At 39.9% G+C, this 230,686-nt stretch carries 211 protein-coding genes, 3 tRNA genes, 2 pseudogenes, 1 riboswitch and 1 other annotated feature (1 of these 218 cut by a window edge); of the genes and pseudogenes, 168 read left to right on the plus strand and 48 right to left on the minus strand.

All coding sequences use genetic code 11. The annotated features are described in order from the left end of the window. The 10 genes from JYB65_RS08440 to murA all read left to right on the plus strand — a co-directional run. The coding region (locus tag JYB65_RS08440; protein WP_206582233.1) for an MBG domain-containing protein at positions 1-1,824 on the plus strand (1,824 nt) is incomplete at its 5' end. 399 nt (positions 1,825-2,223) lie between these two features. Further along, complete coding sequence (locus tag JYB65_RS08445; protein ID WP_206582234.1) at positions 2,224-3,435, plus strand: AfsR/SARP family transcriptional regulator; 1,212 nt, start codon at positions 2,224-2,226, stop codon at positions 3,433-3,435. Between the two features lie 67 nt (positions 3,436-3,502). After that, positions 3,503-4,480, plus strand: a complete 978-nt coding sequence (locus JYB65_RS08450; protein ID WP_245156638.1) for a transglutaminase-like domain-containing protein — start codon at positions 3,503-3,505, stop codon at positions 4,478-4,480. A gap of 280 nt (positions 4,481-4,760) precedes the next feature. Further along, on the plus strand, positions 4,761-5,789 hold the full coding sequence (locus JYB65_RS08455; RefSeq protein WP_206582235.1) for a type II secretion system F family protein: 1,029 nt from the start codon (positions 4,761-4,763) through the stop codon (positions 5,787-5,789). Between the two features lie 12 nt (positions 5,790-5,801). Continuing rightward, complete coding sequence (locus JYB65_RS08460; RefSeq protein WP_206582236.1) at positions 5,802-6,089, plus strand: hypothetical protein; 288 nt, start codon at positions 5,802-5,804, stop codon at positions 6,087-6,089. A 10-nt stretch (positions 6,090-6,099) separates the two neighbouring features. Then, entirely contained in the window at positions 6,100-6,588 is a 489-nt protein-coding gene (locus JYB65_RS08465) for a DUF4860 domain-containing protein (protein ID WP_206582237.1), read from the plus strand. A 1-nt stretch (position 6,589) separates the two neighbouring features. Further along, positions 6,590-7,051, plus strand: a complete 462-nt coding sequence (locus tag JYB65_RS08470; protein WP_206582238.1) for a hypothetical protein — start codon at positions 6,590-6,592, stop codon at positions 7,049-7,051. 1 nt (position 7,052) lies between these two features. Further along, positions 7,053-7,559, plus strand: coding sequence for an SDR family oxidoreductase (locus JYB65_RS08475; protein WP_206582239.1), 507 nt, complete (start codon positions 7,053-7,055; stop codon positions 7,557-7,559). Between the two features lie 29 nt (positions 7,560-7,588). Then, positions 7,589-8,653, plus strand: coding sequence for a type IV pilus twitching motility protein PilT (locus JYB65_RS08480; protein WP_206582240.1), 1,065 nt, complete (start codon positions 7,589-7,591; stop codon positions 8,651-8,653). Positions 8,654-9,099: 446 nt separating this feature from the next. Beyond that, positions 9,100-10,362 (plus strand): UDP-N-acetylglucosamine 1-carboxyvinyltransferase, encoded by a 1,263-nt coding sequence (gene murA, locus JYB65_RS08485; protein WP_206582241.1) that lies wholly within the window; start codon positions 9,100-9,102, stop codon positions 10,360-10,362. Between the two features lie 95 nt (positions 10,363-10,457). On the opposite strand, the gene spoIID is transcribed toward murA, so the two are convergent. Beyond that, positions 10,458-11,561 carry a stage II sporulation protein D gene (gene spoIID / locus JYB65_RS08490; protein WP_206582242.1) on the minus strand — a complete coding sequence of 368 codons (1,104 nt, stop codon included), beginning with the start codon at positions 11,559-11,561 and terminating at the stop codon, positions 10,458-10,460. A gap of 177 nt (positions 11,562-11,738) precedes the next feature. Between spoIID and JYB65_RS08495 the strand changes: the two genes are divergently transcribed. Together JYB65_RS08495 and JYB65_RS08500 are read left to right on the plus strand one after the other, a co-directional pair. Further along, positions 11,739-12,581, plus strand: a complete 843-nt coding sequence (locus JYB65_RS08495; RefSeq protein ID WP_206582243.1) for a fumarate hydratase — start codon at positions 11,739-11,741, stop codon at positions 12,579-12,581. Positions 12,582-12,611: 30 nt separating this feature from the next. Continuing rightward, the gene (locus JYB65_RS08500; RefSeq protein WP_206582244.1) at positions 12,612-13,172 is read left to right on the plus strand and encodes a Fe-S-containing hydro-lyase; all 561 of its coding nucleotides are present in this window, start codon (positions 12,612-12,614) and stop codon (positions 13,170-13,172) included. Between the two features lie 35 nt (positions 13,173-13,207). Here the strand turns inward: JYB65_RS08500 and JYB65_RS08505 are convergent, their stop codons facing one another. From JYB65_RS08505 to JYB65_RS08530, 6 genes are all read right to left on the minus strand, one after another. Further along, on the minus strand, positions 13,208-14,434 hold the full coding sequence (locus JYB65_RS08505) for an EAL and HDOD domain-containing protein (protein WP_206582245.1): 1,227 nt from the start codon (positions 14,432-14,434) through the stop codon (positions 13,208-13,210). 178 nt (positions 14,435-14,612) lie between these two features. Next, entirely contained in the window at positions 14,613-14,828 is a 216-nt protein-coding gene (locus JYB65_RS08510) for a FeoB-associated Cys-rich membrane protein (RefSeq protein ID WP_206582246.1), read from the minus strand. An 18-nt stretch (positions 14,829-14,846) separates the two neighbouring features. Next, complete coding sequence (gene feoB, locus JYB65_RS08515) at positions 14,847-17,000, minus strand: ferrous iron transport protein B (protein WP_206582247.1); 2,154 nt, start codon at positions 16,998-17,000, stop codon at positions 14,847-14,849. A gap of 98 nt (positions 17,001-17,098) precedes the next feature. Further along, on the minus strand, positions 17,099-17,326 hold the full coding sequence (locus JYB65_RS08520) for a FeoA family protein (RefSeq protein ID WP_206582248.1): 228 nt from the start codon (positions 17,324-17,326) through the stop codon (positions 17,099-17,101). A 17-nt stretch (positions 17,327-17,343) separates the two neighbouring features. Then, positions 17,344-17,568, minus strand: coding sequence for a FeoA family protein (locus JYB65_RS08525; RefSeq protein WP_206582249.1), 225 nt, complete (start codon positions 17,566-17,568; stop codon positions 17,344-17,346). 221 nt (positions 17,569-17,789) lie between these two features. Then, positions 17,790-18,614, minus strand: coding sequence for an undecaprenyl-diphosphate phosphatase (locus JYB65_RS08530; protein ID WP_206582250.1), 825 nt, complete (start codon positions 18,612-18,614; stop codon positions 17,790-17,792). A 176-nt stretch (positions 18,615-18,790) separates the two neighbouring features. Here JYB65_RS08530 and JYB65_RS08535 point away from each other — a divergent pair, with 176 nt between their 5' ends. Together JYB65_RS08535 and JYB65_RS08540 are read left to right on the plus strand one after the other, a co-directional pair. Then, complete coding sequence (locus tag JYB65_RS08535; RefSeq protein ID WP_206582251.1) at positions 18,791-19,918, plus strand: YibE/F family protein; 1,128 nt, start codon at positions 18,791-18,793, stop codon at positions 19,916-19,918. Then, positions 19,912-20,700, plus strand: coding sequence for a YibE/F family protein (locus tag JYB65_RS08540; RefSeq protein ID WP_206582252.1), 789 nt, complete (start codon positions 19,912-19,914; stop codon positions 20,698-20,700). Before JYB65_RS08535 ends, JYB65_RS08540 begins: the two co-directional genes overlap by 7 nt. 137 nt (positions 20,701-20,837) lie before the next feature. Here the strand turns inward: JYB65_RS08540 and JYB65_RS08545 are convergent, their stop codons facing one another. After that, positions 20,838-21,188, minus strand: coding sequence for a DUF2325 domain-containing protein (locus JYB65_RS08545; protein ID WP_206582253.1), 351 nt, complete (start codon positions 21,186-21,188; stop codon positions 20,838-20,840). A gap of 415 nt (positions 21,189-21,603) precedes the next feature. Here JYB65_RS08545 and JYB65_RS08550 point away from each other — a divergent pair, with 415 nt between their 5' ends. From JYB65_RS08550 to JYB65_RS08580, 7 genes are all read left to right on the plus strand, one after another. Then, positions 21,604-21,909 (plus strand): hypothetical protein, encoded by a 306-nt coding sequence (locus JYB65_RS08550; protein ID WP_206582254.1) that lies wholly within the window; start codon positions 21,604-21,606, stop codon positions 21,907-21,909. A 65-nt stretch (positions 21,910-21,974) separates the two neighbouring features. Next, positions 21,975-22,964: a metal ABC transporter substrate-binding protein gene (locus JYB65_RS08555; protein ID WP_206582255.1), complete on the plus strand. Its 990-nt coding sequence runs from the start codon at positions 21,975-21,977 to the stop codon at positions 22,962-22,964. Next, a complete protein-coding gene (locus JYB65_RS08560) occupies positions 22,964-23,644 on the plus strand; it encodes a metal ABC transporter ATP-binding protein (RefSeq protein WP_206582256.1) in 681 nt (226 codons plus the stop codon). Before JYB65_RS08555 ends, JYB65_RS08560 begins: the two co-directional genes overlap by 1 nt. Continuing rightward, positions 23,637-24,458, plus strand: a complete 822-nt coding sequence (locus JYB65_RS08565) for a metal ABC transporter permease (protein WP_206582257.1) — start codon at positions 23,637-23,639, stop codon at positions 24,456-24,458. The genes JYB65_RS08560 and JYB65_RS08565 overlap by 8 nt, the downstream gene beginning before the upstream one ends. A 9-nt stretch (positions 24,459-24,467) precedes the next feature. Beyond that, a complete protein-coding gene (locus tag JYB65_RS08570) occupies positions 24,468-25,004 on the plus strand; it encodes a TIGR03943 family putative permease subunit (RefSeq protein ID WP_206582258.1) in 537 nt (178 codons plus the stop codon). A gap of 266 nt (positions 25,005-25,270) precedes the next feature. Further along, positions 25,271-25,831: a DUF3793 family protein gene (locus tag JYB65_RS08575; protein ID WP_206582259.1), complete on the plus strand. Its 561-nt coding sequence runs from the start codon at positions 25,271-25,273 to the stop codon at positions 25,829-25,831. A 51-nt stretch (positions 25,832-25,882) separates the two neighbouring features. Next, positions 25,883-26,311, plus strand: coding sequence for a flavodoxin (locus JYB65_RS08580; protein WP_206582260.1), 429 nt, complete (start codon positions 25,883-25,885; stop codon positions 26,309-26,311). Positions 26,312-26,740: 429 nt separating this feature from the next. On the opposite strand, the gene JYB65_RS08585 is transcribed toward JYB65_RS08580, so the two are convergent. From JYB65_RS08585 to JYB65_RS08595, 3 genes are all read right to left on the minus strand, one after another. After that, positions 26,741-27,130, minus strand: coding sequence for a NifB/NifX family molybdenum-iron cluster-binding protein (locus tag JYB65_RS08585; RefSeq protein WP_206582261.1), 390 nt, complete (start codon positions 27,128-27,130; stop codon positions 26,741-26,743). A 2-nt stretch (positions 27,131-27,132) separates the two neighbouring features. Further along, positions 27,133-28,008 (minus strand): Mrp/NBP35 family ATP-binding protein, encoded by an 876-nt coding sequence (locus tag JYB65_RS08590; protein WP_206582262.1) that lies wholly within the window; start codon positions 28,006-28,008, stop codon positions 27,133-27,135. Positions 28,009-28,101: 93 nt separating this feature from the next. Next, the gene (locus JYB65_RS08595; RefSeq protein ID WP_206582263.1) at positions 28,102-28,446 is read right to left on the minus strand and encodes a DUF134 domain-containing protein; all 345 of its coding nucleotides are present in this window, start codon (positions 28,444-28,446) and stop codon (positions 28,102-28,104) included. A gap of 233 nt (positions 28,447-28,679) precedes the next feature. Here JYB65_RS08595 and JYB65_RS08600 point away from each other — a divergent pair, with 233 nt between their 5' ends. The 10 genes from JYB65_RS08600 (at position 28,680) to JYB65_RS08645 (ending at position 45,163) form a co-directional block, all read left to right on the plus strand. Next, a complete protein-coding gene (locus JYB65_RS08600; protein WP_206582264.1) occupies positions 28,680-29,363 on the plus strand; it encodes an HD domain-containing protein in 684 nt (227 codons plus the stop codon). A 243-nt stretch (positions 29,364-29,606) separates the two neighbouring features. Beyond that, on the plus strand, positions 29,607-31,367 hold the full coding sequence (locus tag JYB65_RS08605; protein ID WP_206582265.1) for a GGDEF domain-containing protein: 1,761 nt from the start codon (positions 29,607-29,609) through the stop codon (positions 31,365-31,367). 40 nt (positions 31,368-31,407) lie between these two features. Beyond that, positions 31,408-32,607 carry a [FeFe] hydrogenase H-cluster maturation GTPase HydF gene (gene hydF / locus JYB65_RS08610; protein WP_206582266.1) on the plus strand — a complete coding sequence of 400 codons (1,200 nt, stop codon included), beginning with the start codon at positions 31,408-31,410 and terminating at the stop codon, positions 32,605-32,607. Between the two features lie 186 nt (positions 32,608-32,793). After that, the gene (locus JYB65_RS08615; protein ID WP_206582267.1) at positions 32,794-33,927 is read left to right on the plus strand and encodes a hypothetical protein; all 1,134 of its coding nucleotides are present in this window, start codon (positions 32,794-32,796) and stop codon (positions 33,925-33,927) included. Between the two features lie 129 nt (positions 33,928-34,056). Further along, positions 34,057-34,791, plus strand: coding sequence for an ABC transporter ATP-binding protein (locus tag JYB65_RS08620; RefSeq protein ID WP_206582268.1), 735 nt, complete (start codon positions 34,057-34,059; stop codon positions 34,789-34,791). A gap of 37 nt (positions 34,792-34,828) precedes the next feature. Further along, positions 34,829-35,581, plus strand: a complete 753-nt coding sequence (locus JYB65_RS08625) for an ABC transporter permease subunit (RefSeq protein ID WP_206582269.1) — start codon at positions 34,829-34,831, stop codon at positions 35,579-35,581. Position 35,582: 1 nt separating this feature from the next. Further along, positions 35,583-36,716 (plus strand): sensor histidine kinase, encoded by a 1,134-nt coding sequence (locus JYB65_RS08630; RefSeq protein WP_206582270.1) that lies wholly within the window; start codon positions 35,583-35,585, stop codon positions 36,714-36,716. 32 nt (positions 36,717-36,748) lie between these two features. Next, complete coding sequence (locus tag JYB65_RS08635; RefSeq protein ID WP_206582271.1) at positions 36,749-37,435, plus strand: response regulator transcription factor; 687 nt, start codon at positions 36,749-36,751, stop codon at positions 37,433-37,435. 321 nt (positions 37,436-37,756) lie between these two features. Continuing rightward, positions 37,757-38,818: an S-layer homology domain-containing protein gene (locus JYB65_RS08640; protein ID WP_206582272.1), complete on the plus strand. Its 1,062-nt coding sequence runs from the start codon at positions 37,757-37,759 to the stop codon at positions 38,816-38,818. A gap of 51 nt (positions 38,819-38,869) precedes the next feature. Continuing rightward, a complete protein-coding gene (locus JYB65_RS08645) occupies positions 38,870-45,163 on the plus strand; it encodes a hypothetical protein (RefSeq protein ID WP_206582273.1) in 6,294 nt (2,097 codons plus the stop codon). Between the two features lie 92 nt (positions 45,164-45,255). Here the strand turns inward: JYB65_RS08645 and JYB65_RS08650 are convergent, their stop codons facing one another. After that, positions 45,256-46,530 (minus strand): ArsB/NhaD family transporter, encoded by a 1,275-nt coding sequence (locus tag JYB65_RS08650; RefSeq protein ID WP_425331122.1) that lies wholly within the window; start codon positions 46,528-46,530, stop codon positions 45,256-45,258. A gap of 97 nt (positions 46,531-46,627) precedes the next feature. Then, positions 46,628-46,682, minus strand: a sequence feature (sodium ion sensor (DUF1646 type); this cis-regulatory element may regulate processes involved in with the transportation of sodium ions). Between the two features lie 218 nt (positions 46,683-46,900). On the opposite strand from JYB65_RS08650, the gene JYB65_RS08655 reads away from it, so the two are divergent. The 4 genes from JYB65_RS08655 to JYB65_RS08670 all read left to right on the plus strand — a co-directional run bounded on the left by JYB65_RS08655 (position 46,901) and on the right by JYB65_RS08670 (position 51,614). Then, the gene (locus tag JYB65_RS08655; protein WP_206582275.1) at positions 46,901-47,920 is read left to right on the plus strand and encodes a glycosyl hydrolase family 18 protein; all 1,020 of its coding nucleotides are present in this window, start codon (positions 46,901-46,903) and stop codon (positions 47,918-47,920) included. Between the two features lie 232 nt (positions 47,921-48,152). After that, a complete protein-coding gene (locus JYB65_RS08660; RefSeq protein ID WP_206582276.1) occupies positions 48,153-49,316 on the plus strand; it encodes a PucR family transcriptional regulator in 1,164 nt (387 codons plus the stop codon). Between the two features lie 135 nt (positions 49,317-49,451). Beyond that, positions 49,452-50,471, plus strand: a complete 1,020-nt coding sequence (locus JYB65_RS08665) for an ornithine cyclodeaminase family protein (protein WP_206582277.1) — start codon at positions 49,452-49,454, stop codon at positions 50,469-50,471. Between the two features lie 21 nt (positions 50,472-50,492). Beyond that, the gene (locus tag JYB65_RS08670; RefSeq protein WP_206582473.1) at positions 50,493-51,614 is read left to right on the plus strand and encodes an aminotransferase; all 1,122 of its coding nucleotides are present in this window, start codon (positions 50,493-50,495) and stop codon (positions 51,612-51,614) included. A 128-nt stretch (positions 51,615-51,742) separates the two neighbouring features. Here JYB65_RS08670 and JYB65_RS08675 read toward each other — a convergent pair whose 3' ends face one another. Next, entirely contained in the window at positions 51,743-52,237 is a 495-nt protein-coding gene (locus JYB65_RS08675; RefSeq protein WP_206582474.1) for an iron dependent repressor, metal binding and dimerization domain protein, read from the minus strand. A gap of 189 nt (positions 52,238-52,426) precedes the next feature. Between JYB65_RS08675 and JYB65_RS08680 the strand changes: the two genes are divergently transcribed. The 7 genes from JYB65_RS08680 (at position 52,427) to JYB65_RS08710 (ending at position 63,357) form a co-directional block, all read left to right on the plus strand. Continuing rightward, positions 52,427-52,684 carry a FeoA family protein gene (locus JYB65_RS08680; RefSeq protein ID WP_206582278.1) on the plus strand — a complete coding sequence of 86 codons (258 nt, stop codon included), beginning with the start codon at positions 52,427-52,429 and terminating at the stop codon, positions 52,682-52,684. Continuing rightward, positions 52,684-54,831 (plus strand): ferrous iron transport protein B, encoded by a 2,148-nt coding sequence (feoB, locus tag JYB65_RS08685; protein ID WP_206582279.1) that lies wholly within the window; start codon positions 52,684-52,686, stop codon positions 54,829-54,831. Before JYB65_RS08680 ends, feoB (JYB65_RS08685) begins: the two co-directional genes overlap by 1 nt. Before the next feature lie 257 nt (positions 54,832-55,088). Beyond that, positions 55,089-57,227: a DNA topoisomerase 3 gene (locus JYB65_RS08690; protein ID WP_206582280.1), complete on the plus strand. Its 2,139-nt coding sequence runs from the start codon at positions 55,089-55,091 to the stop codon at positions 57,225-57,227. Between the two features lie 164 nt (positions 57,228-57,391). Next, positions 57,392-59,341: a fructose-1,6-bisphosphatase gene (locus JYB65_RS08695; protein ID WP_206582281.1), complete on the plus strand. Its 1,950-nt coding sequence runs from the start codon at positions 57,392-57,394 to the stop codon at positions 59,339-59,341. A gap of 53 nt (positions 59,342-59,394) precedes the next feature. Beyond that, entirely contained in the window at positions 59,395-60,237 is an 843-nt protein-coding gene (gene nudC, locus JYB65_RS08700) for an NAD(+) diphosphatase (RefSeq protein WP_206582282.1), read from the plus strand. Positions 60,238-60,294: 57 nt separating this feature from the next. Continuing rightward, positions 60,295-61,122: a tRNA threonylcarbamoyladenosine dehydratase gene (locus tag JYB65_RS08705; RefSeq protein WP_206582283.1), complete on the plus strand. Its 828-nt coding sequence runs from the start codon at positions 60,295-60,297 to the stop codon at positions 61,120-61,122. Positions 61,123-61,386: 264 nt separating this feature from the next. Next, positions 61,387-63,357, plus strand: a complete 1,971-nt coding sequence (locus tag JYB65_RS08710) for a methyl-accepting chemotaxis protein (RefSeq protein WP_206582284.1) — start codon at positions 61,387-61,389, stop codon at positions 63,355-63,357. Positions 63,358-63,414: 57 nt separating this feature from the next. Here the strand turns inward: JYB65_RS08710 and JYB65_RS08715 are convergent, their stop codons facing one another. Together JYB65_RS08715 and JYB65_RS08720 are read right to left on the minus strand one after the other, a co-directional pair. After that, on the minus strand, positions 63,415-65,802 hold the full coding sequence (locus JYB65_RS08715; protein WP_342366647.1) for a homocysteine S-methyltransferase family protein: 2,388 nt from the start codon (positions 65,800-65,802) through the stop codon (positions 63,415-63,417). Further along, a complete protein-coding gene (locus JYB65_RS08720; protein WP_206582285.1) occupies positions 65,786-66,481 on the minus strand; it encodes a vitamin B12 dependent-methionine synthase activation domain-containing protein in 696 nt (231 codons plus the stop codon). Before JYB65_RS08720 ends, JYB65_RS08715 begins: the two co-directional genes overlap by 17 nt. A 228-nt stretch (positions 66,482-66,709) precedes the next feature. Between JYB65_RS08720 and JYB65_RS08725 the strand changes: the two genes are divergently transcribed. Together JYB65_RS08725 and metA are read left to right on the plus strand one after the other, a co-directional pair. After that, the gene (locus JYB65_RS08725; RefSeq protein WP_206582476.1) at positions 66,710-67,990 is read left to right on the plus strand and encodes an O-acetylhomoserine aminocarboxypropyltransferase/cysteine synthase family protein; all 1,281 of its coding nucleotides are present in this window, start codon (positions 66,710-66,712) and stop codon (positions 67,988-67,990) included. A gap of 10 nt (positions 67,991-68,000) precedes the next feature. Further along, positions 68,001-68,924 carry a homoserine O-acetyltransferase MetA gene (gene metA / locus JYB65_RS08730; protein ID WP_206582286.1) on the plus strand — a complete coding sequence of 308 codons (924 nt, stop codon included), beginning with the start codon at positions 68,001-68,003 and terminating at the stop codon, positions 68,922-68,924. Between the two features lie 138 nt (positions 68,925-69,062). On the opposite strand, the gene JYB65_RS08735 is transcribed toward metA, so the two are convergent. Beyond that, positions 69,063-69,647 carry a TetR/AcrR family transcriptional regulator gene (locus tag JYB65_RS08735; RefSeq protein ID WP_206582287.1) on the minus strand — a complete coding sequence of 195 codons (585 nt, stop codon included), beginning with the start codon at positions 69,645-69,647 and terminating at the stop codon, positions 69,063-69,065. 170 nt (positions 69,648-69,817) lie between these two features. Here JYB65_RS08735 and JYB65_RS08740 point away from each other — a divergent pair, with 170 nt between their 5' ends. The 4 genes from JYB65_RS08740 to JYB65_RS08755 all read left to right on the plus strand — a co-directional run bounded on the left by JYB65_RS08740 (position 69,818) and on the right by JYB65_RS08755 (position 75,259). Continuing rightward, positions 69,818-70,936 carry an efflux RND transporter periplasmic adaptor subunit gene (locus tag JYB65_RS08740; protein ID WP_206582288.1) on the plus strand — a complete coding sequence of 373 codons (1,119 nt, stop codon included), beginning with the start codon at positions 69,818-69,820 and terminating at the stop codon, positions 70,934-70,936. Between the two features lies 1 nt (position 70,937). Next, a complete protein-coding gene (locus JYB65_RS08745) occupies positions 70,938-74,033 on the plus strand; it encodes an efflux RND transporter permease subunit (RefSeq protein WP_206582289.1) in 3,096 nt (1,031 codons plus the stop codon). 184 nt (positions 74,034-74,217) lie between these two features. After that, on the plus strand, positions 74,218-74,649 hold the full coding sequence (locus JYB65_RS08750; RefSeq protein WP_206582290.1) for a MarR family winged helix-turn-helix transcriptional regulator: 432 nt from the start codon (positions 74,218-74,220) through the stop codon (positions 74,647-74,649). Between the two features lie 118 nt (positions 74,650-74,767). Further along, positions 74,768-75,259, plus strand: coding sequence for a glutathione peroxidase (locus JYB65_RS08755; protein WP_206582291.1), 492 nt, complete (start codon positions 74,768-74,770; stop codon positions 75,257-75,259). Positions 75,260-75,493: 234 nt separating this feature from the next. Here JYB65_RS08755 and JYB65_RS08760 read toward each other — a convergent pair whose 3' ends face one another. Next, positions 75,494-75,970, minus strand: coding sequence for a hypothetical protein (locus JYB65_RS08760; RefSeq protein ID WP_206582292.1), 477 nt, complete (start codon positions 75,968-75,970; stop codon positions 75,494-75,496). A 99-nt stretch (positions 75,971-76,069) separates the two neighbouring features. Here JYB65_RS08760 and JYB65_RS08765 point away from each other — a divergent pair, with 99 nt between their 5' ends. The 7 genes from JYB65_RS08765 (at position 76,070) to JYB65_RS08795 (ending at position 81,110) form a co-directional block, all read left to right on the plus strand. Further along, entirely contained in the window at positions 76,070-76,822 is a 753-nt protein-coding gene (locus JYB65_RS08765) for an AzlC family ABC transporter permease (RefSeq protein WP_206582293.1), read from the plus strand. Next, positions 76,819-77,163 carry a branched-chain amino acid transporter permease gene (locus JYB65_RS08770; protein WP_206582294.1) on the plus strand — a complete coding sequence of 115 codons (345 nt, stop codon included), beginning with the start codon at positions 76,819-76,821 and terminating at the stop codon, positions 77,161-77,163. The genes JYB65_RS08765 and JYB65_RS08770 overlap by 4 nt, the downstream gene beginning before the upstream one ends. A 385-nt stretch (positions 77,164-77,548) precedes the next feature. Next, positions 77,549-78,994 (plus strand): 4Fe-4S dicluster domain-containing protein, encoded by a 1,446-nt coding sequence (locus JYB65_RS08775; RefSeq protein ID WP_206582295.1) that lies wholly within the window; start codon positions 77,549-77,551, stop codon positions 78,992-78,994. Positions 78,995-79,037: 43 nt separating this feature from the next. Next, positions 79,038-79,217 carry a hypothetical protein gene (locus JYB65_RS08780; protein WP_206582296.1) on the plus strand — a complete coding sequence of 60 codons (180 nt, stop codon included), beginning with the start codon at positions 79,038-79,040 and terminating at the stop codon, positions 79,215-79,217. A 155-nt stretch (positions 79,218-79,372) separates the two neighbouring features. Continuing rightward, a complete protein-coding gene (locus tag JYB65_RS08785; RefSeq protein ID WP_206582297.1) occupies positions 79,373-80,080 on the plus strand; it encodes an SGNH/GDSL hydrolase family protein in 708 nt (235 codons plus the stop codon). A gap of 63 nt (positions 80,081-80,143) precedes the next feature. Continuing rightward, positions 80,144-80,220, plus strand: a tRNA-Arg gene (locus tag JYB65_RS08790). A gap of 317 nt (positions 80,221-80,537) precedes the next feature. After that, positions 80,538-81,110 (plus strand): hypothetical protein, encoded by a 573-nt coding sequence (locus JYB65_RS08795; protein WP_206582298.1) that lies wholly within the window; start codon positions 80,538-80,540, stop codon positions 81,108-81,110. A 122-nt stretch (positions 81,111-81,232) separates the two neighbouring features. Here the strand turns inward: JYB65_RS08795 and JYB65_RS08800 are convergent, their stop codons facing one another. Both JYB65_RS08800 and JYB65_RS08805 read right to left on the minus strand, forming a co-directional pair. Next, positions 81,233-81,505, minus strand: a complete 273-nt coding sequence (locus JYB65_RS08800; RefSeq protein WP_206582299.1) for an ImmA/IrrE family metallo-endopeptidase — start codon at positions 81,503-81,505, stop codon at positions 81,233-81,235. Between the two features lie 13 nt (positions 81,506-81,518). Beyond that, positions 81,519-81,866, minus strand: coding sequence for a helix-turn-helix domain-containing protein (locus JYB65_RS08805; RefSeq protein ID WP_206582300.1), 348 nt, complete (start codon positions 81,864-81,866; stop codon positions 81,519-81,521). Positions 81,867-82,097: 231 nt separating this feature from the next. Between JYB65_RS08805 and JYB65_RS08810 the strand changes: the two genes are divergently transcribed. The 10 genes from JYB65_RS08810 (at position 82,098) to JYB65_RS08860 (ending at position 87,833) form a co-directional block, all read left to right on the plus strand. Then, positions 82,098-82,286 carry a helix-turn-helix domain-containing protein gene (locus JYB65_RS08810; RefSeq protein WP_206582301.1) on the plus strand — a complete coding sequence of 63 codons (189 nt, stop codon included), beginning with the start codon at positions 82,098-82,100 and terminating at the stop codon, positions 82,284-82,286. Positions 82,287-82,423: 137 nt separating this feature from the next. Beyond that, complete coding sequence (locus JYB65_RS08815) at positions 82,424-82,711, plus strand: AbrB/MazE/SpoVT family DNA-binding domain-containing protein (protein ID WP_206582302.1); 288 nt, start codon at positions 82,424-82,426, stop codon at positions 82,709-82,711. Positions 82,712-82,861: 150 nt separating this feature from the next. Next, a complete protein-coding gene (locus tag JYB65_RS08820) occupies positions 82,862-83,362 on the plus strand; it encodes a DUF1836 domain-containing protein (RefSeq protein ID WP_206582303.1) in 501 nt (166 codons plus the stop codon). Between the two features lie 55 nt (positions 83,363-83,417). Then, positions 83,418-83,729, plus strand: coding sequence for a hypothetical protein (locus JYB65_RS08825; RefSeq protein ID WP_206582304.1), 312 nt, complete (start codon positions 83,418-83,420; stop codon positions 83,727-83,729). 115 nt (positions 83,730-83,844) lie between these two features. Beyond that, a complete protein-coding gene (locus JYB65_RS15285) occupies positions 83,845-84,963 on the plus strand; it encodes a spore coat associated protein CotJA (RefSeq protein ID WP_425331123.1) in 1,119 nt (372 codons plus the stop codon). Next, complete coding sequence (locus tag JYB65_RS08840; protein WP_206582305.1) at positions 84,960-85,208, plus strand: spore coat protein CotJB; 249 nt, start codon at positions 84,960-84,962, stop codon at positions 85,206-85,208. Before JYB65_RS15285 ends, JYB65_RS08840 begins: the two co-directional genes overlap by 4 nt. A 2-nt stretch (positions 85,209-85,210) precedes the next feature. Continuing rightward, complete coding sequence (locus tag JYB65_RS08845; protein ID WP_206582306.1) at positions 85,211-85,828, plus strand: manganese catalase family protein; 618 nt, start codon at positions 85,211-85,213, stop codon at positions 85,826-85,828. Positions 85,829-86,146: 318 nt separating this feature from the next. Beyond that, the gene (locus JYB65_RS14955; RefSeq protein ID WP_245156640.1) at positions 86,147-86,968 is read left to right on the plus strand and encodes a spore coat associated protein CotJA; all 822 of its coding nucleotides are present in this window, start codon (positions 86,147-86,149) and stop codon (positions 86,966-86,968) included. Beyond that, a complete protein-coding gene (locus tag JYB65_RS08855; protein ID WP_206582305.1) occupies positions 86,965-87,213 on the plus strand; it encodes a spore coat protein CotJB in 249 nt (82 codons plus the stop codon). The genes JYB65_RS14955 and JYB65_RS08855 overlap by 4 nt, the downstream gene beginning before the upstream one ends. Positions 87,214-87,215: 2 nt before the next feature. After that, positions 87,216-87,833 carry a manganese catalase family protein gene (locus JYB65_RS08860; protein WP_206582307.1) on the plus strand — a complete coding sequence of 206 codons (618 nt, stop codon included), beginning with the start codon at positions 87,216-87,218 and terminating at the stop codon, positions 87,831-87,833. 296 nt (positions 87,834-88,129) lie between these two features. Here JYB65_RS08860 and JYB65_RS08865 read toward each other — a convergent pair whose 3' ends face one another. Continuing rightward, positions 88,130-88,273, minus strand: coding sequence for a hypothetical protein (locus JYB65_RS08865; RefSeq protein ID WP_206582308.1), 144 nt, complete (start codon positions 88,271-88,273; stop codon positions 88,130-88,132). Between the two features lie 186 nt (positions 88,274-88,459). Between JYB65_RS08865 and JYB65_RS08870 the strand changes: the two genes are divergently transcribed. The 4 genes from JYB65_RS08870 to JYB65_RS08885 all read left to right on the plus strand — a co-directional run bounded on the left by JYB65_RS08870 (position 88,460) and on the right by JYB65_RS08885 (position 93,520). After that, a complete protein-coding gene (locus tag JYB65_RS08870) occupies positions 88,460-89,440 on the plus strand; it encodes a patatin-like phospholipase family protein (protein WP_206582309.1) in 981 nt (326 codons plus the stop codon). A 642-nt stretch (positions 89,441-90,082) separates the two neighbouring features. Beyond that, on the plus strand, positions 90,083-91,366 hold the full coding sequence (locus JYB65_RS08875; RefSeq protein ID WP_206582310.1) for an ArsB/NhaD family transporter: 1,284 nt from the start codon (positions 90,083-90,085) through the stop codon (positions 91,364-91,366). A gap of 389 nt (positions 91,367-91,755) precedes the next feature. Further along, positions 91,756-92,223 (plus strand): N-acetyltransferase, encoded by a 468-nt coding sequence (locus JYB65_RS08880; RefSeq protein ID WP_206582311.1) that lies wholly within the window; start codon positions 91,756-91,758, stop codon positions 92,221-92,223. 397 nt (positions 92,224-92,620) lie between these two features. Further along, entirely contained in the window at positions 92,621-93,520 is a 900-nt protein-coding gene (locus JYB65_RS08885) for a MerR family transcriptional regulator (protein ID WP_206582312.1), read from the plus strand. Positions 93,521-93,630: 110 nt separating this feature from the next. On the opposite strand, the gene JYB65_RS08890 is transcribed toward JYB65_RS08885, so the two are convergent. Beyond that, on the minus strand, positions 93,631-94,128 hold the full coding sequence (locus tag JYB65_RS08890) for a DUF6803 family protein (protein ID WP_206582313.1): 498 nt from the start codon (positions 94,126-94,128) through the stop codon (positions 93,631-93,633). A 144-nt stretch (positions 94,129-94,272) separates the two neighbouring features. Here JYB65_RS08890 and JYB65_RS08895 point away from each other — a divergent pair, with 144 nt between their 5' ends. Then, the gene (locus JYB65_RS08895; RefSeq protein WP_206582314.1) at positions 94,273-94,758 is read left to right on the plus strand and encodes a low molecular weight protein-tyrosine-phosphatase; all 486 of its coding nucleotides are present in this window, start codon (positions 94,273-94,275) and stop codon (positions 94,756-94,758) included. 78 nt (positions 94,759-94,836) lie between these two features. Here the strand turns inward: JYB65_RS08895 and abc-f are convergent, their stop codons facing one another. Next, positions 94,837-96,303: a ribosomal protection-like ABC-F family protein gene (abc-f, locus tag JYB65_RS08900; RefSeq protein ID WP_206582315.1), complete on the minus strand. Its 1,467-nt coding sequence runs from the start codon at positions 96,301-96,303 to the stop codon at positions 94,837-94,839. Positions 96,304-96,810: 507 nt separating this feature from the next. Here abc-f and JYB65_RS08905 point away from each other — a divergent pair. From JYB65_RS08905 to JYB65_RS08920, 4 genes are read left to right on the plus strand one after another with little or no spacing between them, the layout of a single operon-like run. Beyond that, positions 96,811-97,470, plus strand: coding sequence for an amino acid ABC transporter permease (locus JYB65_RS08905; RefSeq protein WP_206582316.1), 660 nt, complete (start codon positions 96,811-96,813; stop codon positions 97,468-97,470). Then, complete coding sequence (locus JYB65_RS08910) at positions 97,451-98,125, plus strand: amino acid ABC transporter permease (RefSeq protein WP_206582317.1); 675 nt, start codon at positions 97,451-97,453, stop codon at positions 98,123-98,125. The genes JYB65_RS08905 and JYB65_RS08910 overlap by 20 nt, the downstream gene beginning before the upstream one ends. A gap of 5 nt (positions 98,126-98,130) precedes the next feature. Next, the gene (locus JYB65_RS08915; RefSeq protein ID WP_245156641.1) at positions 98,131-98,910 is read left to right on the plus strand and encodes an amino acid ABC transporter ATP-binding protein; all 780 of its coding nucleotides are present in this window, start codon (positions 98,131-98,133) and stop codon (positions 98,908-98,910) included. A 48-nt stretch (positions 98,911-98,958) separates the two neighbouring features. Next, a complete protein-coding gene (locus tag JYB65_RS08920; RefSeq protein WP_206582319.1) occupies positions 98,959-99,825 on the plus strand; it encodes a cysteine ABC transporter substrate-binding protein in 867 nt (288 codons plus the stop codon). Positions 99,826-99,990: 165 nt separating this feature from the next. Here JYB65_RS08920 and JYB65_RS08925 read toward each other — a convergent pair whose 3' ends face one another. Next, positions 99,991-102,309, minus strand: coding sequence for an FIST N-terminal domain-containing protein (locus JYB65_RS08925; RefSeq protein ID WP_245156642.1), 2,319 nt, complete (start codon positions 102,307-102,309; stop codon positions 99,991-99,993). A gap of 423 nt (positions 102,310-102,732) precedes the next feature. On the opposite strand from JYB65_RS08925, the gene JYB65_RS08930 reads away from it, so the two are divergent. The 3 genes from JYB65_RS08930 to JYB65_RS08940 all read left to right on the plus strand — a co-directional run bounded on the left by JYB65_RS08930 (position 102,733) and on the right by JYB65_RS08940 (position 104,278). Next, positions 102,733-103,233 carry a prolyl-tRNA synthetase associated domain-containing protein gene (locus JYB65_RS08930; protein ID WP_206582320.1) on the plus strand — a complete coding sequence of 167 codons (501 nt, stop codon included), beginning with the start codon at positions 102,733-102,735 and terminating at the stop codon, positions 103,231-103,233. 153 nt (positions 103,234-103,386) lie between these two features. Then, positions 103,387-103,791, plus strand: a complete 405-nt coding sequence (locus tag JYB65_RS08935; protein WP_206582321.1) for a hypothetical protein — start codon at positions 103,387-103,389, stop codon at positions 103,789-103,791. 328 nt (positions 103,792-104,119) lie between these two features. After that, complete coding sequence (locus JYB65_RS08940; protein ID WP_206582486.1) at positions 104,120-104,278, plus strand: hypothetical protein; 159 nt, start codon at positions 104,120-104,122, stop codon at positions 104,276-104,278. Positions 104,279-104,331: 53 nt separating this feature from the next. Here the strand turns inward: JYB65_RS08940 and JYB65_RS08945 are convergent, their stop codons facing one another. Next, positions 104,332-104,796, minus strand: coding sequence for a pyridoxamine 5'-phosphate oxidase family protein (locus JYB65_RS08945; RefSeq protein ID WP_206582322.1), 465 nt, complete (start codon positions 104,794-104,796; stop codon positions 104,332-104,334). A gap of 175 nt (positions 104,797-104,971) precedes the next feature. Here JYB65_RS08945 and pdxR point away from each other — a divergent pair, with 175 nt between their 5' ends. The 6 genes from pdxR (at position 104,972) to JYB65_RS08975 (ending at position 109,552) form a co-directional block, all read left to right on the plus strand. Beyond that, positions 104,972-106,378: a MocR-like pyridoxine biosynthesis transcription factor PdxR gene (pdxR, locus tag JYB65_RS08950; RefSeq protein WP_206582323.1), complete on the plus strand. Its 1,407-nt coding sequence runs from the start codon at positions 104,972-104,974 to the stop codon at positions 106,376-106,378. Positions 106,379-106,531: 153 nt separating this feature from the next. Then, on the plus strand, positions 106,532-106,981 hold the full coding sequence (locus JYB65_RS08955) for a MarR family winged helix-turn-helix transcriptional regulator (RefSeq protein WP_206582324.1): 450 nt from the start codon (positions 106,532-106,534) through the stop codon (positions 106,979-106,981). Between the two features lie 130 nt (positions 106,982-107,111). Beyond that, a complete protein-coding gene (locus JYB65_RS08960; protein WP_206582325.1) occupies positions 107,112-107,477 on the plus strand; it encodes a VOC family protein in 366 nt (121 codons plus the stop codon). Positions 107,478-107,566: 89 nt separating this feature from the next. Beyond that, a riboswitch (guanidine-I (ykkC/yxkD leader) is annotated at positions 107,567-107,671 on the plus strand. 71 nt (positions 107,672-107,742) lie between these two features. Next, positions 107,743-108,063 carry a quaternary ammonium compound efflux SMR transporter SugE gene (sugE, locus tag JYB65_RS08965; RefSeq protein WP_206582326.1) on the plus strand — a complete coding sequence of 107 codons (321 nt, stop codon included), beginning with the start codon at positions 107,743-107,745 and terminating at the stop codon, positions 108,061-108,063. Between the two features lie 123 nt (positions 108,064-108,186). Next, positions 108,187-108,771, plus strand: a complete 585-nt coding sequence (locus JYB65_RS08970) for an RNA polymerase sigma factor (RefSeq protein WP_206582327.1) — start codon at positions 108,187-108,189, stop codon at positions 108,769-108,771. Beyond that, complete coding sequence (locus tag JYB65_RS08975) at positions 108,740-109,552, plus strand: hypothetical protein (RefSeq protein ID WP_206582328.1); 813 nt, start codon at positions 108,740-108,742, stop codon at positions 109,550-109,552. Before JYB65_RS08970 ends, JYB65_RS08975 begins: the two co-directional genes overlap by 32 nt. A gap of 116 nt (positions 109,553-109,668) precedes the next feature. Here JYB65_RS08975 and JYB65_RS08980 read toward each other — a convergent pair whose 3' ends face one another. Both JYB65_RS08980 and JYB65_RS08985 read right to left on the minus strand, forming a co-directional pair. Beyond that, the gene (locus JYB65_RS08980) at positions 109,669-110,115 is read right to left on the minus strand and encodes a MarR family transcriptional regulator (protein ID WP_206582329.1); all 447 of its coding nucleotides are present in this window, start codon (positions 110,113-110,115) and stop codon (positions 109,669-109,671) included. A gap of 51 nt (positions 110,116-110,166) precedes the next feature. Further along, the gene (locus tag JYB65_RS08985) at positions 110,167-110,490 is read right to left on the minus strand and encodes a DMT family transporter (protein ID WP_206582330.1); all 324 of its coding nucleotides are present in this window, start codon (positions 110,488-110,490) and stop codon (positions 110,167-110,169) included. Positions 110,491-110,743: 253 nt separating this feature from the next. Between JYB65_RS08985 and JYB65_RS08990 the strand changes: the two genes are divergently transcribed. Continuing rightward, positions 110,744-111,910 carry an iron-containing alcohol dehydrogenase gene (locus JYB65_RS08990; RefSeq protein ID WP_206582331.1) on the plus strand — a complete coding sequence of 389 codons (1,167 nt, stop codon included), beginning with the start codon at positions 110,744-110,746 and terminating at the stop codon, positions 111,908-111,910. 219 nt (positions 111,911-112,129) lie between these two features. Here JYB65_RS08990 and JYB65_RS08995 read toward each other — a convergent pair whose 3' ends face one another. Both JYB65_RS08995 and fabF read right to left on the minus strand, forming a co-directional pair. After that, complete coding sequence (locus JYB65_RS08995) at positions 112,130-113,050, minus strand: D-2-hydroxyacid dehydrogenase (protein ID WP_206582332.1); 921 nt, start codon at positions 113,048-113,050, stop codon at positions 112,130-112,132. 341 nt (positions 113,051-113,391) lie between these two features. Then, the gene (gene fabF, locus JYB65_RS09000; RefSeq protein WP_206582333.1) at positions 113,392-114,627 is read right to left on the minus strand and encodes a beta-ketoacyl-ACP synthase II; all 1,236 of its coding nucleotides are present in this window, start codon (positions 114,625-114,627) and stop codon (positions 113,392-113,394) included. A gap of 173 nt (positions 114,628-114,800) precedes the next feature. On the opposite strand from fabF, the gene JYB65_RS09005 reads away from it, so the two are divergent. Together JYB65_RS09005 and msrB are read left to right on the plus strand one after the other, a co-directional pair. Beyond that, a complete protein-coding gene (locus JYB65_RS09005; protein ID WP_206582334.1) occupies positions 114,801-115,703 on the plus strand; it encodes an AraC family transcriptional regulator in 903 nt (300 codons plus the stop codon). A 104-nt stretch (positions 115,704-115,807) separates the two neighbouring features. Then, positions 115,808-116,260 carry a peptide-methionine (R)-S-oxide reductase MsrB gene (gene msrB, locus JYB65_RS09010; protein ID WP_245156643.1) on the plus strand — a complete coding sequence of 151 codons (453 nt, stop codon included), beginning with the start codon at positions 115,808-115,810 and terminating at the stop codon, positions 116,258-116,260. 118 nt (positions 116,261-116,378) lie between these two features. Here the strand turns inward: msrB and JYB65_RS09015 are convergent, their stop codons facing one another. Then, positions 116,379-116,999, minus strand: coding sequence for a superoxide dismutase (locus JYB65_RS09015; RefSeq protein ID WP_206582336.1), 621 nt, complete (start codon positions 116,997-116,999; stop codon positions 116,379-116,381). Positions 117,000-117,273: 274 nt separating this feature from the next. Between JYB65_RS09015 and JYB65_RS09020 the strand changes: the two genes are divergently transcribed. Further along, positions 117,274-117,711, plus strand: coding sequence for a Dps family protein (locus JYB65_RS09020; RefSeq protein ID WP_206582337.1), 438 nt, complete (start codon positions 117,274-117,276; stop codon positions 117,709-117,711). A 76-nt stretch (positions 117,712-117,787) separates the two neighbouring features. Here JYB65_RS09020 and JYB65_RS09025 read toward each other — a convergent pair whose 3' ends face one another. Together JYB65_RS09025 and JYB65_RS09030 are read right to left on the minus strand one after the other, a co-directional pair. Further along, on the minus strand, positions 117,788-118,132 hold the full coding sequence (locus tag JYB65_RS09025; protein ID WP_206582338.1) for a P-II family nitrogen regulator: 345 nt from the start codon (positions 118,130-118,132) through the stop codon (positions 117,788-117,790). 37 nt (positions 118,133-118,169) lie between these two features. Next, positions 118,170-119,414 (minus strand): ammonium transporter, encoded by a 1,245-nt coding sequence (locus JYB65_RS09030; RefSeq protein ID WP_206582339.1) that lies wholly within the window; start codon positions 119,412-119,414, stop codon positions 118,170-118,172. 421 nt (positions 119,415-119,835) lie between these two features. On the opposite strand from JYB65_RS09030, the gene gltB reads away from it, so the two are divergent. From gltB to JYB65_RS09050, 4 genes are all read left to right on the plus strand, one after another. Then, positions 119,836-124,413, plus strand: a complete 4,578-nt coding sequence (gene gltB / locus JYB65_RS09035) for a glutamate synthase large subunit (RefSeq protein WP_206582340.1) — start codon at positions 119,836-119,838, stop codon at positions 124,411-124,413. Further along, on the plus strand, positions 124,404-125,888 hold the full coding sequence (locus tag JYB65_RS09040) for a glutamate synthase subunit beta (protein WP_206582341.1): 1,485 nt from the start codon (positions 124,404-124,406) through the stop codon (positions 125,886-125,888). Before gltB ends, JYB65_RS09040 begins: the two co-directional genes overlap by 10 nt. Positions 125,889-126,012: 124 nt before the next feature. Beyond that, positions 126,013-126,192, plus strand: coding sequence for a hypothetical protein (locus tag JYB65_RS09045; RefSeq protein ID WP_206582342.1), 180 nt, complete (start codon positions 126,013-126,015; stop codon positions 126,190-126,192). 220 nt (positions 126,193-126,412) lie between these two features. After that, positions 126,413-127,078: a hypothetical protein gene (locus JYB65_RS09050; protein ID WP_206582343.1), complete on the plus strand. Its 666-nt coding sequence runs from the start codon at positions 126,413-126,415 to the stop codon at positions 127,076-127,078. 43 nt (positions 127,079-127,121) lie between these two features. On the opposite strand, the gene JYB65_RS09055 is transcribed toward JYB65_RS09050, so the two are convergent. Next, positions 127,122-127,451, minus strand: a complete 330-nt coding sequence (locus JYB65_RS09055) for a winged helix-turn-helix transcriptional regulator (protein WP_206582344.1) — start codon at positions 127,449-127,451, stop codon at positions 127,122-127,124. Positions 127,452-127,583: 132 nt separating this feature from the next. Between JYB65_RS09055 and JYB65_RS09060 the strand changes: the two genes are divergently transcribed. The 12 genes from JYB65_RS09060 (at position 127,584) to rlmD (ending at position 142,049) form a co-directional block, all read left to right on the plus strand. After that, positions 127,584-127,985 carry a pyridoxamine 5'-phosphate oxidase family protein gene (locus JYB65_RS09060; RefSeq protein WP_206582345.1) on the plus strand — a complete coding sequence of 134 codons (402 nt, stop codon included), beginning with the start codon at positions 127,584-127,586 and terminating at the stop codon, positions 127,983-127,985. Between the two features lie 135 nt (positions 127,986-128,120). Then, the gene (locus JYB65_RS09065; protein ID WP_206582346.1) at positions 128,121-128,960 is read left to right on the plus strand and encodes an SIR2 family NAD-dependent protein deacylase; all 840 of its coding nucleotides are present in this window, start codon (positions 128,121-128,123) and stop codon (positions 128,958-128,960) included. Between the two features lie 6 nt (positions 128,961-128,966). Continuing rightward, positions 128,967-129,791: a protein-ADP-ribose hydrolase gene (locus JYB65_RS09070; protein ID WP_206582347.1), complete on the plus strand. Its 825-nt coding sequence runs from the start codon at positions 128,967-128,969 to the stop codon at positions 129,789-129,791. A 171-nt stretch (positions 129,792-129,962) separates the two neighbouring features. Continuing rightward, the gene (locus tag JYB65_RS09075; RefSeq protein ID WP_206582348.1) at positions 129,963-130,271 is read left to right on the plus strand and encodes a hypothetical protein; all 309 of its coding nucleotides are present in this window, start codon (positions 129,963-129,965) and stop codon (positions 130,269-130,271) included. A gap of 229 nt (positions 130,272-130,500) precedes the next feature. Next, positions 130,501-132,534 (plus strand): thioredoxin domain-containing protein, encoded by a 2,034-nt coding sequence (locus tag JYB65_RS09080; RefSeq protein ID WP_206582349.1) that lies wholly within the window; start codon positions 130,501-130,503, stop codon positions 132,532-132,534. A gap of 158 nt (positions 132,535-132,692) precedes the next feature. Continuing rightward, positions 132,693-134,255 (plus strand): extracellular solute-binding protein, encoded by a 1,563-nt coding sequence (locus JYB65_RS09085; RefSeq protein WP_245156644.1) that lies wholly within the window; start codon positions 132,693-132,695, stop codon positions 134,253-134,255. Between the two features lie 15 nt (positions 134,256-134,270). Beyond that, positions 134,271-137,276 (plus strand): EAL domain-containing protein, encoded by a 3,006-nt coding sequence (locus JYB65_RS09090; protein WP_206582350.1) that lies wholly within the window; start codon positions 134,271-134,273, stop codon positions 137,274-137,276. A 252-nt stretch (positions 137,277-137,528) separates the two neighbouring features. Beyond that, entirely contained in the window at positions 137,529-137,981 is a 453-nt protein-coding gene (locus JYB65_RS09095; protein WP_206582351.1) for a DUF2975 domain-containing protein, read from the plus strand. Positions 137,982-137,993: 12 nt separating this feature from the next. Next, positions 137,994-138,200: a helix-turn-helix domain-containing protein gene (locus tag JYB65_RS09100; protein ID WP_206582352.1), complete on the plus strand. Its 207-nt coding sequence runs from the start codon at positions 137,994-137,996 to the stop codon at positions 138,198-138,200. Positions 138,201-138,272: 72 nt separating this feature from the next. Next, entirely contained in the window at positions 138,273-139,952 is a 1,680-nt protein-coding gene (locus JYB65_RS09105; RefSeq protein WP_206582353.1) for a DUF4153 domain-containing protein, read from the plus strand. 125 nt (positions 139,953-140,077) lie between these two features. Then, positions 140,078-140,491 (plus strand): acyl-CoA thioesterase, encoded by a 414-nt coding sequence (locus tag JYB65_RS09110; RefSeq protein ID WP_206582354.1) that lies wholly within the window; start codon positions 140,078-140,080, stop codon positions 140,489-140,491. Positions 140,492-140,600: 109 nt separating this feature from the next. Further along, positions 140,601-142,049 carry a 23S rRNA (uracil(1939)-C(5))-methyltransferase RlmD gene (gene rlmD / locus JYB65_RS09115; protein WP_206582355.1) on the plus strand — a complete coding sequence of 483 codons (1,449 nt, stop codon included), beginning with the start codon at positions 140,601-140,603 and terminating at the stop codon, positions 142,047-142,049. Between the two features lie 602 nt (positions 142,050-142,651). Here rlmD and JYB65_RS09120 read toward each other — a convergent pair. After that, a tRNA-Ile gene (locus JYB65_RS09120) sits at positions 142,652-142,734 on the minus strand. A gap of 115 nt (positions 142,735-142,849) precedes the next feature. Here JYB65_RS09120 and JYB65_RS09125 point away from each other — a divergent pair. Then, complete coding sequence (locus JYB65_RS09125) at positions 142,850-143,590, plus strand: S8/S53 family peptidase (RefSeq protein WP_206582356.1); 741 nt, start codon at positions 142,850-142,852, stop codon at positions 143,588-143,590. A 39-nt stretch (positions 143,591-143,629) separates the two neighbouring features. On the opposite strand, the gene JYB65_RS09130 is transcribed toward JYB65_RS09125, so the two are convergent. Further along, entirely contained in the window at positions 143,630-144,091 is a 462-nt protein-coding gene (locus tag JYB65_RS09130) for a MarR family winged helix-turn-helix transcriptional regulator (protein ID WP_206582357.1), read from the minus strand. A 132-nt stretch (positions 144,092-144,223) separates the two neighbouring features. On the opposite strand from JYB65_RS09130, the gene JYB65_RS09135 reads away from it, so the two are divergent. The 8 genes from JYB65_RS09135 (at position 144,224) to vanS (ending at position 151,204) form a co-directional block, all read left to right on the plus strand. Continuing rightward, positions 144,224-145,678 carry an MDR family MFS transporter gene (locus JYB65_RS09135; protein ID WP_206582358.1) on the plus strand — a complete coding sequence of 485 codons (1,455 nt, stop codon included), beginning with the start codon at positions 144,224-144,226 and terminating at the stop codon, positions 145,676-145,678. 426 nt (positions 145,679-146,104) lie between these two features. Further along, positions 146,105-146,368 carry a hypothetical protein gene (locus JYB65_RS09140; protein ID WP_206582359.1) on the plus strand — a complete coding sequence of 88 codons (264 nt, stop codon included), beginning with the start codon at positions 146,105-146,107 and terminating at the stop codon, positions 146,366-146,368. After that, positions 146,365-148,059, plus strand: coding sequence for an FAD-dependent oxidoreductase (locus JYB65_RS09145; protein WP_206582360.1), 1,695 nt, complete (start codon positions 146,365-146,367; stop codon positions 148,057-148,059). The genes JYB65_RS09140 and JYB65_RS09145 overlap by 4 nt, the downstream gene beginning before the upstream one ends. Before the next feature lies 1 nt (position 148,060). Then, a complete protein-coding gene (locus tag JYB65_RS09150; RefSeq protein WP_206582361.1) occupies positions 148,061-148,261 on the plus strand; it encodes a 4Fe-4S dicluster domain-containing protein in 201 nt (66 codons plus the stop codon). Positions 148,262-148,598: 337 nt separating this feature from the next. Beyond that, on the plus strand, positions 148,599-148,814 hold the full coding sequence (locus tag JYB65_RS09155; RefSeq protein ID WP_206582362.1) for a helix-turn-helix domain-containing protein: 216 nt from the start codon (positions 148,599-148,601) through the stop codon (positions 148,812-148,814). Then, positions 148,801-149,238, plus strand: coding sequence for a hypothetical protein (locus tag JYB65_RS09160; RefSeq protein ID WP_206582363.1), 438 nt, complete (start codon positions 148,801-148,803; stop codon positions 149,236-149,238). Before JYB65_RS09155 ends, JYB65_RS09160 begins: the two co-directional genes overlap by 14 nt. A gap of 141 nt (positions 149,239-149,379) precedes the next feature. Beyond that, positions 149,380-150,078 carry a VanR-ABDEGLN family response regulator transcription factor gene (vanR, locus tag JYB65_RS09165; protein WP_206582364.1) on the plus strand — a complete coding sequence of 233 codons (699 nt, stop codon included), beginning with the start codon at positions 149,380-149,382 and terminating at the stop codon, positions 150,076-150,078. Beyond that, positions 150,056-151,204, plus strand: a complete 1,149-nt coding sequence (vanS, locus tag JYB65_RS09170; RefSeq protein WP_425331124.1) for a vancomycin resistance histidine kinase VanS — start codon at positions 150,056-150,058, stop codon at positions 151,202-151,204. Before vanR ends, vanS begins: the two co-directional genes overlap by 23 nt. Positions 151,205-151,325: 121 nt before the next feature. Here vanS and JYB65_RS09175 read toward each other — a convergent pair whose 3' ends face one another. Next, a complete protein-coding gene (locus tag JYB65_RS09175; RefSeq protein ID WP_206582366.1) occupies positions 151,326-152,021 on the minus strand; it encodes a VanZ family protein in 696 nt (231 codons plus the stop codon). 270 nt (positions 152,022-152,291) lie between these two features. Between JYB65_RS09175 and JYB65_RS09180 the strand changes: the two genes are divergently transcribed. From JYB65_RS09180 to JYB65_RS09275, 21 genes and pseudogenes are all read left to right on the plus strand, one after another. Next, positions 152,292-153,266, plus strand: coding sequence for a D-alanyl-D-alanine carboxypeptidase family protein (locus JYB65_RS09180; protein ID WP_206582367.1), 975 nt, complete (start codon positions 152,292-152,294; stop codon positions 153,264-153,266). A gap of 139 nt (positions 153,267-153,405) precedes the next feature. Further along, complete coding sequence (locus tag JYB65_RS09185; protein WP_206582368.1) at positions 153,406-154,674, plus strand: 4Fe-4S dicluster domain-containing protein; 1,269 nt, start codon at positions 153,406-153,408, stop codon at positions 154,672-154,674. 120 nt (positions 154,675-154,794) lie between these two features. Next, positions 154,795-154,905 (plus strand): annotated as a pseudogene (locus JYB65_RS09190) (DUF1905 domain-containing protein); the annotation flags it as partial. A 213-nt stretch (positions 154,906-155,118) separates the two neighbouring features. Further along, positions 155,119-158,346, plus strand: coding sequence for an S-layer homology domain-containing protein (locus JYB65_RS09195; protein WP_206582369.1), 3,228 nt, complete (start codon positions 155,119-155,121; stop codon positions 158,344-158,346). Between the two features lie 179 nt (positions 158,347-158,525). Next, a complete protein-coding gene (locus JYB65_RS09200) occupies positions 158,526-160,460 on the plus strand; it encodes a sensor histidine kinase (RefSeq protein WP_245156645.1) in 1,935 nt (644 codons plus the stop codon). Position 160,461: 1 nt separating this feature from the next. Beyond that, on the plus strand, positions 160,462-161,526 hold the full coding sequence (locus tag JYB65_RS09205) for a response regulator (RefSeq protein WP_206582370.1): 1,065 nt from the start codon (positions 160,462-160,464) through the stop codon (positions 161,524-161,526). A gap of 207 nt (positions 161,527-161,733) precedes the next feature. Further along, entirely contained in the window at positions 161,734-166,053 is a 4,320-nt protein-coding gene (locus JYB65_RS09210) for an S-layer homology domain-containing protein (protein ID WP_206582371.1), read from the plus strand. 228 nt (positions 166,054-166,281) lie between these two features. Continuing rightward, entirely contained in the window at positions 166,282-167,202 is a 921-nt protein-coding gene (locus JYB65_RS09215; RefSeq protein ID WP_206582372.1) for an ABC transporter substrate-binding protein, read from the plus strand. Continuing rightward, positions 167,199-167,936: an ABC transporter ATP-binding protein gene (locus tag JYB65_RS09220; RefSeq protein ID WP_206582373.1), complete on the plus strand. Its 738-nt coding sequence runs from the start codon at positions 167,199-167,201 to the stop codon at positions 167,934-167,936. The genes JYB65_RS09215 and JYB65_RS09220 overlap by 4 nt, the downstream gene beginning before the upstream one ends. Then, positions 167,933-168,679, plus strand: coding sequence for an ABC transporter permease (locus JYB65_RS09225; protein ID WP_206582374.1), 747 nt, complete (start codon positions 167,933-167,935; stop codon positions 168,677-168,679). Before JYB65_RS09220 ends, JYB65_RS09225 begins: the two co-directional genes overlap by 4 nt. A 171-nt stretch (positions 168,680-168,850) precedes the next feature. Beyond that, on the plus strand, positions 168,851-169,423 hold the full coding sequence (locus JYB65_RS09230; protein ID WP_206582375.1) for a CDP-alcohol phosphatidyltransferase family protein: 573 nt from the start codon (positions 168,851-168,853) through the stop codon (positions 169,421-169,423). 154 nt (positions 169,424-169,577) lie between these two features. Then, on the plus strand, positions 169,578-170,174 hold the full coding sequence (locus JYB65_RS09235) for a MarR family winged helix-turn-helix transcriptional regulator (RefSeq protein WP_206582376.1): 597 nt from the start codon (positions 169,578-169,580) through the stop codon (positions 170,172-170,174). A gap of 20 nt (positions 170,175-170,194) precedes the next feature. Further along, positions 170,195-172,195, plus strand: coding sequence for a Na+/H+ antiporter (locus JYB65_RS09240; RefSeq protein ID WP_206582377.1), 2,001 nt, complete (start codon positions 170,195-170,197; stop codon positions 172,193-172,195). A 26-nt stretch (positions 172,196-172,221) separates the two neighbouring features. After that, the gene (locus tag JYB65_RS15115; protein ID WP_280634491.1) at positions 172,222-172,350 is read left to right on the plus strand and encodes a hypothetical protein; all 129 of its coding nucleotides are present in this window, start codon (positions 172,222-172,224) and stop codon (positions 172,348-172,350) included. A gap of 176 nt (positions 172,351-172,526) precedes the next feature. After that, positions 172,527-173,702, plus strand: coding sequence for an efflux RND transporter periplasmic adaptor subunit (locus JYB65_RS09245; protein WP_206582378.1), 1,176 nt, complete (start codon positions 172,527-172,529; stop codon positions 173,700-173,702). A 6-nt stretch (positions 173,703-173,708) separates the two neighbouring features. Then, complete coding sequence (locus tag JYB65_RS09250) at positions 173,709-176,810, plus strand: efflux RND transporter permease subunit (RefSeq protein ID WP_206582379.1); 3,102 nt, start codon at positions 173,709-173,711, stop codon at positions 176,808-176,810. Between the two features lie 170 nt (positions 176,811-176,980). Further along, on the plus strand, positions 176,981-177,655 hold the full coding sequence (locus tag JYB65_RS09255; RefSeq protein ID WP_206582380.1) for a response regulator transcription factor: 675 nt from the start codon (positions 176,981-176,983) through the stop codon (positions 177,653-177,655). Next, the gene (locus JYB65_RS09260) at positions 177,652-178,716 is read left to right on the plus strand and encodes a sensor histidine kinase (RefSeq protein ID WP_206582381.1); all 1,065 of its coding nucleotides are present in this window, start codon (positions 177,652-177,654) and stop codon (positions 178,714-178,716) included. The genes JYB65_RS09255 and JYB65_RS09260 overlap by 4 nt, the downstream gene beginning before the upstream one ends. 91 nt (positions 178,717-178,807) lie before the next feature. Then, positions 178,808-179,293 (plus strand): metal-dependent transcriptional regulator, encoded by a 486-nt coding sequence (locus JYB65_RS09265; protein ID WP_206582382.1) that lies wholly within the window; start codon positions 178,808-178,810, stop codon positions 179,291-179,293. A gap of 45 nt (positions 179,294-179,338) precedes the next feature. Continuing rightward, complete coding sequence (locus tag JYB65_RS09270; RefSeq protein WP_245156646.1) at positions 179,339-179,599, plus strand: ferredoxin family protein; 261 nt, start codon at positions 179,339-179,341, stop codon at positions 179,597-179,599. A gap of 136 nt (positions 179,600-179,735) precedes the next feature. Beyond that, positions 179,736-179,811 (plus strand) — tRNA-Ala (locus tag JYB65_RS09275). A 144-nt stretch (positions 179,812-179,955) separates the two neighbouring features. Here the strand turns inward: JYB65_RS09275 and JYB65_RS09280 are convergent. Both JYB65_RS09280 and JYB65_RS09285 read right to left on the minus strand, forming a co-directional pair. Continuing rightward, on the minus strand, positions 179,956-181,467 hold the full coding sequence (locus tag JYB65_RS09280; protein ID WP_206582384.1) for an LA2681 family HEPN domain-containing protein: 1,512 nt from the start codon (positions 181,465-181,467) through the stop codon (positions 179,956-179,958). Continuing rightward, positions 181,448-182,026: a hypothetical protein gene (locus tag JYB65_RS09285; RefSeq protein WP_206582385.1), complete on the minus strand. Its 579-nt coding sequence runs from the start codon at positions 182,024-182,026 to the stop codon at positions 181,448-181,450. The genes JYB65_RS09280 and JYB65_RS09285 overlap by 20 nt, the downstream gene beginning before the upstream one ends. A 457-nt stretch (positions 182,027-182,483) precedes the next feature. On the opposite strand from JYB65_RS09285, the gene JYB65_RS09290 reads away from it, so the two are divergent. Continuing rightward, the gene (locus JYB65_RS09290; RefSeq protein ID WP_206582386.1) at positions 182,484-183,317 is read left to right on the plus strand and encodes an AraC family transcriptional regulator; all 834 of its coding nucleotides are present in this window, start codon (positions 182,484-182,486) and stop codon (positions 183,315-183,317) included. A 116-nt stretch (positions 183,318-183,433) separates the two neighbouring features. Continuing rightward, complete coding sequence (locus JYB65_RS09295; RefSeq protein ID WP_206582387.1) at positions 183,434-184,003, plus strand: DUF6144 family protein; 570 nt, start codon at positions 183,434-183,436, stop codon at positions 184,001-184,003. Between the two features lie 80 nt (positions 184,004-184,083). Here JYB65_RS09295 and JYB65_RS09300 read toward each other — a convergent pair whose 3' ends face one another. From JYB65_RS09300 to JYB65_RS09310, 3 genes are all read right to left on the minus strand, one after another. Further along, a complete protein-coding gene (locus JYB65_RS09300) occupies positions 184,084-184,869 on the minus strand; it encodes an EFR1 family ferrodoxin (RefSeq protein ID WP_206582388.1) in 786 nt (261 codons plus the stop codon). A gap of 389 nt (positions 184,870-185,258) precedes the next feature. Next, positions 185,259-185,597, minus strand: coding sequence for a hypothetical protein (locus tag JYB65_RS09305; RefSeq protein WP_206582389.1), 339 nt, complete (start codon positions 185,595-185,597; stop codon positions 185,259-185,261). Beyond that, on the minus strand, positions 185,575-185,817 hold the full coding sequence (locus JYB65_RS09310) for a helix-turn-helix transcriptional regulator (protein ID WP_206582390.1): 243 nt from the start codon (positions 185,815-185,817) through the stop codon (positions 185,575-185,577). The genes JYB65_RS09305 and JYB65_RS09310 overlap by 23 nt, the downstream gene beginning before the upstream one ends. A 164-nt stretch (positions 185,818-185,981) precedes the next feature. On the opposite strand from JYB65_RS09310, the gene JYB65_RS09315 reads away from it, so the two are divergent. The 4 genes from JYB65_RS09315 (at position 185,982) to JYB65_RS09330 (ending at position 189,289) form a co-directional block, all read left to right on the plus strand. After that, positions 185,982-186,347, plus strand: a complete 366-nt coding sequence (locus tag JYB65_RS09315) for a hypothetical protein (protein ID WP_206582391.1) — start codon at positions 185,982-185,984, stop codon at positions 186,345-186,347. Between the two features lie 56 nt (positions 186,348-186,403). Further along, complete coding sequence (locus JYB65_RS09320) at positions 186,404-186,874, plus strand: hypothetical protein (RefSeq protein WP_206582392.1); 471 nt, start codon at positions 186,404-186,406, stop codon at positions 186,872-186,874. 56 nt (positions 186,875-186,930) lie between these two features. Further along, the gene (locus tag JYB65_RS09325) at positions 186,931-187,806 is read left to right on the plus strand and encodes a DUF4846 domain-containing protein (protein WP_206582393.1); all 876 of its coding nucleotides are present in this window, start codon (positions 186,931-186,933) and stop codon (positions 187,804-187,806) included. 310 nt (positions 187,807-188,116) lie between these two features. Continuing rightward, entirely contained in the window at positions 188,117-189,289 is a 1,173-nt protein-coding gene (locus JYB65_RS09330) for an iron-containing alcohol dehydrogenase (protein ID WP_206582394.1), read from the plus strand. A 195-nt stretch (positions 189,290-189,484) separates the two neighbouring features. Here JYB65_RS09330 and JYB65_RS09335 read toward each other — a convergent pair whose 3' ends face one another. Next, positions 189,485-190,939, minus strand: coding sequence for a DEAD/DEAH box helicase (locus JYB65_RS09335; protein WP_206582395.1), 1,455 nt, complete (start codon positions 190,937-190,939; stop codon positions 189,485-189,487). Positions 190,940-191,474: 535 nt separating this feature from the next. Between JYB65_RS09335 and JYB65_RS09340 the strand changes: the two genes are divergently transcribed. From JYB65_RS09340 to JYB65_RS09390, 11 genes are all read left to right on the plus strand, one after another. Then, positions 191,475-192,503 carry a TRAP transporter substrate-binding protein gene (locus JYB65_RS09340; protein WP_206582396.1) on the plus strand — a complete coding sequence of 343 codons (1,029 nt, stop codon included), beginning with the start codon at positions 191,475-191,477 and terminating at the stop codon, positions 192,501-192,503. Positions 192,504-192,638: 135 nt separating this feature from the next. Further along, positions 192,639-193,187, plus strand: coding sequence for a TRAP transporter small permease (locus JYB65_RS09345; protein ID WP_206582397.1), 549 nt, complete (start codon positions 192,639-192,641; stop codon positions 193,185-193,187). After that, on the plus strand, positions 193,188-194,471 hold the full coding sequence (locus JYB65_RS09350) for a TRAP transporter large permease (RefSeq protein WP_206582398.1): 1,284 nt from the start codon (positions 193,188-193,190) through the stop codon (positions 194,469-194,471). A gap of 473 nt (positions 194,472-194,944) precedes the next feature. Then, entirely contained in the window at positions 194,945-196,261 is a 1,317-nt protein-coding gene (locus JYB65_RS09355; protein ID WP_206582399.1) for an acetyl-CoA hydrolase/transferase family protein, read from the plus strand. Positions 196,262-196,283: 22 nt separating this feature from the next. Next, entirely contained in the window at positions 196,284-197,402 is a 1,119-nt protein-coding gene (locus tag JYB65_RS09360; protein ID WP_206582400.1) for a 4-hydroxybutyrate dehydrogenase, read from the plus strand. 23 nt (positions 197,403-197,425) lie between these two features. Then, positions 197,426-198,565, plus strand: coding sequence for an acyl-CoA dehydrogenase (locus tag JYB65_RS09365; protein ID WP_206582401.1), 1,140 nt, complete (start codon positions 197,426-197,428; stop codon positions 198,563-198,565). Positions 198,566-198,580: 15 nt separating this feature from the next. Further along, positions 198,581-199,369, plus strand: coding sequence for an electron transfer flavoprotein subunit beta (etfB, locus tag JYB65_RS09370; RefSeq protein ID WP_206582402.1), 789 nt, complete (start codon positions 198,581-198,583; stop codon positions 199,367-199,369). A 17-nt stretch (positions 199,370-199,386) separates the two neighbouring features. Next, positions 199,387-200,457, plus strand: a complete 1,071-nt coding sequence (locus JYB65_RS09375; protein WP_206582483.1) for an electron transfer flavoprotein subunit alpha/FixB family protein — start codon at positions 199,387-199,389, stop codon at positions 200,455-200,457. Positions 200,458-200,516: 59 nt separating this feature from the next. Continuing rightward, the gene (locus JYB65_RS09380) at positions 200,517-201,743 is read left to right on the plus strand and encodes a 2-hydroxyacyl-CoA dehydratase subunit D (protein WP_206582403.1); all 1,227 of its coding nucleotides are present in this window, start codon (positions 200,517-200,519) and stop codon (positions 201,741-201,743) included. Then, a complete protein-coding gene (locus JYB65_RS09385; RefSeq protein WP_206582404.1) occupies positions 201,743-202,873 on the plus strand; it encodes a 2-hydroxyacyl-CoA dehydratase subunit D in 1,131 nt (376 codons plus the stop codon). Before JYB65_RS09380 ends, JYB65_RS09385 begins: the two co-directional genes overlap by 1 nt. A gap of 15 nt (positions 202,874-202,888) precedes the next feature. Beyond that, positions 202,889-203,668 (plus strand): acyl-CoA dehydratase activase, encoded by a 780-nt coding sequence (locus tag JYB65_RS09390; protein ID WP_206582405.1) that lies wholly within the window; start codon positions 202,889-202,891, stop codon positions 203,666-203,668. A 47-nt stretch (positions 203,669-203,715) separates the two neighbouring features. On the opposite strand, the gene JYB65_RS09395 is transcribed toward JYB65_RS09390, so the two are convergent. After that, positions 203,716-205,389 (minus strand): sigma-54 interaction domain-containing protein, encoded by a 1,674-nt coding sequence (locus JYB65_RS09395; RefSeq protein WP_206582406.1) that lies wholly within the window; start codon positions 205,387-205,389, stop codon positions 203,716-203,718. 599 nt (positions 205,390-205,988) lie between these two features. Here JYB65_RS09395 and JYB65_RS09400 point away from each other — a divergent pair. The 9 genes from JYB65_RS09400 (at position 205,989) to JYB65_RS09440 (ending at position 214,803) form a co-directional block, all read left to right on the plus strand. Continuing rightward, positions 205,989-206,258: a type II toxin-antitoxin system prevent-host-death family antitoxin gene (locus tag JYB65_RS09400; protein ID WP_206582407.1), complete on the plus strand. Its 270-nt coding sequence runs from the start codon at positions 205,989-205,991 to the stop codon at positions 206,256-206,258. A 129-nt stretch (positions 206,259-206,387) separates the two neighbouring features. Next, positions 206,388-206,774 (plus strand): hypothetical protein, encoded by a 387-nt coding sequence (locus tag JYB65_RS09405; protein ID WP_206582408.1) that lies wholly within the window; start codon positions 206,388-206,390, stop codon positions 206,772-206,774. An 80-nt stretch (positions 206,775-206,854) separates the two neighbouring features. Beyond that, entirely contained in the window at positions 206,855-207,001 is a 147-nt protein-coding gene (locus JYB65_RS09410; protein WP_206582409.1) for a lmo0937 family membrane protein, read from the plus strand. Positions 207,002-207,267: 266 nt separating this feature from the next. Beyond that, a complete protein-coding gene (locus JYB65_RS09415; protein WP_206582410.1) occupies positions 207,268-208,035 on the plus strand; it encodes a hypothetical protein in 768 nt (255 codons plus the stop codon). Between the two features lie 285 nt (positions 208,036-208,320). Beyond that, entirely contained in the window at positions 208,321-210,924 is a 2,604-nt protein-coding gene (gene ppsA, locus JYB65_RS09420) for a phosphoenolpyruvate synthase (RefSeq protein WP_206582411.1), read from the plus strand. Between the two features lie 187 nt (positions 210,925-211,111). Then, the gene (locus JYB65_RS09425; protein ID WP_206582412.1) at positions 211,112-211,714 is read left to right on the plus strand and encodes a zinc dependent phospholipase C family protein; all 603 of its coding nucleotides are present in this window, start codon (positions 211,112-211,114) and stop codon (positions 211,712-211,714) included. Beyond that, positions 211,711-212,853, plus strand: a complete 1,143-nt coding sequence (locus JYB65_RS09430) for a glycosyltransferase family 4 protein (protein WP_206582413.1) — start codon at positions 211,711-211,713, stop codon at positions 212,851-212,853. The genes JYB65_RS09425 and JYB65_RS09430 overlap by 4 nt, the downstream gene beginning before the upstream one ends. A gap of 10 nt (positions 212,854-212,863) precedes the next feature. Continuing rightward, entirely contained in the window at positions 212,864-214,192 is a 1,329-nt protein-coding gene (locus JYB65_RS09435; protein ID WP_206582414.1) for a UDP-glucose dehydrogenase family protein, read from the plus strand. A gap of 47 nt (positions 214,193-214,239) precedes the next feature. Continuing rightward, positions 214,240-214,803 (plus strand): hypothetical protein, encoded by a 564-nt coding sequence (locus tag JYB65_RS09440; RefSeq protein WP_206582415.1) that lies wholly within the window; start codon positions 214,240-214,242, stop codon positions 214,801-214,803. Between the two features lie 190 nt (positions 214,804-214,993). Here JYB65_RS09440 and JYB65_RS09445 read toward each other — a convergent pair whose 3' ends face one another. Further along, positions 214,994-215,941 (minus strand): ketopantoate reductase family protein, encoded by a 948-nt coding sequence (locus JYB65_RS09445; RefSeq protein ID WP_206582416.1) that lies wholly within the window; start codon positions 215,939-215,941, stop codon positions 214,994-214,996. Between the two features lie 192 nt (positions 215,942-216,133). Between JYB65_RS09445 and JYB65_RS09450 the strand changes: the two genes are divergently transcribed. Continuing rightward, positions 216,134-216,709, plus strand: coding sequence for a TetR/AcrR family transcriptional regulator (locus JYB65_RS09450; protein ID WP_206582417.1), 576 nt, complete (start codon positions 216,134-216,136; stop codon positions 216,707-216,709). Positions 216,710-216,826: 117 nt separating this feature from the next. On the opposite strand, the gene JYB65_RS09455 is transcribed toward JYB65_RS09450, so the two are convergent. Next, positions 216,827-217,348: a nitroreductase family protein gene (locus JYB65_RS09455; protein WP_206582418.1), complete on the minus strand. Its 522-nt coding sequence runs from the start codon at positions 217,346-217,348 to the stop codon at positions 216,827-216,829. Between the two features lie 296 nt (positions 217,349-217,644). Here JYB65_RS09455 and JYB65_RS09460 point away from each other — a divergent pair, with 296 nt between their 5' ends. Together JYB65_RS09460 and JYB65_RS09465 are read left to right on the plus strand one after the other, a co-directional pair. Further along, positions 217,645-219,138 carry a hypothetical protein gene (locus tag JYB65_RS09460; RefSeq protein ID WP_206582419.1) on the plus strand — a complete coding sequence of 498 codons (1,494 nt, stop codon included), beginning with the start codon at positions 217,645-217,647 and terminating at the stop codon, positions 219,136-219,138. 290 nt (positions 219,139-219,428) lie between these two features. Next, positions 219,429-220,742 carry a glutamine synthetase family protein gene (locus tag JYB65_RS09465; protein ID WP_206582420.1) on the plus strand — a complete coding sequence of 438 codons (1,314 nt, stop codon included), beginning with the start codon at positions 219,429-219,431 and terminating at the stop codon, positions 220,740-220,742. Positions 220,743-220,779: 37 nt separating this feature from the next. On the opposite strand, the gene JYB65_RS09470 is transcribed toward JYB65_RS09465, so the two are convergent. Together JYB65_RS09470 and JYB65_RS09475 are read right to left on the minus strand one after the other, a co-directional pair. After that, entirely contained in the window at positions 220,780-222,021 is a 1,242-nt protein-coding gene (locus tag JYB65_RS09470; protein WP_206582421.1) for a Bcr/CflA family efflux MFS transporter, read from the minus strand. 75 nt (positions 222,022-222,096) lie between these two features. Then, positions 222,097-222,528, minus strand: coding sequence for a MarR family winged helix-turn-helix transcriptional regulator (locus JYB65_RS09475; protein WP_206582422.1), 432 nt, complete (start codon positions 222,526-222,528; stop codon positions 222,097-222,099). 198 nt (positions 222,529-222,726) lie between these two features. Here JYB65_RS09475 and JYB65_RS09480 point away from each other — a divergent pair. Then, a pseudogene (locus JYB65_RS09480) lies at positions 222,727-222,927 on the plus strand (ClbS/DfsB family four-helix bundle protein); the annotation flags it as partial. An 88-nt stretch (positions 222,928-223,015) separates the two neighbouring features. On the opposite strand, the gene katG reads toward JYB65_RS09480, so the two are convergent. Both katG and JYB65_RS09490 read right to left on the minus strand, forming a co-directional pair. Continuing rightward, entirely contained in the window at positions 223,016-225,217 is a 2,202-nt protein-coding gene (gene katG, locus JYB65_RS09485) for a catalase/peroxidase HPI (RefSeq protein ID WP_206582423.1), read from the minus strand. Between the two features lie 60 nt (positions 225,218-225,277). Beyond that, on the minus strand, positions 225,278-225,697 hold the full coding sequence (locus tag JYB65_RS09490) for a Fur family transcriptional regulator (RefSeq protein ID WP_206582424.1): 420 nt from the start codon (positions 225,695-225,697) through the stop codon (positions 225,278-225,280). A 331-nt stretch (positions 225,698-226,028) separates the two neighbouring features. Between JYB65_RS09490 and JYB65_RS09495 the strand changes: the two genes are divergently transcribed. The 5 genes from JYB65_RS09495 to JYB65_RS09515 all read left to right on the plus strand — a co-directional run. Then, the gene (locus JYB65_RS09495; RefSeq protein ID WP_206582425.1) at positions 226,029-227,198 is read left to right on the plus strand and encodes a GGDEF domain-containing protein; all 1,170 of its coding nucleotides are present in this window, start codon (positions 226,029-226,031) and stop codon (positions 227,196-227,198) included. Between the two features lie 5 nt (positions 227,199-227,203). Next, positions 227,204-227,815, plus strand: a complete 612-nt coding sequence (locus tag JYB65_RS09500; RefSeq protein WP_342366651.1) for a DNA-3-methyladenine glycosylase — start codon at positions 227,204-227,206, stop codon at positions 227,813-227,815. Between the two features lie 85 nt (positions 227,816-227,900). Then, a complete protein-coding gene (locus JYB65_RS09505) occupies positions 227,901-228,548 on the plus strand; it encodes a flavodoxin family protein (RefSeq protein WP_206582427.1) in 648 nt (215 codons plus the stop codon). 125 nt (positions 228,549-228,673) lie between these two features. Then, positions 228,674-229,159 carry a ferritin-like domain-containing protein gene (locus JYB65_RS09510; protein WP_206582428.1) on the plus strand — a complete coding sequence of 162 codons (486 nt, stop codon included), beginning with the start codon at positions 228,674-228,676 and terminating at the stop codon, positions 229,157-229,159. A 78-nt stretch (positions 229,160-229,237) separates the two neighbouring features. Further along, positions 229,238-230,686, plus strand: the 5' portion of a protein-coding gene (locus JYB65_RS09515) for a 2-oxoacid:acceptor oxidoreductase subunit alpha (protein ID WP_206582429.1). Its footprint extends 234 nt past the window's final position; the window shows 1,449 of its 1,683 coding nt (coding positions 1-1,449); it begins with the start codon at positions 229,238-229,240; its stop codon lies beyond the right edge, outside the window.

Below are 230,686 nucleotides of genomic sequence, written 5' to 3' on the forward strand. Positions count from 1 at the left end.
GTGACCATTACTGTAGATAATGCAAGCAAGGGATACGGAGCGGCAGACCCAACGTTCACCGGAACAGTTGGTGAATTGGTAGCAGCAGGAGACCTTGGAACAGTAACGTATACTAGAACAAACAGTGATGTGAACGACATCGGAACTTATGCCGATGTTATCACAGCAAACTATACGCCAAATGGCAACTACAATGTAACGGTAGTAAACGGAGACTTTGAAATCACAGCACTTCCGATGAGCGACGTAACGGCAGCAGGCTATGCAGCCCCATATGACGGAATAGCTCATGGAATCACCGTAAGCGGAGCGCCGGACGGAGCAACCATCGAGTATAGCTTAGATGGAGCAACGAACTGGACGACAGCTAATCCGACTTACACGGATGTGACGGCGGCAACACCGGTGTACTACAGAGTAAGCAAAGTAGGCTATGCAACAGTAACCGGAAGCAAGACAGTAGAAATCACAGCAAAAGCAGTGACCATTACTGTAGATAATGCAAGCAAGGGATACGGAGCGGCAGACCCAACGTTCACCGGAACAGTTGGTGAATTGGTAGCAGCAGGAGACCTTGGAACAGTAACGTATACTAGAACAAATAGTGATGTGAATACAGTAGGTAAGTATGAAGATGTAATCACAGCAGCCTACATCGCAAACAGCAACTATGAAGTAACAGTAGTGAAAGGTGATTTTGAAATTACAGCTAAAGAATTAATCATCACTGCAGACAGTGCAAGCAAGAGATATGATGGTACAGCATTAACAGACAGTGGATGGCAAGACACTGAACCGACAGGACTTGTTAACGGAGATACGGTAATGTATGTATATGTATCAGGATCTGCAATCAATGTCGAGAGCAAACCAAATGTAGCGAGAAATGCGATTATATTAACGGCTGACTATGCAGAAAACGGAACAAGTTGGATTGCAAACTGGATTCAAGAAGCTATCTCCCAAGCAATGACTTTAGATGAAGCTATAACTAGTATAAGAGGAGAAATAGGTGCAGCAGATGTAACTTCAAACTATGCCATCACTTATGTTGACGGAACCTTGACCATTACTAGCGGAGGCGGTGGCGGTGGCCATAATAACGGTGGCGGTTCCACAACAATCCAGGATGAAGACGTTCCGTTAGCAGGAACTCCTGAACTTAATAAAGCGGATCACTTCAACTATATTAAGGGATATGAGGATGGAAAAGTTAAGGCTCAGAATAATATTACAAGAGAAGAAGTGGCAACCATCTTCTACAGATTATTGACAGATTCTTCAAGAGCAATTTACTTCACACAGGATGAAGATTTCAGTGATGTTGCTTCTAACAGATGGTCCTTAAATGCTATCGCAACGTTAGCAAACGGCGGAATCATTGAAGGATACAATGATGGAACATTTGGTGCAACAAAAGCAATCACAAGGGCTGAATTTGCGACAATCGCATCCAGATTTGACACCCTTGAAGACGGAGACGGAACAACCTTTAGTGATATTTCAGGCAATTGGGCCGAAAAGTATATCAAGTCTGCTGCAAAGAAGGGCTGGATTACAGGTTACAATGATGGAACATTCAAGCCAACCCAAAATATCACAAGAGCAGAAGCAATGACTTTAATCAATAGAGTTCTTGATAGAAGAGTGAACGAAGCCGGTCTAATCGATGGATATAAAGTATTCCCGGATAACAAGTCGACGGATTGGTTCTACTATCAGGTAATTGAAGCTACAAATAACCATGACTATGCAGAAAGACAGAGCATGTCTGACATGGAAACTTGGACCAAGATCAAAGAAGATAAGACTTGGACAGAATAATGTAGCGTACAGATTTTAAGTATACCCTTTCAACAAGCGAAAGCGAGCAGGATTTTCCTGCTCGTTTTTATATGGGGTAAAAAATCATATATTCTTTTCATAGTAGAAAATATAAGTAACATTTGCTTGAAAAATCTTAAAAAATATGGTAAAATTTAAGAAAAAAATATGGGATAAGACTGCTTTGGAAAGATGATATTAAAGGATTTTTTTTCATAATAATCAAAATTATGAGGGAAGACACGTATCTGCCTGAAGAACACTGGAAAATTGATTTTTCAACGTCTACACCTTTAAATAATTATAGAATCGAATTGATTTTTTTGCTAAATTGATATATAATTATGGCGTATAGGTTGTTGACAGATTTTGTGTTTTTTGGAAAAGAGATTTAATATTATGAAGGAAAAATTGTCAGATGTAAATCAGCTAGAGATATACATGCTAGGACGCTTTGCATTAGTTCATGAAGGTAAAGTTGTACTGGAAGATGAGGGCCGGACCCACAAGGTTTGGACGCTCCTTGGATATTTGTTGGCTCATCACAATCGAAAGCTTGGACCGCAAGAATTGCCGGAATTATTATGCGGCGATGACAGAAGCAATGACCCGGCTAGGACAGTGAAAAATTTAGTTTACAGATTGCGTTGCATGCTTGCTGACAGTGAGCTTCCGGAGCAAAACTACATATTGCAAAAAGGCGGCATTTATGGGTGGAATATAGAATTAAATTACACCATTGATGTGAATGAGTTTACTAATAAGTATCAAACTGCGGTGAGAATGCATGATGATCCCGATGGAGCATTGAAATTATATTTGGAAGCATTGCGGCTATATAAAGGCAAATTTATGCCTCATGCGGCCTATGATGAGTGGGCGGTTACTCTAACCACCTACTATCATCGAGTATTTTTAGATGCTGTTTTTTCAACTTATAAATTGTTGGAGCAAAAGCAGGACTTTACTACAATGCTGCCTATTTGTGAAAAAGCAATTTCTATTGACCCTTATGAGGAAGAAGTTTATAAAATTTATATACATTGTCTAACAAAGCTGGGACGACATAAAGATGCACTTTCTGCATATGAGGCGATTACAAGCCGATTATATGATGATATGGGTGTAAACCCTTCGAAAGAACTGAGGAGTTTATATCGAGAAATTGTTAAAACGTTGAAAAGCGTAGAAACCGATATCATGATTATTAAGGAAGATTTGAACGAAGGCGGAAACGTCAACTGCTGTTACTATTGCCCTTATGAAATTTTCAAGGATATCTATCGATTTATAGCAAGAGGTGTGGAGCGTACAGGGACTTCTTTCTTTATCATGCTTTGTACTTTAACGGACAATAAGGATGAAATGCCAAGTATACAGTACCTTGGGGAAGCCATGGAAAACTTGAAGTTTTGTATTGGAACCAGTTTACGTAAAAGTGACGTTTTTGCGAGGTACAGCAATTCACAGTATGTTATCATGTTGCCGGGAACCTCTTACGAGAATGGACAAATGGTGGGTGAAAGAATTTTGAATTCATATAAAAAAAATAAGAGCAGTAAGCATGTAAAATTACATTATAAGCTTAATCCGCTCGATCCCAAAATCTAATACTTGGTTTTAATATTTGTTTTCAGACAAGATTATAGTTAAGAATAATAGAATTAAGGTGATTAAAATGATTGTTGCGAAAAAACGAATAATGGTTTGCTTGATTGCAATTACAGTGATGGTCACTCCTTGTCTCACTGCGTGTGGACAGGAAAATGAACTCACAGAAAAAGTAATTGCGGCAGAAGAAGTTATCATAGAAGGTGAAGCCGTACCTCTTGCCAATGTTCCTGAAAAAGCAACAATTCTCGTTCCGATTGCTTCAGGCACGACGACTTATGAAGGCGGGAGTGTTTTGATGGATGCTTCCAATACTAGTCAAGGCTATGTCATGATTAAATATACTGGGAAGAATGACAAAATTAAAGTACAGGTAACAAAGGGCTCCGGAACCACGTATACATATAACTTAAATGCCAGAGATGCATATGAGGTTTTTCCGCTTACGGAAGGCGATGGAAGCTATAGTGTCAAGGTTTTTGAGAATCTATCCGGATCTAAATATTCGCAAGCTTTCAGCAAGAGTGTGAACGTAAAGCTTACCAATCAATTTCTTCCGTTCCTTTATCCGAACCAATATGTGAACTTTACAGCAAATAGCGAGACGGTGAAACAAGGTTTAGAAGTTACAAAGGATACGAAAGATGATTTGAAAAAAGTGGAACTGGTTTATGACTATGTGGTAGGAGGTTTTACGTACGATAAAGTAAAAGCAAAAACGGTTGCTTCGGGATATTTACCGGAGGTAGACAATGTTCTTGCGAAAAAGAAGGGCATTTGTTTTGATTATGCGGCAGTAATGACTACCATGCTCCGCTCACAGAACATTCCATGCAAGCTTGTAGTCGGGTATACCGGAGACATTTATCATGCTTGGATTAATGTTTATACGGATGAGTCCGGATGGGTAGACGGAATGATTTTCTTTGACGGAAATAAGTGGCAAATGATGGACCCTACCTTTGCATCATCAGGTAAAAAGAGCGAGTCTATCATGAAATATATAGGAGATGGAAGTAATTATACAGCGAAGTATGCGTATTAGCTGGAATAAAGGAACAGGAGGGCAGATGTAATATTTGCCCTTTTTCAGCATCTGACCTACCAACAATTTATTTTATAAATTGGGTTAGGTCATTCTACGATAAAAATCTATGCTTTAAAAAACATGATTTTTCAGCATCTGACCTACCAACAATTTACTTCATAAATTGGGTTAGGTCATTCTACGATAAAAATCTATGCTTTAAAAAAACATGATTTTTCAGCATCTGACCTACCAACAATTTACTTCATAAATTGGGTTAGGTCATTAAGGAGAGAAAATGAGAGCGAGAGAATTATCAGCATTTTGCATGCAGATATCATTTCTATTGGATGCAGGCATTTCTCTTGATGGAGGCCTTGCTATAGTAGCGGAGGATGCGTCTACAGCAAAAGAAAAGAATATGCTTATGAAAATGTCAGAGGAAGTTGAACTGGGAGATTCTTTAGCGACAGTGCTTGAAAGGACTCAAGAATTTCCTCCTTACGTTGTCAAAATGGCGCAAGTGGGGCAGGAAACAGGGACGTTGGAAGTAGTGATGCGCTCTCTTGCCGATTATTATGATAAAGAGAGTACGATGGCAGAAAACATAAAAAATGCCATCACCTATCCCATGATTATGATTTTCATGTTGATTCTGGTTTTGTTTGTGTTGCTTACGAAGGTGATGCCGATCTTTGAGGGAGTTTATGAACAGCTCGGTGCCCAATTGTCTCCTCTGACCAAAAGTGCGGTTCAGGTGGGAACTATTGCTAGCGGCATTGCTTTGGCTGTTATATTAACTCTAGGTCTCTCCGCCTTGTTCATTGCTTTCTTTTCGAGAAAAGGAAACCAGCTGAAGTGGACAGAACAGCTTATTAGGTTGATAAAGGAGAAGAGCAGTATCGCCGGAATGTTGGCAAAGCGAAGATTTACGGCTATATTAGCAATATCCATAAAAAGTGGATTAGAAACCGATAAGGGTGTTGAGATGGCTGCTGAATTAATCAACCAATCTAAAATTCATGAAAAAATAGTACACTGTAAAGAAGAACTTGTTTCAGGAACAAATCTTTATGATGCATTAAAGGCAACAGAAATCTTTAAAGGAATGGACTTGCAAATGATAAAAGTCGGCAGCCGCTCCGGAAAGTTAGATGCGGTTTTCGACCAACTGTCTAAAACCTATGAAGAAGAGGCAGATCAGCTTATTGACAGCAAGATCGCCAGATTTGAACCGACCATGGTTATTATATTAGCTATAACTGTTGGCTTGATCTTACTCTCTGTTATGATGCCACTGGTAGGTATCATGGCGGCAATAGGTTAGGAGTGAGTGTATATGAAGAATTACATCGTATCAATAGCCGCTTTTTTATGCATCCTATCTGTATTTTTATATGCTGTATCAGGACTTTCGCAGCGATCCGTGATAGAAGGAGCTGTTACATTAGAAAATGCCATTAAACGTGCATCGGTGCAATGTTATGCTATTGAGGGACGATATCCGTCTTCTGTAGAGTATCTGGTAAAAAATTATGGGCTTCAAATTGATGAAAAAAAATATGCCGTATTCTATGAAGGCTTTGCATCAAATATAATGCCTGACATTACCGTTAGTGTTCGATAGGAGTGGCAGGATGGGAAAAAACCAGAAAACAGGCAGGCGTCAGTCTGTACAATTTTTATTTATGATGGTACTGTTCTTTGCAATGTCGATCTGCGCGTTATTTACGATATTACTTGGGGCGCAGGTATATCAAAATATAACAGACCGTATGGAACAAAATTTTGTCGGAACCACGGCGTTGTCGTATATCTCCAATAAGGTCAAGCAGGGGGATGAAGCTGGAATGGTTTCTGTTGTGACAATAGAAGGAACCTCGGTATTAAAAATCAATCAGATTTATGGGGAAGACATATACAGTACGCTGATATATTATAGAGATGGACAGATAAAAGAATTGTTTAGTAAAGAAGACAGCGGACTCACTTTAGATGATGGGATGGACATCATGAAATCGGAAGGCATCCACTTTAAGCTGCTTAAAAAAAATCTGCTGGAGGTGGAGACCGACGGTAAAAATAGCGGTTCAATGATTCTGACCTTGCGAAGCGGGGAGGTCTGACATGCGCAATAGAAATTACGCCAAATCTCAATTATTCCTTATGGAGTTCATTGTAGTTATCTTGTTTTTCGCTCTGTGTGCTTCCATTTGCATCAGTGCTTTTGTAAAAGCCGACAATATGAGCAGAGAGAGCAAGGAATTGAATCATGCTTTAATTTTAGCCCAGAGTGCCGCCGAAACAATAAAAGGAGTAGAAGTTGGAGACGTTGACAGATTATCGGATATTACCGGTTTACATAAAGTGAAAGAAAATATGTATCGCGGGTATTACTCTAAAAATTTCAAAATCATAGAGGACAGTGAAGGAAATATTTCGGACAGTGAGGATATGATTTATGTAATGGAAGTCAAACTTGCGATGGAGAATAAGATGTTGACCGCTGAGATAATGGTACGAAACAAGAACGCTCAAAACTCTGTTTGCGAGCTAGAGGTAAAAAAGTATTTGCCTGAAGAGGTGTAATATGTTTGAGTGGAGAGCAAAAGAAAAGAAGAAATCCTATGCACAAATTCAACTGGGCACTAGCTCACTTGTGCTGATATTCACGGTACTTTGTTTAGTGATTTTTTCAACCCTTTCCTTGGCCAGTGCAAAAGCCGATCATAAACTTGCACAGAAGAACCAAGAGAGTGTAATGGACTATTATGCAGCAGATGGAAAAGCAGAGGAAATCCTTAAGGAAATCAACGAGTCTGCCGTTGGATTTAAGGCTAATTCAACCGATTACGCACAGTTTCAGGCATTGCTGTACGAAAAGTTCGGGGATGCGTATGACAGTGAAAGTAATCGGTTAAATTATACGGTAGACATAAATGAAGAGCAAATTATTTTGGTGTGCCTGCAATTTTTGGACTATAGCCAGATAGGCGAAGGCAAAGAAAATTATAAGATCATATCCTGGTTCGTACAAAATAAAGTAGATTATGAGGTGGATGACAGGTTGCCTGTTTGGGATGGAGGAACTGTCTAACCTTATAGTAGTTGAATGGAGAGTTTGCTATGAATGCATTGAAAATTTTACAAAGTGCAGTGGAACAGAAAGCTTCAGATATTTTCTTGATTCCAGGCGCGGGATTTTCCCTAAAGATAAACGGGAGAATTTCTCAGCAGCCGGGCGAAATGCTATTGCCGGAGGATTTAGCAGATATCATAGCACAGATATATACCTTGTCCAGAAATCGATCCATGGATAGAGTATATACGTTAGGCGATGATGATTTTTCCTTTTCAGTGAGATCCTTATCTCGTTTTCGTGCAAGTGTTTTTAAGCAAAGAGGATCTTTAGCAGCTATCATCCGAGTGGTAAACTTTGAACTGCCGGATTTCCGGGAACTGAATATCCCCGAAACGGTCATTGATTTGGCTTCTTTAAAAAAAGGTCTGGTGTTAGTGACAGGGTCAGCCGGAAGTGGCAAAAGTACGACTTTAGCATGTATCATTGACCAAATTAATAAAAATAGAAATGCACATGTCATCACACTCGAAGACCCTATTGAATATTTACATAAACACGATCAAAGTATCGTTACGCAGAGAGAGATCAATACCGATACGGAAGATTATGTATCCGCATTGCGGTCTGCCCTCAGGCAGGCTCCCGATGTTATCTTGCTAGGCGAACTGCGGGATTATGAAACGATTCGCACGGCCATGACGGCTGCTGAGACAGGTCATTTAATTATTTCTACGTTACATACCATCGGTGCGGCAAATACAATCGACCGCATTATTGATGCCTTTCCGCAAAACCAACAAAACCAGATTCGGACGCAGCTGTCGATGGTGCTTCAAGCTGTTATATCGCAGCAGCTCCTGCCTACGGTAGACGAAAAAACAATGCCTGCTTTTGAAATCATGTTATTGAACAGTGCAATACGAAATATGATTCGTGAAAGCAAGATTCATCAAATTGATTCCAATATACTTGCGGGACAGGAAGAAGGTATGATTTCGATGGATATCAGTCTGTGCAATCTATATAAACAGGGAAAGATAACAAAAGAGGTAGCTCTTAACTACAGCAGCAATCGTGAAATGCTTGAGAAGCGGATGGAACGCGGTTAGAGGCTGAAAACACTTATGAATTTTCGTGATTATATTATGGCCGATCTGGTAATACTAACTATATAAAGAAAGAGGCCATAAAAAATATGTTTTGTCCCCCTTTAGCATAAACAAAGAAGGCTTCTTTCTTTATTTTGCGAAAATATCATGGAGATCTGAATGTGGTATTTCTCATTTATTCAAGGAATATAGAGGAATAAACTGGGTATTATTGAGAATTTATGGTAAGGTTTGATAAAACATAAAAAATGACATATAATAGTAATTAGTTCTTTTTTAGACGAAATTATTTTTACTTGAAAATAGTAAAAATAATGGTATACTATATAAGGAATTGCGTCTGAAAAAGTGAAAGAATATTCGCAATAATGTATGAATATACCAAATTTGACAGTAAGAAAAATTAACATATATAGTAAAAAATGAATAGAATTTTGGAGGGAACATTGGCTAAATATTTAGTTCAGAAAAGTGAACCACTTGTCGGCGAAGTTGAAATCAGTGGTTCTAAAAATGCCGTTCTTCCTATCATGGCAGCTGCAATTTTGACGGATGAAGCGTGTGAACTTTCAGAAGTTCCGGCTCTTAGAGATGTAGATGTAATGTGCAAGCTGCTTCGAAGCCTAGGTTCAGAGGTAACAGAAGAATATAAGTATAATAGACTTAATATAACAACAAAACAAATCCTTACAGAAGAAGCTCCTTATGAGTTGGTAAAAAAGATGAGAGGTTCCATTTTAGCGATGGGGCCGTTGTTGGCGCGTACCGGAAAAGCGCGAATTGCACGTCCGGGCGGCTGTGCAATCGGTGCCAGACCGATCGAATTACATCTAAAAGGGTTTCAGGCGTTGGGTGCAAAAATTGTTGAAAGCCACGGTTATGTGGAAGCATCTGCGGACAAGCTGATAGGGAACAACATTTATTTTGACTTCCCGAGCGTAGGGGCTACAGAAAATGTAATGATGGCAGCTGTTCTGGCAGAAGGCGTGACCATTTTGGAGAACGTGGCAGAGGAACCTGAAATTGTTGATTTGGCAAACTTTTTAAATCGAATGGGTGCTAGAATTAAAGGCGCAGGGACCGATACTATCAAAATTGAAGGCGTTTCGTCATTACATGGGGCAAAGCATTCTATTATTCCGGATCGGATTGAGACGGGTACTTTTATGATAGCGGCAGCTATTACGAGAGGAACTGTGCTGATTAAAAATGTTGTGCCGGATCACGTAAAGCCGATTATTGCAAAGCTGAAAGAAAGCGGTGTACTGATTGATATTACAGATGAAGGGATGTTGGTGAAAGGCGATGCGCAGCCATTAACTTCTACCGATATCAAAACCTTGCCTTACCCCGGTTTTCCAACAGACATGCAGTCACAGTTTATGGCCTTTCTGGCAACCGTAAAAGGATCAAGCAATGTGATTGAGACGGTTTTTGAAAATCGATTTATGCATGTCGGCGAATTAAATCGTATGGGAGCCAATATAAAGACGGAAGGAAATTGTGCAATCGTGCAGGGGGAAAGAGGCCTGCAAGGAGCGCAAGTCATTTCTACGGACCTGCGGGCAGGGGCTGCTTTAGTGTTAGCGGGTCTGACGGCCGAGGGAACGACTGAAATCTCTGAAATCTATCACATCGAAAGAGGTTACGAAAAATTCATAGAAAAATTCAGAGGCCTAGGGGCTACCATCATTCGAGTAGAAGAGTAATGATAAATCATTGATAGAAGTGTTGAATCTAAATAGTTAAATATATGTAAAGATGACAGGTAATAGAGTTACCTGCCATTTTTATGTGTATCTTTTTAATAGATTTTAATACCTGTATAGTAATGTTTTAAAATATCTTTATAGGTATATCCTTTTTCCGCCATACCGTTTGCACCGTATTGGCTCATTCCTACCCCGTGACCATATCCATTGCTAGTAAATATGATATAAGGCTGTGCATTGGAAATGGTGAAGCCTACGGTGAAGTTTGCGGAGGCAAGCCCTAAACAATCACGAATATCACGGCCGGTCAAGGATTGATTGCCTACCTGTATCTGATTGACGCGTCCTCCTTGGCTATTATTTAATATTTTTATAGTTGAAATCGAAATATCTCCAAATGCTTTATTGGGGTAAGCACTTTTTATTTTTTGAGCAAATTCCGTAACCGTATAAGAGGTCGATTCGTTTTGATGGGTGGCCTCTTTCTCATAAGGACTGTCTACACTTCTTAAGTAAGGCACGGCGGAAGCAAAAACATCTTCCGAGTTTTCTGTATGGCCGCCGCTGGAAGAGTGGAATAATGCTTGCTCTGCAAGCTGTCCGTCATAATACATCATTTGGCCTTTTGTTGAATCCACCGCTTCACAAATTTTTATCCAGCCATCTGCCATCCATGCTTCGCCCTTTAGGTTTTTCAGTTCATCGACACTGCGATATACCTGACAGTGCGTATCATTGCATAATGGTGCACTTGGATGGGCAGGCGGATTACCGCCGACACCGGACCTGAGAACTTTGGAAAGAGAATAAGTTCTAGCTGCAACAGCTTGCGCTTTAAGTGCTTCTTCTTCAAAAGTAGCGGGCATTTCTCCGGCGACGACGCCTTTCACGTAGTCCTCGAACGGAACCGCCATGGTTTGCTTTGTGGTGGTATTGTAAACATTGATATAGTCGGGAGGAGTGATTTTATTTGGAAAACTTTCTGTTATAGGATTCCCCGGGACTTTATCAAAGAGAGAATAAATTCCGTATAACGAAGCAGGAAACAAGAGCAAACAAAATAAGCAGGCCAAGAGTATGTAAGAAGCTATTTTAGCAAAAAAATTAAACTGAGGATGCTGGAGACTGCGGCGATGAAAAGCAGTTTTTAAAGTATGCAAATTCCTTTTATTAAAATGTCTTTTTTGTATTTTCATAATTTTATCCTTTTTGAATTAATTATATGAAAGGGTTGGACAATTTATGTTATACTAATTTAAAAATGGCATTGCGGAAAAATTGGACGAGCAGAGCTTGAACAATAGTATATAAAAACTTATGAAAGAGAATATTGAATTAGAACTTAATCTGAACGGAGAGGAGAAAATCGATCGATGAGGGAAATAAATGTAGAAGAAATCACGATAGCTGTGGCTGAATTGGCAGTAGAGACGAACCACCATCTTAGCTCAGATGTATGTTCACGAATTAATGGATGCAGGGAAGAAGAAACTTGGCCGGTAGCAAAAAATGTGCTGGAAAAGATAGAGGAAAATATTGATATCGCTCAGCAAGGTATATTTCCGCTTTGTCAGGATACGGGAATGGCATGTGTATTTTTAGAAATAGGTCAAGATGTACATCTTATCGGTGGAAACCTTGAAGAAGCTATAAATAAAGGCGTCAGAAAAGGATATGGAGAGGGATACCTGAGAAAATCTGTAGTGAAAGATCCGATACGCCGCGGCAATACCGGTGACAATACTCCTGCGCACATTCATTATGAAATTGTACCGGGGGAGCAGGTTAAGATTGTTTTCGCACCAAAGGGATTCGGATCAGAAAATATGAGTCAAATTAAAATGTTTCCGCCTGCGGCAGGAGAAAAAGGTGTAAAAGATTTTGTCGTACAAGTGGTAAAAGAGGCCGGAGCCAATCCGTGCCCGCCTATTGTCGTAGGAGTCGGAATTGGCGGTACTTTTGATAGAGCGGCGTTGATGGCCAAAGAGGCCTTGCTGATTCCTTTTGATGAGCCTAATCCGGATGATTATTACAATGAGATGGAGAAAGAGCTTCTGGAACGAATTAATGCACTGGGGATCGGTCCGCAGGGCCTAGGAGGCAAAACAACGGCGTTAGCCGTTAAAATAAAGACTTATCCTACCCACATTGCCGGTATGCCTGTGGCGGTCAATATCAATTGTCATGTTTCAAGGCATGCAGAACGAGTTTTATGATGCAGGGAAGGGAAATAGGAGGATAAAAGCATGACAGAAATGAAAAGATTGGAATTTCCGTTCACGAAGGAGAAGATGCGTCAATTAAAGGCAGGAGAGTCTGTTTTAATTTCGGGAATTATCTATACGGCAAGAGATGCAGCGCACAAAAGGCTGGTAGAAATGCTGGATAGAGGAGAGCCATTACCCTTTGAACTGGAAGGTTCCATTATCTATTATGTAGGGCCTACTCCTGAAAAACCGGGTAATGCCATCGGCTCAGCAGGTCCCACGACCAGTTATCGAATGGATTCTTATGCACCTAGGCTGCTGGATTTAGGACAAGCAGGAATGATCGGCAAAGGACAGCGTTCAAAAGAAGTAATAGATGCTGCGATCCGAAACGATGCGGTATATTTTGCGGCGATTGGAGGTGCGGGAGCACTGATTGCCAGAAGTATAAAGGAGTCTGAAATCATTGCTTTTGAAGAGTTGGGAGCAGAAGCAATTCGTAAGCTGAAAGTGATTGATTTCCCGGCAGTTGTAGTGATAGACAGTCAAGGCAGTAATTATTATGAGATCGGAACAAAAGAATATCTTGAAAGTCTATAAAAAAGCCTCTGGAAACAGAGGTTTTTTTATAGACTTTATACGGGACAATCCATACAATTGGTGACTGCTTCAGACCATTTGACGGCTTTCAGATATATCGTGGAAACGATTTCAAGGCTGACATGCAGTTCCTGACACAATTTTTCGACCTCTTCCCAATTCCCTTTTTCGTAATGAAGAGCAATCTGAAGAGGTTTACCTAGTACATTTTCTCTATATAAGATGGCTTCCTTAGTTTCTGCCGGAAGAGGCAACTCGTTCAATATTTTTTCCATCGAATTATTCATCAGAATATCCATCATGGAAAAAAGACCCACTAAAAAAAGTTCCCCTCGTCTCGCTGAAAGATTAAGAGGTTCTGCCATGAGCTCCAGCATTTTCGCTCGCTGAAGGGCAATCGCAACAAGTTCATCTGTTTGCCCGAGTGACATACTTCGTAATATCAGCAAATAAATCCAGGATTTAATATTTTCAAAGCCAAGTCGTACTAATGCTTCATGAATGCTGCTGATTGGATGGAGTCCGCCAAAGAAAGGTGAATTTACATATTTAAATAGCTTATAAGCCAAAGATACATCTTTTTCAATAATAGAAGTCAGTTTCTCATAAGTTGGTGTAGGAGCCTGTAATTCATCCATAATTTCAAGGTGATTGCAGGATAAGCTTGCTACATCTTTAAATCGAAGGATGGAGGGTTTGGAAAAATAATAGCCTTGAAAAAAGTGATATCCATAGCGTTTTGCTCTTTCAAATTCCGCCATATTTTCGATTTTCTCAGCTAAAAATTTTAAACCAGGTCGTTTATATTTCTGAACAATGCTTAACTGTTCATCAGGGGTTGTGAGCATAAAGTCTACTTTGATAATGTCCATAAGAGAGATCACTTCCGGATACGTGTAGCGAGGCGTAAAATCGTCCAGCGCTAAAGTATACCCTTTTTCTTTTAGCTCACGAAGCTTTTCTATGAAAGCTTCATCGGGAATAATATCTTCCAGTATTTCAATCGAGATATGATCTTTGGAGAATAAAAAAGGCGTGTCGTTCATAATCAGGTTTTTGGTAAAATTGATAAAGGCGCGTTTTTGATCAACAAGCTGTTCGAAAGATGCTACCAATGTACTTCCGGAAAGAACTGTTTGAGTAGCCACATCACTATTGGTAATATGAGCAAAGTCTATATTCGAATCCCGATAGAGTAATTCGTAGGCAAGGATATCCCTATATTGGTCAAAAATAGGCTGCCTTGCAATATATAATAACATCTGGCCACATCCTCTCTAAATAAAATACTGTGATATGGGCTAAGAACATTATGAAATATTATTTAATAAATTATATCACCGTTTAAATGTAAAATAAAGATAATAAAAAAACAGATATCGGTTTAACCCGATATCTGTCCATCCTATTCATTTCTCTTTAAGAATACCCTTTATATTTTTATTTCTGATCACTTTTTTTGTCAATAATCGGATGATCATGGCAGTGGCAGTCAGAACCTGATTCGTTGTTTTCTGAATCGGAACAATGACTGCAGCCGACGCATCCACCTTGTTTCGTTGATCGATATACAGACCGTATGGCTAAAAGAATCAATCCGACTAAGATGATGCTTATAACTATAGTTGCTGCATTGGCAGTCAGCCATGTAATCATATGTCATCCCCCCTAATGTTAAGTAGTTAAATGAGCCGCTTTTGCTTTCAGTTTATCTTGCGGTGCCGGTCTGAGTAATAAGAACAGCATTCCAATCAGAAGCACAAGTGCTACGATTGTACCGATACCGAAGGTAACTCCTCCGAATAGGAGACCACCCAGCTGATGGATGATTAAAGCAACAACGTATGCGAATAAAGATTGATAGATGATAGCAAACCAAGTCCATTTTGCGTTGTTCATTTCTCTTCTGATGGCACCGATCGCCGCAAAGCAAGGAGCGCAAAGCAGGTTAAATACCAAGAAAGAAACGGCAGCTGCTCCGTAAGGGAACATGGAAGCAATCTGGGAAAGAAGACCGGAATCATCTTCTGCAATATCGGCACCTAAACCAAGGAGTACGCCGAAGGTTCCTACAACGTTTTCTTTTGCAACCAAACCGGATATAGTAGCTACTGTTGCTCTCCATTCACCGAAACCGAGAGGCGCAAAGATTGGAGCAATCGCCATACCGATTACGGCAAGGATACTTTCTTCTTGCGCTACCATCCCAAAACCTCCCTCGGAGAAACCGAAGCTGGATAAGAACCATATAGCAGCACAAGCCAAGAAGATAATAGTACCGGCTTTGATGATAAAGGAGCGGCCGCGTTCCCACATGTGAATTAATACGCCCTTTGCCGCAGGAAGATGGTACTGTGGAAGCTCCATAACAAACGGTGCAGGATCTCCCGCAAACATGCGCGTCTTTTTTAATACGATTCCTGAAAATACTACAGCCAATACACCCATAAAATACATTGCCGGAGCCAGCCATGTGATGTGAGGGAATATAGCACCGCCGATCAATGCGATAACCGGCAGCTTTGCACCGCAAGGGATGAAGGTTGTCGTCATAATAGTCATACGTCGGTCTTTTTCATTTTCGATCGTCTTTGTTGCCATTATCCCGGGAACTCCACAACCGGAACCGATCAAGAGAGGGATAAAGCTTTTTCCGGAAAGGCCGAACTTACGGAAAATTCGGTCCATAATGAATGCCACTCGCGCCATATAGCCGCAATCTTCCAAGATTGACAGGAAGAAGAATAGGATAAACATCTGTGGTACAAAGCCCAACACGGCTCCGACACCGCCGATGATACCGTCAACTACAAGGCCTTGCAACCATTCAGCAGCGTTTGCCTGTTCCAATAGGGCAGATGCTCCGCCTTGGATGTATTCTCCGAAAAGTACATCATTCGTCCAATCGGTTACTACGGAACCGATTGATGAGATAGAGACATAATATACCATAAACATGATTGCCGCAAATATAGGAAGTGCAAGCCATCTATTCGTTACTACACGGTCAATTTTATCGGAAGTCGTTGCTCCGGTTGTCTTTTTCTGCAAACATTTTTTGATGACTTTACTTATGTATTCGTATCTTTCGTTGACGATGATGCTCTCACTATCGTCGTCCATAAGGTTTTCCAACTTAGTAATAATATCTTCTAGCTGGATCTTTGTAGCCTCATCGAAATTAAAAGATTCCAGAACCTCTTTATCACGCTCGAATAATTTGATGCTATACCAACGCAATTGATTGACGGGAACAGAAGTTTTGACAATCTCAGCAATCTCAGCCAAGGTAGTTTCCACCGATTCGCTAAAATGATGAACCGGAGTCATAGGTGAATTGGATTTGGCGAGTTCCATGGCAGCTTTTGCAGCAGCCATACTGCCTTCTCCTTTTAAAGCGGAGGTTTCAACGACTTGACAGCCCAATACCTCACTTAGCTTTGAATTGTTGATTTGATCGCCATTTCTTCTTACTAAGTCCATCATGTTAAGCGCAAGAACTACAGGCAAACCAAGTTCCAGTAGCTGCGTTGTCAAATATAGATTTCGTTCAAGATTTGTACCATCTACCAGATTGATGATGGCATTGGGTGTTTCCTGTAAAAGGTACTTTCTGGTCACTACCTCTTCCAGGGTATATGGGGAAAGGGAATAAACTCCCGGTAAGTCTGTAATAATGACGCCTTTATTTCCTTTTAATTTTCCTTCTTTTTTTTCTACGGTAACTCCCGGCCAATTCCCGACATATTGGCTCGAACCTGTTAAATCATTAAACATGGTTGTTTTGCCGCAGTTAGGATTGCCTGCCAGAGCAAGTCTAATATTCATACAATTTCCTCCTTATATTTTCACTTCAGTATTCATCTATTCGTCCAATAAAACAATAAAAAAAGTTAGTTGAAGCTAACCTTTTGTCAAAATATTCGTTAAACTTGAGTTACAATAATATTTTCTGCTTCACTTTTGCGAATTGACAGCTCATAGCCTCTCACAGTTATTTCAATCGGATCCCCTAGGGGCGCGACTTTACGGACAAAAATGGAGGTGCCTTTTGTGATCCCCATATCCATAATACGACGTTTCAGTGCACCTTCGCCGTTTAATTTTTGTACAATTGCGGTACTCCCGCAGGTAACCTCTTTTAATGTTTGCATAATTAGAACTCCTTCCCTTAGTTTACTAGAACTCGAGTGGCCATCGTTTTGCTGATAGCAATTCTTGAATCTTTGATATTTACGATGACATTGCCGCCAAGTTCGGAAATAACGGTTACTTGAGCTCCTTCTATGAAACCGAGGTTTTCAAGAAAACGTTTTGTATCATCACGTCCGTGGATGGCAGAAACCGTAATTTCTTTACCCGGGCTTGCCATAGACAAAGGAAATATATTTTGCATAATCGTACCTCCAAAAGCTTATTTTCATTAGCGTAAGCTAACCAAGTATCTTTAAAAAAGCTTCAATAACCCATCAATTGATGGTTAGCAAAGCCTAACCTTAAGGCTAGTTTACCATGGCTAACTTAAAATGTCAACAGATAATAAAAAAAATTGACGAATTAAAATTATAAATTCGTCAACTCTATTTGCGCATTGTATGGATGTAAAAAACAGCAGAACTATTCAAAGAAAGTGAAATATGCAATCACGATCAGTCCTAAGATGATTCGATAGTATCCAAATGCCTTAAAATCATTGTTCTTGATATATCCCATGAGGAATTTAATGGCAAGCACAGATACAATAAACGCCACCACCATACCCGTCAGCAAGATGGCTATTTCCATGCCGGTGAAATGAAAACCGAATTTTACTAGTTTTAATGCACTTGCACCAAACATAACTGGGATTGATAAAAAGAAGGAGTATTCCGCTGCAACATAGCGGGAAGAACCCAGTAAAATGCCTCCCAATATCGTTGCGCCTGACCGAGAAGTGCCAGGTATTAACGATAACACTTGAAAGATTCCGATCAAGAAAGCAGTTTGGTAAGATAATTCATTAAAAGAACGGATTCTTGGGGCCGCACCTTTATTATGGTTTTCAATGACAATAAATAAAATTCCATAAAGTATCAATGTAACAGAGACAGTCTGATAATTATAAAAATGGTCGTTTAACCAATCGTCAAATAGTAATCCCAATACGGCTGCAGGTATGACACCCACCAGCACTTTGTACCAGATGGACATGGTCTCTTTTTTTTCGCGCCGTGTTTTTTTAGGTGAAAATGGATTTAGCTTATGAAAATAGAGGAGAACAACTGCTAAAATAGCCCCGAGCTGTATAACGACAAAAAACATTTCCTTGAATGCGGCGGAAGCATTTAGTTCAATGAACTTCTCCACTAGAATCATATGACCGGTACTGCTTATGGGCAGCCATTCGGTGATTCCTTCGACAATTCCTAAAAATACGGCTTTTAAAATTTCAATAAAAAACATACTCATTTACCCCCATAACCTCCAGTATACCTATTTTGAGTATAATTTTCAAATTAAATTCGATTAATTTTTATAAAAAATGTTGCAGGGACAAGGTGCTTGCAAGAAAGCCGGAAAAGAATTAAGATAGGAAAGGGATTCACGAAAAAAGGAAATGGATTAGAGGAAGAAAACAGATGAATAATAATAGGATGAAAGATTTTATGAAAAAGACAGCACCGAAGTTGGCTATTATCGCATGCTGTTCCATTTTACTGATTATATTAGCCTTTAATGATTATTATTTATATAACACGCCGATCGCTAAAATTGTGGAGATAAAAGAGGACTACAGCACTTCCAAACAGAATGGCGTGTACGTTGAAAAATACTATACGCAAGATATTCTTGCTGTGATACAGAATGGTACCTATAAGGGGGAGATTGTCCGCTTAAAAAATCAGTATACGCAATCCGGTGTATATGATGACCGCTTTTCACGGGGGAATGATGTTTTTATCGAAAAGATTGAAAACAAACAAACTGAATTCACCGCAACAATCAGCGGTAAAAAGCGTGACCAATACGTAGCTTCTGCGGTGGTTATTCTGGTGGCCCTCTTAACGGCCTTAGCGGGAAGAAAAGGCATTTTCGTGGCGGCCAGTTTAGCCTTCAATTTAGTATGCTTTTATTATGCGCTGACGTTGTATGAGCAAGGGATAAACTTATTGGCGTTAATGATCCCTCTGGTCATCAGTTTTTCTATTTTGACCTTGTATTTTATAGGGGGCTGGAGCAGACTGACTTTGGTCTCTTTGCTGTCGACGCTTGCTACGGTTATGATTGTTACATTCATTTCAGCGGTCGTTTTACATTTTTCCGATAAAGTGGACTATGATTTTATGGAATATTTGCCGCAGCCTTATGAACAGTCCAGTGCAAATATTATATTTCTGTCAGAAATATTGATCGGAAGCCTGGGGGCGGTAATGGATATCGTTGTTACCATGGTTTCAACAGTGAAAGAACTCACACAGACCTCTGCTCACATTTCTTCAAAAGAACTGATTGCTTCTTGCAGAAGAGTAGGAGACGATATCCTCGGAACCATGATTAACGTCATGTTTTTTACGAATGTGGCAAGCGGCATTCCGTTCTTCCTATTGTGTCTGCGTAACGAAATCCAGTTTACAACTATTATTCGGTATAACCTATTTTTCGAAATAGCAAGATTTCTTACCGGCGGTATTGGTATCGTACTGGCGATCCCAATCTCGGCTTTTCTTGCCGTTTATTTTTACAGAGGGAGAAAAGAAACATGCTGATAGTTTTAGGAATACTGTTACCTTGTCTGATCTTGCTCTTTAGCGGAGATCAAGGGTCAAAATCGATTATTTCAACCGTTATGAATGCGATAGGTCTTCTTATTGCGATCTTCTTCATGTATAAAGGAATGAATCCTATCCTCGTGACGGCTTTAAGCTGTATCTATATTTGTGCCGTTACGATTTTCTATCAAAATGAGGTTAATATAAAAAGCAAAATTTCATTTATTTCTGTTTTGCTGGTTTTGTGCGTGATGGTTCCGGTCATTTATTACACTGCCGATGTATCAAGCATTCAAGGGTTTACGAAGGAGCAATATGAGATTACCGATTCAAACGGCTATCTGAGGGATATCGATATAAACATGATTCTTGTACAAATTTGTGTCATGATTATTGCCCTGATCGGTACGGTTATTGATATTGCCGTTGCCGTTTCCTCTTCTATGTACGAAATTTGCCATAACAATCCGGATATAAAGAAAAATCAACTTTTCATTGCAGGGATGAATGTGGGCAAAGATGTATTGAGTACATCGATCCACACGATATTTTATATCTACATTGCAGAGTATTTGACGTTAATGCTGCAGTTTACAGAAAGCTATTCTTTTGCAAAAATGATCAACTCGAAAGCGTTCTGCCAGGAATTTATTACAATATCGATCAGCGGAATCGGGTGTTGTTTAATCCTTCCGGTTGTAACGTTGATGGGGGTAGCGCTTTTGACAAAAAGAGATAAGCGTATCGATGTGACGAAAAGAGCTGCAAATAAAGGATAAGATAGAAAAACAGACAGTTGAGACATCAAAGGGAACCTCACGGCTCCCGAGTTAAGTCTTTTGTATCGTTTGAAGACATCACATCTTTGTAGACGCGTTTGCTCCGCATGGCATCAATTGAATTTTTGTAATATATTTTAGTTGTTGCCTCCGCAAGAGCAGTTTCCTTTATAGTTTTTATTGTCGCAGCCGCAGGCCATACAATTCCCGTTACAGTGGTTAGACAGAGCCTGCTTCAGCGCACAAGAACTGCTGCTGTGACATCGTATAATATCGGAGTTACATCTGGATGCTTCTTGAACTGCACTGTTTACCAATTTGTGGGAAACAGTATTCGTAAATAGCACAATTAAATCCGGTGTACCGATTTTTTTCCTGAAATCTGCGGGCATTTTAGCGAATACCTTTGCTTTATAACCAAAATCTTTGCAAATATCTTTATATTGGGTGACCATTCTTTCATTTCCCCCAACAATTACTATACTCATAGAGAAATCCTCCTTAAACACAATTTGAAACGATTGGTTAGCGTGTGCTAACTTGTGAAAATATTAGCATAGATATAAATGACTTGTCAACCTATTTTTTTATTCTATAGAAAATTATATAGAAAATTTCGTTTGCAATATTGACAGAAATACCATAAAGAGCAATGACTAAAACGCGAAGCCGCTATACTAAATATCAATAAATAAAAAACAGATTGACAAATATTAAGAAGACATGATAGGCTACCTGTTGGTTAGCAAAAGCTAACTGATCGATTAAAAAGTTTTGTCAAATTTTTTATATAAGCTTGAATATATTTGAAAGGTAGTATGGGGTTTGACAAGGAAGGACGATAAGATTATACTAGGTCCATAAGTTAGCAATTGTTGATGTATTTTTATTGGGGAGCGTTTTATGACAAGGGGAAATAATAACAGAATAATTGCTGCAATAGTGAGCATTTGTATCATGCTGACTATTTTGTCTGCAACTGGTTTTGCCCTTTTCCGCGGAGAGCATCATTGCACGCAACCCCATTGTATTGTATGCGAGCACCTGAAGGATTTAGCGAGCGTTTCCAAAGACTTGGGGAACGGAGTTGGTGCCTTTTTTGCCGCTCTTTTAATTTCTACACTTTTTTTAAGAGAACTTTCAAAGCTTTTGGGGAGTTCTTCTTCTACAATTTCTTTAATTTCCTTAAAGGTAAGAATGAACAATTGAATCACAAGGTTCGATTTTGTTTTACTATTTTAATATTTAAAAAATGAACTTTGGGAGGATTTTATATGCGTAAAATTTTTACTGTCATTGCAGCGATGGCATTATTTGTAGTACTTATAACCGGATGCGGGACGCAAAAAGAGGAGGCTGTGAACAAAAAAACAACAGAACCGTTAAGCATTGTAGCGACGATTTTTCCGCCTTATGACTTTACTTCGCAGATTGTGGGAGATAAAGCGAATGTATACCAACTGCTGCCTCCGGGAGCAGAAAGCCATTCTTATGAACCGACCCCGCAGGATATTATAAAGATACAGAACTGTGACGTCTTTATTTATGTCGGCGGTGAAAGTGATACATGGGTCGATAAAATTTTAGAATCCATGGATACAAGCAACATGAAAATCATTAAAATGATGGATTGTGTTTCGACTGTTGAAGAAGAAGTGGTTGAAGGTATGCAGGAAGAAGAGGAGCATGATCATGACGGCGATACCGAGGTACGCGAGGATTCGGAAGAGGAGCCGGAATACGACGAACATGTTTGGACTTCACCGGCTAATGCGATGAAAATCACGCAGGCCATATCGGATACTCTTTGCCAAGTAGACCAGCAAAATAAAGAATATTACCAGCAAAATACGAAGGACTATATTGCCCAATTAGAAAACTTGGATAAAGAATTTAAACAAATCGTTGACCAAGCTTCCAGGAAGGTCATTGTTTTTGGAGATCGGTTTCCGCTGCGCTATTTTGCGGATGAATATGGTCTAGAATACTATGCGGCATTCCCGGGTTGTAGTACCGAAACAGAACCTAGTGTAAATACGATAAAATATTTAGTGGATAAAGTGAAGGCGGAGAAAATTCCGGTAGTTTTCTATATCGAATTTTCAAATCACAAGACCGCCGATAGCATTTGTGAAGCCACAGGAGCGAAAGCGTTGCTCTTCCAATCTTGTCACAATGTTTCGCAAGAAGACTTGAAGGCAGGAAAGACCTATGTGGATCTCATGACCGAAAATGCAGCGAATCTGAAGGAGGCATTGCAATAATGGCATTAATTACTTGCAAAGATTTAATACTTGGATATGAAGGAAAGCCTATTATTGGGAACTTAAACTTCGAAGTGAATGACGGAGATTATTTATGCATTCTAGGGGAGAATGGTGCCGGAAAAACTACTCTAATGAAGAATATTCTTGGAATTAGTAAGCCGATCGGAGGCTCCATTCAATTCGGTGAAGGCATGAAGCAAAATGAGATCGGCTATATTCCTCAGCAAAGCAGCGCACAACGGGATTTTCCGGCGACGGTATACGAAGTCGTCTTATCCGGATGCTTAAACAGTCACGGAAGCATCGCTTTCTATAATGCGAAGGACAAGAAAAAGGTTGAAAGTAATTTAGAGCGGCTTGGCATTCTCCAGCTGAAAAAACGATCCTATAGGGAATTGTCAGGAGGCCAGCAACAGCGAGTGTTGCTGGCCCGCGCCCTTTGCGCGACGAAGAGAGTACTATTTTTGGATGAACCGATGGCAGGGCTGGATCCAAAGGCCACTCAAGATTTTTATGAACTCTTAAAAAGCTTAAATAATGAAGGGATAACGCTGGTGATGATTTCTCATGACCTACGAGGGGTGAAGGAAAATGCAAAGCAAGTGCTCCATTTAGAAAATGGTGAAACCTTTTATGGAAATCTCAGTGAGTATGTAGGAGGTGAGGAACATGCTTAGTCTTATTCAAGATTTATTTTCTTATCCGTTTGTTCAAAGGGCTCTTATCGTAGGCATTTTAGTTTCCCTCTGCGCGGCATTGCTTGGGGTCAGTCTTGTATTAAAGCGGTATTCGATGATTGGCGATGGCTTGTCTCATGTCGGGTTTGGTGCACTGGCAATTGCTATGGCGTTGAATCTAGCGCCGCTGGAGGTTGCCATTCCGGTTGTAGTAGCGGCGGCTTTTTTACTCCTTCGGGTCTCCGAAAGCAGTAAGATAAAGGGTGATGCGGCTATTGCACTGATATCCACAAGCTCTCTTGCGTTAGGGGTTATTGTCATTGCGATGACAACAGGCATGACGACAGATGTCTGCAACTATATGTTTGGAAGTATTTTGTCGATGACGAAGAGTGACGTGAACTTAAGTATAGTCATTTCGATTTTTGTATTTATTATGTATATTTTGTTTTACAACAAAATATTTGCTATCACCTTCGATGAATCTTTTGCACAGGCAACGGGAATCAATGCGAAACGGTACAATACGTTGATTGCGCTGCTTACCGCTGTAACGATCGTATTAGGTATGAGAATGATGGGGGCGCTGCTCATTTCCAGTCTCATTGTTTTTCCGGCGTTGACCTCTATGCGATTGATAAAGTCATTTCGGGGTGTTGTTCTTTGTTCTACTGTGATATCCGTGAGCTGTTTTGTGCTGGGCATCATTTTCTCTTATGTCTGTGCTACGCCGACAGGCGCAAGTATCGTTGCAGTGAACTTGGTTTTATTTATTATTTTCTCCATCGTGAGCAAAGTAAAATGCAGGCAATAGAGGTGAGATATGCGTAGAAAGAAATACGGGAAAAGGCTGAGAGCCTTTCTGCTAATATTAAGTCTACTGCTTATACTATGCAGTTGCGGTTCTAATGCCAGTGGCGGTGCAGGCACCGGCAATGGTGCTGGTGCTGACAACGGCAATGAGGCATCATTTAGTTTGTCTTCCAAGCAGAACGGTGTTATTGAGATACCGGAAGACTTTTTCTTAACTCAAGTCAATGACATTTATACGAATGCGGAGGACTACCTGGGAAGACCGATCAAATATCAAGGAATATTCGAAGCTTCAACATACGGAGAAGGTGAGAATCAGCAGCAGATCCTATATGTATTTAGAAATAGCCCCGGCTGCTGCGGAAATGACGGTACTGCCGGATTTGAGGTCTTATGGGACGGAGAAATACCTGAGGAGCATGCTTGGGTAGAAGTGGAAGGCGTTTTGCAGGCTTATGAGGATGCAGACGGAAATAAATTTTTACAGGTCAAATTAGATTCTTTAAATGTACTTAAAGAAAGAGGCAAAGAGTTTGTTTCTCAGTAGAGGAAAGACTGCAACACGCAGGATCAGATACTGCCTGCCGTCACAGATGGAAAGATTTTAAAAAAGGAACTTGACATTATGTAATGTAGGTGGTAGTATATCAATGAAGTTAGCTCTAGCTAACCTTAAAAGTGAAATGAATACGACATGAATAAACAGCCGCTTAGAGAGGTCTTTGCGGCATATATTTACAATATTAGTTAGCTAAAGCTAACTTGCACGATGAAGAGATTGAAATAGGAGACGAATTAGATAGGAGAGATAATATGCTTGAAAAAATGGTTATTGAACATTGTGCACCAACCTTAGCCGGTCTTAAAACAGGGGACCTATTTAATTACAATTTTGAAGATTATCAGAACGCACAGGAGTCCATCCGCCAGCTAAGCGGATTATTAAATAAAAGAGGAATCTATTTAGAAGTACTTTTCGAAAGAGAAAAAAGCCTGTTGATTTATGTTTACAGGGAAAACAAGTTATCCTCTGATTTATCATGTCCAATGATTAGGGAGTTTTTAGAAAATCAAGGCTATAACTCAACTGATATAAAAACTGCTTTAGCGCTTTTAAAAAGACGTATAGCAAGCAACATAACAAAAACAGGATTCCCGCATGAAATTGGAGTTTTCCTAAGCTATCCGCTTCAGGATGTAAAAGGATTTATTGAAAATGCAGGGAGTAATTGTAAACATTGTGGGTATTGGAAGGTATATCAGGATGAAGATAAAGCGATCAATCTATTTCGCAAATTTGACAAATGCAAGCAAGTGTATCATCACCTTTGCGGGCAGGGTTCCGATATTGTGAAACTGACAGTGGCTTCTTAGTATTGGAGCAAAATAAGATTATTTTTAAGACAAGAAAGGTAGGATATTAAGATGAAGAAAATGGCGGTAGTTTATTGGAGCGGAACAGGAAACACGGAAGAGATGGCCAATGCCGTTGTGCAGGGAGCTAAAGATGGCGGATGTGAAGTTCAGCTCTTTAAAGCGGCGGATTTCAATAAAGAACTGGCAGAGGAATTTGACCTGATCGCTTTCGGCTGCCCTTCTATGGGTGCAGAAGTGCTGGAAGAGGAAGAGTTTGAACCGATGTATTTGTCATGCAAGGAAAAATTATCAGGAAAGCCTGTAGCCTTGTTCGGCTCTTACGGTTGGGGAGACGGAGAATGGATGAGGCTTTGGGAAGAGGATGTTTTATCAGCCGGTGCAGAATTGCCTTGCGGATATTTAATCATTAATGAAAGACCCGATGCAGCAGGAATTGAATCCTGTAAAGAACTCGGAGCGGGTTTAGCACGAGCATAATTTAAACAGCTCATTTATTTCACATACACATAAGCTAGAAATTGCTCACTTCGAAAGAAGTGAGTTTTTTCTGTCTTTCTTCAAAATTGCAAAGAAAACCAAAGTGGTTGATTTAGAACAAGAGCATTTCTCTACAGAGTATAATCCGCACTAGAAGAATAAGAAGGGGCTGCCTCAAAAATAGTTTTGAATCATTCTAGATAGCCAGTAGCGACGGATCATTTTGAAGCATGACCATTTTTTTCAAATTTAGTGCGCAAATCTTTCAGCGAGCACGAAGTGCGAAGAAAAGTACTGTTTGAGCGTACAGCGAGTTTACTTTTCTATCTGAAAGTTGTGAGATAAATTTCTGAAAAAATTCATTCTGAAAACGTATCCGTAGATACGGGCTATCTAGAATTCAGACTTTTGAGACAGCCCCTTTTAGTATTAATGACATTTTCCTCCGCACTTGTGGACACCACAGGCATGATCCTCTCCATGATCGTGATGATCACAGGTAGCTTCTGTGCTGTATTGAAGGGTGCCGTTTAAATAGGATTGAATCGTTGTATCGGCTTCTCCGGAAACGCCGGAAAATAAATTCATTCCGGCTGCAGAAATCGCAGTCTTTGCGCCTTCTCCAATCCCTCCGCAAATCAGAACGTTTACCCCTTTTCTTTGCAGGAATCCGGCTAGTGCTCCGTGGCCGCCGCCTTCCACTTCCATTATTTCGGAAGAAGTGACCTGACCTTTATCAATTTCATAGATTTTAAATTGCTTGGAATGTCCGAAATGCTGAAATACCGTTCCATTTTCATAGGGCACTGCTACTCTCATTCTTATACCTCCTGATTTTGTGAATCCGTGTTTGAATCACCGGAATTCACTTTCTGCTCAATAACGTGTACGAGTCCGTCGATCCAATCTCCATCGAATAACTCAATCATGCCTTTATCGCTTGCTGCGGCCAGTTTAGGATTGATCGGCAGCTTGGAGACACTTTCAATACTATGCTCGGCAGCAATGTCATCAATGTGGCTGACACCGAACACCGGGTATTCCTTACCGCAATCAGGGCATTGAAAGTAAGACATATTTTCAACAATCCCCAGAATAGGAATGTTCATCAATTTTGCCATTTTAACCGCTTTAGCCACAATCATCGAAACTAACTCCTGCGGGGAAGTCACGATGACGATTCCATCCAATGGAAGGGATTGGAATACAGTCAACGGAACATCTCCGGTGCCGGGCGGCATATCGACAAACATATAATCGATATCTCCCCAGATGACGTCTGTCCAAAACTGCTTTACGGTTCCGGCGATAACCGGCCCTCGCCAAACAACGGGATCGGTGTCATCTTCCAAAAGAAGATTAACGGACATCGTGCGAATACCTGTCGCTGTTTCTACTGGGAAAATCCCCTGTTCACTTCCGACTGCCTTCTTGTTTAAGCCAAACGCCTTCGGGATAGAAGGGCCTGTGATGTCCGCATCCAAAATGGCTGTGCTGTAGCCTTTACGGTTCATGGAAACGGCAAGAAGAGAGGTTACTAAGGATTTCCCTACGCCTCCTTTACCGCTGACCACGCCGATTACTTTTTTTACATGACTTAGTTCATTTGTTTTTTCGATAAGACTTTGCGGCTCTGTTCTGCCGGAACAAGCGGAAGAACCACAACTCCCACATTCGTGTGTACAGTTTTCACTCATGTTGATTTCTCCTTCATTGTATTTGTATCAGTAAGTTTTTACTTCTATTATAATAATGACCTGAAGCAACTATATGTTAACTATGTTAGTTTTTCACCTTTTCTTCGGACAATTCTTATTGCAGCCACAAATTTTATCAATATTTTGGCACAGCATGAAATCACCGCCGCATATCGTGAGAAGCTTGCCGTTCACCAGTGCATCCGCAAGCTTTCTTCGGGCTTCATTATAGATACCTTGCACGGTGGTACGGGCGATTCCCATCTGGATGGCACATTCTTCTTGCGTGCAGCCTTCCAGATCCATCAATCGGATGGATTCGTATTCATCAACAGACATCGTAATAATTTGATCAACTTGGATGGAATCACCAATCGGACCAAACTGGTCGTTGATCGGCATACAGCAGACTTTCCTGCATTTACGCGGCCTTGGCATAAAACACCTCATTTCTGACATATGTCATTTATATAGTATATTACGTTATTCAAGAAAAAAGTCAATAGATTTACCAAGTTTATATAATTTAGTGAATCATTACGTATATTTCACCATAAATTTATATACTATTAACACATTTGTCATTTACTTTATGATAAAATGAGAAAGTATAAGAAAAAGAAGAAAGAAGTTACCGTGGGAAGAAGACACGGAGAAAAGAAGGTGATAAAATGGAAAAAAAACGAATATCGTATGAGGATATTAAAAACAGTGTTGAAATTTCTACGTATATTAAAAGAGGAAATGACCTACTGGGAGCAATCGGCTTCACTGAACATGGGTTTGCCCATGCGGGTAAGGTAGCACAAAGAGCAGCAGACATATTAACGGTTCTGGGTTATGATGAAAGAACTATTGAACTTGCTAAAATAGCAGGTCACATGCATGATATAGGAAATTGTATCAATCGAAACGATCACGCTCAAAGCGGCGCCATCATGGCTTTTCGTATTCTTGACCGAATGCAGGTTGACGCGGAAGAGATCGCTACGATTATTGGGGCAATCGGCAATCACGATGAGGGAACAGGCGTTGCATTCAGCCCGATTTCGGCCGCTCTGATATTGGCAGATAAATCGGATGTAAGAAGAAGCCGAGTTCGTTATAAGAATAGGAATGAAGAGAAATTATCAGAAGACATACATGACCGAGTAAACTATGCCGTACATCATTCCAGACTTACCGTAAATCCGGAGTCGAAGTGCATTTTACTGGAACTGGAGATTGATACGGCCATCAGTGTGGTAATGGAATACTTTGAAATATTCCTGAGCCGTATGGTGATGTGCCGAAATGCGGCAAAGTTCTTAGGACTGAGCTTTGAATTAAATATCAACAACATAAGGCTGTTGTAACAGCATAGAAAATAATGGGTTCAAATGAGAGAGAAAACAGGTATAGCTATATACCTGTTTTCTTATGTGCCCAGTAAGCGGAAAGGGCTGGACTTAACTTGTATTTAACCTGCAGCAAAACGTACATTTTACAGAAACATGGTATGTTACAGATAAGTGAAGCCAACATTTGGAAGCAATACGGTCAGAATGATTTAAAAGTAAAATAGATACGGTATCTAAGACGTCCTGTAAGAGGAAGGAATGCTAATCGTGATGGTTGATGAGAAAATAAAAGAACAAGTCCATAAGATAATAAATCAAAAAAAAATAAAATCGGTGTATCAACCCATTATATCGCTGGAAGACGGAAATATTTTTGGGTATGAAGCGCTCAGCCGAATAGACAGTGATGATTGTAAGCTGACAATAGAGGAGCTTTTTAAAGTCGCGGAAAAGGTGAACAAGCTATGGGAATTGGAAGACCTTTGCCGGAAGGAATCCTTAAAAAATGCATCGGATAAACCTTTCGGAAAGAAATTATTTATCAATGTAGACCCTAATATTATTTATGATGAAGACTTTAAAGCCGGTGTAACGCATAAACATCTGGAGAAATACGGATTGAGCCCGGAAGACATCATTTTCGAAATAACGGAAAGAAGTGCTATTGAAGATGTAAAAACCTTTAAAAAATCGGTTAACCATTATAAAAATCAAGATTATCAAATTGCAATAGACGACGTGGGATCAGGCTATTCCGGATTGAATCGGATTTGTGCTTTTTCACCTGACTTTTTAAAAATTGATATGGCTCTCGTAAGAAATATTGATAAAGATTCCATGAAGCAATCCCTAGTAGAGAGCTTTGTGCATTTTTGTGAAAGTTCAGGAATTCAGCTGATCGGAGAAGGAATCGAGACAGAGGAAGAATTAAAAACCCTTATAAAGCTAAAGGTACAATTTGGACAGGGCTATTATATACAGCATCCTGCGAAGAAGTTGAGTGACATAGATGCTGAATTGAAAAGAAATATAAAGGATACCTATGCCAAATACAACAAATATGCGTATAAGCCTTCCTTTTTCGGAAATATCGGAACGATATGTAAGGCAAAAGAAGTCGTATTTCCGAAAGCGTTAGGAGCTTCTATCTATGAAGCGTTTAAATACACTCCTGAAATCACGGAGCTTTGCGTTGTAGACGAGGAAGAAAATGTGTTGGGGATCCTAACAAGAAGTGCTATGTTGGAGAGTTTTGGCGGGAAATTCGGTTATGATTTGCATGCCAGAAAAACGGTAAGCTCGTTAATGAACCGAGAATTTCTGATGCTGGACTACGCAACACCTATCGAAGTAGTGTCCAAGATGGCCCTTGCCAGACCGATAGATACCTTATATAATGCGGTGGTGGTTACACAAAACGGAAAATATTTAGGGGTCGTAACGGTGAAGGACCTACTGGAAACAGCCATAACCATCCAAGTGACCCGGGCAGTAGATGCCAATCCGTTAACGGGATTGCCGGGAAATGCGGTGATTGAACGAACCGTTTCCGAATGCATACAATCCGAAAAACCGTTTGCCGCTATTTATTTGGACTTAGATAATTTTAAAGCGTACAATGATGCATACGGTTTCAACAATGGCGATTTAATGATAAAAACAGTTGCCAATTGCATCAGCAACTGCTGTGATAAGGACGAATTTGAAGGGCATATCGGCGGAGATGATTTTGTAATTATTACAGATTATTGGGAAGTAGAAGGACTTTGCCATGAAATCATCACACAATTTGCGAATTCCATCGAAAGTTTGTATAGTTTACAGGATTGGAAGAATAAATATATTATTTCGAAAAACAGAAACGGTTTTGAAGAGAAATTCCCCATAGCGACTTTATCCATTGCTGTAGTGACCAATAAGGAGAATCCTATCGGCAGTATTGATGAATTCTCCAGAAATATAGCTTCTGTAAAAAAGAAATGTAAACAGGTGGAAGGAAATTGTATTATAATAGCATAAAAAGAATGTCTCACCTGTTTAATGGGACAAAGGAGTTTACATGAGTTTACAGGATACGCCAAGAGCAACAAGATTGCATATCGGAATCTTTGGTAAGAGAAACAGCGGGAAGTCAACCTTGTTAAATGCCCTTACCAATCAACCGATTGCAGTCGTATCGGATATTGCGGGAACCACGACCGACCCGATTTATAAATCCATGGAAATCAGCGGCATCGGGCCGGTTGTTTTTATTGATACAGCGGGATTTGATGATGAAGGTGAATTGGGGGAACTCAGAGTGGAGAAGACCGAACTGGCTTCTCGTAAAACGGATATAGCTTTGATGATCTTTACCGAAGTGCCGGATATTGAAGAGGCTTGGATACGAAAATTAAAAGGAACAGCCACGCCGGTCATCCCGATTATTAATAAAGTAGATTTATTGAAAGAAGATGTCATACAGAAACTTTCAACGGAAATAGAAGAATTGACCGGAGAAAAACCGATCCTTGTGAGTGCAGAGCAGGGAATAGGCATTGAGAAAATTCGTGAAGCCTTGATTCACAAGCTTCCCGAGGACTACAAAGCCATCAGCCTAGTGGGAGATTTAGTCCGTCAAGGGGATGTGGTTTTGCTTGTCATGCCTCAGGATATTCAAGCCCCAAAAGGCCGTTTAATATTACCTCAGGTGCAAACGTTAAGAGAACTGCTGGATAAGAAATGTCTGGTGATGAGCTGTACAACCGATCAATATGAGGCTACCTTACAAGTATTAAACAAGCCGCCTACATTAATCATAACCGATTCTCAAGTCTTTAAAACAGTCTATGATTTAAAGCCGGAAAGCAGCATGCTGACTTCCTTTTCGGTATTGATGGCCGCCAGCAAAGGAGATATTGAGGCCTTTATCCAAGGTGTAAAAGCGATTGCTGATTTAACGGAGAATTCCAAAGTCTTGATTGCAGAGGCTTGCACGCATAAGCCTTTAAAAGAGGATATCGGCAGAGAGAAGATACCGCATATGCTCCGAAAGAAAATCGGCGACGGCTTGCAAATTGATATCGTGAACGGTATTGACTTTCCGAATAAGCTGACGGATTACGATTTGATTATTCATTGCGGAGCGTGCATGTTTAACCGAAAGTATGTCCTGTCCAGAATCGAGCAAGCTCAAACTCAGCATGTGCCGATCACAAATTACGGAGTTGTCATCGCCTATATTTCGGGGATTTTAGACAAAATCAGCTACTGCAAATAGACGATGTGAAACCATTAATAAATTCTCTTTATTTGTTAATGAATTGTTAATATTTACGATATATAATGTTAAAATCTGCAGATTACAATAAGAACATCAAGAGCGTGCAGGGGATACAAAAAGTAGGTCAGAAATGACGGCGCATTGATGAAACGATATATAAAAAAGAAGAAAGGTATTGGGATTATGAAGAAACAATTTATGGTAAAACACCGAAAACATTTTATTACGATGACCTGCCTGGTAGCAGGCATGCTGGTTCTGACTACCGCAGTGTACGCAAACTATGATAATGCGGGAGGCTACACCAATTATAAAAATGCAGTAAAAAATCTTGCATTTGATGCCGATAACTACACGGCTGATGCGAATATGACCTTCATTATGGATGGGGAAGAAATGACGACCTCCGAATTCCTTTATAAGTGCAATAACGGAGATACAAGCCAGTATAATTTAACCAATGACAACTTCAGCGGTGAAGCTTCGAAATCAGAATATTATTCTTATGTAAACGGGGATAAGAGATACGTTTATTATCCGGAAACCAATATGTACTATGAAAGCAAGATTGACGGAGAAAAGAACAAGACTATCATTCCGCTGGATGATGCAACTTCCAAAAAAGCCGTACGGTTTGCAGAATTGATGGCAGATGCTTTTGTAGGGGATCTAAAGAATAACGTAGTACTGGTATCAGAAGAGGATGGTGTAAGAAAGTATTCCATTCATGTTGAAAAAAGCCAGATTCCTGAAATCGTAAATGCAGGTCTATCTCTTATGTTCACTGCCAATAACAATTCACCAAATTCTAGCTCCTATGTGACCTATAAGAATTATGAAAAGACATTCAATGCCTTTTATAAAGAAAAAACAGGAAATGATTACAAATCACTTGATTATTCAAATCTTTCAGAATCAGAACAGGAAGCTTTAAATGACATCTATAACGCTTTTGATAAAAAGTATTCTGGCATATTGGAAGCTAAAGGGCATAAGGGAATTGTACTGGTTTTAGCAAATGGGGACTATAAATATTACACCAATTATTCAGACTATATGAATTCTGAATATGCGCCAAACGAAGCAAAAACAATGGCCATGTTCGGAGATGATCCTTATGTGGATGATGTAACGATGAATGTAACCTTAGATGAGAAAGGAAGATTAGCAGAAAACTATCTGGAAGCTTCCTTAATGGGTAAAGATAAAAATGGTGAGAAACATGTGGCAACCATGAAAGTAAATTCAAAGATTTATGATTATGACAAGACTAGTGTTGACCTGTTTAATCCGGAAGGAAAAACGAAGCAGAATTAATAGAACAAGAAGAGCAGGTGATTCAGTCAAGTATGTATCGAAAACCTGCTCTTCATTTAGATAACTAAGAATCGGCATTTCAATCCATACTAGGTTGAAGTGCCGTACTATAAAAGGGGATTTATATATATGGAAAAGGTATTGGAAGTAGAACAATTGACGAAGCTTTATAAAAATGGCAGGGGTGTCCGGAATATAAACTTTTCGATTGAACGAGGCGATGTCGTAGGCTTGCTCGGACCGAATGGATCAGGGAAAACGACCATTATGAAAACAATCATGGGACTATGCCATGCAGATTCAGGACATGTAACTATTTTTGAGAGTGATGTGGAAGAGGATGTAGAGAAAACGTTATCGAAAGTAGGCGGTCTGATTGAAAGACCGGCTATCTTTGAATATTTAAGTGCAAGAGATAACCTGAAGATGATGGCTAGGTATTATCCGGGGGTGGATGCTGCCAGAATTGATCACGTAATGGAGGTTGTCCGTATAAGCCGCTATCAAAAAGAAAAGGCAGGGCGTTTTTCGTTGGGAATGAAACAGCGCTTAGGTCTGGCGCTTGCCATTTTATCTGAACCGGAACTGGTGGTATTAGATGAACCTACCAATGGCTTAGATATTGAAGGTACCGTTGAAATTAGGGAAATCATAAAGAAGATGGCGGAGGAAAAGGGGACCTCTTTCTTGATCGCCAGTCATTTGGCTCCCGAATTGGAGAAGACATGCAACAAAGTAGCTGTCGTGCATGAAGGGGATCTTCTTTCTTTCGAAACAATGGGGGATGCGTTGAAATTAAACCCGTCTCTTGAAGACTATTTCTTATCTATGGTGAAAGATAAAAGGGGAACGGTATTAATATAACGAGATTAATGAAGCTTAACTAGGGAGGATTTTTTCCGTGAAATTATTTATAGCTAACATGCAAAATGAATTAAAGAAATTATCAACCAGAAAGAAATTTTTGGTATTTTTGATCATCGAAGTTGTCATCTGCATCATCTGCGGAGTGATTAACATGGCGATCGGCAAGGCATCGGGCGGTGTGGTTTCATCCTCACTTATACTTGCCAATATGCCGATGGCAATGCTATCTTTCTTCATACAGATTTATATCCCGCTTATCATCTTTATGGCCGCCTGTGATTTATTTTCAGGAGAGGTGCATGACGGTACGATACGGGCGACTTTTATGAGGCCAGTCAGCAGAGGCAAGCAATATTTTTCAAAAATTGCCGCTATTATGATTTTAGCAGCGATCTATATTGTTACGCTGTTTATCTTTACAACAATTATTAAAGGAGTTGCAGCGCATTCTACCGAAGGTCTGATTGACAGCTTTTTATCCTATACGTTAGATATTATTCCATTGATCGTACTGGTTTTATTTGCGGCCATGATGAATCAATTTTCACGTAGCCCATCGCTTTCTATTATTATATGTATTATAATATACATAGCGCTTTATATTATCGGGATTATAGTACCTCTATTAAGCGGGCTGCTATTTACCGGTTATTTACAATGGCATAATTTATGGATCGGAGCAACACTTCCGTTTAAATTTATGATCAGCAAAATGGGAATCCTAGTTGGGTATGGCATGATTTTTGGCTGTGTCGGATATTATTTGTTTGAGAGAAGAGAAGTATAAGATGAAATCGTTAAAAGGACGTTTTATTCGTGCAAATATATTAATGGTAATTATTTCAGCAGTATTGGTGATTTTTGTCTCCTTACTGCTGCTCTTTATTTTTTCCATGAGTGAACGAGATGGGGTGAGAATTCTCATTGAAAGATCGGGGCAAATTTTTGAAGGGGAATTTAACTTTAAGGACTCGCTGATGATGTATGCCGCCATATGGGCGGTGCTCATTTGCAGTATGGAACTGTTCGTTTGTACGATTCTTAGTGCCAGCCTTTCTAGGGCGATTTTGGAGCCTTTACGGCAATTGCGTACGGCTGCGGAAACGATCGCAGATGGGAACTTAAGCTTCGAGATCCTTTCTTGTGAGGATAAAGAATTAAACGACCTATGTATTTCCTTTGACCAAATCCGGCAGCGTCTAAAGAGAAATGCGGAGCAGGAAAAGAGAATTGAAACGGAGCGAAATATGCTGATTGCGAATTTATCCCATGACATGAGAACGCCCATTACCACTATAAAGGGATATTTGGAAGGAATAAATGACGGGGTGGCGGATTCACCTGAAAAGATGCAAAAATATTTAGACACGATATATAACAAAGCTCTCATTTTAGAGCGGTTGGTAGACAATATGACCCAATATTCCGAATTGGAACTGGGAAGGATGCAGTATGCGTTTGAATTTGTGGATTTAACGGCATATTTGAAGGATCTCGAAGAGGATTATAAACAAAGCCTTGAAGACGGCGGTTTTTGCTTGGAAGTCAAATTGTTAGAGATGCCGCTGACTGTGGTGGCTGACAGGGATAAGCTGAAAAGAGTATTGGACAATCTGCTGTCGAACGCCATCAAATACAATAAGGACGGTGGAAACGTCACTATATCAACGGAGACGGACGGGAAAGGGGTATTGCTCTCGATTTCCGATACCGGTATGGGTATCAAAGAGAGTGATATCAACAAGGTATTTGACGGTTTTTATCGAGGAGATGCTGCGCGCAGCAACATAAAGGGGAATGGACTTGGCCTTGCGATTTCCAAACAAATTATAGAAAGCCACCGAGGCAAAATCTGGATTAAGAGTGAAGAAAATGTAGGAACACAAGTGTATATTTATTTGCCGCTTCGTCAAAAAGAATAAGAGATCATTAAATCAAAAAGAGGGACTGTAAAATGAAAATATTAGTAATTGAAGACGATAAAAGCATCGCTGAATTGGAAAGAGACTATTTAGAGATCAATGGCTATGAGTGCGATATTGCATACGATGGAAAGGAAGGACTGGAGCTGGCTTTAAATAATGACTATGCTCTGGTTATTCTGGATATCATGCTCCCGGGTATAGACGGCTTTGAATTGTGCAGCAAATTCCGCGAACAGAGAGAGACGCCGATTATTATTTTATCTGCCAAGAAGGATGATATTGATAAAGTCCGCGGACTCGGACTCGGAGCAGACGATTATATGACGAAGCCTTTCAGTCCAAATGAGCTGATGGCTAGGGTGAAAAGCCATATTAATCGATACGACCGATTGACCGGAGGTAAGTCCAATTCCAATAAAATCTTAGAGATTCGTGGGCTTGAAATTGATAAGGACAGCCGACGTGTTTTTGTCAAAGGTGAAGAGAAAATGATGCCAGCTAAAGAATACGATTTGCTTTTATTTTTGGCTGAGAATCCAAACCGTGTATTTTCAAAGGACTATATTTTCGACCGTATTTGGGGAATGGATGCGATCGGCGATGTATCTACTGTGACGGTACATATTCGCCGAATCCGTGAGAAAATTGAACAAAACATGAACAACGTTCAATATATTGAAACAGTGTGGGGGGTAGGCTATCGCTTTAAGGGATAAGCAAACAAGACAATCTATGCGGAACGGAAGAAATCATCGCCGATGTACAGATTTTGTACAGGGGATGATTTTTTTTATTGACAAAATATAAAAAATGTATAAAATGTAATAAAAAGGAAATAAATAACAACTGCCGCACTTTGAAAATTAAATAGGGATCAGGGTAAATCGTTAATGATACCCATATATTGACATAAAAAGAAAATTAGGTTAATATGCAGGTATAGAAAAATCAAAATTCTAGGACTATATCTCATGAAGGAAGGCATACTTTTCATTGTAAAGATGAGGTGATTAGGGCTTTTTATAAGGAGGGAACCAATGAAAAAACTCTTATATGTAATAGGTATGTTGCTCCTGTTAGGAGCTGCATCGGTGGCTTATGCCAATACTGAAACGAAGGGAAAGACCTTTTCGGATGTTAGTTCCGCAAATTGGGCGTATGCATCTGTCAATGCGATGAGCCAGAAAGGTATTTTAACAGGTTATCCGGATGGCACGTTCAAACCGGGCAACCCCCTCACATACGGACAGTTTATCAAAATGGCACTAATTGCGGCGACCAATGAAGATATCGGAAACAGCAGCTCCGGCAATTGGGCGTTAAGCTATTATCATGAAGCACTGGAACAGAAATATTTTGGAACGACAGATATCAAGGAAAGTCAGTTAAACAGCCAAATCCCGAGAACCGATATGGCCCTTATTATCTCGAACATCTTAGGAGATATCGCGATTAATAATTACGACGAGCTGGAGGCAAGTATTAGTGATGTAGATTCTACGACAAAGAACGATTACGATATAATGAAGGCGTATGCTACAGGTATTTTAACCGGATATGCTGACGGTACGTTTAAGCCTAACGGAACACTGACAAGAGCCGAGGCCGTAACGGTTATTCATAGACTTGTAGATGAGAGTAAAAGAGTGTTGCCGGAAGGGAAAAAAGAAGAGCCTGTTGTGAACGATTCTGGTAAAAGTTATAAAACGGTTAATACGAAAGATTACTTTGATCCGGCTACCGTGTATGATGTTAAAAAGACAAACACTGGAACCTTTGAGGATACGGCAGAATTTTACACTGATGCAAGCTTATTTGATTTTAAGATGAATACAGAATATCAAGAGAAAAATGGCGAATGGGATTGCTCATTTACACATATACTTGCAGGATATGTATACCTTGTGAAAGATGGAAAAATTACAACATGGTGTCAGACTACTCCCATGTATGATGAAGATGCTAATTTTTTAAATTATTTCGGTTCAATATCAAGTACTAATGTAAGGGATGCAGATTATATCGTAGTGGCGTCACACTACTCACAAGAAAAGAAAACGTGGGGAACAGTAATTGTCGTAAATCCTTTTAAACAATAAAGATCTTGCATTTTTATTGTTTAAAAGGATATTAAAGGAGAATCATAAATTATGACAAACAACTTAATCATACGAAAAGGAATATCTTTTCTTTTAATAGCAACCCTGATTCTCTCAGGGTTTTTTATTACGCCAAATTACTCCTATGCGGCAAAAACCGTTTTATCGGATAAAACATATTATCATTTAGATATGGGGGTGCAGCTGGCCTATATGGGAAGTGATTGGGCAAGCAGAGGATACAATTATGGGGAGACTATAACTCCTAATCCAACGGTGAGCTTTAACAATGATGTAGAGGCAATTGATACTTACCCTTTAAGCAGCAGTAAGGGCAGCATCTTTGATTTTGATGGCAGCACCAGCAGTACAAATATTCCGAGTAGCTTAAAAAATCAAGCTGGAAATTATCAAATGGCATATAATAACTTTTATTCAGATTATGTAACAACCTCCATGTCGGCCAAAGGTAGTCCTTCGACAAATGGTAAGCAAATTTCATTTTCCTATTCGGCCAGGTTGAATACTACTGAAAAACTTGATGTTGTTAACTATGGCGCAAAAGGCTGGGACGAACAGATATGGCAGCTGTTTGGTGGCAAGAACAATGTTTCAGATAGCAACATAAAATCCGCCATAGAAAATGCACTGGAGCAGGGATTTAACGGTACGGCGGGAGATAACCGGCTGTATTTGATCTTTTGCCCGACTGTCATTGAATATAAGAAATATATTGAAATAGCTGATTTACAAGCAAATTTAGGTTTGCCGACTTCTGCAAAATCTGGAGAGAAATTCAACGTCTTTGATGATTCTTATGTAGACAGTTCTTTAACGTTGGATAATGCGATTATTGAGCATAAAAACAAAGAAACGAATTCATGGGACATCATTGGAGAATTTGAGGGCACAGGAAATGCGGGAGAAAATACGGGAGGTACGGTAGAGCAAGACTTTGATGAAATAGGGACAGAAACTTTTCGGCTTACCATAACCGCTACAAATGGGCAAGAATCTACGGATTTAAAAAATATTGAGATAACCGACGGAAGAGAGATCAGCGGGGTCGCTGATTTAGTCTTGGATGAATACACCTATGAAGGGCATCCGGCCGATGCCGACGACTGGTCTACTTTTGAGGTAGATGGAGTGCACTACTCTGCAAAACGTGCCTATGAAGAAAAAGTGGCAACCAATAAGTTCAGGACGACCGGAGGCACCATCAAGAAAGATGGTTTAACCGCTGCTATCGTAACGTATCCTAAAAAAGGTACCTATCCCGTTACACTGGATATCACAACTGCGACGGGCGAAAAATTGTCGGACACGGAGAATATTGAAGTACGAAAAACTCCTTATGTGATGGATTCTTTAGGTGGCTTTCAAAAGCAGAATCGAAAGCAAATATTAACGCTTAACGTTGCCATCTATCCGGATAAACCGATTGTGGATTACAGTATCCGGATTAAAGATTTAGTGACCAATGAAATCATTGATCTCACAAAGGATATCCCACAGGAAAACGGAGCATGCATCAAAACCAGACCCGCCGTTATGGATGCAAGCGGGCAGTATTGGACGACTATCACCGTTGAGTTTCTCACTAAAATGCCAAGGTACAGTGATACAGGCCTTACACCTAGAAAATTCAGCTATGATGCAAAAGTCACCGACAGCAAAGGAGATTCGGACGAAGTGTATAAGGAATTTAATGTTGCTCCGGATGTACCTCCGATTCCGGCCATCAGCATGCAGGACAGCTTTCTGCGGGGAGCCGGGACCAACACGGCAGCTATCGAAGCAGCTGATGCAAGCTCATCCGATGGGGATCAGCTGGAACGTACCTGGCTTGCAGCAAACCATGATCCGCTGACAGGGCTTGCAATCGATCAAAATAATGCATTGGCTGTAATTCCAGCATCAAGTTTTGTCAATGCCACATTACTCGCCGGATATAAAAATTTAGCCTTTGGAACTAATCAGACAATCGGATTTGATAAAATAGGCGTAGGAAAAACAACCGTAAAACTCCATGTAAAAGACATTTGGATTGAGCCGACTCTTGAAGAATATATAACGCCGTCTGATTATTTAGAAGCAGAAACAACCGCAAGTACGCAGGTCATCAACATCGCTCCTGTTGTCAGCATTGAACCGATCAACACGCTGAAAGCGAATATTGCTATAATGGTGGCTAAAAATAAACTAGATAATGTAAAAAATCAATCTAATGCCATGAAAGCAGATTTATTACAAAAAGGTATTGACGGAAACATATCATTTATCCCGGTTGCAGAAACGTATAATGGAACACTTACTAGAGAGTCTTTTGTTACACTTGATGGAGCTAGTTGTTTAGGACAATCTGTTTCTACGTCCGAATATCTCTATGTAATGGAAGCTGTATCTGTTACTAAAACCGATAATAGCACTACCGCCAATAACGTGAAAATAGTAGCTTATGATAAAGCGGGGAAACAAAAGTGGAATTATGCTTTTACTGAACACCCGCCTCAGCATCGGTTATATGTTGATAATCAAGAAAAATATTTATTATGCAGCGGTACAAAATTGGATGGAAAAGCATTTACCTTAATTTTTACTGCTAAAACAGGAGCTTTACTAACAACATTTGATAATGTAAGCATCCCTTCAGATTCAAAAGTATTCTTAAGCTCTGACGAAAAGCGAATATATATTTTTAACAGCGTGGGAATACAAAAAATAGATTTCAAGACAGGCAAATACACAACTGTTTTAACTGGAGCCTTATATGTCCCGCGTTTAACAGGTGGAAAAGTTGGATATGTAGCAAAAATGGCTGATATGAGATATTATCTCGGAAAGTTTGATATGTCTACAGAATCAGCCGATAAATTAGCTTTGCCAACATTAGATTTCTATAATGACCAAATGGCAAATACAGATGGAACCTCATGGGTAACTCCCATTGATTGGAGTAATGACGGCAAGGTATTAATAGCAAGAAGATTATATGCAGATTATTATGGTGCAAATGGAGGGCAATCGTGGGTTTTAGATGCAAAAACACAGAAACAATGTTTTTCAAGTATACCCGTGGGAGAAGACAAAGGCTGGAACACCTTCTTGGTTAAAGATACGAATGGAAATGCTGATTATTTTACAATAGCGTATGGGTACAAAGGCACATCGCAATATTATAGTGTCTTTAGCATCTATAAAATAAATGAGGGAGCTGCCGAAAGCATAACCAGCTGGAATTCGGGTAAGCAAGGACAAGTAAAGATTCCAAATGCAGGTTATTATGAGAATGGAAAAATAACTTTATTAGGTGAAGAATATTATGGTAAATGTTGGGTTTACAACTTAACTACAAAAACTTATGAACTAGCAGATTCGAGCATAAGTTCATTGGGACTTGACCCACTGACAGGTACTATAAACCGTTATGATGGCGGGATTATAAGTCATTATTATGATAATGGCTGGAATGGAAACGGTTCTTTTTACTATTTTAACAGATATAAAGTGCCAATCACGTCTGACCAATCTGCATATAGAGGAATTATTGAAAAGGCAGACTTTGGAGATGCAGAAAATTATATCGTAAATTATGATCTTGGAGACATGCCTAAAGTAGCAGATATAGCAACACAAAAAAATGCATTAATGGTCACCCTAGAAAACGGTATAAATAGTCTTGCAGATAAAATTGATGAAATAGGAAAGGCTCCGCAATATGTATTAAACATTATCGGAAATGGGGTAACCAATGTAGGTTCTATATTCAAAAATGTTATTTTAGAGCCAAATGCCGAATACGAGTATGCTTATGATTTGCAAACTGTATCAGGAACTGCAATAGATGTATTTAAAGAAAGTCATACTAACACAATTTATGGTGCAGGGGTTACTTACTATAAAGAACCGATTTATAAAGCAGATTTAACCAATGGAAGCAATAGTGATATTACAAAAGGTTTTGTAAAGTATGAGACAGGTGATTGGTTTAATGGAAGCCATTGGGGTTATGCAGGATATGGCGGCGGCATGAACTCAAAAAATGGTAGCGCAAGCGGGCCGGTCATATCATTCACAATGGGAAAAGCGGGATACATAGAAATTAAAATGGCTGGATATGCAGAGAGAAATATATCTATTGATGGAAAAACATTATATAGTAGTATGGATGACAAATATGTACTTCTTTTACCAGCGGGTAGCCACGTCTTAAACTTAGGGACAACGAATACCGATAACCAAAGTGTTATACAAAACATTGAAATCGGTTATTTATCAACAAGCGATAACAGTTTTTCCGGAACTTCCGTATCTGCTAATATAGATGGAATACAAGCAGTAACGGGCAAGTTCAAAGCAGGGAAAGAAGTAGCTTATACAGAATTGCAGTCAGGAGTTTTTACATCATTAAACCTTTACGACATGATAAATAAGGGCTATATGCAAGTGAGTGAAGGGGGCATGACCGGATATGTCACTATAAGCGGTGATGGACGAAATGCAACCTCTGTATTTACAGGAAGAACTCCGAATAGTGGTAAGATAACCACAAAAATGTATGTAAAAATTACCGCTCCTGCTGATAAAATGCTTTGGATAAATTACGGTGCATATCATAAGCTATTGCAACCATCAGAAGTTTTTAGTACAACTTATTCCAGTCAAGGTTACCAGGTTTATAACGTAACTTATGTATCCGATTTTTATGCAATAGAACTTCCAATAGGTACAATGGGAATAACCTCAGCAAGTGCTATTTCTTTTGGCTCTACAGCAAGTTGTGTACCAAAGTATTCATTAAAAAATAGAAATTCATACTTTTATAACGTGACCTTCCCTACAAGCACGACCGCCAAAATTGTAAAGTGTCAATCAGGCGCAAGTGAACCAAATAGTACAATTTCATTTACGAGTGAAAGTTCAACCGCTTTATTAAATGCGCTGGTTTCGAACTTTGCATTGAAATCCCGATATCCCGCATACAATCTGCTTGGCACCTATATATCCGATGATTTTTGCAGTTTAAATGGACTTTCCCTAAATGGATGGAACAAATCTTTAAAAGGAACAGGTAGCGCAGATATAAAGTTAGTTGAACCAGCTGAAAAAGAGGAAGATACGCCGCTTATCTATAAAAAAGGTCAGCTGATCGCCTATAACATCAACTATTCTGATTATGAGAATGATCCGAGTAAATACGGATATTGGATTTACGCCCATACCCCGTATAACGATGGAGAGTATCCGGATGCTGCTATTATTTATGATGAAGACGGCAATATTAAATCGGTTTGCGGGCAGGCAGTTACACCGGGTTCTATAAGCATTGACCAAGCACTAAGTATGGCAAAATCAAAAGGAACCAAGAGCTTAACCGCTCCGATTGATCGATTCTACGTCGATGGTAAATATATTGTCTATCACTGGGAGTATGATGACACTTCAAGGGGATCAGTGATCGGAGGTTATCCGGGATATGATAAGGTATCCAATACGGCAGATCTGACCTTCTATGTGGAAGGCAGTGCATCGGCGCCGTGGATCACAGGTATCAGTACAAGCCCAGCTACCGTAAAGGAGAACAATTATTTTAGTATCAATATAGGCATAGACGATATTGAGAAAGACATTCTAAATCTCACGACGGAAGTATATAAAGATAAAAAATTGATCTATACCCACCGAAAGAAAAACATCTATCCGATGGATGCATCAGGGAATACGACAACTGATCCTACAAAGGCAGTAGGCTATCCGGTTACGAATACCGGTGCATTACCGGACAAGGCTCAAGCGGGAACCTATGAAATCGTGGCGACGGTAAGAGATCAAACCGGAGCCGGAATTGGTTCGTATAAGTTTATTGTCGTATCTGAAGGTAAGATTACCGGCTATGTGAATCATACTGATAAGTGGGATATCAACAGAAAGAAATATAATCTCTCATGGTTTGGAAACGAGATCAATGCAGCCTATACGTATTCAGAGTATATGGCCTTATCCTTGCCGAGAACGCGGGGAACAAATGTCTTTTGGAGCGGAGAGAAATTTATGCTTCAGGCGGCAGTAGCCGGGAGTCCTACTACGGTAACGGCCAAAATAAATGGCTATTCCTATAGCGCAACCATGAGCAGCACCGGCACCAAAAATTCAAGTGGAGAAACCATTTACACCGGATCCATTTGGGATGAAGATATGATTAATAAGTGGGGGATGGACACACCGGAGCAATTAACCTTTACATTTACCGCAACGTATAGCGGTGGAACGACTAAAACAAGTACAGCCACAGTGATAGTAGATAATATGAATCCATATTGGAAACTTCATAGAGCCTTTTAACTATGAATAAACAAAATACAGGGCACTTATATAAATTTATAAGGAACCCTGTATTTTGCCATAAAAAAGAGTTAAAAAGAGTTGAATATTAATCATACTAAATATACAAAGTAAATGTATACCGTACTGATTACAATGGTTAATATCATCACCGGGAAAGCTAATTTAAAAAACTGTCCAAAGGTGATTTTATATCCGTTTTGTTCGGAAATACCTATCGCTATTACGTTTGCACTGGCACCGATTATGGTTCCATTACCGCCGAGACAAGCACCAAGAGCCAAAGCCCACCAAATTGGAGCTAGGTCCATTCCTGAGATCTCTCCCATATTCTGAATCATCGGAATCATGGTAGCCACAAAAGGAATATTGTCAATAAAGGCTGATGCAATAGCAGACACCCATAAGATTGCAATCGTAGTAAGTAAAAGATCTCCGTTGGTTACATTTAGAACCCCTTCCGCAATCAATTTGATCGCTCCCGTTTGCTGGATTCCGCCGACCATCATGAACAAGCCTGAAAAGAAAAATATCGTCTTCCATTCTACTTCACAGAAAATCTCTTCTATATTTTCCCCTGAAATAAAAAGGAGTAACACTGCTCCGATAAGAGCAACTGTTGCGGATTCATAATGCAGCATTCCGTGGAACACAAAGCCAAGTATCGTGATGATCAATATGAACAAACTTTTTTTTAGCAAAGTCTTATCTTTGATACAGCTTTTTCCATCTATAGACATGGCTTTCATTTTACATTCATCTGTAGTAGAAAGTAATCCTCTATATACAAAAGCGAAAATTCCTGTAGTGAGAATTAACATAAGGAATATTATCACACCTAGGTTCTCTAAAAAATCTAAAAAGCTTAACCCCACGGCACTGCCGATCATAATATTAGGAGGATCGCCGATCAGTGTGGCCGTTCCGCCGACATTTGATGCGAAAACAGACGAAATAATGAAAGGTATAGGATTAATTTTTAGATCTTTCGCAATGCTGAGCATAACGGGCAGCATGAGAAGTATTGTGGTCACGTTGTCAAGAAACGCGGAGAGGATTCCCGTTATGAGAGAGAGAAGAATCAATATCTTAATGGGCTCTCCTTTGGCTATTTTTACCGTTGAGACTGCCAGGTATTCAAATACTCCGGTTCTCTTTACAATCATAACGATAATCATCATACTCACGAGAAGTATAATGGTATTTAAGTCAATGTGATGAAAAGCATTTTGCTGACTTATAATATTTAACAAAATCATTAAGGTTGCACCCATAAGTGCAACAATAGTTCGATCAATTTTATCCCATATGATCAGAGCATAGGCAACTATAAATATAACTGCTGATAAAATTAGTTGAGTTGACATTTCTTGCATTTACCTCCAGACTAATAATATTTTATCAATTTATATAAATATTGATTTTTTTAATAGAATAAAAAAGGGGTAAAAAACTCACATAGTGAGCTTTCCACCCCAAAAGCTTAATCTCTTGAAAGAAATATTTCTATTTCCCAACCGAAAACAATCTATTTAATTATATGAAATTATAATATGTTTTTGGCGGTATGTCAACAAACAAATTAATAAAATTTGAGTTATAAAAAATGGTAATATGACCGGATGATCAGCAATGTGGGGGAAGCTATTGCTTTAAGAGATAAGCAAGTAAAACAATCTCTATGGAACGGAATAAATCAGCGCCGATGTACATATTTTGTACAGGGGGTGATTTTTTTTGGAGAAAGAATCCATTTTAGTAAATGGCTATGTGTATCCAAGCATCAGCGACCAGCTGCTACAAGCTTGGCTGCCTAATTTATCTTTAATATCTACATTTAGCTATGGAATGACGCCAGAGGGTGACTTGATACAACTGAATGATGAAAAGTTGATTTCAGCAGCCAACGCCCAAGGCACCGGAGCCTTAATGGTACTTACGCCGCTGAATGCGGAAGGGCGGTTTTCAAATGAATTAGTTAGCGAGATACTTGAAAATCCGGCTGCGGTAGATAATTTATTGAATAATATTTTACAGACGATTAAAAACAAAGGACTATTTGGTATCGATTTCGATTTTGAGTATGTAGCTGCTAAGAATAGGGACCAGTATACCGATTTAGTATCCCGTGCTGCAATTTTACTGAATCCACTGGGATATATCGTGACCGTTGCCTTAGCGCCTAAAACCTCGGAAGAACAAGTCGGACTATTGTATCAAGGACATGATTATGCAGGAATGGGGAGCGCCGCTAACTTTGTGTTATTGATGACATATGAGTGGGGGTATGCATACGGACCTCCTATGGCAGTAGCCCCTATTGATAAGGTGCGTCAGGTGCTTGCGTACGGTGTTAGTCAGATTCCGCCGGAGAAGATTTTAATGGGTATCCCGAATTATGGATATGATTGGAAACTTCCGTTTATAAGAGGCGAGACCGTAGCGGAAAAGATATCAAATGAAGAAGCTGTGGCTAGGGCAAGAGAATTCGGTGTGGAAATACAGTTTGATGATATAGCCCAAAGCCCGTATTACTATTATAAAAAGCCTATCGCTCCAGCAGAAGGGCCGCCTCCAGGTCAACCGATTCAGTACGAGGAACATGTGGTTTGGTTTGAAGACAGCCGAAGTTATGCCGCTAAAATGCAGGCGATTAAAGACTTTGGATTGACCGGTATGAGCATTTGGGAAATTATGAGCTATTCTCAGTCCTTAATCGATCAAATCAATAATAATTTTAATGTTGCAAAAATATAAGCAGAAAGTTAACAAAAGGTGAGACTTTTTCTATGATAAAGTTTCATCTTTGTTTTTTGTCTAGTATAAAACATAACTATCCGTATAGAGAAAGATGATAGATCATTTAGTAATGATTTCAGCCAGTTTAGATACAATCAGTAGGAATAGATTGTAATCATGGAAGGGCTTTAGTACAATGTAATTAATAGCTGACATAAGCATGCATATTAAAACATAAGGAGAATAGGGAATGTCTATTTGTGTTAAAGATTTATTCCAACTCGAAGTTTTCAAGAATTTTAAAATTGTTGCAGGTCAAAAAGGGCTAAATCGCAGGCTTGCAGCGGCACAGGTTTTAGATTTCGAATTTGTTGATGGGTTAGAAAATCATAGAAAAGTAATGTTTGATAAGGATAGCTTTGTTGTCAGCAGTCTTTTATTTGCGAAAGATAATGAACAAATCTTAACGGAGGCAGTAAAAATTTTGTTCAATTTAGGTATTAGTGCTTTTGCTTATAAAAATGTAATCTATAAAAACTTGCCTCAGGAAATTATAGACTTTGCGAACAGCAAGAACTTACCCGTTTTAGAATTTCAGGATGAGGATGCTTATTTTGAGGATATTATTTTTGAAATAATGAACCAAGTAAAAAAGGATTCCAGAATTACTTTGATGGAAGATAAAATAAAGCATCTGTTGCAACAAGAATGGTCCCTGCCAGAGGTCGAATCCATGATTGATATAATAAATCCTAATTTGCGAAACAAAATTCAAGTATTTTACATTGAAATGGGTGATGAACAAAAAGTAATGAATTCGCTTATGTCCTTTGACCCCCCTGAAGGTTTAAGAGGGAACAGTATTGTTTCAAAATATAACAAAGATTTCTTATTAATAATATCTACCGATAAAGAAGATCGTAATTTACAATATAAATTTGAGGATGTATTATTCCATCTCGGAATTAAAAAAGACAATTTAATAATGGGACTTAGCAGCATACATTTTGATAAAAGTAAAATAAAGATGGCGATAGAGGAAGCGATACAGGCTAGGATGGTTGGAAAAATTGAAAATAAGGATAATATAAATTATCAGGAGATTGGACTGTATCAGATATTATTACCGGAAATAAGGTCGGAACATCTTCAGAAATATATGCAAAATTATTTAAAACCTATCTTAAATAACGGTGAAGCACAAAATGAACTCCTAAAGACGGCAGTTCAATACATTTTAGCAGGTGGCGATTTGAACCAAGCTTCTCAGACTTTGTTTTGCCATAAAAATACGGTTCGGTATAGAATAAACAAGATACATGAATTGATAGATGCAAATAGTAATGAATTAGAATTTTTTCAGAATTTAGCAGTGGCGGTTAAAATTTATTTAATAAACGGCTATAGGCACTGAGTTCCATAGAAGAGCAAAGCTTTTACAGCTTTGTTTTTTTATACAAAAAATAGAGAGAAGTTTGTATTCCGGATTAATGAAAAATAGCGTTGCTTTAGGTATACTCAAATAAAAATCTCGGAAGGTGGAATGAATATGTTTGAGTTAAAAGTTCTATGTAAAGAGGAGACGGAAAAAATATTAAAAATAAATACCGTCATCCGTTCTGTTGAAGAGGTCTATAGACAAAAGGCGCTAGGCGAAACAGAAGTTTTTCCTCTTATTTTTCATGAATTTACTCCCGGAGTTGCAGATATGGATATTAAATCAGGATGGTTAAAAGGAAGCGGGTTATTCGGGTTAAAATTAGTTTCTTGGTATGGAGAGAATGCAAAAAAGCAATTACCTGCGCTGATAGGGACCATTTTACTATTTGACGATAAAACAGGGGCCCCTATCGGAATTTTAGATGGCGCTTATATTACAGGCATCCGCACCGGAGCGGCGGGAGCTTTAGGTGCCAAATATTTAGCGAGACCGGATTCCGAAAGACTACTGATTGTAGGGGCAGGGCATGTGGCAGCTTTTCAAGTGGCGGCTACACTAACCCTTTTCCCGAATATAAAGGAAGTAATGATTTATGATGCAATGGATTACAAATCTGCCGAAGAATTTGTACAAAATATTCAATCAGTCTTAGTTAACAACCTGCATGTACCTTTTAATGAAAGTATAGAATTTGTAGCAGTTAAGGATATAAAAGGTGCGACAGGAAAGAGCGATATCATCATTACTGTAACCCCAGCCAGAGAGCCGATTATCATGGCCGAGTGGGTAAAGCCCGGTACACATTTTAGCTGTATTGGCGCCGATATGTCCGGCAAAGAAGAGATAGACCCGGAAATACTGAGAGGCGCAAGAATCTTTGTAGATGATATGGAACAGTGCATCCATGTGGGCGAAATAGAAATTCCCATTAAAAAGAACATTATTAAAAAGGAAGACATTGCGGGTGAAATCGGAGAAATCATAGCAGGTGTGACAAAGGGGAGAGAAAATGACGAGCAAATTACCGTCTTTGATGCAACAGGTACAGCTCTGCTGGATTTAATAACGGCAAAGTTGGCTTTTGATGAAGCAGAGAAAATGAACTTGGGAACGAGTGTAAATTTATAAATATGACAAAGGGGATGTATGATGAAAATTAAAACGTTTAAAGTAGAACAGTGGATGAATGAATTTGAAAATGATGCGGTATACAATTTAGGAGAAACTTGCATTGACTCCATGACGCTAAGAGAGCTCCTGGAATTATCGGGGAAAAATCCGGAAGGATTTTTAGTCGCGCTAGCGGATAAAAGAATGACTTACGGATACATAGAAGGCTCACCGGAATTATTGAAAGGTATTGCCAGTCTATATGAAGATGTTCGGATCGACCAAGTGATCCCTACGCATGGTGCTATAGGAGCGAACCATCAAGTGATTACCGCACTAATTGAACCGACGGATAATATGGTATCCGTTATGCCGACGTATCAACAGCATTATTCCATACCGGAATCTATTGGTGCAGAGGTAAGGCTGTTGCAGCTGACCCCGGAGAATTCTTTTCTTCCAGATTTAGAAGTATTAAGAAATCTGGTAGATGAGCATACCAAAATGATCACCATAAACAATCCGAACAATCCATCCGGCTCTTGGATTCCTTTAGAGATCATGGGAGAAATCATAAAAATTGCCGAAAATGTGGGTGCATACATATTATCCGATGAGGTTTACAGGGGCATTGCAGAAGATGATTGTTACATGCCTTCTATTGTGGACCTTTACGATAAAGGGATTTCTGTAAGCAGTATGTCTAAAATATTCTCTCTGGCCGGTTTAAGAATGGGGTGGATTGTTTCAAAAGATGCAGGAGTACTTCAGGCGTGCAGGACAAGAAGAGACTATGACACCATCTGCTGCGGAAGCTTGGATGATTTGTTTGCCAGTATTGCACTTTCCAATAAAGACAAGATCTTTGAACGAAATAAAAGCATACTGAAACACAATAGAGAAATTCTGGATAAGTGGGTAAATGAGACAAAAGGAGTTCACTATGTAAAGCCTGTAGCAGGAACAACGGCACTTGTTTATTACGATAAGAATATTCCTTCCTACGATTTGTGTGTACGGCTAATTAAAGAAAAGGGCCTGCTGTTTACTCCCGGCTCTTGCTTTGAGCTAGAGGGGTGTGTACGAATCGGATATGCATTCGACTCTAAGACATTAAAAGAAGGTCTGGATAAGTTTACAGAGTTTTTAAAAGAAAACTAAAATAAGGACTAAATATCGTCTCTTTATAACGTAGGAAAGATCGCTTGCGATATTGACGGAGTTTCATAAAAAGCTACCGTTAAAATGCGAGCGAATGTGAGCTAAAAAGTGCCTCGCAGAGGCTTTTTTTATAAAAGAGCATTGGGCTGTTCTGCATTCCATTGCTCTTTGTAAGCGTCATAAAACTTTAAAATATCAGGGTTATCAGAAAAAAAACGATTGAGTAGCTGGATATTTATTAATGTGCTCAGACTGACATCGTGTTCAATCATCTCAGTATCTTTAAGGGTATCTTCAACCCCAAGATTGCTTAAAAAATCCTCTAAAATCATATGTCTTTTTAAAAGAAAAGCACCAAGGGTTTCCCCTTCTTTTGTAAGCTTAATTACTCCATATTTCTCATAATTCACATATCGAAGCCGTTCTAGTTTTTGTACAATTTTAGTGGTTGATGAAGGACGAACATTCAATTTACTAGCTAATTCATTAATTCTTACGAATCCTTCCTCTAGACAGACCCGATAGATCATTTCCAAATAATCTTCCATACTGGATGTCAGTAATGTATTTTTTTCATTCAATAATTGATATCCTCTGACTGTATAAAAATTTTCTTGGTTCATCAACGTATAATTCTCCTTTTTTTATAATGTAGTAAATATCGTAAGCAGATATGCACGGGCTTTTTTATTTTGTTTATGTAACACAATTAAGGGATCTTTCATAACTATAAATTAGTCGTGGGAAAAAATGTTTCACGTTACTAACTTATTAAATAGATAAATAAAAAATTAATAAAAAGGAGTTTTTATATGTGCCAAAAATTAATTATGTTAGACCAATTACCTTTAGGTACATTTGGGAAAGTTAAAATGCTGAATTCAGAAGGGCGTGAACGCAGGCGAATGATGGATTTAGGATTGATTCAAGATACAATCGTACAGTCCATCAGAAAGAGTCCGGCGGGAGACCCTACTGCTTATGAAATCCGAGGTGCTGTAATCGCTTTACGCTCGGAGGAAGCGTCAAAGATATTTGTTGAATCAATTCAAGCAGAGGAGAAGGCATAATGGGATTGACAAAACAATCTACAGGAACTGGTGCCTCTAATGAAATGCTTCAAGTTGAATTAGAATCACCGGATGATATTGTGGTTGCTTTGGCGGGGAACCCGAATACAGGAAAAAGTACATTATTTAACAGTTTCACCGGAATGAATCAACACACGGGCAATTGGCCCGGCAAAACGGTAACAAATGCACAAGGACGATATGGCTACAAAGATAAAAATTATGTTTTGGTTGATCTTCCGGGGACCTATTCGCTGCTATCTAATTCGGTAGAAGAACAAGTTGCCAGAGATTTTATGTGCTTTGGTAATCCGCAGGTGACGGTTGTAGTAGTCGATGCTACTTGCTTAGAAAGAAACTTAAATCTGGTTCTTCAAGTTTTAGAAATAACGAATAAAGTGGTCGTATGCGTCAATCTTTTAGATGAAGCAAAGAGAAAAACCATTCAAATTGACTTAAATCAGCTTTCCGAGCGACTAGGCGTACCTGTTGTAGGGACTTCTGCAAGAACCGGCCAAGGAATGGAAGAGTTAAAAACAGAAATACACAAGGTTGCTCTTGGAGAAATTTGTCCTTCTCCGGTAAAAATCAATTATGACCGGGTACTGGAAGATGCCATGAAGGAATTGGAACCAAGCGTTCAAGAATTGACAGCTAATCAATTAAATAGCAGATGGGCATCCTTGCATCTTATGGATGAAGACAATCAACTTATTCAATCGATCCATAACTATCTACATATGGAGATGGAAAAGGAGCGACTGCTGCAGGATAAAATACAGGAAGTTCAGGAAGGATTAAAGAATCAACATATTACAGCCAAAGATGTGCAGGATCGCATGGTTTCAAGTCTCGTTAAAACTGCTGAAGAGATAAGCCGTGATATCGTTTCCGTCAAGAACAAAGATTATAATCAGCGGGATCGTAACATTGATCGTGTGCTGACTTCAAAAATATTTGGTATTCCAATAATGATTTCACTTTTAGGTCTGGTTTTTTGGATTACGATAACCGGTGCAAACTATCCTTCCTCTATGCTGGCAGAATTCTTCAATAAGATGGAACAGCACCTGGTAGCTTTTTTTTCATGGGCAGGTACGCCGCATTGGGTATGCGATATCTTTGTATTCGGCGTTTACCGTACGTTATCCTGGGTTATTTCCGTAATGCTCCCGCCGATGGCTATTTTCTTCCCGCTATTTACGTTAATGGAAGATTTAGGCTATCTACCTAGAGTCGCCTTTAACTTAGACCATTATTTTAAAAAAGCTTGTGCTTGCGGGAAACAGGCGCTGACCATGTGCATGGGATTTGGCTGCAATGCGGCAGGAATCATTTCTTGCAGAATTATTGATTCTCCGCGAGAACGTCTCATAGCAATTATCACTAATAATTTTGTGCCATGTAACGGAAGGTTTCCTACCCTAATTGCGCTTGCAACACTTTTTATCGCCGGCAATGCCGGAACATTCAGTTCAGTTGTTGCGACGCTGGCCGTATTGGCAGCCATCGTATTAGGCGTTATCATAACCTTTACAATTTCTAAGATTTTGTCAAAAACAATCTTAAAAGGACTTCCGTCTTCTTTTACATTAGAGCTGCCGCCGTATAGGAAGCCTCAAATAGGACAGATTATTGTCCGATCTATTTTTGACAGAACCTTATTTGTATTAGCTCGTGCTATTAAAGTTGCTGCTCCTGCCGGATTGGTTATATGGGCTATGGCCAATATAATGATTCAAGATGTAAGTTTGCTTACCCATTGCGCATTATTTTTAGATCCGTTTGCCCGATTATTGGGAATGGATGGATACATCTTGATGGCATTTATATTAGGCATGCCTGCAAATGAAATAGTCATTCCGATTTTAATTATGAGTTATATGGCGAAAGGCTCCATGTTGGAACTAGACAGTTTAACCCAAATGAAACAATTGTTTCTTGATAACGGTTGGACGTGGCTGACGGCAGTTTGCACCATGCTCTTTTCCTTGAATCATTGGCCTTGTGCAACTACCTTGTTAACGATACGTAAGGAAACACAAAGTTGGAAATGGACCGGTATTTCTTTCTTGATTCCGACCCTCACAGGCATTGCCATATGCTTCATTGTGGCGCAAGGGGTCACCTTGCTTGGATTAGTATAAATAGCATAACATACCTTGAATGAGCGGGATTCCTTTGGAAAAAGAGTTCCGCTTTTTATTCAATATTTAAAGGTTCAACGATGAATTCATGGTGACTTTATGATATAATGAACGCAGCTATTGAAGCCGGAGTGCCGTAAGGAAGCGTTCATTGAATCATGCGGCGACTCTGCTTGCATGATTCAATAAACCCGTAACTGAAGTTTAATGATAGGAAAAGGCAGCATGTATTAGCTGTCTTATGTTAGAATAGAAATATGAAATTAGTAATTGCAGAAAAACCAAGTGTTGCAGCTGAAATCGCGAAGGTGATGGGGGCAGGCAAACGAGGAAACGGTTTTTATTCAGGAAATGAATACTTAGTTTCTTGGTGTGTGGGCCATCTGATCGAAACGGTTATGCCGGAAGAGTATGATGCGAAGTATCAGAAGTGGAAAATGGTGGACTTACCCATTATACCGGGAACATGGAAATATCAAGTGTCTGCAGGAGTGCAGGCACAATTTGACGTAGTCAAAATGCTCATGGAGCGGGAAGATGTGGATCAAATCATCTGTGCGACGGACGCCGGACGTGAAGGGGAACTGATTTTCCGGCTCGTGTATAATCAAGTAGGATGCAGCAAACACTTTAAACGTTTATGGATTAGCTCGATGGAGACAAAAGCCATCAAAGACGGGTTTGCAAAATTGAAAGAAGGCTCGGAATATGACAGGCTTTATGAAGCCGCTTTATCAAGGCTTCAAGCGGATTGGCTGGTAGGTATTAACTTTTCCAGACTCTTCGGCTGTATGTCACAGAAGCCATTGAATGTAGGACGAGTACAGACTCCAACGGTCAATCTGATTGTGGAGCGTCAACGGGCTATTGATAGCTTTGATTCAAGACCGTTCTATATTTTAACGGCAGAATGTACCGATGACGGAACCAAATTCAATGCGACCAAGCGGGTAGAAGAAAAGCAGGAAAGTGAACGGATTTTAGAAAAGTGTGCAGGTAAACCTGCTGTGGTTACATCTATGACCAAAGCACCTGTCAAAGAAAATCCTTCTGCACTCTATGATTTGACAACCTTGCAAAGAGAAGCCAATAAGATGTTGGGACTATCGGCCCAGCAGACCTTGGATGCAACACAAAATTTATATGAAAAAAAATTGGTGACTTATCCGAGAACGGACAGCCGATATTTAACCGGCGATATGGTCGACTCCACCAAGCAAATCTTGCAGAGCGTTTTACAGGCACCTTACCTTCATGAAAAGACAGCGAAAGAATATCAACTCGGATCGGCGAGTATGGAGCGGCTGGTGAACGATAAAAAGGTAACGGATCACCATGCGATCATTCCCACCATCGAAGCGTATAAGGCATCTGAACGGCTGCCGAAAAATGAATTCAATATCTTATTGCTGATTATATATAAGCTGTTGACTGCGGCTTATATTTCGCATGAATATATTAAAACAGAGTTGCTTTTAGAAATAGAAGGCGAAGAGTTTAAGGCAACAGGCAGACAGATCACCGAGAATGGATTTAAGGAGATTCAGTCTCATTTGACTGAGCTGTTAAAACAGGCACAGAAAGAAGACGAAAGCAAGAAAAAGAAATCCCGAAAAAAGCAGGAAGAAGAAAAAGAGGAAGAAATTATTCCTGCGCTATCGGAAGGGCAGCTCATTGAAGAGGTGAGCCTTTCTTCTAAAGAGAAGACGACACAGCCGCCGAAGCCTTATACGGAAGATACCTTATTGTCAGCGATGGAAAATGCGATGAAAACCCTAGAGGATGAAGAGCTTCGAAAAGAGGTGGCAGGGGCGGGGCTTGGAACTCCTGCAACAAGAGCCGGAATTATTGAGAGAATCATCAAAACCGGTTTTGTAGAGCGAAAAGGAAAGAATCTGTTGCCTACCGAGAAAGCGTATGAGATCGTGGAAGCTGTGCCGGAAAAGGTAAAAAGTGCGATTCTGACAGCAGAGTGGGAACAGAAGCTAGAGCAAATATACAAAGGTGAATCAACCAGCAAAGAGTTTATTGAAGGGATTGAGATTTTTGTCAGCGAACTAGTCGGCGGCTACAAAGAAAACTGCGTGTATGATGAAAATGGCCGAGAAATTATAGGAGAATGTCCTCGATGCGGGAAAAATATTTATGAGGGCAGGCTGAACTATTATTGTGAAGGCGGAAAAGAGTGCGGCTTTACGATTTGGAAGGAAGATAAGTTTTTTATCAGTAAGCGTAAGCCTCTGACGAAACCGATGGTGAAACGTTTTTTAGAAAAAGGCAGGATTAAAGCGGTCAATTTATACTCAGAAAAAAAAGATAAGCATTATGATGCCTTTATATTCATGGAAGATACCGGGCAGTATGTGAATTTTAAACTGCATTTTCCTAAAAATTAGGAAAGAGATCAGCATAAATCCACAAAAAAACCCTTGTTCGGGCAGATAGGGTGTTGCTTTTAGGTATCGCCTCTTGTATTATTAATTTATAAGAGAATGTTCTACAAATCGAATGCCTTGAATCTAAAGTTTGAGGCATTTTTGCTGAGCGAAGGGAAAGGGAAATGTTTGAAGAGAAATACTTAAAACTATTATCAAAGGAATATCCTAATATTCAAAAAGCATCGGCTGAGATTATTAATCTTAGAGCCATTTTGAGCTTACCGAAGGGAACCGAATACTTTTTCAGTGACCTTCATGGGGAGCATGAAGCATTTATTCATATGCTGAAAAGTGCTTCCGGCGTTATACGTTCCAAAATAGATGAAATTTTTGGGAAGAGATTGCCCGAAAAGGAACGGGATAAACTGGCTTCAATGATCTATAATGCAGAGGCAGAACTAGAAAGAAGGCATGAGGAAGAAGCAGACTTTGATGAATGGTGCAGGGTAACAATATACAGACTGATTGAAGTATGCAAATCGGTTTCAACGAAATATACCCGTTCAAAGGTAAGAAAAAGATTGCCGAAGGACAGCGCATATATTTTGGATGAACTGCTGCATGCGGATGATGAGGCAAACAGGTCACATTACTATAATGAAATTATTAATTCCATCGTAGAGTGCGGGGTAGCAGAGCAGTTTATCGAAGAATTGGCAGACACGATCAGCCGGCTTGCGGTAGACCGATTACATATCATAGGAGATATCTATGATAGAGGTGCACACCCGGATTGTATCATGGACTATCTGATGGGTTTCCATGATGTAGATTTTCAATGGGGAAATCATGATGTGGTATGGATGGGAGCCGCGACGGGAAACTGGGCGTGCATTACCAATGCTATTCGTATGAATATCAGCTATAATAATTTTGATATGTTGGAGATAGGCTATGGTATCAATCTTCGGACCTTAGCTGTGTTTGCAGCAACTGTCTATGAAAATGATCCTTGTGCATATTTTGCTCCGCATATGCTGGACCGAAATACATTTGACCCGGTAGACGAAAAACTGGCGGCCAAGATGCATAAAGCGATCGCGATCATACAACATAAAGTGGAAGGCCAGCGAATTCAATCGCATCCTGAATACAGTCTTGAAAATAGATTGCTGCTGGATAAAATTGATTATGAAAACGGAACCATTCATATAAATGGAGTCACATGGGAATTAAGGGATAAGAATTTCCCTACGATTGATCCGAATGACCCGTATAAGCTGACGGAGGAAGAAAATCTTTTGATGAATTCTCTAGAGGCTTCTTTCAGAGAAAGTGAAAAGCTTCAGCAGCATATTAAGTTTTTATACAGCCATGGGGCTATGTACAAGTGCATTAACGGCAACCTGCTTTACCATGGGTGCATTCCGATGACGGCAGACGGTGAATTCGAAGATTGCAATATTAACGGCAAACACTATAAGGGCAAAGCCTTAATGGATTATCTGGATGATCAAGTGAGAAAAGCTTACTTTAGTCCGGAGCTTTCGGATGAAACCGGAAGACCGGGAGACATCATGTGGTACTTGTGGCTTGGCAGTAAGTCACCGCTCTTTGGAAAAGATCAGATGACGACTTTTGAGCGTTCTTTTATCGCGGACAAAAAAGCGCACAAGGAGTATACTGTGCCTTATTATAAACTGATTCAGGAAAGGGAAACCTGTGAGAAAATTCTGGCTGAATTCGGTTTGAATCCCGAAACTTCTCACATCTTAAACGGACATGTACCGGTAAAGATTAAGGACGGCGAAAGCCCAATCCGAGGCGGAGGAAAGCTGATTATTATTGACGGTGGGATTTCAAAGGCTTATCAAAAACAGACGGGCATCGCCGGCTATACGTTCATCTTCAATTCCCGATTTATGGCTCTTGCTGAGCATAAGCCATATAGTCCGATGAAAGAAGACGGAACCCAAGAATTCCACGCACCTACTTTGAAGATCGTGGAGAACTTACCGGTCAGATTAACCGTGAAGGACTCCGATATCGGAGAGGATTTGGAGCGTCAGGTTGAAGATTTAAAGAATCTGGTTGCTGCTTATAAAAATGCAACTCTTAAAGAAAGATTTTAATGAATCATCAAATACAAAATAATTAAAAAAATATTAATGTAAAGGGGCAGTGCATGATTCAGGATATTGAACCGAGAAAATTTAATAACAGTTTTGAAAATAAAAAAGCGAAGCCTCAGGATCTATTTCTATCATACAGCGGAGATACCGTATTAGTCCGAGAAGATAAGGAGAAACTTTGGTATCCCTCTTTTTTAGATTTTCAGACAGAATATCCGGATTTGATGGACAGTGCTTCATTCCTTTTTTCGATAGACGATATAAATTACTTCTTAGTAGAGGAACAAGGACTCGATTCTGTAGATGGATGGGGGTATTCAACCATCGCCCGGTTTAGGACGGAGACCAAGTATTGGCGTTCTTTTGCCGGTGTTGTGGGATGGCAGTTGAATCGTTGGTATGCGAATCATCGTTTTTGCAGCAGATGCGGCAAACCGATGAAGCGTTCCGACAAGGAGAGGATGTTGTATTGTGAGGAATGCGGATTTCAGACCTACCCGACCATATCCCCTTGTGTCATCGTAGCGGTTCATGACGGAGAACGTTTACTGTTGACGAAGTATGCAGGGCGGGCATATAAGAATTATGCCCTTATAGCGGGTTTTACTGAGATCGGAGAAAGCTTGGAGCAGACCGTTAGCAGAGAAGTAAAAGAAGAGGTGGGTCTTCGTGTGAAGAACATTAAGTTCTATAAGAGCCAGCCTTGGCCGTTTACGGATACGTTGCTTGCTGGGTTTTATGCGGAGCTGGACGGAGATGATACCATTACTCTTCAGGAAGATGAACTGTCACTGGGGGTATGGGTTAACCGAGAGGAACTTCCGCCTGCGGAGAGCACGATAAGCCTTACCAGTGAAATGCAGGAGGCTTTCAGAACGCGTTCCGTCGATTTATAATACAATTGCAAAGTAAAAAATAATGATTAAAACCATTGAAACAAAGGAGGTTTTCGTTTGCTACATGCATTTTCCCGAAGTGAATTGTTACTGGGTCGGGATTCTATAGAAAAATTGAAAAACTGCCGAGTGGCTGTTTTTGGAATAGGCGGGGTGGGCACATTTGCCGTTGAAGGCCTAGCTCGAACCGGTGTTGGCAAGTTTTTGTTGGTAGATGATGATGCAATATGCCTAACGAACATAAACCGTCAGTTGCATGCTACCCGAAAAACAGTGGGGCAGTCTAAGGTTGATGTCATGAAGGAACGAATTTTAGATATTAACCCCGAGGCGGAAGTGACCGTCATGAAGCGGTTTCTCATGGCTGAGGAAAAGCGTTCTGCAAGTAAGAACCCAATAGCAGAGGCGGATGCTTTATATTGGGACGAGCTATTGGCATGGCATCATGCGGAAGGCAATCACATCGATTACATCATCGATGCCATTGATACCGTTTCAGCAAAGCTTGATCTGATCGTGAACGCGCAGAAAGCGGAAATCCCTATCATCAGCTGTATGGGAATGGGGAATAAGCTGGACCCAACCCGTATAGAGGTATCCGATATTTACAAGACTTCCATTTGTCCGTTAGCAAAAGTGATACGGAAGGAACTGCGTAATCGTCATGTAAAAGCATTGAAGGTGGTCTATTCAAAAGAAGAACCGTTGATCCCGATCGCAGATGAGTCAAACAGTTGCAGCAGTAACTGTATCTGTCCAAAAGGAACCACCCGTACGTGCACCGTACGCAGAGCTATTCCGGGCAGTGTGTCGTTTGTTCCTTCTGTAGGAGGATTGATTATTGCCGGTGAGGTGATAAAGGATCTAATTGACTATAAAGGATAAGATATAAAAAATAATTCAACATTCGCGCTAAAGCGATGAGCGCAAATTAAAGAATCAGAAGCTCCTTTTTTTGATGATACGGATTGATTTCTATAAAAATAAAATTAAACATAAGAAAAGAAAAAATACTATACAAATTTTGTATAGTATTTTGTTTAAAAACACTAAAACAGGTTAAATAGATATCAATCAGTTTAAGAAATTGTTTAGAGAGAGGTTATGTAATAATTCTCTATAGGTGTTTATCGAAAGAAGGAAAATCGTATGAATTTTAAAAGTATTAAATCAAAAATTTTAGCAATCGTCTTAGTTGTACTATTCATTTCACTTGGAACAGTGTCTGGGGTTTTTGGTGTACTTAGTCTGAAGGGCACTGAACTAACGGTACAAACCATATTAGAAGAAACTGCAAAAACCTCCGCTTTAGCAATTCAACACAGAATCGATGCGGGGAAAGATGTAGCATCTGAATTAGGGGTACTTACCATCCTATCTGATCCAGTATCGACCTATGCTGAAAAGAGACAACTTTTAGACAGCAAGATCGGGAAATACGGATTGAAAGCTATTTCCGTTGCGAATCTTTCAGGAATAGATTTGGAAGGCAAGGATATAGGCAATAAAGAATTTTTCTTAAAAGCATTGTCGGGAGAAACCTTTTACTCCTCTCCTGAAGTGACTCCGGACGGAAAGGGTACGGTTCTTTATGTAGCGGCACCTCTTTGGGAAAATGGTCAATATGATACGAAAATAGTCGGCGTCGTGTACATGACATTAGATGGTAAAGCTTTATCGGATATTACAAGCAGCATTAAGATCGGGGAAACAGGTGCCACTTATGTTATAAGTGACGAAACTGTACTTCTGGCCCATACAGATCAATCTTTGGTGAACAGTGGATCAAGTCTTGTGGGGATGGCAAAAGAGGATAAACAACTAGAACCTTTGGCTCAATTAGGGCAGAAAGCCGCAAGCGGCGAAACCTGTTATGGAGAATACTATTTTAATGGCGTAAATAAACTTGCTGTGTTTTCTCCCATTGGAGATTCAGATGGATGGTCTATTTGTGTAAATGTCTATAAATCTGAATTTATGCAATCAACGTATACGGCACTTGAAATTTGCATCGCTATTTCAGTTGCCTCATTAATCATTGCAGCCATCATTATTATCCTATTGACGAGCCGGATTATTCGGCCTATAAAAGAAGTAGCCCGAGCTGCAGAAGAATTATCCAAAGGCAATTTTGATTATGAAATCAAATATAGAAGTCAAGATGAGATCGGTAAGCTCGCAGACAGTATGCGAACCATGATCGTAACAACAAAAGATGTCATCAATGACACAAACAGAGCGCTGAAAGAAATGGCAAACGGCAATTTTGATTTGCATCTTACCGTAGAATTCGTTGGTATTTTTAAAGAGCTTGAGCAAGAGATGACAAATATCATCTACACGTTAAGTGAAACATTAATGCAAATCAAGACCTCTGCCGCTCAAGTGGATGTCGGTTCGGAACAGGTTTCAATGGGTTCTCAGGCTTTAGCACAGGGCTCCATAGAGCAGGCAAGTTCAATTGAAGAGCTTGCGGCAGCGGTAAATGAAATATCTGAAAAAGTAAAATTAAATGCCGAAAATGCAAAGCTGGCGAATGCAAAAACCCGGAGAGTCGGTGAAGACCTAGACTCCAGTAATCGGAAGATGAATAATATGATGAAGGCGATGGAAGAGATTTCCGGCAGATCGAAGGAAATAAGCAAGATTATTAAGTCCATTGAAGATATCGCTTTCCAAACCAATATTCTTGCGTTAAATGCTGCGGTAGAAGCTGCGAGAGCAGGCGCTGCGGGAAAAGGCTTTGCTGTAGTAGCCGACGAAGTCAGAAACCTAGCCGAAAAATCTGCGGAAGCTGCAAAGGATACGACAAGTCTTATTGAAGAAACGGTAAAAGCCGTTTTGGAAGGAAGTGAGATTGCAGCGTATACGGCCAATGCAATTCGAGAGGTTGTAGAAGACGCAGGAGAAGTCATCAAGGCGATTGATGAAATTTCAAGTGCATTGATAGAAGAGGAAGAATCAATTCAGCAGATTACCATTGGATTAGATCAGGTCTCTGGGGTCGTTCAATCCAACTCTGCGACAGCAGAACAGAGTGCGGCCGCAAGTGAAGAACTGTCGGGTCAGGCGTCTATGTTACAAGAAGAGGTGGCTAAGTTTACTTTAAAGAATATGTAAGAAAAATAACGAGAAAAGATACAAAAAAAGTAGAAAAGGGGCTGGAGGCCCCTTTTTTTATTGAAATACTTCTTTAGCGATATCTGCGGATTGCTTTGCATCTTTTGCAAAATAGTCTGCTCCCATTTTTTTTGAATATTCCGGTGTAAGCACGGCACCGCCGACAATGATCTTACAGTCTAAGTTTTCTGCACGAATAGCCGTAATGGTGTCAGCCATACTCTTCATGGTTGTCGTCATCAGTGCACTGAGGCCTACCAATTTCGCATCATGCTTCTTTATGGCTTCAACAACCGCTTCGACCGGAACATCACGGCCTAAGTCGATAATCTGATAGCCGTAATTTTGAAGGATCGTTTTTACAATATTTTTTCCGATATCATGAATGTCGCCCTTCACCGTGGCTAAAACAATTTTACCTCGGTTGATGGATTCTGCATCTTGAGCGGCAAGACGCTTATTCACCACTTCAAAACCTGATTGTGCTGCTTGTGCTCCTTGAATGAGCTGAGGAAGGAATATTTCACCCTTTTCAAAAAGGGTGCCCAGTACATCCAGGGCAGGGATTAAACGTTCATTAATCAATGTCATTTCATCCATTTCCTGCAGAAGGCTTTCCGCAGCAAGCTTGGTCTCATTTTTAAGCCCTTTACGGATGGCATGAAAAATATCCATGCTGCCGGCAGCAGAGGCAGTTTGCCCTGTCGAAGGAGATCCTGTATTATTATCGGTGTTTGAATATCGGGCAATATACTTTTCTGAGTGAACATCTTGGTTCGTAAGCACGTTGACCGCATAGATGGCATCCATCATGGCCGCATCGTTTGGATTCATGATAGGCAAGTCCAAACCTGCTTGCAATGCAAGGGTCAAGAACGTCCTTGTCATGAGTGCACGGTTTGGAAGTCCGAACGAAATGTTGGATACGCCCAGAACGGTTTTAACGCCTAACTTTTCTTTCACCATCTGAATGGCTTTAACGGTTTCTCCGGCTTCAAGCTGCTGCACGGATACGGCCAGCGTAAGGCAGTCAATGATGACATCTTCTTTTGGAATGCCATAAGACTGTGCCGTATGAACGATTCTCTCGGCTATTTTAAAACGCGCTTCTGCCGTTTCCGGAATACCGGATTCATCCAAGGCAAGACCTATGACTGCTGCACCGTATTTCTTTGCAAGAGGAAAGATTTTGCTCATCAATTCAGGGTCTCCGTTCGTTGAATTGATGATCGGTTTCCCGTTGCAGATTCGCAGTGCCGCTTCCAGCACTTCCGGGTCTTGTGAATCCAATTGAATCGGAGCGTCAACGACGGACTGCATCAATTTCACTACTTTGCAAAGCATCTGACCCTCATCGATGTCTGGCATACCGGCATTGATATTGAGAATTTCCGCACCGCCTTCTACCTGATTGACTCCGCAGGCAAGAATGTAGTCCATATCATCATTTTTATACGCTTGCTTGATTAGTTTTCTTCCCATTGGATTGATGGTTTCCCCGATCACGGTAACATGGTCTACGGTAACCACTGTGGTAGGGGAGCAAATTCGAAGTTTTGGCGTGTATGATTTCTCAGTCACGGTGAGGTTCCCAAAGGTTTGCTGAAGGGCCTTGATATAATCCGGACTCGTGCCGCAGCAGCCGCCCACCATGGAGATGCCGATTTCATGGTACGGTTTCATCTGAGAGGCAAAATCAGCTGCATCAATATCGTACTCATCTGTTTCTAAGTTTGGAAGTCCTGCATTTGGTTTTATGAAGACCGGCAGGGTTGTATGTTGACAGAGTTCCGCAGCGATGGGCAGAATTTCGGAAGGCCCAAGGGAACAGTTGATCCCGATCGCATCTGCGCCAAGCCCTTCCAACGTAATGGCCATAGCTTCTACCGTACAACCGGCGAACGTTCGGTGGTTGCTTTCAAAAGTCATGGAAACCATAATCGGCAGCTGGGAATTTTCTTTAGCAGCCAGCACCCCGGCCTTTACTTCATATAGATCGGTCATGGTCTCAAAGACAATGACATCTGCTCCTGCATTCGCGCCGGCAGTAATCATTTCTTTGAATAGATCATAGGCTTCTTCAAAGGTCATCGTTCCGGTTGGCTCCAGCAGTTCACCTAGCGGGCCGATATCAAGAGCTACCAATGCGGCAGTACCTTCGCAGGCTGTTTTCGCCGCTTGAATGGAAGCCGTAATGACTTCCGCCACGGTATAACCGAAACCGGCTAACTTATGAGCATTTGCACCAAAGGTATTGGCATAAATCAGGTTGGAACCGGCGTCTATATAGAGCTTATGAATATTAGTAATTTTTTCGGGATGGGTAATAGATAGGATCTCAGGTCTTTCTCCAAGTTCCAAACCGCTTTTTTGCAGCATGGTGCCCATTGCACCATCCAGAATGATATATTTATTTGATTGAAAAATACTATTTTTCTTTTCCACAACGTACCCCGCTTTCTCTTAATCTGCATGTATCTTTCAGTGCACAGGTTTCACACCCGGCAAGCTTTCCTTTTGTATAGGCAGTTGAAATCCCTATAACCGCCGTCACCGATTTTCTCGGTAAAAGCAGATGGTCTTTGCTTTGTGTCAGCCCGATTTTGCGATTGGTATCAAGCAAGTTGATAAAAACATCCTGCACACTCAGCGGCAGGTCACCGTAACCCGGACTAAACCGCATGGTTGTATAGAGATTCTGTGCCATATATTCTTTTTGTATATCCTCGCTGATTTGCTCACAAATCTCCTCTATCAATACAGAAGCGCAGCAATCAAGGATGACTGCTTTGGCCATATCGTTTACCTGGGATATGCGTATTATGCGGTCGACTTGGGCACCTAAGGTAACTGCAAACATGACACAGCCATGGCATCCTGCCAAATGAGCCGCGATATCTTTACCTGGAAGTTGAAATTTTTCGGAACCGATATAAAGAGATCCGGACGTGAGAAATCCCATCTGAAAATAGCTGTGGAACTCGCGAGGCTGGGCAGCGGAAAGGATTTCCTTGCTGCAGGTTTCCACAAGCGATAAGGTAGATGAGTCTGGCTCACTGCTGCCAAACCCCAAGTATTGATAAATGTCATTTTTGTTAATTGCTGTTGGTTTTGTAATGTTCATCCTGTTAATTCCATACTTATTAGTTGATTTTATAATCAATATAGTATAACATAATAATAATATATGTATATACCCTAAAATCTTGTTTTTGCTTGATATTGCTTAAAATCGAGGAGAATTCTTTACAATAAAGAGGAATGAGAATCAAGTTCAGCTAAGTACAGTCACGAAAAATGAAATCGTTCTCATTGATTGATAAATGATAGAGAGGTAATTAAAATGAGCGAAATGAAAAACATGTCTTTTGAAACGAAATGCGTGCACGGTGCATACAAGGCTGAAAGCGGCCAACCGCAGGTATTGCCTATCGTGCAGAATACTACATATAGGTACTACAGCTCTGCAGATGTAGCTGAACTCTTTGACCTAGAAAGCCCGAACTTTATGTATACAAGATTAGGCAGCCCAACGGTAAACGCACTGGAAGAAAAGATGGCACTTTTAGAAGGCGGTTCTGCTGCTATTGCAACTTCCTCCGGTCAGGCGGCAACACTAATAACCATTTGCAATCTTTGCAAAGCCGGCGATCACGTAATATCTGCCGCAAACATTTATGGAGGAACACATAACCTGTTAGGTGTTTCCTTAAAAAAATTAGGAATTGATGTAACTTTTGTCGATCAAGAGTTACCGCTGGAAGAAATCATCGCTTGTGCAAGACCTGAAACAAAGGCGATTTTTGGGGAGAGCATCGGAAATCCTGCGCTGAGTATCATTGATTTTGATAAATTCTCCAAAGCTGCAAAAACAATAGGTGTACCGTTTATTGTGGACAATACCCTCGCTTCTCCGGCGCTGTGCAGACCGATTGAGCACGGTGCGGATATCGTTATTCATTCGACGACGAAATATGCAGACGGGCATGCAAGTTGTGTGGGAGGTATGGTCATTGAATCCGGTACCTTTGATTGGGCTGCTTCCGGTAAGTTCCCGGGGATGGTAGAACCCGATGAAAGTTATCACGGATTAAAATTCTATGAAAAGTTTGCTAGTGTAGCATTTACATTAAGACTCCGTGCCGTCATGCTTCGAGATTTCGGCTGTACGATGGCACCGATGAATGCCTATTTAACCCATCAAGGGTTACAGACCTTACACTTAAGAATGGAAAAACATTCTCAAAATGGATTGGCCTTGGCGGAATTCTTAAGTCAGCATGAAATGGTGGAATGGGTACTATACCCTGGATTAAAGGGCGATAAGTATTATGATTTAGCACAGAAATATCTTCCGGATGGTGCCAGCGGTGTATTGTGCTTCGGTGTGAAAGGCGGCAAAGAAGCCGGAGAAAAGTTCCTGTCCAATCTGAAGCTTACCAGCATTGTTGTTCATGTAGGCGACATTCGTACTTCTGTACTTCATCCGGCTAGCACGACTCACAGACAACTCTCGGAGCCGGAACAGATTGCAGCAGGAATCCGGCCTGAATTAATCCGAGTTTCGGTGGGCTTAGAATCCATCAAAGACATTATAGCTGACTTCGATCAGGCTTTAAAATCAGTAAAATAGGAGGTAAACTATGCCTTTAATCATCCCAAATGAATTACCGGCTTCCGATTCTTTGCAGAAAGAAAATATCTTTATCATGCATAAAGGCAGAGCCGTAAGCCAAGATATAAGACCCCTTAAAATTCTCATTGTAAATTTAATGCCTACCAAGATAGCGACGGAAACGCAGCTGGCCAGAGTATTAGCCAATTCACCGCTTCAGGTTGAATTGACCTTGGTATGTATGGATTCCCATGAATCAAAAAACACATCGCAAGACCATATGAACTCCTTTTATAAAACCCTTGAAGAGATTAAAGATGAGCGGTTTGACGGAATGATTATCACAGGGGCACCTGTGGAAACCCTGCCTTTTGAAGAGGTGGATTATTGGAAAGAACTTTGTGAGCTCTTTGAGTATTCCAAGAAAAATGTATACAGTAGTGTGCATATTTGCTGGGGAGCGCAGGCTGCGTTGTATTATCATTTCGGCATCAACAAGTATTTAACCGACGGAAAAGTATTCGGTGTATTTGAACATAGAGTGACCAGAACGCATAATCCACTGATGAGAGGATTTGATGAAATATTTTATGCCCCTCACTCCAGACACACCACGATAAACAAGGAAGAAGTGCTGGAACATCCGGAGATTCGAATCTTAGCAGAATCGGAAGGAGCGGGAGTGCATATATTGGCCACGGACAACGGCAGGCAGATTTTTATTTTAGGACATCAGGAATATGATAAAGAAACGCTAGCAACGGAGTATTTCAGAGATATCAATAAAGGGCTTCCGATCCACGTTCCTTATAACTATTTTAGAAACGACGATCCGAAGCAGGAAATTTTATTTAGATGGAGAGCTCACGCCAGCTTGCTTTTCACCAACTGGTTAAATTATTATGTATACCAAGAAACGCCGTTTGATTTGGATGCATTAGATAAAAAATAAAAATAATGAAAATAATAAAAAGCCCTTTTGTTGTGTAGGTGAAAGCTTATCTGATCCTTCCAAACAAGAGGGCTTTTCGAGTTTTATATGGTCTCTGCGAGATATTCATAAATGGATAGAAAGCAGACAGGAGAATTCTTAAGAGCAATTGGAGCTCGGAATGCATTTACTTAAAATATGAGCCAGTTCCTTAGGCGTTTCCTGACAATCTGAATTCAGCCATGTTCGAATAACCCCCACCATTCCTGCTTTTAGATATTCAATTTCATAATAAAGTTCAACTTTCTGCTCATGCAAATTTTGACCGAACAGGTTGTTGTAATTTTGATTGTTACAAGAGACGAGCAATGTATCAAGATGGTCGAGCAATGTATTAATGGTTGGACTAACATAAAAGTCATTCAGATAAACTTTGTAAAAATTTGCGTTTTCCAATACAAAATCTAATAGCTTTTCAAGCGTCACTTCGTTAAGAACCGGCTGTATCTGTGTGTCACTTTGTAAAAGGCTAAGGATAGTCTGCATTTTTTCGATTTCTATTTTTTGTAACAAATCATAGATATCATTGAAATGAGTATAAAAGGTTGTTCGATTCACGTTTGCTTTTCTGCAAATATCTTGGATTGTAATCTTATTAATGTCTTTTCCTCCAAGCAACTCAATAAAAACCTCTTTAATTTTATTTTGCGTATTCTGTGTACGCTGATTGTTTTTGACGTTCATGATTGGTTATCCTTTCCATTAACACAACACTTGTTGAATAATTGTAGCTTGAATTAACCACTTAAACTTATTATAATGGATTATTATTAAAACAACAACTATTGTTTTAATAATCGTACTAGAGACAATAAAGGATTTAAAGAAGGAATGATAAATAGATGGAGGATACTATGATTGACATTGTTCAAAGCACACTAAAGAAAAAAAAGGTTGTAATTACTGCTGTTGTATTGATTGCGGTGCTTATTTTTGCTTTTAAGCTCATGGCTGACCAGAAACCTGCTGAGGCAATGCAGGATAACGCGCTGACGGTTGAAGCAGCGGAAGCAACGATGACGGATTCATTGAAGGGGCTTACCTATAAAGCCAATCTGGAACCTATGGAGGAAGCGATCGTCAGCAGTAATGCGTCGGGACAGGTGACGCAGGTACTGTTTGAAAATGGAGATCAAGTAGTGCAGGGGCAGGTACTGGCTTATTTGAATGATAAAGATTTGCAGAATCAGCTAAAAGCAGCACAAATTAGTCTGAACCAATTGCAGGCAGAGCTTGCTTCGAAACAAAACGACTATGGGATTGCCAAGGAATTATACCAAAGCGGGGCTTATTCGAAGACTTCTTTTGATGCGGCGCAATTAGCTTATCAAACCGCCTTGTCGAGTGTGGAATTAAAAAAGGTGGCGATTCAGGATATCAATAACTCTCTTAATGACTATGTGATTCGTTCCGCTATCAGCGGAGAAATCGGTGGCAAAAATATCAGCGTCGGACAATATGTGAATATGGGAGCGGCTTTGGCGACCGTTAAAAACAATACCGCTATCAAAGCGGTCATTCAATTGATGCAAGGGGACCTGAGCAAAGTTGCAGTAGGCCAAACCGTTGAATTGAGAGTCGGAGAAAAAGAAAGCCAGCGCTTTGAAGGGGTGGTTGAAACCATCGCGGCATCTGCCGATAATCAGACCAGAGTATTTGACTGCTTGATTAAGGTATCTAATCCCGACGGAACACTGCATTCCGGGGTGACCGGCACGATTGAAATAGCGGAAGAAGGAAAAAAGGAAGTATTGGTCATACCGATGACAGCTTTAACAGGAAGTGAAGGAGACTATTCGGTGTTTACCATAGAAGATCATACCGCGCATAAAGTGGCGGTGACGATCGGAGAAATCTCAGAAGACATGGTAGAGATTACTTCGGGAATTCAAGAAGGAGAGAAAATCATCATTTCAAATTTGAATTCGATTCAGGACGGCGATAAGGTAACCGTAAGCGGGAAGGGGAAGTAGCATGTTCATAACTGATATTAGTCTCAAGCGTCCCACCTTTGCGATTGTTGTTATTATAGCTTTATTAGCTGCCGGAATCATAAGCTTTATGGGACTGAACCTCAATGAACAGCCGGAAACAAACCTGCCCTATACCGCTGTAATTATCACGTTACCCGGTGCGTCTCCGGATCAGATGGAATCCAAAGTAACAAAGATTGTGGAAGACAATGTAGGGCAGATTTCGGGCGTAAAGCATCTCATCAGCAGAGTCAGTGAAGGCTATTCGTTAACGGTTATTGAATTTGATGATTCAAGAACGGTGGACGATGCAGCTCAGGATGTCCGATCCAAGCTAGGCAGTATTCGTTCTTTACTGCCCAATGATATCAATGAACCGGTGGTTTCAAAAATAAATATGAATGAAATGCCCGTTTTATCCCTTACCGTTGCCGGGGATCTGAGTTCCGTTAAGTTGTCCAATTTGGTAGATAATACGATTGTACCTAAACTGAACAGCATTAGCGGAGTAGGCTCCGTTACTACATATGGTCTCATGGAACGCGAGATACAAATTAAAGTAGACAAAGATAAGCTGGCCGCTTTTAATCTGACGATCGGTCAGATAATCAGCGGTCTGAGCAGCGATAATATCGATATCCCAAGCGGGAAAGTAGCGGATGATTCCCGTGAAGTAACACTTCGTACCTACAGCAGTATTAAGAATGTGGAAGGGTTTAATGATATTATTGTAGCGACCATCAATGGAACGGAAGTGCGTCTGGGGGATGTAGCCGAGGTCATCGACGGATATGAGGCTAGAGACAGCATTTCTTTTTATAATGGGGAAGAGTGTATCGGAATTGATATTGTAAAGCAATCCGGGACGAATACCGTAGAGGTCGTGGACGAAATTAAAAGCCAAATGGAAGCGTTAGAAGCTTCTTTGCCGGCGGGAGTAAGTATTAATGTGGTCAGTGACAATTCCACCTCTATTCGGGCATCTGTTCACAGTGTGGAGGAAACCCTGATAGAAGGCTGTTTATTGGCTGTCGCTATTATATTCCTGTTCCTGCGGACATGGGGGAGCACCTTAGTGAGTGCCATATCGCTTCCGACCTCCATTATCACTACTTTTGCTGCAATGAAAATCATGGGTTTTTCATTAAATATGATGAGTTTAATGGCCCTATCGCTTTCGGTAGGCCTTTTGGTGGATGACGCCATTGTTGTCATTGAAAATATTGTAAGGCATCTCCGGATGGGAAAAACACCGATTCAGGCAGCAAAGGAAGCGACGAGTGAAATCAGCTTGGCCGTACTCGCAACTACACTGACAATCGTGGCGGTATTTTTACCGATGTCCATGATGAATGGAATCCTGGGCTCGTTCTTCAAAGAGTTTGGATTGACCATTGCGTTTGCCGTGCTGATATCGTTATTTATATCCTTTACCTTAGTACCTCTCTTAGCTTCCCGATATGTAAAGGATGACGAAGACATCGAGCCGAGAACTAAATTTGGAAGGTTTCTTCATTGGTTCAATTATCAATTTGATCTTTTAGCGGGCTATTATAAAAACATCTTAAGTGTTGTTTTAAGAAACCGTAAAAAAACTATCGCCGTTACGGTTGCTCTGTTTGTTGCCAGTATAGCACTGATTCCGTTAATGGGAATGAGCTTTATTCCCAGTCAAGATAAAGGCATTATTACTATTGCCGCCGAACTGGATTCCGGATTATCCCTGGATGCTGCAACAGAAAGAGCAAAGAAGATAGAAGACATTGTCAACCAGTATAAGGATGTACAGTCTGTTTATACAACGATTGAGAAAGACAGCATCAGCTTAAGTATTGATTTGACCGACAAAAAGGATAGAAAAGAAAGTTCGGACGAAATTGCTTCACAGATGCGTGCCGAAATTAAAGTCATGCCGGGATTGGATTTATCTGTGGCAGGAACTTCCGGTATGTCGAGCTCCTCTGCGAAAGCCTATGCCATTCATATACAAGGAGAGGATTTTGATCAGCTGTTGGAGTATAGTCAAAAAGCCAAACAGCTGTTGAACGACATACCGGGCGCAGTAGATGTAGGGATTAGCTATAAAGCCGGAAAGCCGGAGACTAGAATTGTTGTAGACCGTGATGCGGCAGCAGATCTTGGTGTAGCCCCTTCGAGCATCTCCAGCACATTAGGCATTCTGTTTAATGGGACGACGGTAGGACAGTATGAGTCCGGAGGAGACCGTATTGATGTGAAGGTCAGCGTACAAGATGATCAAAGCACAAGTCTTGACAGCATAAACGGCATTTATTTAGCCAGTACGACTACAGGCCGGATGATCCCAATTGAACAATTAATAAGCAAGGAATACGGAACGGCCTCTTCTCAAATTGCCCGTTATGATAAAAGCAGAGACATCGAAATTCAGGCGAATTTTATAGGCCTCACCTCTTCTGAACTGAACAGTGCTTTTATGGATAAGTTAAATAAAGAGTTGCCTCCGCCTAAAGGCATTACCATAGGGGCAGGAAGTGACCAGCAATTCATGGAGGAGAGTGCAGGGGGATTAGTTCAGGCCTTTATTTTAGGAATTCTGTTTATATTCTTGATCCTGGCGGCTCAGTTTGAGAGCTGGCTGGACCCGTTTGCCATTATGTTTTCATTGCCGCTTGCTATTATCGGAGCCATTCTTGCCATGTTCTTAAAGGGCGACGGGCTCAGTATGGTAGGCTTGATAGGGATCTTCTTCTTGATGGGGCTGGTTACTAAAAATGCCATTTTGCTTGTGGATTTTATTAAGAAAAGGCGTGAAGAAGGATCGGATCGGAAAGAGGCAATTTTGGAAGCTGCTATGATTCGATTAAGACCAATCATGATGACGACTCTTGCAATGATATTCGGTATGCTGCCGTCTGCCTTGAATTCAGGCACCGGATCGGAAATCTGGCAGCCGATGGCAGTGGCTATCATCGGAGGGCTGATTTCCTCTACGCTGCTGACACTTTTTGTCATACCGGTTATTTATACGATATTGGATGATATAAAGGGGAAACTGCGTTCGGTTAAATCAAAAGCGCGTGATAACATTCTGACAAAAACAAAAAGGGTATCTTAAATATAAAAAATCGTGTTACGCTTATTCACTATGAAGAATGAGGAAGACGAACCAATAAACTGCTCGCAATCATTACGTAGATAGCGGGCAGTTTTTACTTGACAATGAAATGAAAGCAGTATATTATGAAATAAATAAATTGTATAAAATTAAATTTTGTAAAACTGTATAGGAGATACTTGAAATGGGGCAGTATGATAAATTAAAACTGGAAAATCAGCTATGCTTTTCGTTATATGCGGCATCAAGAGAGGTTATCAAACTGTATAAACCGCTTCTCGACAACTATAATCTGACGTATACGCAGTATGTCGTCATGCTTGTGTTGTGGGAAGAACAAAAGATAACGGTAAAGCAGCTGGGCGAAAAATTACATTTGGATTCGGGTACCTTATCCCCGCTTTTAAAGAAATTGGAAAAGATGGACCTAATCATTAAGTATAGAGACAAGGCAGACGATAGAGTGGTTAACGTAGAAGTAACGGAGAAGGCGAAGGCCTTAAAAGAAAAAATAGTGGAAGTGCCGGAACAATTGTTTTGTAAGTTTGATTCTGAAATGGAAGAACTGGTGCAATTAAAAAAGTTATTGGACAATTTGTTGATTCGATTGGATTAAAGCGTACAATAGGACGTTAAGAAATGAGTTGCTAAGACAGATTAATTTTGCCATATAGATTGCATGAAATTAAATTTTTTAAAATTTAATTATTAATAGAACGGGAGATGTGAATAGTATGAAATTTTATGATTTTACAGCAAAAAAAATAAACGGTGAAGAAGTAAAAATGCTGGACTACAAAGGAAAAGTAGTGTTGATTGTGAATACTGCAAGCAAATGCGGGTTTACTCCTCAACTCGAAGAACTGGAACAATTGTATGAAAAATACAGCAAAGATGGTTTTGAAGTGTTAGGCTTTCCGTGCAATCAGTTTGCGGGTCAGGAACCGGGAACCAATGAAGAGGTGCAGCAGTTTTGCCAAATCAACTATGGCGTATCGTTTACTATGTTTGAGAAAATAGATGTCAATGGAGAAAATGCACATCCATTATATCAGTATTTGACCAAGGAAGCTAAAGGAAGCATAAACAACAAGATTAAATGGAATTTTACCAAGTTTTTAATTGATTCTGAAGGGGATGTAGTGAAGCGATATGCACCGATTGTCAAACCTTTAAAGATTGAAGAAGATATTAAAAAGCTGCTAAAAAAGGAGATCAGAATATGATTTATGAATTATATTCAATACTTTTGCCAAAATTGAGGTAAATGGTGAAGATGCTGCATCAAAGGGGCTGTATGAACGGGTAGAAGAATATGGATTTGGCACAACAGGAAACGATATAAAAAATCGACAGGAACTATAAACTGCAACGTATTTATTTGGGCAGTCAATGCTGCGTAAGATCCTATAAGCACTGGCTGTCCAAATGCGTTTTTTGAGACAGAACTCTTCATTCTATTATTCATCACGCGTGGTGGATTCTTCTGAAGAGTCTTTTTCTTCTTCATCAATTTTGATCGCTCCAACTGTCATCGCTCCGACGGCCGCTGCCTTTGCCAATGTTTTTGTGCCGTGTGAAATCTTCTCAAAGTCTTTTTCTTTAATTCCTTCTAGAATCTCTCCGCCGTTTTTAGTGACTAATTTAAAATTATTAACAAAATTATCGACAACTTTGCCGCCGCCTTCCTTTAAGGTATCGATCCCTTCTTGCGATTTTTCATGATTTTTCGTCACCTTACCTGCGACTAAATCGGTTGTACCACTTGCGATGTCTCCTACGATCTCTCCGGTATAGATGGTGGAATCTACTATACTGGAACCGATATCATCAATTAGCTTGACCTTTGCCACTTTACCGACGACGGATATCGTTCCGCCGATTACCCCGCCAACGGTTGCTCCTGCAATAATCCCTGCCTTTTTCAGTCTATTCATCTATATACCCCCTGTATATTTTTGATTGAAGTGCGCTTCTGATGAGAGTATACTATAAAAACGTACGCTGGTAAAGTAATGAAAGAGAAGGTAGGTCAAATGAAAGAAGCAATAAAAGCAGCATTCCCTTATACAATTCCCGTATGTTTAGGATATGTACCGCTGGGAATCGCCTATGGTTTGATGATGGCGAATGCAAACTATGGTGTGCTATGGGGTTTCTTTTCCAGCCTGTTCATTTATTCAGGTACAGCTCAATTTGTTAGTGTTGATTTTCTGGCAACAGGCACTGCCTTGTTGGAGATTGCTATTATCATTATTGTGATGAATTCGAGAATGATGTTTTACGGATTGTCTTTTTTAGAGCGGTTTGATGGGATGGGCCTGAAGAAATGGTACATGATTTTTGCGTTGACGGATGAAACCTATGCCCTGTTGTCAGCCATCAAAATCCCTGAACAGTTGGATGAGAAGAAGTTTATGCTTGCGCTGGCTGCGATGAATCAATCGTATTGGATTGCAGGCAGTGTAATCGGAATTACAGTGGGCAATTCAATCCACTTTAATTCGACGGGCATTGATTTTGCCATGACCGCACTGTTTGTTGTGTTGTGCATGGATCAATGGAAAGCCTATAAATCTCATGAACCTGCCATGATTGGGCTGAGCTGCTCCGTAGCAGCTTTGATTATATTCGGAGCGCAAAACTTTATGATTCCTTCCCTGATCGCTATTATCGCGGTGATGGTTGTAAGAAGGAAATCGATTGCAGGTAAGATGGACGAAGATGAAAAACAAGAGTCAGAATCTGAACCGGATTATATAACAGAAGAGGGAGGTGAGCAGATATGAGTTCAGATACCTTTACCTATTCTGTGATTATTATTGCACTGATCGCCGTGCTGACCTTCGGGGCCCGTTTTGTTCCGTTTGCCTTATTCAGCAGAGGGGGCAGGCCGCCGGCAGTCATTCAATACCTTGGCAATGTTCTTCCTCCTGCCGTAATGGTACTTCTCATTGTTTATTGTTTGAAAGCTGTTTCGATAACGAGCGGAAATCATGGTCTTCCGGAATTTGTTTCCATAGCAGCAGTTGTCCTGCTTTATAAGGTGTTTAAAAACAATTTATTAGCCATCGTAGGCGGTACGGGACTGTATATGTTTTTTATTCAAACCGCATTTTTCGGTGCATGATGCTTTTGTGATGCCCCAAGATAAGATGAAAATTATATAAAGAGTTCATTCTAAGGTTTAATCCTCCGTAAGGACACAGGATAAGCCAAAAGAGTGAGCTCTTTTTCTAATAGGAAATAGTAGCTTTTCTATTAGGTAAATGAGGCAACAGATCAAGGCTATCATGTTATGAAGGAAACTGTATTTTGTGATTATTGAAATAGTTTTTTAGAATAAGACCCCAGCAGAATCATCGCAGCTGATTGAATTTTACGTCTATTTGTTAAAATAATGACAAACATGGGGCGCCATGCTACAATGAGTTCGCTAATAGAACAACAGTTAAAAGCAGGGATTTATATTGGCAAATATGGACTCTATAGATGGCTTGGAGGGGTGAAAAAGAATGAGAATCTTTGATACAAAAGTACAAGAGATTAAATATAAAGTACTGAGCGAAGTGGCGAGAAAAACGTGGGAAGGGAAGGACTCTTTCGCTGAGTTTGATGATATTGCAAAACTTATTGTTGCAGATGAGCCGACGATGCGGTGCTGCATCTATAAAGAAAGAGCGATTGTAGCGGAACGTATTCGAATTGCTCTCGGAGGGAAAAAGGATAATCCGAATATTATTGAAGTTATTGAGATCGCTTGTGATGAATGTCCGGTAGCCGGTCATGTGGTGACGGATTTATGCAGAGGATGTATTGCACATCGTTGTCAGGATGTCTGTAAATTGGGTGCCATCAGTTTTGATGAACATCAAAATGCGAAAATTGATAAGAGTAAGTGTGTAGAATGCGGGAAATGTGCCAATGTCTGTCCGTATAAAGCCATCAACAATTTTATAAGACCTTGTGAGAGAGCGTGCAAGGTGAAGGCGATCCACATGGGGGAAACAAAAGCGGCTACTATTGACCATAGCAAGTGCATTTCTTGCGGAGCTTGCGTCTATCAATGTCCTTTCGGTGCGACGGTGGACAAATCTTTTATCGTGGATGCGATTCATATCATCAAAGGAAGCAAGGAGAATACAGCCTATAAAGTATATGCAATTGTTGCCCCTTCTATCGCCAGTCAATTTAAATATGTAGAAATGGGGCAAGTCATTACGGGAATTAAAAACCTTGGCTTTTTTGAGGTGATGGAGGTTGCCTTCGGCGCAGATATGGTGGCTTTGTCAGAAGCACAAGAATTGATAGACAAAGGATTTTTGACGACTTCTTGCTGTCCGGCCTTTGTGAGTTACATTTATAAACATTGTCCATCTATGATTCCTCATATTTCTCACAATCTGTCACCGATGGCCGCTTTAGGAAAATACATAAAGGAGCATGACCGCAGTGCTAAAGTGATTTTCATCGGTCCTTGCACTGCAAAAAAAGAGGAAATCAGGCGGGAAGAAGTAGGGACGTATGTGGATTGCGTGTTAACTTTTGAGGAACTGCAGGCGCTGTTCTCCAGCAGAGATATAGAGCTGGAGTGCTTAGAGGAAAAACAATTTGAAAAAGCGTCTGGCTTTGGAAGAGGGTTTGCCAATACAGGAGGTGTGGCTCAGGCGGTTACACAGGCTGTGAAAGAGCTTGCGACAGAAAGCGGAGAGGAAAGCACTGCTGCTCATTTCACTGTGAATCCAATTGCTTGTGATGGAATTGAAAAATGCAAGACGATTTTGCTCCGTGCCTCGAAAGGTGGGCTGCCAAACAATTTAATCGAAGGAATGGCCTGTATAGATGGATGTATCGGAGGAGCAGGCTGTTTGAGTCATGGAGAAAAAAACAGAGACTATATTGTAAAATACAGCAACGCATCGAAAATCAAGTCACTGCATGAATCTGGACGGGCAGAATAGTTTTTGCTGAAACCTTCCATAATAACTCCAGGAGGTGAAAAAAATGAGTAACGAAACGAAGCTATTTTCCGAAACAGGAAAATTTGATGCAAGTCATTCTACGGAAGACCATTCATGGATTCAAGAGGAAAAAATGGAAGGGGAAATTCCGGGAACAATTAAAAAGCAAAATTTAGGCCACAATTCAAAAAAAGAGGGATTGAGCCGAAATACGAAACGATAAGGCAGTGAGAAGGATCATATGGTGGAGGTTTTGCGATAAAAAATAAAACCATAGATATATTTATATTAATCATAATTGACATTAATGAAATTACCAGATATAATATTCAATATTACATTACATAATATTGATAGTTATGAATGAGGTGTTAGATTATGAATTCGATTTGTGTTTTTGGTGATTCCGTCGCAAGAGGTGTCATATACGATGAGAAAAAAGAAAAATATACGTTTTTAAAAAACTGTTTTATTAATATTTTCGCAGAGGATTTTAATATACCGGTGACCAATTATGCTAAATTTGGATGTACGATTACGAAAGGTGTAGAACTATTAAAGAAACATCAAGAAGAGCTGTCAAAGTATGATTATACCATTCTTGAATTTGGCGGAAATGATTGCGATTACAATTGGGCTGAAGTTGCTGCATGTCCTGAAAAGATTCATTTACCGAATGTTCCTTTTGATGTTTTTAAGGAACGGTATGAAACAGTGATTAAACAAGTAAAGATGTGCGGCAGCCGCCCTATCTTGTTATCTTTGCCGCCGATTGAGCCTAATCGATTTTTTAATTGGGTTTCAAAAGGGTTAAATCGAGAGAACATCCTAAAGTGGCTTGGAACGAAAGAAACCATTTATAATTGGCATGCGCAATATAATGAAATCGTCTTAGAAATAGCTAAAAAGCATCAGATCCCGATTATAGATATTCGAAAAGCCTTTGAAAACAGAGATTGTTCGGAGCTTATCTGCAAGGACGGGATACATCCCAATGAGAAAGGGCATGCACTGATCTCCAAATCCGTTTCGGTATCCTTAGCTAGTTATTTGGCGCAAGGGCATAAAGTTACTGCGCAATTGTAAAAAACGGTTTGACATTATATTTTTGATAATATATAATAATATACATGCGAAAAATATAAGCTTGCGCCATTAGCTCAGCTGGATAGAGTGGCACACTACGAATGTGAAGGCCGGGGGTTCGAATCCCTCATGGCGCACCAAAGTATTGAAATTGCAAGATTCTTGATTAAAAAAGAATCTTGCAATTTTTATTTTCCCAACAAAGTAAAAAAGAAATAAAAAGCAAGTATCTATACGGGCTAAATTAAGTATTGATTTAGAATTTCCGCGGCATCCGAATTGGATTGAGGTATAACATGAATGTAAACATTCGTAGTAACAACTATACTCGAATGTCCCATAAATTTTAAATTATACAATTTGGAATCCTTGAAATAATTATGAAAACAACCTACTCTCATACTTAGTATCAACAAAACATTCTTAATAATATATTGTATGAGAAGGAGGATTCGAAATGAAATTTATTAAACAATTAGATAGTACCCCTATTCCATTAAACCGATTAAATTTATTTTTTGAATCAAGAATAATATGGAGGGATTTTGCTACATGGATTCATACATATTTAGCAAGTGTCTTTGCCGGTTTTGGTAATCAAGACTCAATAGAAGTAAAATTAAAAGATGTTATTACAAAATTTGGCATCATTTTAAGCACAGTTTTTGGAGGGCAAATCGGAGAGCAATATAATAATCTTATTTTCAATTTGCTCAACACATTTAAATCATTGGTAGATGCGCAAATAAGAGGTGATGTTAACGCAGTAAATGAATATGCAACACAGTTATATGAAAATGCAGATCAAATTGCTGCTTTTCTAGCAAGGATTAATCCTTATTGGGAAGAAAATGAATGGAAAACTTTATTATATCAATTAAATAAATTAATAATTGAAGACTCAACTAGAGTTTTGAATAAGGAATATGCACAAAGCATAGAGGTATTTGACAGACTTTTAAATCTTACTTCAATAATGGGGGATTATTATTCTAAAGGCATACGGGATTATCTGACTCTAGCAGGTTAATCAGTATGTTAAGTGAAGAATTCAAGAGATTAAATATTTTTTAATCTCTTGAACAAAATTGTTCTAGAAAACCAATGGCTGTGACACTTACGGCATATAAGGAAGCTATACGGGAAGCTTTCTTAACCGTTCATTATGTTGGATTCGATCACTTTGACAGGAAGGTCACAATAGCAATCTCTGTTCTTTAGATGCTGCAATTCATGCTCGATTGTGATTTGCCTTCTTTCTTCTGACAACTTGTCGTTAATATAAATATTATAATTTCCATCCACATCCGGCATGATAAAACCTCTGATAGACATAGGAAGTGCTACTTCTCTGATAAAGATCATAGGAACAGCGGCTTCTCGTATAAAAAATATAGGAAGTGCTGCTTTTCTCATATAAATCATATTATCCCCCCTGCTATTTTGAATTAATTTTGTCTATAAATGCGATCAATTGCTCTAAGGCTTCGCCGTTCAATTTGCTTGAACTATCCAAAAGAACTCTATACCTCTTATCTCTATGTAATAATTCCACACAAGCCTCTAATTCGTCGTCAAAGTCATTTTCACCCTTTAAAAGATAATTGACGGATACGCCTAGGTATTCTGCAATAGCGCCGGTATATTTGGAATGCGGCGTGATGTCTTCATGCCTCCAACGGCTGACCGTAGACTTGCTGCAGCCAAGATATTTTGCCATTTTTGTATCCGATAAATCTTTACTGCTGTCTATGATTGAAAAAATTCTGCTATTAATAGTTTCCATAGGTCTAACTCCTCAAAAAAACAGTTTAATAAATACAACAAAAATCGGTTGACTTGTTTAAATAACGGAACTATAATTAATATATAAAGGAAAAAACTACCATTTAAAGTTCATTGGAACGATTAAAAACTAATAACCTTATATATTTTTTTGTTGCTAGATTAGAATTATCTTATTACAAAAGTTTAACTTTGTCAACTTTTGATAAAACCTTAGAAAGGAGTAATTCAAGTGAAGCAGTATCATGAAATTGTGGCGGAAATTAGAAAACAGATGTACTTACGAGATTGGAAAACGAAGGATCTGGCAGAGGCTACCGGATATACGGTAGGGACAATAAGAGTGATGCTTACCAACCCGAAGAAGATGTCCGATAAATCATTGGCAAAGATTTGTGAAGCACTTCAAATTAAATTATAGGAACTCAAACTGACATAAGCAGTATGAGTGATAAAGCAGCAGTATTTGTGATATAATGAACGCAATCGATTGAATACAGCGTTCCTTAAATCATACGGCGACACAACTTGTATGATAGATTGAAGGAGGAATAATAGATGAAAGCGACAGGTATTGTTAGAAAAGTTGATGAACTAGGCAGGATCGTACTTCCTAAAGAGCTGAGGCGAATTAGACACATTAATGAAGGAGATCCGATAGAAATTTTTGTAGACGATAATTTAATCATTTTACATAAGTATCAGCCGGCACTTGGAATCATAAATGACATCGAGCGGTTAATCGCAAAACTCTCTGACTCCCAGGAATTTATGTCAGATGAAGAAATGGAAATCGCCCAAGAGATCATTGGCACTTTACAAAAGATTCAGGTGACCTCTAAGTAAGGAGATGAAGTATGATAGAGATACTTTCAGTACTAAAAAAATGGATCAAAGAAGAAAAGCTATGTACACTTTTATGACGGTAATAGCTTTTTTATTTTTTTTGAAGTATAATGACATAAAAGATTCCTTGGAGTGCCGGAAGGAGAAAATATGGAAGATATTAAAGAACTCAAGAATAGTCTGAAAGAAGTTCGCCCTAATAAATGGGAGGACATTCCGGACATTGATTTATACATGGATCAAGTATTGGTTTATATGCAAAGACAGCATATTGGATTGGAAAGCGGCGAGACGTTGACTTCTGCTATGGTGAATAATTACATTAAAAAAGGATTGTTGCCTCGGGCGAAAGGGAAGCGTTATGACCGAACTCATGTGGCGTATTTGACAGCCATTTGTTTGATGAAACAGGTTCTTTCGGTGGACTTGACAGATCAGATGCTTAAAAATCAATTGGAGAACTCGGGTATTCAAGAGTTTTATAGGAAGTACTGTGAGAGCGTTGACAATGCTTACAATGAAGTGGCTGAAAAGATAAGTGAGGATATGAGCAAAGAAGAGATATCTGAATTGGTGCTGCAGTTAGCGGCTTCCAGTTATGCGCAGAAGGTAGCTTGTGAAAGGTTATTGGAAATACAAAAAACAAAATAGATTAAAGTGACATAAAAATAGATTGTCAGCAACGATAGCGGAGGTATCCCAAAAGGTGAGCGAGAATGCAGAGAATGCACAAAGGATAAGAGTTTTAGCTAGAGGTGTAAAGATGGCGATTTCGGTAAAAGACAACATGCAGCAAGTAAGTGATATGGCATATCAAACCAATCAGTTGATTAATGAAATTAGCAAGCAAACTGAAGAAGAAGCCGAATCCTTAAAAGAGATAAACAAAGGCATTGACCAGATATCTATGGTAGTCCAAGAGAATTCTGCAACTGCTGAGGAAAGCTCTGCCTCATCACAAGAAATCGCACTGCAAGCGCAAATTTTGAAAGGCATGGTGGATAAGTTTGTAGTATAGCGTAAAATGTCGAAAGAACATAGTCATATTTTGAGTACAGCATTTTATTAAATAGCACGAATAAGGAGCCCCTTACATAGTATATGATATATCACTATGAAAGGGGTTTTTGTTTTTGGAAAGCAATAGAAGAGGAACTGCAAAAGGTAAAGTTTCAAAACAAGCTTATGAGACCACTGCAGAACCTTATGTAGGCATGCCCATATATTTAGATGACAATTTCTTTTCCTTGTTTGGTAACAGAGGCCAGTGTCCTATGGATGATTTCGAGGACTTGATGAATCAGGAAATAGATGAAGATATAGAAAATGGAAGTATGCCTAATCAATGTACACCAGATCAATGTATACTGTATCGAGAAAAACCAGTAGCGCCAGCGCCAGCACCGGCACCGGCACCGAGACCAGCACCGACAGGTCCGATGGGTCCAACGGGTTCAATGGGTCCAACGGGTTCAATGGGCCCGGCAGGTCCAACGGGTTCAATGGGTCCGGCAGGTCCAACAGGTTCAATGGGTCCGGCAGGCCCGACAGGTTCAATGGGTCCGGCAGGCCCAACAGGTTCAATGGGTCCGGCAGGTTCAACAGGCTCAATGGGTCCGGCAGGTCCAACGGGTTCAATGGGTCCGGCAGGTCCAACAGGCTCAACGGGTTCAATGGGTCCGGCAGGTCCAACAGGCTCAACGGGTTCAATGGGTCCGGCAGGTCCAACAGGCTCAACAGGTTCAATGGGTCCAACAGGCCCGATGGGTCCAACAGGTCCGATGGGTCCAACAGGTCCGATGCCATCGTGCCCGACACCATCGTGCCCAATGCCATCGTGTCCGAAACCATCGTGCCCTAAACCGTCGTGCCCGACACCATCGTGCCCGACACAAGATATAATGCCTAATCAATGTATGCCGGGCAGATGTATGCCAGACAGACGTATGCCGGACAGATGTATGCCGGACAAAAGCATGCCAGACAAATGTATGCCGGATAAATGCATGCCGGACAGACGTATGCCAGACAAATGTATGCCGGGTAGACGCATGCCGGATCAAGTTATGGGAGACTACACTGAAACTGAGTCCGATAGTATGATGAATGACTGTGCTGCTGGCTGTCCACTTGCGATGGCTTATGTACCATGGCAGTCCTGGGAAAATACTTATGAGGAAGAAGTTGCTTTTAAAGTCGGTACCGTATTCCCAAGCTTGGACTTACCATTCTTAGGAGGTAAGCGAATATGAGTAGAAGTGAACTGATGCATAAAATCCAAGTGTTAGGATTTATTTTAGTAGATGTGGGACTTTATCTGGATACGCATCCGAGAGATAAAGCCGCCTTAAATTATTTCAACAAGTATAGTACTTTATATAAACTTGCCAGAAATGATTATGAACAACAATACGGTCCAATTACACCGATTGGAACAAATGATACCGTTAGCTGGTCATGGATAGACGAACCATGGCCTTGGGAAGGGGGATTTTAGTTATGTGGACATATGAAAAAAGATTACAGTTCCCGATAAATATTAAAAACCCTAATCCTGCCATGGCAAAATTTATCATCAGTCAATATGGAGGACCAGATGGTGAAATTGGAGCTTCTTTGCGTTACTTATCCCAAAGATATACGATGCCGTATAAACAGTGTGTCGGTATTTTAAATGATGTAGGAACAGAAGAAATGGGGCATTTTGAGATGGTTGCAACTATCGTACACCAGTTGACAAGGAATATGACCATTGAGCAGGTCAAAGAAGCCGGAATGGAAGCTTACTTCGTGGATCATACGGCAGGCATATATCCGGTTGCAGCTAGTGGCGTACCTTTTGATGCAATGTGCTTCGCTTCAAAAGGAGATGCAATCACCGACTTAGTGGAGGATATGGCAGCAGAACAGAAAGCCAGAACCACCTATGACAATATCTTAAGAATGATAGATGATCCGGACGTCATCGCACCGATCCGATTCCTCAGAGAACGTGAAGTTGTTCATTTCCAGAGATTCGGAGAAGCGCTTCGTGTCGTTCAGGATAATTTGGATTCAAAGAACTTCTATGCATTCAATCCTTCCTTTGACGGCTCAATGATGAGAAAAAATAAATAAACGCAGAAGACAACAGAATAATGTCTGATTCTAATAGTATTGGAATTGAACATTTAAGATATTAAGGAGTAATTTCTTAATAATGAAAACCAGTTTAACAAAGTTGTTAGACTGGTTTGTTATCTTCTATGTAATAAATGTAACATATAAAATATTTTATTTTATATTTAAAGAAATAGTAGTTGGAATAGATATTATCCGCCCGACTATAAACAATGGTTCGGTGCAGAATTCGATCCCGGTGCTAAGTGTAAATAGAACGGATTCTGCACCCCCCTCATAGTATATATAATAATAATATGAAAGGGGTTTATTTTTTTGGAGAAAAAGAAATATAAAAAAAATATTGCTGCAGAATATGATAAAGCTTCAGAACCGTATATAGGTATGCCTATATATTTAGATGATGACTTTTTTTCGACACCGAATCAAGGTACGATGCCGATGACACCGACAGGCCCGAATCAGGGAACAATGCCAGTGACACCGACAGGCCCAAATCAAGGTACGATGCCGATAACACCGACAGGCCCGAACCAAGGCACGATGCCGATAACACCGACAGGCCCGAATCAAGGCACGATGCCGACAATCCCAACAGGCCCGAATCAAGGTACGATGCCGATGACACCGACAGGCCCAAATCAGGGCACGATGCCGACAATCCCAACAGGCCCGAATCAAGGCACGATACCAATGATGCCTACAGACCCAAATCAGGGCACAATGCCGACGATACCGACAGGCCCGGATCAAGGCACGATGCCGACAATCCCAACAGGCCCGAATCAAGGCACGATGCCAATGATGCCTACAGACCCAAATCAGGGTACGATGCCGACGATACCGACAGACCCGAATCAAGGTACAATTCCGATGATGCCAACGACACCAAATCAAGGTATGACTCCTATGGTGCCTACATCCCCTATGTCACCAATAAGAGGAACGCGCAGATTGATGCCTGACCCTGGTCAAGAAATAGAGATCGAATCAGACTGTGCTGCTGGTTGTCCACTTGCGATGGCTTATGTACCATGGCAGTCCTGGGAAAATACTTATGAGGAAGAAGTTGCTTTTAAAGTCGGTACTGTATTCCCAAGCTTGGACTTACCATTCTTAGGAGGTAAGCGAATATGAGTAGAAGTGAACTGATGCATAAAATCCAAGTGTTAGGATTTATTTTAGTAGATGTGGGACTTTATCTGGATACGCATCCGAGAGATAAAGCCGCCTTAAATTATTTCAACAAGTATAGTACTTTATATAAACTTGCCAGAAATGATTATGAACAACAATATGGTCCAATTACACCGATTGGAACAAATGATACCGTTAGCTGGTCATGGATAGACGAACCATGGCCTTGGGAAGGGGGATTTTAGTTATGTGGACATATGAAAAAAGATTACAGTTCCCGATAAATATTAAAAACCCTAATCCTGCCATGGCAAAATTTATCATCAGTCAATATGGAGGACCAGATGGTGAAATTGGAGCTTCTTTGCGTTACTTATCCCAAAGATATACGATGCCGTATAAACAGTGTGTCGGTATTTTGAATGATGTAGGAACAGAAGAAATGGCGCATTTTGAGATGGTTGCAACTATCGTACACCAGTTGACAAGGAATATGACCATTGAACAGGTCAAAGAAGCCGGAATGGAAGCTTACTTCGTGGATCATACGGCAGGCATATATCCGGTTGCAGCTAGTGGCGTACCTTTTGATGCAATGTGCTTCGCCTCAAAAGGAGATGCAATCACCGACTTAGTGGAGGATATGGCAGCAGAACAGAAAGCCAGAACCACCTATGACAATATCTTAAGAATGATAGATGATCCGGATGTCATCGCACCGATCCGATTCCTCAGAGAACGTGAAGTTGTTCATTTCCAGAGATTCGGAGAAGCGCTTCGTGTCGTTCAGGATAATTTGGATTCAAAGAACTTCTATGCATTCAATCCTTCTTTTGACGGCTCAATGATGAGAAAAAATAAATAAACGCAGCAGACAACAGAATAATGCCTGATTCTAATAGTATTGGAATTGAACATTTAAGCTATCAGAAAGTAAGTTTCTGAATAATGAAAACCAGTTTGACAAAATCGTTAAGCTGGTTTTCATGCTTTTTACATTGTGCCTATCCTGTTTCTGCCATGCTACCGATCAAAATCTGAAAGGAAATAAAAAATCCCACCAATAGATGGGATCATTAAGCTAGCTTATCATAGTCACTATATAAAGAGGAAGAAACTAGATGAAAAGTTTATAAATTGGATATAAAGATAGGGCTTGACTTATCTAGTACAATTCTGAGTTGAATTCTGAGCCTTAGAAGAAGGATTGCCCTTATTCTCTTTATTTTCCATCTTGTTATTCATTCTATTAGTTGTCTTATTGTCCATTTTGTTTTCTGTCTTATTTTCTATTCTGTTTTCCATTTAAATCACCTCCGCCTATTATTATGTCTTGCTCTTTAAAAAATTATTTGAAAAGGTATATGTTAATTAGAACCAAAAGTACTAGAATTTTGATATGTTAATGGGCACATTCGCTTTTTTATTCGGGCACAAAGTCAAGAAAGTATAATATATTAGTATATATATTTAATTTGCCGGAGGTATTTAATGAATAACCAATATCAAAATTTTGTTTTCTCTGGAGGAGGGATATTAGGTATTGCTTATATAGGTATGTTAGATTATCTATATAATATTAATCTTATGCAAAACATTAAACGAGTAGCAGGCAGTTCGGCGGGAGCTATTACAGCTTGTATCACATCTTTTAATCTCCCTTTTGAAGAAACGAAAAAAATTGCAGATTCTCTGAATTACAGTAAAGTTCCGTCAACAACGGATCAAGAAGAACCTCAGATATTTTCTAAATCCGGAAAGGAAATATTAGATAAAGTTTTTATCAACGCAGAATGCGTATACCGGTTGATTACTCAATATGGTTGGTACTCTTCCAATTACATGTATAACTGGATCAAGCTTCAAATAGCCGATCAATTTGACGGCACAAAAAAGGCACCCCCCTATACATTCATAGATTTCATGGACCCTTCCCTGCATAAAGAAGGGCGTAATTTTAAAGACCTCTATATTATAGGAACGGACGTTTCCACTAAATCATCCTCTGTATTCTGTGCAGAATATACTCCCTATATGGAGGTGGCGGAAGCAGTACGTATATCCATGTCTGTTCCGCTTTTTTTCCAAGCCATCAAAAGCACATGTGCTGTAGATCATCAAAAAAATAGGCCTAAGGTTTATGCAGATGGCGGAATCTTGTATAACTATCCTATTACCCTTTTTGATATCGATAAGCCCTCGCCTGAAACACTGGGCGCACTATTCAATAGCAGTTGTCCCCCTTTGGAGATTGACAATCTGCTGGATTTCATTGTAAATCTGCTATCCTGTACCACTTCTATGCAAACTCAGTACATATATAGTGCACCGGAAAATCTTGAACGGAGTATTCAAATATATACTAGCAATATTGCTTCACTGAACTTTAATGTAAAGGTTGATGATGATATCTATACCTTTTTATATAAGCAAGGATATTTAGCAGCAGAAAATTATTTCAACTATTTATGAATTTTTAAAACCAGTTTAACAATTTGTTAGCTGGTTTTTTTATTTTGTCGTTTATTTTTGATGGGTGAATTTAAAAACAAATCCTATAAAAAATAGATAATTCTCTAAAAGATTGTGAAAAAAATATAAAAAAGTAAGTGTTTTTTGGTATTGTTACATAATTATCAAAACAAAATTAGGATTACAGGGGTATAGTGGAAAATAAAAGTTCATTATATTTTTATATTGAAACAGAAAAATATAAAAATATCAGAATGGCTATCAATGTGTTCATATTTAAGATTATTTTGTAAATTATTACAAAATATGAAATATATATTCATTTTTTTAGCATAGAATGAGCGATTTGACAATGTATACCTTTAATCTGATAAAGGTATACATTATACTTTGTCAAACTTGTTGACCTTATAGAATAAACATATTATAATCATCAAAAAAGTTTGACAATATTAATTTGGTTAAGAGAAATCAGTATCCTTTCAAAAGGATTAGGATTTAAGAGTGGGGAACTCACATGGTGAGTTTACTCACTCTTTTTACATAGATTAATGTTTGTTAAAAAATTATTGGATACGAAGCTCAAATTGTTATGTTAAGCATTTTAAATATAAAAACTATTATTAACCTAGGAGGGACACCATGGAAGGAATAACTTATCAATTAATTTTATCAGCCGTAATTTTTGTCGGCGCATACGCGCTTATTATTTGGGACAAAATTGATCGCACGATTGTCGCATTAACAGGAGCCACATTAATGATTGTTTTGCGAATAGTAGATCAGGAAAGTGCTTTTGGATATATTGATTTCAATACAATCGGACTTTTAATCAGTATGATGATTATCGTTATGGTCATTAAGAGAACAGGTCTTTTTGAATTTTTAGCCGTAAGGACTGTAAAAGCTGCAAAAGGAGAACCTATTGTAATCCTTATTCTGTTATCCTTAATAACCGGTTTTGTCTCTGCTTTTTTAGACAATGTAACGACTATCCTGCTGATCCTGCCAATTACTCTTAGCGTGGCGAAGGATTTAAAGGTAAATCCGGTCCCTTTCATTATTTCATCGGTTTTTGCCTCAAATGTGGGAGGAACGGGAACGTTGATCGGTGATCCGCCCAATATTATGATAGGCAGTGCTGTGGGCTTAACTTTTATGGATTTTCTAAGAAATCTTGGGGTCATCATATTCCCTTTATTGTTTCTTACTACATTTGTTTTCGCTTTGCTCTATAGAAAACAGCTGTTTACGACGGATGAATGCAAAGCAAAAGTAATGGCGGTTGATGAAAAGGAATGCATTAAAAATATCGGGCTTCTTCGAAAGAGCTTAGCGGTACTCGCATTAACTGTAGTAGGCTTTATATTGCATGGCATGTTGCATTATGAATCTGCAACGATTGCCTTGGTAGGGGCTGTAATCCTGTTATTTTTATCAGGGGAGCATATAGAAGGAATTCTTAAAGAAGTTGAATGGAAAACAATCTTTTTCTTTGGCGGATTGTTTGTAATGGTAGGGGGAATTCAAGAAACAGGGATCATAAAAATGATTGCGGAAGGCGTATTGGGTTTGACTCACGGAGATATCGTGATGACCACGCTGGCGATCTTATGGGTATCCGCAATCGCATCGGCTTTTGTAGACAATATTCCATTTGTAGCAACAATGATACCGATGATAAAGGATATGGGAGATCTGTCCGGAATGCCTTTGGAACCGCTTTGGTGGGCATTGGCTCTGGGCGCTTGTCTTGGCGGAAACGGAACCATTATTGGCGCAAGCGCAAATGTAGTTGCAACGGGCATGGCAGAAGAAGCAGGTTATAAGATCACCTTTGGGCAATACTTTAAATTAGCTTTTCCAACCATGATTTTAACTATAGTGATTTGTACTGTCTATGTTTATTTTGCTTATTTAGTATAAGAGATGGAAGGTACATAAGACGTTATATAATGCATAAAACGAAAAAATACCGAGTAAAACTTACTCGGTATTTTGTATAGAACGGTATGCAAAAGCTATCCTCGCTTTTTATTGCCTTTCGAAAAGGATGGATTCCTTGAAATGTATTATCAGGAAGAGTAATATGTACGAATGATATTTTATATATAAGATTTTGATTGGATGTAGAAAAAAAGATTAGGATAATAGAGATTTTTGGCATACTGATAGCGAAAAGAACGCTCTGAATTTTGTGGAATATAAAATATTTAAAAATATTTTTGTATATTTATAAATATTTTATATTGTAATACTAATTAAAATCTGCTATCATAATGAAATAAAACGTTGAAATAAGAGAGGTAAAAGCGATGATTGTTAGAAAAGCAAAATTATCCGATTCGGAAACCATACATAAACTGGCGAATTATTATGCAGATAAAGGATTGCTGCTTGCTCGTTCCAGAAGTTCAATCTATGAAAATATAAGAAATTATTCTGTTGTGGAAATAGATGGTGAAGTAATAGGCGTTGGTGCATTGTCTACCATTTGGTCTGATCTGGCAGAAATTAGAACGCTTGCTGTAGAGGAGAGTCTCTCAGGGAAAGGCATCGGCAGAAAACTTATGGAATATTTTATAAGTGAAGCAAAAGAAATGGGTATTCAAAAGATTTTTACCCTGACATACCAGAATGTATTTTTCGAAAAGTGCGGTTTTATCGAAGTGGATAAAGACTATATTCCGCCTCATAAGCTGTGGAAAGACTGCTATGGTTGCCCGAAGTTTCCAGACTGTGATGAGATTTTGATGGTCATGGAATTTGAGAAAGAAAAATAGGTTAATGGAAATCCCCGCCGGTTTTAGCGGGGTATCATAGGGACAAAAAGTGAACCATATAAAAGGCCTGTGATGGGGCGGACAGTTTGAGCTGTCCGCCCCGTTTTCGTGTCGTGCCTCAAGTCTGTGTCTGACGCTCCTTGTCATCACGGGGTACGGGGCGGCAGTGCCCCGCAAAAATACGGTCGGCGTACAGGCGAACGCTATGCTTGGCCCTACCGACGGGAGGGTTGTCATACCATAATCTCGTTTACCTCCTGCGTAGGAATGAACCGTAAGGCGGGTTCATGCATAATAATTCCTTCACGCGAACACGCAAAAAAATAAAAAATCAAAATATTGACTCTGACATTATGTCATAGTGTAATATAAAATCAGACGGATAGGAGGCGTGAATATGAGAACAATTAAACAGGTCTCGGGGTTAACGGGTATCAGTGTACGTATGCTGCATTATTACGATAAAATCGGATTGCTAAAACCAAGCGCAACAACAGATGCAGGTTATAGACTATATGACGATGAATCCCTTGAAACCTTGCAGCAAATCCTTTTTTTCAAAGAGTTGGACGTACCATTGAAAAATGTGAAGGAGATCTTAGCAAGTCCACAGTATGATAAAATGCAGGCACTCCATAAGCAAAAAGAGTTGCTTTCGTTGAAACGAGACCGGTTGGACGAAATAATCTCTCTCATTGAGAAAAAATTGAAAGGCGGGAACACGATGAGTTTTAAAGAATTTGATATGAGCGAATATTTTAATGCATTGGAAACCTTTAAACAGGAACACGAGGATGAAGTTGTCCAGTATTATGGCAGTGTAGATGAATTCAACGAGAAACTTGAACACATGAAATCCAATGAAATAAGAATTGCGAAAATGGCGATAAAACAGTTCGGCAGTATTGAAAAATATACCGAAGCCATGAAAAATAACCTTAATAATTTGCCGTCAATTATGGAAGGGTATCAGACAATTAAAGATAAAGCAGATGATGATTTGGTTCAAATGAATCAATTAACTAAAAGCTTAACATCTGATTTAAGTAAAGACCCGTCCTCAACAGAGATTCAGAAGATAGTAAAAGAAATGGATGTCATGGTCAAAGAGCAGTATGAAATTCTGAAGATGGATATGGGTGAAAACCACTGGGGATTTATGGCGGACCTTTATTTGACAGAAGCTGAATATATAAAAATCAATGACAAAAAGTATGGTGAAGGCGCGTCAAAATTGATAGGGCAAGCTCTCAAATTTTACAGTGAGAACAACAAACAGGATTGCCATTGTAGTTGAAAATTGAGTAAATAAATGCGAAAACACCTCGTTTCCAAGGAGATACCTTGGGAATGAAGTGTTTTCTTTTTCGTATTTAGTTCGCCTTATGCAGTCTATCGCTTTAAATTTTACATAGCAGACATATCAGACATGTTAGACATATTACCGACAATTTCTGGGTTCACCATACCAAAGATCATAGCGATGTGAGCGACTACCAGGAATCCGGAGATAAGAAGGAAATGAATCTTCATTTTTTCTTCCTGAGATTTCTTTCTGCCTATAACACCAAGCTCCAGCAATGCAATCGGAAGAAGGAAGAGGACTCCGCTTAAATAGAAGCCGACAGCTACCACGTCTACCCAAGTATGCCAGCCACTGCTGGTTGTCAAAGGGATAAACGCCGTTGAGAATAAGTAAATAAAAATTCCTGTAAAGTAAATTCCTGCGAAGATACCTACTACTTTGTTAAAGGTTCTTAAACCGCCTGCATTTGACCTATTAAAAATAATGAAAAACTCTGTTATAGTAAGTGCTTCCGCACAGATAACAGGGATAACCATGAAAATAATCAGATTCCAAGGTTGATTGCTTGCCAATAAAGACATATAATGTGTCATATTCATCGTATTGACCTCCTATAATTTTAAACTTATTGTATAAATAGATTGTGAAGAAATGATGGAGAAAATACTTTTCGATGAAAATTTCTATTTGTAAAATAGATTTCAGCGTATATGACGTATAGAAAGAAGGGGAAGGAGAGCAGCATGACAAAAGTTTTATTTATCTGCCACGGAAATATTTGCAGAAGCCCGATGGCGGAGTATGTGCTGAAGCATATGGTTCGTAAAAGAGGGATTTCTGAAGAATTTGAGATTGCTTCTGCCGCCACGAGCCGTGAAGAGATTGGGAATGATATTCACCGCGGCACGAAAACAAAGCTTACTGAAATCGGTATCCCTTACTCCGACCGAAAAGCAGCGCAGGTAACGAAAAGGGATTATGAGGATTATGAATATCTCCTGTGTATGGACAGCAATAATCTGCGAAATCTTGCACGAATTGTCGGAGAAGACGCCAATCAAAAAATATTTCGGCTACTTGATTTTTCATCCGATCCCCGAGACATAGCCGATCCGTGGTATACGGGAAATTTTGATGAAACTTATAACGATATTATGGAGGGGTGTGAAGCATTCCTTTCTCATCTCGAATCAGCGGCAGCTTACAATAATATAAAAGACTGTAAATAATAAAGGGGAGACTCAAGACCATTCATCTGACCAGATAAATCTTGAGCGATCCCCTTTATTTAATATGGAAGGCTTAATTTATAAATATAGAATATCTGTGGCGATCATATCCACGAATTTTTTATCATGTTCTACCAATAACATTGTCGGTTGATATTCTAAGATTAAGTTTTCAATCTGAATACGTGATAATACATCAATAAAATTAAGCGGTTCATCCCATACATAAAGGTGGGCTTGTTCGCATAGACTCTTTGCAATAAGCACCTTTTTTTTCTGTCCCTCGCTGAAATCCTCCATTTTCTTCTCGAATTGCAGCCTTGAAAAATCAAGTTTTCGAAGAATCGTTTTAAAGAGGGTAAGGTCAATATCATGTCGCCTCGCAAATTCGTCCAGCTCTCCTTTTAAAAAGGAGGTGTCTTGCGAAATAGACGAAATTTTCAGCCCATTCCCTATATTCAGGATGCCTTGGTAGTCCTTCTGTTCTCCTAAGATTATTTTTAACAGGCTGGTTTTTCCGCATCCGTTTTTACCTTGAATCGCTATCCGCTGTCCTTGCAATACGGAGAAACTAATATTCTCGAAGATTGCTTTTTCATCATAAAATAAGGACAGTTGATTTGCTTCCATTAATTTCTGCTGAGGATAGGGGATCGGTTTAATTTTGAGCGCGTCATTGGATTCAATGTTTTTCAGTAATTGTGATTTGGATTCAATGGATTTTTCCATACGAAGCTCAGAAGATTTAGCCCGTTTCATCAATTTGGCCGCCTTATGGCCTACAAAGCCCCGATCCGGTACATCTGGACCGGATTTGCTTTTCTCTGTTTTATCCGACCAGTTTGATGTGCGACGAGCGGCTTCAGAGAGACGTTTGATGTCCTTTTGCAACTTTTCGTTTTCAGCGAGTTCAAATTGGTCACTATATTCCTTGTTCTGCTGCCAGGTTGAAAAATTCCCTTGCTGCACTTCGATATCTGTTTTATTAATTGACAGGATATGGTCAACACAAGTATCCAGAAAGGCACGATCATGAGAAACAAGGATAAACGATTTTTTTCGTTTCAGATATTGACTGACGGTTTCTCTGGCTTGCCTATCCAAATGATTGGTCGGCTCATCAATCAGAAGAAAATTATTTTCTTTTAGAAACAAAATAGCAAGCAGAACTTTTGTCTGCTCCCCATGACTCAACGTCTCAAAAGGACGATAGAGCACTTCTTCCGATAGATCCAACAAAGAACATTCCTTGGACAGCCGCCAGTATTCATAGTCCGGCAGAATCTCTTCAAGAACGTCGATGGTGATCTGGGAAGAATTTTTTACCGGATAAGGGAAATAATCAAACGATACGGAAGAGGATATGGTACCGGAATATTCGTATTGATTCAGTAAGAGCTTTAAAAAAGTAGTCTTGCCCCTTCCGTTTCTACCGATAAAACCTAGTTTCCAATTGGTATCGATTTGAAAAGAAGTATTTTCAAAAATAGGATCATAACTACCTTCATAAGCGAAAGTTAGTTGTTGGATATTAATTAAAGACATAAAACGTCACCTCCAATAGTCACATAAAAAGCCGGCGTTTCATTTTTTGCAGCAAGCATTTTATGAAAAAAAATAGATGCAAGAAAGCTATTTTCTGCATCCATAACAACTACAATACTCTTTTAAATAAAGAGGGATTGTAGAAGGTTAGGTTTTATGTTATGATTGTGAGAAAATGTAACTTTCTTGCCAAAGCGCACCACAAAACTAGCAGTATAAATTCTACCGTATTTATAGGTTTTGCTTTGTAAACTAATGTTGTTAGCAAGAAAAGTTAATCATTTTTTCATCTCCAATCTGTATCTAGATGCTTTTATTATAGAGATAAATGAGAGTGATGTCAATCATTGAAATTTCAAGCTATCTTTGAAGCAGATATAAAAAGAATGTCCTAATTTGCCCAATATCGAAAATGGGGGTTGACGGATTAAATGGGGGATGGTATATTTTAATTACCTACTAAATAGATAGAAATACTAAGAGAATAAAAAGAAAGGAGCAATCAAATTGAATTGGGATTTTATAAAACAAAATACCTGTCTGTATCAGGACGCAGCATTGCTGGTTATTCGAATTGGAATCATCGGCATCGTTCTTTCCATTGTAGTTGGGATGATTTGCAGTATCATTCAATACTATAAGATTCCGATTTTAAAGAGAGTCGCTTCCTGTTACATAGAACTCAGCCGCAATACGCCGTTGCTTGTACAATTATTTTTCCTCTATTTCGGATTGCCTAAGCTGGGTATTTCCATTAGTGCAGAGGGGTGTGCGATCATCGGTCTGACTTTTCTCGGAGGCAGTTATATGGCAGAAGCCTTTCGCAGCGGCTTGGAGTCCATTGAATCGATTCAGCAGGAATCCGCTATGAGCCTTGGGATGAATCGGCTGCAGATTATGCAGTATGTGATTTTGCCGCAGGCGATCAGTTTATCGATTCCGGCCTTTTGCGCCAATGTGATTTTCCTCATCAAAGAGACTTCGGTGTTCAGCGCGATTGCCCTTGCGGACCTGATGTACGTAGCGAAAGATTTGATAGGACTTTACTATAAGACAGATGAAGCGCTGTTCATGCTGGTAATATCCTACTTGGTGATTTTACTGCCGATTTCAGTGTTGTCGACACTTCTGGAAAGGAGGCTTCGCTATGCAGGATTTGGGAATTAGAGTCCTATTCGAAGGAACAAACTCGATCCGTTTGCTGGTCGGCTTATGGGTGACAGTACGAATCAGCTTGATTTCGGTAGGCTTGTCCATTCCGCTGGGAATCTTGCTGGGGATGGTGATGAATATAAAGAATCCATTCACAAAGGTATTGACGAAGCTATACTTGGAATTCATACGGATTATGCCTCAATTGGTTCTGCTATTTCTGGTATATTTCGGTATCACGAGAGCTTTTGGCATTAATCTTTCGGCTGAATTCAGTGCGATTCTTGTCTTTACTCTTTGGGGAACCGCAGAAATGGGCGATTTGGTTAGAAGCGCATTAATCAGCATTCCGAAGCATCAGTACGATAGCGGAAGTGCGCTGGGGATGAACAAATTCGAGATTTATCGGTATATCATCATTCCACAGACGCTGCGAAGATTGATACCGCTGGCTATTAACTTAATTACCCGTATGATTAAAACGACGAGTTTAGTGGTACTCATCGGCGTTGTAGAAGTATTAAAGGTTGGTCAGCAAATTATAGATGCTAATCGTTATACGGTGCCGACGGCAGCATTGTGGATTTATGGGGTTGTATTTTTCCTCTACTTCTTCACTTGCTGGCTGATTTCGCTGCTTGCGAAGGGGTTGGAGAAGAGATGGAGGTAAACGGCATGAAAGAAAAAGAGATAGTTTTGAGCATTCGGCATTTGAAAAAGAGCTTTGGGGAAACTGTCGTTTTAAATGATTTAAATTTAGATATCAATAAAGGGGAAGTAATCGTCGTAGTCGGACCGTCCGGATGCGGAAAAAGCACCTTGCTTCGATGTCTGAACGGACTTGAGGGAATACAGGAAGGTGAAATATTTTTAGACCAAGAAGCGGTCAGCTTAAAAGGAAAAAACATGACGGCGATTCGTCAGAAAATCGGCATGGTATTTCAAAGCTATGATCTGTTCCCCCATTTGACGATTTTAGAAAATATTATTTTAGCGCCTGTTAAGGTGCAAAAAAGAGAAAAAGCGTCTGTTATTGCGGAAGCCGAGGAGTGGCTTGAACGAGTAGGCCTGATTGATAAGAAGGATGCCTATCCGCGGCAATTATCAGGCGGACAGAAACAGCGTGTGGCCATCGTAAGAGCACTCTGCATGCATCCGGAAGTTCTATTATTTGATGAAGTAACGGCTGCACTCGATCCGGAAATGGTAAGAGAAGTTTTAGATGTGTTGTTGGAACTAGCCCGACAGGGCAGAACGATGGTGATTGTGACCCATGAAATGCAGTTTGCCAAAGCTGTTGCAGATCGCGTCATCTTTATTGACAAGGGACAGATTGTAGAGGAGTCTCTGCCTGGAGAATTCTTTTCTTCACCGAAGACTGAACGGGCAAAACGCTTTTTAAATACCTTTGAATTCAACTCTGTGCGAAACAGAGATGAAGATATATTGCTCTAGTGAGCTTGGTGCTCACCATATAAAAATAAAAGAAAAGAGGGAGAAACGATGAAGAAAATTTTATCCGTATTATTAGTACTTATTTTAACAGTTACTGCACTGACTGCTTGCGGCAGTAAAGCAGAGGACAGCGAAAAGGCAGGAGAAAAGGAACCTGCAACAACCGCTCGCAGCTTAGATGAAATTAAAGACAGCGGGGAAATCATAATCGGCGTATTCAGTGATAAAGCTCCGTTTGGTTATGTGGATGAAAACGGCGAATATCAAGGATATGACGTATACTTTGCAAACCGTATCGCGAAAGATTTAGATGTAAAAGTAAAATATGTTTCGGTTGAACCCGCAAGCCGTGTAGAATATTTAAAGACTGGCAAGGTTGACATTATTCTGGCAAACTTCACCGTAACGGATGAACGTGCACAGCAGGTAGATTTTGCACTTCCTTACATGAAGGTAGCTTTAGGTGTTGTTTCACCGGAGAAGGCACCTATCAATGGTGTGGAAGAGCTGGCAGGCAAGACTTTAATCGTTTGCAAAGGAACGACAGCTGAAACATACTTCTCTGAAAACTATCCTGATGTAGAACTTCAAAAGTATGATGAATATGCGCAGGCGTACAATGCACTGCTGGACGGACGTGGTGATGCATTCAGTACAGACAATACGGAAGTACTTGCATGGGCGATCGCAAACCCTGGATTCACGGTTGGTATTGAGTCTTTAGGTAGTATCGATACGATTGCTCCTGCCGTTCAAAAAGGAAACACAAGCTTATTGGATTGGCTGAACAACGAAATTAAGGCACTTGGTGAAGAACAGTTCTTCCATGCCAACTATGCAGAAACACTAGCTCCTGTCTATGGAGATACAGCAAACCCTGACGAGTTGGTTGTAGAAGGCGGAGAAGTGGAATAATTTCATAAAAAATAAAGATGTCTTCAATAGATTAATATTGGGCAGTAAACATCGATGAACATTCCTCAAAATATTCATTGGCGTCTGCTGCCCAATCATGATAAACCTATTTAAGACATCTTATTATTTAGATAAAAATAAAAATTAAAACTATAAGTGCATATATTAGTGTATCTTATAGATGTCTGAAAACTCTATATCTATTTTCTCTATATAATGTTTTTCTCTGGAATTACCGCAGATCACTTTACCGTGACTTTCTTCTACTAATTTGCAAGGCAGTTGTATAATCATTTCAGTACCTTGTCCTAATTGGCTTTCAGCGTGTATCGTACCGCCATGCAATTCCACTAGGGTTTTCACCAGAGAAAGTCCTATTCCGCTCCCTTCATGGTCTCTTGTAAGAGATTTATCGATTTGTACAAAGCGTTCAAATATGGAATGAAGCTTATTTTCAGGGATTCCTCGGCCTGTATCGATGACCTTTACACAAATATTTTCACTCCCATTTTCGATAGTAACCATGATTTGCCCGCCGGGAGGCGTAAACTTAACGGCATTGGAGAGTAGATTTAAGATAATCCGCTCAATCTTTTCCGGATCACAAGCAAGTATTTTTTCTTCTACATCCGTGTCAAAAACTAGTGATAAGCCTTTGCTTTCAATATAATCCGCTACAGATAAAGTAATATCTTCTATAAGACTGATGACTTCGTTGTTGGTTTCGTGTATTTTAAAATAACCCGCATCAATTTTAGTGATATCGATCAAATTGTTTACTAATCTTAAAAGCCGATAACAGTTTTGCTTCATAATATTTATATATTTTTTACAATCGGAAGAACGGTTTAAGCTGGAACACCCTTTCAAACTGGAATCACAAAGCTGCAATACGGAGAAAACGACATTAATAGGGGTTCGGAGTTCATGCGAAATATTGGCGAAAAATTCTGTTTTAATTCGATCGTATTCTTTTAGATGATTCAAGCTTTTCCGTTCTTCTTCAATGCTTTTTTGAAGCTCTTCCATTCGCTTTTTTTCAAGTGTATCCCGCAGAGCCTCCTCGACTTTTATCCGTTCCGTGATTTCTTCTTCCAGCAAAATGTTGAACTCCTTAAGCTGCTGGGTGATCTCGTCCATGTGCTTTTTTTTCTGTCTGAAAACCAGCATAGTGGAGGTAAGGTTGGTGTGACCGATAAATTCTTCTCCGTATGTGGTTAAGCCTACCGTTGGAATATCATTGAAAATTTTGCCGTACTGCTTTGTGATACCTTTTTCTTCCAAAGTATGTCTTCGCTCAATGCAGTCAAAGTTGATAATCGCATCAATTTTGCCATGTTGCTTCACATTGTCATCAATCGCCTTTTTTGTATCTTCAATGATATCTGTAGCATCAAGCAGTTGAACCTCCATACCTTCCAGGATATTGCAATAAAATAATATACTGTTGCCCTTTGCCCGCTGAGGACTTCGGATTAGGATATCACTTGGTTCTATAAATAATCCCAGCGGATTCTTTTTAAAGTATTTAGGTGCATCCTCTACAGAAGATGCACCTACTGCGTTAGCGTATTCCAAAAGGGCAGGCTTATTATTAAACTCAATCACTTCTCGGCTGCTTTCATTGACTTTATTCGCAACCAATAATTTATCCAATGCTTTGAAACTTTGAGTTTTAATAATATTAAATTGAACCATATCCTTTACTTTTAACAAAATAAGAAGGGCTGAATTGGTATAAACTTTTCCACTGGCAAAAACATAAGTCTGGGTAAATTTGAGATTATCTCCGGCGGAGCCGCCAACGAAGTAGACATTCGTTCGATTTCCGATTAGATCCATGAGCTTTTCTTCTTTCATGCATAACCCGTCTATTAGAATTAATCCGACATATTTCGACAGGTCCATGGTATAAGAACTCTCATTGAAATGTTTTTCAAAAGAAAGAAAGGCATTATCGATATTTAAAGTTTCTTGACTAAGATCAATCAATTCGTGTTTGACATCAGAAATTATATTTGAGCTTAAAGCGATTGCAACAACGGCATCTTTCAATAGATGTTCATCGATATGTTCCCCTGCACTTGAACATCCTGTTACCGTACAATCTTCGAAGGATTCTTGCATCAAATAACTCAGTTTTTCTTGATTAAAATGAGGTGATGCAAAGAATACTAATAGTTTTGCGTTGCAGCAACTTAATTGGTGTTTAATTTCAGATACAATTTCTTCCTCTGTAGCTTTACTCGAAGAAGCGGTAGCAATATTTGCTTTCTTATCAACGTAGTTTTCTACATTAAATTCTTTAGAGATATGAATAAGTTTCTCAATAATCATGGGGTCGTCCACTGATCGGCTATCAAAATTGTCTGGATTAATTCCCTTGAGAATAAATTTGGATTTAGTCATCTCAATGATTACGGGATTCCCTTTGGCCCTTTCTTGAATGATATTATCAATCATTCTTCTAATTTTGCCAGACAAAAAGTATCACTCCTTTACAAAATATTTATAATTTACGTTCTATTTAGACAAAAAACATTATATCACCATTTAAATTTTTATAAATACTAATTATATATAAATTTCATTTTTTCCCCTAGTTAATCGCTATGTCTTGTTGGAAAATTGTAAGATAAGTGTCGGAAAAGGCCAAATCAAAGGGTTTTGAAAGATTAAGCAGACAGAAATCAAGGAGTGCATTTTATGAAAGAAGTGAGAAAATCTTAGTGAAACGTGACGAAAAACCTTCTCTTTTCTTCAGCTATGGAATATTGAATTATCAAGATCGGAAAAATGAGAATGTAAACTTGAAAATAAGAAGAACTATATTATAATGAGTGTAGGAAATAACCGCAGAACAATAATGAATCATACAGAATTTAATGAAACGGAGTCAAAAGAGGAATGGTTGGGAAAAACGAGCAAGACGTATATGATATTTTAAATTTATTAGAGATCAATTATGTTCGATATGAACATCCGCCGGTGTATACGGTGAATGAAGCAAAGGAATTAAAATTAGCCATTTTAGGCGGGAAATGCAAAAACCTTTTTTTGAAAAGCAAAAAAGAGGGTAAGTATTACCTTGTAATTGTAGAAGAAAATAAAAGGCTGGATTTGAAACTGCTGGCGAGACAAATCGGAACATCCGGTCTATCCTTTGCATCAGCGGAAAGATTATATCAATATTTGAAGCTCACGCCGGGTTCCGTTACCCCTTTCGGCATCATAAACGATGCGGACCGAGAGGTCACCGTCTTAATCGATAAGGACTTAATGAAAGAGGAAGTCGTAAATTTCCATCCGAATGTCAATACGGCTACCATAGGAATCTCCTTTTTTGACTTCGAAAAATTTATAAAGTGGCATGAAAATGAATTTTACTATGTAGAGATAAAAAGCTAAATATCAAAGTACACTTTAAAGAAAGTTTTCTAGTATTTGAAACAATTTTTAGAATTATTATGGTTTTTTTGATAATTAATGCAATTGTATATGGTATAATGAACGCAATTATAATATCATCTAACTGATTTCAATATGGTAGGAGGAATTTTTATGATTTGGTTAATGTCTGGCATTGGAATTACATTTTTATTGGTACTACTAATAAAAGCAATGGGATTAGGTAATTGGAGAATAACATTAAATCAAGTCATATCGTCATACACGGGGATAAAGAAAATGAATCCTGCTTTATCAGATAAAGAAGTATTTATGAGTGTTTTAGATGAACGGTACAGGGTGGAACTGTATTATGCGAAGAAGGAAAAAGCGAAAGGTATCATCGAGAAGGAAGTAGAAGGCGGTTGGTCCATACTAAATAAATATAATTTACCGATCTTGATTTATTTATGTTTAGTGATTGAGAAAAATAAGATACTGAGTAGCTATACAACGGTGCATGACATGTTATCAGTCATTACAGCTGAACTGCAAAGACAGGGCTTAAAATACATATAAGGAAATTTGACATAAGAATATGATCTATAATAAAATTATTTGGAATAAATGATTTGTAGGAGGATATTCATCTATGTATTCTGTTCGCTTACGATAAGAAGGCAATAAAAAAGTAGTCATAATATCCACAAGCGTGGGCTTTTTTGTTGTACTTGTTTGGCGAATTGAGACATGATATGGGTGAAATGTAGCCATTGGGCTATGTGTTTTTCTCTTGTCTTTTGACGTTGGTATGCAGACTAAAGCTCGCATTGCGGAGTTTAGCCTGCATTTTTTATTGCCAAACCCATATGGAGACCAACAATAAAGATGTAAGGAGAAAACAGAGATGAATAAACAAACTTCAAAATGGAAACAAGATTTTTTTACAATATGGACCGGCCAAGCCGTATCCTTTATCACAAGTGCCATCTTTATAGAGGAGATGAAAGAAGGCTTTAGTTGTATTGAGATAAGGCGGATTAATTATAGCATAAGAAAGGGTTAGGAATATTTAAATGTTCTTAACCCTTTTATAAATTCCATCTTCTATTTTTTTAATTAAACTCTATGCTTACCTGTTAAGCTGTCTATTGCTATTTTTACTATCATTGCTTTTGAACCTGCAGTGTCGATATATTTTTCTCCTTCAGCTATATAATCTGTACAGTATTTATAAAGGAACTCTTTGAATGCCATGAGGCTTTCCGCTTCATCCGTCACTAAAGCAGCTTTCCCAAAGGCAATGACACTTTCATAAAGCGTTCCAAATTTATCGGGTAAAATCTTCGTTTTTCCTACAACAGTAAAGGTTACTTTATCATTATTGATTATATTATTGTGCTTGGTACCACCGGCATTTGCGCCATGATAATATATAGTATTATCAATAACAATATAGCTTAAGGGAACTCCATATGGCTGTCCATTCGAATCAACCGTTGCAAGAATTCCATATTCACCTTCTTTTAAAATATTCAGTGCGTCTTCATTACTCATAAGGCGATCCCTTCTACGCATTTCCATTTGATTATCCTCCTTAATAATTAAATAGTTTTGTTATCAGTTTGTTTTGCAGAATACATCCGTTTCATAAATTATCAATTTATAACTTGCAAGTTTAATGGTATTATATGATTGTATTTTAACCTGCAAAAGGGACAATTTTTTAAATATTAATGGATACAGTTGGAGGAATAAGATGTTAATACTTGATAAAGATTCTAAGATTTCATTGTATATGCAAATATACAGTCATTATCAAAATTTAATTGTTTCTGGTGAAATCGCAGAAGGAATGATGCTCCCCTCCATAAGAGATTTATCAAAAAATATGAATGTTAGCCGCAATACTGTAGAAGCAGCATATCAGCAGCTTTATTCGGAAGGCTACATCTCAAGTAAAGTAGGTAGTGGATATCTGGTAGAAAAATTTGAGACGAATTTGTATGAGCATTTTAAAGAGTTGAAGACAGAAAAAGAAGTAAAACAATTTCATGAACAAGGAATATCCACTATAAAAAAATATAATTTTCAATATGGAAGATTAAATGTGTCAGATTTTCCTCTTAGTATATGGAGAAAACTTTTAAATCAAACGTTACTTTCTGATGAGATCGATTGTTTAACAGCATACAACAATAGAACCGGAGAATTAGAGTTAAGAACTGAAATTCAGAAATATCTTCATGAGTCCAGAGGTGTAAATTGTGAGCCGGATCAAATTATTTTGCGTCCTGCCACTCTAGCTTGTATAAGCCTAATCTGTCAACTATTAATGAAGAACACAAATACCCTTGCCATTGAAGAGCCTACTTATGATAGTGCAAGAGATGTTTTCAGAAATCATGGATTCAATATGATATTAACTCCGGTTCAAGAAGATGGCCTCAATATTGATTTCCTTAAGAAATCGGAGGCAAAAGCCGTGTTTATTACGCCTTCTCACCAATTTCCAACCGGGGCAGTAATGCCGATAAACAAAAGACTTAGCTTGATTGAATGGGCAGAGCAAAATGATTCCTATATTATTGAAGATGATTATGACAGTGAGTTACGTTATAACAGCAGGCCTATTCCCTGCATTCAGTCATTGGATACAACAGGGCGTGTAATATATATCAATTCTTTTTCCAAAGCATTTGCACCGGGGTTAAGAATGGGATTTGTGGTCTTACCTCCGCCGCTATTGGAAATTTATCAAACGTATTTTTCAAGATATAATTGCGCTGTACCTTGGTTAGAACAAAAGGCAATGTATGAGTTCATGAATCAAGGCTATTGGAGCAGACATCTTAGAAAAGTTACGAATAAAAACAAGAGAAAGCATGACATTTTAATTCGTACGATTGCAGAAGTAATGGGAGAACGAATAAAAATTCATGGAAGAAATGCAGGCCTCCATATTTTATTGGAAATCTTCAATGGCATGAAAGAAAAAGAGCTGATTGAGAAAGCAGCAGAAGTGGGCGTCAAAGTTTACCCTGTAAGCATATACTGGGGGAATAAAGAAGATTATTCCTATAATATGGTGTTGATGGGATTTAGCGGGCTTACGGAAACTGAAATCATAGAGGGAATTCATCTCTTAAATGCCGCTTGGTTTTAACTAAATGACCGATTCCTACAAGCGGATGCGCAGATAAAAAGATAAAAATCCATGTTTTAAAAATACATAATCCATATAAAACAGTTGCAAATGAAACTAATAGGATCTATACTTCAAATAGTTGCAAAAGAAACTATTTGAAGGAGGAATTCAATGGTTAAAGAGTCAATTGGTAAGTATATTGCAGCAATTCATAGGAATGTGCAGAGTATTATGAACTATAAATTGGAGCAAATTGACATTAATAATGGACAATATGATTTCTTTTTTGTCATTTCAAATCATGAAGGATTAAGTCAAAAGGAGCTAAGTGAACGTCTGCATATAGGTAAGTCAACAACTGCGAAAGCAGTCAAGAATTTAGTAAATAGCGGCTATATAACAAGAGAGCAAGATGAATATGACAGGCGGTATTATCGGTTGTATTTGACTGAAAAAGGAAAACAAATAGTCCCAATAGTTCGTTCAACTTTTTTGGAACTAATAGAAATTTATTCAAAAGATTTATCTCCAAAAGAGTATGAAGAAACAATCAACGTGTTAAAAAGGATTCTTAACAATGTTAGCAATGAAAAGAATAAACTTAATTCTGACATTGAATAACTTTTATTCTCTATTTTACAATAGCTAAAAGTAAAGTAACCAGTGACAGCAAAAGAAACGATAGCGAATAAAATTGTTTACGAGTCGATGTTATTTTATTAATTTAATTTTTTTACAAGGAGGAAGTACTATGAAATTTTGTTGGAGCACGTTAAGAGTAAAAAATTTGGAAGAGTCCATTGCATTTTACACAGAAATAATTGGACTTGAGGTGGCAAGGCGATTTAACGGGGGACCAAGTAAAGAGATTGTCTTTTTAGGCGATAGTGAAACTAAAATCGAGCTTGTATGCGATGGTGAGAGCCGAGATACTAATGTAGGAAAGGATATTTCTTGGGGGTTTGAAACCGAGTCTCTTGATAAGGCACTCGAGCTTGTTAAGGAAAAAGGTATCCCTGTTGTGAGTGGCCCGATTCAGCCAAATCCACATGTGAAATTCTTTTTTATCAAAGATCCGGATGGTATGTTAATACAGCTAGTGGAGCATATGGCTTAACCATTAAAAGATCAGCGAAAGGATGCTTAATGAAGCGATGTATTGACACCATTGAGTTTTTTTGCTATAGTCAAGGCATCAAATATAAATAAAAAGTTTTATAGGGTTCCACAGTTTCAGATGGGAGACTGGTTTGGTCCGAGATAAAACGTACAGCGCAGCTGTATACACGGAAGGACAAAAGCCTGGGAGATATGTTGAATATCATCCTTGGCTTTTTTATTTTCTGAATTTAAGTTTTTGACAGCAGAAAGGAGTAAAAACAATGCAATGGGTAATGTTGGTTATAGCAGGACTGTTTGAGGTATGTTGGGCTATAGGATTAAAGTACTCGCAAGGGTTTACAAAGCTTGCACCTAGTATTTTTACGATACTTGGTATGATCGCAAGTTTTTATTTTCTATCAATAGCGTTAAAAAGTCTTCCGATAGGAACGGCATATGCTATTTGGACCGGGATAGGTACGATTGGCACTGTTATTTTAGGAATCATATTATTCGGTGAATCAATAGATGCGATTCGACTAATTTGTATTGGTCTTATCGTAGCCGGAATTGTCGGTTTGAAATTAGTGGCTCCACATTAATTGAACGATATACTATTTACTGGGATTTGAATAGCTTGAGATAAAATTTTTTTATAAAAATTTGAACGGATTACCCGTTTCATGTCTCTTATATATAGGTGCACCGAATAAGGAGGAGGTTTCATGAATGAATCTAATCTAATTGTAAATATCCAAAAAGGCGATTCCGAATCCTTTCGTAAAATTTTCGAAGAATACGAGCTGAAAGCGGTAAGAGCAGCTTACCTAATTACGGGTAATCAAGCCTCCGCAGAAGACGTAGTTCAGGAAGCGTTTGTTACATGCTATTTTGAAATAAGCAGACTTAAGAACCCAGAATGCTTTAAAACTTGGTTCTATCGATTGCTTGTACGGATAGCATGGAGAGTTGCTGAAAAGGAGAGAAAGCTTGTGCCGGTTCAACATGTCTATGACGAAGCTAACGGCCCCGGGGTGAAGAGCGTTGAGCAGCAGTATTTGGAATCGGAAACATCGATCCAATTGTATGAGCAAATACAGAAACTTGATAAAAAGAAGCGGGACACCATAATGCTCTATTATTATTGTGAGCTAAGCACAAAGGAAATTGCGCGAGTCGTGGGCTGTTTGGAAGGCACGGTTAAGTCGAGATTGTATTTTGCTCGGAAAGAGCTGAAAAGCAGTATTGATTTCATGCGATTAAAGGAGGATAGATATTATGGAAAAGCCGAATCCGAATCAGTTCTTTGATCAATGCATTGCGCATGCGTTGAAGGAAAAAGCCGACGGGATCGTGCCGGACGGCACGTTGGTTAGAAAAATTCAAACAGAAATATATTATAAAGAAAGGGAGTATTGTTCTATGAATTATACGAAAAAAATAAAAAGAATGAATCCAGTTGTTATCATAATTCTTGTTTTCATATTATCGGCAGCAACTTGTTTTGCGGCATCTCGAATCAATAGTTATGTAAGTTTCTCGACAAAAACTTTTGAGGAATATCCTGCGGAGCGGCAAGTGAAAAGTGCTGTCAATTATATTCCGGATTATCTGGATGAATTTTCAAACGGATTTGCTTTCAAAGAAGCAAGCGTGGACGATATCAAAGCCAATGATGCGGACAATAATCCGGTAGCAGAGGGGAAAGGGATTACTTTCTATTATGAAAAAGCAGATTCTAAGAAAGGCCAGATCATGACACTTTCGACCAATCGGGGTTTTTCTGATTTTTCCAGTGACTCGGACTTAAAACAGGAGCTTATCAAGGATGGGAATATAGACCTGAAGTATTCTTACGTTGAGTCCAAACTGGTGCCAGAAGGCTATGTGCCGACGGAAGAAGAAAATCAGAAAATGGAGAAGGGGGAACTGTGGATAAGCTATGGAGCAGATAAAGAGAAAACGGATAAAGTTCAATTCATACAATGGGAAAAAGATGACATCTCATATACTTTGATGGATAGAGGATATGAGCTTCCGAAGGATGAGCTTGCAGAAATGGCAAAGGAAATTATCGGAACCGCTGAGTAAAAATAAAAGGGGTAGTTGAAAAATATAAAGCCACGTTCAGTCTGATTCTGAAGGTGGCTTTATCGTCTGGCGGGAATCAGTGAGCAGGCATTGTTGTTTTGGGACAATCTCCATTTTTATTTAATAAGACTTTTTTCTAGCAAACTAGGTAATATAGAAAAGGCATCGATCACAGATTGAACTTGCTCTTTTGGGAGATCACTGAAGGCTTCTATTTCTGCTGCTTTCAGTTCAAGAAGTAAGCTGTTTGCATATTGCTCTCCCTGCTTTGTGAAGGTAACGATTTTATTTCTTCGGTCTGCTGGGTTTAATTCTCTGAGAATATAGCCATCTGCTTCAAGGCCGGATAATATCAAGGAGATCGTTTGCTTCGGAAGATATAATTTATTGCAGATTTTATTTTGCGTGCAATAAGGTGACGTTTCTTTTATGACATACAAAACAAATAGCGTCGTATCATTGATATGGTGCTTCTTTGACCAAGCATGATAAATGTCACCAATCTTAAACCATGCTTGATAATAAATGTCTATTATATTGTCTAAATCTGTTTTTTCATCCACGTGTTTTTTATCCTTTCCATGGTATATATCCTTCCTTTTATTTGCCACTATCTAGTGGGTTGTACTGCTTAAATTCAGTCCAATAACGCCCAACACAATAAACAGTATGGAGAATATTTTTAGTGCATTAATCGTTTCTTTAAAAAAGAATATCCCAATTGCAGCTATGATAAGGATTCCCGCTGCCCCCCATATAGCATAGGCGACACTGACCGGTATTTTAGTCAATGCTTTTGCTAAAAAAGCAAAACAGAGGCCATATGTTATTAGTGTTCCTAAGGCCGGCAGCATTTTTGTAAACCCATCAGATAGCTTCATACAAGTGGTTCCTAACGTTTCAAATATAATCGCAAGACCTAAATAAATCCATTCCATAATAAAATCTTCTTTCTATAATAAATAATCCCATTAGTCCAGTTATGGACTAATGGGATTATACTTGGAAATTTGATTGTTGTCAACAAGTTTGAACCGGCAATCATGAATAAGTCAAAGATGAAGTGGACAAGTCGCAAATGTGAGTATTATGACTGAACAAAGTGCTTGACATAGGGCTGAGTGAAGATGTTAAGCTAAGTGTAGAAAAAATAAAACAACACATAAATAGTTGCAGAAAAGGAGAGTAATTATGAACAGCTTTATTTATGATATTCCGACAAGAGTATATTTTGGTGAGAATCAACTTGGACATTTAGGCAAAGAATTATCGAAATACGGGAAACGTGTATTAATGGTATACGGGGGAGGCTCTATAAAAAGCATCGGATTGTACGATAAAGTCGTAGCTGAAATAAAGAATGCCGGACTAGAGCTATTCGAATGCTCCGGCATAGAACCAAATCCAAGAGTGACATCGGTCAATAGAGGGGCAACTATTTGTAAAAAGGAGAAGATTGACGTATTACTGGCCGTAGGTGGAGGTTCTACCATCGATGCAACAAAATTTATTGGTGCTGCAACCTATTATGAGGGTGATGCGTGGGATATCTTGACACGAAAAACTCGGATTACCAAGAGTCTCCCTATTGTTTCGATCTTGACCTTATCAGCCACAGGTTCTGAGATGGATGCAGCTGGCGTAATAAGCAATATGGAGACAAAGGATAAAATTGGGCTGATGCATCCTGCATTATTCCCGAGGGTATCCTTTCTTGATCCTACCAACACGTATACGGTAGATGCCTATCAGACCGCATGCGGGGCAGCAGATATACTCAGTCACATCATGGAAGTTTATTTTAATAGGAATCAAGACTTATATATGTTGGATTGTGTCATGGAAGGGTTGATGAAAACCGTCATTAAATATACACCAATCGCCTTAACAGAGCCGGATAACTATGAGGCTCGTGCAAATCTAATGTGGGCTTCATCTTGGGCGATCAATGGATTCATCAATGGTGGGAAACGGCAGGCCTGGAGCTGTCATCCAATGGAACATGAACTTTCGGCCATTTATGATATTACGCATGGTCTGGGGCTGGCTATTTTAACTCCGCGTTGGCTGGAATACACATTAGATGAAACAACGGTATCAAAATTTTATCAGTTCGGTGTAAATGTCTTTGACATTGATAAGAATGCAGAACCGATGGAGGTAGCTAAAAAGAGTATGGACCTGTTGTCTGATTTCTTGTTCAATACATTGGGTTTACAACGTACGTTTACAGAAATCGGAATAGATGATTCCAATTTTAGTATCATGGCAGAGAAGGCTTGCGGAGGAAGTGTATTACCTGGATTTAAGCCTTTAAATCAGAAGGATATTGAAAATATTTTCAGCATGTGCTTATAAGTCAGACGCCAGCAATCCTATTTAAGTATCACTATTAGGATTAACTGAGAATTTTTAATACCATTTGAAACACAATGGAAAGGAAGAGCGCTTCATAGATCTTCGGATGCTGTGGAGCGCTCTCCCTTTTGTGATGAATAACGAATCAGAAATTATGGATGAGCATTCTTAAACGATAATTCCGATGACTGATCATTTTCTCGGCAGGTGAGAGCAGAGTTATACATCAACACGATTAATCATTTCGCCATTCACAAAGCTTTGGATATTTTTATAAGCAATATCAAGAAGCAATTGTCTTGTCTCAAGCGGCATCCAAGCATGGTGCGGTGTAACAAAACAATTTGGAGCTCCAATCAGCGGATTGCTTTCCATTTTCTTCGGCGGTTCAGTTTTGATTACATCAATACCGGCAGCAGCGATCTTACCGGATTTTAGGGCTTCCAACAAGGCATCTTCATCGACTAAGCCTCCTCTGGCAGCATTCAATAAAATAGCCCCATCTTTCATTCGTGAAATAAACGCTGCGTTAATCATATTTCTGTTTTCTGCGGTAACGGGACAATGTAAGGTAAGCACATCAGCTTTGATAGCCGCTTCCGGATCCTTGCTGTAAGGAATCACTTTCATCCCAAGGGCTTCGGCGATTCGTCCTACTCTTTTTCCGATATTGCCGTAGCCGACAATACCTAGAGTTTTTCCGTCCAATAACGAAAGCGGGTTGATACAGAAGCAATCATCGGGACATTGATACCAAGCCCCGTTATGAACCGCTTCACTGTGAAGCGCGACGTGATTCGTAATCTCGAGCAAGAGTGCAATGGTATGCTGGGATACGGCTTCTGTCGAATAAGAAGGGGTGTTGCATACGGCAATTCCCTGTGCACGTGCCGTCGGAATATCCACATTGTTATAGCCGGTTGCAAGAAGCGAGATCAATTTTAATGTTGGCAGTTGCTTTAAGGTCTCTGCCGTCAATTCAACTGCATTGATGATAACAACATCGGCATCTTTTGCGCGTTCTACGATTTCCTCCGAGGAGGTTCTGTCGTAGACTGTAAGTCCACCCATTTCTTTGATCTTATCCCAGGATAAGTCGCCGGGATTGGTTGTATATCCGTCTAATACTACAATTCTCATAAAATATTACTCCTTTTAGTCATCATTTTACATAGCTTACTTTCGAATCTGCCCGTAAAGTCAGCATAGAGCTGTATTCGATTAAGATATTAAGAGCAATTATTATGCCAAAATGGTATGAAGGAATATATTTTAATTACTTTCTGATATGTCATTGGAATCATTCAATAGGAATAGAGAATAACTTATATTTTAAAGTCATCTTATGACTGCAAACACCGATAGTTTTAAATTTAAGAATTTGAAACCATTAAAAAAATAATAAAATGTGCCAATTGTATTAAGTTTATAATAACTGCATGTGTTAGGCTAAATGGTAAAAGGTTAGTGGTTTTTTTATGCTATTCTACAGCCTTCAATATAAGTGTTGCGTTGTGTCCGCCAAAGCCAAAGGAATTACTCATGGCATACATGATGTCAGCAGAAATTCCTTGGTTTGGAATATAGTAAAGATCACACTCCGGGTCGGGGGTAGTATAGTTTATGGTAGGCGGTAAGAATTTTTCTTTAACAGCATACGCTATAATAATTGCTTCAATAGCACCTGAAGCACCAAGCAGATGCCCTGTCATAGATTTTGTTGAGCTGACAGGCAATCGGTATGCATATTCACCAAACACAGACTTCACCGCTGCCGTTTCGCTTTTGTCATTGACAACGGTTGATGTTCCATGTGCATTAATATAGCCGATGTCTTCGGCCTTGATACCGGCATTTTCGAGAGCAAGCCGCATGCACCGGGCAGCACCTTCTCCGTCTTCAGGGACACTGGTGATGTGATACGCATCATTGGTACAACCGTAACCGACTACCTCGGCAATAATGTTTGCGCCTCTTTTAATGGCATGCTCCATTTCTTCCAATACAAGAATTCCGGAGCCTTCTCCCATAACAAAGCCGTTTCTCTCTGCGTCAAAAGGTTTGCTTGCAGAAGCCGGGTCTTCATTTTTACTCAATGTTTTATTCGCACAGAAACCAGCCAACGAAAGTTTAGTGATGGGCGCTTCCGCACCTCCTGCTATCATAATGTCGGCTTCATTTCGTTGAATCATTTTATAAGCATCCCCTATGGCATTTGAAGCGGAGGCACAAGCCGTCACCACACATTCCGTAAAACCTTTTATGCCATATCTCATGGCGATTAAGCTGGAAGCGATATTTGAAATCATCATGGGAACAAAGAAAGCACTGATTCTTCCTGCTCCTTTTTCGGATAAAACGTGGTATTGATTTTCGATGGTTTCTATCCCACCGACACCGGAACCGATTAGGATACCCGCTCTTTCCGTATTTATTGCTTGAAAATCCAGACCGGATTCTTCAATGGCTAACTGTGCCGCCGCAAGCGCATATTGAGAGAACCGATCCATTCGTTTCACTTCTTTTTTATCGATGAATTCATTTGGATTGAAATTTTTGATTTCTCCTGCAACTTTCACCGGAAGATCGGAAACATCGACTCTTTCTATAAGGCTTATGCCGGATTTACCTTCCTTAACAGCTTGCCAGCATGTTAATGCGCCGTTCCCGAAAGGTGTTATTGCGCCCATGCCGGTGATAACTACGCGTCTATTCATAAGAATAACCTCCTTGTTTTCTACTAATACTGTTTACAAAATAAAGAATACTCCTTATAATCTATAGAAAATGAACCAAACTTGCTTTTTATCTGTTAGAAAATATCGTTTGATTTTCCTAACAGATAAAAAGGGCAGTGCAGAGTGGCGAAGCCACATTTTTAGGTGATTTTATGATAGATTCAAAAGAAATGATCGTGGCTTGTGTAAATTATATTGAAAAAAATATAGGGGATAAAATAAGCCTTGATGATATTTCCCGCGAGATAGGCATTTCAAAGTATTATATGCACAGGATGTTTAAATCGCTGACAGGAGAGTCCATAATTGAATATGTACAAGCCCGTAAGCTGTCTTCCAGTATCCAGGAACTGGTGAATAGCAATATGAGAATGATTGATATTGCGATGGATTATGGGTTTGACCACGAGCAGTCGTATATCAGAGCGTTTAAAAAGCGCTTCGGCTATACGCCTTTTAAAGTCCGGTCTGAACAAGTATCCATTAACATAACCGAAAAGATCAATGCAAGTGATATTCTATCCGTGAATAACTCGATTACGTATCGGCCATTTTATGTCTTTCGGCAGAAATTTTATCTTGCAGGAAGTAAACATAAAATAGTAAGCCGATCCGGAGACAATACGGCGAATTTTTACGGACGACAATTCTTTTATGATGATAAAAAGAGAATAGAGAAAACTATAGACGACAAGGTGTATTATGGATATACGGATTGGAGCGGGTACAAAGACGGATATATTTATTATGTACCATCGGTGGAGGTACCGGACTTAAGTGCTTTGCCGGAAGGAATGACCGGAATAACGATTCCGGCGCATAAATATGTAGTATTTCGGTTTGTAGGGTTTTTCCGGCCGGATGATATAAAAGGCAGGCAGGTAGGACGTCTGCTGGTTCATTTATACCGAAATTGGATTATCGATTCCGGTTTTCAGTCCGCAGCTAAATTTAGGTTTGAATATATAAATACCAACTTATCAAACGATAATTACTGTGAATTGGATATATATCAACCCATCCGGGAGAAAGATCCAAGCCAAATGGGGAGATAAAGGATCAGGTATAAATTACGGCGCATAAGAGAAAGCTGGTAATAGGATGAATAAGACAATGCCCAATTTATTGATATATGAAAAATAAAGGAAGTGATTTACTCTTGAATAGTGATAAATATTTAAAAAAATCAAAAGAAGAATTAGAAAAAAAATTAACGAAAATCCAGTATGAAGTAACTCAGAACAATAACACAGAACGACCTTTTCAAAATGAATATTTTGATGAGTTTAGAAAAGGGATTTACGTGGACATTACAACTGGGGAACCCCTTTTTTTATCAAGTGATAAATTTGAATCTGGTTGCGGATGGCCTAGCTTTTCGAAGCCAATCGATGAAAACACAATCAAAAAAATAATGGATCATAGTCATCACATGAGGCGGACGGAAGTAAGGAGTCATACGGGAGATGCTCATCTGGGTCATGTATTTGAGGATGGGCCGATTGAAAAGGGTGGCTTGAGGTATTGTATCAACAGTGCATCCTTGAAATTCATACCGAAAGAAGAAATGGAAAAGGAAGGATACGGAGAATTTCTAGAACTTCTGGATTAACGGAGATATACCTGTATCAATACTCAGAGTACCTAGAATGAGAAAGAATTTTGACTTATTTAAATGAAGAACCTTGAAATTTTAGCGATTTCAAGGTTCTTTTAATAGAAAATAAATTTTATCTTCGTCGCTGTTCATAATTGTGAGCAACCTGATCCCAATTGACTACCTCGAAGAAAGCCTGTATATAATCCGCACGCAGATTTTTATATTTCAAGTAATAGGCATGCTCCCAAACATCAAGGGCCAAAATCGGCTGCCAAATTCCTTCCGTCTCTAAGAGAGGGTTGTCCTGATTGGCGCTTGTCATGATCTGTAAGTTTCCTTCGCTGTTTGTCGCAAGCCAAGCCCAACCGGAGCCGAACTGACCTATAGCTGCCTTGCTGATTTGATTTTTAAAATCACCAAAAGAAGAAAACGTTTGGTTAATTTTCTCCGCTAATACACCGTTGGGCTCTCCGCCTGTGTTCGGTGCCAGATGACCGAAGTAGAGGTTATGGTTGTAAAAGCCTCCGCCGTTATTGCGTACCGCAGCCTTTGTCTCATCAGAGGCATTTTTTTTCCATTGCGACAAGATATCCTCAATGGATTGTCCGACAATATTGGCTTTTTCAGCCACATCGTTCAGATTTTTTGTATATGTTGCATGGTGTTTTGTATAATGGGTTTCCATCGTTAGCGCATCAATGTGTGGTTCCAATGCATCAAACGAATAAGTCAATTTTACTTGTTCAAACATAATATTTCTCCTTCCTTTCAACGATAGAAGACGCATCCATTATTATTCTATGGAATTTGTTATCTTATGCTAACTTATTGTGTTGATTATACTAATTATTATATACCAATGTCAATCTATTGTTTTTCGGACCTCCTTCTGCTTCGTATAGAATAAAGTAAAAAAACGGTACATTTTATAATTAGGGTTTGCAAAAATAGAAAAGAATGGTACAATTGAGTTAGCATATGATAACTATATGTAATATGAATGTTTTGAAAAGGAGATGAATGGTATGAACTTAATCAACAAACTGAATATATTTCTGGCAGACCAGCAAATTTTTTATGTAAAGCTGCATAATTTACACTGGTATTTAGCGGGGAGTTCTTTTTTCACCTTGCATGCCAAATTTGAAGAATTATACAATCAAACTGCCACTGTGGCCGATGATGTTGCCGAAAGAATTCTTGCCCTGGGCGGGAAGCCAATCGGCAGTGTGAAAAAAGCGTTGGAAGTATCTGGTGTCCGTGAGCTGGATGACACAAAAATAGCGGGACAGGAAGCGGTAAATGTTTTACTGGCAGATGTTAAAGCCTTTAATGAAGCCAGCAAAGAAATTCGTGGACTGGCTGGGGAAGCAGGAGATGGAGTAACGGAAGACCAATTTAATGGTTATGTCGGTGCGTATGAAAAGCTGATATGGATGCTGGAAGCCTATTTAGAAAAATAATAGGCTAAAGATTACGGGAGTGTTGAATCAATTTCAATACTCCCGTTTTTAGTGCTTCCTAATAAAGCGGGTACAACTAATAGATTGCTTCAGGACCGGTTTGACCTGTGCTGATACGAACAGCATCGAGAATCTCATATACAAATATTTTGCCGTCTCCGATATTTCCGGTATAAGCAGTTTTGGTAATGGCCTCTACCGTTTTATCGGCCCAATCTTTGCTGGATACGACGATTTCAAATTTTATTTTCGGGAGCATATTGATATCGACTTTTGTTCCCCTGACTATGCTTTCATAGCCTTTCTGCATTCCGCAACCCATGACTTGGGAAACGGTAATACCGTGAACTCCTATTTCATTGAGCACACTTTTAATCTCTTCATATTTTTCTTCTCTGACAATGGATTCGATTTTAAACATGTGGTAACACTCCTTTCGTTAAGTGAATGAGGGTATATTAGTCTAACCCGTTAAAAGCCGGATAGGCATTTTCTCCGTGAAGAGTAATATCAAGTCCGATTTTTTCATCGGATTCGGATACTCTAAGCGGAGTAAATATTCTTACGATGGCAGCGCAGATTATGGTGCCGATGATGGCAACGGCAATCGTGATGAGGATACTTAAAATCTGTGCAACGAACAAGTGGTAATTTCCGTAGATTAAACCATCCCATTTTGCGGAGCTGTTGATAGAGGTATTGGTAAAAATGCCTGTAGCGATACCACCCCACATACCGCCGATTCCGTGACATCCAAAAGCGTCGAGCGCATCATCGTATCCGAATCTTTTCTTTATGACAGACATTGCAAAGTAACAAATCGGGCTGACCAAAGTGCCAATAATCATGGAAGCCCAAATTGGAACGAACCCGGCTGCCGGTGTGATGGCAACAAGCCCGAGAACAGCACCGGTTGCAGCACCTACCACCGTTGGCTTACCCTGTTTAATCACGTCAATCAGCATCCATGAAAGCATTGCCAATGCCGTTGAGGTGTTGGTTGCCATGAAAGCGTGTACGGCAAGACCGTTTGCACCGAGAGCACTGCCTGCATTGAAGCCGAACCAACCAAACCAAAGGATAGACGCTCCTAAAATGATAAATGGTACATTATGAGTACGATAGGATGCGATACTGTATCCTTTTCTTTTTCCGAGGATGATAGATAATACCAAACCGCTGACTCCTGAACTGATATGTACGACGTTTCCGCCTGCAAAATCAACAGAACCCAATACAGATCCTAAAAATCCGCCTTCGCCCCAGACCATATGAGCCAGTGGGTAATATACAAGTAATGACCATAAAACGATAAACCCGAATAATGCCTTAAAACTCATGCGTTCTGCAACCGATCCTGTAATCAGTGCAGGCGTGATAATGGCGAACATCATTTGAAACGTTGCAAAGGCAAGATTAGGGATGGTGCTGGAATAAGGCCCTGCTACATCGATGGCTACTCCGTGTAAGCCGACCCATTTCAATGTGCCGATAACGCCCCCCGTATTTCCCCCAAAGCTGAGTGAATAGCCTACGATTACCCATAATGCTGAGGCTAGCCCCATGATAAAAAATGATGACATCATCGTATTTAACACATTTTTTCTCCGTACCATACCTCCATAGAAAAAAGCGAGTCCCGGTGTCATAAAGAGCACCAATGCTGATGCGATTAGTATAAAAGCCATATCTCCAGTGTTCATAAAATCTCCTCCTATCTGTTTTATAAGTTTTGTATAGCTTTATTTATAAAAAACAAAAGACGTCTGAACATGTATATACATACTCAGACGCCATTGTCTAATATCTTATGAAGTTTATTTTTACTTAGAAATAAAGGAATAACGATGGTTAATTTAAGAAAAATAATTTGTTTGAAGCTCCGTTGCTTTATAGTGTTTAATCTTAGCGGGCAAATAATCATTTGTCAATAACATTTTTTAATTTTCGGTTAATTGTTTTTTTGAACAAAAAGTATTGACAATAATCTATTGAATTTGTAAAATACAAACATGTTTTAAAACTTATCTGAAAAATTAAAAAATATCAAGGCTAAATACGGTAGCGTAAGAATTATTTTTGAAGAATAGCACTTTGAGAAAAGCGTAAAGGAGGTCGATAAAAATGAGCCAAACAGATCAAGAGAACCCTAAAATGATAGGAAGTTTATATGATAAAAATTTTGAGCATGATAATTGTGGCATAGGAGCAATCGTAAACATCAAGGGGATTAAAACGCATAAAACCGTTTATGATGCCCTTACCATTGTAGAACGTCTTGAGCATAGAGCGGGAAAGGATGCAACGGGAGAGATGGGAGACGGAGTTGGAATACTGACACAAATTCCTCGAGATTTTTTTATAAAAAACGTCAAGAATATTGAATTTTCATCTAGCGGAGACTTTGGCGTAGGAATGTTCTTCTTACCGCAAGATGAGCTTTTGAGAAATCAAGCTAAAAAGCGTTTTGAAGTTATTGTCGAAAAAGAAGGATTAAAATTCTTGGGATGGCGAGAAGTTCCAACTGCAAATAAAGTGCTTGGTAAACAAGCATTGAACTGCAAGCCTGCGATTTACCAGGGATTTGTCGACAAGCCGAGAAATCTTAAGTCGGGAATCGATTTTGACAGAAAATTATATGTAATCAGAAGGATATTTGAAAATAGCAACGATAACGAAAACAACAGCACATATGTCTGTTCCCTTTCCAGCAGAACGATTGTCTATAAAGGAATGTTCCTTGTGAATCAGCTGAGGCTTTTCTATAAAGATTTACAAGATCAAGATTTCATTTCAGCCATTGCCATTGTGCATTCCAGATTTTCAACAAACACCATGCCTTCTTGGGAAAAGTCACACCCGAATCGATATATTGTTCATAATGGAGAAATTAATACCATTCGAGGTAATGTCAATAAAATGTTATCCAGAGAAGAAAATATGTCCTCCGATATATTGGGTGAAGATTTCTATAAAGTTCTTCCGGTAGTTCCTACTTGGGGTTCGGACTCCGCAATGCTGGATAATACGTTAGAATTTATGGTTATGTCAGGAATCGACTTCCCGAAGGCAGTAATGATGTGCATACCGGAACCATGGTGCAATGACAGAACGATGAGTCAAAAGAAGAAAGATTTCTATATTTATCACGGAACGATGATGGAACCTTGGGATGGCCCTGCTTCCATCGTATTTAGTGACGGAGACCTTGTAGGTGCAGTGCTTGACAGAAACGGGCTGCGTCCCTCTCGATATTATGTGACCAAAGACGAAAATTTGATTCTATCTTCTGAAGTGGGCGTACTTGAAATCGCTCCGGAAGAGGTTGAAATGAAGGGCAGGGTTCATCCCGGCAAAATGCTCTTGATCGATACAAAAGCAGGAAAAATTATCAAAGATAAGGAGTTAAAGGAGTATTACTCCGGAAAGCAGCCTTACGGAGAGTGGCTTGAGAATAATTTAATTCATCTGAAAGAATTGCATATCCCAAATCAGAAAGTACCGTTTTACAAAGGAGAACAACTTGCCCGATTGCAGAAGACTTTTGGCTATTCTTATGAGGATGTAAAAAACTATTTGCTGCCGATGGCACTGGATGAAGCAGAACCTACCATTGCAATGGGTGCGGATACACCTCTTGCCGCTTTATCCCAAGCTCATACACCACTCTTTGACTATTTTAAACAATTGTTTGCTCAAGTTACCAATCCGCCGATTGATGCAATCCGAGAAGAGATTATCACTTCGACCTATAGTTACCTTGGCAAAGACGGAAACATTTTAAAGGATAGCCATCAAAACTGCAGATTATTATCTGTTCGGAATCCGATCCTAACCAATACGGACTTTATGAAAATAAAGAATATGAAGGCAGAAGGATTCAAGGTGGCTACCGTACCGATTACATATTATAAAGGCAGCTCCCTTGAAAAGGCGTTGAATAATCTGTTTATTCAAACGGACAGAGCTTTCAAAGACGGGGCGAATATCATTATATTATCGGACAGAGATGTAGATGAATACAGAGTTCCGATCCCTTCATTGCTTGCAGTTTCTGCAGTCCAACAATACCTTGTCAACACCAGAAAGCGCATGTCACTTTCGTTGATCTTAGAAAGTGGAGAACCGAGAGAGGTGCATCATTTTGCAACCTTGTTAGGATACGGCGCAAGTGCAATTAATCCCTATTTAGCGCAGGATACCATCAAACAAATGATAGAGGAGGATTTGCTTGAAAAGGATTATTATGCGGCGGTTGATGATTATACGAATGGCATCTTGCATGGAATTATAAAAATTGCTTCTAAAATGGGCATCTCTACGATACAGTCGTACCAAGGCGCTCAAATTTTTGAAGCGGTCGGAGTCAGTAAGGATGTTATTGACAAATATTTCACCAATACAGTAAGTAGGGTTGGCGGTATTACGTTAAAAGACATTGAAGAGGAAGTTGATGTAAGACATTCCGCGGCTTTTGATCCGCTTGGATTAAACCAAGATTTGAATTTGGAAAGTATGGGCAGTCACAAAGTGAGGAGCGGTAAAGAAGAGCATTTATACAACCCGAAGACCATTCACACGTTGCAAGTAGCTACACGAACAGGAGACTATCAACTATTTAAAGAATACACGAGGATGGTCAATGAGGAGCTTGGGCCGAGTCATTTAAGAGCTTTAATGGATTTTAACTACAAGAATAACCCCATTCCGATTGGACAGGTAGAAAGTGTGGAATCCATCGTAAAAAGGTTTAAAACAGGAGCAATGTCATACGGTTCTATTTCTCAGGAAGCGCATGAAACGATGGCAATCGCAATGAACAAATTGCAAGGAAAATCCAATAGTGGTGAGGGTGGAGAGGCTCCAAGAAGATTTACCATTGGAGCAGATGGGAAAAATCTATGCAGTGCAATCAAACAAGTAGCATCAGGACGTTTTGGTGTTACTTCCGAATATCTAGTGAGTGCAAAAGAAATTCAGATAAAAATAGCACAAGGTGCAAAACCTGGAGAGGGAGGACAACTTCCGGGCGACAAGGTTTATCCTTGGATTGCTAAAACGAGACACTCCACCACAGGAGTGGGACTCATTTCTCCGCCTCCGCACCATGACATTTATTCTATCGAGGATTTGGCTCAACTGATTTATGATTGCAAATGTGCAAATTCAGATGCCAGAATTTCCGTTAAACTTGTATCTGAAGCAGGAGTAGGCACAATTGCAGCAGGTGTCGCTAAAGCAGGAGCACAAGTGATCTTAGTTTCCGGATATGACGGAGGCACGGGGGCAGCTCCGAAAAATTCTGTTTATCATGCAGGACTTCCGTGGGAGTTGGGGCTTGCGGAAGCGCATCAGACGTTATTGATGAACGGGCTCCGAAAAAGTGTGGTATTAGAAACAGATGGAAAACTGATGAGCGGCAGAGAAGTCGCTATTGCGGCGCTACTGGGCGCAGAAGAATTCGGATTTGCTACGGCTCCGCTTGTAACGATGGGATGTGTCATGATGAGGGTTTGCAATTTAGACACTTGTCCTGTCGGCATCGCTACACAGAATCCGAAATTAAGAAAACGATTTGCCGGTAAACCGGAATATGTAATCAATTTTATGCAATTTATTGCAGAGGAACTTCGAGAATATATGGCAAAACTCGGATTCCGAACAATTGATGAGATGGTTGGAAGAACAGATATGTTGAAGGCAAAAGTGGGTTTAAATCTTAAAAAATATCATCGTTTGGATATTGCAAAGATATGGGAAAACGGTATCCCACAGGATAAACTCAATTGTATTCATGTAGCAGAAAATACCTATGACTTTAAACTAAATAAGACCAAGGATATGACGGTACTTTATGAAAGATTGAAGGAATCCATTGCAAAGGGTGAGCCTAAAACAATACAAGTGGAGGTAGACAATCAGGACAGAACCTTTGGTACCATATTAGGTTCTATGCTAACCAGAAAATTTGGACAGAGCTTGGAACAGGATACCTATCGTATCCAATCGAGGGGGTACGGAGGACAGAGTTTCGGGGCTTTCATTCCGAAAGGCTTAACCCTTGAATTAGAGGGAGATAGTAACGATTATTTGGGCAAAGGGTTGTCGGGAGGCATCATTATTGTTTATCCGAATAAAAAATCCACCTTTAAACACGATGAAAATATGATTATCGGAAATGTTGCACTATATGGGGCAACATCCGGTAAAGCCTTTATCAGCGGAGTTGCAGGAGAACGCTTTTGTGTAAGAAATTCCGGTGCGGATGCCGTTGTGGAAGGTGTCGGAGACCATGGCTTGGAATATATGACAGGGGGTCGAGTCGTCATATTGGGGACTACCGGTAATAATCTGGCAGCCGGTATGTCAGGCGGTTTCGCATATGTTCTTGATAAAAACGGGGATTTATATTCGAAATTAAATAAAGAAGTGATTTCTTTGGAGTCAGTGAGCAAAAGTGAAGATGTTCTCGAGTTGAATGAATTAATCAAAGAGCACGTTTTTGCAACAAACTCTATAAAAGGAACTCACATCTTAAATAATTTTACCGAATATCTGCCGAAATTTAAAAAAATCATACCATATGATTATAAAAATATGCTTTCATTGATTCGAAAGTATGAGGAAATCGGAGTGAGCGAAGAACAGGCACTTGTGAAAGCTTTTTATGAAAGTAAAGGAGGGGAACAGGAATGGGCTTAGCAACAGGGTTTTTAAAATATAAAAGACGTACCAGTGAGGCCGCTGAGCCGCTAGAACGAGTGAAGCACTATAATGAATTTCATGTTTCTCTTCTTCAAGAAGAACAAATGGAACAGGCTTCCAGATGCATGGATTGCGGCGTTCCGTTCTGCCAATCGGGGATGGACCTGGGAGGAATGGTGTCAGGCTGTCCGCTGAATAACCTGATTCCCGAATGGAATGATCATGTATTTCACGGAAACTATGAAGAGGCATTAAAGCGTTTATTGAAGACGAATAGTTTCCCGGAATTCACTTCAAGAGTTTGTCCTGCTCCTTGTGAAAAAGCATGTACTTGTTCCTTACATGCGGAAGGTGTTTCTATTAGAGAGAATGAGCTTGCCATTATTGAAAATGGATATGATTATCAGCTGATGCAACCAAGAAGGATTCAGGCAAGATCAACGAAGAGAATCGCGGTAATCGGTTCAGGTCCTGCAGGGTTGGCAGCAGCAGATTTACTAAATTTTAGAGGGCACGCAGTAACGATATTTGAAAAAGAAGATCGCCCAGGAGGGCTTCTCATGTATGGAATCCCGAATATGAAGCTCGAGAAGCATGTGATCAAAAGAAGAGTGGATTTGATGAAGGCAGAAGGCATTGAGTTCAGGCTTGGAGAAGCCATTTTTTCGAAAAAGCAGGCAGATGCATTAATAAAAGAATTTGATGCCGTGGTGCTGGCATGCGGCTGCTCAATACCGAGAGATATCAAGGTGTCGGGAAGAGACGGGAAAGGCATTGTTTTTGCTGTAGACTTTTTAAAGTCCACTACAAAATCCTTGCTTGACAATCAATTGAAAGAGGGGAGTTATATTTCGGCAAAAGGGAAAAATGTCCTTGTTATCGGTGGCGGGGACACAGGGAATGATTGTGTGGCAACAAGCATAAGGCATGGTGCAAAAAGTATATTGCAGCTGGAAATGATGCCCATACTTCCGACGCACAGGGTAGAAAATAACCCGTGGCCCCAATGGCCTAAAGTCTTAAAAACTGATTACGGACAGCAGGAAGCCATTGCTGTATTCGGGAAAGATCCCAGGGAGTTTCAAACAACAGTGAAAGAATTCATCTTAGATCAGAATGGACAGGTTAGGCAAGCGATTCTTGTAAAATTGGAATATGGTAAAGATGAGAAAAGCGGAAAGTCAGTTGTGAAAGAGATTCAGAAATCAGAAAAGACTGTTCAGACAGATTTGGTTTTACTTGCAGCAGGGTTTATAGGAAGCGATGAGCATGTGGCAAAAGCCTTCGGTGTGGAACTGGACGATAAGGGTACTGTAACAACGTTGGGGGAACATTATAAAACAAGTAAAGAGAAGGTATTTGTTGCAGGAGATATGCGCAGGGGACAATCCTTAGTAGTATGGGGTATTAGGGAAGGTCGTGAAGCGGCTAGAGAAGTAGATGCGTATCTTATGGGTTACACGAATTTATAGATGTCACAAATTGCCAAAAAATGTTGGAATAAGATGCCTGAAAATACTCGGTTTTTCGGTCGGCGATAAAAAGTTTGAGAAGAGTGCATAATAAGTAAAAGAGAGCAGATTGGAGATGAGTAATTTGAAAAGCAGAATAATCATTTACATTTCGATTTTCGGGTTTTTAGCCGCTATTATTTTATCGAACATTAAAGAAATTCAAAATAATGAATATGTCGATGGAGGGATGCAACAGGTTAATGGTCAATTAGAAGAGGATGAGGCAACTGACCTATTTAAGTATCTTCCGGTTGACTGGTAGGCCGAACCAATGGATCATCGAATCAGATCGAGCATTTCTTTAATTTTCTTGACGTGCTTGAAAGAATTTGTATAATACAAATAAGGGTAAGAGCCGCTTTTATTAAGCCCTTACCCTTCGCTATTTCTATACCTTTTTTATTCCCTGAAGATGAAGCATAACTGAAAGGAATCGCTGCCTTTTATAAGTTTATATTAAAGAATGAAGGAGAACTTATCATATGATTATTTTCATAAGATTACTGGTTATTATAAGTGCCTATTTAATGTTCTTAACTCCTATTTTAACTGTATGCACATCTTTGAAAGTTACTATCCTAATTCAATCTTTTGCGGTTATTTTATTATCAAATTATTTAGCCTATGTAAAAGATGTAAAAAGTATAAATATAAATAAGAATAGATGTGAGAAGATTATATTAAATTTAATTATAATTATTTTTACTTTTATTGCATATCGTTATTCTAATATTATAGGACTAAGTTATATTTTCGGGATATATGGTTCTATTTTAGTATTAATTCCATTCTATTTATTCTCAAAAGATAAGAAGGTTGTTATTCCCAATAATATAAGTTTAAAGATTTTTAATGTGATATGGGCTGGACTTATAATAAATTTTATAGGGTATCCATATATGAAATTAAATTTTATAAACGTTGAAAACAATGGAGCAATTCCAGTCGTATCTTTTATTAATCGTGACAATAATTTTATTTTAATTAGCATTTTGTATGTGTGCATTGTATTTGTTCAAATTTTAATAGATAGAAAAAGTATAAGTATTAAAAAATATATGAACGATATTATTTTTTATCAATATTGTATTGGCATTTTAATGTTTTTGATTCCTACGCTGCATTTAATATATATAGGCGTATTATAATATAACCTGAATTGTCAACAGCACAAATTCAGTTTTTATGCATTTATACTTGTCCCGTATATTTCTTTTTATATTCAGTCCCCCACACTGTCATGGCATCTAAAACCGGTTTTAGACTATACCCTGTTTCAGTTAAAGTGTACTCCACTCTAGGAGGAACTTCGGCATACACTTTTCTTGTCAGTAAATCGCATTCTTCCATTGAACGGAGATTTGCAGTTAATACTTTTTGTGTAATACTCCCAATCGACTTTTTTAATTCTCCAAATCTTTTGGTGCCATCTAATAAATCTCTTAAAATTAAAACCTTCCAACGGTCGCTGATTAACATGAGTGTTGTTTCAACCGGACAAGCAGGTAATTCTTTTTGCATATAACCCACACTTCCTCCAATAGTATCCTATTGGTAACTACGGCACAAAAAAGTGCTTACTTTACTAAATATACTTTTAAAACTAATATAAGGTTAAACAAAATAAATGTCAAGATGGCAGGAGGATACAAAATGAAAGAAGTAGTGAAATTTTTAAATGAAAATCCGGTACAGTATTTAGCAAGCATTGGACTGGATGGTAAAGCGAAATGCAGACCTTTTATGTTTGCCGTTGCACAGGACGGAAAACTTTGGTTTTGCACCAATACCCAAAAGCAAGTTTATAAAGAAATGATAGTAAATCCAAATGTAGAACTATCCATATCAAGCCCTACTTACGCGTGGATACGCTTAAACGGAAAGGTTGTTTTTGAAAATAATATGGATATCAAAGAAGCTTGTATGCTGAATCCTATCGTAAAGGGACAGTATAACGAGGCCTCCAATCCTATATTTGAAGTATTCTATTTAGAAGGGGCAAAAGCAACCATTGCAGATTTTTCAGGGAATCCGCCTCAAGAATACAATCTTTAGTCATTTGATTAGGGCAATATCATAACAAGAAGTTTAATGCCGGAGTCCTATAATGACTCCGGTATTTTCACTTTGGCGATGAGATGGCATTTATACACGCAAGGGACTATTGAAAACATTAGAAAAGGGAGAAACATGAACAACAAAAAAATTGAACAAATTACAAAATATATAAAGGATGCAGAGGCGATTGTTATAGGAGCCGGTTCAGGACTTTCCACTGCGGCAGGATTAACGTATTGCGGAAAACGGTTCGAAGATTATTTTAGTGAATTTATAGAACGATATGGGATGGAGGATATGTATTCTGCTGGATTTTATCCATTTCAAACCCAAGAAGAAAAATGGGCCTATTGGAGCAGGCACATTTACTATAATCGCTATGATATTCAAGAAGGAAAAGTTTATATGGATTTATATCAGTTGGTCAAGGAAGGAAATCACTTTGTACTTACAACCAATGTGGATCATCAGTTTTGGCTTGCGGGATTTGATGATGAAAAAATATTTGCTACACAGGGAGACTACGGACTTTTTCAATGTAAACGGGCTTGCCATAAAAAATTGTATGATAACGAGATTCAGGTTAGGAAAATGATTGAGAAGCAGAAAGATTGCAAGATTCCAAGAGAACTTATACCCAAATGCCCTAAGTGCGGTGGAAATATGGAAGTAAATTTGCGAAGTGATTCATATTTTGTAGAAAATGAAAAATGGAATCAGGCCAATAGGCGATATCAGAAGTTCTTACATTACAACCAGGCCAAAAGAATACTTTTTCTTGAGTTAGGTGTTGGGATGAATACGCCGATGGTTATCAAATACCCGTTTTGGCAAATGACATACCGCATGAAAAATGCGAAATATGTGTGTGTTAATTTAGATGAAGCAAATGTTCTGAATGACATCGCTGAGAAATCTATTTGCATAAATGCAGACATTGCAGACGTTGTGGAAGAGTTGGTTGGGAGGTAACTGGAAATGTTGAAAAACCAGGAGGAAAGATTAGAATATTTAATCGATGAGCTTTGCCTTGAATCATCAGCCTGTAAGCACCTAGAAGAAATGCGCTCAGAGCCAGAAAAACTATTAAGGTCTTTAATGAATATTAGAACGTCGAAACCAATTTCGGAGAAGTTCCTGAAAATACAAGATAGGTATCTAAAATGTGCAGCTGAAGAAAAAGGCATTGTGACTTTGAGTGAAATTCCTACAATTCAAGAGTTCTATAATTCAAATATAGAATTTGCAGATAGAATTTCATTGTGGAAGGGGGATATTACGAGACTCCATGTGGACGCTATTGTAAATGCCGCTAATTCTCAGATGTTAGGTTGCTTTATTCCTTGCCATAAATGCATTGACAACGCAATTCACTCCGCAGCAGGAATTCAGCTTCGTGATGCTTGCCATCAATATATGACGGAGAAACGAAAAGAAGATCCCACCTATGAAGAACCAACAGGAAGTGCTGTTATCACGGAAGGGTTTAATTTGCCCTCAAAATATGTGATCCATACAGTTGGACCGATTGTATCGTGGCATTTGACAGAAGATCTAAAACAAGATTTAATGCATTGTTATGAATCTTGCTTAAAGGTTGCCCTTGAAAATAATATTAAAAGTATCGCCTTTTGTTGTATTTCAACTGGTGAATTTCACTTTCCAAGCGATGAAGCGGCAATAATTGCAATAAAATCGGTTCAGTCATTTTTAGAGAAAGATCCTGACAAAATTGAAAGGATTATTTTTAACGTGTTTAAAGACCAAGATTTAGAAATTTATAAAGGATTGCTCTGTAAGTAAAAAGGATTAAAAAGTAGCGGAAGTTACTATTGTGGTATGATAAAATGAAAATCATCTACATATTTTATTAAGAGGTATGCAAATAATTTCAGAAAGAAAGATCGACATTTTAAAGAAAAATATAATCATTGGGTAGGATATAGAATATCCTATTGCACATGGAAATGGGCTATGTTTATTGAAGTTGATAAGAAGAATTTGAAAGAGGATATGAAAAAAATGATAAATTTAAGTTTCCATGAATCTCTAATAACAGAAAAAATAGAAGAAGCTTTAATCGTTGGAATGAGTCGAGAAAAACTAATGGCAATCAGCCGAGAGGCTAGTTTATTAGCATATAAAATAACAATTGAAGTTTCAGATTCGCGAATCGCTGTTCAGGATGGGCTAATTCTAGAAGATACGATAAATGAAGAAATTTTGTATAAGGTAGATACGATAACAATAGATTGGGTATCAAGTCAAAGGGTGTGGCGCTAATAAATAGAAGAGCACAAATGGTAGAGAGAATTCTTCCAGACTTTGCAAATATATGCTCCTTAAATTTCTGGACAACTATAATTGCTAATATTAAAATTGCAAAAGAATAAATAAAATGCAAAATTTATTTTTCTATATCTCAAAGATTAGGAAACTCCTAATCTTTTTTATTACTTTCCAACAAAGCGGGTACAATAATTAAATATAAGAAAATAAAGGAAGTGATGCTATGCCTAACAATATAAAATCAAATCAATTAATAAATGAAAAATCTCCTTACCTTCTTCAGCACGCCCACAATCCTGTCAACTGGTACCCGTGGGGAGAAGAAGCTTTTAAAAAGGCAAAATCAGAAGAAAAACCAATCTTCTTAAGTATCGGTTATTCCACCTGTCATTGGTGCCATGTGATGGCCCATGAGTCTTTTGAGGATCATGAGGTAGCGGAGGTGCTTAATAATAACTTTGTATGCATCAAAGTAGACCGGGAAGAACGTCCGGACGTGGACTCCGTGTATATGACCGTTTGTCAGGCTTTGACAGGATCGGGAGGCTGGCCGCTGACGATTGTGATGACGCCGGAGCAAAAGCCGTTTTGGGCAGGGACCTATTTGCCTAAACGGTCCCAATACGGTCATGTAGGGCTGCTTGAACTGTTGGATGCGATTATACAGCAATGGGAAGTAAACCGTAAAAGATTGATAGAATCCGGAGATGAGATTATAACAGCTTTGGAAAAACACAGAGAATCAAGGAAAGACAGAGTAGAACCGACAAAAGAGCTTATCGATAATGGTGTTACTTTATTCCGTCATGTGTATGATAAGCAATGGGGTGGGTTTGGACCGGCTCCTAAATTCCCGACTCCTCATAATTTGCTTTTTCTTCTGCGCTATGCTTTCTTGGAAAAAAATCAAGCGGTGCAAGGTATCGTGACGCATACCTTAGATCAAATGTTTAAAGGTGGCATGTTTGATCATATCGGGGGCGGATTTTCTCGTTACTCAACGGATGAAAAGTGGCTGGTTCCTCATTTTGAAAAGATGCTTTACGATAATGCACTGCTTGCTTATGTTTATGCAGAGGCGTATCAGTTTACCGGCAAATCTCTTTACCGTGAAGTAGCAAAGAGAACCTTAGATTATGTATTGCGTGAGCTAACAGATGAAGAGGGCGGATTCTACTGCGGACAAGATGCAGACAGCGAAGGCGTAGAAGGGAAGTATTATGTTTTCACACCGGAAGAAATTAAACAGGTAGTGGGAGACACAGACGGCGAACTCTTCTGCAAATGGTATGCTGTAACGGAACGCGGTAATTTTGAAGGCAAAAGTATTCCCAATCTGATTGAAAATCCGAACTATGAAGGGAAAATTGAAGACATCGAGCAGATCAGCCGAAAACTTTATGAATATCGGCTCCATCGTACGGTTTTGCATAAAGATGATAAAGTATTGACTTCGTGGAATGCTTTGATGATAGCTGCTCTGGCAAAAGCAAGTATATTGCTGGAGGATCCCGTGTATTTAGAGGCCGCTCAACAAGCACAGACTTTTATTGCAAAGAATTTAACGGATGAAGAGGGACGCTTGTATATTCGCTGGCGAGAGGGGCAAACCGCGCATACGGGACAATTGGATGACTATGCTTTTTATGCCTTTGCACTAATCGAATTGTATAAAAATACTTTTTGTGTGGATTATTTACAGGAAGCCATCCGTGCAGCAGAACAGATCATGTCTTTGTTCTTTGATGAGGGCGAAGGAGGCTGTTACCTATACGCCGCCGATAGCGAACAGCTGATCAGCAGACCAAAAGAAGTGTATGACGGTGCTTTGCCTTCCGGTAATTCGATAGCGACCTTGGTATTTGATGATCTGGCAAAGTATACAGGTGAAATCAAGTGGAAGGAAGCTAGAGACAAGCAGCTTGAATTCATTTCGGGAGAAGTAAAAGCGAATCCGCTTGGGCATAGTGTATCCATGATTGCCTTAATGGGTGTTTTCTATCCTTCTCAGGAATTGGTTTGTGTCCAATCTCAAGCTGAGGTGCCTAGTGAATGGACGAATTCGCTCAAAACCTATCGTCCCAATCTTACGGTACTTGTAAAAAATGCCGAGAACCGAGATAAACTGGAAAAACTGGCGCCTTTTACGGCTTCTTATCCGATTCCGCAGCAAGGTTCACAATATTATTTATGTGAAAACGGAAGCTGCCTATCACCGGTTAGCACGTTAGAAGAATTAGAAATAGAAAAATTCTAAGGAGCATATCATAAAAATATAAATGAGAAAATTGATATCATTTCTCCATTTATAAAAATTAAATAAAAGAAAATTAAAAATACGCATAACCAATCAAGGAAAATTTTGAAAGGGTGATGCGTCTTTTTTTGCGGAATTGTTAGAAAATTAGGTGATTGATGTATTATACAAGTGACTTATGTCCTATTTGGGTGTATAATATTTTGGTAAATATTGCTTGGAATAAGATGGAAGGAGGCATTGAAAGTACCATGATGCTGAATAGAAGAATAACACTTCTTACTATATCGATAATGATATTGATATTTCTGGTCCTTTTAAGCGGCTGTGACAAACAGGGGAAATCGGAACTTTTAGATGCAGAAAATCCAGTAACTATAACCGTATGGCATTATTATAATGGGGAGCAGCAGAAAGCTTTTGACGAAATGGTAAGTGAATTCAATGAGACCGATGGGCTTGAGAAGGGAATTGTAGTCGGCTCTCATGCTTATGGAGGTGTTGACGACTTGCAGGATGCCGTTTTGAATGCAGTGCATAAGAATGTAGGCGCGGCGGATGTACCCAATATTTTCTCCGCTTATGCAGATACGGCTTATGCAATAGATAAGCTCGGGTATGTGGTAGATATCAGCAAGTATATGACGCAGGACGAATTATCGAACTATATTGATGGGTATATGGAAGAAGGAAAGTTTGGAAAAGACGGTGAAATAAAAATTTTTCCGGTGGCAAAGGCTACGGAAGTGTTTGCATTAAATAAAACCGATTGGGATAAATTTTCTGCGGCAACCGGAGAAACCGATAGAGCCTTAGGAACGATAGAAGGAATCACTGAAGTTGCAGAAAAATATTATAAATGGACGGATAGTCTCACACCCAATACGAAAAACGATGGAAAAGCCTTCTTTGGGCGGGATGCATTGGCGAACTATTTTATTATAGGATACAGGCAACTGGGACAAGAGCTATTTACCAGCAAAGACGGGAAAACCATCCTGAATTTAGATGAGCGAATTGCTAAAAAGCTTTGGGATAATTATTATATTCCTTACATAAAAGGATACTTTACTTCGAATGGAAGATATCGCAGCGACGATGTAAAAACGGGGGAGATTATAGCCTATGTCGGTTCGACGGCCAGTGTGACCTATTTCCCAAGGGAGGTTATTGTAAATGATGAAGTCAGCTATCCGATAGAGGTGGCTTTTTATCCATCACCGAAATTTGCTGGAGGAGAGGATTATGCCGTTCAGCAAGGAGCCGGAATGGTGATAACCAATGGGAAGGAAAAAGAGACCTATGCTTCCATTGAGTTTTTAAAGTGGTTCACCCAGAAGGAAAGAAATCTTCACTTCGCCATTAACGCCGGGTATTTACCGGTGACTTATGAGGCAAATGATGAAGCGTTTGCTGAACAGGCGATTAAAGGAAGCGGAGAAAGTGAAAAACTCCGAAAATTGACCGAAGTGGGCATGAAGACTGTGAATAGCAACAAGCTGTATACGATAAAGGTTTTTGAAAAAGCAAATGATGCCAGGAAAATTCTCGAATATTCTATGTCCGATAAAGCAAAAGCAGATCGTGCGAAAGTGCTGGAGAAAATCAATAACGGCATATCGTTAGACACAGCGGTTAAAGAATATTCGGATGATAGAAATTTTGAAAATTGGTATTTCGAATTAAAGAGTGAACTTGAAGAGTGTGTCGATAATGAATAATAGAGAGTAGCCGGAATGATGATAAAGATAAAGAAAAATTCTATAATGACCAAAATACTGTTGCCTATGACTGTCATTATTCTGATTCAATTAGCGGTATTAACCGGAATTATTTATTCGGGAGGGGTTATAGAACAGCTGAAGAGAAGCTCATATGATGTTCTTAGTGAACGAGTGGAAGCACGAACGGGGTATTTGGAGAATGATATGAATTCCAGATGGTCTGACGTTGAACTGACTGTTAATACTGTGAACCAAACGTTAAAAACTCTGCTTTCAGAAGGGATAATCGATTTCGATTCATTAGATAATGATCCGGAAGAATATAATGCATTTCTGGAGGCAGTATCCAATGATATGATTTTATTGATGAGAAGAAATTCCGTTACAGGTACTTTTATTGTATTAAACACGCAGGATTTAGATAAAGGTGAGAAGCAGAATAAACCGGGGTTATATATACGTGATTTGGATCCATCCGCTACGCCTTCTGTCATGAACACGGATTTAATGCTGGAGAGAGCGCCTACCGCGTTGACTAAAAAACTGGACATTTCGTTAGACAGCAGTTGGCGTCCGCAGTTTGAATTTTTAAAGAACAATGTCTCCTATTATCCTTTTTTCTATGAGCCGTTTCAGGCGGCCATAAAAAGCCCGGGCATTGGCTATAAAGATTTAGGGTATTGGAGCCATACCTATACATTGTGTGGGGATAATCGAGGCGCGATCGCCTATTCTGTACCGTTGATTTACGATGATGGTACGGTATACGGCGTGCTGGGGATTGAGATTAGTATCGACTTTTTAGCAAAGCAATTGCCTTATGATGAAATTATTCATGATAAAAAAGGAAGCTATGTGCTTGGAATAACAGATACGCATTATCTCGGTTATAATAATGTGCTTTGCAGCGGAACATTGCTGTCTCGTCTGAAACTGGATAACATAAAATTGACGGCAGACGATACGAACACGATGAACTATATTGATATAAAAAATAGTAAGTTTCATGAACGGCAGTACTATTACTCCAAAACCTTGGATTTATACAATAGCAATGTTTATTTTGCCCGTGATAATTGGACTTTAACTGCTTTTGTCAAAGAAAACGACTTGTTTGAATTTGCCGATAAGATAAGCCGTTTATTATACATTGCCATTATAGCAACCGTTGTCGCCGGCATGTGCGGGGTTCTTGTCATCAGCTATAATGTAACAAAACCAATTTCAAAATTGGTGGATCACGTTAAGAATAGCAAGCCGGATGGGAACTTTGCACTGGAACCGACACAAATTTATGAAATTGATCGTTTAGCAGATGCCATTGAACGGTTAAGCGTAGATCTTATGGAGGACTCCACAAAGTTTGCAACTATCATTGAGATGGCCAGCAGCAAAATCGGCGGTTTTGAAATCTGGGATGATCGAGAAACCATCTTTATCACCGACCGATTCTTTGAAGTGTTTAATTTAAATGGAATTGATACAAGGATTCTAAATAAAACTTCTTTCCTTGAAATTCTTTCAGCGCTCGAGCAATATATTGAGCCGGAGGAAAACCGGGAAGGAGAATATTTGTTTAAAATTCCGGTGGAGGAGGAAGAGTCGTACAGATGGGTAAGCATGAAATACGCAAACCAATGGAATAAGTGGATTGGGCTTGCGGAAGACGTGACCGAATCCATGATGCAGCTCAAAATGATGCAACATGAGAGAGATTATGATTATTTGACCGATATCGTCAATCGAAGAGCATTTTATCGAATCATCAACAGACTGTTTGAATCGAATAGAAGTGAACTGAAAGTGGCCGCTTTGGTCATGGTGGATTTAGATAATCTCAAGAGGATCAATGATACCTTTGGACACGCTTATGGAGATACTTACATTCAGAAAGCGGTGGAATGTATGAAAAAAGCGAATCCAAAGGAAACGATCATTGCCCGAATTTCAGGAGATGAATTTTTTATTTTTTATTATGGATATGACAGCAAAGACGAGATTCGCCGTTTAATTGCCAAAATGCAAAGCACGATGAGCAATAATAAAATTATATTGCCGGATGCCACCTCCTGCGAAGTATGTGTTTCAGGAGGAGTAGCTTGGTATCCTTATGACTGTGAGGAATATGAAAAGTTGATACGATATGCCGATTTTGCTATGTATACTGCAAAGAGTCAGCATAAAGGAACAATAAAGGAATTCAATTTAACTCGTTTCCAAAAGGAAGAAACCATTCTTTTGGGTAAAAAAGAACTCAATACGATTATCGAAAAACAGCTGATTATTTATCATTTTCAACCGATTATTGATGCTCAAACAGGAGAAGTCTTCGCTTATGAGGCACTGATGCGATCCAACATGGAGATATTGCGTACGCCATACGACATTTTGACATTGGCCAGGAAAGAATTTAAGCTCCGTGAAATCGAACGGCTGACATTATTCAAGGCAATGGAGGCATTCTGCGGACATATGAGGGCCGGACGGATTCACAAAGACTGCAAGGTTTTTATTAACTCCATTCCGAACCAACTGCTGACATTGGAAGAGATAACAAGTTTCGAGTCAATTTATCGAGAGTATCTTCATTTAATTGTGCCGGAAATGACCGAAGAGGAACGCGTTGTTGACAAGCTGAAAACGGCTAAATTAAACGAAGTAAAAAACTGGAGCGGGGAAATCGCAATTGACGACTTTGGCTCCGGGTATAATAGCCAAGCCTTGCTTTTAAGTCTTTCTCCGAAATATGTAAAAATTGACATGGAAATTATTCATGATATTCACAAGGATTTAAATAAAGAAAAAATCGTAGAAAGTTTGATTTCCTATGCCCATGAGCGGGGTATTTTGGTAGTAGCGGAAGGGTTAGAATGTGAAGAGGAAGTGGAAAAGGTCATCAGTATGGGAATTGACCTGCTGCAAGGATATTATTGCGGGAGACCGAGTATAGACATAACAAATATTAATGTAAACTTAAAGAACAAGATAGCGAGTTTGCATCATACGTGCTTTAACTGAGGAAGGGAAGTGTTTTAAACACTTCTCTTTTTTTATTACGTAGGAAATATCGCTTGCGATATGACGGAGTATCATAAAAGTCTACCGCTAAAATGCGACCGAATGGGAGCTAAGCCTTTTTGCCCTAAGCTTGCTTGGCACGGTATAAACAATAAAAATTTATTGTTTATCGATAAAAAGTTATTGACAAACAAAATGTGGGGAATTATACTATGGTCATAACAAAGCTTTATTAGTAAGGAGAACGGTTACATGTGGAATTCAAATAAGTCATTACAGCTATCACGGATTTGTACGAAATTGGTAATGGTGTTGGTCGTCGTTTGTGCGATTTTATTACCCTATTTAATCGACATTTATAGGGTCTATAGCTCGTATTACACAGAAGATACAACGGTGAAACCTTTTATGGCTATTTTGTACAGCTGCTGTGTACCTGCTTTAATTGCGCTGTTCAGCTTGGATAGGCTGCTTACCAATATCAGCAGGGAGCAGGTGTTCACCGGCAGAAACGTCGGATACTTGAGGAGGATTTCGTGGTGCTGCTTTGCTGTTGCCGGAATGGTTGCAGTAGCCGGGTATTATTACTACGTATTCTTCTTCGGTGCGATCATGGCTGCTTTTATGGGACTCATTCTCCGTGTTGTTAAAAATGTCATAGAGCAGGCAATGTTAATCAAAGCAGAAAATGATTATACCATATAGGGGGGACGGGAGATGGCAATAATAGTAAATTTAGATGTCGTAATGGCTAAACGAAAAATCTCTGCCGGCGAACTTTCGGAAAAAATCGGTATAACGCCTGCAAACCTTTCCATTTTAAAAAACAACAAGGCAAAGGCGATACGGTTTTCTACATTGGAGGAAATTTGCAGGGTGCTTCAATGTCAGCCGGGAGATATTTTGGAATATACCGAGGATTGAAAAATTCTGAAAGGGAGAGAGGCCGAAAGGGGAAAGGCCTTTGAAAGAATCATTTATTGGAGGGAATCAGAGATGAAATATTATTATGCGGAATCAGGGGAAACGAGCGGAAATTCTCAACTTCATTATCGAAACAAATGGACTGCGGAGCCCATGAAATTCTCAACCGGAGATTCGTGGTTTGCAGCGGCCATGCTGGTTTGCGGCTTCTTATACTGGAACTTAATCCATTTTGCCAGCCTGAGTGCGGGGGTGACTATATTTACGGTCATTTTATGTGTTGTTGTGTGGAGCTATTTGAACGCAAAGGGGATCAACCAGACCAAAAAGAGTCTGCCATGGCTTGGACTTGTTGGGTTAACAGCACTTCTTTTCTTTTTGTTTGATGATTTCTATATCAAGCAATTTTCTTTTATGCTGTTATCTGCCGCCTTTCTGTATTGGGTATGCCGGTCAACCGGGCGCAGTCTGGATTCAACGCTTTCTGTCTATGTATTGGGAGATGCGGTGAACCAAGGGTTACTGCTTCCTTTTTCGAATTTCACCTGTGGGTATTTCGGACTTCAAGACGGGTTGAAAAAAAGCAAACATGGAAGAAATCTTATCTATGCGGCAGCAGGAATTGTTGTATTTTTACCCTTAATGGTGCTTGTCATCACACAACTTTCGAATGCAGATATGGCATTTGAACAATTGATCGATCGAATTCTAAACGCTATCTCCATTGAGACAATCACGGAATATGCGCTTCAATTTGTTGTTGGAATTCCGGTAGCCTTATATCTATACGGTGCTGTTTATGGGAATATATCAGGAAGGCATTCGGCCGATTTAAACAAAAATAACTTAATAAAATTTGCTCAAGGTATTCGGTTTGCGCCGAAGCTCACGATTTATACGGCATTGACCGTCTTTAATGCCATCTATCTTCTGTTTTTCTTTTCTCAAACAACCTATTTGTTCTCAGCTTTTGGAGATGTTCTGCCAAATACGATGACCTATGCGGAATACGCAAGACGCGGCTTCTTCGAGCTTTGCAAGGTTTGTACCATTAATATGGGAATCCTCATTGCAGCAAACTGCTTCATGAAACGTAATGAGACGATGGAAAAGCAATCGATGGAATGGACGGAAACACCTAAAATGCTAAAAATTCAAATGAGCATTCTGGCCGTGTTTACCATCTTATTGATTGTTACGGCTTTAAGCAAGATGGCGATGTACATTCATTATTATGGACTGACCCAACATCGGGTTTATGCCGCTTGGTTTATGTTAGCCCTTCTCTTTACATTTGTTGTCATCGTGGCTAGGCAGATAAAAGCCTTTAACGCATCAAGGATCATCACTATTGGATGGATTGCCGCATTCCTGATTCTTGCTTACGGAAATGTCGACGGCAATATCGCCAAGTACGATATGGAGCGCTATGAGAAAGGGACGTTAGAAAGTTTGGATTACAAGATGCTATTTGATCTTTCGGATGCAGCAGTGCCCTATCTCTATGAGCATTATCAGCATTCTACAGACGAGAAAGAGAGAACCATTCTCTATAGCGGGATAACCGGAAGGTATTCCTGGGGAGTGGTGACAGAACCTTATGAAAAAACCTTCCGAGATTTCAATCTTCAAGCGTATAGGGCAGAAAAGATTCGGAGTATTCTTGCTCATGAGGAGGGCAGAAATAATCCTGAAAATCTTAGCGATGGAGAAGAACTCTATCCGGAGGCATCCTATTTGGATGCGTATTAAAAAAGTGAATACAAGATGTTATGTTAATTTCCTATAAATTGTGATAAAATAATATCTAGAATATTAAATGCCACCAGTACTTGCATGCACGCCAAGAACCGGTGGCTTATCAGTTGGAGAAGAAAATGAGAAAGTATGAAACAGAGATAAGAGTAATATATGCAGATACCGATGCAATGGGAATCGTTTATCACACAAATTATATAAAATGGTTTGAAGCCGGACGAAATGAATATCTGAGACAAATCGGCTATCCTTACTCGCGATTGGAAGAGGAAGGGGTTTGGCTTCCCGTTGCAGCAGTAAATTGCGAATATAAAGCGCCTGCACGATACGACGACATCTTGCTGATTCAAACGGGTGTAGCGGAAATGAAAGCAGCGACCGTAATTATTAAATATGAGATTTATAATAAGGAAACTGGTGAATTATTGGTTACAGGCAATAGTAAACATGCTATTACGGATCCACAGTTAAAACCTATTCGTTTAAAAAAGGTGAATCCGGATTTATTTGAACGGATTATGTCCGACATATAATAAGTTTTGGAGCAATTTGGTGATGAAAATGCGATAAAACGGTTAGGTTTACAGAATAAATATGTTGCAAACCGGAAGGCGTTTTATGTAGATAAGAAAGGGAAAAAGAATGAATAAAGGCGAAAAATGTCAATTGCTGATTGACGATATAAGCAACGAAGGACAAGGAATTGGAAAGGCTGACGGCATGGCGGTGTTCGTCAAGGGGGCGATCCCCGGTGATGTGGTTCTGGCAGAGATTACAAAAGTAAAAAAGAACTATGCCTTTGCGATCCTTCAAGAAATTATTACTCCTTCCGAATATAGAATAGAGCCGGAATGTCCATATGCCGGTGAGTGCGGGGGCTGTACGTATAGCCACACCAGCTATGAAGGGCAGCTTGCTATAAAGGAAAAACAGATAAGAGAAAAGCTCACTCGGTTGGGCGGAATAGATAATCCGAAGGTAAATTCGATCATAGGAATGTCAAAACCTATTAGGTATAGAAACAAAGCGCAGATGCCGATTAGCTGCGGAGGAATCATCACTAGAAAAGGCGGAATCGTTGAAAATGTAGGCGAGTGCACCATTGGATTCTACAAAGCAAAGAGCCACGAAGTGGTAAATTGTGAGGAATGTCTGTTACAGGCTCCTCCTGTCTCAGCTTTAGCGAAAGCTCTTCGTGAATTTATGAAACAGGACAATATTACTGCTTATGACCCGAAGTGGGACAAGGGGTTAATGCGTCATTTGATTGTGAAGACCGCTATGGGCACTGGTGAGGTGATGGCGATTCTGGTGGTCAATGGCAAAGGGATTCCGAACAGTGCGAAATTAGTTGAAATGATGGATCAGGCCATTTATGAATTGCCGCCTCGAGAGGACGGTGTAGAATACAACCTAGAGAGCGTAGTGGTTAATGTGAAGAAAAAGAAAACACCGGAAATTATGGGTGATGAATGCATTCCTGTTGCGGGAAAATCGACTATATTAGAAGTGGTGGGGGATATGCAGTATGAGATATCTCCATTGTCTTTCTATCAGGTAAACCCAGTACAGATGAAGGTCCTTTATGATAAGGTGTTGGAATACGCACAATTGACAGGTGAGGAAAATGTACTTGATTTGTACTGCGGGGTTGGAGCAATCGGGTTGTATGGTGCTTCAAAGTCTAAAAAAGTGCTAGGGATAGAATCGGTAAAGGGTGCTGTTCTTGATGCAAATCGAAATGCCGTTATAAACGGAATTGTCAATGCGCGATTCGTTTGTGGCAGAGCAGAAGAGGAACTACCAAAGGTATTGAGCGGATACACCGATAAAGATGGCTTTGAGGTTGCGCCTTTTGATCCAAACGTGATTATTTTAGACCCGCCGAGAGCGGGATGTGCACCTGAACTGCTTGAAGCTGCTGTGTCAGCCAAACCAGACCGGATTGTCTATGTTTCCTGTGACCCGGCTACCTTGGCAAGAGACGTGAAAATCTTAGGAGAACTAGGTTATCAATTTGTAGAAGCGACTCCGGTGGATATGTTCCCTTGGACGGGGCATGTGGAAACGGTATGTTTACTTTCTAGATAAATCAATGGGTTCAAGTTTTTAAATAATCTAATTTTGTGTATTTGTCCACTATTCGTCCACATGATTTTTGATGCGTGGACAAATCACAAGATTGCTTGTCCTTGTGCCCTAACCGTTCCATAATGTTCAAACACTCTGCCAGTATTGTAATACTGGGCATAGGCTTTTCCTCGTGTGCTGACCTTTGCCATAAAACAGACTGGACGAGTTTAGATTGGACGGACGTGAACAGACTGGAGCAGAACATTCTAAATATAGATATTTTACTACAGCGGATGGCCGCTGTTTTTTTACGCTGTGGAGATGCACATGGAGGTGACAGATAATGCAAGACGGAATTATAAAAGATGAAAGTAACAGTTCAGACGTTATTTGGTGTAGCTAATGTGGATGCAGCACTGCAAACCATTATGCAACGTATCGAAGCCTAATGCAACCCATTTGGCTACAACAAATGGCTGGATTATTCCGCAGAAGGCAGCGCTATCGCAAATGAGTTGTCAGCCCTGATTGTAAGTGCAAAAGCATACATAAGAGAACAGTATCCGGATAGATAAGCTAGATTATGGGCATAAAAAAACGAGCTATAAGCTCGGTAAATTCAGATGGGACAGGATTCGAACCTGCGGGGCTTTCGCCCGACGGAGTATAAAACCGTTGCCTTAAACCACTCGGCCACCCATCCCCAATGTCTATATTTTACACTATATAGTTAATTTTGTAAATAACACTTGATGAAATCACGCGCTAATGCGTGTTTTTATACCATTTTTAAGCCGATAAGCGGAAAGGAGATATCTATGACAACAACTAATCCGGACTTACTGAAGGATATTAAACAACAAAATGACTACTGTGGTGTAACCGCATGCCATACATCTGGGATAACTGGCAAAGGCGTAATTGTATGGGATATGGAGAGTTACCCAGGAAGCAAAGAACACGGGGCAAAAACAACACAGAGGATATTGGATGCTGCACCGGATGCTACGGTCATATGCGCATCACCTAACATCGTAATGTCAGAAACAGAGGTGAAAACTGCTACGGTGTTATCAGATGGGGTGATGTATGAAATGGAGGATTTTATCCGGAAGTACAATATAAAAATACTAACGAGGTCTGTAGGGGGAAGCTTTTGTCAGGGAACTGCATCTTATAATTTTTGGAAAACGCTTCAGGATAAGTACCGGCTAATAATCTTGAACTCCATGGGCAATGAGGGAGATGAACAGAAAACCAAGGATGATCGAATTGCCATTATGGTAGGAGCTTGCGGCCTGATTAAGGGGAAACCCAAAAGAGATCAATATTCTTCCACTGGGATTGATATAGACTTTATTGATTTCCGGGGATGGGATTCCGGCACTTCTTTTAGCACCCCGTATCTGGCCGGAAAGGCGGCCTTGCTTGCACAGGTATACTCAGACATAACTCATCAAGAAGCATACGAATATTTTAAAGCTAATTCAGAAGATATTCAGAAACAGGGATTCAACATATATACCGGATACGGGTTGCCGATAATGAGGAATGGATAGGGCAAGACCGTATCTCTATGGCAGCGATACGGTTTTAACTTAGTTTTCAGAGGAGTTAAGTTGCAACAGAATATCTGCCAACTGATTTTGCTGCTCTAATGTTAAAGCATCCATTAGGTTTTCTGATATAGAATTTGATGCTTTATCTGCAGTTTCAATAATTGGACGTGCAAAGTCAGTGAGCTGCAGGATTGTAGCACGACGGTCAGATGGATCAGGAATTCGTACAATAAAATTCTCTTTCTCTAGAGCATCGACAAATTGAGTGACAGTTCTTGCTTTAATACCTAATTTTGTAGCCAACTCGTTCATCCTTATTTTACCGGCTGCCGATATCTCAAAGAGAACACGTAACCGTGGACCTGTTAATTGTTCGGGCAGGCCACATGATAATAGTCCAACTTCGAATCGCTGTTGAAGAAGGTGGTTGACTCTAAACAATAATTGTAATAAATCTGATTTTGATAACTGATCATCTTTAGATGATTTTAAGATATCCATAATACCTCCTTGACAAAATTAAAAATAGTGAGTATACTCACTATGAGTTATGAAAAAATAGTTAAACACAATATGGTTTTGCTCTTAAAAATCATTGTACCCTATTTTTATTAATTTGTACAGGAGGATATCATGGAAAATCAAATAAATGTAAACACAAAAGAATTTTCAATCAAACAAATAATCAAACCTTTAATAGCCATATTAATGGCTATGCTGCTGGTCATGCTTGACAGTACAATTATGAATGTTGCCATTCCTCAGTTGGAGAATATTTTTAAAACGGATTTAAAAACAATTCAATGGGCAATTAGCGGATATACCTTGGCTTTATCTGCGGTTATACCATTAGCCGGTTGGTTTTCAGACCGGTTTACTTCGAAAAAAGTGGTGTTGGTGTCAGAAATTATCTTTATCATAAGTTCTATCCTTTGCACCATTGCGAAAACACCTGCTCAGCTTATTGTTTTCCGTGTCCTTCAAGGCTTAGGCGGCGGTATGATTGCACCAATCAGCATGGCACTTTCTTTTAAAATTGCGCCACCTGATAAAAGAGGGTCAATAATGGGTATTTTAGGTTTACCGATGTTGATTGCGCCTATATTAGGCCCTGTTATTTCGGGATTCCTATTACAATATGCCAGTTGGCATTGGATTTTTCTCATCAATATACCAATAGGTATTATAGCAATTATTCTAGGTATTAAGTTCCTTCCGTCTTCTAGTTCAGGTAAAAACTTTAAGCTGGATATTTTCGGTGCGTTTTTGGCTCCAATATCCTTTGCTGCACTAATATATGGCGTCCGAAATGGAAGCGGTGAGGGATGGTCAAATACTGCCACGATTGTATCTTTGATTATTGGTTTTGTGTTCCTGGCGTTGCTTATTATTGCTGAACTGAGACAAAACAGCCCTTTGTTAGAGCTTCGTAGTTTTGGTTCGATTGAATTTACGAAGGGCATGATTCTTCATTGCATGAACTGGACTGCGATTTTTGGGACGGCACTGATGCTCCCGATTTATTTCCAACAGTTAAGAGGTTTTTCAACGTTACATTCGGGACTAATGATAATTCCGCAGGCTGTTATGTCCTTCCTAGGTATGATTGCTGGCGGAAAAATATTCGATAAAAGAGGTGCTAAACCAGTAATTTTCACAGGTTTATTACTACTCTCACTCGCACTTTTCTGTTTGTCTGGAATCAAAGCAGATACCAGCATTTATTTGCTAATTGTAGTTTTAGCAATCTTAGGTCTAGGGCAAGGCCTTACATCCATGCAGATTAACACATACGTTCTTAAATCCGCTCCAGAGAGATTAATCAGCAGGGTAACTCCCATGACGGCAGCATCCCAGCAAATATTCGGATCTTTTGCAGTTGCACTTATTTCAGGACTGCTAACATCAAATATTTCAAAGCAGATAGCAATTATAGATCCAAATGTTCCCGAAGCACAGGTAAAGGCGATGGCAGTAGCTTTTGATCATACCTTTATTGCCGCCATGATGTTTGCGATTTGTGGCATGTTATTAAGCTTGTTACTGCAAAGCAAAAAGGCTAAAGATGAGCCTAAAATAAATAAATGATCTCACGGTTTTCTAAATCCAGAACGCTATGTTAAAGATTAATAAGGCGTAAACAAGGGCAGAAATTATTGAATAGAGCTAACATCAATATCAATTCGTTAAAGGGCATCCACGTGGTCGCTCTTTTCTTTTGCCCAAAATACCGTCTTCATGCTCTCCAAGTATATGAAAATTGATAGCTCATTGTTTTTAGGTGATGATTTTAAAATATTTATGAAGGGTGTTGACAAAGCTTAAAATTATGAGTATACTCATAATAAATAAACACATAATGATTATACATAATAAAAGTTGGCCCTTTTAAAATCATTGAACTTTATTTTTATTGGTTTGTGAAGGAGGTTATTATGGAAAATAGAAAAATTCAACTGCAAAAGAATTTTTAGAATCTGAGAAAGTAAATAGAAATAAGAGAGGAGAATGAATATGGCAGAACCAACATCGGAAAAACACTACGAGGAAAAGTTTGAGTTTCCTCTATGGAAGCTTATCAAGGGGAGAGCTGAAGAGAAAGATATCAGTTACCTGAAGGCAGCTGAAGAGGTTGTTCCCGAATATGAAAAAACCATAAGGTATCGGGATACAGAATTCGAAGAGGCGGCAGTAAAGAAACGGGCGAAGGAAATGATGGAGGTTTTTTCGCGCGAGCATACGGAAAGTAATAAAAAATCTAAGGAGGTTCATAGATGAGTCTAGAACAGATTACGGACAAGGTTGTGGAATCGGATGTGTTGGTAATTGGAGGCGGTATTGGTGGCTGTTGCGCTGCAGCAAAAGCTGCGGAGTATGGACTAAAGGTTATACTGGCAGAGAAAGCAAACCCTGAGAGGAGCGGTAGTGCCGCGATGGGTATTGATCATTACGGGGGATTTCCGCAAGGCATGAGTGTACTAGAAATGGTACAACAGGCGCAGCGTTTCATTAGTGGTTCTAATGGTCCAGGTAGATTTCTGAATCCGAACATTAATTACAAGGTCTACGACAGCGAGTTTTGGGCGTTAGAAGAGCTAGAGAAGCTCGGCGTAACAACGAAGTGGGATGATGGTGAATACCGTTGGATGCCAGACCCGGGATCGGGTATGAGGGGAGGTGCTACGCTTCGCGTGCACTGGGCGAATATAAAGCCACAACTTGCAAAAGCAGTACAAAAGAGGGGAGTGGAGGTTCTCAAGTGGACCACTATTGTAGACCTGCTCACGAATAATGGTAAAGTCGTAGGCGCTACTGCAGTAAACACGCGAACGGGTGAATTTATCGTAATCAAAGCGAAGGCAATTGTAGTTGCAACCGGCGGATTTGGCCGTAGCTATGACCCTGAGACACCATTACCCTGGAAGTACAAATTGAAATACCACTTTTGTCCGGCGTCGCTCTCCGGGGACGGACACGCTGTAATTTACAGGGCTGGTGCAGAATTGGTCAATATGGATCTCACTGGATTTGGTTTCAGGCTGCGGGATGACCTGAGCATTTCTTTCGGTAATCTCCCAATGAATGAAGGCATCCCCATGAAAGTAATGACATGGAATGGAGACGAGATATTCAATCCAAATGCAAGTCGATATGCCGAACTAGAACAGAAGGGTCTGACTCCAATCTACGACAGTATTGAAGACCTGCCCGACGACTGGCACAAGAGAATAGAAGTTTGTTACTACGACGAGAGACTCGTATCGTTCAAGATAGCCGAGGAAAGAGGCTTCAACCCCAGAACCCACCGTTATGAGATAATGGCGCTTAAACCCTACCAATTTTCACTTGGTTCTGGTATAAACCTGATAGACGAAGACTTCAAAACCTCTTTAATAGGTCTTTATGCTACAGGGGATTGCACCGCAGGTGCAACGGGTTGCAGTGGTGCCATCCCTAGTGGATTTCACATTGGCGATAACATTCATAAGTTCGTCAGTGAGGCGGGTGATCCTATAATAAACGAAGCTCAGGTGGAAGAACAGAAAAGAATAGCTTTGGCGCCCCTGAGTATAAAGGACGGCACTGAGCCAATGGAACTAGAGTGCGCCATTCGTCACATCTGCGAGAGGTATGTGGGCATGTATAAATCAGAAGGTAAGCTCAGAGAAGGACTGAGGCGGCTTAGTACGTTGAGAAGAGAGTTCCTGCCCAAATTAATGGCCCCAACGCCTCATTACCTGGCGAGATGTCTGGAGGTCCGTAATATAATGGATCTGACTGAGGTACATATTAATGCCTGCTTAGAACGAAAAGAGACACGAGGCAGCTTCTTCAGGAATGATTACCCGGAGTTAGACTCAGCGCGAACTAATATGGCCACTTATCAAAGAATGGAAGACGGGAAACCGATACTTGTAATAAGGGAAGTACCTGATCTAAAACCAGAGTACACGAAGGAGGGAAAATAACATGCCGGCAAAAGTAGATAATAAACGCTGTATCGGCTGCAAGAGATGCTATAATCTGTGCCCCTTAGATGTCTTTTCATGGGACGAGGAAAGAAAAAAACCTGTGATGGCGTATGAGGAAGAGTGCTGGCACTGTGGTATATGTTGGATGGAGTGCCCGAAGCGGGCTATAGATATCACTTTACCGGCGTCATTATGGTAACCTTGGACAGGCTGCCGAAAGGCGGGAGCATTCTTTATTAAGCTGTTAAAAAGTCTTTCATAATGACAAAACCAAATATATCAAATTAGGAATAGGCATCACCCGCCCAATAAAAAAACGTGAGTTTGGCAGGGATTTACCTATACCAGAATAGCTAACGAACCCTCCAAACCCATGAAGTTTGGAGGGTTGCTTTGTGTGTTGGTCAATAATGATTGCACTGCTGCGGATTGAAAAAGTCTATTGTTTTTTTGGAAAGTAAACTTGACATTTTATTTTACCCATGCTATGCTACAAATGGAAAGCATACTTTACATTTGTAGCAGGAGGCGATGCTGTGAAAAACAGACTGGAAGAAATCCGCAAGCAACAAGGAATACGGCAAGAGAAACTTGCCGCTGATTTAGAAGTATCTCGGCAAACGATTGGCTCTTTAGAAAATGGACGATACAATCCATCTATCATTTTAGCTTTTAAAATTGCAAGATACTTTGGAATGAGCATTGAAGAAATTTTTATTTATGAGGAGGATCAAGAAAATGAAACAATATAAAATTGTGCGCTACATTGTATTTGCTATAATCGGTTTTGTAATTTTCGGAACAGGATTGGTTCTGATCAAACTGTTGCCTGATGCGGATGGCATACTCAAAACATTACCCTATATTTGCGTAGGTTTGGGTTCGGGGTTGCTCGGTGGCAATCTTGGAACGGCTATTAAAAATCGTGCCGCACTTAAAAATCCGCAAATCGCAAAGCAAGTTGAAATTGAGGAGAAAGATGAGCGCAATCGTGCAATCAGCAATAGAGCAAAAGCAAACGCTTATGACTTAATGATATACACCTATTCCGCAATATTGTTGGCTTTTGCGCTGATGGGAGTAGAGCTGTACGTTGTGCTTACTCTTGTAGCAGTTTATTTATTTATCATTTCTGCGAATGCTTACTACTTGAACAAATATCATAAAGAGATGTAAGCCATCGATCTGTGATGAATGCAAGAACCAGATATTCAGAAAATCTTAAGATTTTAATAAGTAAAAAGATATAAAATGGATTTTTGCTTGGGGTATAATAATGATGGGAATATATACTTAAAAGTAAGAAGGTGAAGCTTTTTGGCTGCAAATATTTTAATCGTTGATGATGAACAAGCAATTGCCGATTTGGTGGAAGTTTATCTGAAAAATGAGAACTATACTATCTTTAAATTTTATAACGGCAAGGATGCCCTTAACTGTATTGAAAATGAAAAACTAGATCTCGCCATTTTGGATGTTATGCTTCCTGATGTAGACGGGTTTTCAATCTGTCAGCAAATCCGGGAAAAGCATAATTTTCCGGTTATCATGCTGACAGCCAAAGAAGAAGAAATCGATAAGATTACAGGGCTGACATTAGGTGCGGACGACTATATCACCAAGCCGTTCCGTCCTTTGGAACTGATTGCCCGTGTAAAGGCGCAGCTCCGGAGATTTACCACATATAATTCTTCAGAGACAAATGAGGAAGAACACGTGATTGCCTTTTCCGGCTTAGTATTGGATATGGATACCCACGAATGCACGCTGAATGAAAAAAGGCTAACTCTCACTCCTACAGAGTTTTCTATTCTTTGGGTTCTTTGCTCCAATCGCGGACGAGTGGTAAGTTCGGAAGAATTGTTCCATGAGGTATGGGGAGATAAGTATTTCACGAGCAGCAATAATACGGTAATGGTTCATATCCGACATTTAAGGGAAAAAATGCGCGACAGCGCGGAACATCCTAAATATATCAAAACGGTATGGGGGGTTGGCTATAAAATTGAAAAGTGAGAGAGATAAAAGAAGGAATGATTATGCAAAATTAAAAAGAAAAGTATTTTCTCAAATGTTTCTCCTTATTTTTGTCACGGCTGCAACTGTTATCCTCCTGCGTTTTGTCATTCAAAAATGCTTTAATGTCGGAGATAGCATTGTCCGTTTTTTAACGAATACGTTTTATTTGCGTGACTGGGAAGCTCAGACGATTTATCGGTATGCATTTCTTAACAATATTGATTTTATTACACTGATTGTGATTCTACTATTCTTGGTTCTATTACTTAAATTTACAATTTCATGGTTTACCAAATATTTCGATGAAATCAGTGCTGAAATAGATAAGCTTGCTGAGGAATCCGATAATGAAATTACTTTATCGCCGGAATTGGATTTTATGGAAAATAAGCTGAATCAGATAAAAAATAACTTAGCAAAACAAAAGAAGGCAGCGCTTGATGCCGAGCAGCGTAAAAATGACCTGGTAGTTTACTTGGCTCATGATATAAAGACACCGCTGACCTCCGTCATAGGGTACTTAAGTCTTCTGGATGAAGCGCCTGATATGCCTCCCGAACAGAAGGCAAAATATGTCGGTATTACTTTGGAAAAAGCTTATCGATTAGAGCAGCTTATCGATGAATTTTTTGAGATTACAAGATTTAATCTACAAACTGTTGTTTTAAATAAGGAAAAAATTAATTTACATTTCATGCTCCAGCAGATGGCAGATGAATTCTATCCAATGCTGACGCCACAGGAAAAGCAGGTGTCCATCGATGTGCCTGACGGCCTCACTCTGTGGGGAGATGCAGACAAACTGGCCCGTGTATTCAATAACATTCTGAAAAATGCGATAGCCTATAGCTATGAAAACAGTGTTATTGATATTTCCGCTCAACAGCAAGATCAAAATATGATGATAACCTTTACAAATCAAGGGAATCCAATCCCACGAGAAAAACTGGAAACGATATTTGAGAAATTTTTTCGGCTGGATACATCCCGTTCTACTAATACAGGTGGTGCCGGGCTTGGGCTGGCTATTGCAAAAGAAATCGTAAACGCACATGGCGGCGATATTTTCGTGCAAAGTAATACAGAAAAGACAACCTTTACTGTCATGATTCCACAAAGATAAAAATAGGACATGTTATCTGCTACAGTCAGATGGCTTGTCCTTTGGTATTTAAAAGGAAATGTCGTTAGATTTTTCTGTTAGATACCAAAGGAAGTGCGGAGTGGCTCTCTAGCCACTTTTTTTAATTAAGTAAAGATCTTAAAAATGGGTAAATGATAAATGGGTTATACACAAATAACATACCGGCAAATGCGATGGCTATATAAAACCATGCCTCTCCACGAAGGAGCAAGGGAATTCTTTTTATATTGGTAGTTTGGATAGAAACCTTGTCCTGTAATTTTGATAAAGGTTCTTTCGACAGCCTAAAAATTATCCATCCGATTAACGTTCCAAGCGTATTCATCAGTAAATCATCAATATCCGTTACTCTTCTTATATTGAACAATTGAATCAATTCTATTATAAGAGATAATGTAATACCGGATAATGCTGTTTTCCATAACACTTCATACTTTTTCCAAATAAATGGAAGCAACAATCCGAGAGGTACAAAAAGTAATATATTCTCTATATATGGGAGAACCCCTTCTGTAATCCAATGAAATGGAATCAGATTGATCTCATCCGGTGGAATATGGAGCCCCTTTGGTGTTATGATTCCAAAGCTGTTATGAACAATATCTTTTAACATGGTAAACATACCAGTAAAACTTAGCACGCCAGTAAGGTAGTACACAAAGATATATACCACTACGATATGTTGAATTGACAGCTTATAGCCAATTTTTTTGCTTTGAAAAGCAAGCAGTATATGGTATGGAATCAAGAATGGCAAAGTGCTGATAAACCATGCAATCGACACTATAATAAACATTAAAATCGCTATGATAACTAATTCACCTCCGTTGTAAGTACTTGTTCATTATAAGATATTAAAAAAAGAAATGTCTTAACAAAAACTTAAGATATGATTATTTTCTTCTTAATAAGTTCTATTTCTTGCAGCACTAGATAATTTACCTGATCGAAAGCAAGAAATTAGAAATGATAAGAAAATCTTAAGAAGTTCATAAGATGGAATTCCAACATAGCCCCTTGTTCTATGGTTGAATAATATCAGCACAGAAGAAGGAGTTGTTTGATTATGGCACGAAAAGCAAAAAAGAAAAAGACAAGAGTACGAAGATTTGTAACATTTCTGTTAATGGTTACCGTCGTCGCTTTGGCTTACAAATCCATCATTACTTTAGGAAACCACCAACTATTTGAGAAAGAATATGACGATAAAACCTCGTCCTATTCTTCTTTAAAGACAACGGCTGATCCCTCTGTTTCTATATCTTTGGACAAGCTGAACAGTCCTAATGCGATCTTGATCGGCTTAAAAGATCGTACCATCCTGATGCAAAAAAACAGCGAAGACAAAATCTATCCTGCTTCTTTGACTAAAATGATGACAGCCATTGTTGCAATAGAAAATTTATCTGATCTGAACGAAAAAATTGAACTTACCAATTCTACGTTTCAGGGGCTGTACGAAGCCCATGCATCAATGGCCGGTTTCCAGTCAGGTGAGCGGGTCAGGGCAATCGACCTGTTATACGGAGCAATGCTGCCAAGCGGTGCGGAGTGTTGTATCGGACTTGCCGGTCAGATTGCGGGATCAGAGCAGGATTTTGTAAAAATAATGAATCAGAAGGCGGCAGATCTCGGTATGAACAATACTCATTTTGAAAATGCGACTGGACTTCACAATGAAAACCACTACACAACAGTCAAAGATCTGTCCATCCTTCTAAGCTATGCTTTGCAAAATGACACTTTCCGGGAGATTTTTACTTCATCCCGTCATTCTACACAGCCTACGAATAAGCACTCTGGAGGGATAACCTTTTATAGTACCATGTTTGAAGACCTCAACAATCAAAATATTATGGATGGGGAAATTTTAGGAGGAAAAACTGGATATACTGAAGAGGCCGGTCTATGTCTCGCGAGTCTCGCCAAAGTGGGTAAACAAGAATATATTCTGATTTCAGCCGGCGCACAAGGAGATCACTATTCGGAACCGTATAATATTACCGATGCAGTAGCCGTATACAGCAGCATAAGAAAATAACAAGTGCTTCATAAGAGTGTATTAAGATTTTGCACTGTTATCCAGAGAAAATTATATTCTTCTTGGTCTGGTAGAGTTGAACGCATTTTGATAAAATAGGTATAAGTCTATCCAAGCTTAATATCAGGAAGGTGAATCCATGGGACATATTACAAGCAAAGATGCCTATAAAAATTTAGAAGAAAGAATCAATTGGTTTACCCAAGGGGCTCCTCCGACGGAAAGTCTGTATAAAATTCTACAAGTTCTATATACAGAAGCTGAAGCCAAATGGGTCGCCCTATTGCCGGTTCGTCCATTCACCGCAAAGAAAGCTGCAAGAATCTGGAATATCAGTGAAGGGAAAGCAGAAACTTTTTTAGAACGTCTTTGTGAGAAAGCACTACTTGTAGATTCGTATTATAACGGGGTACGTCAATTTGTAATGCCGCCACCAATGGCAGGGTTTATTGAATTTGCATTAATGCGTACAAGAGGGGACATTGATCAACAATATTTAAGTGAGTTGTATTATCAATATATGAATGTAGAAGAAGATTTTGTGAAAGACCTGTTCTATGCTACAGAGACAAAACTGGGACGAGTTTATGTGCAGGAGCCCATTTTGACCAATGAAAACACCCTTCATATTTTGGATTACGAAAGAGCGAGCCATATTATTGAGGAAGAGACTTATATTGGGCTTGGCACTTGTTATTGCAGGCATAAAATGTACCATGCAGGACATCCTTGTGAAATAGATGCCCCGTTGGATGTTTGCCTCACCTTGGGAAACGTTGCCCGTTCGCTTGCAGAACATGGGCAGCATGCCAGACTAATTGATAAGAAAGAGGCAATGGATGTACTGGAACGTTCTTATGCCGCCAACTTGGTGCAAATCGGAGAAAATGTCCGGGAAGCTCCTGCATTTATCTGCAATTGCTGCGGTTGCTGCTGTGAAGCTTTGCAAGCAGCAAGAAAATTTAGTCCAATGCAGCCAGTAGCCACCACAAATTATATCCCGAAAATCTCAGATCAATGTGTCGGATGCGGCAAATGTGAAAAAGTTTGTCCGGTGTTGGCCATTTCTATGATAGACAACACAGCTGGTAAGAGGGTGGCCTTAGTAGATAAAGAGGTTTGTCTCGGTTGCGGCGTATGCGTGCGAAGCTGTCACAAAAAAGCCATTGAATTAGTGAGAAGAGAAGTTCAAGTCATTACACCGGTAAACAGTACCCACCGATTTGTATTACAGGCCATCGAAAAAGGAACTCTTCAAAATCTTATCTTTGATAATCAAGCATTTGCCAATCATCGTGCTATGGCGGCCGTATTTGGGGTTATTTTAAAATTACCGCCTTTAAAGCAGATGCTGGCTAGTAAACAGTTTAAATCCATATATTTGGATAAGTTGTTGTCAAATCGGTAATATTTAAGAAGTGTAATTAATGCTTACCAATGCAGTAGTTATATCAAATAGTGCCCTGCATAGATGGATTAGATAAGAGAATCCGCGAATTCATCAGCAAAGACGACGGAGGAGGTTTATATGAATCCTAAAATATATGAATTTGATCCTATTATACACAAGATTCCCGGAATAGACGGTGCATATGTAGAAATCCCGTTTGACGTAAAGGCGGAGTTCGGCAAAGGACGGTAGGAATAAAGAATAGTGAGCTATGTTTTTCACTCAATGAAAAGTATAGCTTTTTTTATTGCTCCAAAAGTGCATTGCGGGACCTTCTTGTTTATTTTTTGTTTATTCGAAATATGTATAATGTTGTCGAATAGAGAAGATTCAGTTATTGATAAACGGCCCGTGACTTGACGGTTGATTGAGAAGTGCGGGTAAATTTTGCGAAGGAGGAAGATGAAGATAATGAAACAAACATGCAGAAAAGGAACGGCGATCATGCTTACCTTATTGATGATGCTGGCGCTTGTACCGCAATACACGTATGCCTCAACATACGGTGCGACTCCGCGTTCTGCTTCACTGGATTTGACCGGAGAGGTAGTTTCGTACACCGCATCCGGCGGCACAGAGAATGCCGACCCGACAGAGGGAAACATTACGGACAGCGTGGAAGGCTGGAAATGGTATCGGAGTGGGGATGGAGAAAAGGGATATGCTCCTTTAACCCTTGAACTGAGCGGCATTAATCTGGTAACGGGAGATCCTGTCGGCATCACGCTGCCTGCCGGCACTACGATTGTACTTGTCGATAATACAGAAAATATTGTGAAAAGTACCTTTACAGGTACCTTTGGCGGTGCAGCTAGCTATGGCATCCTGTGCAAGGGCAATCTAACCATAAAGGGAGATAGTGGCGCGCTGACGACTATAGGCAGTGGAGCGGATAGAGGTGGCACTAGCGGCGTGATGGCAGAGGGATCTCTTTCGATTCAAGGTGGACATATCACAGCCGTAGGTGGTTTGGCATTCGGTTCTGTGATAAGCACGGGGCTTCGAGCCAACCAGAATATCACCATTACTGGTGGCACGATTTACGCAATAACCGATCATTCACAATCTTCACGCGCGGTATACGTGGCAAACTGGTATATTCCGCCTGGGTATAGTCTCATCCTTGACGGAATGGAGGCTTATCAGAAGAATAAAATTAATGATGAATATACAGTAAAGGCACGTGTGTCGAACGGCGGTTTTGTCTTTAGTGAGCCGCCGTACGATAACCTTGCTGCTAACGATGTCAGGATCACCCCGCTTCCAACCGCAAGCTTTAGCGGACAGGGCACAGAGGCAGATCCTTATCTGATCACCTCCAAAGAGGAACTGAAGGAAATGGCCCAGTTTGTAAACGACCAGAATGGTAGATACGGCAATAAATACTACAAGCTGACGGCGGATATTGTGCTCAACGAGGATATGGAAAACGATCCGGAGCAATGGGAGCCCATCGGTGATTCCATGCCCTTCACTGGCTCCTTTGACGGAGACGGACATACTATCAGCGGGCTTTATATCGCCACCGACAGCATCAGTCAGGGATTCCTTGGGTTATTCGGAACTATTCAAGGCGGAACCGTAAAGAACCTCGGCCTTATCGACGGGAGAGTTCTCTCAATCAGCTGGTACGCTTCTGTCGGCTCACTGGCGGGTTTTGTCTCAAACGGAAGGATTGAGGACTGCTACAACACAGGGGCAGTAACAGGAAAGAGTGTCGGCGGCATCGTGGGACTTAACAGCGGAGGGCATATTCAAGATTGCTATAACACGGGTGAAATTTCCGGACTGGGCAACTACTGCGCGGCTGGCGGCATTGCGGGACAGAATATGAATGCCTCGGATACAATTGTCAACTGCTACAATACCGGAAACGTGACGATTTCTCTTTCAAATGAATATGATCAGGGCTACGTCGGCGGTATTACAGGACAGAATGGTGGGTCTTCTATCAGGAATTGCTATAACACGGGTGTACTGTCAAGTGAAGCACCGGAAGATGCTTATGTCTTTATGGGTGCGATTGCCGGAGCCAGCGATTTGGGTGAAGACGGCGTCATCGAAGATGCCTATTGGCTTGACACCGCAGGCACTGCGATTGGAATGGAACCGGACAGCGGCAGCGGATACTCAGGGACAGACAGTTCCAGCGGCTGTACGCCCATGACAGAGGCGGAGATGAAGGCGGGTGCTTTTGTTGATATGCTCAACAGCAACGTGGATGATTTGCAGAATACATATGCAACCTTATCCCCATGGAAAGCCGATACAAACAACACAAACGGCGGCTATCCTGTTTTCGGTACGGCTGTGCAAAATGGGAGCGATTCGGGCAGTTCAGGCGGCCACGGCAGCTCCGGCAAGTCTGATAACGCCAACACGGCGAATATCGTAGTGAACGGCAAAGCCCAATCTGCAGGCAAATCTGAAACCGTGACCGGGGCAGACGGTAAAACCACAACGACGGTGACAGTGGATTCAGATAAGCTAAAGTCTCTGCTGTCGGCAGAGAAAAATGGCGCTAAGGTAACCATTCCTGTTGCAGACAGTGCCAGCACAGCAGAGGGCAGGCTAACAGGGGAAATGGTCAAGTCTATGGAAGACAAGCGTGCAACGCTGATTATTCAGAGGGGCGCTTCAAGCTATACGCTGCCTGCGGCAGAGATCAATATCAGCGAAATCTCCAGACAGCTTGGCACAAGCGTATCCCTGTCGGATATTACTGTGTCCGTGAAGATCTCAGAGCCTTCAAATGCAATGGCAAAGATGGTGGAGACGGCAGAACAGAGCAAGGGCTTTACTGTTGTAGCACCGGCAGTAGATTTTACAATCACCTGTACCTACGGCGGAAAATCGGTGACTTCAAGCAGTTTCAATGCTTATGTGGAGCGTACCATCGCCATTCCTGCCGGGGTTGATCCGTCAAAGATCACCACAGGAATTGTAGTGGAACCGAATGGAACGGTATATCATGTTCCGACCAGAGTAACGGTTATCGACGGAAAATACTATGCGGTGATCAACAGTCTGACAAACAGCACGTATTCTGTGATTTGGAATCCTGTAACGTTCTCCGATATGGCGAATCACTGGGCCAAGGACTCCGTCAACAATATGGGATCCAGAATGGTCGTAACAGGTGTTGGGAATAACAACTACGCTCCCGGCAGAAACATGACGCGTGCAGAGTTCTCCGCTGTCATCGTGAGAGCTCTGGGTCTGGCACCGGCCAGCGGATCGAGCAACTTCAGCGACATCAAGACATCGGACTGGTACAACGGGTATATTGAAACCGCTGTATCCTACGGAATCATTAAAGGATATGATAACGGAAAATTTGGTCCAAATGATACAATCACTAGGGAACAGGCCATGACCATTCTTGCGAGAGCAATGAAGGTCACAGGGCTGAATGCTGATCTGACCGACAAAAACGTCAGTGAATTGATTGGAGCCTATACTGATGGGACAGCTGTTTCGGCTTACGCAAAAGAAAGTGTCGCAGCCTGCCTTGAAACGGGAATCACTGCCGGACGCAGCAATCAGATCATCGCGCCCAAAGACAGCATTACCCGTGCAGAAGTGGCAATCATGGCGGAGCGTTTGTTGAAAAAATCCGACTTGATTTAGTGCAAAGCTTCCGTATAGGGAAGGTACTCATAATGGGTACATAAAAGTCTTTAAAAAGTCCGACTGATATGGATTCTTTCGTATGAGCCGGACCTTTTAATTCTTGCTGGATGAAGTTACTTTATGTATAATTCAAAGGAATTTTGTACATGATAACGCAATTAAAAGGAGGTGACAGTTTGTTTAAACGATTCATTTGGGTTGCGCTGGTTATACTCGCATTTCTTTCACTTTTATTGATGTCACTTCCGGACCAAAATCAGGCGTTGAATGGCGGTCCTCACGCAGTAAAGGGCAAGATGGAGCTCGCAGGTTGGAGCCTAGCGCAAAAGGGAAGCCTCCGTCTGGACGGTGAATGGGAGTTTTACTGGGGCGAGCTGCTCACACCTGCAGATTTTGCCAAACAAGGTGCAGACCGTCCCAAGCCTACCGGTTATATGCAGGTACCTGGACTATGGAACGGGAAAATAATGGATGGCGAGACGTTGCCTGCTTTTGGCTGCGCTACCTATCGTTTGGTATTGAAAAACCTGACGTATGATGGGACCCTTGGGGTGAAAAAGGGCAACGCGCGTTTTTCCAGTAAGGTCTACGTCAATGGACGGGAACTATTATCCGATGGTGTGCCGGCGCAGCAGGCGGCGGAGTATAAATCGGGCAATACTCCTCAGCTTGGATTTTTCAACAGCAACGGAGGCGATATTGAAATCCTCGTTCAGGTCGCCAATTATGAATATATCAATTCCGGTATACCGGTTTCTTTTGAATTGGGCAGAGAAGCTGCCATGCTGCACCAGAACCAGAGAATTTATTCACTTTCGCTGGCGGTTTTTGTTATTCTAATAACGATTGCTTTTTTATATTTTATTTTCTTTGCGGTTGCCCGGTGGAACGGCATGAATGAATATTTAATGCCTCTTTTTTCCCTGTTCTGCATTCTGTTTTCCGTAGGGAACGGACTGTCCGACCAGCGGCCTTTATTGCTGCTGCTTCCGGATATTCCCTTTACATGGGCCTTCAAAATGAAGGATTTCTTCTTAACGGCTAACTTTATTGTGGTGATTTGGGTTTTTCATCTGTTTAAAAAGGAGCTTTTGCCAATGAGGCGGCTAATTTTTATTATATCGTTTGTATATGGTGTTTATCTGATAGGCGTACTATTTCTGCCAATCCATGTCTACATGAAGGTTCACCTGCTCGTGATGGCCTGCAATACTGTTACCCTGTTGCTCCTGCTCATTCGGTCTGTTCTGATGTACATACGAAAGGCCGAAGGATTTTCGCTTTTCATTGCCATACTGACGGTCAACCTATATTCTGCAGACGCAATCCTGTTCTCGCTGGGATTTAAGACAAGTTCAAGCTTTTCACAGGTATATATCATGCTTTTCGCCACCGTGATGATGTTCCTGCTGTCCATGCAGTACTTTACTGCAATCAGACGCCTGCAAACCTCCATGAAGCGTACACAGGAAGCGGAAATCTCTTTTCTGCGTGCCCAGATTAACCCACATTTCCTATATAACGCACTCAACTCCATTGCAGCGCTTTGCGCTACTGCACCGGAAAAAGCGGAAGATGTAGTAGTGGAGCTTTCCCAGTATCTGCGCCGCAGCTTTGACTTCAAGCGAATGGATGCGATGTCTACACTGGCACAGGAGCTGGAGCTGCTGGAAGCGTATCTGTATATTGAGAAAATGCGCTTTGGTGAACGGTTGCAGGTGGAATATGACATGGATGAAACATTAAACCTGCCGATTCCGCCCCTGATCTTGCAGCCGCTAGTAGAAAACGCGGTGCGGCATGGTCTGATGGAGCACATCGCCGGGGTGATGGTAACGATCTCTATCAAGCGTCAACAGGACGAGGCCATCTTTACCATTGCGGATAATGGCGTGGGGATGAATGCGGAAAGGCTCAGCGGATTATTGGAGCAAAAACCGAAATCGGGCGGCATCGGTGTATGGAACATCAATCAACGGCTCAAGATGCTATATAACAGGGAATTAACGGTATACAGTGAAAAGGGAAAAGGAACCAGCGTGACCTTTGCGCTGCCCCTGCACCAGGAAAAGAAATCGGGGAGACGTTCCAGGCGAAAGGAGACGACCTGACATGAAAGCAATCATTGTGGATGACGAGGAGTTGGCACGCAGCCGGCTTTCTATTCTATTGTCGGAGATAAAAGATGTAACGCTTTGCGGTTCCTTTGGTGCAGCAGCAGAAGCGATGCAGTATATAGAAGAAAACCCTGTAGATGTGGTTTTTCTCGATATCAGCATGCCGGAAATGGACGGCATGGAATTTGCCAATCTGCTGCTGGAGCGTCAAAGCTCCGCAAGAGTGGTGTTTGTCACCGGATATGAGGAATATGCGGTAGAAGCCTTTGCGGTGGAGGCGGTGGATTACCTGCTCAAACCCATCAGCAGGGAACGCCTTGCAAAAACGATGCAGCGGTTTGCAAAGAAACAGCAGTTTCAAGCTCAGCGGCTGTATGTTTTTTGTTTTGGCGGCTTTCGTGTGTCGGTTCAGGCGGATGGCGATGAGACCATTAACTGGCGGTCTCCCAAGGTGGAAGAGTTGTTTGCTCTTTTGGTCTGTAAAGGTAGTGTCAGCCGTGATGAAATTATAGATACACTGTGGGAGGACTTCCCTTTAGGTAAGGCTATGAAAAATTTGAATTCCACCGTTTACTATATCCGCAGGGCGCTGCAGCAATATGGCCTAGAGGACTGTATGGTGACCACCCGCCGGCAGATTTCATTGGACAGAAAAAAATTTACTTGTGATCTTTATGAGTTTGAGCGGCTTCAAAAATCGGCGTGGAACACGGAGCAGGAACTGGAACAGTTGAATGAACTTTACCGCGGAGAATTGTTCCAGGGAAAGACCTATGAATGGTCTTTTGGCAAAGCGCAGACATTGGAGAAAAACATGATCTCCAATCTGCTACAGGCCGCAGAGCAGCGGGAAGTACAAAAACGGCCTGAAGAAGCGGAGCGTCTATACATGCGGGCGCTGGAAATAAACCCATTCCATGAAACAGCATGCGGGAAGCTGTTGGATTTTTATATACGAACCGGAAGGAAAGAGAAGGCAAAACAATTGCGCAAAGAGATGGATCAGATCCTTTCGGAAGAAGCACCTCCCTTGCTGTTAGCTTTTAGAAAACGCGTGTAATAAAAAACATGGAGCTATGTTTTTCAATCAACGAAAAGCATAGCTTTTTTATTACCCCGAAAGGTCATTGCCATACCTCCTTGTTTATTTTTTGTTTATTCGAAAAATGTATAATAGTGTCGAATAGTTTAACATTCAGCTATTGATGAACGGCCCGTGGCTTGGCGGCTGACCGAAAGAGGCGGGTAAATTTTGCGAAGGAGGAAGATGAAGATAATGAAACAAATATGCAGAAAAGGGACGGCGATCATACTTACCTTATTGATGATGCTGGCGCTTGTACCGCAATACGCGTATGCCTCACCATACGGTGCGGCTCCGCGTTCTTCTTTACTGGATTTGACCGGAGAGGTAGTTTCGTACACCGCATCCGGAGGAACAGAGAACGCTGACCCGACGGAGGGAAATATTATAGACAGCGTAGAAGGCTGGAAATGGTACCTGAATGGGGATGAGGAAAAAGGATATGAGGCCTTGACCCTTGAGATGAGCGGAATCAATTTGGTAACGAAAGATTCTGCCGGTATCAAGCTGCCTGGCAATGCTACAATTGTACTTGTCAATAATACAGAAAATATTGTGAAAAGCATCTTTAACGGCAGTGGATATACTTATGGTATACAGTGCATGGGCAATCTGACCATAAAGGGAGACAGCGGTGTGCTGACGGCTACAGGCGGTGACACGGATTCAGCCATCACCAGCGGCGTGATGGCAGGGGGCGCTCTTTCTATTCAGGGCGGAAATATCACAGCCGTGGGCGGTGATGCTGGTGTTATAAGTACAGGGCTTCGCGCCAGCCAGACAATCACCATCACCGGTGGCACGATTTACGCAAGAACCGGTGATTCACAAGCTTCACATGCGGTCTATTCGGGAAGCGAAGGTCTCAGCATGGACGGGATGGAGGCATATCAAAAAGTTGACGAGGACTATACAGCGGCGGCAAGTGTGTGGAACGGCATTTTAGTCTTTGCTAATAATCTGGCCGCAAACGACGTCAGGATTACACCTCTTCTGCCAGCTAGCTTTGAGGGACAAGGTACGGAGGCAGCTCCCTACCTGATCACCTCCAAAGGGGAATTGAAGGAAATGGCCCAGCTTGTAAACGACCAGAATGGTAGATACGGCAATAAATACTACAAGCTGACAACGGACATTGTTCTGAACGAGGATATTACCGGAGAACCCGAAGTCTGGACTCCCATCGGACAAGACAGTGACACGTGTTTTACCGGTGTCTTTGACGGTAGTGGTCATACCATAAGCGGAATTTATATAGATGACACCTTCACCTATGCGGGCTTATTCGGCTATATGAAATTCGGTACAGTGAAAAATGTGAAAGTGGGCGGAGGACAGATTGATGCAGCAGTAGAAAACTCCTACGCGGGGGGGATCGCCGCTTATAATGGTTATGGAAGAATTGAGGACTGCTCTAACACGGCCGATGTGAGAGGTTCACAGTCAGGCGGTATCGTTGGATACAACAGCGAAGGACACATTCAAGATTGCAGCAACTCAGGCCGTGTTGAAGGTATCGTCGCCGGCGGCATCACAGGCGCTAACATTGATGCACCGATGACCGTGGTCAATTGCTTTAACACAGGCATCGTAATGGCAATCAAGGGTAATCAACTAGCCTACGCCGGCGGCATTGCAGGAGTCAATATGGCATCCTCGATTAAAAACTGCTACAGTACAGGTAATGTTACCAGTGATGGACCGAGTGACGCCATTGCCAGAGTCGGCGGCATCTTTGGATCAAGTCACGGCGGAACAATCGACCATGCATACTGGCTGGACAGCTCATTAAGTGCGGACACTGCAGTCAGATACAATAATGTCGGAAGCGAGGAAGCCAAGACCTCTGCAGAGATAAAGGCGCTCACCCAGACATTGAATGACAACGTGGCTGATCTGAAAGATGAATACAGCGGCCTTTCCCCATGGAAGGCAGATACCGACAATCAAAACGGCGGCTATCCTGTTTTTGGCACGATGATTGCAAGCTTTAGCGGACAGGGCACAGAGGCAGCTCCCTACCTAATCACCTCCAAAGAGGAACTGAAGAAAATGGCTCAGCTTGTCAACAAACAAAATAGTAAATATGGTGATAAGCACTATAGGATGACGACAGACATTGTCCTAAACGAGGATATTTCCGAGGACAGCGAAGACTGGACTCCGATCGGAGAGAACAGTGATGCACCTTTTTCCGGTGTTTTTGACGGCGGCAGCCGGACTATAACCGGACTTTATATAGACAGCAGCGTCAGCTATGCTGGCTTGTTTGGCTATGTCAAATTCGGTACGGTGAAAAACGTGGGACTGGAAGGAGGGCAGATAGAGCCCTTAAGCGGAAACTCCTATGTAGGAGGTATCGCTGGATACAATCGTCAGGGCACAATCAAAGACTGCTTCAATACGTCCAATGTGACTGGTACACAGTCAGGAGGTATCGCTGGATACAACCGCAGTGGGCACATTCAGAATTGCAGCAATTCAGGCCGTGTTGTCGGTATCGCTGCCGGCGGCATCACAGGCGTTAACGTTGATGCGCCGATGACCGTGGTCAATTGCTTTAACACAGGCGCCGTAATGGCACTCAAGGGCGCAGACATTGGCTACGCTGGCGGCATTGCAGGAATCAATATGGTATCTTCGATTAAAAACTGCTACAGCACAGGTGATATTTCCATTGAGGGACCGAGCTTTGCCGTTGGCTACGCCGGCGGCATCTTTGGACGGAGTGACGGCGGAATAATCGACCATGCATACTGGCTGGACAGCTCATTAAGTGCGGACACTGCAGTCAGCTACAATAATGTCGGAAGCGAGGAAGTCAAGACCTCTGCGGAGATAAAGGCGCTTACCCAGACATTGAATGACAACGTGGCTGATCTGAAAGATGAATACAGCGGCCTTTCGCCTTGGAAAGCGGATACCGACAATCAAAACAGCGGCTATCCCCTTTTTGATAAGATTGTAAGTAATTATACGCTGACCGTAAGCGGAGGAGGAATAGGCGCCACGGCAGGCGGCAGCTTTGCGGCAGGAACCGAGGTGCCGATCAACGCGGGTACGAAAGAAGGGTATACCTTCACAGACTGGACCAGTTCGGGAGGCGGCTCCTTTACCAATAAAAATCTTGCAGAGACAATATTTACGATGCCGGACCAGAGTGTCACCATCACTGCAGCATGGGTGCAAAATGGAAGCGATTCGGGCAGTTCAGGCGGCCACGTCAGCTCCGGCAAGTCTGATAACGCCAACACGGCAAATATCGTAGTGAACGGCAAAGCCCAATCTGCAGGCAAATCTGAAACCGTGACCGGGGCAGACGGTAAAACCACAACGACGGTGACAGTGGATTCAGATAAGCTAAAGTCTCTGCTGTCGGCAGAGAAAAATGGCGCTAAGGTAACCATTCCTGTTGCAGACAGTGCCAGCACAGCAGAAGGCAGGCTAACAGGGGAAATGGTCAAGTCTATGGAAGACAAGCGTGCAACGCTGATTATTCAGAGGGGCGCTTCAAGCTATACGCTGCCTGCGGCAGAGATCAATATCAGCGAAATCTCCAGACAGCTTGGTACAAGTGTATCCCTGTCGGATATTACTGTATCCGTGAAGATTTCAGAGCCTTCAAATGCAATGGCAAAGATGGTGGAGACGGCAGAACAGAGCAAGGGCTTTACTGTTGTAGCACCGGCAGTAGATTTTACAATCACCTGCACCTACGGCGGAAAATCGGTGACTTCAAGCAGTTTCAATGCTTATGTGGAGAGGACCATCGCCATTCCTGCCGGGGTTGATCCGTCAAAGATCACCACAGGAATTGTAGTGGAACCGAATGGAACGGTATATCATGTTCCGACCAGAGTAACGGTTATCGACGGAAAATACTATGCGGTGATCAACAGTCTGACAAACAGCACGTATTCTGTGATCTGGAATCCTGTAACGTTCTCAGACATGACAAATCACTGGGCTAAGGACTCCGTCAACAATATGGGATCCAGAATGGTCGTAACAGGTGTTGGAAATAACAACTACGCTCCCGGCAGAAACATGACGCGTGCAGAGTTCTCCGCTGTCATCGTGAGAGCGCTGGGTCTGGCACCGGCCAGCGGAGCGAGCAACTTCAGCGACATCAAGACATCAGACTGGTACAACGGGTATATTGAAACCGCTGTATCCTACGGAATCATTAAAGGATATGATAACGGAAAATTTGGTCCAAATGATACAATCACTAGGGAGCAGGCCATGACCATGCTTGCGAGAGCAATGAAGGTCACAGGGCTGAATGCTGACCTGACGGACAAAAACGTCAGTGAATTGATTGGAGCCTATACTGATGGGACAGCTGTTTCGGCTTACGCAAAAGAAAGTGTCGCAGCCTGCCTTGAAACGGGAATCACTGCCGGACGCAGCAATCAGATCATCGCGCCCAAAGACAGCATTACCCGTGCAGAAGTGGCAATCATGGCGGAGCGTTTGTTGAAAAAATCCGACTTGATTTAGTGCAAAGCTTCCGTATAGGGAAGGTACTCAGATATAAATTTTTCAGACCCCTGTATTGCGGTACAGGGGTCTAATTTTGTCTGTTTATAAAGGTGCACATGGAATAATAGATTCGCTTGTTATGGTTCATTTGCTTATCATGAAAATAGTGGAAAAGCATAGTATTGTTATAATAGGATTTGTTTATTTAGAGGTTATAATTAATTTAGAGGGGGAAAACGGAAAAGCATGAAACGTTACGGGATTATTATATTGGTCGCACTAGTGATTATGGTATCCTGTCTGGTAACAGGCTGCGGCTCTACTGAAACCAAGAATGAGGAGATGTCATTGAAGATCGGGCTCATGCCGGCAGTGGATTCAGCACCTATTTTACTGGCCGAAAAGAACGGATATTTCAAGAATCTTGGCTTAGACGTGGAACTTCAGATCTTCAATAACGCGCAGGACAGGCAAAGTGCCCTACAAACGCAGACAATCGATGGCGCCATAACAGATCTCATCGCAGTTGCCGTAAATGTGGATGGAGGCTTTGATATCAAAGCTACTACGATGACCAATGGCGTGTTTCCGGTTCTTTCAAAGGAAGGGGCCGAAAACAAGAGGGAGATCAAGGTAGGTATGATGGAGGTCAGTGTCACCAATTTTCTGATTGATGAATGGCTGGGCGATAAGGTTACTATAGAAAAAGTTTATATCAACGACATTCCGGCCAGACTGGCGGCGATAGGGAGCGGTCAGCTTGATATGGGATTATTTCCTGAACCGATGGCATCCATGGGAGAACTGAACGGCCTTAAAAAGAATACCTATCAGACCGAAGGAGAAGTTTGTCCGGATGTAATGGTATTTACCGGGAAGGCCTTAAATGAAAAAGAGGAGGCTGTAAAATTGTTCCATGAAGCCTATAACAGGGCAGTTGATGAGTTGAATAAAAATCCCCAGGCAGCAAGAGACATTCTGATGGAGAAAATACCAAACCTGAAACCTGAAATCAAAGATAAAATTATTCTTCCTGAATATACTGAGGTATCGTTACCGGATGATCCGTATATCGATAGGATCATACAATGGACTTCCGAGGTTATGAAGAAAGATTTAAAGGTCAGTGCAAGCGATCTGGTTGAAAGAAAGTTCGCAGAACAATGATACGTGTGATTGAGCTGGGCGTAAACTATGACAGCGAGCCTGCTTTGAAACATATTAATCTGGAGGTGCCTAGGAATAAAACCTGTGCAATTATCGGCCCCTCAGGCTGTGGCAAGACAACCCTGCTATATGCGATGGCAGGGCTTATTGCACCGTCTTCCGGAAAAATTCTGATAAACGGCGAGGAGCTGAAAACGGTCCGAAAGGAAACAGGTGTCATTCTTCAAAATGCAGGATTGCTTCCGTGGAAGACCGCCTGGGAAAATGTTGCCCTTGGACTCAAAGCAAGAAGGCTGGACAAGTCAGTAATCAGCGGTCGGGTTGCGGCTATGATGGAAGAACTGGGAATTCTGGAGTTTCGCCATAAATTCCCCGCTCAGCTTTCCGGCGGGCAGAAGCAGAGAATCGCCATTGCGAGGACACTTGTTTTAGAGCCTGATCTGCTCCTGATGGATGAGGCCTCTTCGGCCCTTGATGCCATCAACAGAGAGCATATTCAAAACCTCATCCTGAATCTATACAAAAAGAATCCGGCTACCTTGGTGTTGGTTACTCACAGCATTGAGGAGGCCGTTTTTCTGGGACAAATCATTGTGATCATGGAGCGGGCGTCTATCCGTCATATCATTGAAAATCCATACTTCGGAGACGAAGATATCCGCTTCAAGCCGGATTATTACAAGATCTGCCTTGAGGTGAGAAAGTGGCTTGGCGGGGAGGAAACGGAGCAATGAAAACGCTGAAAAATATGATATACAGCAAAACCTTATCCGGCGCTTTTATCGTTCTGATTTTCTGGTATGTTCTGCATCTGACCATAGGGTCGAAGATCATTCCGGGGCCTTACGAGACGATCGTTACGTTTTTCAGGCTTATGACCGGAACCCTTCTGCTGCATATGCTCGTCAGTCTTTTTAGAATAACAGCGGCCATGGTAATATCCATGGGGATCGGTGTACCGCTCGGCTTATGGATGGGTCTCTCTGAAAGGGCAGATTCCGTTCTGACGCCTGTTGCTTATATCCTCTATCCCATTCCAAAGGTAGCCTTCCTGCCGATTTTTATGGTGATATTTGGCCTGGGCAACAGTTCCAAGATCATTCTGATCATATCGATTGTCGTTTTTCAGATCCTGCTTGCTGTCCGGGACGGCGTGAAGGAAATTCCCACAGAGCTTCATGATTCCGTGAGATCCCTTGGATTAAGTCGCTGGCAGACGTACACAAACCTGGTATTTCCGGCAGTGCTCCCAAAGATTATATCCGCTTTAAGGGTGAGTATAGGCGTATGTATTGCTACTCTGTTTTTCAGCGAAAATTTTGCTACTACTTACGGCATCGGCTACTTTATCATGAATTGCTGGGTCATGGTGGATTACGTTCAGATGTTTGCCGGAATTCTCGCGATGAGTTTGATGGGTATTCTTATTTTTAAAGTGATTGATTTTATGGAACGAAAGATTTGCCCGTGGATATGAGGATTAGTTAGGTGCTTGACCTAACTAAATCATACACAGCCCGATAGTGGAGAAAAATATTAATCCATGGGATTATACGAGTAAAGGAAATTTGACATAACTGCATTTTTATGTTGTACTCGTAGGATGATTGTTATTTTAAAATAAAACCGGTACGGTAAAGGAAGTTTTATGAAAGGGCTAATTAAATTCATCCCCAATAGCATCACCATATCAAGAATAGGTTTATCCGTTTTATTTGTAACAAATGTGACAGGGCAATTTGTATACGAAAAGAATAATTTTATGAACCTTATTGTATTATTTTCGGTTATTTGCCTTACAGATTTAATCGATGGAAAAATCGCAAGGAAAATTCGCTGTACTTCTGTAACTGGGGCTAAACTTGATGTCTTAGCAGATTTATTTTTTATCGTGGCCTCCAATATAACGCTGATAAGTCTTGGAATTTTACCGTTGTGGTTTTTAGGGTTTATATTTTTTAAATTTATAGAATTTATAATAACGTCAGATTTTACAATCAGACATAAATATTTATCAAATAAGAATGTATTTATATCTGATAAGTTGGGAAGAATTGTGGCTGCCATGTTTTTTGTTATTCCCGGTATAGCTTTTATTTTTCACATTCTAATACCAAGTATTGCGGAGAACGCGATTCATTTTATACTGTACGCCACTTTGGCGGGTGGAATTCTTTCATCATACTTAAGGGTTAAGAGTTGTTTAAAGCTGAAATCTTAAAGGCATTAGGATCTGAAATCCGAATGCCTTTTTATATTTGCGTCTGATGGAAGGCAAAAAATAAACAGGTACCTGAAATAAAATGTTGACAATTGTATCAGGTACCTGTAATATGTATAACAGGTACCTGATAAAGTATATGGAGGAATATAAAATGGATGACAATATGAATAATCTACATGAAAAAATGTTGAAACTTCAATGGCTTATGCAACGGCATCACTTTCAGAAGTATGTGCAGCGTGGACCATTAGCTGATCCGACACGCGGGCAAGGAAGAATTTTGGCAATGCTTAAACTAAAAGAATCGATTAGCTCAAAAGAACTCTCCTATCTTCTCGGGATAAGGCAACAATCCCTGAATGAATTGTTGAACAAGCTTGAAAAAAAGGGATATGTTGAGCGTATACAGTCGGAAGAAGACAGGCGAGTAATATTAGTAAAACTTACGGAATTAGGCAGAACAGAAAGCCAGGAATCAGAATACGATCTGAGCAGCATGTATAGCTGCCTTAGCGACGAAGAAAAGGTCACCTTAGGAAACTATATAGATCGCATGACCGGTGTGCTTGCCGATCAATTTGACGATGATATGAATGAGCGATTTGAAAAAATGATGAATGTTCATTCCAAACTTGCAAATGAGAAGATGGAGCATTTCATGCATATGCGTGACAAACTCGATCTTTCCGGTTGCTTGGATAGAGTTATCCAGAATAAAGGCCTTCGTGATCAAAGCAGAAAACGCTAAACAGTGAGTGAGGTGAGCTGATGCTGATTTTTGAATATATCTTAATTTTATTGGTAGCGGTTCTGTTATCAAATCTGATCAACCGCTTCATACCGGCACTATCCGTCCCAATTATACAGATTGTGCTGGGGATCCTTATCGCACTGATTCCCTTTGGCGCATTCGGCTTTGAGTTTGAGCTGGAGCCGGAATTGTTCTTCGTGTTGTTTCTTTCCCCACTGGTTTTCCATTCCAGTATGACGGCAGATAAAAAAGCACTGTGGGAAATGAAAAAGCCGATTCTTGGTGCAGCTGTGGCGCTGGTCTTCATCACCGTGATAGTGGAAGGCTATTTTATTTATACACTTATCCCGGCAATTCCATTGGCAGCAGCATTTGCACTAAGTGCCTCGCTGGCTCCAACGGACGTCGTTGCCGTAAATGCGGTAAGTAAGCGGGTTTCCATTCCGGGTAAGCTCATGGGCATCCTTTCCGGAGAATCCATCATAAACGATGCGACAGGCCTTGTATGCTTCCAACTTGCCTTAACCGCTGCTGCCACAGGTTCATTTTCCATTGCAAATGCAGTGGGCCGATTCTTACTGCTTGGGATTGGAGGCATCATCATAGGCCTTTTAATGACATGGCTCAAGTATGCATTTGTCCGCTGGTTACGTTTGCTGGGTATGGAAAACAGTACCTTGCACATCCTGATCGGCGTTATGACCCCGTTTATTATATATATGGGAGCAGAGGCCCTTCACGTCAGCGGTATACTGGCAGCTTTCTCAGCAGGTATTGCCCACTCGTTCATGCGGGATCGATTTAATCCTGATAAAGTAAGCCTGAATATCGCACATGAAAGTGTTTGGTCGGTTCTGTCCTTCAGCTTTGATGGACTTGTATTCGTTATGCTGGGAACGCAGCTGCCGGGCATTCTGAAAACCATCGGAAGCGGTGAGTATGCCATTGACGGATGGCAAACAGCGGGCTGCATATTGCTGATCACTCTTTGTACAATGCTGATTCGATTTGTGTGGTGTACATTTGCCGTGCAGAAACAAACCTATCAGGAGGAGGGGAAATCCATTGGCAGAATGAAAGCCGGTATCATTTTCAGCCTGTCCGGGGCGAGAGGAACTGTAACACTGGCCAGCATCATGTCCATTCCGCTCCTACTGTCTGACGGAAACGCATTCCCACAACGAGGACTGATGATTTTATTGGCTAGTGGGGTTATTGTCGTTTCTCTGTTGATTACCAACTTTATTCTGCCTTTGTTTACGGGAAAGAAGAAAGACGCAACCCGCAATGAAGAGGAGCAGACCGCATATCTCGAAATACTTCAAACAGTTGTAGCCCGGTTAAAAGGGGAGGCGACGGATGAAACGCGTATGGCGACGGAGCTTGTAACTCGAAACTACTATTCACGCGGCCTTACACTGGACAAAGCTCTTTGCCTGAATGGCAAAGCAGAAGAAGCAGAAAAAGCATTGCGTCGAGACATACTGATGTGGGAAAAAGAAAACACGGAACAGTTGTTAAATGAGGAAATTATTGATAAGCGGACTGCCGACCGTTATCTTACTATGCTTGAGACGCGTATCTCATCGGCTACAAAGGAGAAACACAGTATATCTTACTCCCTAATATGGATTTTCAAGCATATGCTTTGGTTCAAAATAATTAAAGATGAAGGCACGCGAAAGAACACATTACTGAAGATGACAAAGTCTAACGGGCAGTTTGTATTGGAAAAACTGAAAGCCCTAAAAACAGCCGATGCTGATCCGGCTCTGGATCGGCTGATTTCGGAATACGAAATGATAACGAACCTTCGGGATAATCGCATGGCACAGGATGAGGAAAAAGGGGACAAGGCTTCAAGGGAAGAACTTATTCTGAAGATTACTGCGAGAGGGTTCGGGATTGAACGTGAGCTGATTCAGCAGATGTTTGAAGCAGGACGTATCTCTTGGGAAACAGCAAAAGAACTCCGCAGCAACATGGCTATGCTGGAGGCACAACTCCAGATAGAGTAAGTCAATCTGAGAATGAGAAAGCCGCCTTGAAAAAAATTGGAGAGACGGAAGATTGTTATGGTGAAGCTATAACACCAATATTATTGAGTAGAGAGGGGTTTGATGAATATATGAATGAAAGTTGTGATATGAAGAGCAAGAATGATGTTGGATAAACAATCCCCCAATTATTCATTTCATCCAAAATTGTTTTTAAAAACCACAGTCAAAATTAATGGATTGTGGTTTTTTTGTCTTTGTTTACATTCCATTTAAACTCCATTTAATTTGGGTTTAAATGGCAGGAATATACTCTGTTTGCAAAATCAAATAATGAAGGGTGATTGCTAGAATGAAAGAAAAGAAACTGGACTTAAAACAACTGATGAAACAAAAAACAATATTAATTGCTGTCGCAGTGTTGATGGTTGTTTCCTTAACAGGGGTCAGAATCTTCAGTGCTCAGAAAGTACCGAAGGAGGAACTGTCTTTGGATAACTCAATTGCAGTGGAGACAGCAGAAGTGAGTTATACCGATTCAATAGGGGGACTTACATATAAAGCAAATCTAGAGCCGGCGGAAGAAGCTACCGTCAGCAGCAATGTGTCGGGTCAGGTGACGCAGGTATTGTTCGAAAACGGAGATAAGGTGGAACAGGGTCAGGCACTGGCAACCCTCGACGATAAGGATCTTCAGAACCAGATGAAAACGGCAAAAGTAGATCTGAGCAAGCTGCAGCTGGAGTTGGATGCCGCGAAAAGCGATGCTGATATCGCGGGACAACTCTATGCAGGGGGGGCATGTTCCAAGACTAGTTATGATACCGCAATGCGTGCTTACAAGACGGTTCTGGCAAATGTGGAATTGAAAAAAATCGAACTTCAGGACATTTTAAATTCGTTGAACGACTGTATCATTAAATCGCCGGTCACGGGGGAAGCCAGCGGCAAAAATATCACGGTTGGACAGTATTTAAATCAGGGAACGGTGATTGCGTCTGTGAAAAATAACACGAGTATCAAAGCGGAGATTCAGCTCCTACAGAATGATCTGGAAAAAGTCGCGGTAGGTCAGGAAGTTACACTGAAGCTGAGTCACGACGATACTATGACATATAAAGGCTTTGTGGAAACGATAGCGACTTCTGCCAATAGTCAGACCAGAGCATTCGATTGCCTGATTAAAATTGACAATACGGCAGGGGCCTTGAAATCCGGGGTATTTGGAACAATTGAGATTTCTGACAAAGAGAACCAAAAAACTTTGGCAGCACCAATGTCCGCAGTGGCAGGAAGTGAAGGAAACTATTCCGCCTTTACCATTGAGAATGGGTTGGCAAGAAAGGTTCCTGTTGAAATTGGGGTTGTTTCCAATGATATGGTTGAAATCACATCGGGTCTGAAAGAAGGCGATCGAATTATCACAAGTAATCTGAACTCTCTTCAGGACGGAGATAAAGTAAGCGTTGCACATGAGAAAAAAGCTCTGAGAGCGGTCTATGCGCCAACAGACGGAGAGGGGGAATAACCTATTATGTTTCTTACAAACCTCAGTCTTAAACGTCCTGTCTTTGCTATTGTGGTAATCATAGCCATGCTGGCAATTGGTATCACTAGCTTTCTGAACTTAAACTTAAATGATATGCCGGAGACGAATATGCCATATGTCACGGTAAGCATTAGTCTTCCGGGGGCATCTCCTGATCAGGTGGAGTCCAAAGTGACGAAAAAAGTGGAAGAAGCAATCGGACAGTTGTCCGGTGTAAATCATATCACAAGCAGTATCAGCGAAGGATATTCCATGACCATGGTCGAATTTGATGATACTAGAGATGCAGACGCGGCCGCTCAGGATGTCCGCACAAAAATGAATGCGATACGAGGAGATCTCCCCGACGATACAGGAGAACCTACCATTTCTAAAATGGATATCAATGGAGATCCAATTCTTTCTCTTTCAGTCACAGGAAAAATGAATGAAGCGGAACTTTCAGATTTGGTTGATAATACCATTATTCCTGAAATTAATAGGGTCAGCGGAGTCGGTTCCGTGACCTCCTATGGTTTGCTGGAGCGTGAAGTTCAGGTAAAACTGGATAAAGACAAATTGGCTGCGCTGAACATTACTATTGACCAGGTTACAGGTGCTTTAGGGAGTGATAATCTCGATACACCCAGTGGGAAAGTTGGGAACAAGTCACGGGAAGTAACCATCCGGACAAATAGCAGCATCAAAGATGTAAATGATTTCAAAAATATTACGGTTGCGACTATTGATGGAACGGAAGTCCGTATTGGGGATATCGCGGAGGTAGTAGATGGATATAAGAGTAAGGATAGTATCTCCCATTTTAACGGTAAAGAATGTATCGGAATTGATATTGTCAAGCAGTCGGGAACCAATACCGTTAAGGTTGCGGAAGCTGTCAAAAGCAAAATTGCAGCACTTGAAAAATCGTTGCCGAATGAGGTGAAGATTAGTGTGGTAACGGATAATTCTACCTCTATTCAAGCCTCGGTCACCGGGGTTGAAGAGACGATGATTGAGGGATGCATTCTAGCGGTACTGATTATCTTTCTGTTTTTAAGAACTCTAGGAAGTACGATGGTCAGCGCCATCTCACTGCCGACTTCCATTATTACTACTTTTGCAGCCATGAAGATCATGGGATTTACATTAAATACGATGAGCCTGATGGCCTTGTCCCTCTCGGTAGGGTTGCTTGTAGATGATGCCATTGTAGTCATAGAGAATATTGAACGGCATCTGCGTTTAGGGAGATCGCCATTGGAAGCTGCTAAGGAAGCTACTAGTGAAATCGGCTTGGCAGTACTTGCTACCACAATGACCATTGTGGCAGTATTTCTCCCGATGTCAGTGGGCAGGGGCATTATCGGAAAGATCTTCAAGGAATTCGGTTTGACCATTGCATTTGCCGTTTTAATCTCATTGTTTGTTTCCTTTACGTTGGTACCTTTAATGGCATCTCGATTTGTTCGGGATGTGGGGGATCAGAAACCAAAAACAAAATTCCAAAGATTTCTGGCTTGGTTCAACTATCAGTTTGACCGTTTGGCCATCATTTATGATAAGATACTTGGTTTTGTATTAAAGCATCGGAAGAAGACGTTGCTTGCTGCGGCAGGGATGTTCGTGATGAGTCTGACACTGATTCCGATGATGGGTATGAACTTCATGTCACAGGAGGATCGGGGCACGGTTACAATTAATGCAGAGTTAGATTCAGGGCTATCTCTTTTTGCAGCGGAGGAGAAGGCAAAGCAGATTGAACAAGCCATAAAAAAATATCCAGAAGTGAAGACCGTATATACGACAGTAAAAAAAGATAGTATCAGCATGATTCTTGGTTTAACGGATAAAAAAGACAGAAAGAAAAGCGGCGATGAGCTGGCGGCTGAAATACGTTCTGAAATAAAAAAATATCCTGGATTGGATTTATCTGTAGCTGGAACTTCTGATCCGGGTATGAGTGACAGCCGCAAGCTCTATTCCCTTCATATACAAGGCAATAATTTTGAACAGCTTTTGGAATACAGTCAGAAAGCAAAGCAATTACTCGCTGAAATCCCGGGTGCAACAGATGTTGGAATAAGTTATAAAGCTGGAAAACCGGAAACCCAGATTCTAGTTGACCGCGATGCAGCTGCTGATCTAGGTGTAGTACCTGCCAGTATATCGAGCACGCTAACCACGTTATTCAACGGAACGACAGTGGGTCAATATGAAGACAATGGAGATCGAATTGATATAACGGTAAGTGTGGAAGACAGCCAGAGCACAGGAGTGGACAGCATTAACGGAATATATATTGCGAGTTCTACCACTGGGCAGATGATTCCCGTTGAAATGTTGACGAAAAAACAATATACCACAGCATCTTCACAGATAGAACGGTATGACAAGAGCAGAGACATACAGGTGGAAGCAAACAATGAGATTGGCTATTCATCGTCTGACATCAGTGCTGAATTCGAAAAGCGATTAATGGAAGAACTTTCGCCGCCCAAAGGCATTTATTTCGTAAAGGGTGGAGATGATCAGATGGTAGAAGAAAGCACCGCTACCATGACACAGGCAGTTGTTTTAGGTATCCTCTTTATATTTTTGATTTTGGCGGCACAATTTGAAAGTTGGATTGATCCGCTAGCCATCATGTTTTCATTGCCATTGGCCATTATCGGCGCCATGTTTGCCCTCTTTATTACGGGAGCTGGATTCAGTATGATCGGCATGATTGGAATCATATTCCTGTTGGGTCTTGTTACTAAAAATGCGATTCTTCTTGTTGACTTTATAAAGAAAAAAAGACAGGAAGGTATGGAACGAACAAAAGCAATTATGGAAGCTGGTTTGACAAGATTGCGGCCGATTATGATGACGACACTAGCCATGATTCTAGGCATGCTGCCGTCTGCCCTGGATTCGGGAATTGGTTCAGAAACACGTCAGCCCATGGCCATTGCCATTATCGGAGGACTGATATCATCCACGTTATTGACCTTGTTGGTTGTTCCGGTTATTTATACATACCTTGATGATTGGAAAGCTAAGTTAAAGCCAGGAAAACTATTTAAAAAAATAAAAAATTTAATTAATATTTTGCCGATAAAATAAATTTTATATGATAAATAACTTGACATGATATTGCCAAGTTATTTTGTTATACTAAGATCGAGGTGACCGCATGCAGATAAACAGGCATCTGCTTTAATGCCGAATCAATTTAAATTCTGTTTAAACTAATGATTTATGATAGTTATAATCACAATAAAGGAGAGCGTTCAATGAATAAAATTATGGTGGTTGATGATGATACAAATATACGCGAACTAATTCGACTCATCTTAAAAAAAGAAGGATTTGAAGTGTTAGAAGCCTCCGATGGGGTGGATGCCTTGGAAAAGATGGAAAGGAATAAGGTGGATTTAATTGTATTGGACATTATGATGCCCAATATGGATGGATGGGAATTTTGCGGCGAAGTGAGAGACTTCTATGACATGCCAATCCTTATGCTGACGGCGAAAGGAGAGACGAGCCAAAAGCTAAAGGGATTTAAACTAGGGGCAGATGACTATCTTACAAAGCCCTTTGAACCGGAGGAACTTGTGGCACGTGTGAAAGCACTTCTGAAGCGATGCAATATAGCATTATCTAAGATCATTGACATAGGGAAAATCAAAATTGATCAGAATCAATATATGGTAAAAACAGAAACAGAAGAAATGACTCTTCCTTTAAAAGAATTTGAATTGCTGTTTATGCTGGCAGGTGCACTAGGCAAAACGTTTTCTAGGGAACGGCTGATTGAAGATATATGGGGATTCGACTTTGATGGAAATGAACGTACGTTAGATGTTCATATTGGGCGGCTCAGAGAAAAATTCCCACAAGAAATTTATGGATTTAAAATTACGACGATTAGAGGCGTCGGCTACAGGTTGGAGATTTTGAAATGAAACATCGTCTGAAACATATACTAGTATATCTTTTTATAATCCTATTGCAATTTATGTGCTTTCTACTTGCTGCTTGCATCATCGATTTTATTTCTAGTGATAGAATCATGATGATGGATGTTTTAAAGCGGGCAGGTACTTCCTCTTTAGGGGTAGCTGTTTTTATGACATTTGCTTTTCTCATTGCTCATTTTAAGGGATTACATAAGCGGTCTTACCATGAATTTATTAATGAAATTGAGGAAGTTATAGACAGAATTTCAAAAGGTGATTTCGGAATTCAGATTGATAGCAAAAAATACAAGAATGAAAATTATGGAGATGAACATCTTACGGATCTCATAGATAAAATTAATAATATGGCAAAGGAATTAGGCGAGATGGAAACCATGCGCCAGGATTTTGTATCAAACGTCTCTCATGAAATACAATCGCCCCTAACTTCGATTAGAGGGTTTGTTTCTCTGTTGAAAGATGAGACGCTAAGCAAACAGGAGCGGCTCCACTATATTGCAGTCATTGAGTCTGAAAGCCAGCGTTTATCAAAACTTAGTGAAAATCTCCTGAGACTTTCGACTTTGGATTCAGAATTTGCTGAATTTAATCCAAGGCATTATTCGCTCAACAGACAGCTGAAAGATGTCATCCTTTTTATGGAACCTCAGTGGTCAGCGAAGGAGATAGAAATCTCCTTGAACGTGGAAAAGGTTGAAGTCTTTGCAGATGAAGATTTGATCAACCAAGTATGGATTAACCTTCTCAATAACAGTATCAAATTTACACCGGATAAAGGTAAAATTTCTTTGTCTGTGTCCGAGGATAATATGCAGATTCTTGTGAAGATTTCCGATAACGGTATTGGTATGAAGGAAGAAAACCTACCTCATGTGTTTGAACGCTTCTATATGGCGGACAAGGCGCGCAGCAGAGGTGTTGGAGGCAGCGGATTAGGATTGTCAATTGTAAAGCGGATCGTTCAGATTCATCATGGCAGTATTGATGTGGAAAGTAAATTCGGAGAAGGCACTACTTTTAAAATTATAATCCCAAAAAAATCATAGGATTGTTTAAACTGAGTTTAAATTCGAGATAAATTGTGTTTAAAGAGAGGTGGTAGTATAGAGGCAGAAATGAAGAAAGAGGGGTGCTATTATGAGGTCTAAAACTGAAATAAGAACAGAAGGGCATATTATAATGGAAGAGAACGTACAAGAACCATTGCCGAAAATACAATGTTTTAGAGAATACGAGCCTATATCACTTACAAAATCTCAGCAAAATTATCTTAAAATAGTATATGAACTTTCTCTCAGCAATGAAGCAGTTCATATATCGGATGTTGCTGCCGAGCTTAAGGTCACAAAGGCTAGTTCATGCGTTGCAATGGATGTATTGGAAAAGAAGGGCTTGATCTATAGGGACAACTATAGGCAGATTAGACTTACTGAAACAGGCAGGAATCAGGCAATGATGATAACGTATAAATTTAAGATGATAAGGCAGTTTTTAATGGACATACTTCATGTTAGTCAAGAGAATGCCACTGCAGACGCTGGTATGATGGAGCACTATCTGAACGAAGAAACCTTATGCGGCTTATGCAAATTGATAGATGGCCCTGAAAACGTGAATCCCTAAGCAATTGGTTGATATAGAGATATGCATGAAAGGAAGGGGTATAAAATGCTAAAAGAGATATTGTCCCATTTCAATAAGGATGGAGAAGAGAAGCTAAAAATAAATCCAATCAAGCATCCGTATTACTACTATCAAATTGACCCGAACAAATGCAGGGGTTGCGGTGCATGTAAAAAAGTTTGCAAGGCTAAGGCGGTCGACGGGGAACATCGAAAAATACATGTGATAGATAAAGAAAAATGCATCCAATGCGGCGTTTGTATGAAATGGTGCAGGTTTAAGGCTATAAATGAATCGGATATTTAGGGAGTTTGCTGAATATTAATTATGTTAACAAACTAAAAAGTCCTATATTAAACAGGTAGAAGAACAAAAACATATTGACGGCTGATAAAAAAAGAATAAAATAGTGATCAGAAACATATTTTTATTGATCGCATGTGGGGAATTAGTTCAGCTGGGAGAACGCATGGTTCGCAATCATGAGGTCAGGGGTTCGATCCCCCTATTCTCCACCAAATGGACATTACATGAACACCTATTATTTCGAAGGAGGCTTTGCCGTAACGATGTGGTTGTAGGTCAAAAACAAAAAGCGGTTGAGTTTGATTTACTCAGTCACTTTTTCTTGCTATAAAAACGTTAATGTATACAATCAGTCATCACAGTTTCCATTCGTCATCAAATTCAAATAAAGGTATATTAGGATAAACAGCATTTGGTAATTTAGAACGCTTCAAATTCTCATTCAGATGTACTGCAAGTGATAAATAGATTATAGACTCTCTAACTAACCAAGTTAATTCAAGCGTCTCCTGTTTAAAATCTTTATAGGGAACGTATAGAGCTAAACTATCTTTTCTGGAGTTTTCTATATCGTATTCGGTTACCTTCATATATCTATGCTCCAAAGCTTGTCTTATGTCATAAATAAGTTTAGCTCGCGGTTTAATAGTGTTATATGAAGTATTGCCTCTCTCAAAAAATTCTTTCGATATCCAGTAAAGACCATTTAACATCCAGTTGCTCTTAGATAATAATATTTGCTTGGAATCATTTTGCCATATTCTATTGTAAGATACATTCCTTGATTGAATACCTAGCTCAAAATAATCGTTAATGAAATATGCTATTTTATCGTATAAAGAATATAGCGTTCGAAAAGCTAATTTCATTTTTTCAATTCTTATAGAGTGAATTGTATAATCTAAAGTATTTATTAAATGAATATCTTTATCCGCAAAATGTGTATTACTTCCCCCTTGTAGGGCCTCAAATATTAAGTATCGGGCTGTAATAAATTCTTGCTTTATTTGATTGAATAAGCCATGATATTTATAGTTGATTCCCTCTGTTGTTTTTCTTATTATACTAGGTAATTGTAAACTATCCGTAGCAATAAAACTTTCAACAAAAGGTAAATCGTTCATTGTATTTAAAAATAATCCATTTTTCATAACCCAATTTCTATAATTAGATTCTTCCTGTTCTCCAAGAGAATATTTGTTAATTTTTAGTTTCCTTTCTAAAAATTCTTCAATATATTTGGTAGAAAATAAGCCTATCTGATCCTGAAAAAACGCTATGGCATTATGCTCTACAATTGTATCTTTATGACTGATTGCTGTTTTCAAGTATTTATAGGCACAGTAATGAAAAATTTGAGAATGTCCATTATCAAAATCTAATTCTGCATAACTTATATAGCAAATACCTAAATTACCTTCTGCCATGCCAAAATCACTCTGTATTTCTAACGCTTTTTTATAATACTTAATAGCTTCAATAATCCTACCAGCGCTGGATAGAGCGTTAGCATAGTTAGTAAATATTTGGATAAGACAGCCTGTAACATATTTCATTTCATCATTAGTAAAATTGCAGCTATCAAAAATGTCTATCGCCATTCTAAAGTTATATAGTTGTTCTATAATGATTGCTTCAGAATAACCTTCTGGATTAATATGTAGAATATCTCCATAAGCTGTTGCAATAGAATAATAAATATGAATTTTTGAAATATCAGTATCTAAATTACTAATTAAATCTTTAGCAGAATCAATACTTTTTCTAATTTGAGCTATGTCTTTTTCAATATAATAGTGATCGAAATGTCTAGCTATTGCTTTCACGCTTTCCTCTATGTATGGGTTATCATCGATTATTTTCATCATGAGAGCTGACCTCATCTTTCTTTTGATGTTCAATCTTATCTTGAGCATATTGAATAATGGTCTTTACTTCGACCCTAAGTCCATCATTTTGTTGCTCAATAATAAAATATTCATACTTTTTCTCTGAATTATGATGTATTGTTTTAATCGCCTCATTTATTGATTCAAAATACTTATTGAATTGTTCATCTGTCAAGTTTTGGGGGATGGGAGCAATTAATTCGCTGTTTTCTGTCTTAAAATGAATACTTGGCTGCGCCTCGCGAACTTGGCCACCTTGAAGTATTTTTACTTTTTCTTTTATTTTCTGTATAACAAATTTAATACTTTTTACAAGAACATCATATGCTACTGGCATCATAAGACCAGATACGATTAGTTCAGTGGTGTTTTGGCTTATGAATATACAAATATCATTAAATGATGCTTGGGGAGCATGATCATCAGTCGCAATTAAAGTAATATCGTACTTATTCAGTTCAGATTGTATATTGGTTAACTCATCTTGGGATAAATAATTGATCCCGCCTGGAAGATAAATTTCCCCATGTTTATTCATGTTTTTATTATCCTTTCTGCAGATACTTTTTTTACATTATATCATATCTTTCAGCTTGTAAAACAAACCATATTAGCTTCTGAAATATAATTTAACTCCCCTTATCATAAATGAACAATGGTAGATGGCGTTGTATTATATATATTTTACTTTAGTCGATTATTAATTCTTTTCCATTCCTCTAAGGAGTTTTGCCCTTCTTCACTCTCATAAAATTAGTGTAATTTTCAAATAAACATCTCCTTAATTTGGACTGAAAAGATCTTTTCATAATTGGCCTACAAAACGTTTGAATTTCAGACACCAGCAGCTTGTTTAAAACAACATCGTTACTTGGTAATAAATACTGCACTGCTAAATGTTGTTCTGGAAAGAACCAATTGTGAAATACCGGCTGTTTTCATTTTTTTATGGTACAATATCAATTGTAACGAGAGGATAATAGTGGGTGTGCATTATGATTAAAAGAGAACTGATCAGTCAGAACATTGACTATATGCTACAACACCTTGACGAGGGTATGACGATTAAAGAAGTGGCAAATCACTTTCATTATTCGGAATTCTATTTCAGCAGGATTTTCAAGACAGTAACGGGCGAAAGTGTATATGCGTTTATCAAACATTTGAAAATGGATCAAAGTGCCATTGACATTAAGCTAAAACAGCATAAGGCAATCACCGATATTGGATTAGATTACGGATATAGTGCATCCAATTATAGTTCTGCATTTAGGCAGCATCATAGTCTTTCTCCAACTGAATTTCGTAAATCTATCGAGACAACAAGTATTTCAAATCCGTTTCATCCTGAAATTGTTGATACCTTTGAAACCTTTGATGACTACGATGCCAGAATGAAAATCGTATTGTTGCAAGATGTCCAAGTCATTTATGAGAGAGTCTTTGGGAATTATGGCGGGCTGAAGGAAAAATGGTTTCAGTTTTTGGATACCTATAAGGAGCATATTCAGGATGATACCTTAATGATTGAAAGATTTTATGACGATCCTACGATTTCTTCTCTGAATCGTTGCATATGCGATCTGTGTATAACGGTAGACAATACTTGCAAATTAGAGAATATCGTAACGATAAAAGGCGGGAAATTTGCGACTTACCGATTTGAGGGAGAAATAAAAGATATCTTTCGCGTGCTTCAAGGAATCTTCGCTGTTTGGTTTCCTAAAAGCGGTTATGAGATGGATGAAAAATACGGACTAAATATCTATCGAGAGATTGATAGAGCAACGGGTTGCGTAATAATGGATTTGGGCATACCGGTTAAATAGGGCAAGAATTCAGAAGTTTAGCGCTAAGACCTATTGCTAAAATGAGACTGATCCAGAGGGGATCGTTATCATTTTTAGCAATAGGTCTTTTTTAATACGGCCATGGAGGTGTAGAAATGTTTGATATAAGAAAGATTCAGGAACAGGTTATTTACGAAGCGGTTAAGCGGGAAAGTGATGATGAAACAGCAAAAGCGATTGTGTATGGAAACGATGGGTCGGCCGAGAGCCAAGATAACGCTTCTTGGACGAAGTCTGCTATGCGAAGATTAGAAAATAAATTTGATCCGGAAACCACAAAGCAAATCAGGATGTCCTGCCAGTGCGGTTATGGGATGGATGAAAAGCTAGCGCTGGTAAAGAATCTGATCGCATCTTCCTCTAGCATGGAAGAATTTGCAAGCTCCGAGAAAGCAAAAGCGGCGGGTCTGTTTTATCAGGACGGCGTAACTTATCTGCAATTTCAATTTTGCCCCTGCCCTATGCTCGCGGATGTGGACATACTTGAAACGAACACATGGTGCCAGTGTACGACAGGGTATAGCAAGGTTCTCTTTGAAAAAGCCTTTGGCTGCGAGGTCGATGTAGAATTATTAAAAAGTATAAAAATGGGTGATGATGTTTGTCTGATGACAATAATACCGCATGACCGCATCTCCACATTTTGTAATGAGGTAATATTCTAATATTGATGTATAAATATTATATCGTTAATTAGCGATTAGTGTTGAAATTAGACGATTAAGGAGGATTGGCAGCAATCCTCCTACTCGATTTCTCTTTCAAGAAATTCCTTTAATTCTATTTCCGGATGATGATAACGACCTCTATTAACCGTGGATTTCTTATATTGAATTGATGCTTGAGGGCACCATTGCAGGCAAGCAAGACAGGCCTCACATTGATGTGTCCATGTAGGTTTTCCTTCTTTTATAATAATATTGTTTGCCGGACAAACCTGCGAACATATTCCACATCCATTACATTGCTCATCAGTCCAGAAGTATTTGTCCTTTTCTTTTGGCTTAAAGAAAATCGAATATAGGGGTTTACTAAAAGCATTGATCAATGCACTAACCTTATAGGTGACATGCTGGCTTGCTTTTACGGCTGAAGCGATGGACTTAATTTGCTCTTGTTCATTTTTGAAAAGTTTAGTCTGCTCTTCCGGAGAAACAGGGGGATAGAGTACTTGATAGTTACCAGGCATCATCATAGCAAATTCTGCAGATAACTCAATATTTTTTGATTGAAGTAATGTTCTGATTTCTTTAAAGGGCGCACCTATCGAGCCGCCATAAGTTGCAATAGCAAAAATATAGGCATCGTTATTAATCTGCAAGTTTTCAATAAAGCTTTTTAACATTGCCGGGATACCTAAAAAATACACGGGGAAAACAAAACCTATTGCGTCGGATTGTGTGTCTTTCAAGTAGGACATATTTTTGTTAGAAATCTTTACGATTTTGGCATCTTCTAATTGTTCACTTAGATCTTTGGCTACCTTTAGACAGTTTCCGGTGCCTGAAAAATAATAAATGGTTGTATTCATGTGGTTTTCACTCCTTGATTTCATATAGTATATTTATTATACTTAGAATGAATAAATGATACAAGTACGCAGAATATATGAACTTAGTATGCTTGAACATACCTACTTTTACACATTGAGGGAGAATGAATCGAATGTCCGAACCTACATTTAAAGAATTTAGCGATAGAATAAGAGATATTAAAATTGATAAAAGTTGCTGCACGTATAGCTGATAGTTACGACACTTCTGAAAGAATCCAAATTGCAAAGGCAGCATCAAATGCCATGCGTGAATATTTAGTTGATGTTTATTCTTGATGCTCAGAAATAGAGAATAGATGCCGCGCTCACAAAAAGGCTGTGAGACATTAAAAATTCATCACAACCTTTATATTGTTGACTGATCTTTAAAAAAAGAAATTAATAATAAATGCAATCAAAGTACTTATGCCTATTATAGCAATAAGAAAAAGAAAACTTCGAGAGAACGGACGGTTAAATATAACTTTGCTTTTAATTTGATATGCAGTGGAAATGAAACCGCCGATGAGTACGATCAACATTAAATCCCAATTGGAATCTATAAACGAGATGTTGAGTTCTAATCCGCGAATAAAAACGTCAAAGAGTATTGCAAACAACATAAATCGTCCGGTATACGCATCCCCTTGGTATACAACGGCTTTTGTTCGCTCATCAACGATACCGTAAAGAGAGGTATTGTTACCTTGTTCTTTTTTCTTCATGACTATCTTCCTCCTCTAAATAGAATAGATCTTCAAAGCTTTTTTGCAAGCACTTGGAAAGGATTAATGCAAGTTTAGCGGTCGGGCAATATTGTCCTGATTCAATGGAACCGATTGTTTGCCGAGATACCCCTGCCATATTAGCAAGTTGTTCCTGAGAAATATTAATTTCGGCCCGTGTAACCTTTAAACGATTCTTAAGTTTTGTTTTATCATCCAAGGGAATACCTCCTCCTTTACTAATGGAAGTATAACATTAGTAAAATAAGATGTCAAGTGTACTTGTCATATTGTAAAGCTAACTTGACAATGAGATGGAGAGGGACTGTGAAATGCATGACATTTTATAACTACATAAAAAACAGGAAATTGAGGTGAAATTCTATGGAAAAATATACAAGAGAAGAATTGTTAGAAGCGCTGCTAGTTTTATCTTCAAGTATCAGTAAATGTGAAAAAATACAGCCAAAATTTGCAGAGGGCACCTCTCAGCACACACTCCTTAAGAACAGGATAAAAGCGATGTATATTTCAAAATCATTGATAACCGATGAAAATGTTATGAACCAATATACAAAAGAAGAATTGATTGAAGCGTTACGACCCGTCTCATCAATTATTAGCAAATGTGAAAAAGCACAGCGAAAATTTGTGGAAGGAACCTCTCATCATACCCGTTTTAAGAACCTGATCAAAACGATGTATATTTCGAAATCATTGATAACAAATGAAATTAGTAAAAGAGATTAATTTCCGGTTTTTCGGTAAGATTATAAGTATAACTCAAATAGGAGGAGGTAGAGTTGATGTTAGATAAATTGCCCCCGATCGAGAAGATTTATGAAGCGTACAGTGCAATAGCGGATAATCGAATTATTTTGCATGCAGATCATGCGGCTGTCCTTTCTTCCGACAGAAGCAAGGAGTATACCGTTGCATGGGACGGGAACCTTTATACGTCAGACGACAATGCAACGTATTGGCAGGGGTATGCCGGGTATCCGGTCATAGCTGTTTTGATGAAGCAAGAAAAGTTGCCCTTGGATAGGAGGATCGCCTCTTACTTTGCAGGCATCAACTGGACGGAATTAAACACGAAATACAAGCGGAATTATACGAAAGCTGCCGCCGCAGTATTGGATAATCTCCAATGCAGTAACGATGAAAAAGAGCAAATACAAACAGAACTTCATTGTACTTATGAAGCGATTAAATTGCTGGATATCAAGGTGAAACGGAGTTCACCCCGCAGGTCAAAGCGGGAGCAACAAGTATGAAGTTATACCTTGGTTAAATGATAGCAATTTTGTCTTACCATATAGGGAGGTTTAGCATGAAAAGATTGCTCACCATTATCATTCTTTGCGTAGGTATCTGCTGTTTATTGGTTGGCTGTAAAGGCACCAATAATCACCCAGCTCAGGAGTCGCCTGAAACAAATACCACTGAAAGCCATGTCGTATCACTTATCAATACCAATGGACAAACCATTGCAGAACGGTTTGACGTTCCTCCGGGATTTGTAAGGCAGGAATCAGAAGTGAAGTCCTTTTCACACTACCTTCAGGATCTGCCCTTAAAGCCAGATGGTACAAAAGTAAAATATTATGATGGCAGAGAAAAATCGGGAGATGCTTATTTGGCGGTTGTTGACTTTAACTTGGGCGAAAGAGACTTGCAGCAGTGTGCCGATGCTGTCATACGATTGAGAGCAGAATATTTATATGATGAGGAGCGATTTAATGAAATCCGCTTTCACTTTGTGAGCGGTTTTAATGCGGAATTTTCGAAATGGGCGGATGGCTACGGCATATCTGTGGATGGCAGTAAAGTGTCATGGATCAGTAACAGTAGCAGTAATAGCTCCTATGAGAGTTTTCAAAGATATCTGGATATCGTTTATGCTTATGCTTCTACTTTATCGTTAGAAAACGAATTAATTGCGAAGCCTTTTTCAGATCTGGCTATAGGCGATGTATTTATACAAGGCGGTTCTCCAGGTCATTGCGTCATTGTTGTCGACATGGCTTCGAATGAAAATACCGGAGAAAAAATCTTTATGCTGGCTCAAAGTTATATGCCGGCGCAAGACATTCAGATTTTAAAAGGGGATAGCGAAGGTTCTCCTTGGTTTTCTGCAAATATAGAAGATATTCTGAAAACGCCCGAATGGACATTTAAAACTTCCCAGTTAAAAACGTGGGAATAAGGGACCATAATCCTGTGAATTCCAATGACTTGAAGCTGTTAGTGAGAGAAGTTAAAATGCAGACGTGAGAGGATGACTTTTGCGTCTTTTCTTTTTTTTCGCCAAATTGTAACACATGAAATAAAAAAATAAAAATAACCTCTTGACTTGGAGTTAGCTCCAAGTGCTACGCTGTTATTGAAAGCAGAAATAATATTTAATCAAAAATTTAAAAGGAGTATCTCTATGGACAAGAGAATTCTGAGTGTCTATTTTTCCCGCATAGCTGAATAAGTTGAATAGATCATAAAGGTAATAGGAGAAAAGAAAAATGAGTTTTAATTATTATGTACCAACAAGAGCGCTTTTCGGCGCAGGAATGTTGAATCACCTGCATGAGCAGGCCATGCCCGGCAAAAAGGCGATGATTGTCATTTCTAACGGCAAATCAACCAAAGACAACGGGTATCTTACTCGAACGGAGGAACAATTGCATATGGCAGGAATCGAAACAACTGTATTTGATAGGATACAGCCGAATCCGCTGAAAACTACCGTCGAAGAAGGCGGCACTTTTGCCCGTGCCAACAGCTGTGATTTTATTGTTGCTCTCGGAGGGGGCAGTGTTATGGATGCGTCGAAAGCTATCGCGGTTTCAGCAACAAATGACGGCGACTTATGGGATTACGCCCTCGGCAAGACTGGCAAGGCCATGCCTATTAAAAATAAGCCTTTGCCTATCATCGCTGTTACAACGACAGCAGGCACAGGCAGCGAAACAGACGCCTGGGGCGTCATTACTAATGTGGAAACACATGAAAAGATTGGCTTCGGAGGCATTGATGAGTTATTCCCGAAAATCGCAATCATTGACCCCGAACTGATGACGAGCGTACCGCCGGAATTTACGGCTTATCAAGGTTTCGACGCCTTCTTTCACAGTGCCGAAGGCTATATTTCCAAATTTGCCAATCCGATGAGCGATATGGTCGGGATCACTGCCATTGAAAACGTCAGTCGTTATTTGCCCAAAGCCGTGCATGACGGAGAGGATATGGAGGCGCGTGAAAAAGTTGCATTCGGCAATTATCTTTCCGGTATCGAAATGGTTGTTGGCTCAACGAGCAGCCAACACTCTCTGGAGCATGCCCTGAGCGCTTATCATCAGGAGTTGCCGCATGGGGCGGGGCTCATCATTCTGAGCAAGGCATATTTCACTTTCTTTATGGAAAAGCATGTGTGTGATGAGCGTTTTATCCGTATGGCCAAAGCGATGGGCAAGGAAGACGCAAGCAGACCGGAGGATTTCATCACAATGCTGACCAAACTGCAAGAGGACTGTGGTGTGGATGATTTAAAGATGTCCGACTATGGCATAAAGCCGGAAGAGTTTGAGACACTCGCAATAAATGCAAAAGCGACGATGGGCAGACTGTTTGGTTGCGACAGGGTGGATTTGAGCGTCGAGGACTGTGTATCTATTTATGCGAAATCATATCGGTGATTCGTAAATCCCGGTTATGTTTTAAAACTCCTTAAGACGGGCGCGCTGCTGCCCGAAAGGTGATTGGAGCTGTCCGTCATAAGAATAAGATCGCCAGTGAGCAGCACCATTCCCACTATAAAAGCCCGCGCTGCGAATTACGAAACGCGGGCTGAACCCGGGAAAACAGTGGTCGATGAACCACGCTAACATTACCTATCCTTTTTTTACCTTATAAAGTTTGCCTTTAATGGTCTTTGTCTTAAAAGCTTTAATTACTAGTGCTTCTTTTCCATCTGAAATTTCAACATTGGTTATATTGCCTCTGATGTCCACTTTTCCAATGTCTTCATTGCGAATACCGTCCACGCGCCTGATAGCCGCAAGGAAATCACTTGTTTTCAAGGAACTGTTATCTCTACCAGCATTGAACTGTACGAAAGGCTTCTGCCCTTTACGGTTATCTGCTTTATATCTTTCCCGACCAGTTCTGCGTGTAGATTCTGCCTTCGGGGGCTTTCTATCTACATGCCCGCCTTTGCATGGAATAGTATAGCCGAGGAACTTTTCAAGTTCATGAAATCGATCCATTTCACTTGGGATTACCATCGTGATAGCAATACCGTGTTGATCCACACGACCTGTTCTGCCAATTCTGTGCACGTATTGTTCATGTTCGAATGGGACGCCATAGTTTATGACGTGAGTGATACCTTGTACGTGTAAACCTCTTGCTGCTACATCAGTAGCAATAAGCATTTTATATTCCCCTCTTTTGAAGGCATTTAATTGTTCCGTACGCATTTGTTGCTCCATACCGCCATGTACGGCGCAGGTAAAGTTACCCCATTTCCTAAAGATTTCAAACAAATTAGTAACTTGCTCTTGTGTATTACAGAACATGATGGCTTTCCTTGGACGTTCTCTTTCGATAACTTTTTTTATAAAGTCAACTTTTTTAAGCCCGTCCACTGCATAGTAAATCTGTTCAATCTTTTCAAGATTTGAGACTTCTGCTTCAATTTCGATATTTTCAGGATGACTCATAAATTCTTGGCTCAAGAAATGAACTTCATCAGGTATCGTTGCAGAGAAGAGTAACGTTACCCTCTCTTTAGGGATTTTTTTTATGATAGCTTCCAGTTGCTCTTTAAAGCCCATAATCAACATTTCATCCGCTTCATCAATCACCAGGTATTTAATATCATGGAGTTTTACATTCTTATTTAATAGATGGTCCATCATTCTCCCGGGGGTAGCGACAATCACATGTGGCGTATTTTGTTTTAATTCTTTTCTTTGCTGTTCCATAGGCTGTTTGCCATATAAAGCACAGCATTTTACACCCTTGTATTTACCAATATCAGCAAAGTCCTGTTTTACTTGTTCTGTCAATTCTCGCGTAGGTGTCAGAACCAATACTTGTGGACTCTCAAGTTCTACATCAATTTTTTCACAGATAGGAATGGCGAACGCTGCAGTTTTACCACTTCCTGTTTGTGACTTTACAATTAAATCTTTGCCTTCCCAAATCATTGGAATTACTTTGGCCTGAACCTCCAAAGGTTGTTTGAACCCTAACTCGCTCAGTGCTCTTTTGATAGAATTATCAAGTGGATAATCCTTAAACTTCTCAATGTTTTTTTCTTGTATTTCTTTTACTTCATTCATATTTTTTCCCTTTTCTCAACTTAAACAAGTCTATATTTAATCTATCATTTATCTTTATTTTTACAATTTAATCATCTGAATAATATGTTATAAGATTTTATTATAACATATTTGCTGTTAAGAGGCAAACAGACTTCTACGTTTGTTCCTGCTCAATCAGCCCCCACAATTTGGAGGCAGAGCGGCTGATGCCGTGTTTTAATACCAAAACAAAAGGAAGGAATATATAAAAAATGTATAAATATGCTAGTAATTTTTATCAGGATTTTAATAAAAAATTAAAAAATTAATAATAATGAATGGAAATTTGTCTGACCTGATGAAACAGAATGTATACTCCTCTTATCTTCCAATTAAACGGTTGAGAGCTGTATTTCTTATTTGATTTGTTAATTGGCATATAAATTGCACTATTCTAATTAGATTCAAAATTAAAAATATTTAGAAAAGGAGGGCGGATAAATGGACAGAGATCAGATAAAAAGCTGATAAATTGTACTTAAAAAACAGAAAACAATAATTTGGAGGGATAGAAATGAAAAAGATATTGATTGCATTAGTATGTTTAACCTTAACGATTGGGACCTTTGCCGGATGTGGTTCAACCAATGACAGCAAGGGTGCAGACTCATCCGATAAAAAATATGTTATTCAACTGGCGCACGTTGAAGCAGAAGGAAGGTCTGTTTATGCAGTAGCTGAAGAATTTAAGGCAGCAGTTGAAGAAAAATCCGGTGGTGTTATTACCGTAAATATATTGCCAAATGGACAATATGGTGGTGATGCTCAAGCAATCGAAGGCACAGCATTGGGTACCATTCAAATGACAATGGCTTCCACTGCACCTCTGGCAAGCTATAATTCTAACTTTATGGCATTGGATATTCCGTTCCTGTTTGATTCAAGAGAAGATTGTTTTTCCAATGTAGACGGTGAATTTGGGCAGGCATTAAATGATCTGTTGCCGCAATATGGATTGATCAATTTGGGATATGCAGACAATGGACTTCGCAATATCTCTAATAATGTGAGACCAATCAACGAACCGGCAGATTTAAAAGGGATTAAGATAAGAGTAATGGAAAGTCCTATTTACATCACAATGTTCAAATTGTTAGGGGCTAATCCTGTTCCAATGAGTTTCGGTGAGGTGTATACGGCTCTTCAGCAAGGTACTGTTGATGCACAGGAAAACGGAGCCGGCTTGGTTTACGCATCTAAATTCCAGGAAGTACAAAAATACTATAGCTTGACCGGACATGTATATTCGTTGGATGCGGTACTCGTAAATGCTAAATTTTTTAATGATCTTCCTGAGGATTTGCAACAGATTGTAGCGAATGAAGCGAAAACAATATTAATTGATAAGCAGCGTAAAATAGAGAGCGAAAATGATGCAGACTTTATTCAAAAGCTTCAAGATGCAGGTATGATTGTTAATGAAATTTCCCCAGAAAACATGGCGAAATTTAAGAGTGCTGTTGCACCGATGGTTCAAGATTACACAGGTTCAGCAGGTCAGAAAGACAAAGTGGAGGCCAAATATTTTGATATGATTAAATAAGATCTAAGGCTTGGTTAGGAATCTATCTATTTAAACAAGTATAAATACAGGCTATAAGTGCCCTAATTAATGATAATAAATGAAAGGAAAGTATGATAAGCATTTTATTTAGATGCTTATCATACAAGGAGGGTAATGGAAAAAGACTTAGAATTATTAAATATAGAGAAGAATAAGAGCCCAGTAAAGAAAGCGATGGATTTATATAATAATATTGAGGAATATTTTTTAATTGGTAGTTTGATGCTGACGGTATTATTTATTTTTTATCAAGTCGTCATGCGTTATGTATTTAATGATGCACCGTCATGGACAGAAGAACTTTCCAGGTATCTGTTTATATGGTTTTCATGGCTGGGTACAAGCTTAGGGTTAAGGCAGAATGAGCATATTCGCGTTCAAATGCTAGAAACTGCGTTTATACGAAGAGGCAAACTCAAATCAAAGAACGTACTTCTACTGTTTATCTATTTCGTTTGGATTTTTCTTACGATTGTTTTGACCGTTACGGGTTTTCAATATACAGAGACCTTGATTTCAATGAATTCACTTAGTGCAGGGATGCGGATACCTATCGCATATGTTGCAATTTCAGTACCTATAGCATGTCTGGCAGTAAGTATAAGATTGATTGCCCGTATATCGACGGAATTTAAAAAACTCATAAAAGGAGGAGTTGCATAAATGGAAATCGCAGTATTATTTATATGTATGCTTGGATTGATCATAATTGGAATGCCAATTGGATATGCTATCGGAGCTGCAACTTTGGTGTCCTTGATAGTATATACCGACATTCCTCTCATTCTTATAGCACAGAATGCAATAAAAGGTGTCGACTCTTTCCCGTTAATGGCGATTCCATTCTTTATTTTAGCAGGGACATTAATGACACACGGTGGAATTGCAAAAAGAATACTGAATTTTGCCAATGTTTTTATTGGCAGAATCACCGGAGGACTTGGAATTGTAACGACAGTTGGCTGCATGTTTTTTGGAGCCATTTCAGGATCAGCGATTGCAACGACATCTGCAATGGGTTCCATGATGATCCCGGCGATGGAGGAGAAGAAATATGAGAGAAGTTTTGGTGCAGCAATCTGTGCTTCAGCAGGAACGATCGGGATTATCATTCCTCCTAGCATCCCTTTTGTAGTTTATGGCGTTGTAACAAACACATCCATTGGGGACTTATTCATAGCAGGCATTATACCTGGGATATTAATGGGCATTGCATTGATGATTGCTTGCTATATTGTATCCAAGAAAAGAGGTTATGTGGGTGATCATGTCCCGTTTTCGATGGCTCGCGTATGGACTGAATTCAAAAGTGCAATTTGGGCGTTGCTTGCTCCGGTAATTGTTTTAGGCGGTATATATGGTGGTATCTTTACGCCGACTGAGGCAGCTGTAATCTCAGTAATTTACTCCTTTATTATCGGAGGCTTTGTATATAAAGAATTGAATCTAAAAAATATAAAACAGGCATTGTTCGATACCGTAGTCATAAATGGAATAACCACTTTCATGATAGGGTTATCAACGGTTTTCTCGACCTATTTAAGCTTGAATCAGATTCCTCAAAAAATAGCCGATTTCCTCTTAGGTGTAACGGATAATGCGATTTTGTTATTACTGCTTATAAACCTGTTCCTACTGGTGGTTGGGTGTTTAGTTGATAACATCCCTGCCTGTATCATTCTGGCGCCTATTCTTCTTCCTGTTGTATCGAACTTGGGAATGTCTCCGATACAATTTGGAATCGTTTTAACGATGAATCTGGCCATTGGATTTGTGACACCTCCATATGGACCAAATCTGTTTGTAGCATCATCGATTGCACATATTTCAGTAGATTCCATGTTTAAAAATATTGTACCATTCATTTTAGCACTATTTATCGTTTTGATGATTGTTACATATTTCCCAGCGGCATCTATGTTTATGGTTGATATGATGGCAAGATAATGAAATGAAATTTAAAAATCTAATAACTAAAAAGGAAAGATATAAAATTTCAAAAAGAAAACCAGCTAAGGAGGCTGTCAACTGATTATTGGCAGCCTCTCTAAGTCTGATTCATTCGTCTGAGTCTTGTGAGGCTATTCTCCCTTCAAAATAGTAGTTATTTTCACTGATTATTAAAAAATTAATAATTATTAATTTTTTAATAATCACAAAAGGATTTTTCCTCCTGCTATTCTATTATTTCTATTTTCAATATCAATAATTATAATCAGGCCGTATTACTAACTAATATTTTATGAACTTAACGAAGGAACAATTGCACTTTTTAAATACAACAATATAAAGAATTAAAATGTGGAATCAAAATAACTTTTCCTTGAATTTTCATTAACAATTTTGGCAGATTGGCATGATTATTGCTCTTGGTTATAGGTAAGAGGGTACCTAAAGAACAAACAAGAGGAGGTTTGAAAATGAGTTGGCAAGAGCGTTATAAGAGTAAATTGACAACTTCTAAAGAAGCTGTTACGCACATTAAATCTGGAGATACCGTATTGCTGTCCCATGCAGTGTCTGAACCAACTGCATTAGTAGAGGCGATGGTGGAGAATTGCAAAGCCTATAGAGATGTGGTGGTATCTCACATGATCTCATTGGGCAGAGGCGCGTATTCAAAACCGGAAATGAGAGAACATTTTCGCTATGTTGGATTATTTACGGATAAAGCCACCAGAGCATCCATTCATGAAGGTCAAGGGGACTTTATTCCGGTATATTTCAGCGAGATTCCCGAAATGATTAAAAAAAGAAGGCTTGCTGTTGATGTCTTTATGGTTATGGTGTCTCCGCCTGATGAAAATGGAATTTGCTGTGTAGGTGTTTCTTGTGACTACACGATGCAAGCAATAAAATCAGCGAAGACGGTAATAGCACAGATTAATAAATATGTACCAAAAGTAGGTGGGGAGGCATTTGTACATATTGATGAGTTTGACTATATTGTTGAAGTATCAAGCCCATTGCCTGAGGTCAAGTGGGCAGAAACAACAGAGGCAGACCTAAAGATCGGGCAGTATTGTGCTTCCTTGGTGGAGGATGGCTCTACCCTTCAGCTTGGAATGGGAGGAATCCCGAATGCTGTGCTGGCATCGCTGAAAAATAAGCGAAATCTGGGGATACACTCGGAAATGATATCGGATGGCGTAGTGGATCTTTATGAAGAAGGAATTATTAATTGCTCGGAAAAATCGATCGATAAAGATAAGATGGTAGTGAATTTCTTATATGGAACAAAAAAGCTCTATGACTTTGTAAACAACAATCCTGCAGTGGAGCTACGATGTGCAGATTATACAAATAACCCTCTTGTAATAAGAGAAAGTTCGAAGTTTGTATGTATTAATTCTGCAATAGAGGTGGATCTTTGGGGCCAGGTGAATGCAGGAAGTATCCATGGAAAAATTTTTAGCGGAGTAGGCGGGCAAGTGGATTTTATAAGAGGGGCTGCTATGTCTACCGATGGAAAAGGCAAAGCGATTATTGCCATGCATGCAACGACAACGAAAAAGGATGGCACTAAAGTTTCGAAAATTGTAGGAAGTCTATCTGCCGGAACGTTGGTTACCACGTCCCAGCATGATGTGGATTATGTCATTACTGAATTCGGTATTGCTGAATTGAAGTGGAAAACCGTTAAGGAAAGATCGAGAAGTCTGATTGCCATTGCCGATCCTGATTTTAGGGAAGAATTAAGCAAGCAATTTGAACTGCGGTTTAATGAGAAATGTTAAGGAAAGAGAAAGGGGAAAACATATGAAAGCTTTAAGAATCGTTCCATTCATTAAAATATTTGATACCTTTAAGGAGTTTAATGATGAATTCAAGATTGGTAAAGAGGACTTAATCATTACCAATCAATGGTTATATGAACCTTATATGATGCCTCTTGGCATTGACACCAATATCATCTTTCAAGAAAAATATGGAGCCGGTGAGCCGTCAGACGAGATGATGGATGCCATGGCAGAAGAAATGAAAAAATATAAGTTCAATCGAATCATTGCATTTGGAGGCGGTACGATCATAGACATCTCTAAAATTTTTGCGTTGGAACCACCGGTAAAATATATTGATTTATTTGAAGGAACCAAGGAACCTGTAAAGATAAAGGAATTGGTTTTAATTCCAACCACTTGCGGTACCGGTTCAGAGGTAACAAACGTTTCTGTCGCTGAGTTAAAATCAAAACATACGAAAAAAGGGCTGCAGGTAGACCAGTTGTATGGAGATTATGCCGTACTAATACCGGAAACGATCAGAGGTCTTCCGTATAAGTTTTTTATTACAAGCTCCATTGACGCACTGATTCATGCGGTAGAAGGCTGCCTTGCACCAACTGCCACCGAATTTGTAGATTTATTTGCCTTACGGGCTATCCGAATGATTATGGAAGGCTATAAAGAAATTATAAAACATGGCGAAGAAGAAAGACTGAACTATTTAAGAGAGTTTGCTATCGCAGCTACTTATGCGGGAGTTGCATTTGGAAATACCGGTACGGCAGCAGTTCATGCCATGTCCTATTCCATAGGGGGTGCATTCCATGTGCCGCATGGAGAAGCAAATTATCAATTCTTTACAGAAACTTTTAAGGTATATATGAAAAAAAATCCAAATGGAAAAATCCAACGTATAAACGAAATATTTGCAGAAATTCTTGAAGTAGATAAAGAGGGAGACATCTACGGAGAACTTGAAAAGTTCTTAGGGAAGCTTATTCATAAAAAGCCGTTAAGAGAATATGGAATGGTAGAATCACAGATTGACGAATTTACAGACAGCACCATCGAAAACCAGCAAAGGCTGCTGAAAAATAATTATGTATTCTTAGATAGGGATGAAATTCGATCCATATTCGAAAATTTATTTTAATAGTCAGTAAGGGAGGAAAAATAATGGATTTTAGTTATTCAAGAGAACAGCAGATGGTAAAAAAGATGCTGAAAGAGTTTGCGGAAAAAGAAATTGCTCCTTTTTGTGAAGAGATGGATGCAGAGGCGAAATACCCTTATGAATCGATAGCAAAGCTCGGGCAACTGGGCGTTATGGGCATGCCGTTCCCGGAGGAATACGGCGGAGCAGGCTTGGATTATGTGACCTATGTAATGGCCATTGAGGAACTTTCAAAGGTATGTGGATCCCACGGCGTTATTGTTCAAACGCATAACGCATTGTGCTGCTGGCCCATTTTTACCTATGGCACAGAAGAGCAGAAACGAAAATATCTTCCAAAACTGTTATCGGGCGAACAGCTTGGCGCCTTTGGCCTGACGGAACCAAACGCAGGTACAGATGCCGCTATGCAGCAAACAAAAGCGGTGGATATGGGAGACCATTGGGTGTTAAACGGAACGAAAGTGTTCATTTCAGGTGGTGGCATTGCAGACGTTTATGTCATTATGGCTATGACAGATAAAAGCAAAGGAACGAAAGGTATCAGTGCGTTTATCGTAGAAAAAGGCACACCGGGATTCACCAGAGGGAAAAAAGAAAACAAGATGGGAATCAGAGCATCTACAGCTGCGGAACTTGTTTTTGAGGATTGCTGTATCCCGAAAGAAAATCTTCTGGGGCCTCTTGGAAAAGGGTTTAAAGTAGCAATGACCAGCTTGGATGTAGGAAGACTTGGCATTGCAGCTCAAGCGCTGGGGATTGCGCAAGGTGCTTTCGACCAGACGGTAGCCTATATGAAACAGAGAAAACAGTTCGGCAGGAGTTTAGACAAATTTCAGGCATTGGCTTTCGAAATGGCCGCCATGAAAACCAGAATTGACGGAGCCAGATTTTTACTGTATCATGCCGCGGACAGAAGACAAAATGGATTACCAAGCACAGTAGAAGCCGCAGAGGCAAAGCTAGCCTGCTCGGAAACAGCGATGTACGTCACGACAAAGGCGGTTCAATTCCATGGAGGATATGGATATATCAAGGATTATCCGGTGGAGAGAATGATGCGGGATGCAAAGATTACGGAAATTTACGAAGGAACTTCCGAAGTGATGAAAATGGTAATGGCCGGAGACATATTTAAATAAGTAGGAGGAAAAAACATGAAGATAGTAGTATGTGTAAAACAGGTTCCGGATACAAATGAGATTAAAATCAATCCGGAGACCGGAACGCTGATGAGAGACGGCGTACCAAGTATTTTAAATCATGATGATGCAAATGCACTGGAACAAGCTCTTCGGATTAAGGATTCCAATCCGGATACAGAGGTAGTGGTGGTAACGATGGGACCTCCGCAAGCCAAGGAAATGCTTCAGGAGTGCATCGCTATGGGTGCGGATGAAACGATCCTTTTGTCGGATAGAGCCTTGGGCGGATCGGATACATGGGCTACCTCCAATGCCCTTGCAGCTGCAATAAAGAAGATCGGAAGCTATGATTTGATTTTTACCGGGCGGCAAGCAATTGATGGAGATACTGCTCAGGTAGGACCTCAAATTGCTGAAAAATTAGGCCTGCCTCAAGTGACTTATGTAAAGGAATTCTATATGGAAGGGACGCATATTACCGTAAAAAGAGCGTTGGAAGACGGTTATGAATTGTTGAAGCTGAAAACACCTTGTGTGCTTACGGCAATCAAAGAACTAAATACCCCAAGATATATGTCCATCAAAGGAATCTTAAAAAGTACCAAAGCGGAAATGAAAGTATGGAGTGCTGAAGATATCGGAGTCGATCTGAATAAGGTTGGGCTGAAGGCATCACCGACTAATGTATTTAAGTCCTTTACCCCAAAACCAAAGGGAGAGGGTTTGAAAGTGGAAGGGGATACAGCAAAAGAATTGGCAGGCAATCTGCTTGCTTCCATGCGAGAAAAGCATATTATATAGGGAGGGAAGAAGACGTGATAAACTTTAATGAATACAGAGATGTATGGGTATATACCGAACAAAGAAATGGTAAACTTCTGAATGTAGCGTTAGAACTTTTAGGGGAAGGTCACCGGTTGTCAAGAGAAATAAGTCCGGATACAAAGGTTTGCGCCGTGCTTGTCGGACATGGGGTAGAAAAGCTTACCGAAGAGCTTTATGCGTATGGTGCGGATACCGTATATTTGATAGATGAGCCTTTACTTAAACATTATACGACAGACGGATACGCAAAGGTGATGACTGATGCAATCCATACATATAAGCCGGAAATTGTCCTATTCGGGGCAACACATATAGGGCGGGATTTAGCGCCAAGAATTGCGGCAAGGTTAGATACAGGGCTGACGGCAGACTGTACAAGACTGGATATCAGTACGGCAAATTATATGGATTATCTGGAAGCAAACACAACGGCAAGTCTCACGGGACTTAATCGGGAAGATGATAGCAAAGCTCTGAAACAAACACGGCCGGCATTTGGAGGAAACCTGATGGCTACCATTGTGTGCCCTAAAACAAGACCTCAAATGTCCACGGTAAGACCGGGCGTAATGAGCAAGCTTGAACCTGTAAAAGAAGCAAAAGGCGAATTAGTGAAGGTAGATGCTCGTTTGACAGAGCAAGATATTCATGTAAAAGTAGTAGAAGTAGTGCGTGAGGCAAAAGAACTCGTGTCATTGACGGATGCTGAGATTATATGTTCAGGAGGAAGAGGCGTTGGCGATGCTTCCGGCTTTGAACTCATCTCAGAATTTGCGAAAAAAGTGGACGGCGTAGTTGGCGCAAGCAGAGCGGCAGTAGATTTAGGATGGATGGATCATTCCCATCAAGTCGGACAGACGGGAACAACGGTAAAGCCTAAAATCTATTTTGCATGTGGTATCTCGGGAGCTATACAACATCTTGCGGGTATGCAGCGGTCGGATATTATTGTGGCTATCAATAAGGATCCGGATGCTCCTATTTTTCAGGTTGCAGATTATGCAATTGTAGGCGATTTAAAGAAGATCATCCCTGAAATTATTCAGCAGTGGGATGTACAGTAAAGTTATATTGTATTATATAATATAATAAACTATGTATCCTATGAAGAAGGAGAGTAATTATGGAAACGAAAAAAACATCGAAGCAAAGGCTGGGAGAATTGGTCGACCAGCATTATGCAGAAGCCATGCAGGCAAAAAAGGACGGGAAGCTTGTTGCATGGGCAACTTCTATCAGTCCGCAAGAACTACTTGAAGCAATGGATATTCACGTTGTATATCCTGAAAACCATGCAGCGGCAATCGGTGCACGAAAGTGTTCCAGTGAATTTTTAGAACAAGCGGAAGGAAAAGGCTATTCCATTGATATTTGCTCCTATGCCAGGGTGAACTTAGGCTATAAAGATATTATGCATTCGGAGGCTTGCAACATACCGGCGCCTGATGTAGTGTTCTGTTGCAATAATATTTGTACAACGGTAGCGAAATGGTATGAAAATTTAGCGACCGAGTTGAACATTCCGTTTATTCTCATTGATATGCCATTCAATCATACCTATGAAGCAACGGAACACAGTATTAAGTACATAAGAGGACAAATTGAGTATGCCATCACTCAGCTGGAGGAAATTACAGGACGTAAGATGGACTATGATAAACTGGCTGAAGTAATGAAAGTATCGAATGAAACTGCGAAATGGTGGAGACAAGCCTGCTTTACAGCGCAGGCAATCCCCTCCCCACTGAACGGATTTGATATGTTTAACTATATGGCGTTGGCTGTCTGTATTCGAGGAAAGAAAGAAGGCAGGGATCTATTCAAACTTTGGTACGAGGAGCTCGCAGAAAAAGTTCGGCTTGGACAGGGACCTTGGAAGGAAAATGAAGAAGAAAAGTACAGGGTTATTTGGGATGGCATTGCCTGTTGGGCCAACCTAAGTCCTTCTTATAAAATACTAAAGAAATATGGCATTAATGTAGTGACGTCATTGTACCCGGATGCATGGTCAATCTTTTATGAAACAAATGACCTGGAAGGGATGGCAAGGGCCTATACGTATTATCATGCGAATAGAAATGTCGATTATGTATCCGCAACGATGCGAAAACTTGCGGAAGAGTTTGCGATAGACGGTGTCATTTTCCACTCCAATAGAAGCTGCAAGCTGATGGACTTTACCCTATACGAGCAACAACGCCGCATAGAGGAGAAAGCGGGCATCCCTTCCGTCATATTTGATGGAGACATGACCGACCCGAGAATATTTTCAGAAGCACAGTATGAGACTAGAATTCAAGCGCTGGTTGAAATGATGGAAAGAAAGAAAGCTGAAAAGGGGGGAAAGTAATGTCAATCTTAAAAGATACCATTGAAAAGTTGGAACATCGTGCATTAAATCCTGCGGAGACAATTGCTGCGTCCATTGCAGAAACGGGAAAGGATGCGGTAGGGTGCTTCCCGATTTATACGCCGGAAGAAATCGTATACGCCGGCGGATTTTTACCGGTTGGCATGTGGGGCGGCAAAACAGAAATAAAGTTGGCGGATAAGTACTTGCAAGGATTCTGCTGTTCGATTATGAGAGCAAATTTGGAACTGGGAATGAGGGGAACTTATCACTCTTTGAAAGCAGTCATTATTCCCGCTTTATGCGACACTTTAAAATGTATGTGTGAAAATTGGAAAGTTGCGGTTCCGGATATTCCTATGATTGGATTAGTATATCCTCAGACAAGATGGACAAAGGCGAGCGAAGAGTATTTAATTGCCGAATTTAAAAGAATCAGAACCGATTTGGAAAAAGTGACGGGCACTCTTATACATGAAGAAAAAGTAAAACAAGCATTCTCACTATATGAAGAGTATAGAGCAGCCATGCGGGATTTTGTAGAAGTTGCAAGGGAATACCCGATAACCATCCATGCAAAGACAAGGCATTTAATGATCAAAGCCGGTTATTTCATGGATAAGGCAATCTATACGAGAGAGATTAAGTTAATAACGGAAGAATTGAAAAAAATGCCAAAAGAAGACTTCGATGGGATTAAGGTGGTGACCACAGGGTACATAGGCGAACCTGTAGAGATTCTGGATATTTTTACGGAAAATAATATGGCGGTAGTGGCCGATGATATTGCACAGGAATCCAGGCAGTACCGAACAGTTTCCAGAGAGTCAGGAGATGTATGGGAGAGAATGGCAGGAAGGATTATTGACCAGCGAGGATGTACCTTCTTATGCGAGGAAAAGAAATCCAGAGGGCAGATGCTGATCGATATGGTGAAAGCGACAGGCGCCAAAGCGGTAGTGGTTTGCATGATGAAGTTCTGTGATCCGGAAGAATTTGATTATCCTGTTTATAAGGCACAGCTGGAAGAGGCGGGAATTCCTATTTTGTATCTGGAACTGGATCAGCAGATCGAATCGTTTGAACAGATAAGGACGAGGATTCAAAGCTTTGCTGAAATGGTGGATTAAGGAAGGTTGGATAAAATGTATTTAGGGATAGATATCGGATCATCTTCATCTAAAGTTGCTATTGTAGACGGGAACTGTCAACTGGTTGCTATTCAAGTGATCAATAAAGGTACCGGCACCGGAGGTGTGGAAGAGGCACTTGAAAATGCACTGAACCAGGCTGGAATTACGAGAGATCAGATATCCTTTACCGTTGTGACGGGTTATGGACGGATTACCTATAAAGATGCGGACAAACAAATCACAGAGATTACTTGCCATGCGAAGGGTGTAAGTTATTTGCTCAGAGATATCGCTACCGTAATTGATATCGGAGGGCAAGATGCGAAAGTCATAAGGCTGAATCAACATGGCGATGTAGAGAATTTTGTCATGAATGAAAAGTGTGCTGCCGGTACAGGAAGATTCCTAGAGGTTATGTCGAGGGTATTGGGCTGTGAGTTGAAAGATTTATCGGATTTAGCAGCAAAATCTACAAAGGAAGTTCCCATCAGTAGTGTATGTACGGTCTTTGCAGAGAGCGAAGCCATCTCCAGACTTGCTTCCGGCGAAAAGCTTGAAGATGTCGCAAAAGGAGCCCATGTTGCTATCGCAAAGCGCGTTGCCGGAATGTGCAATCGCGTAGGGGCCAAAAGCAAGATTGCTATGACCGGAGGTGTTGCACTCAACGAGAATATGGTTGCAACAATGGGCAGTGTGTTGGGTATGGAGGTCATTGCCGCTCCACATCCGCAAGCTGTAGGTGCAATCGGAGCAGCTGTTATTGCTTATGAGCGAGGACAGAAAAACAATTAAAACCAATTGAAAGAGGATGTCAATTTATATTGACATCCTCATACTTTCTAATGCTTACTAATATATTTGTTTATTTTTATAGAAGCGGAAGGCTGGCTGATCCCTAATTCTTTAGCTACGCCAATAGAAGTGCCATGTTTTTTATAACATTCTATAATGGCTTTCTCTTCAACGGCTTGAAGCAGTGACTTGAGGGATTTATTATTCGAAATGGGGTTACTGAACATGTGCAATTTAATTGCTGATGGTAAATCTTCTTCCGTAATCATATAATTATCTGATGTTAAAACTAATCTTTCAATCGTATTTTCTAACTCCCTAAGGTTGCCAGGCCAGCTATATTCTATCAAATAGTCAATTGCAATATTTGATAGTGTTCTAGTGATATTATATTGTTGATTAAATTTCTCTATAAAATATTTACTAAGTAAAAAGATATCCTCTTTTCGTTCCCTTAAACTTGGAATACTTATACTAATGACGTTCAACCGATAAAACAAGTCTTCTCTAAACTTACCTTGTATGATCATCTCTTCAAGGTCTTTGTTGGTAGCAGTAATTAATCTGAAATCAACCTCTTTTTCATTAACGCTGCCAACTCTTGTAATCTTTTTTTCTTGGATAACCTTTAATAACTTTACTTGCATATGGAGAGGCAAGTCTCCAATTTCATCTAGAAACAAAGTGCCGTTATTAGAAAGTTCAATGAGACCAGGCTTTCCTTCTTTATTCGCTCCGGTAAAGGCCCCTTTTTCATAACCGAATAATTCTGATTCCATCAGACTATCAGGAATGGCTCCACAGTTGATTTCAATGAAAGGACCCTTTTGCCGACTGCTTTGTGCATGCATTAATTTGGCAAACATAGTCTTTCCCACACCAGATTCACCTGTAAATAAGACATTTGCATCAAATTTAGATATCTTATCAACAGTAGAAATGATGCTCTTAATAGAGTGACTGTTGCCTATAACCGAGGGGAATGACCCTAGCCCCTGACGTAGTTGTTCAAGTTCAGCAGTATATATTTTTAAAGTTTCTTCTAATTTGTTATATTCATCTTTTAACGTCTGGTATTTTGTAACATCGGTTGTATAACTCACTATTTTAATGATGTTATTATTTTCATCTTTGATGGGGATTGCTGTACACATAAGATACTTATTTGCTCCAGTTAATTGAAGCATAGTTTCCGGCATTCCGGATTTAAAGACTCGAATAGCAACAGAAGGGCTAAAAATTTTTCGTTCTTCCATTTCGTAAACCGTTTTGCCTATTGCTTCTTCGTTGGAGATACCATACATATACTCAAAATTGGGAAGAACCGTGACAAGAACTCCGTCTTTGTCGATAATTACAAAATCATCGTGCATAGCACCTAAAATATTATAAAATTCCAGCTCTAGATCTTTGATTATCGTTGATTCTCTTAGAGCAGTATTTAGTGACTTTGAATTTTCTATAGTTATTAAGTAGTTAAAATCTTCCGTTGTTTTTATAAAGGTGACCAGGTATTCTTCTTCGTTTATAGCCATTATTTTGTAAAAAGAAGTTGAAATATCATTGCTAGTAATAATATCAGTTATAAAGATTTGAAATTTTTCGAGAGATAATGTGCTATTAAACAAGACATCTGCATGGGCATTGGAATATATTTTTTTATTCTCATAGTTGTAAATTAGTACAGGTAAATTGATAGATTGTATTTGAATATTATCCATCGCACATCTCCTTAATTATTAAAGTTTTATTAAACTATTACTAATTTAATAATGTTAAAAAAATAAGGAAAAGTCAAGAAGTTTAAACAGATTTTTTTATAGGTTATAAATGAAATAAAAATATATTAATTTTATAATAATGCATTTTAACGAAGATATGGATTTTTAGAAAACTAATGTATCAGATAGCTTGATTGGAAGGGAATAATGCTTTTTTATAATCTATTAAAACAAATGGCATGAAAATTGCTCTACATATTAGTTAGTTAAATGCTTTCCTTGGAAAACAGGCTAACCAAGATTGTTCTATGGAATATCTTAATTAGTCTGTTTTTCTGATTAGATATAGAGCCCCAAAAGGAGCCTCCCCTCTTTTATTTCCAAAGTGTTATAAAAACAAGTCTTACTTTTTCCTTCGATTGTTTTATACGTCTTGCTATCAATCTCGCTGCAGGGGGTTATTCTGAGGCTTACAGGCTGAGCGAAAAAGTATAAACAATAATTATAATAATAATTAGAATTATTGTTGTAAAAAAGCATTGACAAATAGTTGTAATTGATCTATAATATGAATATATTAGAAGATTAGGAAAATTCAGATGAACATTTTAACAAAAGCAATAGTCTCAAATTCGGAGATGATAAAGAATTATAAAACTTGCAGAGAAAAAGCGGAAGAGTTCGGCAAGATATTTATTTTAAAAAATAATAAACCGGATGCTGTATTATTTTCTATTGACGAATACGAGAAGCTTTTAGAACTGATTGAGCATTTGAAAAGTCTTCAAGAAAAGGATATTGAAAAGGTTCCTGAACCTTTACCTGAGGAAGAATATTCTATTGACCGCTTGGAAGAAGATATAAAATAATTCATAGCAATATGAATTTTGGAAAATTAAAATTTAAAATGAATCATTCATCTTCAGAGTGAAACTCATTTAAGAGCTTCACTCTTTTTTATTAACAATATGGAAATCAACAAATAGGAGGATTTTATAATGAAAACAAAAGAATCATTAGATTTGCTAAATAATGGTAAGTCAAACAAAGCAGAAACTAAATCAAAAAAGCTAACTATATGTATAGCGGCGGCAGTAGGGATGGTAGCAGGGGGTATTTTAACTATGTTTTCTCAAAATAAATCACTAGATGAAAAGAGAAAAGACACTGTAAAAACAATTAAGAAAACAATTAACAATACGGTAGACACAGTAGCGGATTCTGCAGATAAAGCAGAAAAAGAAGTAACGAATGTTATTGAAAATGTATCTAAAAGCACAAAAGGCGTTAGAAATGACATGGCTGATGGTTTTCATGAAATCACAGATGAAATTGAAAAAATTTCTGATCATGTTTCAAAACAATTAAATAAGCAAATGAAATAAAAATACACCAGGGGTGGTTGATGATATATACGAAACAGTTAAAACCAACACCGGATAAATTGAGAAAGAAGGAATGACTTATGATATGGACAATTGCAGTAGTACTAATAATCTTATGGTTTCTTGGTATAGTTACTTCATATACTTTGGGAGGATTTATACATATACTTTTAGTAATTGCAATAATTGCAATTTTAGTAAGAGTAATTGGAGGCAAAAAACTTTAGCCAATAATTGAATTGGCATAAGTAAACTTTAAAAATTAGCTAGCTAATAATATGGTTAAATAAAATAGTCAATCCTTTTGCGGATGCAATTGATTGACTATTTTTATTGGGAGTACGCCCCCCGATAGAAAATCCGATTTTTTTGTTTTCAAATAACCGGAAGAAACCTAACACGAAGTCTTCACATAATTTACAAACCGCCTACATATTGGAAGCGTATGATGTAGCCATAAACCAATGATAGCCTATTAAGGGGAAATATTGAAATGGAGAAAGGGGAAAAAATGAACAGTAAAATTTCAACAAAAAGAAAAGCATTGGCCGTTGTCGCCGCTTTAACCCTAGTGTTTTCATCATCAGTGATGGCATTCGCAGCAAGCACTCAGACTCAGGCACAGGCCGCTACATCAACAAAGGTGGCTAAAGTTAGTCTCACAGATGAACAAAAGAGTGCTATTGAACAGGCTCGTTCAGAAAGTGTGACGGAGGCATTCGCTCAGCTAGTGAATGCAGGAACTATTACACAGGAAGAAGCTGATAACGTACCATACAGCGTAGGAAAGACTTCGAAAACTTCGAGCGGCGGAATATTTACCGGTCTGACAGATGACCAGCGACAAGCCCTTGAAGAAGAAAGACAGACAGAGAGGAATGAAGCGCTTGCAGCGCTAGTAAGTGCAGGAACAATTACGCAGGATCAGGCTGACAAGTTTACAACGAAAGAAAAGGCAAATAACGGAACAGAGCTCACAGAGGATCAAAGAACAGCCATAAAAGAAGCGATGGAAAGCGGTCAGAATAATACACTGACAACAGATCAAAGAACAGCTCTTCAGGACTCTGTAAAGGCGATCTTTGAAAGCAAACTGGCCTCTCTTGTAGCGGCAGGCACCATTACACAGGAACAAAGTGATTTCTTTGCTAATGCCGAGGGTCATAACGGATTCGGCGGCTTTGACCACGACAAATTTGGAGGTCATGGCAGAACCGATTCTAACTCAGCTCCGACAGATAATAACAGCGTTTCAGAATAGTAAACATTATTTTTATCTTATAAAACAAAAGGAAACTTTTCTGAGATGAATTCTTAGGCTGGTTTCCTTTTCTAGCGTTTCCATAGAAATTGAAAGAATATAGACTAATAGGAATCTTTCCACCTTAATTATATCATATAAAAATTTGAAATTGTAGACTATTTGTTCCGATCTGCTGCTGCTATAATGCAATGTATGTTAATGCGGTTTGTTGGAGATGATTAGGATTGATGAGTAGGTTGTCATCATAATTATTAGTATGGAATCGTTAAAGGAGGGGGCTGTATGAGTCTATATGTGCTTGGTTTTCAGGAGATTGACAAAACAAAACTTATGATTGCAGGGGGTAAAGGCGCAAATTTGGGGGAACTTTCCAAGATGGAAGGAATATGCGTACCGGATGGCTTTTGTATTTCTACGGAAGCCTTTAAAAGAGTCATGGGGGAAACGGCGTCGATTAACGGATTACTGGATCAGCTATCGCTTTTAAAGGTGGAAGACCGGGATAAAATCGCTGAACTTAGCGGTGAGATCCGCAGGATCATTGAAGAGATAACCATCCCTCCAGATATTAGTGAAGAGATTACTCGTTTTCTCGACCGGATTGGAGAAAAAAATGCTTATGCAGTGCGATCCAGCGCGACGGCAGAAGATTTACCGATGGCATCCTTTGCAGGTCAGCAGGATACGTATTTAAATATTAGCGGAAAAGAGGCGATCGTAAAGCATATCAGCAAATGTTGGGCATCACTGTTTACCGAGAGGGCAGTGATTTACCGCATTCAACACGACTTTGATCACCGTAAAGTTCATTTGTCTGTGGTTGTTCAGAAGATGGTTTTCCCGCAGGCGTCAGGGATTTTGTTTACTGCCGATCCTGTCACTTCTAATAGGAAGGTGTTATCCATTGATGCTGGATTCGGACTAGGGGAAGCCTTGGTCTCCGGCTTGGTGAATGCAGATATCTATAAAGTGCGTAACGGCAAGATTATCGATAAGAAGATATCCGCCAAGAAGCTGGCTATTTATGCCTTACAAGATGGCGGTACGAAAGAACAGGAGCTTCAACCTGAGATGCAGAATAAGCAAGCGCTGACGGATGAGCAGATTTTGCAGCTTGAGCGTTTAGGCAGAAAGATCGAAGAACATTTCGGCTGCCCTCAGGACATTGAATGGTGTCTTGATGAAGAGGGATTTTATATTGTCCAGAGTCGGCCAATCACGACTTTATACCCCAGCCCCGAAGTAAATGATGAAGAAAATCATGTTTACCTATCTGTCGGTCATAACCAAATGATGACCGATCCCATGAAACCATTGGGTTTGTCTTTTTTCCTGCTTGCAGCGGATGGCCCCATGTTTAAAGCGGGTGGAAGGCTGTTTGCTGATGTTACACCTATGCTAGCCTCTCTTGACAGCAGGGAAATGTTATTAAATATCTTCGGACATGGCGATCCACTTACCAAGGACGCACTGATAACCCTCATAACTCGAGATTTCATAAAATTACTGCCAAATGATAAAGAGGAACAGGATACCAATAAAAGGTTGCCGGATTGGGGAGCTCCAGTACAAATCGAAAATGATCCTACCCTTGTTTCTGATTTGATTCAGAAATGTCAAACATCGATAGAGGTCTTAAAACAAAACATCCAAACAAAATCGGCTTCGGATTTATTTGATTTTATTCTGGAGGATATTAAAGAGTTAAAGAACATTCGATCTGATCCACAAGGTTCAGCTGTGTATATGGCTGCTATCAATGCTTCAACATGGATCAATGAAAATATGAACAAGTGGCTAGGTGAAAAAAACGCAGCAGATACGCTTTCTCAATCGGTACCCAATAATATAACATCAGAAATGGGGCTGGCACTATTGGATGTGGCAGATGTGATTCGTCCTTATCCGGAAGTCATTGATTATTTACAACATGGTAAAGCAGACCGATTTTTGGATGAACTGGTTCAGTTTGAAGGTGGAAAGGAAGCCAAAGATGCTATCTATGCTTACCTTAATAAATACGGAATGCGATGTGTCGGAGAAATCGACATTACGAAAACCCGTTGGAGCGAAAAACCAGCTATACTTATTCCCATGATTCTCAGTAATATCAAAAACTTTGAGATAAATGCAAGCAAACGCAAATTTGAGCAAGGGCTGCAGGAAGCTTTGAAAAAAGAACAAGCGTTATTGGAGCGATTAAAGCAATTACCGGATGGTGAAGAAAAAGCCAAAGAGACAAAAAGAATGATCGACATAATCCGAACTTTCATAGGCTATCGCGAATATCCAAAATACGGGATGATTAATCGCTATTTTGTTTATAAGCAGGCCTTAATGAAAGAAGCCGAAAAGCTTGTACAAGCAGGCGTACTTCATGAAAAAGAAGATAGTTACTATCTCACTTTTGAAGAATTTCACGAGGTCGTTCGCACAAATAAACTGGAATACCAGATTATCAACGAACGAAGAGACGAGTACAAATCATATAAAAAACTAACGCCGCCACGTGTTATCACCTCTGATGGTGAAATCATAGTAGGTAAGTACAAACAAGAAAATCTTCCAACGGGTGCTATGGTAGGTCTACCTGTTTCTACAGGAGTGATAGAGGGCCGGGCGCGTGTCATCTTAAACATGGAGAATGCAGATTTAGATGACGGAGATATATTAATCACCTCTTTTACGGATCCTAGCTGGACACCGCTATTTGTCTCCATAAAAGGTCTAGTTACCGAAGTTGGAGGGCTAATGACTCATGGAGCAGTTATTGCACGTGAATATGGCTTACCGGCAGTTGTGGGAGTGGATAATGCTACCAAGCTGATTCATGACGGACAGCGAATCCGGGTGAATGGAACGGACGGATATGTAGAAATCTTATAATATCATCTTAAAAATTGAGTAAAAATCGAGGCGAAGAATGTCATTTTTCGCTTCTTTTTTTTGTCTAAAAATATTTTTATTTTACAAAGATATAAGCAATAATTAACACACAATTAAAACGGTTTTGCCTTGTTTGTAATAGAATCATAGTAAGAACTATCATTTTTATATCGAAGGAGGTAGGTATATGTACTTTTTTACCCATCTTGCCATATCTAAAGTTTTATACCAGCACTTTGCGGATGAGATGGTGCTAGACAAACGAGCATTTGCGTTTGGCAATATAAAGCCTGATTTGCCCTCATCACAACGTAAACACCATACCTTAGAGAATTGCATTTTTGATGTGTACAAATATTTCAATCAGCTTATGGATGAAGAAGTATCTGTAGTAGATTTCTCCGTTTCTTTGGGAGAAATATGCCACTATGTATGTGATTTCTTTTGTTATTATCATTTAGATGAAAAGCATTATAATAAAAAGCTGAACCATTTTTTATATGAGCTCAGACTCCACTTTAAACTGTTTCAAATTCAATGCAAGCAGAAATATCAGATCTCGGCGGGTAAGATGGAGCCAAGAAAGGATATCAGTTCTATCATATTAGAAATGCGGAAAGCTTATTTTTCAGAGCCAAAAAGTATAAAAAGAGATATCGATTATGCTTTTCTAACCGCTGCATGGACTTGTGAATCCATCATCTATTATTTAAAATATTCTCCCGACCTTACGAAAGAAGCGGAGCCGGACTTTTACCCTTTGTTGACAGCGGAAGGAGGGAGTATATGAAAGTTGCATTATTCACAGATACCTTTCTACCACAAATCAATGGTGTTACGAATACGCTAAACAAATTAATTCAATATTATGAGGCAACAGGGATCGAGTATAAAATATTTGTACCAAAATACGATATGGAATTGCAGGATCACAATATTGAACGTTTCTATAGCATTAAGTTCTTTTTATACACTGAGAATAGGGTAACCTTTCCAAATGTGTTTAAAATTTCTTCCATACTATCAAATTTCCAACCGGATATCATCCATATCATGACAGAATTTAATATGGGAATGGCAGGGATGAATTATGGTAAGAGGCATGGCATCCCCACAATATCAAACTATACAACGAATTTTTCGCAGTATTCGGATTACTATGGAGTTCATTTCTTAAAGCAGCCTATATGGAATTACATGAAGTGGTTTCATACGCAAAACGATATTACTCTTTGTCCTTCCATGGCGGCACAGAAGCTTTTAAAAAGTCAGGGTATCTACAACACGAAAATATTTTCCAGAGGCATCGATTTTAAAAGCTTTCATCCTATGTATCGCAGTAACCAGCTGCGAGAGCAACTTGGGATTTCTGATAAGATTACCTTTCTTTATGTAGGCAGAGTGTCCTATGAAAAGGATTTGGATATCTTGAGTAAGAGCTATCAAGAGATTCGTCAAAAATATAAGGATCGTGTCGCTATGATTATAACAGGGGAGGGCCCTTATTTAGAAAAATGTAAACAAATTTTTCCTAATGATACGATTTTCACCGGTTTTCGGAAAGGAAAAGATCTCTCGGAAATATATGCCTCCTGCGATATCTTTGTCTGTCCTTCTTCGACAGAAACGTTTGGCAATGTTGTCTTAGAAGCCATGGCTTCAGGACTACCAGTGATTGGAGCAGACGCCGGAGGTGTTGGAGAAATTATTCAGCAGGGAGTGACGGGGCTTAAGTTTTCAGAAAGAAATTTTGATGAACTTACAAGATGTATGGATGAGCTTGCGGGGAATATGGATTTTAGAGATTATTTGAAGGCAAATGGCAGAGAATTCGCGATAAACAGATCCTGGGAGAAAATATTTGACGGTCTTATTGATATTTATCAAGATATTCTTGATAAAAAAGAAATGAACACCATTGGTGCTTGAGGTATGGGATATGATGAAAATTTCAATTATAGGTAGTGGATATGTAGGCCTGGTTACCGGCGTATGCCTATCTGATTTCGGTTGGCAGGTGACTTGTGTGGACCAAAACGAAGAGATCATTCATAAGCTGAATCAAGGCATAGCTCCTATATACGAACCGGGTCTTGATGATTTATTATTAAAGAATTTATATAATAAACGAATTAGCTTTACTACTGACATAAAGCAGTCCGTCATGGATGCCGACATCATTTTTATTGCGGTAGGTACACCTCAAAATAATGATGGAAGTGCTAACTTAACAAATGTTTTCGAAGTGGCTCACCAAATTGGTCATTTCATGAACAGTAAAAAAATTATAGTAGATAAGTCAACTGTTCCTGTTGGAACGGGCCAATTAGTTAAAAAGATTATACGGGAAGAATTGGAGGCTAGGGAGTTAAACCTTGATTATGACATGGTTTCTAATCCTGAGTTTCTAAGGCAAGGCTCGGCCATATATGATTTCACTCATGCGGACCGGGTAGTAATCGGAGCTGAATCTCAGGAAGCAATTGATGCAATGAAGGAAGTTTATCGAGTTTTATTTATCAATGAGACTCCTTTTTTAATTGTAAATATTGAGACGGCAGAGATGGTGAAGTATGCATCAAATGCATTTCTTGCTACAAAAATATCGTTTATCAATGAGCTAACAGAGTTATGTGAAAAAACCGGTGCAAATATACAACAGGTTGCAACGGGAATGGGGATGGACGGCAGGATCGGGTCTAAGTTCCTGCATGCGGGGCCGGGCTATGGAGGAAGCTGCTTCCCAAAAGATACAAAGGCTTTACTACATATTGGCAATCAGCAGCAATGTAATCTTGGTATCATAAAGGCTACCATAGAAGCAAACGAAAAACAAAAACATAGGATGGTTGAGATTATAGCTCAAGCAATGGGTTCTTTAAACGGCAAACGAATTGGTGTATTAGGGTTGGCGTTTAAAAATAATACGGATGATATGAGGGAAGCACCCTCCCTTGATATATTAAATGAGCTGGCATTACAAGGCACCCAGTTCAGGGTCTACGATCCAAAAGCAATGCAAAATGCTAAAAAATTATTTCATGCGGGACAAATACCAATAATCAAATATTGTGATGATGAATATGATGCATCCCTGGATATGGATGCCATAATATTGATGACCGAATGGAATCAATTCCGAAGCTTAAATTTAGATCACATTAAAAAAAATATGCGTGGCAATTACTTTTTTGACTTTCGAAATATTTACTCAAAGGAGATCATGGTACAAAAAGGATTTCAGTATTATTGCGTAGGGAGAAGCTAAAGAATCTATTTTGTTAAGTCAGAGAAATATTTCTATTGCATCTGCTGATGAAACTAGTTTTGTCGCTGCAGTCCATTCATAATGATTTTGATTCTGTGCTTCACAAGCTTGGCGTAACTTACGCTGGTGGTAATTATGATCCAAGTGTCCTTGTAGAGGCAAAAGGTTATACCGGAATGTCCGAAAGTGAAATGCGTTCAGCTGTACGAAATCAGTATTCGGAGAACATGACACTTAAAGAGTGTATACTTATGTCGGATGAATTAGCAAAATTAGGGTTAGAAACAACGGCTTATGGAAGGACTATCGCAGATAGAATTTTTTCAAGTCTTTCTATAAGCAGTGGAGAAAAAGCGAATACCTCTTCTGGTGGAATAGGGGTAAAAAAGATATTTGACGTTATGCTTGAAATACCTCTGAATTTTGATAGTATGAAAAAATCCGTTGAATCCCATAGATCACCGGAGGGGAGTTTAGTTTTCAGCTATGACATCACACTTTCCAAAGGGGATATGTTTAAAGGGTTACTCGCATGGTTTGGCGGAAGTGAAGTATATGGCATTGATATGTCGGACAAGGCGGGTATCGCAGCGAAGATCAGGAGATCCTAGAGGCATTAGCACCAACGGTCCATGAAGCCATTTTGCGGATCATTTTGAAATTGAAAGCTAGGAAGGCGGCCCAATCAGGGCCGCCTTTTGAGACGGAAAAAAGTAGGAGCATACAAGTCAATAAAATCGCTTATATTATACTTTTCACAATATCATCATAATACTTTACGCAAGTATCGGTGGAATTGCTTTATTTAAATACGGATTCCAAGGCTGCAAGTCGTGGAAGCCGAACCCCAAGTCTTCGCGCATCCGTCAGCACATCTCTTGGATAAAGGCTCGTTAACTCATAACTTGAATGCCCAGTGCTTTCGAGCAATTTCATAAAGGCATTTGGCAGATTATCACCACCAAGAAATTTTTGCATAACAAATCCCGTCAGCCCTGCCGGAAGATTTAACAGAAAAACTACACTCCGGCTTGGTTTATCCCCTTTTGCTTTTAACAAGGGAAGCATCTCGCGCATCAGCAGAATGGACTCTTTAATATGAGCAGAGGAATTCAAGAGATTAATGTATCCACCTACTTTCAACGTTTGAGCTGCGAGCCCTGCATTTAAAACAAAATGGAACCACAGCCAGCTGCGAAAGTCTTTCGGCTCAGATACTGAAAAACCGGCTTTGTGGAAAAGTTCACGCACCGACTGATACCTCGCAGTGTGGTTTGAGTCTCCTACACTTCCCATATAGATTGTTTTCATGAACCCACTTTTCAACGTATTAGCATCGAATCCTCCGCCTCCCCCTGGGAAGCCCCATACCAGCTGTTCCTGTGGCAATGAAGAAACGACTTTCTGTGGCTCATCCCACATGTTATTGAATATCAATACCGTGGCCTTGCCAATGCGGGAGCTTAAAAAAGTGGCGGCTTCACTAAACTGATTATGGTTTACACTTACAATAATCAAGTCATAATCATGGTCTGCACTCAACTCTTCTCTCATTGTGATCGGCCATTTTGCTTTTATCAAAGCTCCCTTGGAACGCATTCTGCCATCAAGTATTTCCAAATTTACAAAAGGACCATACTGGGCAGACTTCCCCGGACGTACATAGAACTCCACCTGGTTCCCTGATTTCTCCAATGCCCAAGCATAGGTTGTTGCAATGACACCGCGACCAAACATTAATATTTTCATTGGATTTTCTCCTTTATTCGGACTATTTTTAACATGAGTTGATTTTTGAACAAATGTTCTATATAATTATCCTAGCAAAGCAAATTGTTCAATTCAATGGGTAAAACAGTGGATTTTGTTGATTAATTAACAGAATGAAGCGTTTTGTTCATTAAATACAGTCCGAATTTTATATATTTTAAGGAGAAAACCATGGACAGGCGAATTAAAAAATCAAAGGAAGCGATTATCGATGCTTTTGTCTCACTAATGACCGAAAAAAACTTTGATCAAATTACAATAAATGAAATTGCAGATCGGGCTAATGTAAATAGAGGAACCGTCTATTTACATTATGTGGATAAGTATGATCTGCTGGATCAGTGTATCGAAACACATTTAAATCAATTATTCATAAGCTGTTTACCTGACATCAATTCCACTGATTTTACTTCAGAATCTTCGCTGCTCCGTACGTTTGAATATTTGGAGCAGCATTCTCTCTTCTACAGCACGATGCTGACCAATAAAGGCGTTCCCGCCTTTCGGAATCGTTTGCTTACCATGGCAGTGGAGAGCCTAGACAGTCAAATTGTCGTTAAGGACATCCATAATGGGCTAAACAAGGAAATTTTGATACAATTTCTTGCCTCGGCTGCGGTTGGCCTATTGGAATGGTGGATTACCCATTCAATGCCATATCCTGCCATGGAGATGGTAAAACAATTTTCGCTGTTACTGGAACAATTTCAATTAGCAGATCAATTCTCGGACTATAATAAATCGTAAGGGATGAATAAGATGACAGTACAGGAGGCTAAGTTTTAGGCCAACATAAGCGACCTATATTTAGCCTCTTTTTTATACTTAAAAACAGAAAGAGAGAGGGTATATCTGATACGGAATTTAAAATTTATTGAAATGGAGCTTTTGATATAGCAGCTGATTTTCTTCATAAGGCTTTTTTTCCTCCGCAGGATAACCCATGGCAATCATACATTCCACACTATATTGCTCCGGTATTTCCAGCACCTTTCTAATATATTCTTCCGCTTTCTCTTGTTCCGTATGGAATCGTTCTCTTACTTGAATCCAACAGGAACCCAGACCTAAATCCTGTACAGTCAATTGAATAATAGTTGCTGCTACGGAAGTATCTTCAATCCATACATCACTTGCATTCTTGTCCGCTATTACTACAATTGCTAAAGGTGCATCGGCTAAAAACTGCGGGCCAGGTTCTCGGCATAAAGAAAGTTGCTGAAGCAGTTCCGCATCGGTGACGGCAATAAACTGCCAAGGTCTTATCGACCGTGATGATGGAGATAGCAAAGCACTTTTCAGAATGACATCTATTTTCTCCTTTTCTACTTCCTTATTTTGAAACTTTCTAATGCTTCTTCTGGATTTTAAAATATCAAATAACATGATTAATATCCTCCTTAAACTTTATAAGTTTATTGTTCCTTTTAAGATAAATAAATTCTTATAACTAGTTTTTGATAGATTTCCTATAGATATTCCTTTATTATATATTGACAATGGCATGAGTCAATCCCATACGGTTCAATATATAGGAGAAATTATGCAATTTCCTACGATTGGAATGGCTATAGCATTATCTCTGGCTCAATTCCGGTTGCCTTACTTAGGAGAATATGGTAGTGTAAATTTAATTGAATAGTCTGCATGGTTTGCCGTGCTGAAGGATAGGAGGTAGTTGTATGTCAAGTGCATCGAAATTAGATTATATTATGAGAGCGCTAAAAATTTCTGGAACAGAAGCGGCTTCTTATATGCAAATTGATCCGACGACTATCAGTAAGTGGCGAACAAATCAACGAAAAATTCCATATAAAAACGGGCAAGCCAGACAATTATCGGAATTCCTTTTGCACAAAGAAAAAGAGCAAAATTCTCAAGTAATCTTAAACATTTTGAAGACATTAAAAGAAGACATACATCCGGAAAGTTTGGAGCAGCAAATTGAAGTGTTGAGCTTTTGGCTTACCGAAGAAAAATTAGAACCGCCGAGTACGCAAAATGCGCAACTTCCGGTTTTTACGCCTAAAAACGGATACAACACCAACATAAACATTTTTCTTCATGAAGAAGGCATTGATGAGGCGATAGCCTATTATATGGATTATGTGCTGCGCTTGCCGCCGCCGCAAACAATTTATCTGATAGATCATTCCGGGATTAATTGGACCAGAGGTGATGAGCTTACTGAAAAGCAGGTACGAATTAACTCTTGCATGCGGTATTTCCGGACGATTTTACGGTATGGACATAAGATCGTCATTGTTGACTGTGACACGGATATTTACCGACCCTACCGTGCTATTTTTCGATGGATGGAGCTCTACCTTTCGGATGGAGTCGAGGTATGGAGTCATCCGCCTATGCATGATGCTTACTATTATACGAATTTTGTCGTGGAAAAGGAGATTGTTTTACAGTGTATTTCAAATTCCAATTCCGGCGAGAAACCGCACAGCATGCTTTATACAAACAAAGAAACGATTGATTTTTTTGCAAACACCGCATCCCTTATTTTGAAAAAATCCAAACGGCTAATTGAGACAGTTGCCGCGAAAGATCTTTTAACTTTTTTAGAAATTACACGAAAAAGTTTAAAACCAAACCGGAATATCTATATCATGAATCCTTCGTTCACGTTGCAAATAATTGATGTGAATTTGCTTCGAGAAATTCTTGAAACGAATGGCATATCGGAGTTCAAGATAGAGCAATATATTTCTGCTGCCCAAAAAATACGACGCCTGCAAATGATTCATCCGTATTTCTATGTATGTAATCTTGACTTTTTGGAGAATTTTGTGTCAGCAGCGTATGTGGAGGACAGTAATTTGTCAGAAATTTGCGAGGCTAAAATCATTCTGTCAAAAGAACATCAGCGAAAAATCATCGATTCGATCATGCAGTCATCGGCATACAAAAGCAACAGGATGGTTTTTACATCTTTTAGCTATCTAAATACCATACCAAATAATCTGAGTATACTGGTGCAAGAGGACGGCTTTGTTGCGGCATGGAACGTAAAAAAGTATAAGAAACGGTTATACTGCTTAAATCTCGATGTGATTTCCGGTTTCTACAGGTACATTGACGATTTAAAAACTACAATTCCCAAAATCTGTTGGGATAGAGAGTGGAGAGACAAACAACTGCTGCGAATCAGAGAGGTTCTGTAATAGGAATATAAAAAAGGCATTGAATCGTCAATGCCTTTTTTTATTGCCAAACATTGGCGTAATATTGGCATATTGTTTTTATGAATCATACTTGACTCCGAATTGGCGCAAGGATATAATCAAACCAATAAAAACATATAATATATATATGTTTAGTTTGAATTGAATATGGATACAAGGAAAGGGTTTTGGTATGTGTGGCATTTTTAGATATGTTAATTACGGAGATTGTCTAAGTCAACTCTGGATGGCACTATATATGCCTTGGAATAAGAAATGAGAAAGAAGTTATGAGTTACACAATACAAGATTTAGAAAAAGTGAAAGCGTATATAAAAGAGCATCTTATTGATTCAGTTGAAATCGGATTTGCAGACATCAATGGCAGTATTATCGGCAAACGTCTGCCTGCAAGATTTTTACTGGAACATATGACTTCCGGTACCGGCGTGTGCCGTGCTCCGTTGACTTGGGATATCCAATCGGAATATTTCTCGACATCGAAATTTGCCGGATTCGAATATGGCGCTTCAGATATGATTTTGAAGCCTGATTATTCTACTCTGCGTGAAATTCCATGGAGAAAAGGAACGGCGTTTGTACTCGCCGATCTAGACATTGATACGGGGGAGCGAATTCAGGTAGCACCGCGTCAAATCCTAAAAAATGTTTTGGCACGGCTTGAAAACATCGGCTATACGGCAAAAGTGGGTTCAGAAATTGAATTTTATCTGTTGGATGAAAACAAGAGGTCGATTTTTGGCGGCAAACAGGCTTATTCCATTGGCAAAGCCAGTCAATTCAGCGATATTATTGACCAGCTGCAAAGAAATTTAGAGGCTTTTAATATTCCGGTGGAAGCAATTCATACGGAATATGGACCAGGTCAGATAGAAGTGATTTTTGAATATTCCGATGCACTTACCAATGCGGATAACACGATTATTGGGCGTAATGCCATCAAAGAAATAGCCCGCAAAAATGGACTTTATGCCACGTTTATGGCGAAGCCTTGGGACACTGAATCGGGCAGTGGATATCATCTGCATCAAAGCCTTTGGACCAAAGAGGGGAGAAATGCCTTTGCCGAAGATAAAAATGTCCTCGAACAATATGCGGCTGGACTTCTCAGCGGAACCAGTGAATTCATGGCCCTTGTATCCCCTACGGTAAATTCCTACAAACGACTTACTGATATGTCTTTTGCTCCTACAAAAGTAGGAATTGGTTATGATAACCGAACTGTTTCGACAAGATTGGTAGGTCATGGAAACAGTACGAGAATTGAACAGCGTACCGGGGCCGCCGATGCAAATGCCTATTTTCTGATTGCGGCATCCATCGCATCCGGATTATACGGGTTGGAGCATAAATTGCCGGCTTCAAGGCTCATTGAAGGCAATGGTTATTTTAATGATGAGCTTCCAAACATCCCGCGGACACTAAAAGACGCAGCTGTTTTATTTGATAAAAGCGAAAAAGCGATTGAGTATTTCGGTAAAGACTTCGTTGAAATATTCAGCGAGCTGATCCATTTTGATATTTCTGTCCACGATACAACAGTGAGCGATTGGGAACGGGATAGATATTTGGAAAATTCATAATACATAGATCGTTCCGGTGGAGCGGAAGCTGACCTTTCTAAAGATTGTCTTTTAATCCTACGCATGGGACCTTTGAATTTAAAAATAGTATCCAGCCAAGCAGTGGAAGCACAGAAAAAATCGTAATAAGTATGCCTAAGCCTGTTACTATATTTCCCCAAGGCATAGAAGCTATTAACATTCCTATGCTGCCCAGAACTGTGAACAGTGTATTTATTAATGAAGAGGCTGAACCGGTATCACTCTTTTGCTGATCAAAAAGTACGTTTGTGCTGAAAGGGCGTATAATGGTACCAGCTAATGACATGAGAACGAAGGACAGCCAAAAGAAAATCGGCGTTAAGGTCCCAACTGTCATTACTAAAATTCCGCTTAAGATGGACAGTCCGAAAATCAGGGATGCGAACCTCCTTTTATCCATATTGCTTAAAAACTTGAGATAGATGAAGGGTCCAAAGATGGAAATCAAGGCATTGGCTGCAAAGTAATAGCTGTAAGCTTGAGCGCTAAGATCAAAGTAGTCCACATAAATATAGGCTGAAACAGCGATATAGCCCATAAATGGGAGTGCGCTTAAGGAAAATATCACTGCCGGTAAAATAAAGCTTTTATTTTTTGCTACAACAACCAGAAGCCCAAGAGCACCGAATAAAGTCCCATTATACCGATCTTCGTTTTTCAGCGTTTCCTGAAATAATATGGCTAACAGTAAGTTTATCGCACTGATTACCGCCAAAGCCCAGAAGGTTCCTCGCCAATCTGAAAATTTTAACATGAAGGCGCCGACCACAGGCGCAAGCATAGGTGCAAGCCCGGAAATAGATTGGCAAACAGCCAATATGGTCTCTCTTTTTTTCCCTGAAAAGGAATCCTTAATAACAGCAATGGAAACAGACGTAATGCCGCCCGCGCCTATCCCCTGAAAAATTCTGGCTAAAATAAGAAAATAGATATTAAAAGAAAGAGCACAAGCGACGCTGCATATCATGTATATAATGCTTCCCGTTAACAGGATAGATTTTCTGCCATATTTGTCACTTAAAGGTCCCCAAAACAAAATCCCCATGGCATAAAAAATGAAAAATGTGCTTAGTGTTAAGTTGGTAATGGCGGAACTGCATCCAAAATATGTGTTCATATATGGTAATGCGGGCAAATACATATCCGTTGAAAGAGGGATAAACATATTCATCAAAGCAATGAAACTGATAAGTCCTTTTCTTCCTAAATAAATTTGCCTTTCAGCTGTTTGACTAATCTTATTATTTACTTCATACATTCTGATAAATCTCCTAACAATTGCGTCATATGCCACATAATTCTTAAATAGACCGGAGATCTTTAGCTTTATGTTCTAATCTTGAAGATTATTTAAGATCATTTTTAATAAGGATTGTAATTCCTTCATTTGAACATCTGTCAATCCTTGCGATAGTTTCTGATCTACAATCTTTTTAAAGTCGCCCATTGCATAATAAACAGAGATTTCTTTCTCCGGTATCAGATAGATATTTTTAACTCGCTTATCCGCTGAATCAAATTCGCTCCGGATAAAGCCCTTGCGCTCCAGCCGGTTCAAAATTCCAATGACAGTAGGATGTGTTACATCAAAATAGTTTTCGATATCTTTTTGAGAGGTCTTTTCCCCTATACGTTCTCGAAGATACTGAAGAATTCGCCCTTGTGATAATGTCAAATCAAACTGTTTTAAATGTTGATTAGCCATTTTGTCAATGCACTCAGTAATAATTTTTACTAAAAACCCAATATCTTCATTTTGATGCATGAAAACCCTCCCATTTAAAATATGTAGCATGCTACAATAATACGGATCCTTTCTCAAAAAGTCAATAACAAAATTACTATTTCATGTTTCATGTTCGCGACAAATTAAAAGATGTTTAACTTTATGATAATTGAATAATCAACTAAATGCAGTGAGCATGTTCACTGCTTTTTTCTTCATAAAGAGAACTACTTGAAGAATAGTGTGGAATTTACTAACTGGGTCAATTCTTTTTCAGCTGATGAATTATTTAAACAGGATATGCGAAAATGGGCTTCATCGACGCCTTCTAAATGGCCCATATGGAAATGGGTTCATATCAATACGATTGCCCCGTTTAAATCATTTAGAAGTAAAATTAGAAAGTGGAAAAAAGCAAATCATCAACGAGAGTTTTAGGTAAGGGCTTCCCCGTGAGTAGCTCTACAAAATAAGGAGCTGCAATTGCAGCCCCTTCATAAAAATATTTTTATCTTGTAATGATCTATTAAGCGTTAAGATCGAAACGATCTGCATTCATCACCTTATTCCAAGCAGACACGAAGTCCTGTATAAACTTATCCTGAGAATCGTCACAGGCATAGACCTCCGCGATGGCTCGGAGCTGGGAGTGCGAACCGAAAATGAGATCGACACGGGTGCCGGTCCACTTGAGTTCGTCCGTTGCACGATCACGGCCTTCAAATACGTATTTGTCTTCGGATACCGCCTTCCATACTGTGTCCATGTCCAGCAGATTCACGAAAAAGTCATTGGTAAGGGTCTCAGGTCTTTTGGTAAACACGCCGTGCGGCGCTTTCCCGTAATTTACATTCAAGACACGCATACCACCAATCAGAACTGTCATCTCAGGAGCAGTTAAGGTCAAAAGCTGCGCTCGGTCGATCAACATTTCTTCTGCGGTTACGGAGTATTTTGTTTTACGGTAGTTACGGAACCCGTCAGCCGCTGGTTCGAGCACTGCGAATGAGTGCACATCAGTCTGTTCCTGGGTTGCATCCGTGCGCCCCGGCGTAAATGGAACGGTCACATGGTGACCGGCATTTTTCGCGGCTTGCTCAATGCCCGCACAGCCACCCAAGACGATCAGATCAGCAAGAGAAACCTTCTTTTGGCCCGACTGTGAACTGTTGAATTCTGTCTGGATCTTTTCAAGAACTTGAAGCACAGCATCCAATTGAGCGGGCTGGTTGACTTCCCAATCCTTCTGCGGGGCAAGACGGATACGCGCGCCATTCGCTCCGCCACGCTTATCAGAGCCGCGGAATGTGGACGCAGAAGCCCAAGCCGTAGACACAAGCTGGGAGACAGACAGACCGGAAATCAAGATTTTGCTCTTGAGATCGGCGATATCCTTATCGTCAACTAGTTCATAATCAATTGTGGGCATAGGGTCTTGCCAGATCAGTTCTTCTGCGGGAACCTCCGGACCCAGATAGCGAGAACGCGGGCCCATATCCCGGTGGGTAAGCTTAAACCATGCGCGTGCGAAAGCATCTGCGAATTCCTCGGGATTTTTCTGATAACGACGTGCGATCGGCTCAAAAACCGGATCCATCCTTAAAGAGAGGTCCGCCGTGGTCATCATAGGTGCATGCCGCTTGGAAGGATCGTGAGCATCCTGCACTGTGTCTGCCGCAGCAGGGTCAGTTGGAACCCATTGCCACGCACCGGCAGGACTTTTGACCAAATCCCAGTCATATTTGAACAGGGTGTTTAAATAGCCCATATCCCATTTAGTCGGGTTCGGTTTCCAAGCACCTTCAATGCCGCTGCCGATCGTATCGCCGCCTTTGCCGCTTCTGAAACTGCTCTTCCAGCCGAGTCCCTGTTCCTCGATGTCGGCACCCTCAGGTTCGGGCCCAACATGAGTCGCCGGGCCGGCACCATGACATTTGCCGAAGGTGTGTCCTCCGGCTATGAGTGCGACAGTCTCCTCATCGTTCATAGCCATTCGTGCAAAGGTTTCCCGAACGTCACGGCCGGAAGCAACCGCGCTGGGTTGGCCATTCGGACCTTCCGGATTGACGTAGATCAAGCCCATCTGTACCGCAGCGAGCGGATTCTCCAGATCACGGTCGCCGGAATAACGCTTGTCACCAAGCCACTCGGTCTCAGTACCCCAATAAACGTCTTCCTGCGGCTCCCAGACGTCCTCACGTCCGCCGGCGAATCCGAAGGTCTTGAATCCCATCGACTCCAGGGCGCAGTTTCCTGCGAGAATCATGAGGTCCGCCCAGGAAATCTTTCTTCCATATTTCTGCTTGATCGGCCAAAGTAACCGTCGCGCCTTGTCCAGATTTACATTGTCCGGCCAGCTGTTCAGAGGTGCAAAGCGTTGCGTTCCATCTGATGCACCGCCACGGCCGTCGCCCATGCGGTATGTACCGGCGCTATGCCATGCCATCCGGATGAAGAAAGGGCCATAATGACCATAATCAGCCGGCCACCAGTCCTGTGAGTCTGTCATCAACGCATACAGGTCTTTTTTCACCGCATCCAGATCGAGCTTCTTAAATTCTTCAGCATAGCTGAACTCTGCGCTCATCGGATCACTCAAGCTTGAGTTCTGATGAAGGATCTTAAGGTTTAATTGGTTCGGCCACCAGTCTTTGTTCGACGTGCCGCCGCCACTTGCAGCGGCTTTTCTTGTCATCCCCGTTACCGGGCATTTTCCTTCTCCATGCATACAATTTTCTCCTTTACAAGATAATAATAGGAATTAGTTATAAAATATCTTAATATATTGCTATTTATATACTAGGCATTTTGAGCAAACACCCTTGAAGTACACGTCCCTGTCAACAATTTTAAAACCGTTCAGTTCTTCTGTCGTAAGTAAATCAAGATCTATATGAAAGTCGAAGATTGCGCCGCAGTGGACACACTTAAAATGTCCATGGGGTTCCGTATTGATATCGTAACGGGTTTCGTTATCCTCTACAGCTATTGCCCTGACCAATCCGGCTTCTAGCAGGATATGTAATGTATTATAGATGGTTGTTTTAGATAAAGTAGGGATTACTTTACTTAAATCACTATAAATCTGATCAACTGTCGGATGATTGGGATTTTTACACAAAAACTCCAGAACCTTCGATCGGCAGTGTGAAAGCCTTATATTTTTATTTTTGAGTTCATGAGATAAGAATTCATAAGATTGTTTCATTTTGACTCGCTCCCGGCCTTAAATTCCTAGGATATAAATAGAACCTGAGTAATGCACAAAATTGTAATCATTACAATTTTATTATAGGCTTAAATGCAATGGATTACAATAAAAAAATAAGAAAATTCAGAACCTATTTTAAAAGGAAGATATTCAGGAGTGATTAGCCACTGGAACATGATCTCTGAGAAAAATTTATCTGCTTGAAAACACTCTAAAATCATTTTATCCGCTCCTATTTTGCTGTATAATTGAATGATTGAAGCGGACGAATTTCGCTGTATAATAATTCTTCTAAGTGAGACTAGTTCAGAATTGCGGGAGGATACAGATGATTCTTTTCAACATCAACATGGCGACAATTTTAGTCGTTCTCATTCTAGGCCATCTTTTAACAGGTGCACTCATTATTGCTTATATGGGAAAGCAGGACAGGAGCAAAGCAGTCAATACGTTTTTAATCGCAAAATTACTGCAGCCAATGGGGTGGGTTATAATTGGACTGAGGGGTGCTATACCCAGTTTGTTTTTCGTAGCTGTCGGCAATTCAATTTTGTTTGTCGGTGCAGCTTTGGAGCTGATTGCCTTTATGATGTTAAAAAATAATTATACCGAAACGGTAAAACGGGCATACACCGCCTTGCTTATTTGTTGTATCCTTGTATTTATTGCGGCGACAGCATATGGCTTTCCGGAGAACGTCAGAATCACCTTTACATCCTCCATCACAGCAATATTGATGGTATTTCCTGTGTATACGCTTTTTATAGACAAGAAAGCTTCCAGACTGCAGAGAACCATTGCTGTTCTTTACAGCATTATAATAGTATTTTTGCTTTTCAGGGCAGTTGCGGCTCTAACGATAAATATAGGTATGAATTTGTCATCCACAAACGTTGTTAATACCTGGCTATTTTTGCTGCTCTACATCGCGATGCTTGCAGGAAGTACCGGATTCATCCTCTTAGATAAGGAAAAGCAGGATTTCGAGCTATTGAAAGCTGCGTCATTGGACGGATTGACCAATCTATTAAACCGAAAAACCTTCATATTACGGTCAAGAGCGTTGATTTCATTGTGTGTAAGAAAACAGGAACAAATCTCATTCTTGTTGATTGACATTGATGACTTTAAAAAAATCAATGATATGTACGGACACTTTATAGGGGATGCCGTATTACAGGATTTTGCCAATACCCTCAGAAAACAATTGAGGGATTACGATTTATTCGGCCGGTATGGCGGAGAAGAGTTTGCCATATTGCTCCCCGAAGCAGATGAGAAGAACGTCAAAGAGGTTGCAGAACGGCTAAGATCGACGATAGAAAATTCGTCCGTTGACATCGACCTCGAAATAAAGTACACAATCAGCGTAGGCTTTTGCAGCATCACTCCGAAGCGGGAAACAACGATAGATATGCTCTATAAAATTTGTGATCAGGCCCTTTATACGGCAAAAGCCCACGGGAAAAATTGCTGCAGAAACGCGGCAGAGGTATGAATAAAGTGAAGACATTAACTAGAGAATTTTATAATAGAGACTCCGTAATCGTTGCAAAAGAACTGTTGGGAAAGATACTTGTACATGAAATAGACGGACAAAAAATTGCTGCGAAAATTGTAGAAACAGAAGCTTATATGGGTATTGAAGATAAAGCCGCACATTCCTATGGCGGAAGAAGAACGCCAAGAGTTGAGGTGATGTACGGAGGTCCAGGCTTTTCCTATGTATTTCTTATTTACGGTATGTACTATTGCTTTAATATTGTTACCAGAGAAGCGGGAACGCCTCAAGCTGTTTTGATCAGAGCGGTTGAACCAATGGAAGGAGTTGATGCAATGGCTCAAAACAGATTTAAAAAAGCCTATAATCAACTAAGCAAGAGCCAGATAAAAGGGTTAACGAATGGACCGGGGAAACTATGCAGAGCACTTTTAATTGATAAAAGTTTAAATGGAGAAGATTTATGCGGCAGTAAACTATATGTTGAAGAAGGACAAGAGGATAAAGGTACGATCGTATCTTCTAAACGGGTGGGGATTGATTACGCAGAGGAAGCTAAAGATTATCTTTGGCGGTTTTATATAAAAGATAACAACTATGTGTCTATAAAATAGTTCCATCGGTGTCGTTGCATTGGAAGGCTCTCAGCGAGAATCGTACGCCAAACAGCAGCGGCCAAATAGGAAGAGGAGAGTTAAAATGAAAGTAATAGCGATCAATGGAAGTCCGCGAGAAAATGGAAATACGGCCGTTTTACTTCAGAATGCACTTCGCGGAGCAGAGTCAAACGGTGCCGAAACCGAGCTGGTAAATCTTTATGATCTGAATTTTAAAGGTTGTATAAGCTGTTTTGTCTGTAAAAGAAAAGGAAATACGTGCGATGGGATTTGTGCAATGAAGGACGATCTGACAAAAGTGCTGGAAAACATATTGACTTGTGATGTTCTTCTGCTAGGTTCCCCTATATATTTCGGAAATATTACCGGTGAATTGCGGTCTTTTCTTGAACGTTTATGTTACCCGAATCTTTCTTATAACGAAGGGAGCAGATCGGTCTTTCATGGAAAGATCGCATCGGGATTTATCTATTCTATGAACGTTCCGGAGGAGCAAATGAAGCTGTTGAACTACGGAGCTGTGTTTGAGCAGAACAAAAATCTTTTGCAGTTATTCAATGGGAATTCCGAGATTCTTTGCGCCAATGATACCTATCAGTTTAAAGAGTATTCCCTGTATGAAGCGTCTAGATTCGATGAAGCGCATAAGGCCAAAGTAAAAGCAGAGCAATTTCCGTCGGACTGTCAGAGAGCATTTGAAATGGGAGCTCGTCTGACAAGCTGCTCATAATATAGACAGGATCAAAAAGAAAAAATAATCTGGAAGTTTTGATTATTATAATATAATATGAGGGTAATAATAACAAATATTTGTATTTGAAGATATTTTAAATAAAACAGAAGAGGAGAAATGGTATGGAATTATTGGAATTAGCCCTTTCTATGGAGAATGATTTAAAAGAGTTTTATCAGAAACAAGCCAAATTGAATGAAGGAAACCGTTTGAAAGCAGCCTTTATACTTTTGGCAAAAGAAGAAGAGAAGCATGCTGAGATTATAAAAAGCTATAGCAAGGATATTATATTGCCTTTACCTGACAGTCATATTATAGCGGATATTCAAACTATTTTTAACGAAATGAAGGATTTCAGGGTCGAAATAAAAGAGCTTCCCGATCAGCTGGATGTATACAGAATGGCGCTGGAAAAAGAAGAGCAAAGCGTAAAATTCTATCAGGATCTGCACGACAAGGCTTCGGAAGAGCAGTCGAAGACAGTCTTTGGATATTTGATAGAGCAAGAGAAAAAGCATTGTATCATAGTGGAAGAATTGATTAAAATGGCAAGCAGACCGGAAGAATGGATTGAATCTGCCGAATTCGGATTAAGAGAAGAATATTAATAATACCCCTATTGTACTCCCAACATGAATGCCAAAGATAGGTATAATACGCATTGTATAAAGATAGGAGGGATTGTTATGTTCAATTTATTGATTGGCGGAGCAGCCGGTCAAGGAATCGAAACAATGGCATCGGTGCTGCAAAAGTTCCTAAAAGATTCCGGGCTTTATGTGTTTACGACACGCGATATTATGTCAAGGATAAGGGGAGGGCACAATTTTACATTGCTTCGAATCGATGTCAAGCCTGTTTTTTCACATAGTACGAACATCGATGGAATTATTGCTTTTGATAAAGACACTGTTATGCTGCACAAGGAACAATTGAAAGAATCCGGGTTTATTCTTTGTGACAGCCAATGGGAACTGGATGATAAAAGATGCATATCCCTGGATATGACCGCGTTATCAAAAAAACTTGGTAATTCCCGTGTCATCGGAAGCATTGCAACAGGAACTGTACTAAAACTTTTTGGACGAACTCCGGTGAACATCGATGAAACATTGAAAAAATACATAAATGAACCGTATAGGGAGATGAATAAGGCGGCGTTGCTGCAAGGGTATGAACTCGTGGATGCGCGTTATAGTCTTCCGGAAAGCAATCCGCAGGAGAGGATCATCATCTCCGGGAATCAGGCTGTGGCCTATGGCGCCATTGCGGCGGGTATACGCTTTTACAGTGCCTATCCTATGTCTCCGTCCACCACGATCCTAGAATATCTCGCTTCAAAATCAGAAGAAGCCAATATTGTCGTCGAACAGGCTGAAGATGAAATTGCAGCAATCAATATGGCTATTGGCGCTTCATTTGCAGGAGTGCCGTCCATGACCGGAACCTCCGGTGGGGGCTTCTGTCTCAAGGTAGAAGCTTTAGGGTTATCGGGCATGGCTGAAATCCCCATTGTTGTTGCAGATATTCAGCGACCCGGACCTTCCACAGGATTTCCTACCCGTACGGAACAGAGTGATCTAAAATTTGTTATATCTGCTTCTCATGGGGAGTTCCCCAGAATGGTTATCGCTTTGCGAAATCATCAGGATGCGTTTTACCAGACAGCACGCGCATTTTATCTGGCAAGAAAATATCAGATTCCGGTGATCCTGTTAAGTGACCAGTACTTAGCAGACACTTCAGCCACCATAGAACCGTATGACTTAACCAATCTAACCGCAACAATCAATATGGATATGGATACGGATATGGGTATGGACGAAGGGGAATATCTTCGCTACCGCTTGACAGAAGACGGCATTTCGCCGCTTCTAATCCCGGGACAATCAAGAAATTTTGTAGAATCGGATAGCGATGAACATGATGAAGCCGGGCACATTACCGAAGACGCAGAAATTCGGAATCGAATGATGGAAAAACGTCTTGGTAAATTAATTAAATTAAAGGAAGAGTTGATGGAACCGGAATTTTTCGGAGAAGAATTGTTTGACATACTTTTCTTGGGATGGGGGTCCACCTACGGACCGATCATGGAGGCAGTACGGACATTGAATCAGGAATCCTCGAAGAAA

It is taken from the genome of Clostridium aminobutyricum (assembly GCF_017255415.1).
Lineage (GTDB): Bacteria > Bacillota > Clostridia > Peptostreptococcales > Anaerovoracaceae > Aminipila > Aminipila aminobutyrica.

Bases quoted from the DNA above. Each gene is read 5' to 3' on its own strand.
- JYB65_RS08445 (WP_206582234.1), top strand. From the start codon at position 2,224: ATGAAGGAAAAATTGTCAGATGTAAATCAGCTAGAGATATACATGCTA.
- JYB65_RS08450 (WP_245156638.1), top strand. From the start codon at position 3,503: ATGATTGTTGCGAAAAAACGAATAATGGTTTGCTTGATTGCAATTACA.
- JYB65_RS08455 (WP_206582235.1), top strand. From the start codon at position 4,761: ATGAGAGCGAGAGAATTATCAGCATTTTGCATGCAGATATCATTTCTA.
- JYB65_RS08460 (WP_206582236.1), top strand. From the start codon at position 5,802: ATGAAGAATTACATCGTATCAATAGCCGCTTTTTTATGCATCCTATCT.
- JYB65_RS08465 (WP_206582237.1), top strand. From the start codon at position 6,100: ATGGGAAAAAACCAGAAAACAGGCAGGCGTCAGTCTGTACAATTTTTA.
- JYB65_RS08470 (WP_206582238.1), top strand. From the start codon at position 6,590: ATGCGCAATAGAAATTACGCCAAATCTCAATTATTCCTTATGGAGTTC.
- JYB65_RS08475 (WP_206582239.1), top strand. From the start codon at position 7,053: ATGTTTGAGTGGAGAGCAAAAGAAAAGAAGAAATCCTATGCACAAATT.
- JYB65_RS08480 (WP_206582240.1), top strand. From the start codon at position 7,589: ATGAATGCATTGAAAATTTTACAAAGTGCAGTGGAACAGAAAGCTTCA.
- spoIID (WP_206582242.1), bottom strand. From the start codon at position 11,561: ATGAAAATACAAAAAAGACATTTTAATAAAAGGAATTTGCATACTTTA.
- JYB65_RS08495 (WP_206582243.1), top strand. From the start codon at position 11,739: ATGAGGGAAATAAATGTAGAAGAAATCACGATAGCTGTGGCTGAATTG.
- JYB65_RS08500 (WP_206582244.1), top strand. From the start codon at position 12,612: ATGACAGAAATGAAAAGATTGGAATTTCCGTTCACGAAGGAGAAGATG.
- JYB65_RS08505 (WP_206582245.1), bottom strand. From the start codon at position 14,434: ATGTTATTATATATTGCAAGGCAGCCTATTTTTGACCAATATAGGGAT.
- JYB65_RS08510 (WP_206582246.1), bottom strand. From the start codon at position 14,828: ATGATTACATGGCTGACTGCCAATGCAGCAACTATAGTTATAAGCATC.
- feoB (WP_206582247.1), bottom strand. From the start codon at position 17,000: ATGAATATTAGACTTGCTCTGGCAGGCAATCCTAACTGCGGCAAAACA.
- JYB65_RS08520 (WP_206582248.1), bottom strand. From the start codon at position 17,326: ATGCAAACATTAAAAGAGGTTACCTGCGGGAGTACCGCAATTGTACAA.
- JYB65_RS08525 (WP_206582249.1), bottom strand. From the start codon at position 17,568: ATGCAAAATATATTTCCTTTGTCTATGGCAAGCCCGGGTAAAGAAATT.
- JYB65_RS08530 (WP_206582250.1), bottom strand. From the start codon at position 18,614: ATGTTTTTTATTGAAATTTTAAAAGCCGTATTTTTAGGAATTGTCGAA.
- JYB65_RS08535 (WP_206582251.1), top strand. From the start codon at position 18,791: ATGAATAATAATAGGATGAAAGATTTTATGAAAAAGACAGCACCGAAG.
- JYB65_RS08540 (WP_206582252.1), top strand. From the start codon at position 19,912: ATGCTGATAGTTTTAGGAATACTGTTACCTTGTCTGATCTTGCTCTTT.
- JYB65_RS08545 (WP_206582253.1), bottom strand. From the start codon at position 21,188: ATGAGTATAGTAATTGTTGGGGGAAATGAAAGAATGGTCACCCAATAT.
- JYB65_RS08550 (WP_206582254.1), top strand. From the start codon at position 21,604: ATGACAAGGGGAAATAATAACAGAATAATTGCTGCAATAGTGAGCATT.
- JYB65_RS08555 (WP_206582255.1), top strand. From the start codon at position 21,975: ATGCGTAAAATTTTTACTGTCATTGCAGCGATGGCATTATTTGTAGTA.
- JYB65_RS08560 (WP_206582256.1), top strand. From the start codon at position 22,964: ATGGCATTAATTACTTGCAAAGATTTAATACTTGGATATGAAGGAAAG.
- JYB65_RS08565 (WP_206582257.1), top strand. From the start codon at position 23,637: ATGCTTAGTCTTATTCAAGATTTATTTTCTTATCCGTTTGTTCAAAGG.
- JYB65_RS08570 (WP_206582258.1), top strand. From the start codon at position 24,468: ATGCGTAGAAAGAAATACGGGAAAAGGCTGAGAGCCTTTCTGCTAATA.
- JYB65_RS08575 (WP_206582259.1), top strand. From the start codon at position 25,271: ATGCTTGAAAAAATGGTTATTGAACATTGTGCACCAACCTTAGCCGGT.
- JYB65_RS08580 (WP_206582260.1), top strand. From the start codon at position 25,883: ATGAAGAAAATGGCGGTAGTTTATTGGAGCGGAACAGGAAACACGGAA.
- JYB65_RS08585 (WP_206582261.1), bottom strand. From the start codon at position 27,130: ATGAGAGTAGCAGTGCCCTATGAAAATGGAACGGTATTTCAGCATTTC.
- JYB65_RS08590 (WP_206582262.1), bottom strand. From the start codon at position 28,008: ATGAGTGAAAACTGTACACACGAATGTGGGAGTTGTGGTTCTTCCGCT.
- JYB65_RS08595 (WP_206582263.1), bottom strand. From the start codon at position 28,446: ATGCCAAGGCCGCGTAAATGCAGGAAAGTCTGCTGTATGCCGATCAAC.
- JYB65_RS08600 (WP_206582264.1), top strand. From the start codon at position 28,680: ATGGAAAAAAAACGAATATCGTATGAGGATATTAAAAACAGTGTTGAA.
- JYB65_RS08605 (WP_206582265.1), top strand. From the start codon at position 29,607: ATGCTAATCGTGATGGTTGATGAGAAAATAAAAGAACAAGTCCATAAG.
- hydF (WP_206582266.1), top strand. From the start codon at position 31,408: ATGAGTTTACAGGATACGCCAAGAGCAACAAGATTGCATATCGGAATC.
- JYB65_RS08615 (WP_206582267.1), top strand. From the start codon at position 32,794: ATGAAGAAACAATTTATGGTAAAACACCGAAAACATTTTATTACGATG.
- JYB65_RS08620 (WP_206582268.1), top strand. From the start codon at position 34,057: ATGGAAAAGGTATTGGAAGTAGAACAATTGACGAAGCTTTATAAAAAT.
- JYB65_RS08630 (WP_206582270.1), top strand. From the start codon at position 35,583: ATGAAATCGTTAAAAGGACGTTTTATTCGTGCAAATATATTAATGGTA.
- JYB65_RS08635 (WP_206582271.1), top strand. From the start codon at position 36,749: ATGAAAATATTAGTAATTGAAGACGATAAAAGCATCGCTGAATTGGAA.
- JYB65_RS08640 (WP_206582272.1), top strand. From the start codon at position 37,757: ATGAAAAAACTCTTATATGTAATAGGTATGTTGCTCCTGTTAGGAGCT.
- JYB65_RS08645 (WP_206582273.1), top strand. From the start codon at position 38,870: ATGACAAACAACTTAATCATACGAAAAGGAATATCTTTTCTTTTAATA.
- JYB65_RS08650 (WP_425331122.1), bottom strand. From the start codon at position 46,530: ATGTCAACTCAACTAATTTTATCAGCAGTTATATTTATAGTTGCCTAT.
- JYB65_RS08660 (WP_206582276.1), top strand. From the start codon at position 48,153: ATGTCTATTTGTGTTAAAGATTTATTCCAACTCGAAGTTTTCAAGAAT.
- JYB65_RS08665 (WP_206582277.1), top strand. From the start codon at position 49,452: ATGTTTGAGTTAAAAGTTCTATGTAAAGAGGAGACGGAAAAAATATTA.
- JYB65_RS08670 (WP_206582473.1), top strand. From the start codon at position 50,493: ATGAAAATTAAAACGTTTAAAGTAGAACAGTGGATGAATGAATTTGAA.
- JYB65_RS08675 (WP_206582474.1), bottom strand. From the start codon at position 52,237: ATGAACCAAGAAAATTTTTATACAGTCAGAGGATATCAATTATTGAAT.
- JYB65_RS08680 (WP_206582278.1), top strand. From the start codon at position 52,427: ATGTGCCAAAAATTAATTATGTTAGACCAATTACCTTTAGGTACATTT.
- feoB (WP_206582279.1), top strand. From the start codon at position 52,684: ATGGGATTGACAAAACAATCTACAGGAACTGGTGCCTCTAATGAAATG.
- JYB65_RS08690 (WP_206582280.1), top strand. From the start codon at position 55,089: ATGAAATTAGTAATTGCAGAAAAACCAAGTGTTGCAGCTGAAATCGCG.
- JYB65_RS08695 (WP_206582281.1), top strand. From the start codon at position 57,392: ATGTTTGAAGAGAAATACTTAAAACTATTATCAAAGGAATATCCTAAT.
- nudC (WP_206582282.1), top strand. From the start codon at position 59,395: ATGATTCAGGATATTGAACCGAGAAAATTTAATAACAGTTTTGAAAAT.
- JYB65_RS08710 (WP_206582284.1), top strand. From the start codon at position 61,387: ATGAATTTTAAAAGTATTAAATCAAAAATTTTAGCAATCGTCTTAGTT.
- JYB65_RS08720 (WP_206582285.1), bottom strand. From the start codon at position 66,481: ATGAACATTACAAAACCAACAGCAATTAACAAAAATGACATTTATCAA.
- JYB65_RS08725 (WP_206582476.1), top strand. From the start codon at position 66,710: ATGAAAAACATGTCTTTTGAAACGAAATGCGTGCACGGTGCATACAAG.
- metA (WP_206582286.1), top strand. From the start codon at position 68,001: ATGCCTTTAATCATCCCAAATGAATTACCGGCTTCCGATTCTTTGCAG.
- JYB65_RS08735 (WP_206582287.1), bottom strand. From the start codon at position 69,647: ATGAACGTCAAAAACAATCAGCGTACACAGAATACGCAAAATAAAATT.
- JYB65_RS08740 (WP_206582288.1), top strand. From the start codon at position 69,818: ATGATTGACATTGTTCAAAGCACACTAAAGAAAAAAAAGGTTGTAATT.
- JYB65_RS08745 (WP_206582289.1), top strand. From the start codon at position 70,938: ATGTTCATAACTGATATTAGTCTCAAGCGTCCCACCTTTGCGATTGTT.
- JYB65_RS08750 (WP_206582290.1), top strand. From the start codon at position 74,218: ATGGGGCAGTATGATAAATTAAAACTGGAAAATCAGCTATGCTTTTCG.
- JYB65_RS08755 (WP_206582291.1), top strand. From the start codon at position 74,768: ATGAAATTTTATGATTTTACAGCAAAAAAAATAAACGGTGAAGAAGTA.
- JYB65_RS08760 (WP_206582292.1), bottom strand. From the start codon at position 75,970: ATGAATAGACTGAAAAAGGCAGGGATTATTGCAGGAGCAACCGTTGGC.
- JYB65_RS08765 (WP_206582293.1), top strand. From the start codon at position 76,070: ATGAAAGAAGCAATAAAAGCAGCATTCCCTTATACAATTCCCGTATGT.
- JYB65_RS08770 (WP_206582294.1), top strand. From the start codon at position 76,819: ATGAGTTCAGATACCTTTACCTATTCTGTGATTATTATTGCACTGATC.
- JYB65_RS08775 (WP_206582295.1), top strand. From the start codon at position 77,549: ATGAGAATCTTTGATACAAAAGTACAAGAGATTAAATATAAAGTACTG.
- JYB65_RS08780 (WP_206582296.1), top strand. From the start codon at position 79,038: ATGAGTAACGAAACGAAGCTATTTTCCGAAACAGGAAAATTTGATGCA.
- JYB65_RS08785 (WP_206582297.1), top strand. From the start codon at position 79,373: ATGAATTCGATTTGTGTTTTTGGTGATTCCGTCGCAAGAGGTGTCATA.
- JYB65_RS08795 (WP_206582298.1), top strand. From the start codon at position 80,538: ATGAAATTTATTAAACAATTAGATAGTACCCCTATTCCATTAAACCGA.
- JYB65_RS08800 (WP_206582299.1), bottom strand. From the start codon at position 81,505: ATGATTTATATGAGAAAAGCAGCACTTCCTATATTTTTTATACGAGAA.
- JYB65_RS08805 (WP_206582300.1), bottom strand. From the start codon at position 81,866: ATGGAAACTATTAATAGCAGAATTTTTTCAATCATAGACAGCAGTAAA.
- JYB65_RS08815 (WP_206582302.1), top strand. From the start codon at position 82,424: ATGAAAGCGACAGGTATTGTTAGAAAAGTTGATGAACTAGGCAGGATC.
- JYB65_RS08820 (WP_206582303.1), top strand. From the start codon at position 82,862: ATGGAAGATATTAAAGAACTCAAGAATAGTCTGAAAGAAGTTCGCCCT.
- JYB65_RS08840 (WP_206582305.1), top strand. From the start codon at position 84,960: ATGAGTAGAAGTGAACTGATGCATAAAATCCAAGTGTTAGGATTTATT.
- JYB65_RS08845 (WP_206582306.1), top strand. From the start codon at position 85,211: ATGTGGACATATGAAAAAAGATTACAGTTCCCGATAAATATTAAAAAC.
- JYB65_RS08855 (WP_206582305.1), top strand. From the start codon at position 86,965: ATGAGTAGAAGTGAACTGATGCATAAAATCCAAGTGTTAGGATTTATT.
- JYB65_RS08860 (WP_206582307.1), top strand. From the start codon at position 87,216: ATGTGGACATATGAAAAAAGATTACAGTTCCCGATAAATATTAAAAAC.
- JYB65_RS08865 (WP_206582308.1), bottom strand. From the start codon at position 88,273: ATGGAAAACAGAATAGAAAATAAGACAGAAAACAAAATGGACAATAAG.
- JYB65_RS08870 (WP_206582309.1), top strand. From the start codon at position 88,460: ATGAATAACCAATATCAAAATTTTGTTTTCTCTGGAGGAGGGATATTA.
- JYB65_RS08875 (WP_206582310.1), top strand. From the start codon at position 90,083: ATGGAAGGAATAACTTATCAATTAATTTTATCAGCCGTAATTTTTGTC.
- JYB65_RS08880 (WP_206582311.1), top strand. From the start codon at position 91,756: ATGATTGTTAGAAAAGCAAAATTATCCGATTCGGAAACCATACATAAA.
- JYB65_RS08885 (WP_206582312.1), top strand. From the start codon at position 92,621: ATGAGAACAATTAAACAGGTCTCGGGGTTAACGGGTATCAGTGTACGT.
- JYB65_RS08890 (WP_206582313.1), bottom strand. From the start codon at position 94,128: ATGAATATGACACATTATATGTCTTTATTGGCAAGCAATCAACCTTGG.
- JYB65_RS08895 (WP_206582314.1), top strand. From the start codon at position 94,273: ATGACAAAAGTTTTATTTATCTGCCACGGAAATATTTGCAGAAGCCCG.
- abc-f (WP_206582315.1), bottom strand. From the start codon at position 96,303: ATGTCTTTAATTAATATCCAACAACTAACTTTCGCTTATGAAGGTAGT.
- JYB65_RS08910 (WP_206582317.1), top strand. From the start codon at position 97,451: ATGCAGGATTTGGGAATTAGAGTCCTATTCGAAGGAACAAACTCGATC.
- JYB65_RS08915 (WP_245156641.1), top strand. From the start codon at position 98,131: ATGAAAGAAAAAGAGATAGTTTTGAGCATTCGGCATTTGAAAAAGAGC.
- JYB65_RS08920 (WP_206582319.1), top strand. From the start codon at position 98,959: ATGAAGAAAATTTTATCCGTATTATTAGTACTTATTTTAACAGTTACT.
- JYB65_RS08930 (WP_206582320.1), top strand. From the start codon at position 102,733: ATGGTTGGGAAAAACGAGCAAGACGTATATGATATTTTAAATTTATTA.
- JYB65_RS08935 (WP_206582321.1), top strand. From the start codon at position 103,387: ATGATTTGGTTAATGTCTGGCATTGGAATTACATTTTTATTGGTACTA.
- JYB65_RS08940 (WP_206582486.1), top strand. From the start codon at position 104,120: ATGAATAAACAAACTTCAAAATGGAAACAAGATTTTTTTACAATATGG.
- JYB65_RS08945 (WP_206582322.1), bottom strand. From the start codon at position 104,796: ATGGAAATGCGTAGAAGGGATCGCCTTATGAGTAATGAAGACGCACTG.
- pdxR (WP_206582323.1), top strand. From the start codon at position 104,972: ATGTTAATACTTGATAAAGATTCTAAGATTTCATTGTATATGCAAATA.
- JYB65_RS08955 (WP_206582324.1), top strand. From the start codon at position 106,532: ATGGTTAAAGAGTCAATTGGTAAGTATATTGCAGCAATTCATAGGAAT.
- JYB65_RS08960 (WP_206582325.1), top strand. From the start codon at position 107,112: ATGAAATTTTGTTGGAGCACGTTAAGAGTAAAAAATTTGGAAGAGTCC.
- sugE (WP_206582326.1), top strand. From the start codon at position 107,743: ATGCAATGGGTAATGTTGGTTATAGCAGGACTGTTTGAGGTATGTTGG.
- JYB65_RS08970 (WP_206582327.1), top strand. From the start codon at position 108,187: ATGAATGAATCTAATCTAATTGTAAATATCCAAAAAGGCGATTCCGAA.
- JYB65_RS08975 (WP_206582328.1), top strand. From the start codon at position 108,740: ATGGAAAAGCCGAATCCGAATCAGTTCTTTGATCAATGCATTGCGCAT.
- JYB65_RS08985 (WP_206582330.1), bottom strand. From the start codon at position 110,490: ATGGAATGGATTTATTTAGGTCTTGCGATTATATTTGAAACGTTAGGA.
- JYB65_RS08990 (WP_206582331.1), top strand. From the start codon at position 110,744: ATGAACAGCTTTATTTATGATATTCCGACAAGAGTATATTTTGGTGAG.
- JYB65_RS08995 (WP_206582332.1), bottom strand. From the start codon at position 113,050: ATGAGAATTGTAGTATTAGACGGATATACAACCAATCCCGGCGACTTA.
- fabF (WP_206582333.1), bottom strand. From the start codon at position 114,627: ATGAATAGACGCGTAGTTATCACCGGCATGGGCGCAATAACACCTTTC.
- JYB65_RS09005 (WP_206582334.1), top strand. From the start codon at position 114,801: ATGATAGATTCAAAAGAAATGATCGTGGCTTGTGTAAATTATATTGAA.
- JYB65_RS09015 (WP_206582336.1), bottom strand. From the start codon at position 116,999: ATGTTTGAACAAGTAAAATTGACTTATTCGTTTGATGCATTGGAACCA.
- JYB65_RS09020 (WP_206582337.1), top strand. From the start codon at position 117,274: ATGAACTTAATCAACAAACTGAATATATTTCTGGCAGACCAGCAAATT.
- JYB65_RS09025 (WP_206582338.1), bottom strand. From the start codon at position 118,132: ATGTTTAAAATCGAATCCATTGTCAGAGAAGAAAAATATGAAGAGATT.
- JYB65_RS09030 (WP_206582339.1), bottom strand. From the start codon at position 119,414: ATGAACACTGGAGATATGGCTTTTATACTAATCGCATCAGCATTGGTG.
- gltB (WP_206582340.1), top strand. From the start codon at position 119,836: ATGAGCCAAACAGATCAAGAGAACCCTAAAATGATAGGAAGTTTATAT.
- JYB65_RS09040 (WP_206582341.1), top strand. From the start codon at position 124,404: ATGGGCTTAGCAACAGGGTTTTTAAAATATAAAAGACGTACCAGTGAG.
- JYB65_RS09050 (WP_206582343.1), top strand. From the start codon at position 126,413: ATGATTATTTTCATAAGATTACTGGTTATTATAAGTGCCTATTTAATG.
- JYB65_RS09055 (WP_206582344.1), bottom strand. From the start codon at position 127,451: ATGCAAAAAGAATTACCTGCTTGTCCGGTTGAAACAACACTCATGTTA.
- JYB65_RS09060 (WP_206582345.1), top strand. From the start codon at position 127,584: ATGAAAGAAGTAGTGAAATTTTTAAATGAAAATCCGGTACAGTATTTA.
- JYB65_RS09065 (WP_206582346.1), top strand. From the start codon at position 128,121: ATGAACAACAAAAAAATTGAACAAATTACAAAATATATAAAGGATGCA.
- JYB65_RS09070 (WP_206582347.1), top strand. From the start codon at position 128,967: ATGTTGAAAAACCAGGAGGAAAGATTAGAATATTTAATCGATGAGCTT.
- JYB65_RS09075 (WP_206582348.1), top strand. From the start codon at position 129,963: ATGTTTATTGAAGTTGATAAGAAGAATTTGAAAGAGGATATGAAAAAA.
- JYB65_RS09080 (WP_206582349.1), top strand. From the start codon at position 130,501: ATGCCTAACAATATAAAATCAAATCAATTAATAAATGAAAAATCTCCT.
- JYB65_RS09085 (WP_245156644.1), top strand. From the start codon at position 132,693: ATGTATTATACAAGTGACTTATGTCCTATTTGGGTGTATAATATTTTG.
- JYB65_RS09090 (WP_206582350.1), top strand. From the start codon at position 134,271: ATGATGATAAAGATAAAGAAAAATTCTATAATGACCAAAATACTGTTG.
- JYB65_RS09095 (WP_206582351.1), top strand. From the start codon at position 137,529: ATGTGGAATTCAAATAAGTCATTACAGCTATCACGGATTTGTACGAAA.
- JYB65_RS09100 (WP_206582352.1), top strand. From the start codon at position 137,994: ATGGCAATAATAGTAAATTTAGATGTCGTAATGGCTAAACGAAAAATC.
- JYB65_RS09105 (WP_206582353.1), top strand. From the start codon at position 138,273: ATGAAATATTATTATGCGGAATCAGGGGAAACGAGCGGAAATTCTCAA.
- JYB65_RS09110 (WP_206582354.1), top strand. From the start codon at position 140,078: ATGAGAAAGTATGAAACAGAGATAAGAGTAATATATGCAGATACCGAT.
- rlmD (WP_206582355.1), top strand. From the start codon at position 140,601: ATGAATAAAGGCGAAAAATGTCAATTGCTGATTGACGATATAAGCAAC.
- JYB65_RS09125 (WP_206582356.1), top strand. From the start codon at position 142,850: ATGACAACAACTAATCCGGACTTACTGAAGGATATTAAACAACAAAAT.
- JYB65_RS09130 (WP_206582357.1), bottom strand. From the start codon at position 144,091: ATGGATATCTTAAAATCATCTAAAGATGATCAGTTATCAAAATCAGAT.
- JYB65_RS09135 (WP_206582358.1), top strand. From the start codon at position 144,224: ATGGAAAATCAAATAAATGTAAACACAAAAGAATTTTCAATCAAACAA.
- JYB65_RS09140 (WP_206582359.1), top strand. From the start codon at position 146,105: ATGGCAGAACCAACATCGGAAAAACACTACGAGGAAAAGTTTGAGTTT.
- JYB65_RS09145 (WP_206582360.1), top strand. From the start codon at position 146,365: ATGAGTCTAGAACAGATTACGGACAAGGTTGTGGAATCGGATGTGTTG.
- JYB65_RS09150 (WP_206582361.1), top strand. From the start codon at position 148,061: ATGCCGGCAAAAGTAGATAATAAACGCTGTATCGGCTGCAAGAGATGC.
- JYB65_RS09160 (WP_206582363.1), top strand. From the start codon at position 148,801: ATGAAACAATATAAAATTGTGCGCTACATTGTATTTGCTATAATCGGT.
- JYB65_RS09175 (WP_206582366.1), bottom strand. From the start codon at position 152,021: ATGTTTATTATAGTGTCGATTGCATGGTTTATCAGCACTTTGCCATTC.
- JYB65_RS09180 (WP_206582367.1), top strand. From the start codon at position 152,292: ATGGCACGAAAAGCAAAAAAGAAAAAGACAAGAGTACGAAGATTTGTA.
- JYB65_RS09185 (WP_206582368.1), top strand. From the start codon at position 153,406: ATGGGACATATTACAAGCAAAGATGCCTATAAAAATTTAGAAGAAAGA.
- JYB65_RS09195 (WP_206582369.1), top strand. From the start codon at position 155,119: ATGAAGATAATGAAACAAACATGCAGAAAAGGAACGGCGATCATGCTT.
- JYB65_RS09205 (WP_206582370.1), top strand. From the start codon at position 160,462: ATGAAAGCAATCATTGTGGATGACGAGGAGTTGGCACGCAGCCGGCTT.
- JYB65_RS09210 (WP_206582371.1), top strand. From the start codon at position 161,734: ATGAAGATAATGAAACAAATATGCAGAAAAGGGACGGCGATCATACTT.
- JYB65_RS09215 (WP_206582372.1), top strand. From the start codon at position 166,282: ATGAAACGTTACGGGATTATTATATTGGTCGCACTAGTGATTATGGTA.
- JYB65_RS09220 (WP_206582373.1), top strand. From the start codon at position 167,199: ATGATACGTGTGATTGAGCTGGGCGTAAACTATGACAGCGAGCCTGCT.
- JYB65_RS09225 (WP_206582374.1), top strand. From the start codon at position 167,933: ATGAAAACGCTGAAAAATATGATATACAGCAAAACCTTATCCGGCGCT.
- JYB65_RS09230 (WP_206582375.1), top strand. From the start codon at position 168,851: ATGAAAGGGCTAATTAAATTCATCCCCAATAGCATCACCATATCAAGA.
- JYB65_RS09235 (WP_206582376.1), top strand. From the start codon at position 169,578: ATGGATGACAATATGAATAATCTACATGAAAAAATGTTGAAACTTCAA.
- JYB65_RS09240 (WP_206582377.1), top strand. From the start codon at position 170,195: ATGCTGATTTTTGAATATATCTTAATTTTATTGGTAGCGGTTCTGTTA.
- JYB65_RS09245 (WP_206582378.1), top strand. From the start codon at position 172,527: ATGAAAGAAAAGAAACTGGACTTAAAACAACTGATGAAACAAAAAACA.
- JYB65_RS09250 (WP_206582379.1), top strand. From the start codon at position 173,709: ATGTTTCTTACAAACCTCAGTCTTAAACGTCCTGTCTTTGCTATTGTG.
- JYB65_RS09255 (WP_206582380.1), top strand. From the start codon at position 176,981: ATGAATAAAATTATGGTGGTTGATGATGATACAAATATACGCGAACTA.
- JYB65_RS09260 (WP_206582381.1), top strand. From the start codon at position 177,652: ATGAAACATCGTCTGAAACATATACTAGTATATCTTTTTATAATCCTA.
- JYB65_RS09265 (WP_206582382.1), top strand. From the start codon at position 178,808: ATGAGGTCTAAAACTGAAATAAGAACAGAAGGGCATATTATAATGGAA.
- JYB65_RS09270 (WP_245156646.1), top strand. From the start codon at position 179,339: ATGCTAAAAGAGATATTGTCCCATTTCAATAAGGATGGAGAAGAGAAG.
- JYB65_RS09280 (WP_206582384.1), bottom strand. From the start codon at position 181,467: ATGATGAAAATAATCGATGATAACCCATACATAGAGGAAAGCGTGAAA.
- JYB65_RS09285 (WP_206582385.1), bottom strand. From the start codon at position 182,026: ATGAATAAACATGGGGAAATTTATCTTCCAGGCGGGATCAATTATTTA.
- JYB65_RS09290 (WP_206582386.1), top strand. From the start codon at position 182,484: ATGATTAAAAGAGAACTGATCAGTCAGAACATTGACTATATGCTACAA.
- JYB65_RS09295 (WP_206582387.1), top strand. From the start codon at position 183,434: ATGTTTGATATAAGAAAGATTCAGGAACAGGTTATTTACGAAGCGGTT.
- JYB65_RS09300 (WP_206582388.1), bottom strand. From the start codon at position 184,869: ATGAATACAACCATTTATTATTTTTCAGGCACCGGAAACTGTCTAAAG.
- JYB65_RS09305 (WP_206582389.1), bottom strand. From the start codon at position 185,597: ATGAAGAAAAAAGAACAAGGTAACAATACCTCTCTTTACGGTATCGTT.
- JYB65_RS09315 (WP_206582391.1), top strand. From the start codon at position 185,982: ATGGAAAAATATACAAGAGAAGAATTGTTAGAAGCGCTGCTAGTTTTA.
- JYB65_RS09320 (WP_206582392.1), top strand. From the start codon at position 186,404: ATGTTAGATAAATTGCCCCCGATCGAGAAGATTTATGAAGCGTACAGT.
- JYB65_RS09325 (WP_206582393.1), top strand. From the start codon at position 186,931: ATGAAAAGATTGCTCACCATTATCATTCTTTGCGTAGGTATCTGCTGT.
- JYB65_RS09330 (WP_206582394.1), top strand. From the start codon at position 188,117: ATGAGTTTTAATTATTATGTACCAACAAGAGCGCTTTTCGGCGCAGGA.
- JYB65_RS09335 (WP_206582395.1), bottom strand. From the start codon at position 190,939: ATGAATGAAGTAAAAGAAATACAAGAAAAAAACATTGAGAAGTTTAAG.
- JYB65_RS09340 (WP_206582396.1), top strand. From the start codon at position 191,475: ATGAAAAAGATATTGATTGCATTAGTATGTTTAACCTTAACGATTGGG.
- JYB65_RS09345 (WP_206582397.1), top strand. From the start codon at position 192,639: ATGGAAAAAGACTTAGAATTATTAAATATAGAGAAGAATAAGAGCCCA.
- JYB65_RS09350 (WP_206582398.1), top strand. From the start codon at position 193,188: ATGGAAATCGCAGTATTATTTATATGTATGCTTGGATTGATCATAATT.
- JYB65_RS09355 (WP_206582399.1), top strand. From the start codon at position 194,945: ATGAGTTGGCAAGAGCGTTATAAGAGTAAATTGACAACTTCTAAAGAA.
- JYB65_RS09360 (WP_206582400.1), top strand. From the start codon at position 196,284: ATGAAAGCTTTAAGAATCGTTCCATTCATTAAAATATTTGATACCTTT.
- JYB65_RS09365 (WP_206582401.1), top strand. From the start codon at position 197,426: ATGGATTTTAGTTATTCAAGAGAACAGCAGATGGTAAAAAAGATGCTG.
- etfB (WP_206582402.1), top strand. From the start codon at position 198,581: ATGAAGATAGTAGTATGTGTAAAACAGGTTCCGGATACAAATGAGATT.
- JYB65_RS09380 (WP_206582403.1), top strand. From the start codon at position 200,517: ATGGAAACGAAAAAAACATCGAAGCAAAGGCTGGGAGAATTGGTCGAC.
- JYB65_RS09385 (WP_206582404.1), top strand. From the start codon at position 201,743: ATGTCAATCTTAAAAGATACCATTGAAAAGTTGGAACATCGTGCATTA.
- JYB65_RS09390 (WP_206582405.1), top strand. From the start codon at position 202,889: ATGTATTTAGGGATAGATATCGGATCATCTTCATCTAAAGTTGCTATT.
- JYB65_RS09395 (WP_206582406.1), bottom strand. From the start codon at position 205,389: ATGGATAATATTCAAATACAATCTATCAATTTACCTGTACTAATTTAC.
- JYB65_RS09400 (WP_206582407.1), top strand. From the start codon at position 205,989: ATGAACATTTTAACAAAAGCAATAGTCTCAAATTCGGAGATGATAAAG.
- JYB65_RS09405 (WP_206582408.1), top strand. From the start codon at position 206,388: ATGAAAACAAAAGAATCATTAGATTTGCTAAATAATGGTAAGTCAAAC.
- JYB65_RS09410 (WP_206582409.1), top strand. From the start codon at position 206,855: ATGATATGGACAATTGCAGTAGTACTAATAATCTTATGGTTTCTTGGT.
- JYB65_RS09415 (WP_206582410.1), top strand. From the start codon at position 207,268: ATGGAGAAAGGGGAAAAAATGAACAGTAAAATTTCAACAAAAAGAAAA.
- ppsA (WP_206582411.1), top strand. From the start codon at position 208,321: ATGAGTCTATATGTGCTTGGTTTTCAGGAGATTGACAAAACAAAACTT.
- JYB65_RS09425 (WP_206582412.1), top strand. From the start codon at position 211,112: ATGTACTTTTTTACCCATCTTGCCATATCTAAAGTTTTATACCAGCAC.
- JYB65_RS09430 (WP_206582413.1), top strand. From the start codon at position 211,711: ATGAAAGTTGCATTATTCACAGATACCTTTCTACCACAAATCAATGGT.
- JYB65_RS09435 (WP_206582414.1), top strand. From the start codon at position 212,864: ATGATGAAAATTTCAATTATAGGTAGTGGATATGTAGGCCTGGTTACC.
- JYB65_RS09440 (WP_206582415.1), top strand. From the start codon at position 214,240: ATGAAACTAGTTTTGTCGCTGCAGTCCATTCATAATGATTTTGATTCT.
- JYB65_RS09445 (WP_206582416.1), bottom strand. From the start codon at position 215,941: ATGAAAATATTAATGTTTGGTCGCGGTGTCATTGCAACAACCTATGCT.
- JYB65_RS09450 (WP_206582417.1), top strand. From the start codon at position 216,134: ATGGACAGGCGAATTAAAAAATCAAAGGAAGCGATTATCGATGCTTTT.
- JYB65_RS09455 (WP_206582418.1), bottom strand. From the start codon at position 217,348: ATGTTATTTGATATTTTAAAATCCAGAAGAAGCATTAGAAAGTTTCAA.
- JYB65_RS09460 (WP_206582419.1), top strand. From the start codon at position 217,645: ATGTCAAGTGCATCGAAATTAGATTATATTATGAGAGCGCTAAAAATT.
- JYB65_RS09465 (WP_206582420.1), top strand. From the start codon at position 219,429: ATGAGTTACACAATACAAGATTTAGAAAAAGTGAAAGCGTATATAAAA.
- JYB65_RS09470 (WP_206582421.1), bottom strand. From the start codon at position 222,021: ATGTATGAAGTAAATAATAAGATTAGTCAAACAGCTGAAAGGCAAATT.
- JYB65_RS09475 (WP_206582422.1), bottom strand. From the start codon at position 222,528: ATGCATCAAAATGAAGATATTGGGTTTTTAGTAAAAATTATTACTGAG.
- katG (WP_206582423.1), bottom strand. From the start codon at position 225,217: ATGCATGGAGAAGGAAAATGCCCGGTAACGGGGATGACAAGAAAAGCC.
- JYB65_RS09490 (WP_206582424.1), bottom strand. From the start codon at position 225,697: ATGAAACAATCTTATGAATTCTTATCTCATGAACTCAAAAATAAAAAT.
- JYB65_RS09495 (WP_206582425.1), top strand. From the start codon at position 226,029: ATGATTCTTTTCAACATCAACATGGCGACAATTTTAGTCGTTCTCATT.
- JYB65_RS09505 (WP_206582427.1), top strand. From the start codon at position 227,901: ATGAAAGTAATAGCGATCAATGGAAGTCCGCGAGAAAATGGAAATACG.
- JYB65_RS09510 (WP_206582428.1), top strand. From the start codon at position 228,674: ATGGAATTATTGGAATTAGCCCTTTCTATGGAGAATGATTTAAAAGAG.